This is a genomic window from Bradyrhizobium sp. USDA 3364, from assembly GCF_054056355.1.
In genome coordinates this window covers 5,371,879-5,602,564 of the sequence record NZ_JBSRYG010000002.1, presented here as the reverse complement: position 1 = coordinate 5,602,564, position 230,686 = coordinate 5,371,879, and the positions used below count along the sequence as shown (strand labels likewise).

The 230,686-nt window shown below is 65.2% G+C and carries 202 protein-coding genes and 4 pseudogenes (2 of these 206 running past the window's edge); 77 read left to right on the top strand and 129 right to left on the bottom strand.

The genetic code is table 11. From position 1 onward, the window contains the following. Positions 1-770 carry the 5' portion of an ethanolamine ammonia-lyase subunit EutB gene (locus ACVILL_RS26370; RefSeq protein WP_456731706.1) on the bottom strand. 613 nt of this gene lie to the left of the window's left edge, so 770 of the gene's 1,383 nt are visible here — the first part of the coding sequence; its start codon is at positions 768-770; the stop codon falls past the left edge of the window. 348 nt (positions 771-1,118) lie between these two features. Between ACVILL_RS26370 and ACVILL_RS26365 the strand changes: the two genes are divergently transcribed. Both ACVILL_RS26365 and ACVILL_RS26360 read left to right on the top strand, forming a co-directional pair. Further along, the gene (locus ACVILL_RS26365) at positions 1,119-2,825 is read left to right on the top strand and encodes a methyl-accepting chemotaxis protein (RefSeq protein WP_456731705.1); all 1,707 of its coding nucleotides are present in this window, start codon (positions 1,119-1,121) and stop codon (positions 2,823-2,825) included. Between the two features lie 166 nt (positions 2,826-2,991). Further along, entirely contained in the window at positions 2,992-4,494 is a 1,503-nt protein-coding gene (locus ACVILL_RS26360; protein ID WP_456731704.1) for a sensor domain-containing diguanylate cyclase, read from the top strand. Positions 4,495-4,533: 39 nt separating this feature from the next. Here the strand turns inward: ACVILL_RS26360 and ACVILL_RS26355 are convergent, their stop codons facing one another. The 12 genes from ACVILL_RS26355 to ACVILL_RS26300 all read right to left on the bottom strand — a co-directional run bounded on the left by ACVILL_RS26355 (position 4,534) and on the right by ACVILL_RS26300 (position 20,481). Beyond that, complete coding sequence (locus ACVILL_RS26355) at positions 4,534-5,412, bottom strand: transglutaminase family protein (protein WP_456731703.1); 879 nt, start codon at positions 5,410-5,412, stop codon at positions 4,534-4,536. Further along, a complete protein-coding gene (locus tag ACVILL_RS26350; RefSeq protein WP_456731702.1) occupies positions 5,409-7,943 on the bottom strand; it encodes a circularly permuted type 2 ATP-grasp protein in 2,535 nt (844 codons plus the stop codon). The genes ACVILL_RS26355 and ACVILL_RS26350 overlap by 4 nt, the downstream gene beginning before the upstream one ends. A 20-nt stretch (positions 7,944-7,963) precedes the next feature. Then, positions 7,964-9,052: a transglutaminase family protein gene (locus ACVILL_RS26345; protein ID WP_456731701.1), complete on the bottom strand. Its 1,089-nt coding sequence runs from the start codon at positions 9,050-9,052 to the stop codon at positions 7,964-7,966. Continuing rightward, complete coding sequence (locus ACVILL_RS26340; protein WP_456731700.1) at positions 8,940-11,222, bottom strand: transglutaminase family protein; 2,283 nt, start codon at positions 11,220-11,222, stop codon at positions 8,940-8,942. The genes ACVILL_RS26345 and ACVILL_RS26340 overlap by 113 nt, the downstream gene beginning before the upstream one ends. Before the next feature lie 142 nt (positions 11,223-11,364). Then, a complete protein-coding gene (locus ACVILL_RS26335; RefSeq protein WP_456731699.1) occupies positions 11,365-11,868 on the bottom strand; it encodes a GDSL-type esterase/lipase family protein in 504 nt (167 codons plus the stop codon). Positions 11,869-12,095: 227 nt separating this feature from the next. Continuing rightward, positions 12,096-13,619, bottom strand: coding sequence for a UxaA family hydrolase (locus ACVILL_RS26330; RefSeq protein WP_456731698.1), 1,524 nt, complete (start codon positions 13,617-13,619; stop codon positions 12,096-12,098). Between the two features lie 97 nt (positions 13,620-13,716). Continuing rightward, positions 13,717-14,493 carry an HpcH/HpaI aldolase family protein gene (locus tag ACVILL_RS26325; protein WP_018270573.1) on the bottom strand — a complete coding sequence of 259 codons (777 nt, stop codon included), beginning with the start codon at positions 14,491-14,493 and terminating at the stop codon, positions 13,717-13,719. 60 nt (positions 14,494-14,553) lie between these two features. Continuing rightward, on the bottom strand, positions 14,554-15,639 hold the full coding sequence (locus ACVILL_RS26320; protein WP_456731697.1) for a malate/lactate/ureidoglycolate dehydrogenase: 1,086 nt from the start codon (positions 15,637-15,639) through the stop codon (positions 14,554-14,556). A gap of 36 nt (positions 15,640-15,675) precedes the next feature. Continuing rightward, a complete protein-coding gene (locus ACVILL_RS26315) occupies positions 15,676-16,404 on the bottom strand; it encodes an ABC transporter ATP-binding protein (RefSeq protein ID WP_456731696.1) in 729 nt (242 codons plus the stop codon). Further along, the gene (locus ACVILL_RS26310) at positions 16,404-18,176 is read right to left on the bottom strand and encodes a branched-chain amino acid ABC transporter ATP-binding protein/permease (protein WP_456731695.1); all 1,773 of its coding nucleotides are present in this window, start codon (positions 18,174-18,176) and stop codon (positions 16,404-16,406) included. The genes ACVILL_RS26315 and ACVILL_RS26310 overlap by 1 nt, the downstream gene beginning before the upstream one ends. Beyond that, entirely contained in the window at positions 18,173-19,048 is an 876-nt protein-coding gene (locus tag ACVILL_RS26305) for a branched-chain amino acid ABC transporter permease (protein WP_456731694.1), read from the bottom strand. Before ACVILL_RS26305 ends, ACVILL_RS26310 begins: the two co-directional genes overlap by 4 nt. Before the next feature lie 287 nt (positions 19,049-19,335). Further along, complete coding sequence (locus ACVILL_RS26300; protein ID WP_456731693.1) at positions 19,336-20,481, bottom strand: ABC transporter substrate-binding protein; 1,146 nt, start codon at positions 20,479-20,481, stop codon at positions 19,336-19,338. 29 nt (positions 20,482-20,510) lie between these two features. On the opposite strand from ACVILL_RS26300, the gene ACVILL_RS26295 reads away from it, so the two are divergent. Then, entirely contained in the window at positions 20,511-21,764 is a 1,254-nt protein-coding gene (locus ACVILL_RS26295; RefSeq protein WP_456731692.1) for a GntR family transcriptional regulator, read from the top strand. Between the two features lie 26 nt (positions 21,765-21,790). Here ACVILL_RS26295 and hpaR read toward each other — a convergent pair whose 3' ends face one another. Next, the gene (gene hpaR, locus ACVILL_RS26290) at positions 21,791-22,324 is read right to left on the bottom strand and encodes a homoprotocatechuate degradation operon regulator HpaR (protein ID WP_456731691.1); all 534 of its coding nucleotides are present in this window, start codon (positions 22,322-22,324) and stop codon (positions 21,791-21,793) included. Positions 22,325-22,431: 107 nt separating this feature from the next. On the opposite strand from hpaR, the gene hpaH reads away from it, so the two are divergent. The 6 genes from hpaH (at position 22,432) to ACVILL_RS26260 (ending at position 28,843) form a co-directional block, all read left to right on the top strand. After that, positions 22,432-23,238 carry a 2-oxo-hept-4-ene-1,7-dioate hydratase gene (gene hpaH / locus ACVILL_RS26285; RefSeq protein ID WP_456731690.1) on the top strand — a complete coding sequence of 269 codons (807 nt, stop codon included), beginning with the start codon at positions 22,432-22,434 and terminating at the stop codon, positions 23,236-23,238. A 21-nt stretch (positions 23,239-23,259) separates the two neighbouring features. Further along, positions 23,260-23,658, top strand: coding sequence for a 5-carboxymethyl-2-hydroxymuconate isomerase (locus tag ACVILL_RS26280; RefSeq protein WP_456731689.1), 399 nt, complete (start codon positions 23,260-23,262; stop codon positions 23,656-23,658). Beyond that, positions 23,651-25,195, top strand: a complete 1,545-nt coding sequence (gene hpaE, locus ACVILL_RS26275) for a 5-carboxymethyl-2-hydroxymuconate semialdehyde dehydrogenase (RefSeq protein ID WP_456731688.1) — start codon at positions 23,651-23,653, stop codon at positions 25,193-25,195. The genes ACVILL_RS26280 and hpaE overlap by 8 nt, the downstream gene beginning before the upstream one ends. A 127-nt stretch (positions 25,196-25,322) precedes the next feature. Beyond that, complete coding sequence (gene hpaD, locus ACVILL_RS26270) at positions 25,323-26,306, top strand: 3,4-dihydroxyphenylacetate 2,3-dioxygenase (protein ID WP_456731687.1); 984 nt, start codon at positions 25,323-25,325, stop codon at positions 26,304-26,306. Positions 26,307-26,317: 11 nt separating this feature from the next. Then, on the top strand, positions 26,318-27,190 hold the full coding sequence (locus tag ACVILL_RS26265) for a fumarylacetoacetate hydrolase family protein (RefSeq protein ID WP_456731686.1): 873 nt from the start codon (positions 26,318-26,320) through the stop codon (positions 27,188-27,190). A 24-nt stretch (positions 27,191-27,214) separates the two neighbouring features. Then, the gene (locus ACVILL_RS26260; RefSeq protein ID WP_456731685.1) at positions 27,215-28,843 is read left to right on the top strand and encodes a thiamine pyrophosphate-dependent enzyme; all 1,629 of its coding nucleotides are present in this window, start codon (positions 27,215-27,217) and stop codon (positions 28,841-28,843) included. A gap of 1 nt (position 28,844) precedes the next feature. Here ACVILL_RS26260 and ACVILL_RS26255 read toward each other — a convergent pair whose 3' ends face one another. From ACVILL_RS26255 to ACVILL_RS26200, 12 genes are all read right to left on the bottom strand, one after another. Then, entirely contained in the window at positions 28,845-30,059 is a 1,215-nt protein-coding gene (locus ACVILL_RS26255; RefSeq protein WP_456731684.1) for an MFS transporter, read from the bottom strand. Between the two features lie 215 nt (positions 30,060-30,274). After that, on the bottom strand, positions 30,275-30,928 hold the full coding sequence (gene alkB, locus ACVILL_RS26250; RefSeq protein WP_456731683.1) for a DNA oxidative demethylase AlkB: 654 nt from the start codon (positions 30,926-30,928) through the stop codon (positions 30,275-30,277). Between the two features lie 13 nt (positions 30,929-30,941). Beyond that, on the bottom strand, positions 30,942-31,688 hold the full coding sequence (locus ACVILL_RS26245) for a 2OG-Fe(II) oxygenase (RefSeq protein WP_456731682.1): 747 nt from the start codon (positions 31,686-31,688) through the stop codon (positions 30,942-30,944). 158 nt (positions 31,689-31,846) lie between these two features. Next, positions 31,847-32,533, bottom strand: a complete 687-nt coding sequence (locus tag ACVILL_RS26240; protein ID WP_456731681.1) for a DUF2848 domain-containing protein — start codon at positions 32,531-32,533, stop codon at positions 31,847-31,849. Next, a complete protein-coding gene (locus tag ACVILL_RS26235) occupies positions 32,526-33,875 on the bottom strand; it encodes an amidase (RefSeq protein ID WP_456731680.1) in 1,350 nt (449 codons plus the stop codon). The genes ACVILL_RS26240 and ACVILL_RS26235 overlap by 8 nt, the downstream gene beginning before the upstream one ends. Before the next feature lie 5 nt (positions 33,876-33,880). Next, a complete protein-coding gene (locus ACVILL_RS26230) occupies positions 33,881-34,219 on the bottom strand; it encodes an AtuA-related protein (protein WP_456731679.1) in 339 nt (112 codons plus the stop codon). Position 34,220: 1 nt separating this feature from the next. Next, complete coding sequence (locus ACVILL_RS26225) at positions 34,221-35,561, bottom strand: acyclic terpene utilization AtuA family protein (protein WP_456731678.1); 1,341 nt, start codon at positions 35,559-35,561, stop codon at positions 34,221-34,223. After that, entirely contained in the window at positions 35,561-36,298 is a 738-nt protein-coding gene (locus ACVILL_RS26220; protein ID WP_456731677.1) for an ABC transporter ATP-binding protein, read from the bottom strand. Before ACVILL_RS26220 ends, ACVILL_RS26225 begins: the two co-directional genes overlap by 1 nt. Then, on the bottom strand, positions 36,288-37,016 hold the full coding sequence (locus ACVILL_RS26215; protein WP_456731676.1) for an ABC transporter ATP-binding protein: 729 nt from the start codon (positions 37,014-37,016) through the stop codon (positions 36,288-36,290). Before ACVILL_RS26215 ends, ACVILL_RS26220 begins: the two co-directional genes overlap by 11 nt. Next, positions 37,006-37,926, bottom strand: a complete 921-nt coding sequence (locus ACVILL_RS26210) for a branched-chain amino acid ABC transporter permease (RefSeq protein WP_456731675.1) — start codon at positions 37,924-37,926, stop codon at positions 37,006-37,008. Before ACVILL_RS26210 ends, ACVILL_RS26215 begins: the two co-directional genes overlap by 11 nt. Beyond that, entirely contained in the window at positions 37,919-38,842 is a 924-nt protein-coding gene (locus ACVILL_RS26205) for a branched-chain amino acid ABC transporter permease (protein WP_456731674.1), read from the bottom strand. Before ACVILL_RS26205 ends, ACVILL_RS26210 begins: the two co-directional genes overlap by 8 nt. A 45-nt stretch (positions 38,843-38,887) precedes the next feature. Continuing rightward, a complete protein-coding gene (locus ACVILL_RS26200; protein WP_456731673.1) occupies positions 38,888-40,153 on the bottom strand; it encodes an amino acid ABC transporter substrate-binding protein in 1,266 nt (421 codons plus the stop codon). 229 nt (positions 40,154-40,382) lie between these two features. Here ACVILL_RS26200 and ACVILL_RS26195 point away from each other — a divergent pair, with 229 nt between their 5' ends. From ACVILL_RS26195 to ACVILL_RS26180, 4 genes are all read left to right on the top strand, one after another. Continuing rightward, positions 40,383-40,796, top strand: a complete 414-nt coding sequence (locus ACVILL_RS26195) for a Zn-ribbon domain-containing OB-fold protein (RefSeq protein WP_050420086.1) — start codon at positions 40,383-40,385, stop codon at positions 40,794-40,796. A 4-nt stretch (positions 40,797-40,800) separates the two neighbouring features. Next, positions 40,801-41,940: a thiolase C-terminal domain-containing protein gene (locus ACVILL_RS26190; RefSeq protein ID WP_456731672.1), complete on the top strand. Its 1,140-nt coding sequence runs from the start codon at positions 40,801-40,803 to the stop codon at positions 41,938-41,940. 128 nt (positions 41,941-42,068) lie between these two features. Continuing rightward, positions 42,069-42,983 (top strand): SDR family oxidoreductase, encoded by a 915-nt coding sequence (locus ACVILL_RS26185; RefSeq protein ID WP_456731671.1) that lies wholly within the window; start codon positions 42,069-42,071, stop codon positions 42,981-42,983. Between the two features lie 249 nt (positions 42,984-43,232). Continuing rightward, positions 43,233-44,345 carry an SMP-30/gluconolactonase/LRE family protein gene (locus ACVILL_RS26180; RefSeq protein WP_456731670.1) on the top strand — a complete coding sequence of 371 codons (1,113 nt, stop codon included), beginning with the start codon at positions 43,233-43,235 and terminating at the stop codon, positions 44,343-44,345. Between the two features lie 135 nt (positions 44,346-44,480). On the opposite strand, the gene ppc is transcribed toward ACVILL_RS26180, so the two are convergent. From ppc to ACVILL_RS26165, 3 genes are all read right to left on the bottom strand, one after another. Further along, positions 44,481-47,273, bottom strand: a complete 2,793-nt coding sequence (ppc, locus tag ACVILL_RS26175) for a phosphoenolpyruvate carboxylase (protein WP_456734367.1) — start codon at positions 47,271-47,273, stop codon at positions 44,481-44,483. 249 nt (positions 47,274-47,522) lie between these two features. Next, a complete protein-coding gene (locus tag ACVILL_RS26170) occupies positions 47,523-49,067 on the bottom strand; it encodes an acyl-CoA synthetase (protein ID WP_456731669.1) in 1,545 nt (514 codons plus the stop codon). A gap of 151 nt (positions 49,068-49,218) precedes the next feature. Continuing rightward, on the bottom strand, positions 49,219-50,031 hold the full coding sequence (locus ACVILL_RS26165) for a crotonase/enoyl-CoA hydratase family protein (RefSeq protein WP_456731668.1): 813 nt from the start codon (positions 50,029-50,031) through the stop codon (positions 49,219-49,221). A 100-nt stretch (positions 50,032-50,131) separates the two neighbouring features. Between ACVILL_RS26165 and ACVILL_RS26160 the strand changes: the two genes are divergently transcribed. Then, a complete protein-coding gene (locus ACVILL_RS26160; RefSeq protein ID WP_456731667.1) occupies positions 50,132-51,007 on the top strand; it encodes an SDR family oxidoreductase in 876 nt (291 codons plus the stop codon). 311 nt (positions 51,008-51,318) lie between these two features. On the opposite strand, the gene ACVILL_RS26155 is transcribed toward ACVILL_RS26160, so the two are convergent. Further along, complete coding sequence (locus ACVILL_RS26155) at positions 51,319-52,359, bottom strand: IS110 family RNA-guided transposase (protein WP_456729119.1); 1,041 nt, start codon at positions 52,357-52,359, stop codon at positions 51,319-51,321. 262 nt (positions 52,360-52,621) lie between these two features. Here ACVILL_RS26155 and ACVILL_RS26150 point away from each other — a divergent pair, with 262 nt between their 5' ends. Further along, positions 52,622-54,202, top strand: coding sequence for a fatty acid--CoA ligase (locus ACVILL_RS26150; RefSeq protein WP_456731666.1), 1,581 nt, complete (start codon positions 52,622-52,624; stop codon positions 54,200-54,202). A gap of 147 nt (positions 54,203-54,349) precedes the next feature. Here ACVILL_RS26150 and ACVILL_RS26145 read toward each other — a convergent pair whose 3' ends face one another. Both ACVILL_RS26145 and ACVILL_RS26140 read right to left on the bottom strand, forming a co-directional pair. After that, on the bottom strand, positions 54,350-54,823 hold the full coding sequence (locus tag ACVILL_RS26145; RefSeq protein WP_456731665.1) for a GFA family protein: 474 nt from the start codon (positions 54,821-54,823) through the stop codon (positions 54,350-54,352). A gap of 82 nt (positions 54,824-54,905) precedes the next feature. After that, entirely contained in the window at positions 54,906-56,180 is a 1,275-nt protein-coding gene (locus ACVILL_RS26140; protein ID WP_456731664.1) for an acyl-CoA dehydrogenase family protein, read from the bottom strand. 220 nt (positions 56,181-56,400) lie between these two features. Between ACVILL_RS26140 and ACVILL_RS26135 the strand changes: the two genes are divergently transcribed. Beyond that, positions 56,401-57,180, top strand: coding sequence for an enoyl-CoA hydratase-related protein (locus ACVILL_RS26135; protein ID WP_456731663.1), 780 nt, complete (start codon positions 56,401-56,403; stop codon positions 57,178-57,180). Positions 57,181-57,270: 90 nt separating this feature from the next. Here the strand turns inward: ACVILL_RS26135 and ACVILL_RS26130 are convergent, their stop codons facing one another. Genes ACVILL_RS26130 through ACVILL_RS26120 form a run of 3 tightly spaced genes read right to left on the bottom strand, consistent with a single transcriptional unit; the run spans position 57,271 to position 59,477 of the window. Then, positions 57,271-57,642, bottom strand: coding sequence for a DUF6285 domain-containing protein (locus ACVILL_RS26130; protein WP_456731662.1), 372 nt, complete (start codon positions 57,640-57,642; stop codon positions 57,271-57,273). A 60-nt stretch (positions 57,643-57,702) separates the two neighbouring features. Further along, positions 57,703-58,686 carry a phosphotransferase family protein gene (locus ACVILL_RS26125; RefSeq protein WP_456731661.1) on the bottom strand — a complete coding sequence of 328 codons (984 nt, stop codon included), beginning with the start codon at positions 58,684-58,686 and terminating at the stop codon, positions 57,703-57,705. Continuing rightward, positions 58,683-59,477: an enoyl-CoA hydratase/isomerase gene (locus ACVILL_RS26120; RefSeq protein WP_456731660.1), complete on the bottom strand. Its 795-nt coding sequence runs from the start codon at positions 59,475-59,477 to the stop codon at positions 58,683-58,685. The genes ACVILL_RS26125 and ACVILL_RS26120 overlap by 4 nt, the downstream gene beginning before the upstream one ends. A 152-nt stretch (positions 59,478-59,629) precedes the next feature. On the opposite strand from ACVILL_RS26120, the gene ACVILL_RS26115 reads away from it, so the two are divergent. The 5 genes from ACVILL_RS26115 to ACVILL_RS26095 all read left to right on the top strand — a co-directional run bounded on the left by ACVILL_RS26115 (position 59,630) and on the right by ACVILL_RS26095 (position 63,612). Beyond that, complete coding sequence (locus ACVILL_RS26115; protein ID WP_456731659.1) at positions 59,630-60,412, top strand: SDR family NAD(P)-dependent oxidoreductase; 783 nt, start codon at positions 59,630-59,632, stop codon at positions 60,410-60,412. A gap of 286 nt (positions 60,413-60,698) precedes the next feature. After that, complete coding sequence (locus tag ACVILL_RS26110; protein ID WP_456731658.1) at positions 60,699-61,076, top strand: VOC family protein; 378 nt, start codon at positions 60,699-60,701, stop codon at positions 61,074-61,076. A gap of 164 nt (positions 61,077-61,240) precedes the next feature. Further along, complete coding sequence (locus tag ACVILL_RS26105) at positions 61,241-62,515, top strand: acyl-CoA dehydrogenase family protein (protein ID WP_018270539.1); 1,275 nt, start codon at positions 61,241-61,243, stop codon at positions 62,513-62,515. 189 nt (positions 62,516-62,704) lie between these two features. After that, entirely contained in the window at positions 62,705-63,322 is a 618-nt protein-coding gene (locus ACVILL_RS26100; protein ID WP_456731657.1) for a flavin reductase family protein, read from the top strand. A gap of 14 nt (positions 63,323-63,336) precedes the next feature. Continuing rightward, positions 63,337-63,612, top strand: a complete 276-nt coding sequence (locus ACVILL_RS26095) for a GNAT family N-acetyltransferase (protein ID WP_456731656.1) — start codon at positions 63,337-63,339, stop codon at positions 63,610-63,612. 141 nt (positions 63,613-63,753) lie between these two features. On the opposite strand, the gene yghU is transcribed toward ACVILL_RS26095, so the two are convergent. Then, positions 63,754-64,635 (bottom strand): glutathione-dependent disulfide-bond oxidoreductase, encoded by an 882-nt coding sequence (yghU, locus tag ACVILL_RS26090; protein ID WP_456731655.1) that lies wholly within the window; start codon positions 64,633-64,635, stop codon positions 63,754-63,756. A gap of 277 nt (positions 64,636-64,912) precedes the next feature. Here yghU and ACVILL_RS26085 point away from each other — a divergent pair, with 277 nt between their 5' ends. Together ACVILL_RS26085 and ACVILL_RS26080 are read left to right on the top strand one after the other, a co-directional pair. Continuing rightward, the gene (locus ACVILL_RS26085; protein ID WP_456731654.1) at positions 64,913-66,046 is read left to right on the top strand and encodes a nitronate monooxygenase; all 1,134 of its coding nucleotides are present in this window, start codon (positions 64,913-64,915) and stop codon (positions 66,044-66,046) included. 149 nt (positions 66,047-66,195) lie between these two features. After that, positions 66,196-67,711, top strand: a pseudogene (locus ACVILL_RS26080) (acetyl-CoA acetyltransferase). Between the two features lie 105 nt (positions 67,712-67,816). Here the strand turns inward: ACVILL_RS26080 and ACVILL_RS26075 are convergent. The 6 genes and pseudogenes from ACVILL_RS26075 to ltnD all read right to left on the bottom strand — a co-directional run bounded on the left by ACVILL_RS26075 (position 67,817) and on the right by ltnD (position 77,413). Further along, positions 67,817-69,019 (bottom strand): efflux RND transporter periplasmic adaptor subunit, encoded by a 1,203-nt coding sequence (locus ACVILL_RS26075; protein ID WP_456731653.1) that lies wholly within the window; start codon positions 69,017-69,019, stop codon positions 67,817-67,819. Beyond that, positions 69,006-72,187 (bottom strand): annotated as a pseudogene (locus tag ACVILL_RS26070) (efflux RND transporter permease subunit). Before ACVILL_RS26070 ends, ACVILL_RS26075 begins: the two are co-directional and overlap by 14 nt. Before the next feature lie 383 nt (positions 72,188-72,570). Continuing rightward, a complete protein-coding gene (locus ACVILL_RS26065) occupies positions 72,571-74,262 on the bottom strand; it encodes a methyl-accepting chemotaxis protein (RefSeq protein ID WP_456731652.1) in 1,692 nt (563 codons plus the stop codon). A 170-nt stretch (positions 74,263-74,432) separates the two neighbouring features. Continuing rightward, positions 74,433-75,710, bottom strand: a complete 1,278-nt coding sequence (otnK, locus tag ACVILL_RS26060) for a 3-oxo-tetronate kinase (protein WP_456731651.1) — start codon at positions 75,708-75,710, stop codon at positions 74,433-74,435. Continuing rightward, positions 75,707-76,489, bottom strand: coding sequence for a 2-oxo-tetronate isomerase (otnI, locus tag ACVILL_RS26055; protein WP_456731650.1), 783 nt, complete (start codon positions 76,487-76,489; stop codon positions 75,707-75,709). The genes otnK and otnI overlap by 4 nt, the downstream gene beginning before the upstream one ends. A 12-nt stretch (positions 76,490-76,501) precedes the next feature. Continuing rightward, on the bottom strand, positions 76,502-77,413 hold the full coding sequence (gene ltnD, locus ACVILL_RS26050; RefSeq protein ID WP_456731649.1) for an L-threonate dehydrogenase: 912 nt from the start codon (positions 77,411-77,413) through the stop codon (positions 76,502-76,504). Between the two features lie 183 nt (positions 77,414-77,596). Between ltnD and otnC the strand changes: the two genes are divergently transcribed. Both otnC and ACVILL_RS26040 read left to right on the top strand, forming a co-directional pair. Beyond that, a complete protein-coding gene (gene otnC, locus ACVILL_RS26045) occupies positions 77,597-78,253 on the top strand; it encodes a 3-oxo-tetronate 4-phosphate decarboxylase (protein WP_456731648.1) in 657 nt (218 codons plus the stop codon). A gap of 32 nt (positions 78,254-78,285) precedes the next feature. Next, entirely contained in the window at positions 78,286-78,573 is a 288-nt protein-coding gene (locus ACVILL_RS26040; RefSeq protein ID WP_456731647.1) for a hypothetical protein, read from the top strand. Between the two features lie 154 nt (positions 78,574-78,727). On the opposite strand, the gene ACVILL_RS26035 is transcribed toward ACVILL_RS26040, so the two are convergent. The 6 genes from ACVILL_RS26035 to ACVILL_RS26010 all read right to left on the bottom strand — a co-directional run bounded on the left by ACVILL_RS26035 (position 78,728) and on the right by ACVILL_RS26010 (position 84,360). Further along, positions 78,728-79,432: an ABC transporter ATP-binding protein gene (locus ACVILL_RS26035; protein WP_456731646.1), complete on the bottom strand. Its 705-nt coding sequence runs from the start codon at positions 79,430-79,432 to the stop codon at positions 78,728-78,730. Next, positions 79,416-80,162, bottom strand: coding sequence for an ABC transporter ATP-binding protein (locus ACVILL_RS26030; RefSeq protein ID WP_456731645.1), 747 nt, complete (start codon positions 80,160-80,162; stop codon positions 79,416-79,418). Before ACVILL_RS26030 ends, ACVILL_RS26035 begins: the two co-directional genes overlap by 17 nt. Next, positions 80,159-81,136: a branched-chain amino acid ABC transporter permease gene (locus ACVILL_RS26025; protein ID WP_456731644.1), complete on the bottom strand. Its 978-nt coding sequence runs from the start codon at positions 81,134-81,136 to the stop codon at positions 80,159-80,161. Before ACVILL_RS26025 ends, ACVILL_RS26030 begins: the two co-directional genes overlap by 4 nt. Further along, positions 81,136-82,014 (bottom strand): branched-chain amino acid ABC transporter permease, encoded by an 879-nt coding sequence (locus tag ACVILL_RS26020; RefSeq protein ID WP_456731643.1) that lies wholly within the window; start codon positions 82,012-82,014, stop codon positions 81,136-81,138. The genes ACVILL_RS26025 and ACVILL_RS26020 overlap by 1 nt, the downstream gene beginning before the upstream one ends. 192 nt (positions 82,015-82,206) lie before the next feature. Further along, entirely contained in the window at positions 82,207-83,454 is a 1,248-nt protein-coding gene (locus tag ACVILL_RS26015) for an ABC transporter substrate-binding protein (RefSeq protein ID WP_456731642.1), read from the bottom strand. 87 nt (positions 83,455-83,541) lie between these two features. Further along, entirely contained in the window at positions 83,542-84,360 is an 819-nt protein-coding gene (locus ACVILL_RS26010; RefSeq protein ID WP_456731641.1) for a putative hydro-lyase, read from the bottom strand. A gap of 120 nt (positions 84,361-84,480) precedes the next feature. Here ACVILL_RS26010 and ACVILL_RS26005 point away from each other — a divergent pair, with 120 nt between their 5' ends. The 3 genes from ACVILL_RS26005 (at position 84,481) to ACVILL_RS25995 (ending at position 87,717) form a co-directional block, all read left to right on the top strand. Continuing rightward, positions 84,481-85,398, top strand: a complete 918-nt coding sequence (locus tag ACVILL_RS26005) for a LysR family transcriptional regulator (RefSeq protein ID WP_456731640.1) — start codon at positions 84,481-84,483, stop codon at positions 85,396-85,398. Between the two features lie 125 nt (positions 85,399-85,523). Beyond that, positions 85,524-86,774 (top strand): allantoate amidohydrolase, encoded by a 1,251-nt coding sequence (locus ACVILL_RS26000; RefSeq protein WP_456731639.1) that lies wholly within the window; start codon positions 85,524-85,526, stop codon positions 86,772-86,774. A gap of 31 nt (positions 86,775-86,805) precedes the next feature. Continuing rightward, the gene (locus ACVILL_RS25995) at positions 86,806-87,717 is read left to right on the top strand and encodes an NAD(P)-dependent oxidoreductase (protein WP_456731638.1); all 912 of its coding nucleotides are present in this window, start codon (positions 86,806-86,808) and stop codon (positions 87,715-87,717) included. 167 nt (positions 87,718-87,884) lie between these two features. On the opposite strand, the gene ACVILL_RS25990 is transcribed toward ACVILL_RS25995, so the two are convergent. After that, positions 87,885-88,961, bottom strand: a complete 1,077-nt coding sequence (locus tag ACVILL_RS25990) for a tartrate dehydrogenase (protein WP_076862482.1) — start codon at positions 88,959-88,961, stop codon at positions 87,885-87,887. Between the two features lie 169 nt (positions 88,962-89,130). Here ACVILL_RS25990 and ACVILL_RS25985 point away from each other — a divergent pair, with 169 nt between their 5' ends. Continuing rightward, positions 89,131-89,907, top strand: a complete 777-nt coding sequence (locus ACVILL_RS25985; protein ID WP_456731637.1) for an SDR family oxidoreductase — start codon at positions 89,131-89,133, stop codon at positions 89,905-89,907. 91 nt (positions 89,908-89,998) lie between these two features. Here the strand turns inward: ACVILL_RS25985 and ACVILL_RS25980 are convergent, their stop codons facing one another. After that, on the bottom strand, positions 89,999-90,850 hold the full coding sequence (locus ACVILL_RS25980; protein WP_456731636.1) for an alpha/beta hydrolase: 852 nt from the start codon (positions 90,848-90,850) through the stop codon (positions 89,999-90,001). Positions 90,851-90,938: 88 nt separating this feature from the next. Between ACVILL_RS25980 and ACVILL_RS25975 the strand changes: the two genes are divergently transcribed. Then, on the top strand, positions 90,939-92,360 hold the full coding sequence (locus tag ACVILL_RS25975) for an amidase (RefSeq protein ID WP_456731635.1): 1,422 nt from the start codon (positions 90,939-90,941) through the stop codon (positions 92,358-92,360). A 139-nt stretch (positions 92,361-92,499) separates the two neighbouring features. Here ACVILL_RS25975 and ACVILL_RS25970 read toward each other — a convergent pair whose 3' ends face one another. Beyond that, entirely contained in the window at positions 92,500-93,132 is a 633-nt protein-coding gene (locus ACVILL_RS25970) for a TetR/AcrR family transcriptional regulator (protein WP_456731634.1), read from the bottom strand. Positions 93,133-93,308: 176 nt separating this feature from the next. On the opposite strand from ACVILL_RS25970, the gene ACVILL_RS25965 reads away from it, so the two are divergent. From ACVILL_RS25965 to ACVILL_RS25945, 5 genes are all read left to right on the top strand, one after another. Further along, complete coding sequence (locus ACVILL_RS25965; RefSeq protein ID WP_456731633.1) at positions 93,309-93,515, top strand: ferredoxin; 207 nt, start codon at positions 93,309-93,311, stop codon at positions 93,513-93,515. Between the two features lie 52 nt (positions 93,516-93,567). Next, positions 93,568-94,794 (top strand): cytochrome P450, encoded by a 1,227-nt coding sequence (locus ACVILL_RS25960; protein WP_456731632.1) that lies wholly within the window; start codon positions 93,568-93,570, stop codon positions 94,792-94,794. Between the two features lie 81 nt (positions 94,795-94,875). Beyond that, positions 94,876-96,198 carry an MFS transporter gene (locus ACVILL_RS25955; protein WP_456731631.1) on the top strand — a complete coding sequence of 441 codons (1,323 nt, stop codon included), beginning with the start codon at positions 94,876-94,878 and terminating at the stop codon, positions 96,196-96,198. A gap of 12 nt (positions 96,199-96,210) precedes the next feature. Beyond that, a complete protein-coding gene (locus tag ACVILL_RS25950; RefSeq protein WP_456731630.1) occupies positions 96,211-96,873 on the top strand; it encodes a sulfite oxidase-like oxidoreductase in 663 nt (220 codons plus the stop codon). Between the two features lie 170 nt (positions 96,874-97,043). Beyond that, positions 97,044-98,264, top strand: a complete 1,221-nt coding sequence (locus ACVILL_RS25945; RefSeq protein WP_456734366.1) for a bifunctional alpha/beta hydrolase/OsmC family protein — start codon at positions 97,044-97,046, stop codon at positions 98,262-98,264. A gap of 343 nt (positions 98,265-98,607) precedes the next feature. Here ACVILL_RS25945 and pdxR read toward each other — a convergent pair whose 3' ends face one another. Continuing rightward, positions 98,608-100,065 (bottom strand): MocR-like pyridoxine biosynthesis transcription factor PdxR, encoded by a 1,458-nt coding sequence (pdxR, locus tag ACVILL_RS25940; protein ID WP_456731629.1) that lies wholly within the window; start codon positions 100,063-100,065, stop codon positions 98,608-98,610. 89 nt (positions 100,066-100,154) lie between these two features. Here pdxR and ACVILL_RS25935 point away from each other — a divergent pair, with 89 nt between their 5' ends. Then, on the top strand, positions 100,155-101,054 hold the full coding sequence (locus ACVILL_RS25935; RefSeq protein ID WP_456731628.1) for a DMT family transporter: 900 nt from the start codon (positions 100,155-100,157) through the stop codon (positions 101,052-101,054). A gap of 231 nt (positions 101,055-101,285) precedes the next feature. Here the strand turns inward: ACVILL_RS25935 and ACVILL_RS25930 are convergent, their stop codons facing one another. The 16 genes from ACVILL_RS25930 to ACVILL_RS25855 form a co-directional block, all read right to left on the bottom strand. Beyond that, complete coding sequence (locus ACVILL_RS25930) at positions 101,286-102,341, bottom strand: YeeE/YedE family protein (protein WP_456731627.1); 1,056 nt, start codon at positions 102,339-102,341, stop codon at positions 101,286-101,288. A 107-nt stretch (positions 102,342-102,448) separates the two neighbouring features. Then, on the bottom strand, positions 102,449-103,465 hold the full coding sequence (locus ACVILL_RS25925) for a quinone oxidoreductase family protein (RefSeq protein WP_456731626.1): 1,017 nt from the start codon (positions 103,463-103,465) through the stop codon (positions 102,449-102,451). Positions 103,466-103,498: 33 nt separating this feature from the next. Further along, positions 103,499-104,830: a phenylacetate--CoA ligase PaaK gene (gene paaK / locus ACVILL_RS25920; protein WP_456731625.1), complete on the bottom strand. Its 1,332-nt coding sequence runs from the start codon at positions 104,828-104,830 to the stop codon at positions 103,499-103,501. Between the two features lie 19 nt (positions 104,831-104,849). Then, positions 104,850-105,305 carry a hydroxyphenylacetyl-CoA thioesterase PaaI gene (gene paaI / locus ACVILL_RS25915; RefSeq protein WP_456731624.1) on the bottom strand — a complete coding sequence of 152 codons (456 nt, stop codon included), beginning with the start codon at positions 105,303-105,305 and terminating at the stop codon, positions 104,850-104,852. A gap of 215 nt (positions 105,306-105,520) precedes the next feature. Beyond that, on the bottom strand, positions 105,521-106,597 hold the full coding sequence (paaE, locus tag ACVILL_RS25910) for a 1,2-phenylacetyl-CoA epoxidase subunit PaaE (RefSeq protein ID WP_456731623.1): 1,077 nt from the start codon (positions 106,595-106,597) through the stop codon (positions 105,521-105,523). Positions 106,598-106,599: 2 nt separating this feature from the next. Further along, the gene (gene paaD, locus ACVILL_RS25905; protein ID WP_456731622.1) at positions 106,600-107,103 is read right to left on the bottom strand and encodes a 1,2-phenylacetyl-CoA epoxidase subunit PaaD; all 504 of its coding nucleotides are present in this window, start codon (positions 107,101-107,103) and stop codon (positions 106,600-106,602) included. Further along, complete coding sequence (gene paaC, locus ACVILL_RS25900) at positions 107,097-107,873, bottom strand: 1,2-phenylacetyl-CoA epoxidase subunit PaaC (RefSeq protein ID WP_456731621.1); 777 nt, start codon at positions 107,871-107,873, stop codon at positions 107,097-107,099. The genes paaD and paaC overlap by 7 nt, the downstream gene beginning before the upstream one ends. Before the next feature lie 145 nt (positions 107,874-108,018). Further along, positions 108,019-108,306: a 1,2-phenylacetyl-CoA epoxidase subunit PaaB gene (gene paaB / locus ACVILL_RS25895; RefSeq protein ID WP_456731620.1), complete on the bottom strand. Its 288-nt coding sequence runs from the start codon at positions 108,304-108,306 to the stop codon at positions 108,019-108,021. 11 nt (positions 108,307-108,317) lie between these two features. Next, positions 108,318-109,310, bottom strand: a complete 993-nt coding sequence (gene paaA / locus ACVILL_RS25890) for a 1,2-phenylacetyl-CoA epoxidase subunit PaaA (protein WP_456731619.1) — start codon at positions 109,308-109,310, stop codon at positions 108,318-108,320. 75 nt (positions 109,311-109,385) lie between these two features. Continuing rightward, on the bottom strand, positions 109,386-110,255 hold the full coding sequence (gene paaX / locus ACVILL_RS25885) for a phenylacetic acid degradation operon negative regulatory protein PaaX (protein WP_456731618.1): 870 nt from the start codon (positions 110,253-110,255) through the stop codon (positions 109,386-109,388). A 216-nt stretch (positions 110,256-110,471) separates the two neighbouring features. After that, on the bottom strand, positions 110,472-111,242 hold the full coding sequence (locus ACVILL_RS25880; protein ID WP_456731617.1) for an esterase/lipase family protein: 771 nt from the start codon (positions 111,240-111,242) through the stop codon (positions 110,472-110,474). Positions 111,243-111,443: 201 nt separating this feature from the next. Then, positions 111,444-112,727: a DUF445 domain-containing protein gene (locus ACVILL_RS25875; protein ID WP_456731616.1), complete on the bottom strand. Its 1,284-nt coding sequence runs from the start codon at positions 112,725-112,727 to the stop codon at positions 111,444-111,446. Positions 112,728-112,930: 203 nt separating this feature from the next. Continuing rightward, positions 112,931-113,407 carry a phasin gene (locus tag ACVILL_RS25870; protein WP_456731615.1) on the bottom strand — a complete coding sequence of 159 codons (477 nt, stop codon included), beginning with the start codon at positions 113,405-113,407 and terminating at the stop codon, positions 112,931-112,933. A 181-nt stretch (positions 113,408-113,588) separates the two neighbouring features. Then, the gene (locus ACVILL_RS25865; protein WP_456731614.1) at positions 113,589-114,185 is read right to left on the bottom strand and encodes an N-acetyltransferase family protein; all 597 of its coding nucleotides are present in this window, start codon (positions 114,183-114,185) and stop codon (positions 113,589-113,591) included. 26 nt (positions 114,186-114,211) lie between these two features. Continuing rightward, positions 114,212-115,294 carry a PHA/PHB synthase family protein gene (locus ACVILL_RS25860; protein WP_456731613.1) on the bottom strand — a complete coding sequence of 361 codons (1,083 nt, stop codon included), beginning with the start codon at positions 115,292-115,294 and terminating at the stop codon, positions 114,212-114,214. Beyond that, entirely contained in the window at positions 115,291-115,674 is a 384-nt protein-coding gene (locus ACVILL_RS25855; protein WP_456731612.1) for a hypothetical protein, read from the bottom strand. The genes ACVILL_RS25860 and ACVILL_RS25855 overlap by 4 nt, the downstream gene beginning before the upstream one ends. Before the next feature lie 172 nt (positions 115,675-115,846). Here ACVILL_RS25855 and ACVILL_RS25850 point away from each other — a divergent pair, with 172 nt between their 5' ends. Together ACVILL_RS25850 and ACVILL_RS25845 are read left to right on the top strand one after the other, a co-directional pair. Next, positions 115,847-116,773 carry an alpha/beta fold hydrolase gene (locus ACVILL_RS25850; protein ID WP_456731611.1) on the top strand — a complete coding sequence of 309 codons (927 nt, stop codon included), beginning with the start codon at positions 115,847-115,849 and terminating at the stop codon, positions 116,771-116,773. A gap of 287 nt (positions 116,774-117,060) precedes the next feature. Further along, positions 117,061-117,456 carry a nuclear transport factor 2 family protein gene (locus tag ACVILL_RS25845; RefSeq protein WP_456734365.1) on the top strand — a complete coding sequence of 132 codons (396 nt, stop codon included), beginning with the start codon at positions 117,061-117,063 and terminating at the stop codon, positions 117,454-117,456. A gap of 39 nt (positions 117,457-117,495) precedes the next feature. Here the strand turns inward: ACVILL_RS25845 and ACVILL_RS25840 are convergent, their stop codons facing one another. The 7 genes and pseudogenes from ACVILL_RS25840 to ACVILL_RS25810 form a co-directional block, all read right to left on the bottom strand. After that, positions 117,496-118,170, bottom strand: coding sequence for a spermidine synthase (locus tag ACVILL_RS25840; protein ID WP_456731610.1), 675 nt, complete (start codon positions 118,168-118,170; stop codon positions 117,496-117,498). A 143-nt stretch (positions 118,171-118,313) separates the two neighbouring features. After that, positions 118,314-121,547, bottom strand: coding sequence for a bifunctional cytochrome P450/NADPH--P450 reductase (locus ACVILL_RS25835; protein WP_456731609.1), 3,234 nt, complete (start codon positions 121,545-121,547; stop codon positions 118,314-118,316). A 127-nt stretch (positions 121,548-121,674) separates the two neighbouring features. Next, on the bottom strand, positions 121,675-122,670 hold the full coding sequence (locus ACVILL_RS25830; RefSeq protein ID WP_456731608.1) for an alpha/beta fold hydrolase: 996 nt from the start codon (positions 122,668-122,670) through the stop codon (positions 121,675-121,677). Between the two features lie 11 nt (positions 122,671-122,681). After that, on the bottom strand, positions 122,682-123,665 hold the full coding sequence (locus tag ACVILL_RS25825) for a WS/DGAT domain-containing protein (RefSeq protein ID WP_456734364.1): 984 nt from the start codon (positions 123,663-123,665) through the stop codon (positions 122,682-122,684). 160 nt (positions 123,666-123,825) lie between these two features. Then, a pseudogene (locus tag ACVILL_RS25820) lies at positions 123,826-124,164 on the bottom strand (wax ester/triacylglycerol synthase domain-containing protein); the annotation flags it as partial. 127 nt (positions 124,165-124,291) lie between these two features. Beyond that, positions 124,292-125,083 carry an esterase/lipase family protein gene (locus ACVILL_RS25815; protein ID WP_456731607.1) on the bottom strand — a complete coding sequence of 264 codons (792 nt, stop codon included), beginning with the start codon at positions 125,081-125,083 and terminating at the stop codon, positions 124,292-124,294. An 8-nt stretch (positions 125,084-125,091) separates the two neighbouring features. Next, positions 125,092-125,340 (bottom strand): DUF6489 family protein, encoded by a 249-nt coding sequence (locus ACVILL_RS25810; RefSeq protein ID WP_146985076.1) that lies wholly within the window; start codon positions 125,338-125,340, stop codon positions 125,092-125,094. A 379-nt stretch (positions 125,341-125,719) separates the two neighbouring features. Here ACVILL_RS25810 and ACVILL_RS25805 point away from each other — a divergent pair, with 379 nt between their 5' ends. From ACVILL_RS25805 to ACVILL_RS25750, 12 genes are all read left to right on the top strand, one after another. Next, positions 125,720-127,318, top strand: a complete 1,599-nt coding sequence (locus ACVILL_RS25805) for an ABC transporter substrate-binding protein (protein WP_456731606.1) — start codon at positions 125,720-125,722, stop codon at positions 127,316-127,318. A gap of 103 nt (positions 127,319-127,421) precedes the next feature. Beyond that, on the top strand, positions 127,422-128,402 hold the full coding sequence (locus ACVILL_RS25800; RefSeq protein ID WP_456731605.1) for an ABC transporter permease: 981 nt from the start codon (positions 127,422-127,424) through the stop codon (positions 128,400-128,402). A gap of 11 nt (positions 128,403-128,413) precedes the next feature. Next, positions 128,414-129,373, top strand: coding sequence for an ABC transporter permease (locus ACVILL_RS25795; RefSeq protein ID WP_456731604.1), 960 nt, complete (start codon positions 128,414-128,416; stop codon positions 129,371-129,373). After that, positions 129,370-130,353 carry an ABC transporter ATP-binding protein gene (locus ACVILL_RS25790; RefSeq protein ID WP_456731603.1) on the top strand — a complete coding sequence of 328 codons (984 nt, stop codon included), beginning with the start codon at positions 129,370-129,372 and terminating at the stop codon, positions 130,351-130,353. Before ACVILL_RS25795 ends, ACVILL_RS25790 begins: the two co-directional genes overlap by 4 nt. Next, positions 130,350-131,345: an ABC transporter ATP-binding protein gene (locus ACVILL_RS25785; protein WP_456731602.1), complete on the top strand. Its 996-nt coding sequence runs from the start codon at positions 130,350-130,352 to the stop codon at positions 131,343-131,345. Before ACVILL_RS25790 ends, ACVILL_RS25785 begins: the two co-directional genes overlap by 4 nt. A gap of 109 nt (positions 131,346-131,454) precedes the next feature. Continuing rightward, complete coding sequence (locus ACVILL_RS25780) at positions 131,455-133,260, top strand: gamma-glutamyltransferase family protein (RefSeq protein ID WP_456731601.1); 1,806 nt, start codon at positions 131,455-131,457, stop codon at positions 133,258-133,260. 111 nt (positions 133,261-133,371) lie between these two features. Then, on the top strand, positions 133,372-134,082 hold the full coding sequence (locus tag ACVILL_RS25775; protein WP_456731600.1) for a DUF1028 domain-containing protein: 711 nt from the start codon (positions 133,372-133,374) through the stop codon (positions 134,080-134,082). After that, the gene (locus ACVILL_RS25770) at positions 134,079-135,071 is read left to right on the top strand and encodes an ABC transporter ATP-binding protein (RefSeq protein WP_456731599.1); all 993 of its coding nucleotides are present in this window, start codon (positions 134,079-134,081) and stop codon (positions 135,069-135,071) included. The genes ACVILL_RS25775 and ACVILL_RS25770 overlap by 4 nt, the downstream gene beginning before the upstream one ends. A 172-nt stretch (positions 135,072-135,243) precedes the next feature. Continuing rightward, complete coding sequence (locus ACVILL_RS25765) at positions 135,244-136,350, top strand: ABC transporter ATP-binding protein (RefSeq protein ID WP_456731598.1); 1,107 nt, start codon at positions 135,244-135,246, stop codon at positions 136,348-136,350. Positions 136,351-136,364: 14 nt separating this feature from the next. Then, complete coding sequence (locus tag ACVILL_RS25760; protein WP_456731597.1) at positions 136,365-137,876, top strand: ABC transporter substrate-binding protein; 1,512 nt, start codon at positions 136,365-136,367, stop codon at positions 137,874-137,876. Between the two features lie 148 nt (positions 137,877-138,024). Beyond that, positions 138,025-138,966 carry an ABC transporter permease gene (locus tag ACVILL_RS25755; RefSeq protein ID WP_456731596.1) on the top strand — a complete coding sequence of 314 codons (942 nt, stop codon included), beginning with the start codon at positions 138,025-138,027 and terminating at the stop codon, positions 138,964-138,966. 4 nt (positions 138,967-138,970) lie between these two features. Next, positions 138,971-139,861 carry an ABC transporter permease gene (locus tag ACVILL_RS25750; protein ID WP_456731595.1) on the top strand — a complete coding sequence of 297 codons (891 nt, stop codon included), beginning with the start codon at positions 138,971-138,973 and terminating at the stop codon, positions 139,859-139,861. Positions 139,862-140,161: 300 nt separating this feature from the next. Here ACVILL_RS25750 and cnbZ read toward each other — a convergent pair whose 3' ends face one another. From cnbZ to ACVILL_RS25720, 6 genes are all read right to left on the bottom strand, one after another. Further along, complete coding sequence (gene cnbZ / locus ACVILL_RS25745) at positions 140,162-140,905, bottom strand: 2-amino-5-chloromuconate deaminase CnbZ (protein WP_456731594.1); 744 nt, start codon at positions 140,903-140,905, stop codon at positions 140,162-140,164. Positions 140,906-141,033: 128 nt separating this feature from the next. Next, positions 141,034-144,135: a multidrug efflux RND transporter permease subunit gene (locus tag ACVILL_RS25740; RefSeq protein ID WP_456731593.1), complete on the bottom strand. Its 3,102-nt coding sequence runs from the start codon at positions 144,133-144,135 to the stop codon at positions 141,034-141,036. An 83-nt stretch (positions 144,136-144,218) separates the two neighbouring features. After that, positions 144,219-145,412 carry an efflux RND transporter periplasmic adaptor subunit gene (locus ACVILL_RS25735; protein WP_456731592.1) on the bottom strand — a complete coding sequence of 398 codons (1,194 nt, stop codon included), beginning with the start codon at positions 145,410-145,412 and terminating at the stop codon, positions 144,219-144,221. Position 145,413: 1 nt separating this feature from the next. Next, on the bottom strand, positions 145,414-146,115 hold the full coding sequence (locus tag ACVILL_RS25730; RefSeq protein WP_456731591.1) for a TetR/AcrR family transcriptional regulator: 702 nt from the start codon (positions 146,113-146,115) through the stop codon (positions 145,414-145,416). Between the two features lie 64 nt (positions 146,116-146,179). Continuing rightward, on the bottom strand, positions 146,180-146,770 hold the full coding sequence (locus ACVILL_RS25725; protein ID WP_456731590.1) for a thiamine pyrophosphate-dependent enzyme: 591 nt from the start codon (positions 146,768-146,770) through the stop codon (positions 146,180-146,182). Further along, positions 146,767-147,300: a phosphonopyruvate decarboxylase gene (locus tag ACVILL_RS25720; protein ID WP_456731589.1), complete on the bottom strand. Its 534-nt coding sequence runs from the start codon at positions 147,298-147,300 to the stop codon at positions 146,767-146,769. Before ACVILL_RS25720 ends, ACVILL_RS25725 begins: the two co-directional genes overlap by 4 nt. Positions 147,301-147,505: 205 nt before the next feature. On the opposite strand from ACVILL_RS25720, the gene ACVILL_RS25715 reads away from it, so the two are divergent. From ACVILL_RS25715 to ACVILL_RS25700, 4 genes are all read left to right on the top strand, one after another. Further along, positions 147,506-148,729 (top strand): cytochrome P450, encoded by a 1,224-nt coding sequence (locus ACVILL_RS25715; protein ID WP_456731588.1) that lies wholly within the window; start codon positions 147,506-147,508, stop codon positions 148,727-148,729. Positions 148,730-148,846: 117 nt separating this feature from the next. Then, positions 148,847-150,061: an ornithine--oxo-acid transaminase gene (gene rocD, locus ACVILL_RS25710; RefSeq protein WP_456734363.1), complete on the top strand. Its 1,215-nt coding sequence runs from the start codon at positions 148,847-148,849 to the stop codon at positions 150,059-150,061. 533 nt (positions 150,062-150,594) lie between these two features. Further along, entirely contained in the window at positions 150,595-151,992 is a 1,398-nt protein-coding gene (locus ACVILL_RS25705; protein ID WP_456731587.1) for a Spy/CpxP family protein refolding chaperone, read from the top strand. A 123-nt stretch (positions 151,993-152,115) separates the two neighbouring features. Beyond that, positions 152,116-152,808, top strand: coding sequence for an ion channel (locus ACVILL_RS25700; RefSeq protein WP_456731586.1), 693 nt, complete (start codon positions 152,116-152,118; stop codon positions 152,806-152,808). Positions 152,809-152,837: 29 nt separating this feature from the next. On the opposite strand, the gene ACVILL_RS25695 is transcribed toward ACVILL_RS25700, so the two are convergent. The 10 genes from ACVILL_RS25695 to ACVILL_RS25650 all read right to left on the bottom strand — a co-directional run bounded on the left by ACVILL_RS25695 (position 152,838) and on the right by ACVILL_RS25650 (position 163,804). Further along, complete coding sequence (locus ACVILL_RS25695; RefSeq protein WP_456731585.1) at positions 152,838-153,983, bottom strand: alpha-hydroxy acid oxidase; 1,146 nt, start codon at positions 153,981-153,983, stop codon at positions 152,838-152,840. Positions 153,984-154,074: 91 nt separating this feature from the next. Next, positions 154,075-154,938, bottom strand: coding sequence for a sugar phosphate isomerase/epimerase family protein (locus tag ACVILL_RS25690; protein ID WP_456731584.1), 864 nt, complete (start codon positions 154,936-154,938; stop codon positions 154,075-154,077). After that, a complete protein-coding gene (locus ACVILL_RS25685; protein WP_456731583.1) occupies positions 154,938-156,146 on the bottom strand; it encodes a dihydrodipicolinate synthase family protein in 1,209 nt (402 codons plus the stop codon). The genes ACVILL_RS25690 and ACVILL_RS25685 overlap by 1 nt, the downstream gene beginning before the upstream one ends. Positions 156,147-156,160: 14 nt before the next feature. Next, positions 156,161-157,312, bottom strand: coding sequence for a Gfo/Idh/MocA family protein (locus tag ACVILL_RS25680; RefSeq protein WP_456731582.1), 1,152 nt, complete (start codon positions 157,310-157,312; stop codon positions 156,161-156,163). Further along, positions 157,309-158,715, bottom strand: coding sequence for a hypothetical protein (locus ACVILL_RS25675; protein ID WP_456731581.1), 1,407 nt, complete (start codon positions 158,713-158,715; stop codon positions 157,309-157,311). Before ACVILL_RS25675 ends, ACVILL_RS25680 begins: the two co-directional genes overlap by 4 nt. Before the next feature lie 13 nt (positions 158,716-158,728). After that, positions 158,729-159,577 (bottom strand): ABC transporter ATP-binding protein, encoded by an 849-nt coding sequence (locus tag ACVILL_RS25670; protein WP_456731580.1) that lies wholly within the window; start codon positions 159,575-159,577, stop codon positions 158,729-158,731. Between the two features lie 169 nt (positions 159,578-159,746). Continuing rightward, the gene (locus ACVILL_RS25665) at positions 159,747-160,745 is read right to left on the bottom strand and encodes an ABC transporter substrate-binding protein (protein WP_456731579.1); all 999 of its coding nucleotides are present in this window, start codon (positions 160,743-160,745) and stop codon (positions 159,747-159,749) included. A gap of 51 nt (positions 160,746-160,796) precedes the next feature. Beyond that, on the bottom strand, positions 160,797-161,606 hold the full coding sequence (locus ACVILL_RS25660; RefSeq protein WP_456731578.1) for an ABC transporter permease: 810 nt from the start codon (positions 161,604-161,606) through the stop codon (positions 160,797-160,799). A gap of 275 nt (positions 161,607-161,881) precedes the next feature. Beyond that, positions 161,882-162,538 (bottom strand): TetR/AcrR family transcriptional regulator, encoded by a 657-nt coding sequence (locus tag ACVILL_RS25655; RefSeq protein WP_076862546.1) that lies wholly within the window; start codon positions 162,536-162,538, stop codon positions 161,882-161,884. A gap of 405 nt (positions 162,539-162,943) precedes the next feature. Beyond that, positions 162,944-163,804 carry a VOC family protein gene (locus ACVILL_RS25650; RefSeq protein WP_456731577.1) on the bottom strand — a complete coding sequence of 287 codons (861 nt, stop codon included), beginning with the start codon at positions 163,802-163,804 and terminating at the stop codon, positions 162,944-162,946. Positions 163,805-164,035: 231 nt separating this feature from the next. Between ACVILL_RS25650 and ACVILL_RS25645 the strand changes: the two genes are divergently transcribed. Further along, positions 164,036-164,929, top strand: a complete 894-nt coding sequence (locus tag ACVILL_RS25645; RefSeq protein ID WP_456731576.1) for a sugar kinase — start codon at positions 164,036-164,038, stop codon at positions 164,927-164,929. A 21-nt stretch (positions 164,930-164,950) separates the two neighbouring features. After that, entirely contained in the window at positions 164,951-165,892 is a 942-nt protein-coding gene (locus ACVILL_RS25640; protein ID WP_456731575.1) for a ribokinase, read from the top strand. 102 nt (positions 165,893-165,994) lie between these two features. Here ACVILL_RS25640 and ACVILL_RS25635 read toward each other — a convergent pair whose 3' ends face one another. After that, positions 165,995-167,212, bottom strand: coding sequence for an NAD(P)/FAD-dependent oxidoreductase (locus tag ACVILL_RS25635; protein ID WP_456731574.1), 1,218 nt, complete (start codon positions 167,210-167,212; stop codon positions 165,995-165,997). A 286-nt stretch (positions 167,213-167,498) separates the two neighbouring features. On the opposite strand from ACVILL_RS25635, the gene ACVILL_RS25630 reads away from it, so the two are divergent. The 3 genes from ACVILL_RS25630 to ACVILL_RS25620 all read left to right on the top strand — a co-directional run bounded on the left by ACVILL_RS25630 (position 167,499) and on the right by ACVILL_RS25620 (position 170,106). Then, a complete protein-coding gene (locus ACVILL_RS25630) occupies positions 167,499-168,290 on the top strand; it encodes an enoyl-CoA hydratase/isomerase family protein (protein ID WP_456731573.1) in 792 nt (263 codons plus the stop codon). 277 nt (positions 168,291-168,567) lie between these two features. Continuing rightward, positions 168,568-168,888, top strand: a complete 321-nt coding sequence (locus ACVILL_RS25625; protein ID WP_456731572.1) for a hypothetical protein — start codon at positions 168,568-168,570, stop codon at positions 168,886-168,888. Positions 168,889-168,924: 36 nt separating this feature from the next. Then, positions 168,925-170,106: a radical SAM protein gene (locus tag ACVILL_RS25620; RefSeq protein WP_456731571.1), complete on the top strand. Its 1,182-nt coding sequence runs from the start codon at positions 168,925-168,927 to the stop codon at positions 170,104-170,106. A 39-nt stretch (positions 170,107-170,145) separates the two neighbouring features. On the opposite strand, the gene ACVILL_RS25615 is transcribed toward ACVILL_RS25620, so the two are convergent. From ACVILL_RS25615 to ACVILL_RS25600, 4 genes are all read right to left on the bottom strand, one after another. Beyond that, the gene (locus ACVILL_RS25615) at positions 170,146-171,486 is read right to left on the bottom strand and encodes a TRAP transporter large permease (RefSeq protein WP_456731570.1); all 1,341 of its coding nucleotides are present in this window, start codon (positions 171,484-171,486) and stop codon (positions 170,146-170,148) included. Further along, the gene (locus tag ACVILL_RS25610) at positions 171,483-172,067 is read right to left on the bottom strand and encodes a TRAP transporter small permease (protein WP_456731569.1); all 585 of its coding nucleotides are present in this window, start codon (positions 172,065-172,067) and stop codon (positions 171,483-171,485) included. The genes ACVILL_RS25615 and ACVILL_RS25610 overlap by 4 nt, the downstream gene beginning before the upstream one ends. Before the next feature lie 25 nt (positions 172,068-172,092). Continuing rightward, a complete protein-coding gene (locus ACVILL_RS25605) occupies positions 172,093-173,094 on the bottom strand; it encodes a TRAP transporter substrate-binding protein (protein ID WP_456731568.1) in 1,002 nt (333 codons plus the stop codon). Positions 173,095-173,248: 154 nt separating this feature from the next. After that, positions 173,249-174,952: an IlvD/Edd family dehydratase gene (locus ACVILL_RS25600; protein ID WP_456731567.1), complete on the bottom strand. Its 1,704-nt coding sequence runs from the start codon at positions 174,950-174,952 to the stop codon at positions 173,249-173,251. 174 nt (positions 174,953-175,126) lie between these two features. Between ACVILL_RS25600 and ACVILL_RS25595 the strand changes: the two genes are divergently transcribed. Both ACVILL_RS25595 and ACVILL_RS25590 read left to right on the top strand, forming a co-directional pair. Continuing rightward, positions 175,127-175,819, top strand: coding sequence for a GntR family transcriptional regulator (locus tag ACVILL_RS25595; RefSeq protein ID WP_456731566.1), 693 nt, complete (start codon positions 175,127-175,129; stop codon positions 175,817-175,819). A 34-nt stretch (positions 175,820-175,853) separates the two neighbouring features. Beyond that, complete coding sequence (locus tag ACVILL_RS25590; protein ID WP_456731565.1) at positions 175,854-176,432, top strand: invasion associated locus B family protein; 579 nt, start codon at positions 175,854-175,856, stop codon at positions 176,430-176,432. Here the strand turns inward: ACVILL_RS25590 and ACVILL_RS25585 are convergent, their stop codons facing one another. Then, positions 176,433-177,254: an NAD-dependent epimerase/dehydratase family protein gene (locus tag ACVILL_RS25585; RefSeq protein ID WP_456731564.1), complete on the bottom strand. Its 822-nt coding sequence runs from the start codon at positions 177,252-177,254 to the stop codon at positions 176,433-176,435. A gap of 113 nt (positions 177,255-177,367) precedes the next feature. Here ACVILL_RS25585 and ACVILL_RS25580 point away from each other — a divergent pair, with 113 nt between their 5' ends. Continuing rightward, the gene (locus ACVILL_RS25580; protein ID WP_456731563.1) at positions 177,368-178,330 is read left to right on the top strand and encodes an SMP-30/gluconolactonase/LRE family protein; all 963 of its coding nucleotides are present in this window, start codon (positions 177,368-177,370) and stop codon (positions 178,328-178,330) included. Between the two features lie 241 nt (positions 178,331-178,571). Here the strand turns inward: ACVILL_RS25580 and ACVILL_RS25575 are convergent, their stop codons facing one another. Together ACVILL_RS25575 and ACVILL_RS25570 are read right to left on the bottom strand one after the other, a co-directional pair. Beyond that, positions 178,572-180,005, bottom strand: a complete 1,434-nt coding sequence (locus ACVILL_RS25575) for an aldehyde dehydrogenase family protein (RefSeq protein WP_456731562.1) — start codon at positions 180,003-180,005, stop codon at positions 178,572-178,574. Positions 180,006-180,338: 333 nt separating this feature from the next. After that, a complete protein-coding gene (locus ACVILL_RS25570; RefSeq protein ID WP_456731561.1) occupies positions 180,339-182,705 on the bottom strand; it encodes a transketolase in 2,367 nt (788 codons plus the stop codon). A gap of 130 nt (positions 182,706-182,835) precedes the next feature. On the opposite strand from ACVILL_RS25570, the gene ACVILL_RS25565 reads away from it, so the two are divergent. Continuing rightward, positions 182,836-183,297 carry an Lrp/AsnC family transcriptional regulator gene (locus tag ACVILL_RS25565; RefSeq protein WP_016841346.1) on the top strand — a complete coding sequence of 154 codons (462 nt, stop codon included), beginning with the start codon at positions 182,836-182,838 and terminating at the stop codon, positions 183,295-183,297. Between the two features lie 424 nt (positions 183,298-183,721). Here ACVILL_RS25565 and ACVILL_RS25560 read toward each other — a convergent pair whose 3' ends face one another. Continuing rightward, entirely contained in the window at positions 183,722-184,186 is a 465-nt protein-coding gene (locus ACVILL_RS25560) for a hypothetical protein (protein ID WP_456731560.1), read from the bottom strand. Between the two features lie 108 nt (positions 184,187-184,294). Here ACVILL_RS25560 and ACVILL_RS25555 point away from each other — a divergent pair, with 108 nt between their 5' ends. After that, positions 184,295-185,419 (top strand): Spy/CpxP family protein refolding chaperone, encoded by a 1,125-nt coding sequence (locus tag ACVILL_RS25555; RefSeq protein WP_456731559.1) that lies wholly within the window; start codon positions 184,295-184,297, stop codon positions 185,417-185,419. A gap of 20 nt (positions 185,420-185,439) precedes the next feature. Here the strand turns inward: ACVILL_RS25555 and ACVILL_RS25550 are convergent, their stop codons facing one another. Then, positions 185,440-185,754 carry a hypothetical protein gene (locus ACVILL_RS25550; RefSeq protein ID WP_456731558.1) on the bottom strand — a complete coding sequence of 105 codons (315 nt, stop codon included), beginning with the start codon at positions 185,752-185,754 and terminating at the stop codon, positions 185,440-185,442. Between the two features lie 136 nt (positions 185,755-185,890). Beyond that, positions 185,891-187,063, bottom strand: a complete 1,173-nt coding sequence (locus tag ACVILL_RS25545) for a fumarylacetoacetate hydrolase family protein (RefSeq protein ID WP_456731557.1) — start codon at positions 187,061-187,063, stop codon at positions 185,891-185,893. A 147-nt stretch (positions 187,064-187,210) separates the two neighbouring features. Here ACVILL_RS25545 and ppk2 point away from each other — a divergent pair, with 147 nt between their 5' ends. Then, a complete protein-coding gene (gene ppk2, locus ACVILL_RS25540; protein ID WP_456731556.1) occupies positions 187,211-188,155 on the top strand; it encodes a polyphosphate kinase 2 in 945 nt (314 codons plus the stop codon). Positions 188,156-188,426: 271 nt separating this feature from the next. After that, a complete protein-coding gene (locus ACVILL_RS25535) occupies positions 188,427-189,305 on the top strand; it encodes a transporter substrate-binding domain-containing protein (RefSeq protein ID WP_456731555.1) in 879 nt (292 codons plus the stop codon). 177 nt (positions 189,306-189,482) lie between these two features. On the opposite strand, the gene ACVILL_RS25530 is transcribed toward ACVILL_RS25535, so the two are convergent. From ACVILL_RS25530 to ACVILL_RS25515, 4 genes are all read right to left on the bottom strand, one after another. Beyond that, on the bottom strand, positions 189,483-190,151 hold the full coding sequence (locus tag ACVILL_RS25530; protein WP_016839817.1) for an amino acid ABC transporter permease: 669 nt from the start codon (positions 190,149-190,151) through the stop codon (positions 189,483-189,485). A gap of 28 nt (positions 190,152-190,179) precedes the next feature. Then, entirely contained in the window at positions 190,180-190,938 is a 759-nt protein-coding gene (locus ACVILL_RS25525; protein ID WP_456731554.1) for an SDR family NAD(P)-dependent oxidoreductase, read from the bottom strand. Positions 190,939-191,032: 94 nt separating this feature from the next. Continuing rightward, entirely contained in the window at positions 191,033-192,115 is a 1,083-nt protein-coding gene (locus tag ACVILL_RS25520; RefSeq protein ID WP_456731553.1) for a zinc-binding dehydrogenase, read from the bottom strand. A 117-nt stretch (positions 192,116-192,232) separates the two neighbouring features. Beyond that, the gene (locus tag ACVILL_RS25515; RefSeq protein ID WP_456734362.1) at positions 192,233-194,446 is read right to left on the bottom strand and encodes an autotransporter outer membrane beta-barrel domain-containing protein; all 2,214 of its coding nucleotides are present in this window, start codon (positions 194,444-194,446) and stop codon (positions 192,233-192,235) included. Between the two features lie 475 nt (positions 194,447-194,921). Here ACVILL_RS25515 and ACVILL_RS25510 point away from each other — a divergent pair, with 475 nt between their 5' ends. Both ACVILL_RS25510 and ACVILL_RS25505 read left to right on the top strand, forming a co-directional pair. Then, positions 194,922-195,311, top strand: coding sequence for a hypothetical protein (locus ACVILL_RS25510; protein WP_456731552.1), 390 nt, complete (start codon positions 194,922-194,924; stop codon positions 195,309-195,311). An 85-nt stretch (positions 195,312-195,396) separates the two neighbouring features. Beyond that, positions 195,397-195,672: a hypothetical protein gene (locus ACVILL_RS25505; protein ID WP_456731551.1), complete on the top strand. Its 276-nt coding sequence runs from the start codon at positions 195,397-195,399 to the stop codon at positions 195,670-195,672. On the opposite strand, the pseudogene ACVILL_RS25500 reads toward ACVILL_RS25505, so the two are convergent. Further along, a pseudogene (locus ACVILL_RS25500) lies at positions 195,663-195,722 on the bottom strand (hypothetical protein); the annotation flags it as partial. The gene ACVILL_RS25505 and the pseudogene ACVILL_RS25500 sit on opposite strands and share 10 nt — an antisense overlap. Before the next feature lie 139 nt (positions 195,723-195,861). On the opposite strand from ACVILL_RS25500, the gene ACVILL_RS25495 reads away from it, so the two are divergent. Beyond that, on the top strand, positions 195,862-196,011 hold the full coding sequence (locus tag ACVILL_RS25495) for a hypothetical protein (RefSeq protein WP_456731550.1): 150 nt from the start codon (positions 195,862-195,864) through the stop codon (positions 196,009-196,011). Between the two features lie 342 nt (positions 196,012-196,353). Here ACVILL_RS25495 and ACVILL_RS25490 read toward each other — a convergent pair whose 3' ends face one another. The 3 genes from ACVILL_RS25490 to ACVILL_RS25480 all read right to left on the bottom strand — a co-directional run bounded on the left by ACVILL_RS25490 (position 196,354) and on the right by ACVILL_RS25480 (position 200,131). After that, complete coding sequence (locus ACVILL_RS25490; protein WP_456734361.1) at positions 196,354-197,307, bottom strand: DMT family transporter; 954 nt, start codon at positions 197,305-197,307, stop codon at positions 196,354-196,356. 282 nt (positions 197,308-197,589) lie between these two features. Further along, positions 197,590-198,456: an aldo/keto reductase gene (locus ACVILL_RS25485; protein ID WP_456731549.1), complete on the bottom strand. Its 867-nt coding sequence runs from the start codon at positions 198,454-198,456 to the stop codon at positions 197,590-197,592. A gap of 190 nt (positions 198,457-198,646) precedes the next feature. Further along, on the bottom strand, positions 198,647-200,131 hold the full coding sequence (locus ACVILL_RS25480) for an aldehyde dehydrogenase family protein (protein WP_456734360.1): 1,485 nt from the start codon (positions 200,129-200,131) through the stop codon (positions 198,647-198,649). A 117-nt stretch (positions 200,132-200,248) separates the two neighbouring features. Here ACVILL_RS25480 and ACVILL_RS25475 point away from each other — a divergent pair, with 117 nt between their 5' ends. Continuing rightward, positions 200,249-201,334: a substrate-binding domain-containing protein gene (locus ACVILL_RS25475; protein ID WP_456731548.1), complete on the top strand. Its 1,086-nt coding sequence runs from the start codon at positions 200,249-200,251 to the stop codon at positions 201,332-201,334. Between the two features lie 33 nt (positions 201,335-201,367). Here the strand turns inward: ACVILL_RS25475 and ACVILL_RS25470 are convergent, their stop codons facing one another. The 6 genes from ACVILL_RS25470 to ACVILL_RS25445 all read right to left on the bottom strand — a co-directional run bounded on the left by ACVILL_RS25470 (position 201,368) and on the right by ACVILL_RS25445 (position 207,264). Further along, positions 201,368-202,267 carry an SMP-30/gluconolactonase/LRE family protein gene (locus ACVILL_RS25470; protein ID WP_456731547.1) on the bottom strand — a complete coding sequence of 300 codons (900 nt, stop codon included), beginning with the start codon at positions 202,265-202,267 and terminating at the stop codon, positions 201,368-201,370. A 123-nt stretch (positions 202,268-202,390) separates the two neighbouring features. Continuing rightward, positions 202,391-202,804, bottom strand: a complete 414-nt coding sequence (locus ACVILL_RS25465) for a globin family protein (RefSeq protein ID WP_456731546.1) — start codon at positions 202,802-202,804, stop codon at positions 202,391-202,393. A gap of 114 nt (positions 202,805-202,918) precedes the next feature. Continuing rightward, positions 202,919-203,713, bottom strand: coding sequence for an ABC transporter ATP-binding protein (locus ACVILL_RS25460; protein ID WP_456731545.1), 795 nt, complete (start codon positions 203,711-203,713; stop codon positions 202,919-202,921). 11 nt (positions 203,714-203,724) lie between these two features. Then, a complete protein-coding gene (gene ntrB / locus ACVILL_RS25455) occupies positions 203,725-204,627 on the bottom strand; it encodes a nitrate ABC transporter permease (RefSeq protein WP_456731544.1) in 903 nt (300 codons plus the stop codon). A gap of 60 nt (positions 204,628-204,687) precedes the next feature. Then, positions 204,688-206,004, bottom strand: coding sequence for a CmpA/NrtA family ABC transporter substrate-binding protein (locus ACVILL_RS25450; RefSeq protein ID WP_456731543.1), 1,317 nt, complete (start codon positions 206,002-206,004; stop codon positions 204,688-204,690). 345 nt (positions 206,005-206,349) lie between these two features. Continuing rightward, positions 206,350-207,264, bottom strand: a complete 915-nt coding sequence (locus ACVILL_RS25445; protein ID WP_456731542.1) for an intradiol ring-cleavage dioxygenase — start codon at positions 207,262-207,264, stop codon at positions 206,350-206,352. A gap of 156 nt (positions 207,265-207,420) precedes the next feature. On the opposite strand from ACVILL_RS25445, the gene ACVILL_RS25440 reads away from it, so the two are divergent. The 3 genes from ACVILL_RS25440 to ACVILL_RS25430 all read left to right on the top strand — a co-directional run bounded on the left by ACVILL_RS25440 (position 207,421) and on the right by ACVILL_RS25430 (position 211,749). Then, positions 207,421-208,695: a serine hydrolase domain-containing protein gene (locus tag ACVILL_RS25440; RefSeq protein WP_456731541.1), complete on the top strand. Its 1,275-nt coding sequence runs from the start codon at positions 207,421-207,423 to the stop codon at positions 208,693-208,695. 125 nt (positions 208,696-208,820) lie between these two features. Next, on the top strand, positions 208,821-210,329 hold the full coding sequence (locus ACVILL_RS25435; protein WP_456731540.1) for a sensor histidine kinase: 1,509 nt from the start codon (positions 208,821-208,823) through the stop codon (positions 210,327-210,329). A 100-nt stretch (positions 210,330-210,429) separates the two neighbouring features. Further along, complete coding sequence (locus ACVILL_RS25430; RefSeq protein WP_456731539.1) at positions 210,430-211,749, top strand: dicarboxylate/amino acid:cation symporter; 1,320 nt, start codon at positions 210,430-210,432, stop codon at positions 211,747-211,749. Positions 211,750-211,798: 49 nt separating this feature from the next. Here ACVILL_RS25430 and ACVILL_RS25425 read toward each other — a convergent pair whose 3' ends face one another. After that, entirely contained in the window at positions 211,799-212,026 is a 228-nt protein-coding gene (locus ACVILL_RS25425; protein WP_456731538.1) for a hypothetical protein, read from the bottom strand. Between the two features lie 652 nt (positions 212,027-212,678). Between ACVILL_RS25425 and ACVILL_RS25420 the strand changes: the two genes are divergently transcribed. After that, entirely contained in the window at positions 212,679-213,074 is a 396-nt protein-coding gene (locus ACVILL_RS25420) for a helix-turn-helix domain-containing protein (protein WP_016844123.1), read from the top strand. Between the two features lie 524 nt (positions 213,075-213,598). Then, complete coding sequence (locus tag ACVILL_RS25415) at positions 213,599-213,919, top strand: hypothetical protein (RefSeq protein ID WP_456731537.1); 321 nt, start codon at positions 213,599-213,601, stop codon at positions 213,917-213,919. A 44-nt stretch (positions 213,920-213,963) separates the two neighbouring features. On the opposite strand, the gene ACVILL_RS25410 is transcribed toward ACVILL_RS25415, so the two are convergent. The 8 genes from ACVILL_RS25410 to ACVILL_RS25375 form a co-directional block, all read right to left on the bottom strand. Continuing rightward, a complete protein-coding gene (locus ACVILL_RS25410) occupies positions 213,964-215,046 on the bottom strand; it encodes an isocitrate/isopropylmalate dehydrogenase family protein (RefSeq protein ID WP_456731536.1) in 1,083 nt (360 codons plus the stop codon). A gap of 134 nt (positions 215,047-215,180) precedes the next feature. After that, positions 215,181-216,251 carry an alcohol dehydrogenase gene (locus ACVILL_RS25405; RefSeq protein WP_456731535.1) on the bottom strand — a complete coding sequence of 357 codons (1,071 nt, stop codon included), beginning with the start codon at positions 216,249-216,251 and terminating at the stop codon, positions 215,181-215,183. Positions 216,252-216,370: 119 nt separating this feature from the next. Beyond that, a complete protein-coding gene (locus tag ACVILL_RS25400) occupies positions 216,371-217,339 on the bottom strand; it encodes an ABC transporter ATP-binding protein (RefSeq protein ID WP_456731534.1) in 969 nt (322 codons plus the stop codon). Further along, positions 217,336-218,322 (bottom strand): ABC transporter ATP-binding protein, encoded by a 987-nt coding sequence (locus ACVILL_RS25395; RefSeq protein ID WP_456731533.1) that lies wholly within the window; start codon positions 218,320-218,322, stop codon positions 217,336-217,338. Before ACVILL_RS25395 ends, ACVILL_RS25400 begins: the two co-directional genes overlap by 4 nt. Then, complete coding sequence (locus tag ACVILL_RS25390) at positions 218,319-219,188, bottom strand: ABC transporter permease (RefSeq protein WP_456731532.1); 870 nt, start codon at positions 219,186-219,188, stop codon at positions 218,319-218,321. Before ACVILL_RS25390 ends, ACVILL_RS25395 begins: the two co-directional genes overlap by 4 nt. Next, the gene (locus tag ACVILL_RS25385) at positions 219,175-220,125 is read right to left on the bottom strand and encodes an ABC transporter permease (RefSeq protein ID WP_456731531.1); all 951 of its coding nucleotides are present in this window, start codon (positions 220,123-220,125) and stop codon (positions 219,175-219,177) included. The genes ACVILL_RS25390 and ACVILL_RS25385 overlap by 14 nt, the downstream gene beginning before the upstream one ends. A gap of 6 nt (positions 220,126-220,131) precedes the next feature. Next, positions 220,132-221,673 (bottom strand): ABC transporter substrate-binding protein, encoded by a 1,542-nt coding sequence (locus ACVILL_RS25380; protein ID WP_456731530.1) that lies wholly within the window; start codon positions 221,671-221,673, stop codon positions 220,132-220,134. Between the two features lie 117 nt (positions 221,674-221,790). Next, positions 221,791-223,023 (bottom strand): CaiB/BaiF CoA transferase family protein, encoded by a 1,233-nt coding sequence (locus tag ACVILL_RS25375; protein ID WP_456731529.1) that lies wholly within the window; start codon positions 223,021-223,023, stop codon positions 221,791-221,793. Positions 223,024-223,172: 149 nt separating this feature from the next. Here ACVILL_RS25375 and glgA point away from each other — a divergent pair, with 149 nt between their 5' ends. Together glgA and ACVILL_RS25365 are read left to right on the top strand one after the other, a co-directional pair. After that, positions 223,173-224,600: a glycogen synthase GlgA gene (glgA, locus tag ACVILL_RS25370; RefSeq protein WP_456731528.1), complete on the top strand. Its 1,428-nt coding sequence runs from the start codon at positions 223,173-223,175 to the stop codon at positions 224,598-224,600. 181 nt (positions 224,601-224,781) lie between these two features. Continuing rightward, a complete protein-coding gene (locus ACVILL_RS25365) occupies positions 224,782-225,840 on the top strand; it encodes a class I SAM-dependent methyltransferase (protein WP_456731527.1) in 1,059 nt (352 codons plus the stop codon). Between the two features lie 93 nt (positions 225,841-225,933). Here the strand turns inward: ACVILL_RS25365 and ACVILL_RS25360 are convergent, their stop codons facing one another. The 4 genes from ACVILL_RS25360 to ACVILL_RS25345 all read right to left on the bottom strand — a co-directional run. After that, positions 225,934-227,553 carry a L,D-transpeptidase family protein gene (locus ACVILL_RS25360; protein ID WP_456731526.1) on the bottom strand — a complete coding sequence of 540 codons (1,620 nt, stop codon included), beginning with the start codon at positions 227,551-227,553 and terminating at the stop codon, positions 225,934-225,936. Positions 227,554-227,815: 262 nt separating this feature from the next. Next, a complete protein-coding gene (locus tag ACVILL_RS25355) occupies positions 227,816-229,054 on the bottom strand; it encodes an MFS transporter (protein WP_456734359.1) in 1,239 nt (412 codons plus the stop codon). Positions 229,055-229,142: 88 nt separating this feature from the next. Then, positions 229,143-229,712 carry a PRC-barrel domain-containing protein gene (locus tag ACVILL_RS25350; protein WP_456731525.1) on the bottom strand — a complete coding sequence of 190 codons (570 nt, stop codon included), beginning with the start codon at positions 229,710-229,712 and terminating at the stop codon, positions 229,143-229,145. Positions 229,713-229,761: 49 nt separating this feature from the next. Further along, positions 229,762-230,686: the final stretch of an amylo-alpha-1,6-glucosidase gene (locus ACVILL_RS25345; protein ID WP_456731524.1), read on the bottom strand. It continues 1,277 nt past the right edge of the window; the window shows 925 of its 2,202 coding nt (coding positions 1,278-2,202); its start codon lies beyond the right edge, outside the window — the gene reads right to left on this strand; its stop codon occupies positions 229,762-229,764.

Genomic DNA, 230,686 nt, shown 5'->3' with positions numbered 1-230,686 from the left:
CTGCGGTTGGCCGCCTCGGTGCCGGCGATCGACTGGAATACCAGATCGACCGGCACCCCCTGCCCGATCAGTCCGAGCGAGGTCGTCACATGCGTCAGCACGCAGCCCTGCGTCGGAATCTCGAGCCGCGTGATGATGTCGTCCAGGAGCCGCAGCAGGGTGGCGATGACCTTCGGATCGTCGCTCGCCGGATTGATGCCGATGCAGGCATCGCCCGAGCCGAGCAACAGACCGTCGAGGATCGAGGCGGTGATGCCCTTGGGATCGTCGAAGGGATGGTTGGGCTGTAGCCGCGTGCTCATGCGGCCGCGCAGGCCGACGGTGTTGCGGAAGCGGGTCGTCACCTCGCATTTCTTCGCGACCAAGATCAGGTCCTGGTTGCGCATCAGCTTCGACACCGCCGCCACCATCTCCGGTGTGATGCCGCGCGAGATCTTCCTGATCGTGTCACCGGTGGCGGCGTCCGACAGCAGCCAGTCGCGGAAACCGCCGACGGTGAGCGATGACACCGGCAGGAAGCCGGCAACGTCGTGGCTGTCGAGGATCAGGCGGGTGACTTCGTCGTCCTCATAGGGGATGACAGGCTCATCGAGGAATTGCTGGAGCGGAACGTTGGCCAGCGCCAGCCGCGCGGCGATCATCTCCTCGGCGCTATCGGCCGCGATGCCGGCCAGGCGATCGCCTGACCGCGGCGGCGAGGCCTTGGCGAGCAGGATGCGCAGATCGTCGAATGCGTAATTGGTGGCGTCGATGGTGTGACGATAGAGCATGGGAATTCGCGTCGAGGGCTCGGGCAGCGTAACCTAGCACCACTTTGCGAAAGTCGTGCCATCGGCTTCGCGCCGAGCGCCGGGGATGTTGATGACTAACAATGATGGCGGCTTGTCATTCGACACACTGCGGCGAGCCACCGGAACCCAACGGACCCGGAGCGCCTCATAAGGCATTGGGATTATTTAGAGATTTTAATGGTTGCGGCTGCGCAAAACGCCCGCGTTAAGAAATTGTCCATGAAGATTTTGCATAAGCTTTAATTGGCCGAAGGTACTCCCCGGCCTCTTGGAGTGCCCTCAATGCTCGCCCCTGTCACATCCCCCATCTCAATGTCCCGGCCTCCAATGGCATCCCGATTCTCGCTTGCTGCCAGGCTGTACTCGACGTTTGCGCTGATTGCGGCGCTGACCGCGGCCGTCACCGTCCTGTCCGACTACAATGCGCGGCGCAATGCCGAGCTGACCGAGGCCGTCGACCTCGCAAGCCGTGCCGCGCAGAATGTCGAGCGGGTCAATTCACTGGTCTATGCCGTGGTGATGGAATCGCGCGGCATCTACATGTCGACCGAACCGGCGGCGGTGAAGAAATACGGCGACGGGCTCTTGGCGTTCAACGAGCGCATCCTCGGCGTGGTCAAGAACTGGGAAAGCCTGGTGCAGGCCGATGACGCCGCGCAGTTCGCGGTGTTCAAGAAGCGCATCGAGCAGTTCGTCGAGTTCCGCAAGGAGCTGGTTCGCCGCGGCGTCGAGATCGGCGCCGCAGCCGGGCGCGAGTGGGGCGACAACGACGCCAACCGCGACGTGCGCTCCGCGCTGAACAAGGATCTCGAGGCGCTCTCCAAGATCTATGCCGAGCGCAGCAAGAAGCTCGCGCAGCAGACCGGCGCCAACCGTGTGATGGCGCTGTTGCTGACCGGACTCGGTGCGGCCGCCCTGATCGTGGTGGTGCTCGGCGTGCTGATCATTGCCCGCTCGGTAGCGCGGCCGCTGTCGCAGATTACCACGACCATCAAGCGCGTCGCCGAGGGTGCCGACCATGTCGAAGTGCCGCATGTCGAGCGCGGCGACGAGATCGGCGCACTGGCGCGCGCCATCAAGGTCTTCCAGGAGGCGATGGATCGCAATCGCAGCCTGAACGCGCAGGTCCTGCAGGATTCCGAGGCCCGGGACGCGCGCGGCCGGCATATCGAGAGCTTCGTTGAGGCATTCCGCGGCACCATCGGTGAGGTGCTCCGCGCGGTGCACGACAATGCTGCGACGATGCGGCAAACCGCGCAGACCATCGCGACCGTCGCGACGGACGCCAGCGGCCGCGCGGTTGCGGCGGCAGGCGCGACCGAACAGGCATCCAGCAACGTCTCGGCAGTGGCGGGCGCCGCCGAAGAACTCTCCGCCTCGGTCGAGGAGATCGGCCGCCAGGTCAAGCAGTCCTCCGGCGCGGTCGACCAGGCCGGTGCGCGCACCGACCGCTCGATCACCGAGATCGAGGGACTTGCCGCCACCACCCAGCGCATCGACGGCGTGCTCAGCCTGATCCAGGCGATCGCCGAGCAGACCAATCTGCTCGCGCTGAACGCCACCATCGAAGCCGCCCGCGCCGGCGATGCCGGCCGCGGCTTTGCCGTCGTCGCGCACGAGGTCAAGGCGCTGGCCGGGCAGACCGCCAAGGCAACCGCCGAGATCAGCGAGAATGTCGGCCTGATCCAGGCCTCGACCCGCAACTCGGTGGCCGCCGTGCGCGAGATCGGCCAAGCCGTGCGCGAGATCAGCAACGTCACCTCAAATATCGCCAGCGCGATCGGCCAGCAGGACGCCGCCACCCGCGAGATTTCGGCCAACGCGCAGATGGCGGCCCAGGGCAATGAAACCCTGGTGACGAACGTCGGCTCGCTGCGCGACGACATGGACCAGACCAGCAAGGCGGCAGAATCGGTGCTCGCGGCATCGAACGATCTGACCGCAACCGCAGAGACGCTGTCGCGCGAGGTCGAGCAGTTCTTCCGCAACCTGCGCACCGACGCCACCGACGGCCTGCGGCGCACCGGGACCTGAACCGGTCATGCGCTGCGCCGGGGCGCCACGCAAGTCCCGGCCAGCCATGGTTAAGACTCTCCCAACCCACCGACGCAAATTGCCTTCGCTTCAGGTCGCATTTCTCAATTTGATGCCGCCATAGAAGGCATCAGAGCGCGGCGGCGCAGGGAAGTGGAAGCGAGCGATGAACGGGCTTTTGCCAAAGCCGAGAGCGGTCCCGACCAAACGGCTGCTTGCGCTCGGGATCGGCCTCGTTCTGTGCTTTTCGGCAATCTGCGCCTCCATTCTCTGGGCAATGGCGGACAAGGACTATCGGCATGCGAAGGAAGCCGCGACCAACCTCGTCGCCTCCATCGCCAGCGAGATCGACCGCAACATCGAGCTCTATGACCTCTCGCTGCAGGCCGTCGCCGACGGCGTCAAGCTGCCGGAGCTCGCCAGGATCAGCCCGGAGCTTCGCCAGGTCCTGCTGTTCGACCGTGCCGCCACCGCCAAGGACCTCGGCTCGATCCTGGTGCTGAATGCGGCGGGAGACGTCACGCTCGATTCCCGGACGTTGACGCCGCAGAGCGCAAACTTCGCCGATCGAGACTTCTTCCGGGTGCATCGGACGCGCGCGGACAGCGGACTGTTCATCAGTACTCCCTGGGTCACGTCGGACGGCGAGTATCTGATCAGCCTGAGCCGCCGCATCAGCAATGACGACGGGTCCTTCGCCGGCGTGGTCGCCGGCAGCATGCGGCTCAGCTATTTCCACAATCTGTTTCGCAAGCTGAACTTCGGCTTCGGCGACAGCATGGCACTGTTCAACACCGATGGCGTCATGCTGATGCGCGCACCGTTCGACATCGGCAAGATCGGGCAAAGCATCAGGGACTCCCTGGTCTTCAAGCAGTATCCGGCACGGCAATCCGGCTCCTACATGACGAAATCGATTGTCGATCATGTCAGCCGGCTCTATGTTTTTCAGGCGGTCGGACACCATCCGCTGCTCATCACCGAAGGTCTCGCGCTCGACGGCATCTATGCCGACTGGTGGCAACAGCTCTGGCTGATCGGCAGTGTGGTGGCAGCGCTGTGCGGCGTCTCGATCGTCCTGATGTTCTACCTGCTGGCCGCGCTCAAACGGCGGGCCGCCGCGGAAGACCGGCTCGCGCACCTCGCGAGCACGGATGCGCTGACCGGCCTTGCGAACCGCCGCCGCCTCGACGATACCCTTGACGTCGAATGGCGTCGCGGCATGCGCGCAAAGTCGCCGGTCTCGCTTCTGATGATCGACGTCGATCATTTCAAGACCTTCAACGACAGCTACGGGCATCAGGCCGGCGACGCCGTGCTCGCCACCGTGGGACGGTGCATCGCAGAGAGCGCCAAGCGCACGACTGATCTCGGCGCGCGCTATGGCGGCGAGGAGTTCTCGGTGCTGCTGCCCGGCATCGGCAAGGCGGGGGCAATGGAAGTTGCCGAACGGATTCGCGCCAAGCTGACGGCCGCGCGCGAGTCCGAGCCTACGTTGCCGACCGTCAGCATCGGATTGTCTTGCCTCGTCCCCGACCACGAGCGCACGTCGCGCGAGCTGCTCAAGGCGGCGGACCTTGCGCTTTATCAAGCCAAGCGTGAAGGCCGCGACCGCGTCGTCGTCAGCCCGATCGGCTGGGACAAATCGGGTAAGCGGCACGTCGCCTGATCAAGATCGCGGTGCCGCGGATGCGTTCGCCCGCCTCGCTCACTCCACCGGCAGCACGTCGACGGCGACGGCAAGCTTCTGCTTGCGCGCGCCGACGATGACGCCGTCGACCGGCGAGACGTCGGCGAAGTCGCGGCCGATGCCGAGAATGATGTGGTCGTTGGCCACCATGAGATCGTTGGTCGGATCGAACCCGACCCAGCCGAGCTCCCTGCCGCACCAGACCGACACCCAGGCATGGGTTGCGTCCGCGCCCTGCAGCCGCGGCTGGCCCGGCGGCGGAATGGTACGCAGATAGCCGCTGACATAGGCCGCGGGCAGGCCGAGCCCGCGCAGGCCCGCGATCATCACATGGGCAAAGTCCTGGCAGACGCCGTGGCGCTTCTCGAACACGTCGCGCAGCGGCGTCGAGATCACGGTCGCCTTGGGATCGTATTTGAAATCACTGCGGATGCGGCGCATCAGGCCGGCCGCGCCGGCGAGGATGCCGCCGCCGGGCGCAAAGCTCGCGGAGGCATAGGCCGTCACCGGCCGCAGCACCGGCACCAGCGCGCTGGCAAAGACGTAGCCGACCGGCGAAGCCGCATCGAGGCTCAACGCCTCGAATGCATTGTCGCGCACGCTTTCCCAGGCCGGGCTCGCGGCGTCACGCGCCGGCGGCAGCCGCGCCACCGAGACCCGCGAGCGGGCGTCGATGCGAAGACTGCGATGCGCGGTCTCGATCAGGACGCTCTCGGTCAGCGTGCCGAAGAAGTCGCGCCGCGCCGTGCGTTCCGCAGGCTTCGGGCGGATCTCGACCGCATGCGAGATCAATTGTTGCCCGCCGCTGCTGACGGGCTCGAGCCGCAGCGCGCAGCGGGCGAAGCTGACCTGGGTCTCGTAGCTGTAGGTCGTGACGTGGCGGATGTCGTAGATCACGCCAGCCCCGTGAGCTTCTCCGGCCGGCTGGCATTTGGTCCGTGCGGGAAATAATGCAGCCCGACCGCGTCGGCGAGGTTGAGCAGGTCCTGCTCCAGCGCAAACAGCGTCTTGACGTCGAGACTGCCGGCTTCGGCCGTCGTCAGCATCGCCTCGACCGCGACCGCGAGCCGCTGCGGCCGCTCGATCAGGCCGTGCTCCTTCAGGCTCGGCAACGCGGCGATATGCTCGTTCAGCGCCGCGACCTGGAACGCGACCGAGCGCGGATTGTAGGGGTCGAGCACCGCGAGATCGCGCACCGGTGTCAGTAGCGGCTGCACCAGATAGCGCGAGCGATAGGTGATCTGGCAGTCGACCAGGGTGAGCAGGACGTCGAGGTCCTCGTCGCCGGCTTCGTCATAGGCGAACTGGCGGGCAAAGCGCGTGGTGTTGATGGCGCGCTCGGCGCGACGGCCCATCTCGAGGAAGCGCCAGCCGGCGGCGCGGTTCATGTTCTCCTGCGCGAGGCCGGCGAAACTCGCGAGTTCCTGCAAGGTCAGCTCGGCGGCGCTGATGACGCCGTCATCGTCATGGACTTCGATCGCGAGCCGATCGGCCATCTCGGTAATGACCTGCCAGGCGTCTGGCGACAGCCGTTCGCGCAGCGAGGTCGCGGTGCGCTGCGCCGAGCGCACCAGCGACAGCGCCGAGCCGAATTTCTCCTCGTTCTGCAGCGCTTCGAGCGCGACCTTGGCGGGATTGGCGCGCGCGGTCTGCGAGGCCGCGCCCCAGGCCACCAGCATGCGCTGGATGCGCTCGGCCGAATGCATCGCCGGGGAAGAGCCGTTCGAATTCGCGCGCGCCGGATCGCGCAGCGGCGTGCACAGCGCGCGGATCAAGCGAATGGTGGCCTCGGCGCGCTCGAGATAGCGGCCGAGCCAGAACAGATTGTCGGCGGCGCGGCTCGGCAGCACGCCGGCGATGCGGCGGATGCGGACCGTGTCGACCGCCGGCAGCAGGGTCGAGGTCGCGACCGCCTTGTCGGAGACCACCCAGACATCGGCGGACACCGCGCCATCACCCATCGACACCGCGCGCGCATCCGCCCGATCGGCAATCCGGCAGAAACCACCGGGCAACACCGTCCAGCCGTTCGGCGTCGCCGCCGCGAACACCCGCAGCACGAACGGTCGCGGCGCGATCCTGCCGTTTTCCCACACCGGCGTGGTCGACAGCCGCACCAGCTCCTGGCCGACATAGTCGATGCCGCGATGACTGATCGCATCCTTCAGGCGATCGCGGTCGGCCGCCGACAGTTCGCCCGGCAGCACCGGGCCATTGCCCGGAAAGTCCGGAACGCCGCGACCATACGCACCCTCGATCGCAAATTCGTCGAGCCGCGACAGCACCTCCTCGCGGGCGGATTTCTGGCCGCACCACCAGGTCGCGATATGCGGCATCATCAGATCTTCGGAGAGCAGGCGCCGGCAGAGATTGGGCAGGAAGCCGAGCAGCGCCCTCGCCTCCATCACGCCCGAGCCCGGCATGTTGGTGACCACGACGCCGCCCTTGCGCAGGACGTCGACGAGCCCGGGCACGCCGAGATAGGAGGATGCGTCGAGCTCGAGCGGATCGAGCATGTTGGAATCGACCCGGCGCAGCAGCACGTCGAGCCGCTTCAATCCGGCGACGGTGCGGATGTGGATGCGGTCGCCGGAGACCGCGAGATCGTCTCCTTCGACCAAGAGGAAGCCGAGATAGCGCGCGAGCGTGGCGTGCTCGAAATAGGTCTCGCTGAACGCGCCCGGCGTCAGCAGGCCGATCCTCGGCTCGTCGCGGTCGGCGCTGGCGCGCAGCGAATCGCGGAACGCTTCGAAGAACGGCGCGACGCGCTCGACATTCATCGACTTGTAGAGATTGGAAAAGGCGCGCGACAGCACCAGGCGGTTTTCCAGCGCATAACCCGCACCCGACGGCGCCTGCGTGCGATCGCCGAGCACCCACCAGCGGCCGTCAGGCCCGCGGCCGATATCGGCGGCATAGAGATGCAGATAGCGGCCGCCCGGCGGCTTGATGCCGCTGACCGCGCGTAGATACTCGCTGCTGCCGGCGATCGCCGCTGCGGGGATCGCACCATCGGTAACGAGGCGGCCCTCGCCGTAGAGATCCGCCAGCACCATTTCCAAGAGCTGCGCGCGCTGCGTGACACCGGCGGCGAGCTGCTGCCAGTCGGCGGCGTCGATGATCAGCGGCAGATGGCTGAGCGGCCAGATCCGGTCCGAAGTGTCGCCAGGCGCGCGATAGGTGACGCCGGCCTCGTGCAGATGACGGTCGGCGGAGCCGAAGCGGCGCTCGATGTCGGCCGGTGACAGCGCGGCAAAGGCGTCGAAGAAGCGGGCCCAGACCGGCCGCGGTGCGCCGTTCTCCGCAATATATTCGTCGGGAATGCCGGGCAGCCGGACATAATCGCGGGTCCACTGCGCCATCCGGCGCTGGCCGGGACGGGCCCTGCTCTCCTGACTGCTCCCGCCTTGGCCACCCGATCCGGTCATTCCACTTCCCCTGCAGCCAATTAGTGCAGGAGCGGCGTCCGCAAGTCGAGGGTCAACGGAAACTCAATTGTGCGTTCCTCCGGTGGCGTCTCGATCTTGCCGGGGGTGTGGCCGTGCTCCTGGAAGCGCGCCAACCGCCGCGCCTCGGCCTCGTAGGAATTGACCGGCTTGGTCTCGTAGTTGCGGCCGCCGGGATGGGCGACGTGATAGACGCAGCCGCCGAGCGAGCGGCCGTTCCAGGTGTCGATCAGGTCGAATGTCAGCGGCGCGTGCACCGGAATGGTCGGATGCAGGCCGGAAGCCGGCTGCCAGGCCTTGAAGCGGACGCCGGCGACCGCCTCACCGGCGCGGCCGGTTTCGGTCATCGGCATCCGCCTGCCATTGCAGGTGACGACATGGCGGCCCTCCACGAATCCGGTTGCCTTCACTTGCAGCCGCTCGACCGAGGAATCGACGTAGCGCACGGTGCCGCCCGACGTACCCTCCTCTCCCAGCACGTGCCAGGGCTCGAGCGCCTGGCGCAGTTCGAGGCTGACGCCGCCATGGTGGACTCGGCCGAAGGCGGGAAAGCGGAATTCGAGCTGGGCCTGATACCACTCCGGTTCGACGTCGTAGCCGGCCTGCTTGAGCTCGGCGAGCACGCCCAAAAAATCCTCCCAGAGGAAATGCGGCAGCATGAAACGGTCATGCAGCGCGGTGCCCCAGCGCACGAACCTGCCCTGCTGCGGCTCGCGCCACAGCTTTGCGATCAGCGCGCGGATCAGAAGCTGCTGCGCCAGCGACATGCGCGGATCGGGCGGCATTTCGAGCGCGCGGAATTCGACCAGGCCGAGCCGGCCGGTCGGACCATCGGGCGAATAGAGCTTGTCGATGCAGATTTCGGCGCGATGGGTGTTGCCGGTGATGTCGACCAGGATGTGCCGGAACAGCCGGTCGACCAGCCACAGCGGCGCGTCCATGCCCGCAGGCGGCACATGCGACAGCGCGATCTCCAGCTCATAGAGCCCGTCGTGCCGCGCCTCGTCGATGCGCGGTGCCTGGCTGGTCGGGCCGATGAACATGCCGGAGAACAGGTAGGATAGCGACGGATGCCGCTGCCAGTACAGCACGAGGCTCTTCAACAGATCGGGCCGGCGGCAGGAACGGCGAATCCTCCGGCTTGCTGCCGCCGACCACGATGTGGTTGCCGCCGCCGGTGCCGGTGTGGCGGCCGTCGATCAGGAAGCGGTTGGCGCCGAGCCGTGTCTTTGCTGAGTCCTCATAGAGGCCGAGGGTGATGTCGACGGCCTCGCGCCAGCTTTGCGCCGGCTGCACGTTGATCTCGATCACACCGGGATCCGGGGTCACCTTGATCACCTCGATCCGCGGATCGAACGGCGGCGCGTAGCCTTCGACGTGGACTTGCAGTTGCAGCTCTTCGGCGGCGGTCTCGATCGCGGCGATCAGGTCGAGATAATCCTCGGCCTTCTCGACCGGCGGCATGAAGGCGCAGAGCACACCGTCACGCACCTCGATCGACATCGCGGTGCGCACCGGCAGCGGCTCGGGAATTTCCTTCAGTCCTTGCCGCAGTTCGTCGGAGAGCGCATCGCGCGGCGCCATCGGATCGCGCTCGACGACGTAGGGATAGTCGTCAGGCGGGACATATTCGAGCGAGGAGATCGGAAGCCGCAGGCCCAGCGGGGAATCACCCGGCGACAGGAACAGATGGCTGCGCCGGATCTTCCAGCGCTCGCTGCGCCAACGCGCCGGCACGCGATCGCCAAGCGGCGACCAGCGCTGGATCGGCAGCACATAGCCTTTCGGCGTGGTCAGCCCCTCATCGAACACCCGCGCCATCCGCGCGCGCTCTTCCGGATCGGTCAGTCTGGAATTCGCAGGGGTCACATTGGCCGGCAGACCGGCTTCACGCTGCAGCCAGAAGGCGGGATCTTCATAGGCGGGCATGGCATAATCGGCACCGAGACCGAGCTTCGCGGCGGTGGTCTCAACAAAGCGCTTGGCTTCGGCGATCTCGGCCTTGCGCGTATTCTCGATGCCAGCGATCAGGTCGACATTCTTCCAGATCGGCTTGCCGTCCTTGCGCCAGTAGAGGCCGAACGCCCAGCGCGGCAAGCTCTCGCCGGGATACCATTTGCCCTGGCCGTAATGCAGCAGGCCGCCGGGCGCGAACCGCGTGCGCAGCTTGCGGATCAGTTCATCGGCGAGCGCGCGCTTGGTCGGGCCGACAGCCGCAACGTTCCACTCGGGCGATTCCAGATCATCGACCGAGACGAAGGTCGGCTCGCCGCCCATGGTGAGCCGCACGTCGTCCTTCGTCAGGTCGGCATCGACCTGCTCGCCGAGTTGGTCGAGCTGCGCCCAGGATTGATCCGAGAACGGCCTGGTGATGCGTGGCGCCTCGCGGATCCGCTTGACGCTCATCTCGAAGGCGAAATCGCTGTTGGCAGCGCCAAGCATGCCGGTCACCGGGGCGGCCGAACGATAATGCGGCGTGGCGCAGACCGGGATGTGGCCCTCGCCGGTCAGCATGCCGGAGGTGACGTCGAAACCGATCCAGCCCGCGCCCGGCAGATAGACTTCGGCCCAGGCGTGCAGATCTGTGAAATCGCTCTCGACCTCGCGCGGCCCCTCGAGCGGATCGATGTCGGGCCGCAACTGAATCAGATAGCCGGAGACGAAACGGGCAGCGAGCCCGAGGTGACGCAACGTCTGGACCAGCAGCCATGCCGAGTCGCGGCAGGAGCCGGAGTTTGCGGCCAGCGTCTCCTCCGGCGTCTGCACGCCGGTCTCCATGCGGACGATGTAGCTGATCTTCTTTTGCAGCTGCGCGTTCAGCTCGACCAGAAAGTTGACGGTGCTCTCGGCCTGGTGCGGAATCTCCTTCAGGTAAGCCGCGAGCAAGGGCCCGGGCTCGTCGGTCTCGAGATAGGGCGCGAGTTCGGTCCTGAGATCGCCTGGGTATTCGAACGGAAAGCTGTTGGCGTAGGGTTCGACAAAGAAGTCGAACGGATTGACCACGATCATCTCGGCGGTGAAGTCGACCTCGACTTTGAGTTCGGTCGCCTTCTCCGGAAACACGTAGCGCGCCAGCCAGTTGCCCTGCGGGTCCTGCTGCCAGTTCACGAAGTGGTTTGATGGCGTGACCTTGAGCGAATAGCTCAGGATCGGCGTGCGCGTATGCGGCGCGGGCCGGAGCCGAATGGTCTGGGGCCCGAGATCGATCGGCCGGTCGTATTTGTAGTGCGTGACGTGATGCAGTGCGACTGATATCGACACAGACCGAGGACTCCAGCGGCTTTTTTGAGCAGAACACTGGTTCCGGCCGACATCAAGCACTAACAACGGGCAGCGATTGCCCACGAATTATCCGTGCGTTGTCCCGGCCTCAGCAATTGGCGCGGCTGGTCGCCGTCACCGGCTAGCGGCCGATCGCGCCGGAGACCTGCGAAGCGAGCGACTGGGCGAGCATCTGATAGCCTTCGGGGGTCAAATGCACACCGTCGGGCTGATGGGGAAGTCCGTGCAGCATCCCGTTCGAGAGCATGATCACCTTGATACCACGGGCGCTGAGACGGTTTTGAATATCCGCCGTCCGGTCGGGGCTGCCCTTGCGCCGATCATTGCCGCCCGGCTGCAAGATAACCGCACTGGTGCCGTTCGGGACCGCCCGGTCCAGCCGCTGCAGCATCCCTTCCGTGGTGTCGCCATTGATGCCGGCGTTCACGACACGGACATTCAGTCCCTTCGCCCGCAAGATCGCTTCGAGCTGTGCGGGATAGGCCTGGTTGCGCGCCACGCCCTTGCCGTAGGTGTTGCTCGCGCCAAGCGCAACGATGGTTGCGGCATCAGCGGAGGCGACACCGAGGCTCAAAGCGGTGAGAAAAGCGAAGCACCCAATTATTCCGAACCGACGCGAGCGCATGGGTCCTCCGTCCAGTCCGTAGCTCGGATGGAGCGTAGCGTAATCCGGGAAGCTTCATTCGCCAACGTACTTCCTCGTCGTGCCGGCGAAGGCCGGGACCCACAACCACCGGCCGCGGTGACGCGGAAGATGTCTGCCTGCACCCCTAATCGATAGATCACGCCGTATGGGTCCCGGCTTTCGCCGGGACGACAGCGAAAGTGTGGCTTGGATTGCGCGCCTAAGCGCTACATCGTCGCGCCGAGCACCCACGGCGCGAACTCGGCGCCGCCGAAATCAAAACTCTCACTCTTGGTCGGTTGGCCCGAGGCGGTCTTGAGGATGAGGTCGAAGATGCGCTGGCCGCATTCCTGCACGCTCTCCTCGCCGTCGAGGATGGTGCCGCAATTGACGTCCATGTCGTCCTGCATCCGCTTGTACATCGGCGTGTTGGTGGCGAGCTTGATCGACGGCGCGGGCTTGCAGCCGAACACGCTGCCGCGGCCGGTGGTGAAGCAGACGAGGTTGGCGCCGCCGGCGACCTGCCCGGTCGCGGCGACCGGGTCGTAGCCGGGCGTGTCCATGAACACAAAACCCTTTTTGGTGACGGGCTCGGCGTAATGCAGGACGTCGACGAGATTGGTGCTGCCGGCCTTGGCCATCGCACCGAGCGACTTTTCCAGGATCGTCGTGAGACCGCCGGCCTTGTTGCCGGGGCTCGGATTGGCATTCATCTCGGCACCCTCACGCTGGGTGTATTCTTCCCACCAGCGCATCAGGCCGACCAGCTTCTCGCCGACCTCGCGGCTGACGGCGCGACGGGTCAACAGGTGCTCGGCGCCGTAGGTCTCCGGCGTCTCGGAGAGGATCACCGTGCCGCCGTGACGGACCAAGAGATCGCTCGCCGCGCCTAGCGCCGGATTGGCCGACACGCCCGAATAACCGTCCGAGCCGCCGCATTGCAGCGCCACGGTGAGCTCGCTCGCCGGCACCGCCTCGCGCTTGACCTTGTTGGCGTCGGCGAGCGCTTCCTTCACGAAGGCAACGCCGGCCTCCACGGTCTTGCGCGTGCCGCCGACCTCCTGGATGTCCATCGCGCGCAGGCGGCCGGCGAGCTTCTGTTCCTGCATCAGGCCGCCGATCTGGTTCACCTCGCAGCCGAGGCCGAGTACGATGACGTTGGAAAAATTGACGTGCCGCGCATAGCCGCCAAGCGTACGGCGAAGCAGCGCCAGCGGCTCGTCCTGGGTCATGCCGCAGCCGGTCTTGTGGGTCAGCGCGACGACGCCGTCGACATTCGGGAAATCGGCCAGCGGGTTGTCGCCTGTGAACGGGTTCTTCTTGAACATGTCGGCAACGATGCCGGCGACATGGGCGCTGCAATTTACCGAGGTGAGGATGCCGATATAGTTTCGCGTCGCGACGCGGCCGTCGGCGCGGCGGATGCCTTCAAACGTGGCAGGCAGATCGAAGTTCGGCACCGGCTTGACGTCGACGCCGTAGGCATAGTCCTTGGCGAAATCACCCATGCCGCAGTTCTGGGTGTGCACATGCTGGCCGGGCGCGATCGCCTGCGTCGCAAAGCCGATGATCTGGCCATAGCGCCGGATCGGCTCGCCTTGCGCGATCGGCCTGATCGCGACCTTGTGGCCGGCCGGAATGCGATCGACCGTGGTGACGCCCTCGGTCACCTCGAGCCCCGGTGGCAGGCTCGCGCGCGCGATCAGGACGCTGTCGTCGGCGTGCAGGCGGATCACTTGTGCCGAGGCCATGGGGGTTCTCCTTTGGGGCGAATAGCGAATGGCGAGCAGCGAATGGAATTGGGAGCAGCGCTATTCGCTACTCCCAATTCGCCATTCGCGAAGGCGATTACGCCTTGCCGCCGGACTTCTCGCGGGTCGCGTTGACCTGCATCTTGGCGTAGACCTGCATCAGGCCGACCTCGTTCGACAGGGTCACGAGCTTGAAGCCCATGTTGATCGCGCGCACCGCGCCTTCGGCGCCGGAGCAGTGGATGCCCGGGTTGAGGCCGCGCTTGCCGCACTCCTTGATGATCTTCTCGTAGATCTTGAGGATCTCCGGCTCGTCGCGATCGAGCTTCGGCACCAGGCCATAGGAGAAGCCGAGGTCGGACGGGCCGATATAGACGCCGTCGATGCCTTCGACATCGAGGATCGCTTCCATGTTCTCGACCGCGGTCTTGGTCTCCATCATCGGCAGCAGCACGATCTCGTCGTTGGCAGTCTGCTGATAGGTGCCGGCCGAGCCGTACATGCCGGCGCGGATCGGGCCGTTGGAGCGCACGCCCTTCGGCGGATATTTTGCGTAGGAGACGAGGTTCTTGGCTTCCTGCGGCGTATTGACCATCGGGCAGATCACGCCATAGGCGCCGCCGTCCAGCACCTTGCCGATGATGCCCGGCTCATTCCAGGGCACGCGGACCATCGGCGTCACCGGATGGGCGTGCATCGACTGGAAGCATTGCACCATCGACTGATAGTCCTGCACGCCATGCTGCATGTCGACGGTGACGCTGTCGAAGCCGCATTGCGCGATCACTTCGGCCGAAAACCCGGAGGGGATCGCGAGCCACGCGTTCACCACTGCTTTGCCCGATGCCCAGACCTGCTTGACCTTGTTTGCCATTGATCACGTTTCCTTTTGTGGTTCTTGCGTGTTTCTTGCGTGCTTCTTGGAGGGCAGACCTCAGCTGGTCGCCCGCTGGATCGAGACTTCGCTGACGCCGACTTCGCGCGCGGTATTCACTATCGCCGCCCAAGTGTCGTCAGGCAAGGGGATGCCGTTCTTGGTGCGGTCGGCACGGGTTTTCCGCTCCGGATCGCCTGGAACCAGCACGGAATCCGTGCCCGCGATCGGCTTGGTGGCGCGAATGAAGTCAGTGTAGCGGGTGATTTCGCCGTCGAAGAAATTGCTGGTGTCGATCACCTTGGGATCGATGTAGAACGCCATCATGCCATTGGCGAAGCGCCGGTCCGACGATGTCGCGCCGGTGCCGGTCAGTGCGCCGCCGAGCAACTCGCAGATGAAGGCGAGGCCCGAACCCTTGTGATCGCCGAAGGCGCGGATCGCACCGGTACCCTTGGTGTGGTCGCGCGGGCCGTCGGGCGTGTACGGGCCGTACAGCACATGCGGATCCTCGCTCAGCGTGCCGTCGGCGTCGACCAGCGCGCCGTGCGGCAGCTTCTTGCCGCCGCGGCTTGCGACCAGGCACTTGCCCTCGGCGACAACCGAGGTGGCGAAATCGAGCACGATCGGGTCCTGGCCCTGACGCGGAATTCCGACGCAATAGGGCGCGGTCGACAGCCGCTTCTCGACGCCGCCATAGGGCGCGACAAGCAGCGAACCCGCCGCGGTCACGAAATGAATTGAAACGAGGCCTTCGGCAGCGGCCATTTCGGCCCAGTCGCCAACGCGGCCGAGATGACCGGAGTTGCGCAACGCGACCGCGGCGAGCCCGGCCTTCTTGCACTTCTCGATGCCGAGCTTGACCGCGATCGGCGTGACGGTCTGGCCATAGCCGAACTTGCCGTCGACCACCGCGAGCGACGGCGTGTCGACCACGACCTCGGGAGTCTGGTTCGGCACGATCGAACCCATCTTCTTCCACCTGACATAGACGGGCACGCGGATCACGCCATGGCTGTCATGGCCGGTAAGGTTCGCAGTCGTCAGGTAGGTCGCGATGCGCTTCGCCTCGTCCGGAGAGGACTCCGAATGGGAAAACACCTCGGACACGAAGTTGATGAGATTATCGACCTTGATGGTGACCATGAAATACTAGCTCGCTCGATAAGGCACGGTGCGTTGTCAGACGTGGGTTTTGGCGTGGCCGCCGAGATAGGCCGCGGCGATGGCTTCATTGCCCCACAATTCGTCGGGCTTGCCGCCCAGCACGATCCGCCCGGTCTCCAGGACGAAGCCGTGATCGGCGACCGAGAGTCCCATGCGCGCATTTTGCTCGACGAGCAAGACCGTGGTGTCCTTCCTGATCTGCGAAATGATGCGGAACACCGCCTGCACGATGACAGGCGCGAGACCGAGCGACGGCTCGTCGAGCAGCAAGAGCCGCGGCTTGGCCATCAGGCCGCGCGCCACCGCGACCATCTGCAACTGGCCGCCGGACAGCGTCCAGCCGAGCGCGTTGGAGAAGGTCCGGATGTCAGGGAACAAATCGAACATCGCGTCGGCCTCGCGCGAGATCTGCGACGCCGACGCCTTCCGGTTCGACGCGCCGAGCATGATGTTCTCTTTCACGGTGAGGCCGGGAAACACGCGGCGGCCTTCCGGCACATGCGAAATGCCGAGCCGGACGATCGCTTCCGGGCCGAGGCCCGCGATCGAATGACCGTCGAACAGGATGTCGCCTGAGGCGGGCTTGGCGAGGCCGCTTATCGCGCGCAGCGTGGTCGACTTGCCGGCACCGTTGGCGCCGAGCAGCGTGACCACCTGCCCCTGCTCCACGGCGATGGTGACGCCGCGCAGCGCCTCGATCTCGCCGTAGCGGACCACGAGATTGCGGATTTCGAGCAGCGGCATCATTCGCTCCCGAGATAGGCGGAGACGACGTCGGGATGGCGCAGCACGGCCATGGACTCGCCGTCCGCGATGCGGCGTCCGAAGTTCAGCACGGTGATGTGCTGGGCGGCTTCCGAGACCAGCGTCATGTCGTGATCGATGATCAGGATGGTGAGGCCCTGGGCCGCAATGCGCTTCAGCAGCTCATGCAGTTCGAGCTTTTCGGTCGAATTGAGGCCGGCGGCCGGCTCGTCGAGCAGCAGGAGCGTCGGGTTCGACGCCAGCGCCCGCGCGATCTCGATCAGGCGCTGATGGCCGTAGGAGAAGCTCGAGATCAGCTCGTTGGCGCGGTTGCCGAGGCCGACGAAGGTCAGCGCCTCCATTGCGCGTTCGGTCAGCGCGTCCTCGCCCTTCCCGATCATGGTGTTGCCGGGCCGCTCGGCGCCGATCTCGACGTTTTCGAGCGCGGTCATCGAGCGGAACAGGCGGATGTTCTGGAAGGTGCGGCCGAGACCCGCAGCGGTGCGCTGATGCGGCGCCATGTTGGTGATGTCGGTGCCGTCGAGCACGATCCTGCCTGACGTGGCCTTGTAGAGGCCGGACAGCACGTTCAAGGTCGTGGTCTTGCCGGAGCCGTTGGGCCCGATCAGCGCATGCACGCTGCCGCGCTTCACGGCAATGTCGACGCCATCGACCGCCTTGAGGCCGCCGAAATGCTTCGAGAGCCCGGTGACTTCGAGCACGGTGTCGCCGCCTGACGTTGCCGGCTTGAGCTGCAAGGCCGCCGCTGTCGGCGGCGCCTTGGTGTGCGCACGCCAGCGCGCGAACGCATCCGACACGAAGCCCCAGATGCCATCAGGCATGAAGCGGATGATCAGGATCACCGACAGGCCGTAGATCGCGAGGTAAAGGCCCGGCACGCTCTTCAGGAAGCGCAGCCATTCCGGGATCAGGATCAAGAGCCCGGTGCCAATCGCCGAGCCGATCGGCGAGGCCACGCCGCCGAGCAGCGACATGGTCAGGAATTGAATGGATTCCGCGAACGAGAACTGGTCCGGACTGACATAGGCGAAACCGCCGGCGAACAGGCCGCCCGCGAGGCCGCCGAGGACCGCACACACCGCAAAGGCGTAGACCTTGGTGCGGAACACGTCGATGCCGTTGACGCCGGCCGCAAGCTCGTTGTCGCGCACCGCGCGCATGGCGCGGCCGAGCTTGGTGTCAGGCAGGTGCCAGACCAGATAGCCTGTGATCGCGAGCATCGCGACGCAGAACGCGAGATAGCTCTGCGAGTTCTGGAACAGCTCGGGCCGGCGAATGTTGGCGACGCCGTCAGGCCCGTGGGTGAGCCAGATGGCGTTGATCATCACCAACGTCACGATCTGCTGGAACGAGATCGTCACCATCGCAAGGTAATGTCCGCCGAGCCGCAGCGTCGACATGCCGAGGAACGCGCCGGCAACCAGCGTGATCGCGCAGCCGCCAGCGAGGCAGAGCCAGAAGTTCAGGTGCAGGTCGGCGGTGCCGATGCCGACCGCATACGCGCCGAAGCCAAAGAACGCAGCCTGCGCCAGGTTGATCTGGCCGCACAGGCCGAGCACGACCGAGAGCCCGAACACCGCAATCGAGAAGGTCGTGGCCTGCAGCAGGATGTTGAGGATGTAGCCGTCGAACTGCATGCCGGCGGCGAGCGCCACCAGCACCGCGGCGCCGATGAAATACGGCAGATGCCGGATGATCAGCGGCTTCGAGCGCACGGCCGGCGCCGGAATCATGTTGTCGCTGGCGCTCATGCTTTCTCCGCGACACGTTCGCCGAAGATGCCCTGCGGCCGGAACACCAGGAAGGCGATCAGCACCAGGAAGGCAAAGCCGTCCTTGTACGGCACCGAGATATAGGCGGCGCCGAATGTCTCGATCACGCCGAGCGCGAGGCCGCCGACGATGGCGCCGGCGACGTCGCCGAAGCCGCCGATGATGGTTGCGGCAAACGCCTTCAGCGCGATGGTCGAGCCCATCTGGATCGACACGAACAGCACGGGCGCCACCAGGATGCCGGCGAGACCGCCGAGCACGGCCGAATAGATGAAGGTGATCATGATCATGGTCGAGACGGAAATGCCGAGCAGCGAGGCCATTTCCTTGTCCTGCGAGGTCGCCTGCAGCTTCTTGCCGAGCAGCGTCTTCTCGAAGAACCAGAAATTGAACAGCACCAGCAGGATCGTGACGCCGATGATCAACAGGTACTGGCTGTCGAGATAGACCGGGCCGAGCTGGATGCCGGGCGTATCGAACCAGCCTTGCAGCACCTGCGGCTGCGGACCGTAGATCGCGAGCACCGAGTTCGAGAGCAGGATCGAGGCGCCGATGGTGGCGATGATGACGGGAAGATAGGTGCGGTTGCGCAGCGGATAGTAGACGCCGAGATTGAAGATGACGCCGAACAGCGCCATGCCGGCGAGCGCGATCAGGAACGACAGCCAGTAGGGCCAGCCGAGATCGACCGAGAACACCACCATCAGATAGGCGGCGACCATCGAGAATTCGCCCTGCGCGAAGTTCACCACGTTGGTGGCGCGGAAGATCAGCACGAAACCGAGCGCGACCAGCGCGTAGACCGCGCCGATGCCGATTCCGGTGAAGAGCAGTTGAAGGATGAGATCCATGACGAGCGTTCGATTGAGGATGAAGCGAAGATCCCAGTGGCGGGCCGGGTCCGAATGGCTGTCGTATTCACAGAATCGCGTCGAAGGCCATGCGGGAGGTGGCTGGGCTCTCTCCCCCCTTGCGGGGGAGAGTTGGAGAGAGGGGTAAGCCGCAAACACCGCCCGCGCGGCTTACCCCTCTCCCTAACCCTCCCCCGCAAGGGGGGAGGGAACCCACCCGTTCGTGCCTCCCTGACTCACGTTCAGCGCACGAGGCCGACACTCGGACCTGTGACCGCACTTCCTGATCAATCGTTGAAGTCGATGTGCTTGTCGTAGACGATCTTGCCCTTGTCGTTCTTCACGACATTGTAGCCGTGCAGACCGTCGCCGTTCTTGTCGAAATTATATTCGCCTTCGGCGCCGGCGAACTTCTGTGTCGCCAGGATGGCGTCGCGAACCTTGTTCGGATCGGTCGAGCCGGCCTTGTTGATCGCGGCCGACAGGATGGTGATCGCGTCGTACGGCCAGGCGCTCTGGTTGTCGGGCGCGGTCTTGTAGGCGTCGCGATAGGCCTTGCCGAATGCCTTCGCGGCATCGCTCGAGTCTTCGGCGAAGTCGGCGACACCGTAGGTGTTGAACAGCGCCGGGCCGGCGAGCTTGGTCGAGGACACCGCCACCACCGAGGGCGAACCGACCCAGGGGATGTTGACGCCGAGCTGGCGCAGCTGCCGGGCGAAGATGCCGAGGTCGTTCTCGAAGGTGAAGTAGGTGCCGAGCACATCGGCGCCGGACTGCTTCACGGCCAGCACCACCGGGGTGAAGTCCTGGCTCTGGTTGGCATAGCCCTGGTCGAGCACCGGCGGCGCGCCAAGCTTGGTCAGCGCTTCCGAGAGCGCCTTGCCGCCCGCGGTGCCGAACGCGTCGGTGGAATGGACGATCGCCCACTTCTTCTTGCCGAGCGTGTTGACGCCGAAGTCGGCGATCACGCGGCCGGAATAATTGTCGTTCGGGCGGAAGCGGAACAGCCAGGGATTGCCGGAATGGGTGAGATCGGGATTGGTGCCGCCGATCATGACAGGCTTGCCGACCTTGATCACGTCGGGCGCCATCGCCTGCACCTGGGTCGAGCGGATCGAGCCGAGGAAGGCGACGATGTCGGATTGCGCGGCGAGCTTGGAGAACGCCAGCACGATGCCAGGATTGGTGGTCTGGTCGTCCTCGATGACGAGCTCGACCTGCTTGCCGAGCACGCCGCCGGCCTTGTTGACCGCGGCGAGTGCCAGCTTGGCGCCGTTCTGGGCCCACAGCCCCTGCTCCGCGGCCGGTCCGGTTACCGGCACGCACATGCCGATCTTGATGGTCGCTCCTTGCGCCCAGGCGCTGCGCATCAGCGCGGGAGCAGCGAGACCTGCCGCCAAGCCGGCGGAAAACTCACGCCTCGTCAGTTTCATTCCATCCTCCCTGTGATGCGCCGAGCTTGATGCCGGCTGCGTTGAGACGAGCTGACGCGTCGATCTGTTGCCCTGTCCGCAGCCATCAATGGCGCGATGAACAAACATGGGTACCGCTGCAGCGCACAAGACGTGCAACGGCGGCCATCGATCTGGCGTTTGAAATAGCTAAACATGATTGCACATTGCACGCAATAGCCAAAAGTTCGCTGGTAACGGTGCGTAAATGCCTGCTACGAGCGACCAAGACGCGATCGCGTGATAATGTGGCCTGCGGGCAGCCATCCATGTCGATTCCAAGAGCGAAATCGCAGACCAGACGGAAACAGCCGGCCTACGCGCTGATCAAGAGCGCATTGGCGAAGCACATCCGGACCGGCGCCGTTCCGCCCGGAACGGTTCTCTCCGAGTCGGCGATTGCGACCTTGTTCGGCTCAAGCCGCTCCCCGGTGCGGCAGGCCTTCGAGCAATTGGAGCACATCGGCCTGGTACGCCGGTTCGACGGCCGCGGCGTCATCGCGGGCAAACGCAAGGTCGAGCCGCGGCGCGTCCCGATCACGCCGGCAATGTTCGGGCTGACCGACGGCCCCGTCGACGCCGTGCGAAGCGACGCCTGGGACACGCTCTACTACAGGCTCGAACGCGAGATCATCTACCGGTCGCTGTTCGGACGTTTCCGCGTCAGCGAGCTCGCGCTGGCGCGGCACTTCCGGGTCGGACGCACAGTGGCACGCAATCTACTGCTACGTGCGCAGGCAATCGGAATCCTGGAGAAAGGCGCCAAGGCACATTGGTACGTGGTGCCGCTGGATGAGGAGCGCCTCCGCGACATCTTCGAGGTGCGCGCGACCCTCGAACCGCTGCTGCTCAAATCCGCGACGGCGCGGATTCCTGCCGCACTGCTTGACCGGATGGCGGAGCGGCTGCGCGAGGGGATTCAATTCCGCAGCCGCGTCGGCGTCGGCGAGCTCGACGAGATCGAAGGCGACCTCCATATTCGCTGCCTGGGCTACGGCGCCAATCGCGAGATGCTCGAAGCCCTCAAGCGCACCCACTGTGCCTTCGTGATCGGCAAGCACATTCAGGTCGCCCTGACCGCGCCGCAGATCGACTCCTTCATGGACGAGCATCTGGTGATTATCGACGCCTTGCGCGCGCGCGACGGCGACGCGGCGGCCGCGACCCTGCGCCGCCATATCGAGTGGTCCCACTCGAAGGTCGCGGGCTGGATTGCCGAATTCCGCGCCATCAACGTGATCTCGCGCGTGCCCTACATGGCCTGAGCGGCATTGCCGCGCATGATTGCAGCTTACTCGTCGGCCTCGACTTCGGCATCCTCGGCCGAGCCCATTCCGGCAAGGCTCGCCTCCAGCGCGCCGAGCATCTCCTGCAGTTCCGCAAGCTTGCGCGCGCCATAGCGTTTGGTGATCGCGGCGTAGATCACCTCCGATGTCGGCGCCACCGCCTCGATCAGCTTCAATCCCTTGGCGGAAATCGAGACCACCGCGCGCCGCGCGTCGTTCTCCGCCGCCTTGCGCTCGATCAGCGCGCGGCCCTCGAGATCGCGCAGGATGCGTGACAGGCTCGGGCCGAGCAGAAACGCCATACGGGCAAGCTCGGTGACCTCGATCTCCTCGACCGCGGTGAGCGCACGCAGTATCCGCCACTGCTGCTCGGTCAGCCCGTGATTGCGCAGCGACGGACGGAACTGCCGCATCACCGCTTCGCGCGCACGGAGCAGCGACATCGGCAGCGAGCGCGAGAACTCGCGCATCGGGGTCCGTCGCGCCGCCGCGTCGTCGCCCTGCTCCGGCCGGACCTCGTCCAATTTCTTGCGCGCCATTGACTAATCCACTGCGAAATTTTGCGCTGCAACATGCCCCGATTCAGTTTGCAGGAAATAACTTAACATGTTAATCATCTCCCGACATCCACTTTTGTGTAGCACGCATGGCCCTCTCCAAGGACGATATCAGCGCTGCCGCCGAGCGGCTCGACAATGCGGAAAAGACCCGCAAGCAAATCCGCCAGCTGTCGCTGGAATACCCCCGCATTAGCCTCGAAGACGCCTACGCGATTCAGAAGGCCTGGGTCGAGATGAAGGTGGCGCAGGGCCGCGTCGTCAAGGGTCACAAGATCGGCCTGACCTCGAAGGCAATGCAGAGCGCGCTCAATATCGACGAGCCCGATTCCGGCATCCTGCTCGACGACATGTTCTTTGCCGATGGCGGCCTCGTGCCGAGCGACCGCTTCATCGCGACCCGCGTCGAGGCCGAACTCGCCTTCGTGATGAAGCATCGTCTCGCCGGACCGGACTGCACGCTGTTCGACGTGCTCAACGCCACCGACTTCGTGGTGCCGGCGCTGGAAATCCTGGATACACGGGTCGAGCGCGTCGATCCCGAGACGAAGGCGACGCGCAAGATCTTCGACACCATCGCCGACAACGCCGCCAATGCCGGCATCGTGCTCGGCGGCCGGCCGATCCGCCCGCTGGAGGCCGACCTGCGCTGGATCGGCGCGCTGTGCTTCCGCAACGGCCAGCTCGAGGAGACCGGTCTCGCCGCCGGCGTGTTGAACCATCCGGCGACGGCGGTGGCGTGGCTCGCCAACAAGATCGCGCCGAACGGGTTGGCGCTGGAGGCCGGCCAAATCGTGCTGGCGGGCTCGTTCATCCGTCCGATCGAGACCCGCAAGGGCGACACCATCCAGGCCGATTACGGACCGTACGGTTCCGTGAGCTGCTACTTCGCCTGACGCACCCCGCAGGAGCGCTGCATGCCGCATTTCACGCTTGAATATTCTGCCAATCTCGACGGCCTCGTCGACATGGGCGCAACCGTCGAACTGGTCCGCAAGGCCGCGGTCGAGACCGGCATCTTCCCGCTCGGCGGCATCCGCGTCCGCGCGGTCAGATGCGAACACTATGCGATCGCCGACGGCCGCAAGAATTACGGCTTCCTCGACATGGTGCTGCGGCTCGGCGAAGGCCGCGACCTCGCCACCCGCAAGAAGGCCGGCGAGCACATCTTCAAGGCGCTGTCGGCCCATCTCGATCCGGTCTTCGCCAACAGCAAGTTCGCCTTGTCGTTCGACGTGCAGATCAACGACAAGGAAACCAGCTGGAAACGCAACAACATTCACGACGCACTGAAGGTGGAGACGGTCAATGGATAAAGCGACGGCGAAATCGTCAGCCGACGTGTTCCAGGCCAATCGCGATCGCGCCGGCCCGCTGCTCGCGAAGCTGAAGGCAGAAGGCATCGGCAATGTGATCGACGGCAAGGTCGTGCCGGCCGCCTCCGGCCCGACCTTCGAGACCAAATCGCCGATAGACGGCGCTGTGCTGGCGACGGTCGCGCGCGGCAATGCCGAGGATATCGACCGTGCCGCGAGCGCTGCGTCGAAGGCGTTCAAGGCCTGGCGCGACATGCCGGCGGCCCAGCGCCGCAAGCTCTTGCATCGCGTCGCCGATGCGATCGAGGAGCGCGCCGACGACATCGCGGTGCTCGAATGCATCGACACCGGCCAGGCGCACCGCTTCATGGCCAAGGCTGCGATCCGCGCCGCGGAGAATTTCCGCTTCTTCGCCGACAAATGCGGCGAAGCGCGCGACGGCCTCAACACCCCCTCGGACGAGCATTGGAACATCTCGACCCGCGTGCCGATCGGGCCGGTCGGCGTGATCACGCCGTGGAATACGCCGTTCATGCTGTCGACCTGGAAGATCGCGCCCGCGCTCGCGGCCGGCTGCACGGTGGTGCACAAGCCGGCGGAATGGTCGCCGGTGACAGCCGATATGCTGGTCAAACTCGCAAAACAGGCCGGCCTCCCGGACGGCGTGCTCAACACCGTGCACGGTTTCGGCGAGGAAGCCGGCAAGGCGCTGACCGAGCACCCCGCCATCAAGGCGATCGGCTTCGTCGGCGAGAGCGCGACGGGCTCGGCGATCATGGCGCAGGGCGCGCCGACCCTGAAGCGCGTGCATTTCGAGCTCGGCGGCAAGAACCCGGTGATCGTGTTCGACGACGCCGATCTCGACCGTGCGCTCGACGCCGTCGTGTTCATGATCTATTCGCTCAATGGCGAGCGTTGCACGTCATCGAGCCGGCTGCTGGTTCAGGAGAGCATCGCCGGCAAGTTCATCGAGAAGCTGACCGCGCGCGTGAAGGCGCTGAAGGTCGGTCACCCTCTCGATCCCGCCACCGAGATCGGGCCGCTGATCCATGAGCGGCACCTCGCCAAGGTGTGCAGCTATTTCGACGTCGCAAAGAAGGACGGCGCCACCATCGCGGTCGGCGGCAAGCCGCATGACGGTCCCGGCGGCGGCCATTATGTGCAGCCGACGCTGGTCACCGGCGCCAACGCGAACATGCGCGTCGCCCAGGAAGAGGTGTTCGGTCCGTTCCTGACCGTGATCCCGTTCAAGGACGAGGCCGACGCGATCGAGATCGCCAACGGCGTGCAATACGGACTGACCGGCTATGTCTGGACCGGCGACATGGGCCGCGCGCTCCGCGTCGCCGATGCGCTGGAGGCCGGCATGATCTGGCTCAATTCGGAAAACGTCCGCCATCTGCCGACCCCGTTCGGCGGCATGAAGTCGTCAGGCATCGGCCGCGACGGCGGCGACTATTCGTTCGACTTCTACATGGAAACCAAGCACGTCTCGCTCGCGCGCGGGACGCACAAGATTCAGAAACTGGGAATTTAACCAGCCGTCGTTCCGGGGCGATGCGCAGCATCGAACCCCAATTCGCAATTGCGAATTGTGGAACCTCGAGATTCCGGGTTCTCGCTTCGCGAGCCCCGGAATGACGACAAAGATTGAGGAAACACCGATGCCCGTTCCGACCCACGTCTTCGATCCGCCGTTCAATATCATCCGCTGCAGCCACGCCGTGCTCGACGTCACGGACCTCGACAAGAGCGCTGCCTTCTACGAGAAGACGGTCGGCCTCCATATCGAGGACCGCGACGACAAGTCGGTCTATCTGCGCGCCAGCGAGGAGCACCAGCATCATTCGGTGGTGCTCCGCAAGGCGGCGAAGGCCGCCTGCAACCGGCTCGGCTTCAAGGTCGGCAATGACGGCGACCTCGACAAGGCCGCGTCCTTCTGCTCCGAGAACGGCATCACCTACGCCTTCGTCGACCAGCCGTTCCAGGGCCGCACGCTGCAATTCACCGATCCGTTCGGCTTCCAGATCGAGCTCTACGCCACGATGGAGAAGCGCCCGCATCTCTTGCGGCGCTACGACCTCTACAAGGGCTGCCATCCGCAGCGGCTCGACCATTTCAACGTGTTCGCCGCCGAGGTGCAGGACACCGTCGATTTCTACGCCCGGCTCGGCTTCCGCCTCACTGAATATGCCGAGGAGGACGGCGACAACGGCCGCATCGCAGCCGCCTGGATGCACCGCAAGGGCAATGTCCACGACTTCGCCATCACCAACGGCAAGGGTCCCCGGCTGCACCACATCGCCTATTGGGTGCCGACCGCGATGAACATCGTGCATCTCTGCGACGTGATGGCCTCCTCCGGTTTCCTCAAGAACATCGAGCGTGGTCCGGGCCGGCACGGCATCTCCAACGCCTTCTTCCTCTACATCCGCGATCCCGACGGCCATCGCATCGAGCTCTACACCAGCGACTATTTCACCGGCGATCACGATCACGAACCGCTGCGCTGGTCGCTGCGCGATCCGCGCCGCCAGACGCTGTGGGGCGCGCCGGCGCCGCGCTCCTGGTTCGAGGAAGGCTCGACCTTCGCGGGCCAGGCGGTGCGCGAGCCGCGCTTCGTCGCTGACGTGCTGGTTGCGGATTGACGGAGAATTTGATGTCAGCCCCTCGCCTCGCTACCTATTCCGTCAACGGCGCAACCAAATATGGCGCCGTCACCGACAGCGGCATCGTCGACCTCTCCGCGCGCTTCGCCAAGGACTACCCGACCCTGCGTGAAGCGATCGCCGCCGGCGCGCTGACGAGGCTCGTGGAGGACGTCGCCAAGCGCGCACCCGACCACGCGCTCGACGCGGTTGCCTGGCAGCCGCCGATCCCCTCTCCGGACAAGATCATCTGCATCGGCGTCAACTATCCGGACCGCAATGCCGAGTACAAGGACGGCTCGGATGCGCCGAAATACCCCAGCATGTTCCTGCGGGTGCCGCGTTCCTTCGTCGGCCACAACACACCGGTGGTGCGGCCGCGCATCTCGCCGCAGCTCGACTATGAGGGCGAGCTCGTGCTGGTGATCGGCAAGGCCGGCCGGCACATCGCCGAGAGCACAGCACTCGATCACATCGCCGCGATCACGCTCTGCAATGAAGGCACCATCCGCGACTGGGTGCGCCACGCCAAGTTCAACGTCACCCAGGGCAAGAACTTCGATTCCACCGGCAGTCTCGGCCCGTGGATCGTGCCCTACACCGGCGAAGCGCAGATCGCCGATATCCGCCTGACCACGCGGGTCAACGGCGAAGTCAGGCAGGACGACCGCACCTCACGCTTGATCTTCGGCTTCCGCTACCTCATCAACTACATCTCGACCTTCACGACGCTGGTTCCCGGCGACATCATCGTCACGGGAACGCCGACCGGCGCGGGGGCGCGGTTCGATCCGCCGCGCTATCTGAAGCCCGGCGATGTCGTCGAGGTCGAAGCCGAAGGCGTCGGCGTTCTGCGCAACGGCGTCGTCGACGAAGCCAACTAGACTCACAAGCAAGTGGACAGTGCCATGACCTCAACATCCGGCGGCGAAGCGATCGTCAACGGCCTCGTCGCCCACGGTGTCGACACCGTGTTCGGCCTGCCCGGCGCGCAGATCTACGGCCTGTTCGACGCCTTTCACCAGGCGCAGCTCAAGGTGATCGGTGCGCGGCACGAGCAGGCCTGCGGCTACATGGCGTTCGGCTACGCCCGCTCCAGCGGCAGACCCGGCGTGTTCAGCGTGGTACCCGGCCCCGGCGTGCTCAACGCCTCGGCGGCGCTGCTGACCGCGTTCGGCTGCAACGAGCCGGTGCTGTGCCTGACCGGCCAGGTGCCGACCCAATTCCTGGGCAAGGGCCGCGGCCATCTGCACGAGATGCCGGACCAGCTCGCGACGCTGCGCACTTTCGTGAAATGGGCGGAGCGGATCGAATACCCCGACAACGCGCCCGCGATCGTGTCACGCGCATTCCAGGAGATGCTGTCGGGCCGCCGCGGCCCCGCCTCGCTTGAGATGCCGTGGGACGTATTCACCCAGCGCAGCCAGGTCGCTTCCGTGAAGCCGTTCGACCCGTTGCCGGCGCCGCAACCCGATCCGGATCGGATCAAGGCGGCGGCCGATCTGATTGCCGGCAGCAAGGCGCCGATGATCTTCGTCGGCAGCGGCGCCATCGAGGCGCGCGAGGAGATCCTCGAGCTTGCCGAGATGAGCGACGCGCCGGTGGTTGCATTCCGCAGCGGCCGCGGCATCGTCTCCAACGCGCACGAGCTCGGGCTCACGATGGCCTCCGCCTACAAGCTCTGGCCGAAGACCGACCTGATGATCGGCATCGGCACGCGGCTGGAGCTGCCGACGATGTCGCGCTGGCCCTATCAGCCGGCCGGGCTGAAGTGCGTGCGCATCGACATCGATCCGGTCGAGCTGCGCCGCTGGCCGGCCGATGCCGGCGTGATCGCCGACGCCAAGGCCGGCACCGCCGACCTCGTCGCGGCCGTCCGCAAGGTGGGCTACAGCAAGACCTCGGGCCGCCGCGCCGCAATCCGCGAGGCGACCGCCGCCACCGAGCAGGAGATCCAGCGCATCCAGCCGCAGATGGCCTACCTGAAGATCCTGCGCGAGGTGCTGCCGGCCAACGCTATCGTCACCGACGAGCTGTCGCAGGTCGGCTTCGCCTCCTGGTATGGCTTTCCGATCTACGAGCCGCGGACGTTCGTCACCTCGGGCTATCAGGGCACGCTCGGCTCGGGCTTTCCGACTGCGCTCGGCGCCAAGGTCGCCAACCCGAACAAGCCGGTGGTCGCGATCACCGGCGACGGCGGCTTCATGTTCGGCGTGCAGGAGCTCGCCACCGCGGTGCAGTTCAGGATCGGCGTCGTGACGCTGGTGTTCAACAACAATGCCTACGGCAATGTCCGCCGCGACCAGCGCGAGCGCTTCGACGGCCGCGTCGTCGCCTCCGACCTGGTCAATCCTGACTTCGTCAAGCTCGCGGAATCCTTCGGCGCCGGCGCCGCGCGCGTCACCTCGCCCGATCACTTCCGCCCCGTGCTGGAGAAGGCGCTGGCCGATGGCGGGCCCTACGTGATCTCGGTGGAAGTGCCGACGGATTCGGAAGTCAGCCCTTGGGCCTTCATTCACCCGGCGCGGAATAACTAAGCTAAACGCGCTTTGCGCCGCGTTGCAGCCGCGACGCGGCGATCACGAGCAGGCCGGCGCCGGCGACCGACCAGCAAGCGACCGGCGCCCAGTGCACCAGCGGCGCATAGTCCGGCAGCTTCTGCAGGCCGCCCGCAACTGCCGCCATCCGCGCAAAGGTCGCGAGCGCCAGCGCGGAGAAGACGAGGCCGGTGACCTTGCCTTCGGCGCCGGTCTCGCCGATCGCAAGCGCCGCAGACACCGCGCTCATCAGCATGCAGCCCCAGGCGGCTCCCGCCATGAACTGCGCCACGATCAGGACATTGAGGCTGCCGGCGATCTCGGCGGCGACGATCGCGAAGGCGCCGAGCAGCCCCGCTGCGCCCATCACGATCAGGCCGCCGCGATGCTTGACGACGATGCTCGCCGGAAACATCGCGACGTTGAAGCCGATCCAGAACACCGGCATCAGCCATTGCAACTCATTTGATTTGGCAAAGCGCAAATAGAATGGTGCGCTGTTGATGTTGAAGTGCAGCTGATAGCCGAGCGAGAGCAGCACCATCGACCCGATCAGGAACATCGGCACCGCCCCGAGCCGCTTAGCCGGCGGTGCAAGCCGCTCGGGCTGTACCTCCTCGGCGATGCGGCGCTCGATCCCTGAAAACGCGAGCGCAGTCAGTAGCAGCACGGCGCCCGACAGCACGAACGGCAGCCGCGCATCATGATCGCGCAGCACGACCCCGAGATAGGGCGAGAGCGCGCCCGCGATGCCGTAACCCAGCATCGCCAGTGCCGCGAGGAACGGGACCGATGGTTGTGCGCGATACTTGCCGAGCAAGGTCAATGGCGGTGCGCGCAAAGCCGACGATGTGACAGCCCAGATCACGATCAACACGATCAGCCAGAATTTCGCGCCCGGCCCGGTGCCGGCGACGTAGGGCAACGCGATGAAGGCGGCGCAGGAGATCGCGGCAAGAACGCCGACGAACACGCCGAGACGGCCGACTAGGCTTGCAATTCTGTCGGCGGCCATGCCCGTCGCGGTGTCGGTGACGGTGAAGATGCCCTGGTCCAGCATCAGGATCAGGATGACGGTCGACGGCGCGATTCCGACATCGGCACACAGCTTCGGCAGAAAGATCAGGTAGGTGGTCCAGCCCAGCGTGAAGACGAGCTGCAGCACGGCGAGATAGACGCCGGTGCGATTGACGGCGCGGTCGGCCCTGGTGGTCATCAGCTCAGTTTAGACCAGCTCTCCCATTTGCGGGAGGCCCTTAGCCTGACTGAAGCGACGAAGCAAAGGTACGAGCTGCCAAAAATATCGAAAACAACCCCATGCAAAGGAGCAAGCGGCCGCCAGCACTCGGAAAAGCGCTTGACGCGTCGGGCAACTCAGTTGCATACTTCCATTATTCCGAAATAATACAGCCACCCTCCGCAACGCAATGGCTAGCGTACCTTGCGGAAGGTCAGATTGATGCGCTGGCGGCCGAGCACGCTGTGCTCGCCATCAGCGAGCGCCGCGACGCCGTGATAAAATAACCGTGACGGCCCGCCCCACACCGCAACATCGCCATGTTCAAGTCTGTAGCGGCGCGGCGTGTCGCTGCGCTTCAGGCCGCCGAACAGGAAGATTGCCGGCAACCCGAGCGAGATCGAGACAATCGGCGCGCCGTAATCGAGCTCGTCCTTGTCCTGATGCAGCGACAGCTTTGCGCCGGGGACGTAGCGATTGATCAGGCAGGCCTGTGGCGCAAAACCGTTGAAGCCGGCCTCGGCAGCGGCAACGGCGGCGAGCCTGCACAACACGTCCGGCATCGCCGGCCAGTTCTGTCCTGAGTCAGGATCGATCGGATCATAGCGATAACCGCTGGGATCGGAGACCCAGCCGACGCTGCCGCAATTGGTCATGGCGACCGACATGCGGTGGCCGCCCGGCGTGATCAGATGCCGGAACGGCGCCTGCTTGACGATCACGCGCAGAGCCGGGATCAGCTCGGCCTCGAACGGCCGGACAAAGCCGCGCAACAGCACCGCACCGTCAGCGATCGTCTCGCGCGGCGGCCGCGCATCGCCAACCATTTCGAACAGATCAGCAGCCACGCCTCTCTCGCACTCACTTCGCGTCGTGGAAGATCACACCGACGGTGTGGCGATGGCCGGTGCGAATCCGGCTGACGCCGTGGCGCAGATTGACACGATAGGGCCCGCGTGTCCCCTGCACCGGACGATGATGCACGGCAAACGCCACCGCATCGCCCTTCGTCAGCGGCACCACCTCGGGCCGCGACTGCATCCGCGGCCGCTGCTCGGTCAGCACGAACTCGCCGCCGGTGAAATCACGTCCCGGCTGCGACAGCAGGATCGCGACCTGGATCGGAAACACGTGCTCGCCGTAGAGATCCTGGTGCAGGCAATTGTAGTCGCCTTCGCCATATTGCAGCAGCAGCGGCGTCGGCCGCGCCTGCCCGGCGTCATGGCAGCGCTTCAGGAATGCCGTGTGGGATGGGGGATAGCTGATCTCGATCCCCATCGTCTGGTTCCAGCGATTGGCAGTCGCGGTCAGCCGCGCATACAGCGCCGGCCGCAGCTCCGCGATCAGGTCCGGCAGCGGATAGGAGAAGTATTTGTACTCGCCGCGGCCAAAGCCGTGGTGGCCCATCACGACCTTGCTGCGAAACCGGCTATCGTCGGGATAGAGCGCGGCGATGGCATCGCATTCCTCAGCCGTCAGCAGGCCGCCCAGAACGGCGCAGCCCTGCCCGTCGAGGTCGGCCGTGATCTGGTCCCAGGGGAGCCCGTCGACACGGGCTGGGACGCCAATGGCTGGGCTGCGGGTGATGGTTTTGGCTGTTGCTGTCATGGGCCGAAATCTGGCCCTTCATCCCGGCCCGCGCCACCCGATTTCCGAGTGGAATGTTTCAAGATCGCCGCCACATTCACGGCGTCGTCCCGGCCTTCGCCGGGACGACGCGCGGAGAGAGTATTCGTCCGCTCTATGACGGCACGCGCGGAAAGAATTTAGCCCCGCACCGGCAGCGTGATCACGTCGTAGCCGTGGCCGATCTTCCGCTTCAGCACCGGGTCTTCCAGCTCGAACTCGAAGCGGCTGGCGGGACGGATGCCGCCCTTGGCCGCGAAGGTGCCGCCGAACATGGCGCAGCCATCGGGCAGCACGCCGTTGTCGAAACCGCGCGCGATCAGGTCCTTCACCGGCAGCATGTGATCGAGCGTGCCTTCCTGATAGAGCACGCGCTCGCCGCCGATCGTGGCCCAGGAGCGCAGCACCAGCTGGTCCCAGTGGCCGATGACATCTTCGAGCTCCCAGAGTTCGGAAGCGACCGGCTTGTCGCACATCTGCTTCGACACCGTGACGCTGTAGCTCTCGACCTTGCGGTCGGTATGATCCGAGCCGCAGCCGACGAAGGTGCGGCCCTGCCAGCCGATCAGCACGAACTCGACCTCGCCGCTCGAATCCTCGCCGCAGACTTCGATGGTGTCGGCGAATGTGAGCCGGCGCGCCGAGCAGCGGTAGTAGATCGGCGTGGTCGCCGGCCGCGCGATGCCAAGCGCTTCGAGCTCGGCGATATGCTTGTCGCGCGCCACCGGATCGCGGCCGGTCCAGCCGGCGATCACGGCCTGCCTGATTTCGAGCGTGAGCGGCGTAGCGACGCCCTTGTCGTCGACATTGAAGGTGAGATCAAACACGGATGACGGTCTCCATTCCGGCCGCGAGCTCGAAGATGCGGCGATCCGAACCGCCCGCGGCGGCGAGCATCAGGCCGACCGGCGCCTCTCCCTCGCGATGCGCGGGCAACGAGATGGCGCAGCCATCGAGCGTGTTGATCAGCGAGGGGTTGCGCAGCGCGCGCAGGTTCTCGGTGGCGAACGCCTTGTCGTCGGCGAGGCTGGCGATGCTCGGCGGCAGGTTCGCGGTGGTCGGCAGCACCAGCGCATCATAGGGCGCGATCCGCTTCTCGGTGCGGGCGATGAAGGAACGGCGCGCATTGAGGAGGTCGATATAGTCGGCAGCGAGGAACCCTTCGCCGCGCTGGATGCGCACGGCGACGCGCGGATCGTAGATGTCGCCCTTGCTCGCCAGCAGGAAGCGGTGCCAGGCATAGCTCTCGGCTGCGGCAAAGCCGCCCTTGGCGTTCATGACGCCGACGTCGAGCAGCTCAGGCACCTCGATGTGCTCGACCAGCGCGCCGGCGCGCGACAACGCCGCGAGCGCGCGCTCGAAGGTTTTTGCGACCGCATCGTCAAGGTCGTCGAGCGCGACCGTGGACGGCACCGCGAGCCGCATGCCCTTCACCGGACGCGGAGTGACCGGCGTCACCGGCTCATCGGCCAGCACCGCATCGAGCGCGGCACAGCAGGCGACTGAATTGGCCAGCGGGCCGTAGCTGTCCAAGGTGAACGACAGCGGCACGCCGCCATCGAGCGGAATCCGGCGCTGCGTCGGCTTGTAGCCGACGATGCCGTTGAACGCGGCCGGGATCCGGCAGGAGCCGCCGGTGTCGGTGCCGAGCGCGCCGAACGCCATGCGGTCGGCGATCGAGACCGCAGCACCCGAGGACGACCCACCGGGCACATGGCCGACGCTCCGGTTCCAGGCGCTCTTCGGCGTGCCGTAATGCGGATTGATGCCGATGCCCGAATAGGCGAACTCGGTCATGTTGGTGCGGCCGATCACGATAAAGCCGGCGCGCTTGAGCCGCGCCACGACAGGCGCGTCGACATCAGCCGGCGCCGAATCCTCCAGCGCCCGGGAGCCCGCGCGCGTCACCTGCCCCTTGATGTCGAACAGGTCCTTGATCGAGACCGGAATGCCGGCAAAGGGCGACGGCGCGGCATTGGCCTTGCGCAGCCGGTCCATCGCATCGGCGGCGTCGAGCGCGGCTTCGCGGTCGACATGGATGAAGGTGCGCTGGCCCTCGCCGGCGGGATCGGCAATTTTGGCGATGCACTGCTCGACGAGCTTGCGGGCGGAGGTCGCGCCGCTGGCGAGATCGGCGGCAAGGGAGGCGAGTGTCGGATTCTGCGGCATGGCTTTCACTTCGTGACTGATGGCTGATTGTCACCCGGATTGCCGTCGATTTCCAGATCGAGCAGCGCCGAGCTCAGTGATTTACCATGCGCATCGAGCGCGAGCGATCGCGTCACCCCGCCGCCAAGCGTTCCGGTCATCACGAAGTTGAGCGCCGAGATGCCGGGAAGCTCGTAGCGGGTCACCCCGCCTTCGACCACGCCGGCAAAATGCGCCTTGACCCGCTCGCTCGTCACCTGCGCCAGCAGCAGCGGGTAATGCCTGGGATCATAGGCAATCACCGAAATGTTCGATGTGTTGCCCTTGTCGCCGGTGCGGGAATGGGCGATCTCGCGCAACTTCACATCAGGCTCCCACGAAGCGGATTTGCGGTTTTGCCAGTTCGCGCGGCAGCAGGACCGAGGCAACCGCGACGACGTCGCGCGCCGATTTCCAGGCGCCGCCACCCGCCGCCGGGCCGTTTGTGTAGAGCGTCTCGACCTCGTTGCCGATGCGAACCGCCTCACGGAGATTCTCGGTGCGGCCGGTCACGCGGACCCGGACCTCATAGGGCTCGTTTGCGACGGCGGAGACCTCGGGACCGTGCAGGGCATCGATTCCGATCAGGTCGAACCGCAACTCGCTTGTGGCCACACCGGTCAGCTTCAACCGCTCGCGGACGATCTCCAGCGCGAGCCGGCCACGCGCCAGGGCGCCGGGTCCGGCATAGGAGATCTGCCCTTCGCCGATATAGCTGTCGACATAGCCGACCGACACCTTCAGCGTCTCGGTGCGCCTGGTGCCACGGCCGCCGCTCACACGGACACGGTCGGGGCCGATCTCCTCGACGGTCACCTCGGAGAAATCCGCAACCACGTCCGGCTGCAGATATCTGGCCGGATCATGAACCTCATAGAGCAATTGCTCCTTGCAGGTCTGCGCGGTGACCGCGCCGCCGCTGCCGGCGACCTTGGTCACGACCAGCGAGCCGTCTTCACTGACCTCGCCGATCGGAAAACCGAGCCGCGCAAGGCCGGCGACATCCTTGTAGCCGGGATCGGCAAAATAGCCGCCGGTGATCTGACCGGCGCATTCCAGAAGATGGCCGGCGACCGTGCCCTGCCCCAGCAGATTCCAGTCATCCATCTTCCAGCCGAATGCGTGAATCATCGGCGCCAGGAACAGCGCCGGATCGGACACTCGCCCTGTGATCACAATATCGGCGCCGGCATTCAGCGCTTCCGCCATCGGCTCCGCACCAAGGTAGGCATTGGCCGACAACAGCCGGTTGCCGAGTTGCCCGATCGTGCCGTCGAACTCCATGATGGGAAGATCGCCGGCCTTGCAGGCATCAAGCACGTCGTCGCCGACGACAGCCGCGACTTTCAGCGACGCCAGCCCGAGCGACTTCGCGATCTCGGCGGTCTTGAGTGCCGCGGCCTCGGGATTGGCCGCGCCCATATTGGTGACAATCTTGATGCCCTTCCCGGCACAGAGCGGCAGCACGGCGCGCATCCGTTCCTCGAGCAGCGGATCATAACCGCTCTGCGGATCCTTCATGCGCGCCTGCTGCGCCAGCGCGACCGTGCGCTCGCCGAGGCATTCGAACACGAGGTAATCGATCCCACCCTTTTCGGCGAGCTCGACCGCAGGCTCGATCCGGTCACCCGAATAGCCTGCGCCAGATCCGATCCTGATCGTCCGCATCACTTCAATCCGAAGTACGCCCGGTGCAGCTCTTCATTGCCGCTCATCTCGGCAACCGAGCCGGAGAAGCGGATGCGTCCGCCTTCCAGCACAAATACGCGGGTGGCAATCTCAAGAAAACCGATATTTTGCTCGGCGATCAAGAGCGCCAATCCGCGGCCCTGCAGGCTGGACAGCGCACGGAGCACCTCCTTGACAAACAGCGGCGACAGCCCGGCCGAAGGCTCGTCCATCACCAGGAGCTTCGGCTCGGCCGACAACGCCTTGGCGATGCCGAGCATCTTGCGCTGGCCGCCCGACAGGCTGGAGGCGGGATCGCGGCGCTTGTCGCGCAGCACCGGGAACAGGCCGTACAGTTCGTCGACCCGCGCACCCGGATTGGCATGACCCAGCGCCTGCGCGCCGACGCGGATGTTCTCCTCGATCGACAGATCCGGAAACACCGCGAGCTCCGACATGTAGGTCATGCCGCGTTTCATGCGATCCGACGATCGCATTCGGGTGATGTCCTCGCCGCCGAGCTTGATGTGGCCGTTGCGGGCCTCGATCAGGCCGACCAGCGATTTCAGGAAGGTGGTCTTGCCCGCGCCGTTGGCGCCGAGCAGCAGCACGGTCTCGCCGGGGCGAACGTCGAGATCGACGCCCCACAAGACCTGCATGGTGCCGTAGCCGGCATCGACGCGCTTTGCGTCAAGAAGTGGCTTGGCGTCCAGAAGCGGCGCTGCATCAGTGGGCATGCTCGCCTCCCAGAAACACTTCGATCACCTGCGGCTCGCGCACCGCGGTGGCAAGCGTACCCTCGAAGATCTCCTTGCCCGCATTGAGCACGATGACGCGGTCGGTGATCTGTTCGATGAAGCCCATCAGATGCTCGACCACGATGATCGCCATGCCGGTCGCGGCCAGCGCCTTGATACGCCCGGCGATCCAGTCGAGCTCCGCCGGGTTGAGGCCGGCCGCGAGTTCGTCGAGCAGCAGCAGCCGCGGCCGTGTGGCGAGCGCGCGGGTCAGATCGAGCATCTTCTGCTGTGCGCTGTTGAGATCGGCGGCGGGACGGTCGGCGACCTCCTTGAGCCTGTATTCCTCGAGCAACTCGGCAATCGATGGCGCGCCGGTCGCGCCGCCATAGGCCAGCGCCACCTGGATGTTCTCGCGCACTGTGAGCGACAGGAACGGTTTCGGCACCTGGAAGGTGCGGTTGATACCGCGGTGCACGAGCCTGTGCGAGGCGACGCCGCCGGCGGACGCGCCGTCGAACACCACTTCGCCGCCGTCGGGCGCATAAAGGCCGGAGATCACGTTGATCGCCGTGGTCTTGCCCGAGCCGTTCGGACCGACGAGGCCGAGAATCTCGCCGGGTACGACATGGAAGCTGAGGCCGTCGAGCGCGTGGAAGCCGCCGAAGCGCTTGATCAGCTTCGAGACCTCGAGGATGGGGGCTTTCTCAAGGGACATGCCACCCCCTGCGCGTTGCCAGCGACACCAGTCCTGCGGGCAGGAACAGCACCAGGCCCATGATCAACAGGCCGTAGATCAACTGGAAATATTGCGGCGTGGTGAAGCCGATCAGATTGTAGATGCCGTAGAGGATCAGCACGCCGACAATCGGTCCGGTGATGGTGGCGACGCCGCCGAACAGCGCGAACACGATCGCGAAGATCGAGAACTCGCCGGAGAACACGTTGTCGGGATAGAACACCGAGACATACCAGGCGTAGATGCCGCCCGCGAGGCCCGCGACCAGTGCCGAGGCCAGCCAGGCGATCACGCGCATCTTCACGATATTGACGCCGGCCATCGAGGCCGACACCGCATCCTCGCGCACGGCCTGCAGCGCGAGCCCGAACGGCGAGTTCTTCAGATACACCACCGCACCGACGGTCAGCGCCATCACCACGACAGCCGCATAATATGCGTGCGTCGGATTGAACGTGCCGGTGAGCGACACGCCGTACGGCCCCTTGGTGATCCCCTCCAGCGCCGGGTTGGCGACGAAGTGCAGCACCGCGAGCGAGGCCGCGAGGTTGGCGATCGCAAAATACGCACCCGATAGCCGCAGCAGCGGCGTCAGAAGCAGGCCGAGCAGAACCGCGACGCCGCCGCCGACCAGCACGGCGAACGGCGCCGGCATGTGCAGATGCATCACCATGATGGCAAAGCCATAGGCGCCGGCCCCGAAGAAGCCGACATAGCCGAACGGCAGATAGCCGGTGAAACCATAGATGATGTTCACGCCTTGCGCGAGGATCAGGAAGATCACGAAGTTGAACAGCAGCAGATGGTTTTGATAGACGCCGGGCAGCAGTGCGAACACCACCACCAGCGGCGCCAGGATGAACAGCAGGTGTTTCGAGGCGTTATGCAACGCGCACCCGCCTTCCGAGCAGACCGCTCGGGCGCAACAACAGGATCACGATCAGCAACACATAGGGCAGCAAGTCGGCCCAGGAACTGAGATAGGTCTGCACCAGCATGTAGCAGAGACCGTAGACGACACCGCCGAGCGCGGTGCCGAGCGGATTGCCGAGCGAACCCAGCACGACGATCGCAAACGACGTCACCGTCGCATCGGCGCCGAAGGCCGGCGTCACCGAGCCGAACATGAAGGGAGCGAACACGCCGGCGACCGCAGCGATCCCGAGGCCGATGCCGAACGCCGCAGCCGAGACGCGATCGACGTCGATGCCGGTCGCCAAGGCCTCGTCGCGGCGCGACATCACCGCGCGCGTCAGGGTGCCGAGCCGCGTGTGATAGAGATAGAGATAAACCAGCGCGATCGCGATCAGGCTGGTGATGGCGGCGATCACCCAGGGCGCGGGAAAGCCCTGGCCGAAGATCTGGATCGGCCCAGCGCCACCGGCCTTGCCGCCGAACCACTTCACCTTGATGGTCGTGAACACGGTGCCGAGCAGCCGGCTCTGGATCGAGCGCTCGCTGGTGCCGGCGAAGATCGTGGTGATGGCTTCGATCACCTGCGAGAGGCCGAAGAACAGGATGATCGACAGCATTTCCGGATTGGCCGAGCCCTGCAGCCGCGGCACCAGCACCCAGTACAGCAGCACGCCCGCCAGCACGAAGACCACGAAGGCCAGCGGCACCGCGAACAGCGGGTCGATGCCGGCGATGCCGACCACGCCGAGCGCGATGAAGGCGCCCAGCATCAGGATGTCGCCATGCGCAAGATTGACGATGCGCATGACGCCGAACACGAGATTGAGACCGATGCCGACCAGGCTGAAATACAGCCCGAACAGCACGCCGGCAACGAGCGCATAGGTCATGCTACCGCTCGCCGCCGAACGTTACGCCTGCCACTTCAGACTGCATCACGGCGCCGGATAGATCGGCTTGCCGGTGGCGGTCTCGTGCGGGTAGATCGAGACGAACTTGATGTGATCGTGCTCGTCGACCGTGAGCTGGCCGAGCGGCGTCAGTTCGCCGATCTGGCCGCCGGTCTCGTCCAGCGCGAAGGTGCCGTCCAGCGTCTTGAGCTGGCCGCTCAGCGAGAACACCGCGCGGCGCAGCTCCATCTGGTCGAGGCTGGTCGCAACCGACAGCGTCTTCTCGATCACCAGCGCAGTGGTGTAGCCGGCCACCGCGTTGAAGCCGAACTCCATCTTGCCGTCGTTGTACTTCTTGGTCCAGGCGGCGCGGAAATCCTTCATGTTCATCCCGAAATTGACGGGATAGTCCAGCTCGGACGGCGGCACATAGGTCCAGATGTGCTCCAGCCCCTTGGCGCCGACGTTCTTCTCGAGCAGCTCGGTCTCGAGACCGGCGTAGATCGCGAACAGCATCTTGAACTTGGTGCCGACGTCCTGGACGTTGCGCAGGAAGGCGATGTCGTTCGGCGCATAGCCGAAATGGATCACCGCGTCGGGATTGGCGTTGCTGATGTTGTTGATGATGACGTTGTAGTTGGTGGTCTCGGTCGGAACGCCCTGGTCGTAGACGATCTCGATCGGCGCGCCGGACTCCTTGACGAACTTGCGGAACGCGTTGGCCTGGGTGCCGGTGAACTCGTTGGTCGAATAGAGAATCGCGACCTTCTTGATGCCGAGGCCCGGGCCGTCGTGGCTGATGAAGTCGGCGACCGGCTTCGGCCAGACCGTCGACACCGGGTCGGCCATCAGCGCGATGTAGGGATTGTCCTTGGAGAAGAAGCTCGCGCCGGTGCCGGTCTGGTCGAACAGGAACATCTTGTGATCGCGCGCGATCGCAACCGCGGGCGCCGTCAGCACCGATCCGGAATCGGCGACCAGGAGGTCGACCTTATCCTGGGTGACGAGCTGGTTATAAAGCGTCGCGGCGGTCGCCGTGTTGCTCTGGTCGTCATAGGAGACGAGCTTGATCGGGATCTTCTTGTCGAACGCCTTCACGAAGACGCCACCCTCGGCGTTCTTCTGCTCGACCCACAATTTCAGCGAGCTGTAGACCGGCATCGAGATCGAGGCGTAGCGCCCCGAGGATGCGTAGAGCGTGCCGATCTTGATCTCCGACGGTGCGTCGGCGGCCACTGCCTGCGTAACGCCGGCCTGCGTGGCAAATGCGAGGCTGGCAGCGAGTGCCGCGCCGATGATCCTCAGCATCATATTATTCCTCCCCGGGTATCTCTGACGTGTCTGGGCGTGTCTTGGACGCGGCCCTTCTACGCGCCGGATCGAAGCGACACAAGCATCGCGGCCTTAGCAATTGTGCGAGGGGCGGAATATGCGGCATGCGCAGGACACAGGCCGCTGCGCGGTGCATGGATGGACCGTTGACGGGCCTCGGTTCAATGGCGCATCAAGACTGGAACGATTTCGGGAGGAGACATCAGACATGGCCGAGCCCGCGCGCGCGAAACCAAAACCGACGCCCGAGACCCAGCATTTCTGGGACGGCACCAAGGCCGGCGAGCTGCGTCTGCAGCGCTGCGACGCCTGCGCCAATGTCTACTTTCCGCCGCGGCCGTTCTGCCCCTCCTGCGCCTCGCGCAAGGTCTCCGTCTTCAAGGCCAGCGGCAAGGGCAAGCTCTACAGCTATGTCATCAACCATCGCCCCGCCGCACCCGGCTTCACGCCGCCTTATGCGATCGCGGTCGTCGAGCTCGACGAGGGTCCGCGCATGATGAGCAACATCATCGATTGTCCGCAGACGCCGGAAGCGCTCGAGCTCGACATGCCGCTCGAGGTCGCCTTCGAGGCACTCGACGACAAGATCACGCTTCCCTTGTTCCGTCCGGCGAAGGGGTAACGCGATGCGCAGGAACCAGGTTGCCGTCGTCGGTGCGGCCGAAACCACCGAACTCGGCGTCATCCCCAACATGTCGCAGATCCAGCTGCACGCGGACGCGGCGCTGAATGCGATCGCGGATGCCGGCCTGAAGCTGTCGGACATCGACGGCTTCGCCACCGCCGTCGAGACCCCGCAGCAGATGGCGCACTATCTCGGCATCACGCCGACCTGGGTCGACGGCACCTCGGTCGGCGGCTGCTCCTTCATGCTGCATGTCCGCCACGCCGCGGCCGCGATCGAGGCCGGGCTCTGCAAGACCGTGCTGATCACGCACGCCGAGAGCGGCAAGTCGATGATCGGCAAGCAGCCGCGCTTCACCGCACCCGACAGCCTCAACGGGCAATTCGAGGCACCGTTCGGCGTCTACGGCCCGCCGAGCATGTTCCCGATTCCCGTGCTGCGCTTCATGAAGACGCACGGCATCACCCATGAGCAGCTTGCGATGGTCGCGGTCGTGCAGCGCGAATGGGCGGCGAAGAATCCGCGCGCGACCATGAAGGATCCGATCACGGTCGCCGACGTGCTGAATTCGCGGATGATCGCCTATCCGTTCCGGCTGCTGCAATGCTGCCTCGTCACCGACGGCGGCGGCGCGCTGATCCTCACCTCGGCCGACCGCGCCAAGGATTTCCCGCGGAAGCCGGTCTACATCCTCGGCACCGGCGAGAGCGTGGAAACACCGATGGTCAGCCAGATGAAGACGTTTGACAGTTCGCGCGCCTTCAAGGTGGCGGGCCCGCTCGCCTTCAAGGAAGCCGGCATCACCCACAAGGACGTCGATCATCTGATGATCTACGACGCCTTCGCGCATCTGCCGCTGTACGGCCTCGGCGACCTCGGCTTCATGCCCTATGAGGAAACCGGCAAGTTCATCGCCGACGGCAACACCCGCCCCGGCGGCAAGCTGCCGCTCAACACCAATGGCGGCGGCCTGAGCTACATGCACTCCGGCATGTACGGCATGTACGCGCTGCAGGAGAGCGTGCGGCAGATGCGCGGCATCGCGCCGGCGCAGGTGCCGAACGCCAAGATCTCGGTCTGTCACGGCGTCGGCGGCATGTTCGCCGCGTCAGGCACGATCATCTTTACGAACGAGAGGTAACAACCTCCGTCATTCCGGGATGGTCCGAAGGACCAGACCCGGAATCTCGAGATTCTCAGGTGCGCAATTGCGCAACATAGTTCGCACTTCGTGTACCCCGGAATGACGGAATAGATAGGAGAACCCACATGGCAAAATCACTGCAGGATAAGGTCATCATCGTCACCGGCGCGGGCCGCGGCATCGGCCGCGAGATTGCGCTGCTTTGCGCGGCGGAAGGCGCCAAGGTCGTGGTCAACGATCCCGGCGGCGCGTCCGATGGCGCCGGCACCAGCGCCGCGCCCGCCGAGGAGGTCGTCGAGGAGATCAAGAAGCGTGGCGGCACCGCGGTCGCCAATTTCGAGTCGGTGGCGGAAGCGATTCCCGCCAGCAAGATCGTGAAGACCGCGACCGATCACTTCGGCCGGCTCGACGGCGTCGTCAACAATGCCGGCATCCTGCGCGACATGATCTTCCACAAGATGAGCGTGGAAGCCTTCGAGGCCGTCATCAAGGTACATCTGATGGGCTCGTTTTACGTCAGCCACGCCGCGGCGCGCATCTACCGCGAGCAGGAGTCGGGCTCGTTCGTGCACTTCACCTCGACCTCCGGCCTGATCGGCAATTACGGCCAGGCCAACTACGCCGCCGCCAAGCTCGGCATCGTCGGCCTGTCGAAATCGATCGCGCTCGACATGGGCCGCTTCAACGTGCGTTCGAACTGCGTGTCGCCGTTCGCCTGGACCCGCATGATCGGCACCATCCCGACCGAGACCGACGCCGAGAAGGCGCGCGTCGAGAAGATCAAGCAGATGGGCCCGGAGAAGATTGCGCCGGTCTGCGCCTATCTGCTGTCGGATGCCGCCAAGGACGTCACCGGACAGATCTTCGGCGTGCGCATGAACGAGATCTTCCTGTTCGGCCAGCATCGTCCGGTGCGCTCGGTGCATCGCGGCGAAGGCTGGACGCCCGAGACCATTGCCGAACACGGCATGCCGGCGCTGAAGGGATCGTTCGCCAAGCTCGACCGCTCGGCCGACGTCTTCACCTGGGATCCGATCTGAGACCCTCATGGTGAGGAGGCGCAACGCGCCGTCTCGAACCCATGAGGCCCGTGGCCCATCCTTCGAGACGCCGCTTGCGCGGCTCCTCAGGATGAGGTCCGCGATCTAACAGTTTTATGAATTGGTCGCCTCCGCGAAACAGCGGAGGCGACACACTCTTTGGTTGTTTCTTCATAGCGCGCCCGCATTGTGCCTGAATTGCGGGGGTAAGATCGTCCTCCCGATAACAAGAAACCTGGGAGGACTTTCGTGATCAATCCTAGCAACACAGAGAAACACGAGGGCGACGGAACGAAGGCGTTCGACCGTCGAACGATTTTGCGCGGCGCAACCGCGCTTGCTGCAACCGCGCTGGCCGCATCCGATGCCGCAGCGCGCGACTTCGGCCCCAATGCGGAGCCGCAGCGCTATCCCGATCCTGATATCGTCGTGATCGACGACAAGCGCTTCAAGGCCAAGGTCGGCAACACCGCGATCAAGCGGCTGTACACCGGCTGCCTCTGGGCCGAAGGCCCGGCGTGGAACGCGCAGGGCCAGTATCTGGTGTGGAGCGACATTCCCGCCAACCGGCAGTTGCGCTATCTCGACGATGACGGCCACATCTCCGAGCAGTTCCACAAGCCGTCGAACGAGGCCAACGGCTCGACCTTCGATTTCGAGGGCCGCCAGATCACCGCCGAGCGCACGCGGCTGGTGCGCTACGAGCACGACGGAACCGTGACGTCATTGGCCGAGCAGGCCAACGGCAAGCAGCTCAACGGGCCGAACGACATGGTCGTGCATCCCAACGACAAGTCGATCTGGTTCACCGATCCCGGCTACGGCGCGATCTCGATCTATGAGGGCCAAGTGGCCGGCACCGGTTCGAAGCAGCCCTACCAGAAGGAAGCGGTCTACCGCATCGATGCTGCGACCGGGCAGATCACCAAGGTGGCCGACGAGCCGTTCAAGCCGAACGGCATCGCCTTCAGCCACGACTACAAGAAGGTCTATGTCTGCGACACCGGCATCACGCATTATCCGAACGCGAAGAACATCGTCTGGCAATACGATCTCAACGGCGACAAGCTCTCCAACCCGCGCACGCTGATCGACATGACGCTGGATGGCAAGTCGGGCTTCCCGGACGGCATGCGTGTCGACATCGACGGCAACATCTGGGTCGGCGCCGGCTGGGTCGGACCAGGCTATGACGGCGTGCAGGTGTTCGCGCCCGACGGTCAGCGGATCGGCCAGATCCTGCTGCCGGAAACCTGCGCCAACCTCACCTTCGGCGGCAAGAAGCGCAACCGTCTGTTCATGACCGCGAGCCAGTCGCTCTATGCGGTGTATGTGGAGACGCGGGGAGCGCACAACTGCTGATCTAACCGTCGTCCCGGCGAAGGCCGGGACCCATTACCACCGCTGTCGATTGCAAGAAAAAGCTGGGGCCCAAACCGTTCACGACACTTCCGGTCGTGGTTATGGGTCCCGGCGTTCGCCGGGACGACGATGTCGTTAACCGCTGTTCCTCAGCCCAGCCGAAATCCCGTTGATCGTGATCTGGATCCCGCGCAGCACCTGCTCGTCCGGGTTCTGCGCGCGATGCTCCTTCAACAGCTCGACCTGCACGTGGTTGAGCGGGTCCATGTAGGGGAAGCGGTTGCGGATGCCACGTTCCAGCAGCGGGTTGCCCTGCAGCAGCCGGTCGTGCCCCATGATGTCGAGCAGCGTCTCGATCGAAAGATGCCACTCGCGGCGGATCTGGCCGAAGATTTTTTCGCGCAACGCGACGTCGGGCACCAGCTCGGCATAGCGCGAGGCGATCGCGATCGAGCTCTTTGCCAGCACCATGTCCATGTTGGACAGCAGCGTGCGGAAGAACGGCCATTCCTTGTAGAGTTCCTGCAGGAACGGCATGCCCTGCTCCGGATGCTCCGCGATCCAGGTCTCGACCGCGCTGCCGAAGCCATACCAGCCCGGCAGCATCAGCCGGCATTGCGCCCAGGAGAACACCCACGGAATGGCGCGCAGGTCCTCGATCTCGCGGGTCTTCTTGCGCGAGGCCGGGCGGCTGCCGATGTTCAAGGTCGCGATCTCGTTGATGACCGTCGAGCCCCAGAAATAGTCGGCGAAGCCTTCGGTTTCATAGACGAGACCACGATAGGCCTTGAAGGCGAGCGCGGAAATTTCCTCCATCGCCTTGAGATATTCGGGGCGCGGCGCGCTCTGCCGCGGCTGCAGCAGGCTGGTCTCCAGCGTCGCCGCGGCGAGGATTGCCAGATTGCTGCGGCCGACCTCGGCGTTGGAATATTTCGACGAGATGATCTCGCCCTGCTCGGTGATGCGGATCTGGCCGTTCACCGCGCCGCCGGGCTGCGCGATGATCGCGTCATAGCTCGGGCCGCCGCCGCGGCCGACCGAACCGCCGCGGCCGTGGAACAGGCGCAGCCGCACGCCGTGGCGCTCGAACACGTCGACGAGGCCGATCTCCGCCTTGTAGAGCTCCCAGCCCGAGGTGACGAAGCCGCCATCCTTGTTGCTGTCGGAATAGCCGAGCATCACCTCCTGCACGCTGCCGAGGCTATCGACCAGCTTGCGGTAGTCGTGCAGCGCCAGCATGCGGTCCATGATGCCGCTCGAGGCCTGCAAATCCTCGATGGTCTCGAACAGCGGCACGATGTTGACGGCGCTGCGGCCGGACGGATTGACGAGGCCAACCTCCTTCAGCAGCACCGCGACCTCGAGTATGTCGGACATGCCCTGGCACATCGAGATGATGCATTGGGAAATCACCTCGGGGCCGAATTTCGCATGCGCCTCGGCTGCGGCGCGGAACACCGCGAGCTCGCTTTGGGTCTCCTCGGAATATTTGACGAAGGGCGAGGCCAGCGGCCGCGCGTTGCGCAATTCGCCGAGCAGCAGGTTGACGCGCGCCTCCTCGCCGAGCGCGAGATACGACATGCCGGGATTGGCGGTGTCGAGCAGCTCGGCGATGGTGCGCTCGTGCACCGCCGAGTTCTGGCGGATGTCGAGCCGCGCCAGATGGAAGCCGAAGCAATCCACCGCCCGCCGCAACTGCCGCAGCCGTCCGCGCGCGATCACGCCGGAATTGTTCGCGATCAGCGAGCGATTCAGCACGTCGAGATCGGCCTGAAACTCTTTCACGGTCGCGTACGGCTCGGCCTTGCCGACCGGCGGCCGCGTGGTCTCGACCTCGAGCCGCGTCGCGGTGGCTGCGAGCCGCGCATAGATGCCGGAGACCGCCAGGCGATACGGCTCGCCGCTGCGATGCGGCGAGGTGTCGGGCGAACGCTCGGCAAGGATCCGCAGCTCCTCCGAGACGTCGGCGAGATGCGTTGCCAGCGACAGCTCGGCGCCGAGCGCGTGCAGCTCCTCGAGATAGAAGCTGAGCACCCGGCTCGACTGCAGCCGCAGCGTGCCGCGCATCACCTCCGCGGTGACGAACGGATTGCCGTCGCGATCGCCGCCGATCCAGCTTCCCATCCTGAGGAACGAGGCGAGATCGCCGGCCTCGCCGCCCTCCTTGTTGAGCCGGTCCTCCAGCGCGCAATGCAGCCGCGGCACCTCCTGCAGGAAGGTGTAGTCGTAGAACGACAGGCCGTTGGCGACCTCATCGAGCACTGTCAGCTTGGTCCGGCGCAGCAGATTGGTCTGCCACAGCGTCACGACCGCGCGGCGCAACTGCTCGTCGCTGGCCTCGCTCTCATCGGGCGTCATCTGCAACCGCTCACGGCGGTCGAGCAGCTCGGCGATCTCCATCTCGCGGTCCATCGTGCTCTTGCGGCGGACCTCGGTCGGATGCGCGGTCAAGACCGGGCTGACCAGCGCGCTCTTGAAGAAGCTGCGCAGGTCGGCCGGGCTGATGCCGGCCTGCCGGGCATGCACCAGCGTCTGCTCCAGCGTGCTCGGCCGCGGCGCGCCACTGGGCCCGCGGCTGCGCATCTGGCGGATGTTGTTCTGGTCCTCGGCGATGTTGGCGAGGTGGGAGAAATAGCTGAAGGCGCGGACGATCCGCAGCGTCTCGGCGATCGACATGCCGTCGAGGATGCCTTCCAGCTCCCGGCGCGCCAGCTTGTCCTCGTCGCGATGGAACCGGACCGAGGTCTGGCGGATGCGCTCGACGAGGTCGAAGACGTCGGCCCCCTCCTGGTCGCGCACGGTGTCGCCCAGCACGCGTCCCAGCAGCCGGATGTCGTTCCGGAGCCGCGCGTCCTCCTCCTGTGCCTGCACGTCCGCGGCGCTCTTGGCACGAATGTCGGGCTCGGAAGGCATGGTCTGGGGAGGCAAAGTCTGGGGAGGCAAAGTCTGGGGAGACATGGCTTGGCTACTCCAGAGGCTGCCCGGCTCCTCCCGAGTGTGCGCTTTTTTTGCCGCAGCGCAAGATGAACTTGGGGGCGGTGCACCAGCCCGCGCAAATGCCGCCCCGTGCCCTCGACCTCATCCCGAGGAGCCGCGGGAGCGGCATCTCGAGGGATGGGCCACGGGCCCCATGGTTCGAGACGGCGCTTCGCGCCCCCTCACCATGATGATCGAGATTTAGATCCGCCTTCCCGCCCGTTCCCAATACGGGTCGCGCAGCCGGCGCTTGAAGATCTTTCCGGAATCCTCGCGCGGCAGGTTGCTCTGGATCTCGATGTGCTTGGGCACCTTGTAGTCGGCGAGCGCGGTCTTGAGCTGGGCGCGCACCGAGCCGATGTCGAGCGCAACGCCCGGCTGCGGCTCGACCACCGCCATCAGCGCCTCGCCGAACTCGGCGTCCGGAATGCCGAACACCGCGCAATCATGCACGCCGGGCACCGCATGCAGCACCGCCTCGATCTCGGCGGGGTAGATGTTGACGCCGCCCGAGATCACCATGTCGCGCTTGCGATCGCAGATGAAGACGTAGCCGTCGGCGTCGATATAGCCGACGTCGCCGGAGGTGATGAATCCCTGCCGGTCGATCTCGGCGCGCTTCTCGGACTTGTTGTGATAGGTGAAATCGGGATTGCCCGCGATCCGCGAATAGATCTCGCCGATCTGGCCCTGCGCCACCTCGCGGCCGTCGTCGCCGATGAAGCGAAGCTCGGCGCCGGGCGAGATCTTGCCGACCGTTCCCGGCTTCTTCAGCGCGTCCTCCGACGTCGCGAACGTCACCGCGCCGGACTCGGTCGAGCCGTAGAACTCGTAGATCACCGGCCCCCACCAATCGATCATGGCGCGCTTGACATCGGCCGGGCACGGCGCGGCGGCATGGATGATGTGGCGCAGCGACGACATGTCGTACTTCCTGCGCACGTCCTCGGGCAGTTTCATCAGGCGGATGAACATCGTCGGCACCATGAAGATGGTGTCGATCCTCTCGCGCTCGATCAGCGCCAGAAACTCCTCCGCATCGAAGCGCGGCATCAGCACCAGCGCACCACCGAGCTTGCCGGAGCGCAGCCCGAACGAGTTCGGCGCCGAATGGTAGAGCGGTCCCGGCAGGATCGCGCGGGCCCCGGGCCGGAGGCCGTAGATCATCCGGCGCATCGCTTCCGCATTCGCGGTCTGCTCCGGCGTCGGCGCGAAGCGGCGCACGCCCTTCGGATGGCCCGTGGTACCCGAGGTGTAGATCATGTTCTGCGGCTGCGGCACGACAGGACCGTCATAGCGCGGGAATTGCGTCAGCCAGGACTCGAAATCGATCGCGAAATCCGGCGTCGCGAGATGCTCGGGATTGATCTTGTAGTTGGCGAGGATTTCCGGCGGCGTCGGTACGCTGAGCACCGTGACGTCGGGCGGAATCGCGCCGCGCAGCCGGTGCAGCATGTCGGCATGGCCGATCAGGACGCGTGTGCCGGAATCGGTCAACACGTAGTTGATCTCCTCCGGCTTGAAGTGCCAGTTGATCGGCACGCCATAGGCGCCGAGCCGCATCGCGGCATAGGCCGCCTCGATGAAGGCGATGTCGTTGCGCATCAGCATGCAGACGCTGTCGCCCGGTGTGATGCCGAGCTTGTTCAGGCCGCTGGCGATGCGGTCGGCGCGGTCGTCGACCGCTGCGTGATCACGCCGGCGACCGCCGCTGACGATGCCGAGGAAGGGTTGGGACGTTTCCATTGTCGTTGTCCGATCTTTCGTCGGTTCGAAGTTAGGTTGTCATTCCGGGGCGATGCGAAGCATCAAACCCGGAATCTCGAGATTCCCCGATGCGCAGTGCACATCTGAGGTGTCTGGTCCTTCGGACCATCCCGGAATGACGGTGTGACTTCTACCCAGCATCCGCAAACTTCGGCGCACGCTTCTCCAGATTGGCGCGTACGGACTCGGTCTGGTTCGGGCTGCCGAGCAGCTTCTGCTGCTCGACCGATTCCGCCAGCAGCGCCGCCGCCGGATCGACCGACAGATTGTTCAGCATGCGCTTGGCGGCGCGGATCGCATCCGGGCTCTTGCCGGCGATCTCGCGCGCGACCTCGAGCGCCGCGGCACGCGGGTCGTCGCAGATGCGGGTGGCCAAGCCATAGCTTTGGGCTTCCTGCGCCGAGAAGATCCGGCCGGCATAGGTGAGCTCGCGCAGGATGTCGTCGCGCACCAGGCTCGCGAGGATCGGCGTGCCCGCCATGTCGGGCACGAGGCCCCACTTGATCTCCATGATCGACATCCGCGCGTCCGCCGAGAGGAAGCGCATGTCGGCGCCGAGCGCGAGCTGGAAGCCGCCGCCGAACGCGACGCCGTGGACCGCGGCGATGACAGGCACCGGGAGCTGGCGCCAGCCCCAGACCGCCTGCTGCGGGAAATTGGCCTTGCCGTGGGTCCGGATCGTGAGATCACGCTTCTCGCCGCCCGGCACCCCATTACCGCCATCCTTCATGGCCGCGAACCGGCCCATGTCGAGGCCGGCGCAGAACGCCCGGCCCTCGCCTGACAGCACGACCACCCGAACGGATTTTTCCTTGGAAAGACGGTCGGTTGCGGCGACCAATGCCTCGAACATCGCGGCATCGAGCGCGTTCATCTTGTCCGCCCGCACCAGGCGGACATCGGCGATACCGTCTGAAATCGATATCGAAACGCGATCTTCCATTGAAATCTCCTCCGCTGTTCCTCGTTGGCGCTTTACAGAAAGGCCGTTGTCCGGTTTTAGTCAATCGACCAATTAACTGACAACCCCCGTGGAGGAAACGATGTTCTCTGATCAGCTTCTTGCCGGGCGGCGCATCCTGGTAACCGGCGGCGGCACCGGCCTCGGCAAGGCCATGGCCACACGGTTCCTGCAACTCGGCGCCGAGGTACATATCTGCGGCCGCCGCAAAAGCGTCTGCGACGAGACCGCCACCGAGCTGATGGCCGAGCATGGCGGGCGCGTGGTTAGCCACGGCGTCGACATCCGCAATGCCATGGCGGTCGACGAGATGATCGAGGCGATCTGGACCACCAGCGGCCCCCTCACCGATCTCATCAACAACGCCGCCGGCAATTTCATCTCGCGCTCGGAAGAGCTCTCCGCGCGCGGCTTCGATGCCGTGGCCAACATCGTGATGCACGGCACCTTCTATGTGACCCACGCGGTGGGCCGGCGCTGGATCGCCGGCGGCCACCGCGGCAACGTGGTGTCGATCACGGTGACCTGGGTGCGCAACGGCTCGCCCTATGTGGTGCCATCGGCGATGAGCAAGTCGGCGATCCACGCCATGACCATGTCGCTCGCGATCGAATGGGGCCGCCACGGCATCCGCCTCAACACCATCGCGCCCGGCGAGATTCCGACCGAAGGCATGAGCAAGCGCATCAAGCCGGGCGACGAGGCCGGCGCGCGCACCAAGGCGATGAACCCGATGGGCCGCGTCGGCACCATGGAGGAGCTGCAGAACCTTGCGGTGTTCCTGATCTCCGGCGGCTGCGACTGGATCAACGGCGAGACCATCGCGATGGACGGCGCGCAGGCGCTGGCGATGGGCGGCAATTTCTACCAGCTCCGCGACTGGAGCGATGACGACTGGACCAAGGCGCGCGAGTCGATCAAGGCCCAGAACGAGAAGGATCGCGCCGCGCGGGGTTGAGGCCCGGGCTTGCGTCTTCGTCCGATGTCGTCCCGGCGCAGGCCGGGACCCATATGTGGACGGCCCCCGTGGCACAAGAGGTTTCTGGAACTGGTCGGATCGCTGTCATCCATATGTCCGGCCTGTTTGATGCGGTCGGATTGACCGCTGGGCCAAGATGGTTTCCGCGACGCGAGTGCCAAACAACCTGGCGACCTTCTGAAGGCCAATGGGTCCCGCGGCTTGTCTCGCGTGCTGGATCGATCGATCATTCCATCTGCTCTTGCAGCTCCGGTTCGGCCGGCGAGTGCAGCGTCCGGCCGGCCAAACTCTTAGGTGACGATTGCCGGCGCGGCATTGATCCGTGCGGCGTCGTAGTTCTCGCCCGTGACCATCAGCTTCCAGGCGATGCGGGCAACCTTGTTGGCGAGCGCCACCGCCGCCAGCTTCGGCGGCTTACGCTTGAGCAGCGCAACGAGCCAGCGCGAGGGCTGGCCGCGTCCGAGCCTTGCTTGCCGGATCACCGCAGTGGCTCCTGCCACGAGCAGCCGACGCAGGGTCTCGTCGCCGGCGCGGGTGATCTTGCCGAGCCTGGTCTTGCCGGCGGTGGAATGGTCTTTGGGTGTCAGGCCGAGCCAGGCCGCGAACCACCGGCCGGAGCGGAACGCGTGCGGGTCGGGGGTCTTCATCACCAACGCCGTCGCAATGATCGGACCGACCGAGGGGATCTGGGCCAGACGGCGGCTCGTGGCGTTGGCCCGGTGCCAGGCCAAAAGCTTGGCCTCGATCGTCTTCAGTTCGCCCTGCAGCTGCGTGTAGTCGCGGCCCTGCATGGCGAACAGCTCACGCGCCAGCGCCGGAAGGCTCTCGTCCTGCGCAATCCGTGCCAGCAGCGGCTCGATCTTGTCCAGTCCCTTGGCGGCGACCAGGCCAAACTCCGCCGCATAGCCGCGGATCGCATTGCTGAGCTGGGTGCGGCGGGCGATTAGCCCGTCGCGGACGCCCGTCAGCATCAGCGCGGCCTGCTGCTCGGCGCTCTTCACCGGCACAAACCGCATCCGCGGCCGGCTCATCGCTTCGCACAGCCCGTCCGCGTCTCGCCCGTCATTCTTGTTGCGTTCCACATACGGCTTCACCAGCTGCGGCGCCATCAGCTTCACCTCATGGCCGAGCTTGCCAAGCTCCCGAGCCCAGTAATGGGCCGCACCGCACGCCTCCATCCCGACCACGGTCGGCGGCAGTTTGGCAAAGAACTCCAGCACCTGCTTGCGCGACAGCTTCTTGCGCAACACCGCCTGCTCCGCCGCATCAACCCCATGCAGCACAAAAATATGCTTCGACGTATCCATTCCAATGCGGATAATCTCTCTCACGGACGGCTCCCTTGTCTGAGATTTGCAACAACCTCATTCTGGCACACTGATGCCGTAGGGGGCCGTCCACCCCATCAACCACCGCTTTGTGTTGTTCGCAAGCTGCGGCCACAGCGTCGTACCACACTGGCATTCGTGGTTATGGGTCCCGGCCTGCGCCGGGACGACGATGTTGGAACAGCGCGGCCAATTCCCCGTATTGTTTTTCCCGCGCGATGCCGCCACACTCCGCGCAACCAAAACAAGACGTCACGGGGGAAACATGTCCGACGCGCCGAAACTGAGCAATCTTGCCGACATGGTGCGCGACCGCGCCAGGAGCCGCGGCGATGCGCTGGCCTATGAGTTCGAAGGCCGGCAAACCTCTTTCGCCGAGTTCGACACCAAGACCAACCGCGTCGCCAACGCGCTGATCGCGATGGGCATCAAGAAGGGCGAGCGCATCGCCTATCTCGGCAAGAACAGCGACTTCTATTTCGAGCTCCTGATGGGCGCGATGAAGGCCGGCGTGGTGATGGCGCCGGTGAACTGGCGGCTCGCCGGCCCCGAGGTCGCCTTCATCGTCGACGACTGCAAGGCGCCGGTGCTGTTCGTCGGTCCCGAATTCATCACCCAGGCCCGCAACATCGCCGACAAGCTGCCCAGCGTCCGCACCATCATCACCACCGAGGGCGGTGCGCCGGAATGGCCCGATTTTCTCGCCTGGCGCGATGCGCAGAGCGGCGACGACCCGCGCGTTGCGATCGAGCCGAAGGACATCGCGATCCAGCTCTACACCTCGGGCACGACAGGCAAGCCGAAGGGCGCGATGCTGTCGCACGCCAACTTCCTCAACCTGGTGCAGAGCGGCAACGAGGCCGAGAAGCCGGAATGGAACCGGTGGACCACCGACGACGTCTCGCTGGTCGCGATGCCGATCTTCCACATCGGCGGCTCCGGCTGGGGCGTGATGGGGCTCTATCACGGCGCCCGCGGCGTGATCGCGCGCGAGTTCGATCCGACCAAGGTGCTCGACTTCTTCGAGCAGTCCGGCATCACCAAACTGTTCATGGTGCCGGCGGCGATGCAATTCGTGGTGCGGCAGCCGCGCGCGCGGCAGGTCGATTTCTCCCGCCTGAAATACATGCTCTATGGCGCCTCGCCGATCCCGGCGGCGCTGCTGAAGGAATGCATCGAGGTCTTCAAATGCGGCTTCGTGCAGATGTACGGCATGACCGAGACCACCGGCACCATCGTCGCGCTCCCGCCCGAGGATCACATCGAGGGGCTCGAGCGGATGCGCTCGGCCGGCAAGGCGCTGGCCGGCGTCGAGCTTGCGATCCTCGACGCCGACGGCAAGCCGCTGCCGCCGGGCGAAGTCGGCGAGATCGCCACCCGCTCCGGCTCCAACATGGCGGGCTACTGGAATCTGCCCGAGGCCACCGCGCACACGATTGATAGCAACGGCTGGCTGCGCACCGGCGATGCCGGCTACATGGACAGCGACGGCTATCTCTACATCCACGACCGCATCAAGGACATGATCATCTCCGGCGGCGAGAACATCTATCCGGCCGAGGTCGAGAGCGCGCTGTGCGACCACCCGGATGTCGCCGAAGCCGCCGTGATCGGCATCCCCGACGACAAATGGGGCGAGGCGGTGAAGGCTGTCGTGGTGATGAAGCCCGGCAAGAGTGCGACCGCGACCGACATCATCAACTTCACCCGCGAACGCATCGCCGGCTACAAGACGCCGAAATCGGTCGACTTCATCACCGCCCTGCCGCGCAACCCGTCGGGCAAGATTTTGCGACGAAGCCTGCGTGAACCGTATTGGGCGGGCAAGCACCGGCAGGTGAATTAGCTCCCGTCGTCCCGGCGAAGGCCGGGACCGATAGCCACCATTGCTCATGGTGGTAACCCGCTGGAGCCACATCTCGCTCCATCAACGACCCCTTGTGGTTGTGGGTCCCGGCCTTCGCCGGGACGACGGTGGAGAGAGAAGCGCTCATCAACCCTTCTTCGTCTTCTCCCGCAGGACGCGCCAGCGCTCCTGCGCCTCCTCCGGCCAGACCGTCCGTCGATCATAATACTCCGCGAACACTTTTGCGCCCGGCGGGAACGTCACCCAGGGCAGTTTCGACGACGTGAAGATGTGGACATCGGGCGGGCACTGGCTCGGATCATCCATCGTGCCGACGCGGACGAAGCGCACTGCGGGTCCCGAGCCCGGATAGTTGCTCCACACCGCGACCTTGCAACGCGGGCAGCGGGCGATCTTCTGGCCCTTGCCGCTCGCCGACGGCGTGTCGACGATCTCCGGCTCGGCCGCAATGTGCGCGACCCGCTCGGCCTCGTACATCGCATTGAGCGCGTGCACGGTGCCGGTCTCGCGCTGGCACCAGGTGCAGTGGCAGGCGTGCACGATCATCGGCCCGCCGGCGAGGCGGTAGCGGACGTTTCTGCAGGTGCATCCACCTTCCATGTCGTACCGCCTCTAGGTCCTTGTTTGACGCGTTTTCTTCACGCGAACCGGCATCCACTTCGCTCGAAAACGCTCTGGTAGCTCAGTGCTTCCCCGCTCCCATGTAGCCGAACAGGAAGCCCGCCACCTTGCGCTTCTGGATCTCCTCGCTACCCTCGGTGATGCGATAGCGGCGGTGGTGGCGGTAGATGTGCTCGAACGGCTTGTGGCGTGAATAGCCCATGCCGCCATGCACCTGCATCGCGCGGTCGGCGGCTTCGCAACACAGGCGATTTGCCCAGTAATTGCACATCGAGACCCGGTCCGACAGCGTGTGCTCGACCTGCGCCTGGGTCAGCTGATCCATCTCCCAGGCGGTCTTGCGGATCAACAGCCGCAGCATCTCGGCCTGGGTCGCAAGCTCGACCAGCGGCCACTGGATCGCCTGGTTCTCCGCCAGCGCCTTGCCGAACGGCTTGCGCTCGCGCGCATATTTCACGCTCTCGTTGATGCAGTAGACCGCAGCACCGAGCGAGCTCGCGGCCTGGCGGATGCGGTTCTCGTGCACGAAGCATTGCGCCAGCGACAGGCCGCGGCCGACCTCGCCGAACTGCGCATCCTCGGGCACGAACACATCGGTGAAGCTGACCCGCGGATGATCGGTCGGCATGTTGAAGGTCCACATATACTCCTCGACCTTCACGCCCGCCGATTTCGCCGGCACCAGGAAGCAGCTGATGCCGCGGGCATCGCCGTCATTGCCGGAGGTGCGGGCAAACAGCGCGCAGTGCGTCGCGACATGCATGCCCGTCGTCCACATCTTCTCGCCGTTGATGATCCAGCCCTTGACGTTGTCACGCGTGGCCTGGACGGCTTTGGTCTCCATATGTGTCGCGTCCGAGCCGTGGTCGGGCTCTGTGAGGCCAAACGTGATGCGGTACTTGCCGGTGATCGAGCCGTCGATCATCGCCTTCTGCTCGTCGGTTCCATAGCGGTCGAGCATAGTGACGATGGGGAGATTGCCGACGATCGAATGCTCGTTCTGCAGATCGTTGTGCAGGCCGAGCCCCTTCGAGGCGAAATGCTCGCGGATCACGGCCATCCAGAGGTTGGAGCCGTCCTTGCCGCCGTAACGCTTCGGGATCGCGAAGCGCAGATGGCCGGCGGCGTCGGCCAGGTTCTTGGCCTTGCGCAGCAAGAGCTCCCATTCATGGCGCGGCAGGCCGCCCTTGTCGAAATCGGTGCGCGCCCATTCGCGGCGATGATCGAAGAAGCGGATGTTGTCGTCAGCCTCTTCCAGCGGCTTGATCTCGCGTTCGATGAAGCGATCGAGCTCGGCGAGATAGGCTGTCAGGTCAGCCGGCAGATTGAAATCCAAGGCGGTCTCTCCCGAAGATATTGTTGATTCTGGTTTTGCGTTTAGGCGCTATCGCGGATGCGCGTCCAGATCGATTAAGGTGAGAAGCCCGTGGCCAAGTCAAGCAGCCGAGCGAGGCTTGCATGCGCGGTCGCGTTGCGTAATTGGATGGCACGGAGCGGCGTGCAGGCGCTAGGATATCGGTCATATTCTTCGCCGCAGAAAATCCACGGGAGCAAACATGGATCTGAAATTCTCCAAGGTGACGCGCAAGGGTCCCATCACCATCGTGACGCTGTCGCGGCCCGAAGTTTACAACGCGCTGCATATCGACGCGCATTTCGAGCTTAACAAGGTGTTCGACGACTTCTCGGCCGATCCGGAGCAGTGGGTGGCGATCGTCACCGGCGCCGGCGACAAGGCGTTCTGCGCCGGCAACGACCTGAAATGGCAAGCCGCCGGCGGCAAACGCGGCTGGGACAAGGGCGGCTTCGCCGGCCTCACCACCCGCTTCGACTGCGACAAGCCGATCATCGCCGCCGTCAACGGCGTTGCGATGGGCGGCGGCTTCGAGGTCGCGCTGGCCTGCGACCTGATCATCGCCGCGGAAAACGCGACTTTCGCCCTGCCCGAGCCGCGCGTCGGCCTCGCCGCGCTGGCCGGCGGCCTGCAGCGGCTGCCGCGGCAGATCGGGCTGAAGCGCGCCATGGGCATGATCCTGACCGCGCGCCATGTCAGCGCCAAGGAAGGCCTCGAACTCGGCTTCGTCAACGAAGTGGTGCCGCAGGGCGAAGCGCTGGCGGCTGCCGAGCGCTGGGCCGAGACCATCGCCAAGAACTCGCCGATGTCGATCCGCGCCTCCAAGCAGGCGATCCAGAAGGGCCTCGAAGTCTCGCTCGAGCAGGCGATGACCGAGCAGCGTGAATATCCCGCAGTGAAGGCGATGGCCGCCTCGCAGGATTACATCGAGGGCCCGAAGGCGTTCTCCGAGAAGCGCCCGCCGAATTGGCTGGGGCGGTAATCGCTCTTTCCACGTCATTGCGAGGAGCGCAGCGACGAAGCAATCCATGTCTCGGCTTGCGGTGAGATGGATTGCTTCGCTTCCCCCGTCCTACTTTTCGAGCTCCCTCTTGTAGGACGCGTAGTTCGGCTGATCGACGGCGAGCTTGTCCATCGTGGTCTGCCAGAGATGCTCCGGCAGGCCCGGGGTCTTCAGGTCCACCTCGCCGCTTGCGATCTTCTCCGACAGCGCGCGGTTGAGCTCCATCAGCGAGCCGTCCGCACCGAGCAGCGCCTTCAGCCGCGCGGCCTCGGTCGCGTCGCCCGCCTCGGCGAGCGCGAGCTGCCGCGTCACCAGATCGAGCGCGTTGATGCCGACGCGCAGCTTGAAGCCGTTGTGGCCCTTGATCGCGGGCGCGATCTCGGTGCGCAGGAACTCGGCGACGGCCTTGATCAGTTCGGTTGGCGTTGGTTCGTCTTGCATGTCATTTGCTCTCTTTCTTGCGCATGATCTATTCCGAAAACCGGCCTCCACTTCTCGGGATCATGCGCGCGGAGCTAGCAACCGCAACAGATCGATCTCGGTCTCGGACGCGCGGCGGCCGATCATCGCGCGCTCCATCGAGTGATCGGGGCCGAGGCGGAAGCGCTGCATCATGCCGCAGCACATCACGCCCCAGCGCAGCGTGCCCATCACTTCCCAGAACATCACGCGATCGGGATCGACCTTGCGCCCGGCCTCCGCGTAGCCCGCGAACAGATCCTCGCGGGAGCCGAAGCCGCCGACCGGCTTGTCGATCTCGCCGAAGCGCCACGAGTTGACGCAGATCCACCCCAAGTCCTCCATCGGATCGCCGGTATGCGCGAGCTCCCAGTCGAGCACCGCGCGCACCCCGTCGGGACCGATGATCAGGTTGCCGTGGCGGAAGTCGCCATGCACCAGCGTCACCTCGGACGACGGTCCGGGATCGTGATCGCGCAGCCAGCGCAGCGCCAGCTCGAACACCGGACGCGGCCAGTTGAAGCTGTGATACTCGCGGCCGAGATCTTCGATCTCCTTGGTCGCGGTCAGGCTGCGCAACTGCGGCAGCTTGGCCTGCGGCAGGCCGTGGATGCCGGCGATGACGCGCCCGAGCTGGCGAGCCAGCATCGGACGCGCGCCGGCATATTCCTCGTCGCGCAAAATTTTCCGCGCGATGGTCTCGCCTTCGACCCGCGCCATGATGAAGCCGCGACCGAGGCCGTCTTCCGGCCTCAGCACATGCATCACCTTCGGCGACGGCAGGCCCGCGTCATGCGCGAGCTGCATCAGCGTGGCCTCGGCATCGAGGCCGGCGGCGCGGCCCGGTGCAGCACCGTAGCCCGGCGGCGCGCGGCGCAGGATCGCGCCGACATTGCCGCTGGGGTGCACGATGTCGAATGTCCAGGTCTCCTGGCTGGCGCCGCCGGACAGCTTTGCGGCGCCGGTGACGCCGGTCGCGCCGGGATGAAACGCGGCGACGCAGCGCCTGAGCTCGGTCTCGATCATTTGCCCTTGAACTTCGCCGGCCGCTTCTCGAGGAATGCGGTGACACCTTCCTTGAAATCCTCGGCGCTGCCCGCGATCCGCTGCGACTCGAATTCCAGGTTGAGCTGATCCTCGAGGGTATTTTCCGGGCTGTCCCAATAGAGCTTGCGGATCAGCGACAGCGCCACCGTCGGGCCGTTGGCGAGATCGTGCGCCATCTTCATGGTCTCTTCCATCAGCGCGGCGTCGTCATAGACGCGGTTGACGAGGCCCCATTCCAGCGCCTTCTCGGCCGGCAGCCGCTCGCCGAGCAGCGACAGCTCGACCGAACGCGCCTTGCCGATCAGCCGCGGCAGCAGCCAGGTCGAGCCGCAATCCGGCACCAGGCCGATGCGGCGGAATGCCTGCAGGAAATAAGACGAGCGCGCGCACAGCACGAGGTCGCCCATTAGCGCGAAGCTCATCCCGGCGCCGGCGGCCGGACCGTTCACCGCGGTGACGATCGGACAGTGCAGCTTACGCAATCGGCGCAGGAACGGATGGAACGCGGTTTCCAGCGCCGCGCCGGCGTTGCTCTTGCCGGGCTTCTGCTGCTGGTTGCGGCCCTGCAGATTGGCGCCGGTGCAGAAGGCGCGGCCGGCGCCCGTGATAACCAGGCAGCGCACCACGTCACGCTTGTCGTCGATCGCATCGAGCGCCTCGGCGAGCCCGCCCAGCATGTCGAGCGAGACCGCGTTCATGACTTCCTGATGGTCGAGCTTGAGGATCGCGACCGATCCGTCGAAGTCGAGCGTGACGTGCTTGAACTGCATGGCTCCCTCTCTGTGTTGCTTCGGCGGTTGGTACCGCGGTAGGTCGATGGGTCGACCTATATTTGATTTTTGTGCCGGGCTTGTCCATGGTCGGCGGCCAAGCCCATCCGTGAACGCGTGATTAGCGCGCACCAAACCAAATGGAAACCCCAATGAGTGGCATCTTCGATCTCACCGGCCGCGTCGCTGTCATCACCGGCGGCAATGGCGGCATCGGCCTCGGCATCGCGCAGGCGCTCAACGCCGCCGGCTGCAACGTCGCGATCTGGGGCCGCAACGCGGAAAAAAACGCCAACGCCGCCGCCTCGATGAAGGCGGGCCCCGGCAAGGTCTCGACGCAATTCTGCGACGTCAGCGATCCCGGCTCGGTCAAGACCGCGATGAAGGCGACGCTCGACACCTTCGGCCGCGTCGACGGCTGCTTCGCCAATGCCGGCATCGGCGGCGGCGGACGCCGTGCCTTCATCGACCGCACCGAGGAGGAATGGCGCAAGATGTTCGCGACCAATCTCGACGGTGTGTTTCACGTATTCCAGGCTGCGGCACGGCACATGACCGAACGCGCCGAGGCCGGCGACAAGTTCGGCCGTCTGGTCGCAACCTCGAGCCTCGCCTCGCTGTTCGGCACCGCGCGCAATGAGCACTATGCCGGCACCAAGGCCGCGCTGAATGCGCTGTGCCGCGCGCTCGGCGTGGAGCTTGCCCGCTACGGCGTCACCGCCAACGCGATCCTGCCCGGCTGGATCAAGAGCGACATGACCGCCGGCATCATGGCCAACGACAAGTTCGTCGCCAACGTGATGCCGCGTATCCCGGTGCGCCGGTTCGGCGAGCCGAGCGATTTCGGCGGCATCGCCGTCTACCTCATGAGCAAGGCGTCGTCCTATCATACGGCTGATTGTTTCGTGATCGACGGCGGGTACACGGCATTCTGATTGTTGCGGCGCTTCCGCATCTCCAACCGTCGTCCCGGCGCAGGCTGGGACCCATAACCACCACATTCGATTGTGAACGGGATCGTGGCTCCAGCGTCGCGCAGCAATTGGCGATTGGGGTAATGGGTCCTGGCTTTCGCCAGGACGACACTGAATGTGTTGCACGCCTTGTGAGTCAGATGCGCGACGCAGCGTCGTTTCCGTCGCGGCAAAACTGCTGCTAAGCGTTCCAACTGCAAGGGCGCAACGACGCGGCTTTCGCAAACCAAGAGGGAGGATATTTCAGATGTTTTCACACGTGATGGTTGGCACCAACGATCTGGACAAGGCCAAGGCGTTTTATGATGCGCTGCTTGGCACGCTCGATGTCCGGCCGGCCCGGGTCGACGGTCACCGCATCATGTACCTGACCAAGGCCGGCATTTTCATGGTGTCCAAGCCGATCAACGGCGAGCCGGCGACGCACGCCAATGGCGGCACGATCGGCTTTGCCTGCTCTTCGCCGGAGCAGGTCGAGGCCTGGCACGCGGCCGGCGTCGCCAATGGCGGCAAGCCTATCGAGGATCCGCCGGGCGTGCGGGAGGGCAGCGGCATCAAGCTCTACCTCGCTTATCTGCGCGATCTCGACGGCAACAAGATCTGTGCGATGCATCGGATGACCTGACGGTCCGGCCAAGCGCTGGTCAGCGGCGGCGTTCAAACAACGTTTGAAACGTCGTCGCGATATTCCGCAATACGGTAGCGATCGTGCGAAATCGGTGCTCGCGCTTGGCGCCGCGCGCGTCTATTGTCCGCCGCGAAACGCGCCTTCGCGAGGGAGAAAAGACAATGAAACATGCCTATGTGCCGCGCACCACGAACTACACGCTCAATCCGGGCGACGAGCTCAACGATCTCCGCATGTCGGACAAGGTCCGTCCGCTCTACGACCATGTGAAGCAGTTCATCCGCGACACCGTCGACCCGATGTCGGTCGAGTTCTATCGCGCCGGCGAGAAGAAGACCAACCGCTGGAGCTTCACCGACGAGCAGCTCGCGATCCTGCAGAAGGCCAAGGACAAGGCCAAGGAAGTCGGTCTATGGAACTTCTTCCTGCCCGATGCCGAGACCGGCGAAGGCCTCAACAATCTCGACTACGCCTATATCGCCGCCGAGCTCGGCAAGAGCCCGCTGGCCTCCGAGACCATGAACTGCTCGGCGCCCGACACCGGCAACATGGAGGTGCTGGAGCGCGTCGGCACCAAGGCGCAGAAGGAGAAGTGGCTGAAGCCGCTGCTCAACGGCGAGATTCGCTCGGCCTATGCGATGACCGAGCCGAACGTCGCCTCCTCCGACGCTAAGAACATCTCGACCACCGCAAAGCTGGTCGGCGACGAGTGGGTGATCAACGGCGAGAAGTATTACATCTCCGGCGCCGGCGATCCGCGCTGCAAGATCATGATCGTGATGGTGAAGACCAATCCCGACGCGGCGCCGAGCAAGCAGCAGTCGCAGATCCTGGTGCCGATCGACACCCCCGGCGTCGAGATCCTGGGACCGATGCACGTGTTCGGCCATGACCATGCGCCGCGCGGCCACATGCATCTGCGCTTCAACAATTGCAAGGTGCCGAAGGAGAACATGCTGCTCGGCGAAGGCCGCGGCTTCGAGATCTCCCAGGTCCGCCTCGGCCCGGGCCGCATCCATCACTGCATGCGCACCATCGGCAAGGCTGAGAAGGCGCTCGACATGATGGTGCAGCGTGGGCTGACCCGCGAAGCCTTCGGCAAGAAGATCGCCCATCTCGGCGGCAACATGCAGATCATCGCCCAGGCCCGCTGCGAAATCGAAGCGATGCGGCTGATGGTGCTGAAGGCGGCCAAGGCGATGGACGTGCTCGGCAACAAGGAAGCCCGCGTCTGGGTCTCGATGGTCAAGGCCATGGTCCCCGAGCGCGCCTGCAAGGTGATCGACCAGGCGATCCAGATGCACGGCGCCACCGGCATCTCGCAATGGTCGCCGCTCGGCGAAATGTACCAGGACGTTCGCCATCTCCGCTTCGCCGACGGTCCGGACGAGGTGCACTGGATGGTGGTCGGCCGCCACGAGCTGAGCATGCCGTAACTTATCTTCCCCTTCTCCGCGCAAGCGGGGCGAGGTAAGAAAGCAAGAGCAAGTCTGCAAGGCGGGTTCGCGCAAGCGTAACCCGCCTTTTACTTTGCGGTCCGTCGGCGGCGGGTTACGCTTCCGCCTTCGCTCGACGAGCTACGGCGGACAAGCCGCCAACCCCGTGCTGCATTTTTGGATCATCTCATGGAATATTCCCCCCGCGACCTCACCCAGCGCGAACGCTACAAGGTGCTGACCTCCTTCGTGCTGCCGCGGCCGATCGCCTGGGTGACGAGCCTCGGCGCGGATGGCGTGGTTAACGCGGCGCCGTTCTCGTTCTTCAACGTGTTCTGCGAGGACCCGCCGCTCTGCATGTTCGCGGTCAATCGGAGACCCGACGGCCGCGAAAAGGACACGCTGGCCAACATCCAGCGCCTCGGTGAATTCGTGGTCAATCTCACCGACGAGCCGCTGGCGCGCGCGATGCACGAGAGCTCCGGCGACTTCCCGCCCGAGATCGGCGAGCCCGATTATCTCGGCCTGAGGCTCGCGCCCTCCAGCAGGATCGCCGTGCCCCGGCTTGCCGATGCGCCGTTCGCGATGGAGTGCAGGACCTGGAAGCTGATCGACGTCAACGGTGACCGGCAGCTGATCATGGGTGAAGGCATCCATTTCCACATCCGCGACGAATTGTGGGACCATGACGCGATGCGCGTCCACATGGAGCGCTACCACCCGATCGGCCGCATGTTCGCTGACCGCTACTGCCGCACCGACGACCGCGTGGTGTTTCCGGCGGCCGAGGGCGCAAAGAAGAAATAGCCGGAGACCAGACAATGACTGAAGCATTCCGCGACAACGAGGCGCAGAGCCGGTTCGAGCTCGACGTCGACGGCCACACCGCCTTCGTGGTCTACCGCAAGACGCCGGATACGATCACGCTGGTTCACACCGAGGTGCCGCCGGAGCTCGGCGGCCGCGGCATCGGCTCAAAACTTGCCCGCGCCACGCTGGACGCGGTGCGCGCGCAGAAGATCAAGCTTGTCGTGAAGTGCGAGTTCCTCCAGGGCTTCATGAAGAAGCATCCGGAGTACGATGATTTGCTGGGGTGATGTGGACTAGCGGTTATGCGACCTGCCAGACCCTCATGGTGAGGAGCGCGGAACGCGCGTCTCGAACCATGAGGCCCTGTCTGTGGCCCACATCCTTCGAGACGCCCGCTTTGCGGGCTCCTCAGGATGAGGGTCATACACCTACGACGCCGCCTGCTCGCCGATCTTGTCCTGCGTCTTCGTCTCGAAATCGCTGGCGTCATGGCGCTCGTGGAGCTGGCTCGACGGCTCGCCCCAGGTGCGGTTGACCATGCGGCCGCGCTTCACGGCGGGCCGCGCCGCGATCGCGTCGGTCCAGCGCTGCACGTTCTTGTAGTCCTGCACCGAGAGGAATTCGCCGCCGCCATAGAGCAGGCCCTTGGCAAGGCTGCCGTACCAGGGCCACACCGCCATGTCGGCGATGGTGTAGACATCGCCCGCGAGATATTCGTTGTCGGCGAGCCGGCGGTCGAGCACGTCGAGCTGGCGCTTCACCTCCATCGCAAAGCGATCGATGGCGTATTCGATCTTGGTCGGCGCGTAGGCATAGAAGTGTCCGAAGCCGCCGCCGAGATAGGGCGCGGCGCCCATCTGCCAGAACAGCCAGGAGAACGTCTCCGCGCGGGTCTTGGCATCGGTCGGCAGGAAGGCGCCGAATTTCTCCGCGAGGTAGACCAGGATCGAGCCCGACTCGAACACCCTGATTGGCTCCTTGCCGCTGCGATCCATCAGCGCCGGGATCTTCGAGTTCGGATTGACCGCAACGAAGCCGCTGCCGAACTGGTTGCCGTCGATCTTGATCAGCCAGGCGTCGTATTCCGCGCCGGTGTGGCCCGCGGCCAGCAGCTCTTCCAGCATCACGGTGACCTTGACGCCGTTCGGCGTCGCCAGCGAATAGAGCTGCAGCGGATGGCGGCCGATCAGCAGTTCCTTGTCATGGGTGGGGCCTGCGATCGGCCGGTTGATGCTGGCGAAGCGCCCGCCGCTCTCCTTGTTCCAGGTCCAGACTTTCGGCGGCTCGTAGGCAGAGGTGTCGTCAGTCACGTCGTTAGCTCCCGGCTTTTACATTTTTCCATGGCGCGGCGACCGCCGTGCCCATCCGCATATCCGCACTAGATGGTGGGCACACTTCGCTTTGCCCACCCCGCGCGATCGCATTTTCCACTTTGCGGAATGCACAGCGCGCGATGCTGCCAAGCAGCGTCTGCACGCAAGATCGCCGCGGCCGAAACCCGCTTGGCTTCGCTGACCGTGATGCGCTAGCGTTGCAGGGGCTGATGCCAACAAGCACAAGAAGCAGCCGCCGGGAGAAAACCAATCCATGAAATCACCGATCTGCGACATGCTGGGGATCGAATTCCCCCTGCTCGCTTTCAGCCATTGCCGCGACGTGGTGGCGGCGGTCAGCCGCGCCGGCGGCTTCGGCGTGCTCGGCGCGACCCGGTATCTGCCGGAGACGCTGGAGCAGGAACTGAAATGGATCGACGATCACGTCGACGGCAAGCCCTACGGCATCGACGTGCTGATCCCCGAGAACATCTCGACCGCCGGTGAGAAGAACGTCACCTGGAAGAGCCTCGAGAAGCGCGTCTCGCAGGAACATCGCGATTTCACCCGCAATCTCCTGAAGAAATACAACATCGAGCTCACGACCGAGAGTGTCGCCGACAACCAGCCGCAGCCGTTCGACGCAGAAACCGCGCTCGAATTGCTCGAGGTCTCGTTCCGCCATCCGATCAGGCTGATTGCCAACGCGCTCGGCGTGCCGCCGAGGCCGATGATCGAGATGGGCCGCAAGCACGGCGTGCCGGTCGCCGCATTGGTCGGCTCCAAGGAGCATGCGCTGCGCCAGGTCGCGGCCGGCGTCGACATCCTGGTCGCGCAGGGCACCGAGGCCGGCGGCCATTGCGGCGAGGTCTCGACCATGGTGCTGGTGCCCGAGGTGATCAAGGCGATCAGGAAGATCCGCGACGTGCCGGTGCTCGCCGCCGGCGGCATCATGACCGGAAGCCAGATGGCGGCCTGCATGGCGATGGGCGCGGCCGGCGCCTGGACCGGCTCGGTGTGGCTCGCCACGGTGGAGTCGGAGACCTCGGAGATCTTCCGCGAGAAGATGATCGCGGCCTCCTCGCGCGACGCCATCCGCTCCAAGGGCCGCACCGGCAAACCGGCGCGGCAGCTCCGCTCGGTGTGGACCGACGCCTGGGACCGCTCGCCGGAGTGCCCCGGCGCGCTGCCGATGCCGCTGCAAAGTATCATCAGCCGCGACGCCTTCCACGCCATCGACCGCGCGGCCGCTGCCGGCAACGAGAAGGCGCGCGATCTCGTCAGCTATTTCGTCGGCCAGGGCGTCGGCCTGGTCGACAGCGTGAAGTCCGCCGGCGCCGTGGTGCAGGAGTTCAAGGAAGAGTTCGTCGAGGCCGTCGAGCACATGAATACGCTGGTGGCGGAGTAGTACACGTGGCCCATCCTTCGAGACGCGGCCAAGTGGCCGCTCCTCAGGATGACGGTGTGCCCGTAGCCGTCACCCTGAGGTGCCGTAGCGCAGCGGAGGCCTCGAAGGGCGACGGCGTGGTGAAGACCTAGAAAGTGAAGCAAGAAAAAATGACCACATCTCAAATTCCCGAAGACCGCATTCCCGTCATCGTCGGCGTCGGCGAGATCGTCGATCGTCCAAAGGACATCGCAGCCGGCCTCGAGCCGCTCACGCTGCTGGTGGAGGCGCTGAAGCGCGCCGAGGCGGATAGTGGCGCAAAGCTGCTTTCCGACGTGCAGTCGCTCGACGTCGTCAACTTCCTGAGCTGGCGCTATCGCGATCCGGAGAAGCAGCTCGCCGCGCGGCTCGGCATTGCGCCTGCACATCTCTATTACGGCCCGGTCGGCGGCGAGAGCCCGATCCGCTATTTGCACGAGGCGGCGCAGCGCATCGCGCGCGGCGAATGCAGCGTCGCGGCGGTCTGCGGCGCGGAGGCGCAGTCGACCGCGACCAAGGCGCAGCGCGCCGGCGTCGAGTTGCCGTGGACGCCGTTCGCGCATGACGTCGAGGAGCCGAAGCGCGGCGCCGCGTTCCAGAAGCCGATGGCCGTGACGCTCGGCGTGTTCCGGCCGATCACGGTCTATCCGCTCTATGAGTCCGCAACCTCGGCGCATTGGGGCCAGACCCCGCGCGAGGCGCTGACGGAATCCGGCGACCTGTGGTCGACCTATGCGCGCGTCGCCGCCGACAATCCGAACTCCTGGCTGAAGAAGAAATTCACCGGCGACGAGATCACCACCGCGACGCCGGATAACCGGATGATCGCCTGGCCGTACACCAAACTGATGGTGGCGAACCCGACGGTGAACATGGGCGGCGCGCTGATCCTGACCAGCCTCGCCAAGGCGCGCGCGGCCGGCGTGCCGGAGGAGAAGCTGATCTATCCGCTCGGCGGCGCCTCGGCAGAAGAGCCGCGCGACTATCTGATCCGCGACCAGTTCGTCGAGAGCCACGCTCAGACCGCGGTGCTGAAGGCGGTGATGGATCTCGTCGGCGGCGACGGCAAGAAGTTCGACGCGATCGAGCTCTATAGCTGCTTCCCCTGCGTGCCGAAGATGGCGCGCCGGACGCTCGGCCTTGGGCCGGACGTGCAGCCAACCGTGACGGGGGGTCTGACGTTCTTCGGCGCGCCGCTCAACACCTACATGACGCATTCGGCCTGCGCGATGGTACGCAAGCTGCGCAGCGGCGGCACGCTCGGCCTGCTCTACGGCCAGGGCGGCTTCGTCACCAAGCACCATGGCCTCGTGCTGTCGCGCGCGGCGCCGCAAGCCGTGCTGAAGCAGGACACTTCCGTGCAGGCGGAGGCCGACCGCAACAGGCGCAACGTGCCCGACTTCACGGCCGAAGCAACGGGCAAAGGCAAGGTCGAGGCCTTCACCGTGATCTATCGCGCCAATGGCGAGGTCGAGCATGGCGTCACCATGCTGCGCACCGAAGACGGCCGCCCGTACGCTCGGCCGTATCCCGGCGAGCGATACGGCGACCTTGGCCTATCTGCAGAACCTCGACCGCACGCCGGTCGGCACCACGGGCGACATCGTCACCGCCGGCGACGGCATGCTGGAATGGCGGGTGGGGTAAGGGCGATCGCGTAGCCCGGATGGAGCGCAGCGCAATCCGGGGGCACTCCATCCACTGATAGGTCTGCCCCGGATTTCGCTTCGCTCCATCCGGGCTAGTAAAGACCTACCCCTTCACGTCCTGCTTTTCGGAGGCCGTCGTCGGCTTGCCCTTGGCGCCGACTCCGACCACGCGCACATGATCGCCATCGGCCAGTCCATCCGGCGGGGCGGTGATGATGCGGTCGTCGGGGGCGAGGCCCGAGGCGATCTCGATCTCCTTGCCGAGGTCGCGGCCGATCTTCACGGTCTTGAACAACACCTTGTCGTCAGGGCCGACGGTCGCGACCCGCAGGCCGTTGCCGTTGAAGATCAGCGCGCTGGCGGGAATGCTGAGCGGCGTGGAATCGCGCTGCAGATTGAGCTTCACGCTGGCATAGCTGCCCGGCATCAGTTCGCCAGAGGAATTGTCGAGCCCGAGTTGCATCCGCGTCGTGCCGGAGGCGACATCGACCGCCTGCGAGGAAGCCTCCACCGTCGCCTGGAAGGTGCGGTTCGGATAGTCCGGCAAGGTCAGCGCGGCCTTGGCGCCCATCTTGATCGCCGGCACGTAGTTCTGCGGCACGTTGACGTAGACGCGCAGCTTGGTGATGTCGGAGACCGTGAACATCGCGGGACCCGAGTTGCCGCCGGCGTTGATCAGCGCGCCGACGTCGGTGTCGCGCGAAGTCACCACGCCGTCGAACGGGGCCGTGATCTTCTTGTAGCCGGCGAGCGCTTCCAGCCGCTCGACATTGGCCTGGCCGGCCCTGACCGCACCGTTCTTGTTGGAGAGGTCGGCGGTGCGCTCGTCAATCTCCTGCGCCGAGACGAAGTTCGAGGCCACCAGCGTCTTGCGCCGGTTCAGCGTCGCCTCGGAGAGCTTGGCCGAGGCCTGGGCGCTGGCGAGGTCGGCGCGCGCCTGCAGCAATTGCTGGTCAAGGTCGGGCGCCTCGATCTCGGCGATGACCTGGCCGGCCTTGACGCGGGCGCCGATGTCGGCGTCCCAGTTCTTCAGATAGCCGGACACCCGGGCATAGATCGGGGCGCGGGAATAGGCCTCGAGCCGGCCCGGCAGGTCGATGGTCGGGCTCAGCGCCTTGGCGCTCGGCAGCGCCACCGCAACGGTCGGAATGGCCTGGTCGTCGGTCCATTCCTTCAGCTTGGTGTCCTGCTCCTCGCGGGCGCGGATGCCGGTGCCGACGATCAGACCGGCACCGACCAGTGCAACCACGCCGAATATGCCCAATCTCCGGCGGGACACCGGCGGGCGCTGTTCAGTGGGCTGCATGCGGAATCTCCGATGAGGCGGCGGCTTTGGCGCCTTGCTTCTTGTGTACCATACTGAATACCACGGGAACAAACATCAGCGTCGCAAAGGTGGCGAAGATCAGGCCACCGATCACGGCCCGGCCGAGCGGGGCGTTCTGCTCGCCGCCCTCGCCAAGCCCCAGCGCCATCGGCGCCATGCCGATGATCATGGCGAGCGCGGTCATCAGCACCGGGCGGAACCGGACGAAGCCGGCCTCCAGGGCGGCCGCGACGGGGTCGCCGAGCTCCTCATAGCGCTCGCGGGCGAAGCTGATCACCAGCACGCTGTTGGCGGTCGCGACGCCCATGCACATGATGGCGCCGGTGAGCGCCGGAACCGACAGCGTGGTCTCGGTCGTGAACAGCATCCAGATGATGCCGGCAAGCGCGGCGGGCAGTGCCGTGATGATCACGAACGGGTCCGACCAAGACTGGAAGTTCACCACGATCAGGAAGTAGATCAGGACGACCGCGCCGAGCAGACCGAACAGCAGGCCGGTGAAGGCCGAGTTCATGGTCTGCACCTGGCCGAGCAGCACCACGGACGAGCCCTTCGGCACCTCCTTGGCGGTGTCGGCGATCAATTGCCGCACGTCGGTTGCGACGCCACCGAGATCGCGGCCCTGCGTCGTCGCGTAGATCTGCACCAGCGACTGGATGTCGTATTGCGACACCACCGCGCTCGAGGTCGCGCGCTTGATGTCGGCGATGCCGCCGAGGATCGGCGCCTGGGTGTTGCCGGTCGCGGTGATCGGCAGGGTCTGCAACGCGCTCAGCGAGTCGATCTGGTATTGCGGCGTCTGCATCACGATCGAATACGACACGCCGTTGTCGGGATTGAGATAGTAGGTCGGCGCGACCTGCGACGAGCCGGCGAGATTGACCACAAGCGCGTTGGTGACGTCGCGCTCGGTCAGGCCGACATATTGTGCGCGGGTGCGGTCGACGTCGATGTTGAAGGTCGGGTTGTTCGGCGACTGCTGGATCCGCGCGTCGGCGATGCCGGGAATGCGCTTGATCTTCGCCAGCAGCTTGTTGGCATAGGCGTAGTTGGCCTCGAGATTTGCGCCGCGGATCTGCAGATCGATCGGCGCCGGCGCGCCGAAGTTCAGGATCTGGCTGACGATATCGGCCGGCAGGAAGGAGAAGCTGGTGCCCGGGAACAGCCGCGGCAACTGCTCACGCAGCGTGCGCACATGCTCCTCGGTCGGCTTGTGGCCTTCCTTCAGCTTGATCTGGATGTCGGCATCCTGCGGGCCGATCACGCCGGTGTTGTTGTAGGTCAGGTTGATGCTGGAGATCGGCATGCCGATGTTGTCGGTCATGGTGTCGATCTCGCCCGGGATCAGCTTGCGGATCGCCTTCTGGACATCCGCCATCTGGTTGGCGGTCTCCTCGACGCGGGTGCCGACCTGGGTGCGGACATGCATCAGGATGTTGCCGGCGTCGACCGCGGGGAAGAAGTTGCGGCCGAGGAACGGCACCAGCAGGAACGACGCGGCCACGACCGCGAGGAAGCCGCCGACGAACACCTTGCGATGGCCGAGCGCCATATCGAGCAGCCCGCGATAGCCGCTGCGGATGCGCTCGAACCGGGCCTCGAAGCCGCGCTGGAACCAGACGAAGGGATTGCGCGACTTCGGCGGCGCGCCTTCGTGATGGACATGCGGCTGCAACAGATAGTTCGCCATCGTCGGCACCAGGGTGCGCGACAGGATGAACGACCAGATCATCGCGAACATCACCGCTTCGGCCATCGGCACGAACAGGAAGCGCGCGACGCCCGAGAGGAAGAACATCGGCACGAACACGATGCAGATACAGAGCAGCGAGACGAAGGCCGGCGTCACGATCTGGTTGGCGCCGTCGAGGATCGACTGCTCGACCGGCTTGCCCTGCTCGAGATGGTAGTTGATGTTCTCGATCGTCACCGTGGCGTCGTCGACCAGGATGCCGACCGCGAGCGCGAGGCCGCCGAGCGTCATGATGTTGAGCGTCTCGCCGATCAAGGACAGCATGATGATGGCGCCGAGCACGACGACAGCGGGATCGAGACCGCGATGATGACGGTCGAGCGCCAGCTGCCGAGGAACAGCAGGATCATGACGCTGGTCAGAAGCGCCGCGATCACGCCCTCGAAGGCGACGCCGGTGATCGCGCCGCGGACGAACACCGACTGGTCGCCGACGAAGCCGATCTTGAGCGCGTCCGGCAGCTGGTCCTTGACGTCGATCACCTTCTGCTTGATGCCGGCGATGATATCGAGCGTCGAAACCGCGCCGGCCTTCAGCACCATCATCAGCACCGAGCGATTACCGTCGACATGGACGATGTTGGTCTGCGGCGGGTTGCCGTCGCGGACGGTGGCGACGTCGCGCACATAGACCATCGCGCCGTTGACGGTCTTGATCGGCAGGTCGCCGAGCTCCTCGATACGGAGCGGCGAGTTGTTCAGATTGATGGTGTATTCGAAATTGCCGATCTTCTGGGTACCGACCGGCGTGATCAGGTTCTGCGCGGCGAGCGCATTGGCGACGTCCTGCCCCGACAGGCCGCGCGCCTGCAGCGCGGTCGAATTGAGGTCGATCTGGACCTGGCGCTGCTTGCCGCCATACGGATAAGGGATCGCGGCGCCGGGCACCGTGACCAGCGGCGTGCGCAGCTGGTTGATGCCGATGTCGGCGAGGTTCTGCTCTGTGAGGCCTTCGCCCGACAGCGCGACCTGAATGATCGGAACCGTCGAGGCGCTGTAGTTGAGGATCAGCGGTGGAGTCGCGCCCGGCGGCAATTGCTTCAGCAGGGTCTGGGCAATCGCCGTGACCTGCGCGTTGGCGGTGCGGATGTCGACGTTCGGCTGGAAGAAAATCTTGACGATGCCGATGCCGTTATAGGAGTTTGCAACGATGTGCTCGATGTCGTTGACCGTCGTGGTCAGCGTCCGCTCGAACGGTGTCGTGATACGCCCGGACATCTGGTCGGGAGGCAGGCCAGTGTAGGACCAGGCCACACCGATCACAGGGATGCGAATTTCGGGAAAGATGTCGGTCGGCGTGCGCAGCGCCGCCAGCGGTCCGATAATCAGCAGCAGGATCGCGAGCACGACGAAAGTATATGGCCGGCTCAGCGCGATACGGACCAGTGCGATCATAAAACAAGCATTCCCGAAATGAAGCCCGCCCAGGCAGAGGAATCGACATTGCAAAAGCCGTTCCGCAGCGGCCGATTTACCCGATGGCGGGCAAAACGCCAACCCGCGGAGCCGCCGCGGCCTTCACTTCCTTGGCATAGTCCGTTGAAGCGACGCGCGCGCCGGTCGGCCGTGCCAGCTGCACCGCCGCGGGACGCGCTCGGATCATCGTCAAAAAGAGACAGCTCTGCTGCGAATGCGGGCAAGCCGAGGACGCCATTTCGACTGACGCGACGCTAACGCATCGCAGCTCTGCAAAAATGCAAAACGTGGTGAGCCGGCCGGCCCACCACGTTGCTGTTTCGTTGCCCGAGACAATGCGGGCCGTTCGAACGCCGCCAGCGTCAGGCCGCGCGCACGGCCTCGAGGAACTTGCCGACCTCGAGCTTGAGGCGGTTGCTGTCGCCCGAGAGCGACTGCGCCGCCGACAGCACCTGGGTCGACGCCGAGCCGGTCTCGCTGGCGCCGTGCTGCACGTCGGTGATGTTGGCCGAAACCTGCTGGGTGCCCTGCGCCGCCTGTTGCACGTTGCGGGAAATCTCCTGCGTCGCCGCGCCCTGCTCCTCGACCGCGGCGGCGATGGTGGACGAGATCTCCGACAGCCGCTCGATGGTCGACGAGATCTCCTTGATCGCCCCGACCGACTCCTGGGTCGCGGTCTGAATGCCGGCGATCTGCTGGCCGATCTCCCCGGTCGCCTTTGCGGTCTGCTCGGCCAGCGCCTTCACCTCGGACGCCACGACCGCGAAGCCGCGGCCGGCCTCGCCGGCGCGCGCCGCCTCGATGGTGGCGTTCAGCGCCAGCAGATTGGTCTGGCCTGCGATGGTGTTGATCAGCTCGACCACGTCGCCGATCCGGGCGGCGGCCTTCGACAGCTCGCTGACGCGATCGTTGGTGGTGCGCGCCTGGCCGACGGCGTCGCCGGCCATCCGTGCGGACTCCTGGACCTGGCGGCTGATCTCGGTCACCGACGACGACAGCTCCTCGGTCGCCGACGCCACCGACTGCACGTTGGTCGAGGCCTCCTCGGACGCCGCCGCAACCGAGGTGGTCAACTCCTGCGAACGCCTTGCGGTCGACGACAGCGTAGAGGCCGAGGCTTCGAGCTGGGTCGAGGCCGACGACACGGTCTGCACGATCTCGCCGATCATCTGCTCGAAATTGCGGGTGATGGTGTCGACCCGGCGGCCGCGCTCGATCTTGGCTTCGGCATCGGCAGCGGCGGCCTCATCGGCCGCCTTCTTGGCGACCAGGGCTTCCTTGAACACCTGCAGCGTATCAGCCATCGCGCCGATCTCGGTCTTCTCGCCCTGATGCGGGACGACTGCAGTGAGGTCGCCGCGGCCGAGCGCCTGCATCGGGTTGACGATCGAGGCAATGCCGGCAGAGACGTCGCGGATCATCAGGAAGCTGACGCCGACGCCGACGATGATGGCGGCGCCAAGGATCATCGCAAGCAGCATGACGGTCGATGCGTAGCTGTTTGCGGCGTCCTGCGCCGCCTTGTCGGCACCGGTATTGTTGAGGTCGATGTCCTTGCGCAGGATATCATCGGACTCGAGGCCGATCTTGTTCACCGTCTTCGCGTTCAGCTCATGCGCTTCGCGCGGAATCTTGCCGGCGTCCCTTCGCGAAAGCGCCATCACCTCCTCGGTGCCCTTCTTGTAGCGGGTCCAGGCGTCGACCCACTGATTGTAGAGCGCGCGCTCCTCTGGGGAGTTGATCAGCGGCTCATAGGCCGCACGGGCCTTGAGGTTGGCTTCGACCACAGTCGCGAGGGTCTTTTCCTGCGCCAGCTTGTCCTCCAGCGTCTCGGACAGCATGTGTTCGCGGATCACGTTGCGGTAGGTGATGACGCCGGCGCGCAGATCCCCGAGCGCACGCACGCTCGGCAGCCAGCTTGTCGTGATGTCGACGGTGTTGGCATTGATCGATCGCAAATTCATGACCGCCAGCAGACCCATGCCGGTCAGCGCGACAAGCAGGAACGCAACCACGGCAATGATCTTGGCGCGGATCGAGTATTTGGCGAACATCGTGGGGTCTCTTGGATATCGGGCTCGCGAGGTCCGATCGAATGGCTGGGGGCGCGGCGGGACGCCACAGACATCAAAGCCAGCCCCCCTCCTTAAGTAGGGTTAATTTAGTTCCCCGTTGAACTACGGAGATGCCCTTCACCACAGTGACATGACGCGCAACAGGCGCATCAGGGCATCAATGCGAGCGCATCCGAGAAGAACTCCGGACCGCCGAAATTGCCTGATTTGAGGGCAAGCACCATCTCGCCTCTCGCGGCGCCGACCGCGCGCAGGACCGGCACGCCCGCGGCGATTTCCGCTCCGACCAAAAATCCCGGGATGCGCAGGCGATCGACGACGGCGCCTGACGTTTCACCACCGGCGACCACCAGCCTGTGCACGCCCGACTGCACCAGACCATCCGCGATGTCTGCCATCGCTTGTTCGATGGCATGCCCGGCCGCATCACGACCATGACGGGATTGCAGAGCTGCGACCTCATCCGGAGTCGAGCTGCTCGCGATCAGGACCGGCCCCCTCCCGAGCCGATCCTTGGCCCAGGCGAGCGCACGCTGCGCTTCGTCCTTGCCGGCGATCACCCGTTCGGGATCGAGGTGCAGCACCGGCATCACCTTCTCGGCGCTGGCGATCTGCCGCAGGGTCGCCTGCGAACAACTGCCGGCGAGGCAGGCAGCCGGGCCGCCGACCGGCGTCCCGAGCACCGCATCCGTTGCACCCGGCTTGGCGTTGCCCGCGGCGGCCAGCGCCCGCGCCAATCCAAGCCCGATGCCGGAAGCGCCGACCGAAAGCCGGTGATCCAGCGCCACCTGCCCGATGGTCTCGAGGTCGCGGTCGAACACCGCGTCGATGATGGCGGCGCCGATGCCGCCCTGCGCGAGTTCGGCCAGCCTGGCGCGCACCGCCTCCGCACCGCGGGCGAGCGTTGCGAGATCGACCAGGCCGACCTTGGTCTTGCTCTGGCGCGCCAGCACCCGGACCAGGTTGGAATCATGCATCGGGTTGAGCGGATGGTCCTTCAACGGGCTCTCGTTCAGCGGCACCGAGCCGACGAACAGATTGCCCTGATAGACGGTGCGGCCGGTTTCCGGGAACGCCGGCGTCACCAGCACGATGGCGTCCTTGGAGTCGGCGCGCAACGCGTCCATCACCGGGCCGATATTGCCGGCGTCGGTGGAATCGAAGGTCGAGCAGATCTTGAACAGGATATGCTTGGCCCCGCGGCCGCGCAGCCAGGCCTCCGCGGCGCGCGAGCGCGTCACCGCAAGGCCGGCCTCGATCGAGCGGCTCTTCAGCGACACCACGACGGCGTCGACCTCGGGCAGCGCGAGATCGTCCGCGGGCACGCCGATGGTCTGCACCGTGCGCAGGCCGGCGCGGGTCAGCGTGTTGGCGAGGTCGGAGGCGCCGGTATAGTCGTCGGCGATGCAGCCAAGGGCCAGCGTCACGATTTTGCTCCGGCATAGGGCCTGAACCAGGCAAGACCATCGGTGGTCTTGCCGCGCGGATTGTATTCGCAGCCGACGAAGCCGCCATAGCCGAGCCGGTCGAGTTCGCCGAACAGGAACGGATAGTTCAGCTCCTCGCCGTCGGGCTCGTTGCGCGAAGGGATCGAGGCGATCTGGATGTGGCCGATGATCGGCATCATCTCGCGCAGCCGCATCGTGACATCGCCATGGATGATCTGGCAGTGATAGATGTCGAACTGCAGCTTGAGGTTCGGAATCTTCAGCTCGTTGATCAGGTCGCGCGCGAAGATGAAGTCGTTGAGGAAGTAGCCGGGCACGTTGCGCGGATTGATCGGCTCGATCACGACGTCGAGGCCGTGCGGCGCGAAAAACTCGGCGGCATGGGCGACCGACTTGCGGAACGCCGCGACCGCCTTGGGGTCACTGCGGTCGGCGATCCCCGCCATCAGGTGTACCCGCGTGACGCCGGTCGCTTGGGCGTAGGGCAGCGCGGTCTTCAGGCTCGCTTGCAAATCGGCGAAGCGATCCGGCAGCGCGGCAAAGCCCTTTTCGCCGGCGTTCCAGTCGCCGGGCGGCAGGTTGAACAGCGCCTGCGTCAGCCCGGCGCCCTTCAGCCGCCTGCCGACCTCCTCGGCCGGATGGTCGTAGGGAAACAGGAACTCGACCGCGGTGAAGCCCGCCTTCGCCGCCGCATCGAAGCGGTCGAGGAACGGGACCTCGTTGAACATCATGGTGAGGTTGGCGGCAAAGCGGGGCATTGCTGGATCCTCTTATTTCGCGCCGGGAAGCTTGGTGCCGGTGACCTGGGCATACATCCGCGCCACCGACGCATCGTCGTCGCGGCCCATGCCGGCGGCCGCGGTCATCAGGAACATCTGCAGCGCCGCGGCCGAGACCGGCACCGGGAAGCGCGCATTGCGCGCCATGTCCTGGATGATGCCGAGGTCTTTCACGAAAATCTCGACCGCGCTGCGCGGCGCATAGTCGCCGTCGAGCACGCGCGGCATGCGGTTCTCGAACATCCAGGAATTGCCGGCGGAGGCCGTGATCACTTCATAGACCTTCCTGATGTCGAGGCCCTGCTTGGCGGCAAAGGCGATCGCCTCCGAGGCGGCCGCGATATGCACGCCGGCCAGCAATTGATTGATCATCTTGAACGCGGCGCCCTGCCCTGCGGCATCGCCGAGCTCGTAGAGTTTGGCCGCCATCGCATCCAGCGCCGGCCGCGCCTTGGCAAAGGCCGGCGCACTGCCGGACGCGAGTATGGTCAATTCGCCCTGCGCGGCGCGCTGGGCACCGCCGGAGATCGGGGCGTCGAGATAATGCCGGCCGGTCGCCTCGAGCTGTTTTGCGAGACGCCGCGCGATCTCGGGATCCATCGTTGCCGAGGAAATGAAGACCGCGTCCTTCGCCAGCGTCTCGGCGGCGCCGTCCTTGCCGAACAGGATCGCCTCGGTCTGCGCCGCATTGACGACGACGCTGACGACAATGTCGGCATCCCGTGCCGCCTCGGCCGGCGTTTTCGCGCCCTTGCCGCCATCAGCCACGAAGCGCGCGACCGCATCGGCGGAAACGTCGCAGCCGGTCACCCCTAAGCCGGCGCGCTTGAGCGAGGTCGCCATGCCGTATCCCATCGAGCCCAGCCCGATGACGGCGACCTGTGGTGTTGCGGAACTGGACATGAGGCGATCCCTGAACATTTTTGGTTGTTTGAGCATTTTCGGAAAACCGGCTTTCACCCTTCCCGGTCATGCGCGTTGCTGCTTGCCTATCACGGCTTGGCCGCGCTGCCAAAGCATGAGACAAAGCTGAGAACGAATGGCGCCGGGAAGGCTGAAAACGGATGGCGCCAAGAGCGAAACCGGATGAGCGAAACAAAGCTTCGTGAAGACATCTGCCGCTTCGGCCGCTCGCTGTTCGAGCGCGGGCTAACCCCGGGCTCCTCGGGCAATATCAGCGTCCGGCTCCACGATGGCGGCTGGCTGGTGACGCCGACCAACGCCTCGCTCGGCTTCCTCGATCCGGCGAAAATGTCGCGGCTTGACGGCAACGGCCGGCTGGTCTCCGGCGATGCCCCGACCAAGGAAGTGCCGCTGCACACCGCACTCTACCAGTCGCGCGCGAGCGCCGGCGCCGTGGTACACCTCCACTCCACCCATTCGGTCGCGCTCTCGATGCTGCCCGAGATCGATCCGCGCGCCGTGCTGCCGGCGATGACGGCCTATTACGTCATGAAGTGCGGCCAGACCGCGCTGGTGCCCTATTATCGCCCCGGCGACCCCGCCGTCGCCGACGCGATCAGGGGGCTGGCCGGCAGATATTCATCGGTGCTGCTCGCCAACCACGGACCGGTCGTCTCCGGCGACACGCTGGAAGCGGCGGTGTTCGCGACCGAGGAGCTGGAGGAAACCGCCAAACTCTATCTGCTGCTGCGCGGCCTGAACCCGCGCTATCTCTCGCCCGAACAGGTGGCGGATTTGACCAGGACATTCGGGCTCGTGCTGCCGGACCACCCTCACTAGATCAAGCGGAGGATCGTATGCGGAGGACAGTCATGATGAAGTTCACGGGCTTGGCGTTAGCGGCACCGTTCGCCGTCGGCCTTGCGGCATCGGACGCACGGACCGAAGAGACCTTGCAAGGCATGCTGGCAACCCAGCTGCGCGCGCAGGGCTATCCCTGCGACAAGCCGCTCAAGGCCGAGCGGGACGACAAGCTCTCCAAGCCCGACAACGAGGCCTGGACGCTGACCTGCAGCAACGCGACCTATCGCGTCAGCCGCGTGCCCGACCTCGCCGCCAAGGTCGAAAAGATCGACGAGAGCAAGCAAGAGAACAAGTAGGCTGCGGGTTGCGGAGCACTATCCTCGCCGTCATTGCGAGGAGCGAAGCGACGAAGCAATCCATCTTTCCCCGAGTAGAGAGATGGATTGCTTTGCTGAGCCTGTCATCCGGCGGCGCTTCGCGCCGACCGGGTGGCTCGCAATGACGATAAGACTACAGCCCCAGATACGCCTTACGCACGTCGGGATTGCCGCTGATCTCGGCCGCCGTGCCCTGCATCAGCACGCGGCCGGTCTGCAGGATGTAGGCGCGGTCGGCGATCTCGAGGCATTCGGCCATGCGCTGCTCGACGATCAGGACCGTCATGCCGGCATCGCGGATGCGTTTCACGGCCTGGAAGATCTCGTCGACCAGTTTCGGCATGATGCCCTGCGACGGCTCGTCGAGCATCAGGAGCCGGGGCCGCGTCATCAGCGCGCGGCCGATCGCGAGCATCTGCTGCTCGCCGCCGGACAGCGTCTCGGCGCGCTGGTCGAGCCGCTCACCGAGCCGCGGAAACAGCTTGAACACCAGGTCGAGCGGCGCATCGCGGTCGGACTGGCTGCGATAGAGGTAGCTGCCGAGGCGCAGATTGTCGCGCACCGAGAGCCGCGGAAACAGCCGGCGGTTCTCCGGCACGAAGGCGATGCCGCCTGACGTGATGACATGCTGCGGCTGGCCGTCGATACGCTTGCCGTCGAAGGTGACCGTGCCCGCGCGCGGCCGTTCGGCGCCGGCGATCGATTTCAACAGCGTCGACTTGCCCGCGCCGTTGGCGCCGGCGACGCAGACGATCTCGCCCTTGGTGACGTCGAGCGACACCGAGGAGATCGCGACCAGGCCCTGATAGGCGGTGGTGACTTCACGCACCGACAGCATGACGATCCCCGAGATAGGCGGAAATGACTTCCGGATTGCGGACGACCTCGGCGGGCTTGCCTTCGACCAGCACCTTGCCGAGATTGAGCACGATGGCGCGGTCGACCAGCGGCATCACGATCTCCATCACATGCTCGACCATCAGCACGGTGACGCCGGTGGCGCGCACCTTGCGCACCAGCTCGACGCCGGTCTGCGCTTCGACCGGGGTCAGGCCGGTGAGGACTTCGTCGAGCAGCAAAAGCTTCGGCTCGGTCGCCAGCGCACGGGCGACTTCGAGCCGGCGCTTTTCGGACGGAACAAGATCGGCCGCGAGCTTGTCGGCGCGGGCCGCGAGGCCGCAGAACTCCAGCACCTCATAGGCCTTCTGCCGCGCGACGCGCATCTTGGTGTTGCGGATCAGCGCACCGACGATGACGTTGTCGATCACGGTCATGGTCTCGAAGCTCTTGACCACCTGGAAGGTGCGCCCGACGCCGCGCTCGCAGCGCTCCGCCGCCGGCAACCGGGTGACGTCCTCGCCGTCGAAAATGATCGAGCCCTGGGTGGGCGGCAGCACGCCCGCGATCAGGTTGAACAGCGTCGACTTGCCGGCGCCGTTCGGGCCGATCAGGCCGACGATCTCGCCGCGCCCGACCGAGATCGAGACGTCGCTGTTGGCGACGAGGCCGCCAAAGCGTTGCCAGACGCCGCGCGTCTCCAGGAGCGGGGTTTGCGGACGCGCCGTCATCGTGCCGCTCCCTTGCGCAACGAGAACACGCTGATCAAGCCGCGCGGCAGCGCCAGCGAGATCGCGACGATCAGCGCGCCGTAGACGATCAGATCGACGCCACGGCCGGAGCCGCCGACATAGGAGCGCGTCAGCTCGGTGAGCGGGATCAGGATGACGGCGCCGAGCACCGGCCCCCACAGCGTGCCGATGCCCCCTAACACCGCGGGCAGCGCCATCAGCAGCGAGAACTGGAAGCCCATCACGCTCTCCGGATCGATATAGGACACGAACTGGGCATAGAAGCTGCCGCCGACCGCGACCAGGAACGCCGAGACCGCCGCCGCGCCCATCTTGGAATTGAACACGACCACGCCGAGGCTTTCGGCGGCGTCCGGGTTGTCCTTCACCGCGCGCCACCAATAGCCCCATTTGGAGTCTTCCAGCCACCAGGTGACGAACCAGGCGATGCAGGCCAGCGCCAGCGCGAAATAGAAGTAAGGCAGCTTCGAGCGGGTGAACTGGAATTTCAGCCAGCTGTCGCCGCGCACCGGGATATCGATGCCGAGGGCTGCGCCCGCCCAATCCCAGTTCTGGATCAGCAGCAGCGCGATCTCGGCGATCACGATGGTCGCGATCACGAAGTAATGCCCGCGCAGGCGGAAGCAGGGATAGCCGAGCGCCATCGCGATCACGGCAGAAATCGCCCCGCCCGCCAGCATGCCGAACCACGGCAGCACGCCGAACTTGGTGAACAACAGCGCGGTGGTATAGGCGCCGAGCCCGAAATAGAGCGCATGGCCGAGCGAGATCTGCCCGCAATAGCCGGACAGGATGTTCCAGCTCTGCGACAGCGCCGCGTACATCAGCGTCAGCACCATGATGTTCTGGACGTAGACGTCCTTGACGAACAGCGGCACCAGCGCGGCAATCACCGCAAGGCAGGCCGCCACGATCAGGTCACGCCTGCGGCGTTGGGCGAAGTGGGTGTCCATCACATCGATCCGAACAGGCCGCGCGGGCGGATGAAGACGACCAGGAGATAGACGGCGTAGATGCCGACCGATTTCAGCGACGGCGGCAGGATCAGCGCGGTGGTCGCTTCGACCAGGCCGACGATGATGCCGCCGGCAAAGGCGCCGAACACGCTGCCGAAACCGCCGAGCGCCACGGTGACGTAAGCGATCAGGGCAAACGATGCTCCGACGTCGGGATAGATGTAGAAGAAGATCGCCATGATGGCGCCGGCGAGGCCGACCAGCGCCGCACCAAGGCCCCAGCCGAGCGCGAACACCCGGTTCTTGTCGATGCCGACCAGCGCCACCGCGCCGGCGTCCTCGCGCGTCGCCTCGAGCGCGCGGCCGAAATCGGTGCGATTGATGAAGAAGTAGAGCGCGACGAAGGCCGCGATCGACAGCAGCGCGCCGATCAGCTGCGGCTCCGGCAGATAGATGCCGGCGATCGACACCGTCTTGCCGCCGACCAAGGAGTTGGTGACGCTGCGGTAGTCGGGCGTGAAGAAGAACTGGGCGAGGCCGCGCATCACGATCGCGAGGCCAAAGGTCGAGAAAATCTGCACCATGCCGGCATTGGCCTTGGCCCGCATCGCGAAGCGGACGATCAGGAGATAGACCACCGCGCCGAACACGAACAAAGCCGCGGCGACCAGCGGCGCCGCGAGCAAGGGATCGATCGCGAAGAACGCGAACAAAAAGAAGGTCACGTACATCGCGATCATCAGGAACTCGCCGTGCGCGAAGTTCACGACGTCCATCAATCCGAAGATCAATGCGAGGCCCGCGGCGATCAGCCCGTAGAGCAGCCCCATCAGGAGGCCGCTCGCCAAACTCTGGACAATGGTCTCGGCTGTCACCGTTGACGCTCCATGTTCCGGGCGTTGTCGTCAGCCCCCGTCATTGCGAGGAGCGAAGCGACGAAGCAATCCATGCTTCCTTTTTGCGGAGAGATGGATTGCTTCGCTTCGCTCGCAATGACGGAACATGCGAGACTCCGTGTGATGTCTTCGACTGTCACCGCCCTCTGCCCCCCTCTAGCGTCCGACCGATCAGCTGTTCATCGGCCAGATCGCCTCGGAGACGGCGGCCTGTTCCGGGAAGATCGTCACGAAGTTCTTCGCGGTATATTGCAGCAGCACCGGATCGGCGAAATTGTTCTGCCCCATCTCGTCGAACTTGACGCGCCGCCACGGCATGATGGTCACGTCGCCCGGCATGTCGGTCGCGACCAGCGCCTCGCGGATCTTCTCGCCGTCGGTCGACTTGGCGCGGTTGATGGCATCAGCCATGATGATGAGGCCCATGAACTGGCGCGACGAATAGTCGTTGAAGTCCTTGCCGGACTTGGCGCGGAACATCTCGTTGATCAGGCCGACCATCGGCCGCTTCTGCGCCAAATCGAGCGAGAAGCTGCCGCGCGAGATCACGCCCTCGAGCTTGTCGCCGACCGCGTCATAGGTCGCCTTCTCCGAGAAGCCGGCGTCCTGCGCCATGATGTTCTTCGGCTTGTAGCCGAGCTCGGCCATGGTCTTGACCAGGAGGATCGAGTCGGTGGTGTAGCTCGACGGCATCAGCACGTCGGCGTTCGCCGCCTTGAGTTGCTGCACCTCGGCGGTGAGCGACGGCGAGTTGGCGCGGTACTTGATGTCGCTGACGATCTTGTAGCCGCGCTCGGCGGCGAGCTTGGTCTGGGCGTTCGCCGAATCGGTGCCGAAGATGGTGTCCTCGTGGAACAGCGCCAGCGTCTCGATCTTCTGGCCCTTCTTCTTCATCGCATCGAAGAAGTCGAACATCGCGGCCGAGAACATCTCGTCATGCGGCGAGGCGCGGAAATAGTATTTCAGGCCGCGGCGATGCAGGCTCGGCGAGGAATTGTCGGCCGAGATGAACGGCACGCCGTAACGCTCGCAGGTCTGGCTGACGGTGACGGCGACCGCGCTCTGATAGGTGCCGACGACGGCACAGACCTTCTCCTGGGTGATCAGGCGCTCGGTCTCGGCGCGGCCCTTCTGCGGATCGGCCTGGTGGTCGGCGAACACGAGCTTGACCTTGGCGCCGCCGAGGCCGGACAGGCCCTCGCCCTTGGCGAGCGGCAGCGCGAAATCGTAGTTCTTGTTGATGATGTCGGCCGCGGTGTTGAAGGCATGCTGCGCGTCGACGCCGATCGCTGCGCTGGAACCGGACAGCGGATAGATCACACCGATTGCCACTTCGCTGGTTTGCGCGCGCGCGGTCATCGGACCGAGCGCGGCGGCGGCAGTGGCACCCAGCAACACGTTACGGCGAGAGATCGTCATCGAAATTTCCCCTTGGTCAGCTTGTTATTATCGATGTGACGCTTGTAGCGCGCAGTAAAGCCTCAATGAATTGCACGAATTGCCTATTCAGAGCACAGCGAGCTGCTTGTTCCTGAGATCGGTCACCAGCATCAGCCCCGGCGAATGCGTGATCGCGAACGGCAGCTTCGCAGCTGCGATCACCGATTGCGGCGTGACGCCACAGGCCCAGAACACCGGAATCTCGTCATCGGCCACCGGTACCGCGTCGCCATAGTCGGGTTTGGCGATATCCTTTATGCCGATCGCATGCGGATGGCCGAGATGCACCGGTGCGCCATGCACAGAGGGGAAGCGCGAGGTGATCTGCACCGCGCGGATCGCATCCGCCGGCTTGAACGGGCGCATCGACACCACCATCGGGCCCGCGAACGGGCCCGACGGCTGGCAGGCGATGTTGGTCCGGTACATTGGCACACGCAGGTTGCGTTCAATGTGACGGATCGGCAGTCCGTCATCCAGCAGCGCCTCCTCGAACGAGTAGGAGCAGCCGAGCACGAAGGTGACGAGATCGTCGCGCCAGTACTTTGTGATGTCGGCCGGCTCGTCGGCGACCTCGCCGTCGCGCCAGACCCGGTAGCGCGGCACATCGGTGCGGATGTCGAGGTCGAGGCCGAGCGCCGGGATGCGGAAATCGCCGACGTCGGACATGCCGATAATCGGGCACGGCTTCGGGTTGAGCTGGCAGAATCGGTGGAAGGCGCCGGCGAGTTTCTCCGGCAGGATCGCGAGATTGCCCTGGACGAATCCATTGGCGAGACCGGCCGTCGTGGCCGACGCCACGCCGTCGCGGCAGGCACGCCGCGCTTCGACGCTCGCCAGCACCGGTTCCCCCTGAGATCGCTGCACTGCCGCAAAAACAGTCATGGGATTCTCCTGCCCATAATCTCGACAAGGACAAACCAACACCAAGCGTGATATAATGTCTAATCGTCCTTTCTAATCAAAATCGATAAAGTGAATTTATCGATCGGGAAATTGCTTCCAATGACGGACTTCCGCTCGATCGAAACATTCCTTTGGGTCGTCAAGCTCGGCAGCTTCCGCGGCGCCGCCCAGCGGCTCAACACCACCCAGCCGGCGATCTCCCAGCGCATTGCCCAGCTCGAGCGCGAGATGGGCGTCAAGCTGTTGAACCGCGATCACCGCGTGGCCTCGCCGACGCCGAGCGGACGGCTGATGATGATCTATGCCGAGAAGCTGATCGGCCTGCGCTCGGAGATGATGGCCGAGGTCGGCGACCGCTCGGCGATGCGCGGCGCGCTGCGGCTCGGTGTCGCGGAGACCATCGTGCACACCTGGCTGCCGCGGCTGGTCAAGAGCGTCAATGAGATCTACCCGAACCTGTCGCTGGAGATCGAGGTCGACATCACGCCCAATTTGACGCAACGGCTGCTGGCACAGGAGATCGAGCTCGCCTTCGTGCTCGGGCCGGTCTCGGCCTCCGGCGCGCACAACCATGTGCTGTGCGATTACCCGATCGGCTTCCTGGCGAGCCCGGCGCTCGGCCTCGGCGCTGGTCCGGTGGCGCGGCAGGACCTGGCGCGGTTTCCGATCATCACCTTTCCGCGTAAGACGCAGCCCTACGAGACCGTGCGTGCGCTGTTCAACGCACCCGACCTGCCGCCGATCCGGCTGCACGCCTCGACCTCGCTCGCGACCGTGATCCACATGGCCAATGAAGGGCTTGGCATTGCGGTGATCCCGGCGGCGATCGTCGAGAACGAACTTGCTGACGGCCGGCTGCAACTGCTCGACACCGACCTCAAGCTGCCGCCCCTCACCTTCACCGCGAGCTGGCTCGCCTCGCCCGATGCGGTCGCCATCGAGCGCGTCGCCAATCTCGCCCGGCAGATCGCACAGGCGAGCGTGGCGGTTGACGGCGCGGGAGTGGCGCGTCATTGAACGATTGCCGGATAATCGAACGTCATTCCGGGATGGTCCGAAGGACCAGACCCGGAATCTCGAGATTCCGGGTTCGATGCTGACGCATCGCCCCGGAATGACGAAAATAAAAATGGACTGACGACATGAGCCGAGCCGCCACCAACCTGCAGATCGATTCCGCCCGCCTCTGGGGCACCATCCACGAAACCGCGCAGTTCGGTGCAACGCCAAAGGGCGGCGTGCGGCGACTGACCCTGAGCGCCGAGGACAAGCAGGTGCGCGACTGGTTCCGCAAGGCCTGCGAGAGCGCCGGCCTCGAAGTGCAGGTCGATGCGCTCGGCTCGATGTTCGGCCTGCGCAAGGGGCGTGACATGTCGAAGCCGCCGATCGGCGTCGGCTCGCATCTCGACACCCAGCCGACCGGCGGGAAATATGACGGCATCCTCGGCACGCTCGCCGCGCTCGAAATGGTGCGGACGCTGAACGATGCCGGGATCGAGACCGAGCTGCCGATCTGCATCTGCAACTGGACCAATGAGGAAGGCTCGCGCTTTGCGCCGGCGATGATGGCCTCGGCCGCCTATGTCGGCGATTTCACCACCGACGACATTTTGTCGCGCAAGGACGCCGAAGGCGTCACGGTGGCGCAGGCGCTGGACTCGATTGGCTATCGCGGCGATGCCCCGGTCGGCCGCCAGAAGTTCACCAGCTTCGTCGAGCTGCATATCGAGCAGGGCCCGATCCTGGAGGCCGAGAACAAGACCATCGGCGTGGTCGATTCCGGCCAGGGCGTATTGTGGTACGACGGCAAGATCATCGGCTTCGAGAGCCATGCGGGCTCGACCCCGATGCCGCTGCGCCGCGATGCGCTGGCGACGCTGTCGGAGATCGTGCTGGCGATGGAAAGCATCGCGAAGAAGCACGGCCCGAAGGCGGTCGGCACCATCGGCGAAGCCGTGATCGCAAGTCCCTCGCGCAACGTCATCCCCGGCGAGATCGCCTTCACGGTGGATTGCCGCAGCGCCGATGCCGCGATCATGGATGCACTCGATCGCGACCTGCGTGCCGCGGTTACCGAGATCGCAGCAAAACGCAAGGTCGAGGTGCAGCTCGATCTCGTCTGGCGCAAGGCGCCGACGCATTTCGATCCCAAGCTGGTCGATGCCGTCGAGAACGCCGCCAAGCAGCTCGGCTATTCGCATCGCCGCATCACCTCCGGCGCCGGCCACGACGCCTGCAACCTCAACACGGTGATGCCGGCCGCGATGGTGTTCGTGCCCTGCAAGGATGGCATCAGCCACAACGAGCTGGAAGACGCCACGCAGACCGATTGCGCCGCCGGCGCCAACGTCCTGCTGCACACGGTGCTGGCGCTCGCCGGCGTCGCGTCCTGATCAACCCTTCTCCCCTTCGATGGAGGCTTTTGTGCGCGCAGTGTTCGTCGACGCCAATGAATCGCTCGCTGTCATCACCGAGCGCCTCGGAAAACCCGGCGATCCCGCGATGCGGATCAACCGCAACCCGGACATCAAGTCCGAGGACTATCCGGCGGTGCTCGACGGCGCCGAGATCGCGGTGGTCGATCACACCGCGCTGCCGACCGATGTTGCGAAGAGGTGCGCCGGCCTGAAGCACGTCGTGTTCCTCGGCACCGGCGCACGCAGCTACATGAACCCGGAGGAGCTCGCCGAGCTCGGCATCTCCGTGCACCTGATCAAGGGCTATGGCGACACTGCGGTTGCGGAGTCCGCGATCGCGCTGATGTGGTCGTCGGCGCGGGTGATCGCGCAGATGGACCGCGAGATGCGAGCCGGCAACTGGCTGCGCGAGGACGGCATGCAGCTCACCGGCAAGACGCTCGGCCTGGTCGGCTTCGGCGGCATCGCCGCCGAGGTCGCCCGCATTGCGCTCGGCAGCGGCATGAAGGTGATCGCCTGGAACCGGTCGCCCAAGAGCCATCCTGGCGTCGAATTCGTCGACCTCGACACCGTGCTGGCAAACAGCGACGTGGTCTCGATCCATCTGCTGCTGAACGACGAGACCCGCGGCCTGATCACACGCGAGAAGATCGCGAAGATGAAGAAGGGCGTGGTCTTGATCAACACCGCGCGCGGCGCCATCGTGGACGAGCACGCGATGATCGATGCGCTCAATTCGGGCCAGATCCGCCACGCCGGCCTCGATGTCTACAACATCGAGCCGCTGCCGAAGGATCATCCGCTGACCAGGATCCCGAACGTGACGCTGTCGGCGCACTCCGCATTCCGCACGCCCGAGGCGAGCGAGAATTTGATCCATGCGGCATGGGAGCATTGCCGAAGGATCGTGAAGCAATAATTTTCGACGTCGTCCTGGACAAGCGAGCGTGGCGAGCGCGATCCAGGACCCATAACCGCCGGCCTGTGCCATCGCGCAGGGCGGTGGCCAGACCTATCAAACCATCAAGCATTCGGGGTAATGGGTCCTGGCTTTCGCCAGGACGACCCCGTGATTGACAGCGCAACTTAATCCACCATCTCCGCCACGGCCTTGCCGCACGCGGTGGTGTCGGCATTGCCGCCGAGGTCGCGGGTGCGCAGGGTGCGTTCGCCGAGCGTGCGCTCGATCGCGCCGACGATCGCGTCAGCGGCCTGCTTCTCGCCGAGATGCTCCAGCATCATCGCGCCCGACCAGATCATGCCGATCGGGTTGGCAATGCCTTGGCCGGCAATATCAGGCGCCGAGCCGTGCACTGGCTCGAACACCGAGGGGAAATCGCCTTCCGGATTGATGTTGCCCGACGGCGCGATGCCAATCGTGCCGGTGCAGGCCGGGCCGAGGTCGGAGAGGATGTCCCCGAACAGATTCGAGCCGACCACGACGTCGAACCAGTCCGGATGCAGCACGAAATTCGCGGTCAGGATGTCGATGTGGTACTTGTCCCACTTCACGCCGGGATACTTCTTGGCCATCGCCTCCACGCGCTCGTCCCAATAAGGCATGGTGATGGAGATGCCGTTCGACTTGGTCGCCGAGGTCAGATGCTTCTTCGGCCGCGACTGCGCCAGGTCAAACGCGAATTTCAGGATGCGGTCGACGCCGGTGCGGGTCATCACGGTCTGCTGGGTGACGAATTCGCGGTCGGTGTCCGGGAACATGCGGCCGCCGACCGAGGAGTATTCACCCTCGGTATTCTCGCGCACCACCCAGAAATCGATGTCGCCGGGTTTGCGGTTCGCCAGCGGCGACGGCACGCCGGGCATCAGCCGCACCGGGCGCAAATTGACGTACTGGTCGAACTCGCGGCGGAACTTGATCAGCGAGCCCCACAGCGAGACGTGATCCGGGATCTTGGCCGGCCAGCCGACCGCGCCGAAATAGATCGCATCATGCTTGCCGATCTTGTCCTTCCAGTCGGCCGGCATCATCTCGCCGTGCTTCTCGTAATAGTCGTATGAGGCGAAGTCGAAATGGTCGAACTTCACGTCGACGCCGTGCTTCTTCGCCGCCGCCTCGATGACGCGCAGGCCCTCCGGCATCACTTCCTTGCCGATGCCGTCGCCGGGAATGACCGCAATCCGATACTGCTTTTTGCTGCTCATCGAGAACACCCTTGTGATTTGCCCGGCCGGCAATGCCGCCTATCCTGATCGCCCTGCAATGGACCAAACTTCGCGCCAGCGCAACGCTGCAGTGCAGTGTTGACCGCGACGCGACCCTGCCCCACCAAATTCGCCGACACCCTACTCCTCATAACCAGCGAGACATTCCATGGATCTGCATCTGCGCGGCAAACGTGTCCTGATCACCGGCGCCTCCAAGGGCATTGGCGCGGCCGCCGCCGAAGCCTTTGCCGAGGAAGGCGCCAATCTGCTGCTCGCCGCCCGTAGCGGCGATCAGCTCAAGGCGCTCGCCGAGCGGCTGCGCTCCGCGCACCAGATCGATGCCGCGATCAGCGTGGTCGACCTGCGCAAGTCCGAGGACCTCGCGCGGCTGGCCAAGGAGGCGGCCGACATCGACATCCTGGTCAACAATGCGGGCGACATCCCGGGCGGCTCGATCGACAAGATCGACGAGGCGACCTGGCGGCACGCCTGGGAGCTCAAAGTGTTCGGCTACGTTAATCTGACGCGCGCGATCTATGCCCAGATGAAGGCGCGCGGCGGCGGCGTGATCGTCAACGATATCGGCGCGGCCGGCGAGAAGTTCGACGCCAATTATATCTGCGGCAGCGCCGGCAATGCGGCACTGATGTCGTTCACCCGCGCGCTCGGCGGCAAGAGCCTCGCCGACAACATCCGCGTCGTCGGCATCAATCCCGGCCCGGTCGGCACCGACCGCCACGTCACGCTGCTCAAGACCCGCGCCAGGAACCAGTTCGGCGACGAGAACCGCTACAAGGAATTCCAGAAGGGCCTGCCGCTCGGCCGCCCCGCGCATGCGCGCGAGATCGGCGACCTGATGGCGTTTTTGGCATCCGACCGTGCGGGCTACACGTCGGGCGTGATCTACACGGTGGACGGCGGGCTGACGTCCGGGTGGGGTTAGGGCCTCTCCGCGTCATTGCGAGCGAAGCAATCCATCTGGCCGCTTGTGGGGAGATGGATTGCTTCGTCGCTTCGCTCCTCGCAATGACGGCTTAGTCGGCCGTTCGTTCAAACAACTGCCGTACCAGCGTCGTGATGCGGCCGTGCGGCGCCAGCATCTGGTTCATGATCGAGAAATGATCAGCGCCTGCGATCTCCTCATAGGTCACCGGCAAGCCGTAGCGGGCGCGGTGGCCGGCGAAATCGGCGGTCTGCTTGCGCAGCAGCGGCAGCTCGGCGCTGCCGACCACCAGCGACAGCGGCTTTGCCGTGCCACCCTCCTGCATCATCGGCGAGTTGCGCCGCGAGGCGGCTTCGTCGAGCCTGAGTTTCTCGTTGAGGTAGGAGTGCCTGATCGGCTCGAGGTCATAGATGCCCGAGATCGCCATGCCGGCCCGGACATGGGCATTCGACAGTGCCATCGATGTCAGGTGGCTGCCCGCCGACCAACCCGACACGACGATGCCATCGGCAGCGGCGCCGAGCGCGGGCAGCCGCTGGGCCAGATAATCGATGCCTGTGTGGATCTCGGCGACGATGTCATCGAGCGTCGCATCGGGCGTCAGCGTGTAGCCGATCAGTGCCACATTGATGCCGTGCGCCATCGGCCCTTCGGCGAAGATCGTGAACACCTCCTTGGCGCGGGTCTGCCAATAGCCGCCGTGGATGAACAACAGCGTCGGCGCGCCGTCGCGGGCTTTCAGGAAATCGATCCGGTTGCGCTCACGCGGGCCGTATCTGAGGTCGAGATGATCAGAGTGCTTCTGCCGCAATGCCGCGGAGCGCTGCTCCCAGCCGGCGGCGATCTCGGCGCTGCCCTTGACGGCAACGCCGTTGTTCAAGCCGAGGTCACGCTCCTGCTGGCTCATCGCGCGCCAGTCCAGCGCGGAAAACAACGCTGCCATCCCTGCCCCTTCCGTTCTCGTCGCATTGCCACGACCGCAGGAAATGTTCTACAGCACAAGCAAACAGAACATATAGGAGCAACGGTGCATGGCTGATCAGGGCTTGGTGAAGGAAACGGCATGCGCCGTCGTCGAGAAACTGAAAGCCGGTGACGTCACGCCGCTCGACCTGCTCGACGTGCTGGAACAGCGCATCGCCGAGGTGGACGGCAAGGTCAACGCGCTGCCGACGCTCTGCTTCGATCGCGCCCGCACCCACGCCAGGGCCCTGATGCAGAAGCCGGTCGGCGAGCGCGGCCTGCTTGCGGGCCTTCCCGTTCCGATCAAGGACCTCACGGCGGTTTCCGGCGTGCTGACCACGCTGGGCTCGCCGATCTTCAAGGACAACGTCCCGGCGAAGTCGGACATCCTGGTCGAGCGTCTCGAACAGAATGGCGGCGTGATCTACGCCAAGTCGAACACGCCGGAATTCGGCGCCGGCGCCAACACCTTCAACGAGGTTTTCGGCCCGACCCGCAATCCCTGGGACACATCGCGCTCGGCGGCCGGCTCCTCCGGTGGCGCCGCGGCGGCGCTGGCCAGCGGCACCGCGTGGCTCGCGCACGGCTCCGACATGGGCGGCAGCCTGCGCAACCCGGCGAGCTTCTGCGGCATCGTCGGCCTGCGGCCGTCGATCGGCCGCGTCGCGCAGACGCCGAAATTCGGCGTCGACCGCACGCTCGGCCAGCAGGGACCGATGGCGCGCAACGTCGAGGACCTCGCGCTCCTGCTCGACGCGATGAGCGGCGAGCACGCCGCCGATCCGCTGTCGCTGCCGGTGCTGCCGACGTCGTTCCTGTCCGCGGCACGCGCAGGCAACAAGCCGGAACGCATCGCCTATTCACCCGATCTCGGCATCACGGCTGTCGATCCCGAGGTCAAGGCGGTGACCCGCAAGGCGGCCGAGCGTTTCGCCGAAGCCGGTGCGATCGTCGAGGAGGCATCTCCCGATTTCAGCGAAGCCCATGAATGCTTCCACGTCCTGCGTGCGTTCGATTTCGCGATCAGCAAGGCCGAATTGCTGCGCACCAAGCGCAATCTGCTGAAGCCTGAGGTGATCTGGAACATCGAGGAAGGGCTGAAGCTCACGGTCGAGAAGCTCGAGCGCGCCGAGGCGCAGCGCGTCGCGATCACCGCGCGTGCGCTCGAATTCTTCGGCAGGTATGACCTGCTGCTGGCACCCGCGACCATCGTGGCGCCGTTCCCAGTCGAACATCGCTATGTCGCCGAATGCGACGGCAAGAAGTTCGACAATTACGTCGAATGGCTCGGCATCGTCTACGCGATCACATTGGCCTGCTGCCCGGCGCTGTCGCTGCCCTGCGGCTTCACCGCGTCGGGCCTGCCGGTCGGTTTGCAGATGATCGCAAAACCGCGTGCCGAGGCGCAGCTGCTGGCCGGTGCGAAAGTGCTGGAGGATATTCTCGGTGTGCGCGGCACCACCCCGATCGATCCGCGGCCGCCGAGATAAGGCGTTCCTCGCCCTCATGGTGAGGAGCGCGCAAGCGCGTCTCGAACCATGAGGCCGAGCCTGTGGCCTCATCCTTCGAGACGCTTGCTCCGCAAGCTCCTCAGGATGAGGGATCAGGGATATCCAACGCTGCGAGAGCCTAAGCCTTATCTTCCTTCGCCTGCAGCGCGACCGACAGGGCGAGCTTGGTCTGCTCGACGATCTCGTCCATCAGCTCCTCGCGGCTGATCTGGGCGGACTCGCCGGTGAGCAGGCCCTGCTCGGCGAGCATCACGATGCCGTGCAGCCCGGCCCAGATCTTCAGCGCCTGCCGCTCGCGCAACAGCCCGACGGCCGGCGCCTCGAACGATTCGATCAGCAGCGCCAGCGTTTCCATCGCCGCGGTGTGCAGCTCGCTGCCCTTCGGCGCGCAGGCCATGGTTCGCGACGCGAACATCAGCCGGTAGATGCCGTGGCGCTCGAGCCCGAAGGCGAGCGCGGCCTGGGCGAAGCGCGACAGCTTCGAGCCCTTGCCGGGCTGTTCGATCGCCGCGCGCATGATCACGTTGAACTGCCGGAACGCCTCCGCGGTGACCGCCTCCAGCAGCGCCTCGCGGTCGGCGAAATGGCGGTACGGCGCCGGCTGCGAGACGCCGAGCTGCTTGGCCAGCGCCTTGATGCTGATCGCCTCCGGCCCGCCAAGCTCGACCTCCTGCAGCGCGGCCTGGATCAGCGCTTCGCGGAGGTCGCCATGGTGGTAGGTTTTCAACGGCTTACGAACGATTTGTCCCATTGCGGCAATGATCGCTGAATTTTCGCTTGACCTGCAAGCCCGACGATAATGTAATATGCTATAACTTAGCGGCCCGGTTAAGAGCCGTCCGCTCAAGCAAGCTTAGAACTTGCATAAACCGGAATGAGGAACCCGGCGCAACCCGCACTGCGCCAGAGCCGAGGGAGAGCGCTTGCATGACCAAGCTCAGAATCCACGTCGACCAGGACAAATGCCAGGGTCACGCCCGCTGCAAATCACTCGCCCCCGAACTGTTCGAGCTCGACGAATACGGCAACGCCCACGAGGTCGGCGACGGCACGGTGCCGGCCGGGCTCGAGGACAAGGCCTGGCTCGCACAGACCAACTGCCCGGAAATCGCGATCGAAGTCACCGAGGAATAGCGCCGGCCGTTGAGCCGACCAGCGTCTGATCGAACGAGAAGGAAACGAGCTGATGTCCGATTCCCCGTCCGCAAGCTATCTGCCCGAACATCCCCCGGTCACCGACTGGGTCCATGATTTCGACCACACCGATCCGGTCTGGACCGATGACCCGTTCCCGATCTGGGAGACGTTGCGCGCGGCTTCGCCCGTCGTGCACACCGAGCGCTTCCTCGGCTGCTACATGCCGACCACCTATCAGGCGGTGAAGGAGATCGCCTACGACACCGAGCATTTCTCCTCGCGCCGCGTCATCGTGCGTGACGTCCGCCCCGAGATCACCGCCCGCGCGCCGCCGATCACCTCCGATCCGCCGGAGCACAAGCCCGCCAAGCAGGTGCTGCTGCCGCCGTTCACGCCGGATGCGATGAAGCGGCTGGAGCCGCGGGTGCGCGCGATCTGCAACGAGCTGATCGACGAATTCATCGCCGACGGCCGTTGCGACGCCGCGGCGCGCTACACCAAGCACATCCCGGTGCGCGCCATCGCGCATATGCTCGGGATCCCCGAGAAGGACGGCGACCTCTTCATCAAGTGGATCCACCAGATCCTCGAGCTCGGCATCAAGAAGGAAGAGGAGCTGATGAACGGCGTGCGCGAGATGACCGGCTACTTCATGGCCCATCTCGAGCAGCGCAAGCTTGAGCCGGGCGACGATCTGATCTCGCAGCTGCTGCGGGCCAAGGGCCCCGGCGGCCAGCAGCTCACCGACGAGCACGTGCTCGGCTCGCTGCGGCTCCTCCTGATCGCGGGCATCGACACCACCTGGAGCGCGATCGGCTCCTCGCTCTGGCACCTCGCCAGGACGCCGGCCGATCGCGAGCGCCTCGTCGCGGAGCCGGCGCTGATCCCGACCGCGATCGAGGAATTCCTGCGCGCCTATTCGCCGGTGACGATGGCGCGCGAGGTGATGAAGGAGACCACAATCTCCGGCTGCCCGGTCAAGGCAGGCAATATGGTGCTGCTGTCCTTTCCCGCGGCCAACCGCGACCCGGCCATGTTCCCCGACGCCGACAAGGTGGTGATCGACCGCAAGGAGAACCGCCATGCCGCGTTCGGCCTCGGCATCCACCGCTGCGTCGGTTCCAATTTGGCGCGGATGGAGATGCAGGTCGCGATCGAGGAATGGCTGAAGCGAATCCCGGATTTCCGCCTCGACGCGGCCGGCAAGGTCACCTGGTCCGAGGGCACGGTGCGCGGCCCACGTCAACTGCCCGTCTTGTTCGGCAAGAACGTCTGAGGAACCGGACAGCAGTTACATCGCACAACCCAATGAGGTAGCTTGCCCCGGAATCGAACCGACGAGTCCGGGAGCAAAGCTATGACCGATCAAACCGCTCAGCCCGCGAGCGATCATCTCGACATCCACGACGTCGAGCGGCGGGTGAAGGCGATCTTCATCGGCTCGGTCGGCAATCTCGTCGAGTGGTATGATTTCTATGCCTACACGGCGTTCGCGCTGTATTTCGCGCCGGCGTTCTTCCCGCACAGCGACCCGGTGGTGCAGCAGCTCAATGCCGCCGTGCTGTTCGCCGCGACCTTCCTGATGCGCCCGCTCGGCGGCTGGCTGTTCGGTTTCATCGCCGACCGCTACGGCCGGCGGCTGTCCTTGACATTGTCGGTGGTCTGCATGTGCTTCGGCTCGCTGATCATCGCGGTGACGCCGACCTATGCCACGATCGGCTTTGCGGCGCCGGCGATCCTGGCGGTGGCGCGGGTCATCGAGGGCCTTAGCCTCGGCGGCGAATACGGCGCAAGCGCCACCTATCTCAGCGAGGTCGCCGATCCCAAGCATCGCGGCTTCTATTCGAGCTTCCAGTATGTCACCTTGATCGGCGGCCAACTCACCGCGATCATCGTGCTGTTGCTGCTGCAGAAGGTGTTCCTGACGCCGGACGAGCTGAAGGCCTGGGGCTGGCGGATTCCGTTCGTGATCGGCGCCATGCTCGCGATCTTCGCGGCGGTGATGCGGCGCGGCCTGCACGAGACCGAGGCGTTCGAGGAGGCCAAGAAGGTCTCGAAGCCCACCGGCTCGATCGTCGGCCTCCTGAATTATCCCCGCGAACTGCTGCTGGTGGTCGGTCTCACCGCCGGCGGCACCGCGGCGTTCTACACCTTCACCACCTACATGCAGACCTTCGTGAAACTGTCGGTCGGCCTCACCGAGGACCAGACCACCTTCGTGATCTTCGGCTCGCTGATCTTCGCGACCTTCCTGCAGCCGATCTATGGCGGCCTCTCCGATAAAATCGGCCGCAAGCCGCTCCTGATCTTCTTCGGCATCGCCGGCACGCTGGCGACGGTCCCGATCCTGACCACGCTGAAGGAGACCAAGTCGCCGTTCACCGCCTTCCTGCTGATCTGCGGCGCCTGGATCTTCGTCGCCGGCTACACCTCGATCAACGCGATCGTGAAGGCCGAGCTGTTCCCGACCAATGTCCGCGCACTCGGCGTCGGCCTGCCCTACGCCATCACGGTGTCGATCTTCGGCGGCACCGCGCCCGCGGTCGCGCTCTATTTCAAGAGCATCGGGCACGAGGACTGGTTCTACTATTATCTCAGCGGCATGATCTTCCTGTCGCTCTTGATCTACTCGACCATGCGCGACACCAAGCACGACTCTGCGATGCATCGTCACGAATGATGGCCTGACGCGATGGCTGACGATCAGGAACCGCCCGAGAGCAAGCTGACGCGCAGCAAGCAGCGCTGGGCGCGTGAGGGCAAATTCCTCACCGGCAAGATCACCCGGCCGGAGGAGCAGCGCCTGCCGCCGGGCCAGCATCTGACGGCGGATTGGCCGGTGCTCGATCTCGGGCTGCTGCCGAACGTGACACAGCAGCGCTGGCGGCTCGACGTCCATGGTGCGGTCGAGCAGACGATCTACTGGGACTGGCCGCAATTCATGGCGCAACCGCAGACCAAGTTCGTCTCCGACATCCACTGCGTCACCACCTGGTCGCGCTACGACAATCAGTGGGAAGGACTTGCGACGCGCGACCTGCTCGCGGCCTGCCAGCCGCGCGAGGAGGCGCGCTTCGTCGCGCTGCATTCGTATGACGGTTATACGACGAACCTGCCGCTCGAGGACTTTGCCGCCGAGGACGCGCTGCTCGCCCATAGCTGGTCGGGCAAGCCGCTCGAGCAGGAGCATGGCGGCCCGGTGCGGCTGGTGGTGCCGCATCTCTATTTCTGGAAGAGCGCCAAATGGCTGCAGCGCATCGAATTTTTACCTGCGGATGCGCCGGGCTTCTGGGAGGTCCGCGGCTATCACAATCGCGGTGATCCCTGGGCCGAACAGCGCTATTCTGGCGACTAGAACATCGAGTAACGAGGTCGATATGTGGCTTCATCCTTCGAGACGCGGCCGTGCGGCGGCTCCTCGGGATGAGGTCATCCACCGAGCAAGACTCCAGACCCTCATGGTGCGGAGCGCGGCGGCGCCGCGCGTCTCGAACCACGAGGCCACCAATGGCAGGGAGAACCGTCGTGCCGCACGAACGCTTTCAATTCACCGGTGTCGGCGGGCATCAGCTTGCCGCCGCACTTGATACGCCGGACGGGCCGATCAAGGCGTATGCGCTGTTCGCGCATTGCTTCACCTGCGGCAAGGACGTGCTGGCGGCGAAGCGCATCGCGGTCGCGCTCGCGGCCAGGGGTATCGCCACGCTGCGGTTCGATTTCACCGGCCTCGGCTCCAGCGAAGGCGATTTCGCCAATTCGACCTTCTCGTCGAACGTCGCCGATCTCGTCCGCGCCGCCGACCATCTGCGCGAGACCCGCGAGGCGCCGGCGATCCTGATCGGCCACAGCCTGGGCGGCGCCGCGATCCTCGCGGCCGCCAGCCAGATTCCCGAGGCGAAGGCGGTCGCGACCATCGCCGCGCCGTCCGATCCCGTCCATGTCACGCATTTCTTCAAGGACCGCATCGAGGACATCCGCGCGCAAGGCGAAGGCGAGGTGTCGCTCGCCGGCCGCCCGTTCCGCATCAAGCGCGAATTCCTCGACGACGTCGCCGAGCAGAATTTGATGGCGCAGGTGAAGCAGTTGCACAAGGCGCTGCTGGTGATGCACTCGCCGACCGACGACACCGTCGGCATCGACAACGCCACGAACATCTTCATCGCAGCCAGGCATCCGAAGAGCTTCGTCTCGCTTGCCGGCGCGGACCATCTTCTGAGCGGCAAGCAGGATGCCGCCTATGTCGCCGACGTGATCGGGGCCTGGGCCGAACGCTACGTCGACCTCGCTGCACAGACCACGGCGGACGCCGGCAATGCGCCGCGCAACGTCGTGGTGCAGGAGACCCGCGCCAGCAAATTCCAGCAGACCGTCACGACCGGTCCGCACCGCCTGGTGGCCGATGAGCCGGCTGCCGTCGGCGGCCAGGACTCCGGCCCCGGTCCCTACGACTTCGTGCTGGCCGGACTTGGCGCCTGCACCTCGATGACCATGCGGATGTATGCCGACCGCAAGTCGCTGCCGCTCGATCGCGTCACCGTGACGCTCACGCACAGCAAGATCTATGCGAAGGATTGCGAGGAGTGCGAGACCCGCGAGGGCATGCTCGACCAGATCGACCGCGTCATCAGGATCGAGGGCGACCTCGACGCCGACCAGCGCAAGCGGCTGATGGAGATCGCCGACAAGTGCCCGGTGCACAAGACGCTGACGTCGGAGATACGGATCGTCACCAAGGCCGCGGAGTAGCTATTGGTGTACTGGGACCAGGTCGACTCGTAACGGCATCGGAACGACGTCCCTCTCCTGCTTGCGGGGCGCCGCAGGCGGGCGCCGCCAAAATATCGAAAACAACCCCATGCAAAGGAGCCGGCGGCGGCCGGTGTTCGACCAGACGGCTTGACACGTCGGGCAACTCAGGGATACATTTCCAATATTCCGAAATGAGGCAAACGCCTCACCCTGTCCCCGTCATTGCGAGCGAAGCGAAGCAATCCATCGCGCCGCAAGCGGAAAAATGGATTGCTTCGTCGCTTCAGCGCAAAATTGCTTTGCAATTTTGTCGCGAGCTTCCTCGCAATGACGGCGATGGTCAGGCGTAGCCTGCGCGCTTGCCGGTCAGGCAGTTCGCCATGGTGCGGACCGCGGCGCCTATCTCGTTCTCGCGCCAGGCGGCGAAGCCGAGCAGAAGGCCGAAATCACGTGGTCGCCCGGCGGCAAGGGTCGAGAGCGCGCGCACCTCGACACCGGCCCCGACCAGCCGCGCCACGGCGTCCTGGTCGGAGGCGCCGCTCTGAAAGCGCGCGATCAATTGCATGCCGCCCGCCGGGACCTCGGCTGTGAGGACTCCGCCGAGCTGCCGCGCCAGCGCTGTCGCGAGATGATCGCGGCGGGCGCGGTAGATCCGCCGCATCCGCCTGACATGCGCCAGGAAATGTCCGTCGGACATGAAGCCGGCCAGCGCCTCCTGGACGTGCACGGAGGCGATCAGCCCGAGATGGCGCTGCGCGATCTCCATCGTCCGCGCCAGTTGCGGCGGCACCACCAGATAGCCGAGGCGGATATCGGCGGTCATCGCTTTTGCAAACGTGCCGAGATAGAGCACGCGGCCCTCGCGATCGAGCCCCTGCAGGGCCGGCATCGGCCGGCTGTCATAGTGAAACTCGCCGTCGTAATCGTCCTCGACGACCCAGGTCTTGCCGGGCGTGGCGGAAGCCAGCAGCTCGGTGCGGCGCGCCACCGGCATCACGCGTCCGGTCGGGTGCTGATGCGACGGCGTCGCGAAGATGAGTTTCGGCACGCGTGCGACTCGCGTGCGCATCATACCCCATTGATCCAGCCTGATGCCGACGACGTCGGCGCCGGCCGCGCGAAACGCTGCCGCAGCGCCGGGATAGCCGGGATCCTCGGTCCACACCGCATCGCCGGCGACGATCGTGGTCGCGGCGATCAGCGTCAGCGCCGCCTGCGCCGTCGGCAGGATCAGTATCTGGTCGGCCTCGGCGTGCACGCCTCTGCTGACCTCGAGGTAATCGCGCAAGGCTTCGCGCAGACTGGGCCGGTTGACCAAGGTCTGGTCGTTGAAGCGGCGGCGCAGCGCGCTGCGGCGCAGGCAGCGCGCCCAGATCTCGTGCGGAAACTCGCGCGCGTCCGCAAGCCCGGAACGGAGCGGCCGGAAGTTCGCCTGGTAGGACAGCGGCCAATCGGTGTCGGAGAGCTGCAACGCCCAGGGCGACAGCAACGGCTTGCGCGCGGCCTCGCGTTTAGGCGCAGGCGCGGGTCTGGCAAAGCGCGCTTCGATATCGTCGGTCACAACAGGACGCCGCCGCGGGGAGAGACGCAGATAGCCCTCGGCCGCCAGTTGCTCATAGGCGTGGATCACCGTGTTGCGCGCCACGTCGAGCCCGGCCGCAAGACTGCGGCTCGACGGCAGCATGGCGCCGCTCCGGATCTGACCGCCGGACATCAACGCGCGAAGCTGCTGGGTTAGCTGCGCGGCGAGCCCGGCCTCGTCGGAGCGCTTCAGGTCGAGCAATTCGGCGAGGATCAAACTGGTTCCTCTGTTCTATCCAATCTGGCCCTTTCGATAGGACCAGTGCGATCCTATTCACAGGGGGTACCGCCTGCAAGGATTCTGTCGTGAACCAATCGCTTTCTCCCGCCAGGGCCGCCGCCCTGTTCATCGTCGTGGTGCTGGCCTGGGGCATCAACTGGTCGGTCACGAAATCACTGGTCGAGACGGTGCCGCCGCTGTGGACCGCATCGATCCGCAGCTGGGTCGCCCTGATCGCGCTGCTGGTGATCCTGCGCGCCAGCGGCAACCTGATCATTCCAGGGATCGCCGACGTCCCGGTCGTGCTCAGCGTCGCGCTGCTGCACATGACGTTCTTCTCGACGCTGGTCGCGGCCGGCCTGCGTTACCTGCCCGCGAGCAAGGGCGTCGTGCTCGGCTACACCACGCCGCTCTGGGTCGCGCTGGCCGCGGGCACGGTGCGAACCGAACGGCTCGGCGCGCTCAAGCTCGTCGGCGTCGCGTCGGGGCTCGCCGGCCTCTGCGTGATCCTCAACCCGGCGTCGCTCGACTGGAGCAATCTGCATGTCATCGCGGGCGCCGGCATGATCATCATCGCCGCGATCTGCTGGGCCGCGAACATCATCTATATCCGATCGCACCGCTGGATCGCGACGCCGCTGCAATTGCTGCTGTGGCAGGTCCTGGTCGCGACGCTGGTGCTGACGACGACGGCGCTGGTCACGGAGGGCGTGCCCTCCGTGACATGGTCGCCGCACCTCGTGCTGCTGTTCCTCTATTCCGGCTTCATCGGCACGGCGCTGGCCTATTGGGCGATGTCTGTTGTCAACAAGAGCCTGCCGGCGCTGACTACCTCGCTCGGCACCACCGCAACGCCGATCGTCGGCATTGTCACCGCAGCGCTGCTGCTCGGCGAGCCGATCGATCTGTCGCTGGCGATTGCCGCAGCCCTGATCGTCGGCGGCATCGCGCTGAGCTCGCTCGCGGATGCGCCGGCGCGTGCCTGAAGCAGGATGGGAATAAGTTGAGTTGGAGCAGCGGCGGGCCAAGTTCACCTCTCCCTTGGGAGAGGTCGGCGCGTAGCGCCGGGTGAGGGTTTAAGGTCCCTCGTGAGAACTGCGGTCCCTCACCCGATTTGCTACGCAAATCGACCTCTCCCCGTCGGGGAGAGGTGCTCGACCGAGTTCCGGGCGAAGCGCCTCGATCTAAACCCATCACGCTTTAGAGCATGATCCGCTTCAGGCCGTTGCGAGCGGCCTGACCCGCAGCGCGCCGCGCAGCCCGGCGCCGGTGCCGAGCATGATGCCGGCGATCGCGATGAACGACGACAGCGACAGCGTCGACAGACCGGTCAGCCCCTGCCCGACCGAGCAGCCGAACGCCATCACGCCGCCCGCGCCCATCAGCGCAGCGCCGCCGGCCGAGCGCAGCATGTGCTGCGGCGAGCGGTAGCCTTCGAGCTGGAAGCGCCCGGTGGCGAGCGCGGTGACCAGGCTGCCGGCGAACACGCCGAACACGGTGACGATGCCGAAATTGAGCGTCGAGCCGGTCGACAGCATGACATATTGCAGGGCATCGGCGATCGGCGCGATGAAGGTCAGCGACGTCACCGGCACCGGATTGAAATCGTCGGCGCCGAGGTAGCCGGTCGCGTACCAGCCGCCCGCCACCAGCAGGCCGACGATCAGCCCGGCGGCGATCTGGCCGGGCGATTTTCGGAACGGCGCATGGGCAAAGGCAAAGATGATCAGGACAGCCGCGAGCACCGAGGCTGCAACCATCCGCGCCGGCACGGCGGCGAGGCCGCCGCTTGCCAGCAGCGCCGGCACCGAATTGGCCGCGACCGTGGCCTGCGAAGCCTGCACCATCGCGATCCGCGCCGGCGCGATCAGGCCCTTCAGCGTCATCTCGGCGAAAATGCCGAGCACGATCACGACAACGAAGGAGCGCAGATTGCCGCGTCCGAGCAGCACCAGCGCGCGCGAGCCGCAGCCGTTCGACAGCACCATGCCGTAACCAAACAACAGCCCGCCGAGGAACATCACCGGCGCCGAGAACGACGGTTGCAGGTAGATCGACTTGCCGAGATCGACGAGACCCGCCGCCGCCAGCAATTGCGAGGCCGCGATCGCAACCCCCATCGCCAGCGCGTAGGTGCGCGCCAGCCGGCCGTCGCCCTCCGCCCACCAGCCACGCAGGCCGCTCATCATGCAGAAGCCGCTGACGAGCCCGACCGAGCCGTAGATCAGCCCGATGATGAAGGCGGCTAGGATGACGATCGTGGCCGGGTCCATGTGAGTCCCTCAGGGTTCGTCATTGCGAGCGAAGCGAAGCAATCCATATCACCGCAACAGGAAAGATTGGATTGCTTCGTCGCTTCGCTCCTCGCAATGACGGTGAATTAGGGCCGCAGGATCACGCGATCGCGCGACGAGCCTGCCACGGCAACAAACGCCGCCCTGGCCTGTTCCAGCGGATAGATCGCACTCGGCTTGATCGGGAACGGCTTCAGATGTCCGCTGGCAAAACCCGGCGCGAGCTCGCGCAACACCTCGCCGGTCGCAACCGACGAGAACGCGAGCGTGTCGATGCCGACATAGGTGTGCTGACCGCGGTAGAATTCGAGGATGTTGAACTGGACGATGCGGTCCACCGCCGCGATCAGGATCTGGCGGCCGCGCAGCGCCAGCGACTTGTGCGCAGCCTGGAAATAGGGATCGCCGACCGTGTTGTAGACGATGTCGGCGCCCTTGCCGCCGGTCAGCTCGCGCACGCGGGCCGCGACATCGGTGGCGGAGGCATCGATCACCTCGACCGGCGAATTGCTGTGGCCCTCATAGGGCTCGCGCTTGCGCACCACGCCGATCACGCGCGCGCCATGCCAGCTCGCGATCTGCACCGCGGCCTGACCGACCTTGCCGTTGACGCCCATGACGAGCACAGTCTCGCCTGCCTTCGGCAGGCCGGCGCGGCGCAGGCCTTCCATCGCGGTGACGAAGGGCACGCCGATTCCGGCAGCTTCGTCCCAGGAGACGGAGGCAGGCTTCTCCACCACGGAATCGGTCTCGACCACCAGATGCGTGGCGTGGGTGCCGTCGCGGCGGATGCCGAGGTCGCCGGACGAGCCGAACACCTCGCGCCCGATCATGTCCGACGGCCCGTCGATCACGACGCCGGCATAGTCGCGGCCGGAGGTGCGCGGGAACACGGCATAGGGCATCAGCCCGGTCGCGGCCTTGACGTCGGACGGATTGACCGCGGCCGCCTTCACCTCGATGAGCAGATCGTCGGCCCCACGCGACAGCGCATGGTTCTCGATCACCGGCGCCACCGCCGCTAAATTCTCGGCCTTTGCCAGAAGGCGGACGCAGCGCGCGTCGACGGAGGTTCGCGCAGCGGATTGAGACGAAACCGGCATCAAGGGGCACCCTGCTCTGCTGATGAGCAGGAGTTACCCTTTCGGCCGCTTGTCGTAAACACGCTTCGCCTTGCCGAGCGAACGTTCCAGCGTTTCGGGCGCGACGACGCGGACGCGGGTGGAGATGCCGATCGTGTTCTTGATGAAGGCTGCGACCTTCTCGGCATGCGCGGTCAGTCCCTCGCCGTCCCAGCTCTCGGGCCGGGCCTCGGCGAGCACCGTCATCTCGTCCATGCGGCCCTCGCGCGTGAGCTCGATGACGAAGTGGCCGCCGCACCAGTCGGTCGCCAGCAGCGCTTCCTCGATCTGGGTCGGGAACACGTTGACGCCGCGCAGGATGATCATGTCGTCGGAGCGGCCGGTCACCTTCTCCATCCGCCGCATGCCGGGCCGCGCCGTGCCGGGCAAGAGCCGCGTCAGGTCACGGGTGCGGTAGCGGATGATCGGGAAGGCTTCCTTGGTCAGCGAGGTGAATACCAGCTCGCCCTTCTCGCCGTCCGGCAGCACCTTGCCGGTCAGGGGATCGATCACCTCCGGGTAAAAATGATCCTCCCAGATGTGCAGCCCGTCCTTGGTCTCCACGCATTCCTGTGCGACGCCGGGGCCGATCACCTCGGACAGGCCATAGATGTCGGTGGCGTCCATGTCGAAGGCCTGCTCGATCTCCACGCGCATTGCGTTGGTCCAGGGCTCGGCGCCGAAGATGCCGAACTTCAGCGAGGATTTGCGCGGGTCGAGGCCCTGCCGCTTGAACTCGTCGAGGATCGCCAGCATATAGCTCGGCGTCACCGTGATGATGTCGGGCCGGAAATCGTTGATGATCTGCACCTGCCGCTCGGTCATGCCGCCCGAGATCGGGACCACCGTGCAGCCGAGCCGCTCGGCGCCGTAATGCGCACCGAGGCCGCCGGTGAACAGGCCATAGCCGTAGGCATTATGCATCAGCATGCCGCTGCGGCCGCCGGCGGCGCGGATCGAGCGCGCCATCACATCCGCCCAGATATCGATGTCTCCCTTGGTGTAGCCGACCACGATCGGCTTGCCGGTCGTGCCCGAGGAGGCATGGACCCGCACCAGCTGCTCGCGCGGCACCGCGAACATGTTGAAGGGGTAATTGTCGCGCAGGTCCGTCTTCACCGTGAAGGGAAACCTGGCGAGATCGGAAAGCTGCTTGAAGTCTGTGGGGTGCACGCCCGCGGCGTCGAAGCTTTTCTTGTAGTGCGCGACATTGTCATAGGCATGCTTGAGCGACCAGGCCAGCCGCTTGGTCTGCAACGCCATCATCTCGTCGCGTGAGGCGCGTTCAGTCGCATCGAGCTCGGCGTAATAGCCGCTATCCCTAACCCTGAGCTTTGCCGTTGCCATCGACGTTTCCCCCAAAACCTTATGCCTTGATGTCCGTGTCCGGCAGCCAGCTGCCGGGTATCACGCGCGAATGTCCGCGGAACTCGGCGATCACGCTGTCGCCGGCGGTGACGCGGACGTCGTAGATTCCCGAACGGCCGCTGCGCGAGATCTCGCGCGCGGTCGCCACCAGGCGGTCGCCGAGCTTGCCCGGCCGGATGAACGTGATGTTGCCCTGTGCCGCCACCGCGCGTTCGTTATGGCTGTTGCAGGCAAAGGCGAAGGCTGAATCCGCAAGCGTGAAGATGTAGCCGCCGTGGCAGATACGCTGGCCGTTGACCATGTGCGGTTGCACGGTCATCGCCATCACAGCCTGCCCCGGCTTGATCTCGACGAGCTCCATGCCGAGGCCCTTGCTGGCGTCGTCTTCCTTCCACATCGCATCCGCGCAGGCGCGGGCGACATCTTCTGATGATAGTGTGGCCTTCACGTTCACATCGAACTCCCTGTGCGCGGGCCCGTTGCGACGGGCCTCTTGGTGTCACATCAGTGTTGGGCGCGACGCGAGAGGCGTCAACGCTACTTCCGTCATTCCCCGGTGCGCAATTGCGCACCTGAGGGCATCGCGAAGCGATGAGCCCGGAATCCATAACCACCATCGTGAGTATGGATTCCGGGCCTGCGCCTTACGGCGCATCCCGGAATGACGAGTCAAACGTGGTCGTAGTCGACCACGACCTTCTCGGAGCACGGCTTGGCCTGGCAGGTCAGGACAAACCCCGCCTTCAGCTCCCACGGCTCCAGCGAATAATTCAGATCCATCGGCGCCTCGCCTTCGACCAGCTTGGCGCGGCAGGTCGAGCACATGCCGCCCTTGCAGGCGAAGGGCAGGTCCATGCCGGCGCGCAGCGCGGCGTCGAGGATCGACTCGCCGTCGGCCACCGGCACTTCGCGGCGTTTGCCGTCGATGATCAGCCCGGCGATCGCCTTCGGCGGCGCGCCGGCCGCAACGACGACTTTCGGACGCGGCTTGCCGCCGAATTCCGAGACGAAGCGTTCGACATGGATGCGCTCGTCGGCAATGCCGATCTCGCGGCAGGTCGCTTCGATGGTCTCGCTCATCGCGGCCGGGCCGCAGACGAAGACGTGATCGACGGTTGCGGCCGGCACCAGCGAGCGCAGCAGCACCCGCACCTTTTCGCCGTCGAGCCGGCCGTGCAGGATCGGGATATCCTGCTCCTCGCCGGAAATGACGTGGAACACCGAGAGCCGCTGCATGAAGCGGTCCTTCAGCTCCTCCAGCGCCTCGCGGAACATGACGCCTTCGGTCGAGCGGTTGCCGTAGAACAGGAAGAAGCGGCTGTCCGGCTCGCGCGCAAGCACGCCCTTGATGATCGAGAGGATCGGCGTGATGCCGCTGCCGGCGGCGAAGCCGACATAGGTGCGCGCCTCGCCGGGCGCATGCGCGACGCCGAATCGGCCGGTCGGTGTCATCACATCGAGCTCATCGCCGGTTTTCAGCTCGTCGGCGGCCCAGTTCGAGAATGCGCCGCCATCGACCTTCTTCACCGCGATGCGCAGCTCACCGTCGTCGGGACCGGAGCAGATCGAATAGGAACGGCGGACTTCCTCGCCGTCCATCGTGGTGCGCAGGGTCAGGTATTGGCCGGGCGTGAAGCGGTAGTCGCCTTGCAGATCGTCGGGGATCGCGAAGGTCATCGAGATCGCGTCCGACGCCTCGCGGCGCAGATCGCTGACGGACAGACGGTGGAAGCGCGGTGTCGACATGGTCAATGACACTTGAAGTAGTCGAAGGGTTCACGGCAGCTCTTGCAACGCCACAACGCCTTGCAGGAGGTCGAGCCGAATTCGGACAGGAGCTCGGTCTCGACCGAATTGCATTGCGGACACGTCACCTGCTGCTCACCGAACAGCGCGCGGCGCGAGGAGCCGGGCTGCGGCGGCGCGATGCCGTATTCCCTCAACTTGCGGCGGCCGTCCTCGCTCATCCAGTCGGTGGTCCAGGCCGGCGACAGCACGGTGCGGACCTTCGGCTTGTGAATGCCCTCGCGCTCCAGCGCGAGCTCGATCTCGAGCGCGATCATGTTCATCGCGGGACAGCCGGAATAGGTCGGCGTGATCGCGACCTCGACACGACCGTCGTGGACCGCGACGTCGCGCAGCACACCGAGATCGGCGATGGTCAGCACCGGGATTTCGGGATCGACCACCTGCGCAGCCGCGCTCCAGGCGCGCCGGCGCAGATCGGCATCGCTGAGCGCAAGGGTTACCATGTCGCCCCCGGAAAGGTCCGCTGCATCGATTGCAGCTCGCTGAGGAGATGGCCGAGATGCTCGCTATGGCTGCCGATGCGGCCGCCCTGCTGCATCCAGTCGCTCTTCGGCAACGCCAGCGTCGCCTCGTTGACGATGCCGGTGACGGTCTTCAGCCAGCGCGACTTCAGCGCCGCCGAATCGATTGCGATGCCGGCGTCGATCAGGCCGCGCTCGCCGTCGTCGACCGCGAACATCTCGCCGGTATAGGCCCAGAGGTCGTCGATCGCATTCTGCGCGCGGCGATGGCTCTCCTCGGTGCCGTCGCCGAGGCGGACGATCCATTCCGACGAATGCCTGACATGATAGGCACTCTCCTTCTCCGACTTCGCCGCGATCGCGGCAAACGTCGGATCGGAGGATGCCATCATCGCGCGCCAGTAGAGATCGGCGAACGCCGCATAGAAGAACTGCCGCACCATGGTGCGGGCAAAGTCGCCGTTCGGCTGCTCGACCAGCAGCAGATTGCGATACTGCCGGACGTCGCGCAGATAGGCGAACTTGTCTTCGTCGTTGCCGCGGCCTTCGACCTTGGCCGCGTAGGTATAGAGCTCGCGGGCCTGGCCGAGCAGGTCGAGCCCCATATTGGCGAGCGCCATGTCCTCTTCCATCGCGGGCGCATGGCCGCACCATTCGGACAGGCGATGGCCGAGGATCAGCGCATCGTCGGCGCGGCGCAGCGCGTAGAGCACCAGCGGCGTTTCGGAGACTTCGATATTGGCAACTGCCATGTTTCTATTCCCACCTGCATCCACTTGCTCAACCTCATCCTGAGGAGCGCGGAACGCGCGTCTCGAAGGATGGGCCGCGGTCACTGCACGGGCCTCATGGTTCGAGACGCGCTGCGCGCTCCTCACCATGAGGGGAGAGTGAAATTCACATATGCCCGACTTCGTCAGGAACGTCGTAGAAGGTCGGATGACGGTAGATCTTGGATTCTGCCGGCTCGAACATCATGCCCTTCTCGGACGGGTCGGACGCGGTGATCGCATTCGAGGGCACCACCCAGATCGACAGCCCCTCGCCGCGGCGGGTGTAGATGTCGCGCGCGGCCTGCAGCGCGAGCGTCGAGTCCGCTGCGTGCAGCGAGCCGACGTGCTTGTGCGCAAGCCCGTTGCGGCTGCGGATGAAGACTTCCCAGAGCGGAACGTTCGGCGTAGTCATCTCCGGCTCCCTTATTCTGCGGCTTGCGCGAGCTGGCGGCTCTTGCGCTTCTCGGCATAGGCCGCGGCCGCATCGCGCACCCAGGCGCCTTCCTCATGCGCCTTGCGGCGCGCGGCGAGACGATCGCGGTTGCAGGGGCCGTTGCCGGCCAGCACCTGCTTGAACTCGTCCCAGTCGATCGGGCTGTGCACCCAATTGCCGTTCTCGTTCTGCTTCATGCCGGGATCGGGGATCGTCAGCCCGAGGAACTCGGCCTGCGGCACGGTGGCGTCGATGAATTTCTGGCGCAGCTCGTCGTTGGAGAAGCGCTTGATCTTCCACTTGGTCGAGGTGTCGCTGTGCTGGCTGACCTGGTCCGGCGGGCCGAACATCATCAAGACCGGCCACCACCAGCGATCGAGCGCGTTCTGCGCCATCGCCTTCTGCGCCGCGGTGCCGCGACACAGCGTCACCATGATCTCGAAACCCTGGCGCTGGTGGAACGATTCCTCCTTGCAGACGCGGATCATCGCGCGGGCATAGGGGCCGTAGGAGCAGCGGCACAGCGGGATCTGGTTCATGATCGCCGCACCGTCGACCAGCCAGCCGATCGTGCCGATGTCGGCCCAGGTCAGGGTCGGATAATTGAAGATTGAGGAATACTTCGCCTTGCCCGAGAGCATCGCGTCGACCAGCTCCTCGCGCGAGGTGCCGAGCGTCTCGGCGGCGGCGTAGAGATAGAGCCCGTGGCCGCATTCGTCCTGCACCTTGGCGAGCAGCGCGGCCTTGCGGCGCAGCGACGGCGCGCGGGTAATCCAGTTGCCCTCGGGGAGCATGCCGACGATTTCGGAATGGGCGTGCTGGGAGATCTGCCGGGTCAGCGTCTTGCGATAGGCCGCAGGCATCCAGTCGTTCGGCTCGATGCGCTCATCGGCGTCGATGCGGGCCTGGAACTGACTGGCACGGGCAACATCCTCGACGCCGCGATCGTCGCCGTCGGATGAATTGAGCGCCTGCGTATACATGGCCGACCTCCCGGTATGTTGTTGGGCGGAATATATAACACAATTTTCATAACGCAAGATATTTCTGTAATATGTTCAGATGCCCTCGAAACGCCGCGCCACCGCCCCGTCGGGCTTCGGCAGCGGCCCGTCCTCGTTGGTTGCGTGATCGTCAAGCCATTGTTCCGACGGCGAAAGCAGCCCGCGATAGATCTCGCCGCAGAGCTTTCGCGCAGCCCTGCCCGGCCAATCGTTCGGCAGCAGGGGCGCCGGCAGCAGCGGATCGCGCAGCACGACCCGGCGGTAGTGGTGGATCAAGAGAATGCGCGCGGTGAAGGCGTCGGCATCGCTCAGCGTCTCGCCGCGGACGATTGAGCCGTGCAGCGGCTCGAAGGTCTTCATGAACTTCAGATAGGCATCCGCGGTGCGATCGAGCGGCCAGCTCTCGCTGAGCAGCCGGCGCCCGCTGTCGTCTTCCGCCGACACTTCGAGACGGATCGCGCGCGCCGCCTCGTCGGGGATCGGTGCCCCCGACGGCGCGACCCACACCCCGGGCAACGGGCTGCCGAAGCCTGCATTCTTCAGCGCCTCGCGCGCGGCGTCGCGGTCCTCGGCATTGCCGATCAACAGCAGCTCGAAGCGACCGGTCCAGTCCGACGGCGGCGGATCGTAGATGTGCCGCGTTGCAGTATCGAAGGTCTGCCGGCCCCTGGCGTTCAGTCGATAGAAGCTGTTGCGGCCGACCTTGCTGCGCTCGAGCCAGCCGTCGGCGGCGAGCCGCGACATCGCGGTGCGCACCACGTTGCCGTCGATGTCGAGCGACTTGAAGAATTCCAGCAGCGTGCCGAGCCACACCGAGCCGCCGCGCGGCACGATGGAATCGCCGAACACGGTGATGATGATCGAGCCGGTGCGTGACGGCTCGCGCTTCAGCTGGTCGACGATGCGGGCAAGCGGCTGTGGCATGCCTCAACGCATAGCGCGTTTTGTCGATTCACGACAATGCGGGGGCGCGGTGTCTCTGCTCCCTCGCCCCGCTCTTGCGGGGAGAGGGTTGGGGTGAGGGGCTGCCCCGCGTTCACGGTGAGAGACGACTCGCGGAGGGTCCCCCTCACCCGGATCGCATTGCGCTTCGCTTCATGCGATCCGGCCTCTCCCCGCAAGCGGGGCGAGGCAAGCAAGTTAGCGGTTCGGATCCGGATAGACGTAGCTGCGCCAGCCGCTGCGATCGAACGGCGCCCACTCGCCTTCCTTCTGCGCGAGGCGATCGGCGACGGCGTAGACCACGGCCGGATGATGACCCATGCCGCAATGGCTGCTCTCGACCTCGATGCTGTCGGTCATCGACGAGGCCTGCTCGCGGCAGCCCTGCCAGGCGCAGACGCCGTCGGTGCGGCTGAAGATCGCGGTGGTCGGCACCGGCGGCGCACTGGCGAGCGAGCCGCCGAAACGCGAATCCTCTTCGTCGGCGCGGCGACCGCTGGCCATCTCGTAGATGCGCCAGGCATTGGTCGATTTCGGGCCTGCGGCAAACGGGCTGCCGAGCGTGATCACCTGGCGCACGCGCTCCGGCATCATCTTGGCGAGCTGCCGCGCATAAAGGCCGCCGAGGCTCCAGCCGATCAGCGAGACCTTGCGGCCGCTGGTGTCATTCATCTCCTGCAGCAGGTCGACCATCCCGTCCTGCACGCCGGAGCGCAGCCCGAGGTTGCGGCCCTGGCGCCAGCCGCTGACGGCGTAGCCCTTGCTCTTGAGGAAGTCGCGCAGCGGCCGCGTCGACATGTCGGAGGCGATCAGTCCGGGCAGCACCAGCACCGGATGCCCGTCGCCGCGCGGCGCCAGGCTCAGCAGCGGCAATGCACCAAGGAAAGCACCGAGCTCGTGGATGGCGCGGCCTTCCAGAAACATCAGCGTCCTAGACGGCGGGCGTAGCGTCTGCGCAGCAACCGACATTTCAGCTCCTCTTCACGGCCCCTGACGTCGCGGCGGCCGGCAATGGGATCATCGGGAATGGGTCAACAGGATTGACGCAAACCCGGCGGAATCGTTCCGCAACGCAACAATCTGTCTTGAAAAGCTAGGGAACTGATCACTTTCGTGCAAGCGGGCCAGATCACACTTGCCACAACTATTGTGACCTCCGTGCCCAATCGGTCACAGCCACCGCAGCGCGTATTCCAGCGTGTAAAGCGCAAGCCCGGCAAGTCCGCCGATCAGCGAGCCGTTGAAGCGGATGTATTGCAGGTCCTTGCCGACATTGACCTCGATCAGCGAGATCAATTGCTCCATGTCCCAGCTCTTCATCTGGTCGGCGATGAAGCTCGAGACGCCGCTCTTCTGCTCGGCAACGACCGTGCGCAGGATCGCGACCAGGCCCTGGTTGATTTCGGCGCGCAGCTCGGCGTCGCCGTCGAGCGCGTCGCCGGCCTCGACGAACATTCGTGCCAGCTGATGCTGCAGCACCTGCGACTCGCCCGAGGCGCTGCGCTCGATGAAATCCTTGACGTTGGCCCAGATGGTGCGCCCGAGATTGGCGAGCTCCGGCCGCGCCATCAGATCGCGCTTGAGCCCGTCGATGCGATCGGCGAAGGCCTTGTCGCTGCCGAGCCGGTCGACAAAGGACAAGAGCATACGGTCGAACTCGCCGCGGAACGGATGCTGCGGATCGCTGCGCACCTCCTCGAAGAACTTCGTGGCCGACGCGATGATCCGGTTCACCACGAACTTGTCGGCGCGATAGAGCCTTAAGAGCGTCGGCATCTCCGCGCGGACCTTGTCGCGGATCACGGCCATGGTCTCCTGCTGCGTCAGCGTCTGGTGCAGCACGCGCAGGATGTCGTCGAGCAGGCCGCCATGCTTGCCCTCCTGCACGAAGCCGCGCAGCGCACCGGCGGCAAGCGGCGCGAGGTCGATCGAGAGCACCTGCGTGGTGATGCGGCGGCTGATGAACTGCATCAAGCCCGAGCTCTCGGTCGCAGCAAATGCTTCGGGCAGCATCCGCAGCACGAAGCGGGCGAGATCCTCGGAACGCTTGCGGTCGCGCAGCCAGTCGGCGATGAACGAGCCGAAATCGATCTCGCGCAGCTTGGCCTCGACCGGCCCGGATTCCAGAAAATTGTTCTCGATGAATTCGCCGAGCTTCTCGGCGATGCGCTCCTGATTGCTCTGGATGATCGCGGTGTGCGGAATCGGCAGCCCGAGCGGCCGCTTGAACAGCGCGACGACGGCATACCAGTCGGCGAGCCCGCCGATGGTCGCGGCCTCGGCGAAGGCTGCGATGAAGCCGAACACCGGATGCACCGGCAGCAGCGCCTTCGCTGCGATGAAGATGATCAGGGTTGCCGCCAGCACGCCGGTCGCCAGCCACTTCACACGGCGCAATTCGGCCGCGCGTTCGGTGTCGACAGGCGTTGCGATGAGGGCGGCGGGAAGGGTCATGGGGACCTTCGACTTAACGACGATCCTCATCCTGAGGAGCGCGAAGCGCGTCTCGAAGGACGAGGCCCGTATGGTGGCCTCATGGTTCGAGACGGCGCAAGAGCGCCTCCTCACCATGAGGAGATGTATAGGAACGCGCCCAAAAAAGAAGGCCCGCAAAATGGCGGGCCTTCGAAAAGGGCAGTCGGTCAATGCAAGCGCGATCAGGCGGTCTTGCCGTAGACCTTGGCGAAGTTGTCCTGCGCGGTCTTCGCACCGTCGGTGACGAGCTTGCCGAGATACTCGGTGGTGGCCTTCGCCCGCGAGACGAACAGTTCGCCACGCGCACGGACCAGGTCCGACTGGATCTGGGCAGCTTCGCTCAGCGACTTGGCGGACGCGAGCTTGTCGATGCCGGCGAAGAACGCCTCGGCGTCCTGGTAGAGCGCCTGCTGGATGTTGCGGCTGATCTTGGCGGCCTCGGTCACCGAACCGGCAACGGCGGTCTCGATCACGTTGGTCACCTTCTCGGAGCCGGCATAGGCGTCGGCAGCGCGGGTCTTGGCGGCCTCGGCCTGCTTCTTCACGAACTCACGGGCAGCTTCCGGAACTTCCAGGTTCTGGAGCTTGGTGAACGCCTCGGTGACGGGCGCGAAAGCTTCCTTGACGCTGTTCAGCACGGAATTGGTTTCGGTGGTCATTGGGGTCTCTCCATCCTCAGGTTTGAGCTATGGGCTCACCCCGTCCGGATTGGCCCGGGGCAACGGTGTTATGACACACCCTATGGTGCGTCGCAATATCCATGTTGCAGCGCGATATCACGAGCCTGTGAATGGCACGAATATCCGGCAGATTGCCTACGGAACCGGCGATGAACGGTTTCTAATTACCACCCACCGCGTCGGACACCCCGTACGCCTCCATTTGCGCCCGGACCTGCGCCACGTTGTGCCCGAGTACGACGATATCGTGGGTCTTGCCCTCGACGTCGCGGACATGGTCGCGCAACAGGGCCTCCGCCTTGAAGCCGAGGCTTTCGAACAGCGCGATCGCCGCCCGCTGATCGACAGTCATCTGCACCGAGAACTTCTCCAGCCCGGCACCAAGGGCAATCGCGAACGTCTCCTGCGACAGCGCCCGGCCGACGCCCTGCCCGCGTACGTCGAGCGACACCACCATCCGGATCTCGCCGACATGCGGCGACCAGGAGTGCGGATCGCGCACCAGCGTGCCGCAGCCGACCACCTGGCCGTCCTTGATCGCGAGCAGGCTCGTGATGTCGCCGCGCTCGATCTCGTTGATCCAGGCCGACAGCACCTTCGGCTGGCTGATGTTGCGCGGCAGGAACAAGAGATCATGCGTCGGCAGCTTTTGCGCGAAGGCCAGCACCGCGGCCTCGTCGGTTCGCTTCATCAGCCGAAACTCGATGTCGCCGGCCTCGGTCTTGACGTGGCGCGGATAGGAACGTTGCTCGGTCATGTCGATCTCTCTCAAGTCGACCCTTCTTAGGTCGATCTTTTGCCCAACCAGGAATCCAGTTTCGGCCACAGCCGCTTGATTGCATTGGCGCCGGCGACCAGCGAGACGTGACCGCCTTTCAGCATCACCTCCTCCTTGTCATCAGAGCCGATCTTGGTGATCAGATGTTTTGCCGCGTCATACGGCACGATGTGGTCGTGCTCGGCGACCGCGTGCAGGATCGGCACCTTGATGTCGGCAAGTTTTGCTGCGCGACCGCCGACGGTCATGGTGTCGTTGTAGAGCTTGTTGTCCCACATCAGGTCCTTGGTGATGGCGCGGAAATATTCGCCGGCGAGCGGCAGCGTGTCGGTCGCCCAGCGATCGAACATCCGGTATGACTTCACGAACTCGTCGTTCCAGATGTTGTCCCAGAGCTGGATCTGGCCGACGACGCGCGCGGCCGGCCGCAACATGTCGAACGATTGCAGGATCAGTTCGGGCGGCATGTTGCCGGTGCTGTCGATCAGGCGATCGACATCGAAATAGCGGCGGTCGGCGAAGTTCGAGAACAGCTTCATCTCGCGGAAATCGATCGGCGTGGTGAAGCAGATCAGGTTCTTCATCGGCCCGTCGTTGAAGATCGAGCCGTAGAGCAGCGACAACACGCCGCCGAAGCAATAGCCAATCACCGAGACGTCCTTTTCGCCGGAGTCCTGCTGCACGCGGCGGACCGACTCCGGAATGAAGTCGAGGACGTAATCCTCCATGCGGAGCGACTTCTCCTCGGGCTTCGGCGCGGTCCAGTCCAGCATGTAGACGTCGAAGCCGCGCTTGAGCAGGAATTCGATGAAGCTCTGGCCGGGCACCAGATCGAGGATGTAGCCGCGATTGGTGGTCGCCATCACGATCAGCACCGGCACGCGATAGACTTCATCCGCCTGCGGCCGGTAGTGATAGAGGTTCATGGTGCCGCGCGAATACAGCACGTCCTTCGGTGTCTCGCCGAGCGTGGGCCCGGAGCTGGAGAAGTACTCGACGCCCTTGATGCTGCGCTGGATCGCGCGCTGCACCTCGGACTGTACTCGCTCGGAAATCGAGGCGAAATCAAACGGGGTGGGAGCATTCATTTGCTGCCTCCCTCCGCCGGCGGCTGCTTGGTGCGCGGCGGCCGCGGCGTTGCGCCGTGGCCGCCATCCGGCGCCAGCGAATTGTGGTGCACCTGCTGCAGCAGCGTCTTGATCTCGTTGAGCTGGTTCTCCATCGACTGCAGGCGCTCGGCCATGCCGACGAGTTGGGCGCGGCTCGGCAGGTTCATCGCAAGAAGATATTTCTCCATCAACTCGCCGAGCTGCTTCTGCGCGCCGGCCGCGACGCCGCCCGCCTGGTTCATCACCTTGGAAAATTCCGGCGAGGTCATGAGCTGGTTGCCGAAGGAGTTGAACCCCTTCTCCATCTCGCCAATCATCGTCTGCCAGATCACGGCAGGATCGTTGCCCTTGTCGGCCATGCGGCGCTCCTCCTCACCGATTCCGAGCGCTTGCCGCGCTTCGACTTGTTCGTGCCATACGACACTGTTGTCGCTGATCGGTCAACAGCATGCCACGACCCGCGGCGTCGAAGCCCTTCTGCGCTGCGACAATCCGTGGCATAGAGGTTCCTGACCGCGCCACAAGCAGGGGATGCCAGTGACCACGCTCGCCCATCAGCCGCCGCAGACCGCCCGCGCCAATGGCATCGACATCTGCTACGAGGTTTTTGGCGATGCGAATGCCGAGCCGCTGCTGCTGATCATGGGCCTCGGCGCCCAGATGATCCATTGGGACGACGAGTTCTGCCGCCAACTCGCCGCGCGCGGTTTTCGCGTGATCCGATTCGACAACAGGGATATCGGCAAGTCCTCCCGGATGAGCGGCGGCAAGCGTCTCTCCGCGCTCGAACTGATCAAGCTGCGCTTCCTGAAGATCCCGGTCGCCGCGCCCTACAAGCTTGCCGACATGGCGCGGGACACGATCGGGCTGATGGACACGCTTGGCATCCGCACCGCGCATCTGGTCGGGGCCTCGATGGGCGGCATGATCGCGCAGGAGATCGCGATCACCTTCCCCGAGCGCGTCCGCTCGCTGACCTCGATCATGTCGACCACGGGCAATCCAAAGATCCCGGGGCCGACGCGCGAGGCGACCGCGGTGCTGATGGCGCCGCCGCCGAAGAGCAAGGAGGAGTATTTCATCCGCTTCGGGCAGACCTGGAAGGTGTTGCGCAACGGCTCATTCCCGGAGGATGAGGCGCTCGATCCCGAACGCGCGCGGCGCACCTATGAGCGCGGCCTCAATCCGGAGGGTGTCGGCCGCCAGCTGCGCGCCATCCTCGCCTCCGGCAGCCGCAAGGAGCGCCTGCGCAGCGTCAAGGCGCCGACGCTGGTGATCCACGGCACGATCGATCCGCTGGTGCATCCCGAAGGCGGCAAGGACACCGCGGCCTCGATCCCGGGCGCGAAGCTCCTGATGGTCGAAGGCATGGGCCACGCATTGCCGATCCCGATGTGGCCAGAGATCATCGACGCCATCGACAAGCACGCGCATGGCGCGGCGGCGAAGGCGGCGTGAGGCTAGAGCGTTTTCGAGCGAAGTGGATACCGGTTCGCGTCAAGAAAACGCGTCAAAGCCAGAATCGAGAGCCCCGTCCCGGTTCAATCGGAACGGGGTTCCGGTATCTCCCGGTGACCATGTGAGCCGGGGGTGCGTTCTTCCGGACGCTGCATCGAGGCTGTAGAGAGCGCGATGCACCGCGCGGGTCGCGCGCCATCAGCCCCGGGAGTCCCCAGATGAAGACCCTTCTCCGGCCACGGACAGCCGTCGTCGCCCTCCTCCTCGCGCTCGCATCCTCATCCGCGATGGCTGCCACGAGCGAAGCCCAGCAGGAGGCCAACCGCAAGGCGGTGCTGGCCTTCTACGACAAGGGGCTGAACCAGAAGGACGCCGACGCGGCGCTCGCCTATGTCGGCAACCGCTATGTGCAGCACAATCCCGGCGCGGCCGACGGCCCCGAAGGATTCCGCAAGTTCATCGGCTTCCTGCGCGAGAAGTTTCCGAACTCGCACAGCGAGATCAAGCGCTCCTTCGTCGACGGCGATTACGTGATCCTGCATGTCCACGCCGTGCGCGAGCCCGGCACCCGCGGTAACGCGATCGTCGACATCTTCAAGCTCGAGGACGGCAAGATCGTCGAGCATTGGGACGTGGTGCAGCCCATCCCGGAAAATCCGGCGAACAACAACACGATGTTCTGAGCGCGAAGGCCGGGGCCAAGGGGCGCCCCGGCTCACACTTTATTCCTTCACCGCAAGCCAGATCACGTGGCGCACGCCGCGGCCGCGGCCCGTGGCGCGAACGGCGATCTCGTTGACGGCGAAACCGGCCCGCGACAGTGATTTCGGGAATTTGGCATTCGGACCTGACGACCAGACCGCGAGCACGCCGCCGCGCCGCAACGCTGCGTGCGCGAGCTTGAGGCCGGAGACATCGTACAGCGCGTCGTTGGCCTTGCGGGTCAGGCCTTCGGGGCCGTTATCGACGTCGAGGAGAATGGCATCGAAGCTGCGCGGATGGCGCTCGATCACATCGGCAACATCCACCTCCTTGATGCTCACGCGCGGATCGTTCAGGCTGTTGCCGAAGATCTCGGCCATCGGTCCTCTCGCCCAGGCGACGACGGCCGGCACCAGTTCGGCCACCGTGATCTGCGCGTCGCCTCCGAGCACCGCGAGCGCGGCCCGCAGCGTAAAGCCCATGCCGAGGCCGCCGATCAGAAAATGCGGCCGTGCGACCGTCTCGATCCTCTTGGCGGCGAGCGTCGCCAGCGCCTCCTCCGAGCCCGACAGGCGGCTGTTCATCAGCTCGTTGGTGCCGAGCATGATCGAGAATTCGCGGCCGCGCCGCATCAGGCGCAATTCACCTTCAGTGCCGGGAATGCGTGCGGTATCGATCTTTTCCCATGGAATCATGCGGCGGCTTGTATCATGACCGGTGCTCCCAAATCACCCATGCGTGGCCCGGATGGAGCGAAGCGAAATCCGGGAACCGGTCGGTCCGCATCTGACGCTGTCCCGGATTACGCTTCGCTTCATCCGGGCTACGAAGGCACGGGCTAACCACCCGCCCAGACGTCGAGCACGTAGCGGTTCCTGGTGCCCATCTCCTCGATCCAGCGCGCGGCGGCATCGGCATCAGTGCCGGTGCGCTCGCGATAGATCGACATCAGGGTCGCCTTGACGTCAGGCTCCATCTTGCCGCCATCGCCGCAGACATAGACGATCGCGCCTTTCTGGATCAGCTCCCAGACCCGGTCCTTCTGCGCAGCGACGAGATGCTGCACATAGGTCTTGGGTCCGTCGGCGCGCGAGAACGCGGTGTGGAGTTCACTAACGCCGTCGGCGGCGAACGCCTTCAGCTCATCCGCATAGATGAAATCCTGCTCCGGATGGCGGCAGCCGAAGAACAACATCGCGGGGCCAAGTTGCGCGCCCTGCGCCTTGCGTGCAGCCCGCTCCTGCAGGAAGCCGCGGAACGGCGCGAGCCCGGTGCCCGGCCCGATCATGATGATCGGCACGGCGTTGTCGTCGGGCAGACGGAAGCCGGCCTTGGTCTCCTTGATCGTGGCGTGGACGGTGTCGCCGGCTCTGCGGCGCGCCAGGTAGTTCGAGCAGACGCCCTTGTAGATGCCGTGGCCCGAGCTTGCGGGCGCCTCGACGACACCAACGGTGACGCTGCAGCGCTGCGCCTCGCCGGCCGGTGACGACGAGATCGAGTAATAGCGCGGCGCCAGCAGCGACAGCATTTCAAGATAAAGGTGGAACGGCAGCTCGCAAGCCGGATGTTCCTCGAGCAGGTCGAACACCGATTTGCGTTTGGCCAGCACCTCGGTGCGATAGCGCGCGGCCGAGGCCTCGTCATCGCCGACATAGGCCATCAGCTTCGGCTTGGTCACCGGGCAGCGGGTGTGCTCGGCCATGGTCTGGATCTGCTTGCGGGTCGCGACCTGCTGCAGCTCGACGAACTCGGTGAGCAGCCGCCCGACCGACACCGCGTTGCCGACCGGCAATTGCGCGCGGCGGCCTTCCGAGACCTGCAGGCGGATCTGGTCGGCCGGCAGGAAGCCGAACCGGCGCGCGACGGAATCGACCAAGGTCGGGTCGTTGCGCGGCACCACGCTGAGATGATCGCCGACGCGGTATTTCAGGCTGGCCGGCAGCTCGACCTCAATGTGCCGGGTCGAGCGCTCCGATGGATGGGCGCCTTCCTTGTTCTGCAGCTCGCTGTTGGCGAGCACCTTCATCGGCACCGCGCCGCCTTGCGTCACGATGGTGTTGACGGCGCCCTGCGCCACCGGCTCGATCGCGTAGAGCGGCTCGTCCTCGGCGGTGCGGGTGAAATTCCAGTCGATGCCGAATTCCTTGGTCGCGACCTTGGCCGCCTCCGGAAACCATTTCTGGAACTGGCCGTCGAGATCGCTGCGCGCATCGCCCTCGCCGCGCGGATAGACGGCGCGCGCACCGTGCCTGGTCAGTTGCTCGTCGATGAAACGCGGCACCGACTGGTAGGTCGCCGCCCAGTCGCTGTTGCCGCAGCCGAACACCGCATAGCGCACCTTGGCGAAGGCGTCCTTCGGCAGGTCGCTGTCCAGCCATTTGACGAACTGCGTCGCATTGTCGGGCGCCGCGCCGTTATAGGAGGCGCAGATGATCAGCACGCCGCCCTCCTCCGGCAGCTTGCCGACATAATCATCCAGCGGACCAAGCCGGGTGGCAAAACCGTTGATCTCCGACAGATCGGCCATGCGGGTCGCCAGCTCCTCGGCCGAGCCGAGGTTGGAGCCGTAGAGCACCAGCATCGGCGTGTTGTGGCCGGGCCGCGTGGCCGGCGCGCGCGGCGCCTTCGGCGCGGCGGCTACTGCGCCTACACTGCCGGCGAATGCGCCGCGGTCCCTGTCGTCGCGCGGCCGCACCTTGATCCGGAAGCCGTCGGGCTTGACGGTCAGCGTCTCCTTCAGATGCATCTGGTAGCGATGCACGTCGAGCAGCTTGAAGCGTTGCAGGATCATGCCGATCGCGAGCGCGGCCTCGTGCATGGCGAAGCCGCGGCCGATGCAGGCGCGCTGGCCGTTGCCGAACGGCTTCCAGGCATTGATCGGGCGCTTGGCCTCCGCCTCGCGGCTGAAATTCTCGGGATCGAACACGTCGGGGTTCGGGCCCCAGACGCTGGGGTCGCGGTGCAGCGCCATCACCAGGATGGTGATGAAGGTGTTCTTCTTCAGCTTGTACTTGCCGCCGATCATCTCGTCGTTCAGCGGCGCGATACCGTAGGCCGGCGCCGGCGGCCACAACCGCAGCGCCTCCTTCAGGCATTGAGTGATGTAGGTGAGCTGCGTCACCTGCTGATAGGTCGGCCTCGCATTGATGTCCGGACCAAGGACGCGGTCGACCTCCTCATAGGCCTTCTTAAGCACGTCGGGATGCTTCAGCAGTGCGTAGATCGTGCATGACAAGAGGCCGCTGGTGGTCTCGTGGCCGGCGATCAGGAAGGTGTTGATCTGGTAGCGGATGTTGACGTCGTCGAGCTGCTCGCCGGTGGCGCGGTCGACGCCGGTCATCATCGCGGCCAGCATGTCCTTCTTGTCGTCGGTCACGTCGGTATTGCCGCGCCGCTCGGCGATGATCTCGTCGACCATCTTGTTCATGAAGGCGACGTCGTCGGCGAGCGTCTTGCGCCGCTTCTGCATCCACAGACCCTCGAGCGGCAGGCCGCGGGTCATCATGATGGTTTCCAGCGAGCGCACCAGCGATTCCACGAAGGGGTGGTAATCGCGGCGGTAGAACGAATTGAAGCGGTAGTCGAAGCCGCAAAGCCCGATCGTATCGAGCGTCAGCGCCGTCATGTCGTGGACGACCTCGATCTCCTCGTCGGCGTTGAGGCGCTCCCATTTCTTGACCAGCTGCTCGGCGATATCGACCATGCTCGGGTGGTACGACTGCATGGCGCGGTTGCCGAACGGCTGCATCAGGATGTTGTGCGCCTTGCTCCAGTTCGGCTCCCTGGTGTCGGCGGTGAACAGCCCGTCGCCGCCGCCCGCGCGCACGCGGCGCAGCGAGCCGCGCACCGCCTTGTCGAAGCGCTTCTCGTCGGAGAGTTCGTCGACCAGGTCGTGGCCGGACACGATCACGAGCGGCGCGCCCATCATGTCGAGCCAGAAGATCGGCCCGAGTTCCTTGGAGAGCTTCACCAGATGCTGCACCGGCGCGGTGGAGTCCAGCGACAGCATGTTGCCGACCACCGGCTTCGTCGGCGGATGCGGGATCGGACTCAGTCTGTTGCCGGACGCCATTCGGAATTGCCCCCTGTGCCTGCCCCGAACTACGCCGTCATTGCGAGCGAAGCGAAGCAATCCATCGCGCCGCGAGGGGAGAAAATGGATTGCTTCGTCGCTTCGCTCCTCGCAATGACGGCGAGAATTATCCAAACCGTTTCTTACGCCACTCGATCAGCTTGGCGCTGACCTCGTCAGGCTTTTCCTGCTGCGTCCAATGGCCGCTGTCCTTGACCAGGTACTTCTCAAGGTCCGGCACCAGCTTCTCCATGCCGTCGGCGGCCGAGGGCGGCAACACCGCGTCGTTCTCGGCCATGATCATCAGCGACGGCACCCGCACATGGTGGTCCAGCCCGGCCGAGCGTTCCCAGTTGCGGGTGAAATTGCGATACCAGTTGATGCCGCCGGTGAAGCCGGTCCTGGTGAAGGTGTCGACGAACACCTTCTTCTCGTCCGCCGACAGGATCGGCGTCCGCGGATCATGCTTGGCGTCATAGTTCGCGATCATTTGCGGAAACGCCAGATTGAGCCGGGCCGACGCGCCGACGCCGGCGATCGGCTGTTCGGGCGGCGCATCCGCCGGACGCGGCGCCGGCTTGCGCATGAAGGCATCGAAGGTCTGCTCGACCCGGCTGCCAAAAATCCGGTCGGGCTCGCGCGCCGGATCCTGGAACTGGACGATGTACATGTGATCGCCGAAGCGTTGGCGAAACAGCGCGATCGGGTCCATCGGCGCACGGTCCCAATGCGGCGTGTTGACGCCGACGATGCCGGCAACCCGCGCAGGATGCCTGAGCGGCATCTGCCAGACGACAAAGCCGCCCCAGTCGTGACCGACGAAGATCGCCTTGTCGATCTTGAGGTGGTCGAGCAGGCCGACCAGATCGCCGGTCAGGTGCTCCATGTCGTAGGCCTCGACCGGCTCGGGCCGGTCGGTCGCGCCATAGCCGCGCTGATCCGGTGCGATCACCCGGATGCCGGCTTCGCCCAGCGCCTTGATCTGGTGACGCCAGGAGAATGCCAGTTCGGGCCAGCCGTGGCACAGCACCACGGGCGGCGCGTCGGTCCTGGGGCCCGCTTCGTAGAACCCCATGCGGATTCCGTTCGTCTCGGCGAACTGCAGCGGTGGCATCTCAATCATTGAAGCAAATCCTATTCGGCCGCGCCCTTGATGTCCGCAGGCGGGGGAGCGAACGCCGCCTCGAGTGCATCGAACTCGAGCGGCAGCATGTCGCACATCACCTGCACGTGGGGAATGATGTTGGCGCCCACGATGAAGCCGAAATCGAGCTGATCGCGGTAGCTCTGCACGGTGATGTTGAGCGCAACACCGTGGGTCGAGATCGAAACCGGGAAGATGTGCAATAGCTCCGCGCCCGCCGCGTACAGCGTCTGCCGCGGTCCCGGCACGTTCGATACCGTGATGTTGGTCGCCGGCGGCAGCACGTTCGAGAGGTCGGAGCGGCTATAGAGCAGCGCCATGATCTGCACCAGGATCGGCGCCCCCAGCAGCGAGATGTTGGAAACCTGCGGCACCAAAGCGCGCAGCGGATGCGACATCTCCTTGGACTTGGTGGACTGCGCGATGATGGTCTCGAGCCGCTTCCTCGGATCCTCGATGTCGGTCGCGATCGAGCAGATCATGCCGAATACCTGGTTGTTGGATTCGGCGTTGCCTTCCTCGCGGAGCGAGATCGGCACGCCTGCCGTCAACGACTTGTTCGGCAGCGCGCCCTGGCTGATCAGATAGCGCCGCACCACGCCGGAGGCGAGCGCCAGCACGACGTCGTTGAGCTTGCCGCCCGACGCCTTCGCCACCGCCTTGGCGCGCGACAGCGAGATCGAGGTGCCGGCAAAGCTGCGCTCGGACGAGATCGCCTTGTTGAGGATGGTCGGCGGCGACGACATCGCCTGCAGGCTCTCCCGCGACCTGGGATCGGCGACCTTGGCGACGACGTCGGACAGGCTCTTCATGACGGTCGGCATCGAGCCCGCGAACTTCACCGCGCTCTCGATCTGGAACATGGCGTTGTCGAACAGGATCGACGCCGAGGTCGCTCTTGCCGGAGCGCGGCAGTTCGAGGCTCTTCTGCGCGGCGGCGGCCGCCTCGAACGGCTGGGTCCAGAGCTGCTGATAGGCGTCGATCAGATTGGCGGCGATGTCGCGCGGCTCCTGCGCGACCTTCTTCGCGCCCGGCGGCTCGATCTCGCGCGGCACCGGCGTCAGGTCGTAGATCATGCTGGTCAGCGCAGCACCTGCCCCGCCGTCGATGCAGGCATGGTGCATCTTGGAATAGAGCCCGATCTCGTTGTCCTTCATGCCCTCGAAGACGTAGAACTCCCAGAGCGGGCGAGCCCGGTTCAACAGCTTGGCGTGCATCCAGCCGACGATGCGTTCCAGCGTGGCGCGGTCGCGCGGCGCCGGCAGGCTGGCGCGGAAGATATGGCGATCGATGTCGAACTGGTCGTCCTCGACCCAGGACGGATGATCGATGTCGAGCGGCGCCTTCTGCAGGCGCGCCTTGAGGATCGGCGCGACGTGCAGCCGCGAGGCGATCATCGCCTTGAACTCCTCGAAGAAGTCGCCCTTGTAGCCGTCGGGCAGGCGGAAGATCGCCATGCTGCCGACATGCATCGGCATTTCCGGCGTTTCCAGATAGAGAAACGATGCGTCCAGCGAGGACAGCTTCTTGGCGTCGCTCATGATCTCCTCCCGAGAGCCAACTCACTCGGGCGCCTTGGCGGCGCTTCTCATCGTTCGGTCAGGATTGTGCCTGTTCTGCCGGTCCATAGGCAATGGCAAAGGGGCCCGACCGGTCAAAATGCCGGAATTCGCCTTCCGGCTGCGCCAGCCGGTCCGCGATCGCCCATAGCGCCGCGGGGTTGACGCCGAGTCCGATATGGCTGGCGAAATGCACCTCGATGTTCTCGGCGGTCGGCGACGGCCGCACCCGCGAGGTGCGCCAGTTCACGATGCCGTCGGTGCGGGAATAGATCGAGGTGGCCGGCACCGGCATGTCGCCTGCGACCGCCGCGCGAATTTCGGGAATGTCGTCCACCTCCTCGCCGGACAGCAGCTCATACAGCCGGGTCGCGTTGGTGGCGCGGATGTCGCCGGCGAACGGACAGCCCAGCGTGATGATCGAGCGCACCAGTTCGGGCATCTGCGACGCCAGGTCGCGCGCATAGACGCCGCCGAGGCTCCAGCCGATGATCGAGACCTTGCGTCCGGACGCCTCATGGACCCGCTTGAGCAGGTCGCGCAGCGCAGCCCGCCTGCTGGAGATCCCGCCGAAATTGCGGCCCATGTTCCAGGCGAAGGCGTCGTAGCCGAGCTCCTTCAGATAGCGCCGCATCGGCACCATCGACAGGTCGCTGGCGAGGAAGCCCGGCAGCGCCAGCACCGCATGGCCGTCGCCCTTCGGGGCCTGCATCAGCAGAGGCGAGAGCAGCAGGCTCGAGTTGAATTCGAGCAGGCCGCGCCCTTCGGCCAGCATCAGGAGCAGGCTGGGCGGGCGCAACCGGCGTTCGGTGCCATCAACGCTCCTGTCCATGTCGGCCACTATTTCTTCTTGCTCGTGCCGCCGAAGCCGGCCATCGCCACGAACATGTCCTGGAAACGCTCGGCAAGCTTGGGATCGAAGGTGAACCAGCTCTGCATCAGCGATTCCGGGGAAATCTTCTCGATGTTGGACAGCATCTGCTGTTGCAGCTTGTCCATGACAGCGGTCTGCATCGGCGCCACGTCGGGCAGGCCGAAGAACTGCCGCGCTTCGAGGGGCGTACAATCTATCTCGACGTTGACTTTCATATCCGCCTCCTCAATGCGCCTGACCCACCTCAGTATCGCCGCGACGGGGTGAGTTACGCAAGTGAGCCTGACCTGCCCCGAAGTGCAGTCGGCCTCAATCATCCGTTATGGTCAACCAAACCGTTTTTGGAGCAACCGGCATAAAGCGGCCTCGCCGGCGATCATTCCCATGACCGGCAAGCGGCCAGTCCGAAAGTCGAATGTCGCGCGTTCGCATCGACCGCCTACTCTCAAATCCCATCCATTGCGCTGCACCCGCGCAAAACCGGTTAACCCTCTGGGAAATCGCGCTTGCGCGGCCGGTAAACTCTGGCAACATGGATCAATAATACCAGCCGGACAAAGCAGCCGGCGGACAAAAACGGGGACACGGGATCACATGTCGGTACGTTGGAGTTTGTTTGCGGCGACTGCCGTCGCATGCGTCGCCCTTGCTTTTCCGGCATCGGCTCAGACCTTGAAATACGCCAACCAGGGCGAACTCAAGTCGCTGGATCCCTACACGCTGAAGGAAACCACGACGATCGCGCACCACGCCCACGTCTACGAAGGCCTCACCGCGCGCGACAAGGACCTCAAGATCATTCCCGCACTGGCGGAAAGCTGGGAGACGCTGAGCCCGACCAAATGGCGCTTCCATCTGCGCAAGGGCGTAAAATTCCACAATGGCGATCCCTTCACCGCCGACGACGTGCTGTTCTCCGCCGAGCGCGTCCGCGCCAAGGGCTCCAATTTCCTCAGCAACGTCCCGGCCGACGCCAAGTTCACCAAGGTCGACGACTACACGGTCGACGTGACGCTGGACTCGCCCAATCCCATCCTGACCTCGCAATGGGATAGCTGGTACATCATGGACAAGAAGTGGTGCGAGGAGAACAACTCGGTTGCGCCGACGCCGGCCTCCGCAACCACGCCGAGCTACGCCGCGCTGCACGAGAACGGCACCGGTCCCTTCACGATCGAGAGCCATCAGCCCGGCGTGAAGACCGTGTTCAAGGCGTTTCCGGGCTATTGGCGCAAGCCCGAGCACAATCTCAAGGAGATCATCTTCACCCCGATCGGCTCCGACGCCACCCGCGTCGCCGCGTTGCTCTCCGGCGAGGTCGATGTCATCGAACCGGTTCCGCTCCAGGACATCCAGCGTGTCAATTCCAGCGGCGTCGCCACCGTGATGACCGCGCCGGAGATCCGCACCATCTTCATCGGCATGGATACGGCGCGCGATGAGCTGCTGTATTCCAACATCAAGGGCAAGAACCCGTTCAAGGATATCCGCGTCCGCGAAGCGTTCTACAAGACGATCGACGTCGACCTGATCAAGACCCGCGTCATGCGCGGCATGTCGACGCCCTCGACGCTGATGATCGCCCCCGAACTCTATCCGCTGTCGAAGGAGTTCATCCGGCCGAAGCTCGATCCTGATGGTGCCAAGAAGCTGCTGGCCGACGCCGGCTACCCGAACGGCTTCGAGGTGACGATGGATTGCCCGAACGACCGTTACGTCAACGACGCCGCGATCTGCCAGGCAGTGGTCGGCATGCTGGCCCGCATCGGCGTCAAGGTGAACCTGCTGGCGCAGCCGAAGGCGCAGTATTTCGGCAAGGTGCTGAAGCCCGGCGGTTACCAGACCTCGTTCTTCATGCTGGGCTGGACGCCCGCGACCTCGGATTCCCACAACGTGCTGCACGACATCCTCGGCTGCCGCGACGATCCGAAGGATGCCACAAGGGGCGAGGCCAATCTCGGCGGCTATTGCAACAAGGAAGTCGACGCGCTCACCGACAAGGTCCTGGTCGAGAGCGACACTGCCAAGCGCGACCAGTTGATCAAGCAGGCCTACGAAATCGTCATCAAGGATTACGGCTACATTCCGCTGCATCAGCAACCGCTGGTGTGGGGCGTGTCGAAGAAGGTCAAGCTGACCCAGCGCGCGGACAACCAGGTGCTGCTGTATTGGGCGACCAAACAGGGTGAATAGCGGCTTCAGCGAATTGAGTCCCGGAAGCGCAGGCTTCCGGGACTTGTTGTTTTCGGTACGCGAGATGTCGCGTGCCTGTTGTCAAGGGCAGTGAAAGGTAGAGATGCTGGCTTTCACTCTTCGCCGCTTCCTGCAGGCGATCGGCGTGATGCTCGCCGTGGGCGTCATCGCGTTCGCGATGTTCCGCTTCGCCGGCGATCCGGTGAACCAGATCGTCTCGATCGACACCTCGGCCGCACAGCGCGCTGAAATCCGGCATTCGCTCGGCCTGGACGATCCCGTGCTGGTGCAGTTCGGCCGCTACTTCATCAATGCGCTGCAGTTCAAGTTCGGCGTGTCCTACCAGTTCCGCCTGCCGGTCTCATCGCTGCTGGCGGAGCGGCTGCCGGCGACGCTGGAGCTTGCGATCTGCGCGACGCTGTTTGCGATGGTCGCCGGCATCCTGATGGGGGTCTATTCGGCGCTGCGCCGCGACACCGTGCTCGCCAAATTATTCCAGGCGGTATCGCTGATCGGCATTTCGCTGCCGACTTTCCTGATCGGCATCCTCCTGATCTATCTGTTCGCGGTGACGCTGGGCTGGCTGCCCTCGTTCGGCCGCGGCGAGGTGGTGAAGCTCGGCTGGTGGACCACCGGACTGCTGACCGTCTCGGGCCTGAAGGCGCTGATCATGCCGGCGATCACGCTCGGGCTGTTCCAGATGACCCTGATCATGCGGCTGGTGCGCGCCGAAATGCTGGAAGTGTTGCGGACCGACTATATCCGCTTCGCCCGCGCCCGCGGGCTGACCACGCGCGCGATCCATTTCGGCCATGCCCTGAAGAACACCCTGGTTCCGGTGATCACGGTGGCCGGCCTACAGTTTGGCTCGGTTATTGCTTTCTCGATCATCACCGAAACCGTGTTCCAATGGCCGGGCATGGGGCTTCTGTTCGTGCAGGCCGTGCAAAACGTCGATATCCCGATCATGGCCGCGTATCTGCTGATGGTCTCGCTGATCTTCGTCACCATCAATCTCGTGGTCGACATCCTCTACACCGTGGTCGATCCGCGCTTGCGCTCGACCGTCGGCCGCGCGGCGTGAGGGATCAACCGATGTCCGACGCCGTCGTCCCCGATCGCTCCGAAGACCGCCGCGCAGCGTCCGGCTGGTTCAGGCGCGCGCTCGACAGCGACATCTTCTATTCGTTCCGCCGCTCCCGCCTGACGATGGTCGCCGCCGTTATCACGCTGCTGTTCTTCCTGCTGGCGATCTTTGCCTCATGGCTCGCCGTGCAGAACCCGTTCGATCCGGCGCAGCTGCAACTGATCAACTCGCGGATCGCGCCGCTCTGGACCGCCGACGGCCAGAGCCCGTTCCTGCTCGGCACCGACGAGCAGGGCCGCGACGTGCTCTCGGCGATCCTCTACGGCCTGCGCATCTCGCTTGCGGTCGGCCTCGCGGGCGTCATCTTCGCTGGCGCGCTCGGCATCGGTCTCGGGCTGGTCGCCGGCTATTTCGGCGGCGTGGTCGACAGTGTGATCATGCGGATCGCCGACGTGCAGCTCACCTTCCCCGCGATCCTGATCGCGCTTTTGGTCAACGGCGTCGCCAAATCGCTGCTCGGCAACCGGCTCGACGAAATGAGCACGCTCGGCGTGCTGATCATCGCGATCGGTCTCAGCTTCTGGGTGCAATATGCCCGCACCGTGCGCGGTTCGGTCATGGTCGAGAAGAACAAGGACTATGTGGCGGCGGCGCAGCTGATCGGGCTGCCGGCGCCGAAGATCATGCTGCGGCACGTGCTGCCGAACACGATGGGCCCGATCCTCGTCATCGCCACCATCAACCTCGCGCTCGCGATCATCACCGAGGCGACGCTGTCGTTCCTCGGCGCCGGCATGCCCGACACCATGCCCTCGCTCGGCACCCTGATCCGGATCGGCAACAACTATCTGTTCGCCGGCGAATGGTGGATCGTCGCCTTCCCGGGCATCGCGCTGGCCGGCCTGATCCTCTCTATCAACCTGCTCGGCGACTGGCTGCGCGACGCCCTCAATCCGAAGCTCCGATGACCCAGCCTGTTCTCTCCGTACGCAACCTCGAGGTGGAATTCGTCACCCGCCGGGCGACGCTGCGCGCCATCAACGGGGTGTCGTTCGATATCGCCAAGGGCGAGGTGCTTGGCGTGGTCGGCGAGTCCGGCGCCGGCAAGTCGGTCACCGGTCTTGCGGTAATCGGGCTGATCGATCCGCCCGGCCGCATCTCCGCCGGCGAGATCGAGCTGTCGGGCACCCGCATCGACCATCTTCCACCGGAGGAAATCCGCCGGATCAGGGGCAAGCGGATCGGCATGATCTTCCAGGATCCGCTGACCAGCCTCAATCCGCTCTACAAGATCGGCGACCAGATCGTCGAGACCATCCGCACCCACACCAATCTGAGCGAAAGCGCCGCGCGCAGGCGCGCCATCGACCTGCTAGCGGAGGTCGGCATCCCCGCGCCCGAGAAGCGCATCGACGGCTACCCGCACGAATTCTCCGGCGGCATGCGGCAGCGCGTTGTGATCGCGCTCGCGATCTGCGCCGAGCCCGAGCTGATCATCGCCGACGAGCCGACCACCGCGCTCGACGTCTCCGTGCAGGCGCAGATCATCGCGCTGATCAAGCGGCTCGGCCGCGACCACGGCACCGCGGTAATGCTGGTGACCCACGACATGGGCGTGATCGCCGAGACCTGCGACCGCGTCGCGGTGATGTATTCCGGCCGCATTGCCGAGATCGGCCCGGTGCAGGAGGTGGTGCGCAACCCGCTGCATCCCTACGCCAAGGGCCTGATGGGTGCGATCCCGACGCTGGCGGGCGAGGACAAGCGCCTGGTGCAGATCCCGGGCTCGATGCCGCGGCTGTCGGCGATCCCGCCGGGCTGCCCGTTCAATCCGCGCTGTGCGTTCGCGTTCGATCGCTGCCGGGTCGAACGCCCCGAACCGATCAGGCAGGGCACGCAATCCGTGGCCTGCCATCTGTTCGAGCCCGCGAAGGAGACCGCGGCATGAGCGGGACATTGATCGAGGTCAGGAATTTGCGCCGTGTCTTCGACGTCTCGAAGCCATGGCTCAACCGCGTGATCGAGGGCGGCCATCCCGAATTCCTGAAAGCGGTCGACGGCGTCTCCTTCGACATCAAGCGCGGCGAGACGTTTGCGCTGGTCGGGGAATCCGGCTCCGGCAAGACCACGGTTGCGCGCATGGTCGTCGGCCTGCTGCCGCCGAGTTCGGGCGAAGTCGTGATCGACGGCGTCTCGATGACCGACCCGCGGCAAGGCCAGGCGCGCCGCCGCTTGCGCCGGCGCATCCAGATGGTTTTCCAGGATCCCTATGCGAGCCTCAATCCGCGCTACCGGGTCGCCGCCATCGTCGCCGAGCCGATCCGCGCCTTCGACCTGATCCAGGGCGAGCGCGACATCAAGGACCGGGTCGGCGAGTTGCTCTCGCTGGTCGGCCTGCACCCCGACGACGGCCAGAAATTCCCGCATGAATTTTCCGGCGGACAGCGCCAGCGCATCGCGATCGCCCGCGCACTGGCGTCCGAGGCCGAATTCATCGTCTGCGACGAGCCGACCTCGGCGCTCGACGTCTCCGTGCAGGCGCAGATCCTCAACCTGATGCGCGACCTCCAGGACAAGTTCGGCCTGACCTATCTCTTCATCAGCCACAATCTCGCGGTCGTCCGCCACATGGCGAGCCGGATCGGCGTGATGTATCTCGGCCGCATCGTCGAGATCGCCGAGGGCCGAAAGCTGTTCGAGGACCCGCGGATGCCCTACACCAGGATGCTGCTCGGCGCGGTTCCGGATCTTGCGATGTCCGGCCGCCAGCGCATCCCGGTCAAGGGCGAGATTCCGAACCCGATCGATCCGCCGAAGGGCTGCTCGTTCAACCCGCGCTGTCCCCTCGCCTTCGATCTCTGCCGTGAGCGGGCGCCGGAACTGATTGACGGCGTCGCCTGCCACGCGATCAACAATCCCACCGCTGCCGTTCCGGCATGATCACGCGGATGGGAGCCGCCATGTCCACCAGGCGGTTGGCATACCAGCCCGGCTGTGATCAAGTGCGCGCACGCAAGCCCAAAAACAAACCGCCTAACGGTGAATCGTCATGAGCAACGTCAATCCCGATCCGTTCACCACGCGGCCCGAAATCGAAGGCACCTTCGGCGTCGTCACCTCGACGCACTGGATCGCGACCGCGGTCGGCATGGCGACGCTGGAGAAAGGCGGCAACGCCTTTGATGCGGGGGTCGCGACCGCCTTCACGCTGCAGGTCGTCGAGCCGCATCTGAACGGCCCCGGCGGCGACGTGCCGATCATCGTGCACGACGTCAAGCGCGGCAAGAGCGAGGTGATCTGCGGCCAGGGCCCGGCGCCGGCGAAGGCAACCATCGCGCATTACCGCAGCGAGGGCCTCGAGATGGTACCGGGCACCGGCCTGCTCGCCGCCTGCGTGCCCGGCACGTTCGAATCCTGGATGCTGCTGCTGCGCGACTACGGCACCATGAAGCTGCGCGACGTGCTGGAGCCCGCGATCGCCTACGCCCGTGACGGCTATCCGCTGGTCGAGCGTGCGGCGGCGACCATCCAAACCGTCGAGCAGCTGTTCCGGAAATATTGGACCACATCGGCCGACGTTTATCTGCCGAACGGTGAGGTGCCAAAGCCCGGCACCATCTTCACCAACAGGACGCTCGCGGAGACTTACACACGTATCCTCGATGAAGCAGAGAGTGCCGGCAGCGACCGCGTCGTGCAGATCGAGCGCGCGCGCCACGCCTGGTCGAAGGGCTTCGTCGCCGAGGCGATCGACAAGTTCTGCCGTACCCGGGAGGTGATGGACGTCTCCGGCTCGCCGCACCGCGGCGTGTTGTCGGCCGACGACATGGCGCGCTGGCAGCCGACCATCGAGGCACCGCTGACCTACGATTACGGCCGCTACACCGTGCAGAAAGCCGGCGTCTGGAGCCAGGGTCCGGTGATGCTGCAGCAGCTCGCGCTGCTGAAGGGCTTTGCGCTCGACGGGCTCGATCCCGCAGGCCCCGACTTCATCCATCTGCAGATCGAAGCCGCCAAGCTCGCTTATGCCGATCGTGAGACGTTCTATGGCGACCCAAAGTTCAGCGACATCCCGATCGAGACGCTGCTGTCCGATGCCTATAACAACGAACGGCGCAAGCTGATCTCAAGGAACAAAGCTTCGCTCGACTTCCGCCCCGGCTCGGTCGAAGGCTTCGGCGGCGTCGTGAAACTGCGACACGCCGAAGGGCATCGCGAAGCGGTCGGCGCCATGGGTGCAGGCGAGCCGACCGTCGGCCGGTTCGGCGAGGTGCGCGGCGACACCGTGCATTTCGACATTATCGACAAGGCCGGCAACATGATCTCGGCGACGCCGTCTGGCGGCTGGCTGCAGTCCTCGCCGGTGATTCCCGAGATCGGCTTCTGCCTCGGCAGCCGCGCCCAGATGTTCTGGCTCGAGGAGAATCACCCTGCCTCGCTTGCACCGGGCAAGCGGCCGCGCACCACGCTGTCGCCGACCATGGCGCTGCGCGACGGCGAGCCGTATCTTTCCTGGGGCTCGCCCGGCGGCGACCAGCAGGACCAGTGGATTACGCAGTTCTTCCTGCGCCATGTCCACGCCAAGCTCAATTTGCAGGAGGCGATCGACGCGCCGGCCTGGCACTCCGAGCATTTCCCGATCTCGTTCTGGCCACGCACGTCACGTCCCGGCGTGCTGGTGCTGGAAAATCGCGTGCCGAAATCGACCATCGACGAATTGAAGCGCCGCGGCCATGTGGTTGAGATTGGCCCCGATTGGTCGGAAGGCCGTCTCACCGCGGCCTCGAAGGTCGGCCCCCGCCGCCGCGCCGCCGCCAACCCGCGCGGCATGCAGGGCTACGCCGCCGGCCGTTAGAGCGTTTTCGAGCGAAGTGGACCCGGTTCGCGTGAAGAAAACGCGTCAAACAAGGATAGTAGACCATGATGCGATCCAATCGCATCATGGTCTAGGACACGAAGGCTTGAGATGACCTGGTCGATCATCGCCCGCGACAGCGCCACCGGCCAGCTCGGCATCGCCGTCGCGACGCGGTTCTTCGCGGTCGGCGCGCTGGTGCCGCACATTGCGCCCGGGATCGGCGCCGTTGCAACGCAGGCGCTGGTCAACCCCTATTACGGCATCGACGGCCTTACGCTCTTGCGCGAGGGCAAGAGCCCGCATCAGGTGATCGCGGCGCTCATCGCGTCCGACGGCGGCCGCGAGAGCCGGCAGGTGCATGTCATGGACGCCGAGGGCCGCATCGCGGCGCACTCCGGCAAGGACTGCATCGACTGGTTCGGCCATATCGCGGGCGACGGCTTCTCGATCGCCGGCAACATGCTGGCCGGGCCCGCGGTGCTCGACGAGACCGCGCGCGTCTATGCCGCGAACGAGAAGCTCCCGTTCGCAGAGCGGCTGATCAAGGCGATGTTCGCCGGCGAAGCGGCCGGCGGCGACAAGCGCGGCAAGCAATCGGCGGCGCTGCTGATCCACGGCACCGAGGAATGGCCGTTGCTCGACCTGCGGGTCGACGACCACACCGATCCCCTGCGCGAGCTCGAGCGGCTGGAGGCGGTCAGCCGCGAGCACTGGGCGCCGTTCCGCACTTTCATGCCGACCCGCGCCAATCCGGCCGGAACCAGCGACCGCGCGACGATCGACGCCGGCATCGCAGCGGCAACCGCGAGCCGCGAATGACCGCCGGCCCGCTGATCGAGATCGAGGGTTTGCGCGTCAGCTTCCACGGCGATGACGGCCGCGTCACGCATGCCGTCGACAGCGTTGATCTTTCGGTCGCGAACGGCGCCACGCTCGGCCTGGTCGGCGAGTCCGGTTGCGGCAAGAGCGTGACCTCGCTCGCGATCATGGGGCTGCTGCCGAAGCAGTCCGCCGCGGTCACCGGCGCAATCCGCTTCGACGGCTTCGACCTGCTCGACGTGCCCGATGCGACGCTGCGCGACCTGCGCGGCAATCGCCTCGCCATGATCTTCCAGGAGCCGATGACCTCGCTCAACCCGAGCTTCACCATCGGCGACCAGATCACCGAGACCATCCTGCGCCACCGCGGCGGCTCCCGCCGCGCGGCGCGCGCACGCACCATCGAGCTGCTGCGCCGTGTGCACATCCCCTCACCCGAGAAACGCATCGACGAGTTTCCGCACAAGCTGTCGGGCGGCATGCGTCAGCGCGTGATGATCGCGATGGCGCTCGCCTGCGATCCGCAGCTTCTGATCGCCGACGAGCCGACCACCGCGCTGGACGTCACGTTGCAGGCGCAGATCCTCGACCTGATGCGCGAGCTGAAGGCCGCGAGTGGCGCTGCGATCATCCTGATCACCCACGATCTCGGCGTCGTCGCCGAGGTCTGCGACGAGGTCGCGGTGATGTATGCCGGCGAGATCGTCGAGCGCGCCCCGGTCGATGAGCTATTTGCCAATCCGCAGCATCCCTACACGGTCGGCCTGCTCGGCTCGATCCCGCGGCTCGACCGCCGCGCCAGCCATCTCGCCACCATCGAAGGCATGGTGCCGAACATGGCAAACCCGCCTGTGGGCTGCCGCTTCGCCGCGCGCTGCCCGTTCGTCGAGGGTGCCTGCACCCAAGCGCCGCCACCGCCGCTCGCGATGCTGAGCGCGACTCATGCCTCGCGCTGCATCCGTGCGCCGCTGGAACGGCTGGTGTCATGAGTTTTGCGCTCTCCACTCTATTGCCCCGGGCGCAGTGCAGCACAAGCGCAGCGCAGTGGTGCACTGCAGAACCGGGGCCCACAGCGAGCGCGATGAGACATGGGTCCCGGTTCAGCAGCGCAACGCTTCGCGTTGCACTGCGCCCGGGACACGGCAGCCGGATGCCACGCCAATGACTGCGCTGCTCGAGGTCGAAGGGCTGGTGAAGCATTTCGTCGCCGAACGCTCGGTGTTCGGCCGGCCGACCGCTTATGTGAAGGCGGTCGACGGCGTCAGCTTCACGGTCGAGGCCGGCAAGACGCTGGCGCTGGTCGGCGAATCCGGCTGCGGCAAATCCACCGTCAGCCGGCTGGTGCTGCGGCTGATCGAGCCGGACGCCGGACGTATCCGCTTTGCCGGCCGCGACCTCGGCGCGCTCAATGCCGAGCAGCTGCGCGCGTTCCGCCGCGACGCGCAACTGATCTTCCAGGACCCCTATGCCTCGCTCAACCCGCGCATGACGGTGAGCCAGATCCTGACCGAGCCGCTGGCGCTGCACGATCTCGTGCCGGCGGCAGGCCGCCGCGAGCGGATCGATGAGCTGTTGCGGCTGGTCGGGCTCGAGCCGCGTTTCGCGCGCCGCTATCCGCACGAATTCTCCGGCGGCCAGCGCCAGCGCATCGCGATTGCCCGGGCGCTCGCGGTCGAGCCGAAGCTGATCATCTGCGACGAGCCGGTGTCGGCGCTCGACGTCTCGATCCGCTCGCAGATCCTCAACCTGCTGCGCGACCTGCAGGATCGCCTGAAGGTCGCCTACATCTTCGTCTCGCACGATCTGGCCGTGGTGAAGCACATCGCCGACCGTGTCGCCGTGATGAATCTCGGCACCATCGTCGAGACCGCGGACGCGCAAGTGCTGTTCGCCGCCCCGCGCCATCCCTATAGCCGCGCGCTGTTGTCGGCGATCCCGGTGCCGAAGCCGCGCGCGAAGCGCAGCCGCATCGTGCTGGAAGGCGAACTGCCGAGCGCGCTCAATCCGCCCTCCGGCTGCCGCTTCCATACCCGCTGCCCCTATGTGGTCGCACGCTGCCGCAGCGAGGTTCCGCAGTTGCTGGCGGACGGCACAGGCCACGCCACGGCCTGCCACCGTACCGCAGAGCTGCCGCCGGCGGAGAACATCGTTCCCGCCGATGGCGGATTCTCGCCGTCGCTGGAGAAATTGGTCGCGGCCTTCAGCGGAGCGGCGGAAGGGACCGGGCGCGGCGGGGTTGGTAACGTCGAAACGGTGCCGCAGGCATGAGATGGGGAGTTGCGATGAGGATGTTTCGTTTGGCGGCGACGGCCGCCGCCCTGCTGCTGTCGCTCGTGGCAAGCGCCCAGGCCCAGACCACCCTGCGGATCGGCCTTGCCGAGGACCCCGACGTGCTCGACCCGACCATGGCGCGCACCTATGTCGGCCGCATCGTGTTCGCCGCGATGTGCGACAAGCTGTTCGACATCGACGAGAAGCTCAACATCGTGCCGCAGCTCGCGCTATCGCACGAGACCTCCGCCGACGGCAAGGAGGTCACCATCAAGCTCCGGCCGGGCGTCAAGTTCCAGGACGGCGAGCCGCTCGATGCGGAGGCGGCGAAGTTTTCGCTGGAGCGGCATCTGACCTTCCCCGGCTCGTTCCGCAAGCCGGAGCTTGCCAGCATCGATCACATCGAAATCGTCGATCCGCTGACCATCAAGCTGGTACTCAAGGCGCCGTTCTCGCCCCTGATCGCCCAGCTCACCGACCGCGCCGGCATGATGGTGTCGCCCAAGGCCGCCAAGGCGGCCGGCGACAAGTTCGGCCTGCATCCGGTCTGCGCCGGTCCCTACAAATTCGTCGAGCGCGTCCAGCAGGACCGCATCGTGCTGGAGAAATTTGCCGACTACTGGAACAAGGACAACGTCTTCATCGACCGCATCGTCTATCTGCCGATCGTGGACGCCACGGTGCGGCTCGCCAATCTGAAATCCGGCGGGCTCGACCTGATCGAGCGCGTGCTTGCCACCGACCTGAAGGACGTGCGCGCCGACTCGCGGCTGAAAGTGTCGAGCGCGATCGAGCTCGGCTATCAGGGCATCACGCTCAACATCGGCAAGGACAAGGCCAAGGGCCCGCTGAGCCAATCGGCCAAGGTCCGGCAGGCGCTTGATCTGTCGATCGACCGCGAGGCGATCAACCAGGTCGTGTTCAACGGCGAGTTCAAGCCCGGAAACCAGTGGATCAGCCCGGACCATCCCTATTACCAGAAGGACTTTCCGATCCGCCCGCGCGATGTCGCAAAGGCCAAGGCGCTGTTGAAGGAGGCCGGCGTGACGCCGCCGGTCAGCGTCGATTTCATGGTGCCGAAGGGCCCCGAAACCGAGGCCACCGCGCAGGTCATCCAGTCGATGGCGGCCGAAGCCGGCTTCGACATGAAGATCCGGGTCACCGAGTTCGCGACCTCGCTGAAGCAGGCCGAGTCCGGCGAATATCAGGCCTATATGCTGGCGTGGAGCGGCCGCATCGATCCGGACGGCAACTCCTATGTCTTCCTGCACAAGGACGCGCCGCAAAACTACAGCGCCTGGGTCAATCCCGAGGCCGACAAGGCGCTCGACGACGCCCGCCTCACCACCGACATGACGCAGCGCAAGGCGATCTACGCCAAGCTGACCAAGCTGGAACAGGAGGACGAGCCGCTCCTCTACATCTACCATCGCCGCATCATCATCGCGCACACCACCAAACTCGACGGCTACAAGCAGATGCCCGATGGGCTGGTGCGCGTGGTCGGGCTGAAGCTGAAGTGACGACGCACGCGGACCGCTCGCGTCCCGGATGCGTTGCAGCGCGCAGCGGTGCAACGCTGGTCCGAGATCTATCGCGGGGCCGATATGGGTCCCGGTTCAGCAGCACAACATTGCATGTTGCGCTGCGCCCGGGACACGAGGCTGAGACATGCTGAACTTCCTCGCCAAGCGGCTGGCTCAGATCGTCCCGACGCTGTTCTTCGTCTCGGTGCTGATCTTCTCGCTGCAGCATTTGCTGCCCGGCGATCCGGCGCTGGTGATGGCCGGCGAGGAACGGGATCCCGCCGTGATCGCGCAGATCCGTGCGCAGTACCATCTCGATCAGCCGATCCCGGTGCAGTACGTCTACTGGATCAAGGGCGTGCTGTCGGGCGACTTCGGCGAGTCCCTGCGCAACAAGATGCCGGTGCTGGAACTGATCGCGCAGAAGCTGCCGGTGACGCTGCAGCTTGCGGCGATGGCGATCGTGATCGCCTTCCTGATCGGCATTCCCGCCGGCATCGTCTCGGCGGTGAAGAAAGGCACCGCCTGGGACTACGGCGCCAATCTGTTCGCGCTGTGGGGCATCTCGACGCCGAACTTCTGGCTCGGCATCATGCTGATCTTCCTGTTCTCGATCGAACTGGGCTGGCTGCCGGCCTCCGGCTTTGTGCCGCTGACCGAGAACTGGCGCGCCAGCATCGCCGCCACCATCATGCCGGCCTTCGTGCTCGGCAACGCGATCGCCGCGATCCTGATGCGGCACACAAGAAGCGCCATGCTGCAGGTGCTGGAGAGCGACTATGTCCGCACCGCGCGCGCCAAGGGCCTGTCCGAGCGCACGGTGATCCTCAAGCACGCGATGCGCAACGCGCTGACGCCGATCATCACGCTCGGCGCGCTCGAGCTCGGCACGCTGCTATCGGGCGCGGTCCTCACCGAGCAGATCTTCTCGATCCCCGGCTTCGGCAAGCTGATCGTCGACGCCGTGTTCAACCGGGACTATGCCGTCGTGCAGGGCGTGGTGCTGACCACGGCGACGATCTACATCACGCTCAACCTGATCGCCGACATCGCCTACATCCTCGTCAACCCGCGGCTGAGGGGCTGACCGGATGACCGACGTCACGCTCGCCACCCCTGCCGCGGTGCTCGCCGCCGAGACGCTGGAGAGTCCGGCGCGGCGCGCCTGGCGGCGGCTGGTCAAGCGCAAGGGCGCGATGCTCGGCCTCGCCGTGATCGCACTCTTCATCCTGCTCGCGGTGTTCGCGCCGCTGATCGTTCCCTATGATCCCGTTGCGACGAGCTGGTCGCTGGTGCGCAAGGCGCCGTCGATGCAGCACTGGTTCGGCACCGACGAGCTCGGCCGCGACGTGCTCGCCCGCGTCGTGTACGGCGCCCGCGCCTCACTCGTCGCCGGCGTCATCTCGGTCGGCATCGCGCTTGCGATCGGCGTGCCGCTCGGATTGCTCGCCGGCTATCGCGGCGGCTTCATCGACGCGCTGATCAGCCGCATCACCGATGCGATGCTGGCCTGCCCGTTCCTGATCCTGGCGATCGCGCTCGCCGCCTTCCTCGGCCCGAGCCTCGGCAATGCGATGATCGCGATCGGCGTCTCGGCGACCCCGATCTTCATCCGGCTGACCCGCGGCCAGGTGATGAGCGTCAAGGTCGAGGACTATGTCGAGGCTGCGCGCGCCATGGGCAATCCGCGCTGGCGCATCGCGCTGGTCCACATCCTGCCCAACATCCTGCCGGCGCTGCTGGTGCAGGCGACGCTGTCGATCGCGGCCGCGATCATCGCCGAAGCCGCGCTGTCCTTCCTCGGCCTCGGCCAGCAGCCGCCGGCGCCGTCCTGGGGCAGCATGCTCAACGCCGCGCAGCGCTTCCTGACCAGCGCGCCATGGATGGCGGTGTGGCCGGGCCTTGCGATCTTCCTGGTCGTGCTGTCGTTCAACCTGGTGGGCGACGGCCTGCGCGACGCGCTCGATCCGAAGGCGCGGTGACGCGTCGCCGTTCCTGCCGCAGCGAGCGCTCAATTTGCCCCGTCATCCTGAGGTGGCCGCTTCTTCAGCGGCCCTCGAAGGATCGACGGCCACCAGCCGGGCCGTGCATCCTTCGAGACGCGCTACGCGCTGCTCAGGATGACGGAAGGAAAAAGCTGCGCGACGCCCCCAACCGTCGTCATTGCGAGCGAAGCGAAGCAATCCATTGGTCCACGTATGCGGAGCGATGGATTGCTTCGTCGCGGAGCCTGTCATCGGGCGCGCGTTCGCGCGACCCGTTGGCTCCTCGCCATGACGACGCTAAATCACCACCTCCCGCAGCACGCGCCGGCAATCCATCTCGTATTCGAGATCGACCACCGGCGGGCGGCAGAAGTGCCAGGTCAGGCCGGAGCGCGTGGCGCCGCGGCGGACAAGCTCGTCGACGACCACGGGATGGATGTCGTGCACGGTGTAGGCCTGCACCGCCGTCGTCTCCTGCCAGCCGAAGCTGAACTCGGCCAGGCGCCGCTCCATCTCGCTTGCGGTGAAGCGGACCTTCTCGCGCCACGCGCCGGGGCTGAGATCGCGATAGCAGACGATGCGATCCGGATAGCTGCCGGTGCCGCCGCGTGCCTCGGCGCCGCCCGCGATCACGAAGGATGGCGACGTGCTCGTGCTCGGCCGCGTGAACGAGAAGGCTTGGAACGACGGCTCCGCCGGCGGATCGATCTCGGGACAGACGTTACTGCGCGCCACCGGATTGATGGTGCCGTCGAACAGGCCCCATTCGGCGAGCGTCTTGACGTAGTGCTGGTTGAATGCGCGAAAACCATCCTCGGTGAAGGCGGCCGGCGAACGCAATTCGCAGGCGCAGAACGAGGTCAGCGGTCGGCCCGCCTCCTTGACGTAGGCCGCGATCCGCGCAAAACCTTCCGCAAGCGGCAGCAGGCGATCGAAGCGTATCCGCTCGATCTCGTAGCCCGCGTTCGCCTGCGCGCCGCTTGAATATTGGAACACGGCCGGAATGAACCGGTAATTGCCCGCCGCAAACTCGCTCGCCATGCCTGTTTCCTCCGGATTTCTTGAGGCGAGTACTTTGCCCGCCTTCGACAAAGCTATCACGGGACAAAGAAAAGGCGGCAGTGGCTTTCGCCAGCGCCGCCTTCCCTGCGAGCATGAGCTTGGAGGGCTCAGGTCGGTTTCAGTGCACCGCCGTGCTTGTCGAGCTCGTAGTCGGCGATCTGCTTGGCGCGGTCGGAATGGGCCGCGGCCTGGTGGTCGGTCGCGATCACGGTGTAGACCATCGGCAGCACGAACAGGGTGAACAGCGTGCCGATCGTCATGCCGGCCACGACCACGAGCCCGATCGAGAAGCGGCTGGCGGCGCCGGCGCCCGAGGCCGTGAGCAACGGCAGCAGGCCGGTGACCATGGCCGCCGTCGTCATCAGGATCGGACGCAGGCGGATCCGCGCCGACATCTCGATCGCCGCGCGGCGATCCAGTCCCTCGTTGAGTTGCAGCTCGTTGGCGAACTCCACCATCAGGATGCCGTGCTTGGTGATCAGTCCGACCAGCGTCAGCAGGCCCACCTGGGTGTAGATGTTCATGGTGGCGACGCCGAAGAACAGCGGGATCAAGGCGCCGACGATCGCCATCGGCACCGAGATCATGATCACGAACGGATCGCGCAGGCTCTCGAACTGCGCCGCCAGCACCAGGAAGATGATGATGATGGCGAACGCGAAGGTGACCAAGAGCTGATTGCCTTCGTGGACGTACTGCCGGGAGTCGGCCAGAAAGTCGTAGGTGAAGCCGGACGGCAGCTTCTTGGCTTGACCCTGCAGGAACTCGACCGCCTGACCCATCGAGACGCCGGGCATCGGCACGGCCTGGAAGGTCGACGAGTTGAGCTGGTTGTAGTGGGTCAGCGCGTTCGGATCGACGCCGGTCTCGACCGAAACCACCGTCGACAGCCGCACCAGCTGCCCGGTCGCGGTCGGGACGTAGTAATCGTTGAACGCTTCAGGCGCGAGCCGGCTGGCGCGCGGCACCTGCGGGATCACCTGATAGGAGCGACCTTCCAGGTTGAAGCGGTTGACGTAGTTGCCGCCGAGCAGCGTCGCCAGCGCGCCGCCGATCGACTGCATGGTAATGCCGAGGTCGCTTGCCTTTGAGCGATCGACCTTCACCCGGACCACCGGCTGGTTGAAGTCGAGGTCGCTGTCGGTGACGATGAACAGGCCGCTCTTGCGCGCGGCGTCCTTCAGCTTGGTCATCTGGTCGAACACCTGCTGGAAGCCCGCGGTCGACGAGATCACCATCTGCACCGGCAGGCCGCCGGGCCCGCCGGGCAGCGGCGGCAGGCTGAACGCGAAGGCGCTGATGCCTTCGATCTTCGACAGCTCGTTCTGCACCAGCGGCTGCAGCGTCTGGGCGCTGCGCTTGCGCTCATCCCAAGGCTTGAGCAACATGCCGGCGAAGCCGCCCTGCGGACCGGTGATGCCGTTCAGGATGAACCGCAGATCGGTCTCGGGAAACTTCTGGAACTCCTTGTCCATCTTGTCGCCGTAGAAATCGATGTAGTCGATGTTGGCGTATTTGGGCGCCTTGGTCACCGCGAACACGATGCCCTGGTCTTCCTGCGGCGCCAGCTCCTTCTGGATATGCATGTAGAGGAAGCCGACCAGGCCCAGGATGGTCACGGCGAACAGCGCCGTGATCGGGCGGTAGTCGAGCGAACGGTCGAGCATGCGGCCGTAGCCGCGCGTCATCGCGCCGAACACGCGATTGACCAGCCTGGAGAAACGCCCCTCTTCCGCGCTCTTGAGGAATACCGAGCACATCATCGGCGACAGCGTCAGCGCGATCACGCCCGACACGATCACCGAGCCGGCCAGCGTGAAGGCGAATTCGCGGAACAGCGTGCCGGTCACGCCGCCGAGGAAGCCGATCGGCGCGTACACCGCGGCGAGCGTGATCGTCATGGAGACGACGGGGCCGACGATCTCGCGCGCACCTTTCAGCGATGCCTGCACGGGTGGCAGGCCCTCCTCGAGATGTCGATGGATGTTCTCCACCACCACGATGGCGTCGTCGACCACGAGGCCGATCGCCAGCACCATCGCCAGCAGTGTCAGCAGGTTGAAGCTGAAGCCGGCAGCCAGCATCAGGATGCAGACGCCGATCAGCGACAGCGGAATGGTGACGACCGGGATGATCACCGAGCGGAGCGAGGCCAGGAACAGGAAGATCACGACCACGACGATCAGCACCGCTTCGGTCAGCGTCTTCTCGACCTCGTCGATCGAGGATTGGATGAACTTGGTGGAGTCGTAGGCCACCTTCATCTTCATCGACGGCGGCAAATTGCGCTCGAGGTCGGGGAACAGCGCGCGCACGCCCTTCACCAGGCTCAGCGGGTTGCCCTGCGGCGTCGCCTTGATGCCGATGAAGATCGCATGCTCGCCGTTGAAGGCGACGCTGGCGTCGGTCGACTGCGCCGCGAGCTCCACCGTCGCGATGTCCTCGATGCGCACGAAACCGCCGTCCTTCGCCTTCACGATCATCCGCTTGAACTGATCGATGTTCTGAAGGTCGGTATTGGCCGAGACGTTGGAGACGATGAAGTAGCCCTTGGTCTGGCCGGCGGCCGCCTGGAAGTTGTTGGCGGCGATCGCAGCCGCAACGTCGTTGGGCGACACGCCGCGTCCGGCCATCCGGGTCGGATCGAGCCAGACGCGCATCGCGAAGGTCTGGCCGCCGAGAATGTCGGCCGATGCGACGCCATCGACCGTCGAGAGCACCGGCTGCACGACGCGGGTCAGATAGTCCGAGATCGCCGATCCCGTGAGCTCTTCGCTGGAGAAGCCGAGATACATCACGGCGATGGTGTCACCGGTCGCCTTGGTCACGACCGGGTCGAAGGCTTCCTTCGGGATCAGATATTTGACCGAGTTGACCTTGGCGAGCACCTCGGTCAGCGCCTGGTTCGGATCGTGATTGAGCTTGACGTAGACCTGGATCGTCGAGGTGCCGAGCACCGAGTTCGACGTCATGTAGTCGACGCCTTCGGCCGAAGCGACGGCCTGCTCGATCGGCGTGGTGATGAAGCCGTTGATCAGCTCCGGCGACGCACCGGGATACGACGTCGTGATCGTCACGACGGTGTTCGAGAGGTTCGGATATTGCCGGATCGGCAGCACCATCGCCGCGCGCAAGCCGATCAAGAGGATCAGCAGGCTGACGACGACCGAGAGCACCGGGCGCTTGATGAAAATATCAGTGAAGGCCATCGCCAACTCGATTCGTGTTGTCTGCCGGTTCGCGGCGCAAGTGGCGGAGGGCCGATCGGCCCTCCTGGTTCAAGTAATGGAGATCAGTAACGCGGCGGCTCGGCAGGAACCGGCGGCGGCGGATCGGTCGAGATCGCGACCGCCATGCCCGATTGCAGCTTGATCTGGCCGACAGCCACGACCTTGTCGCCCGGCTTCAGACCCTTGAGGATCTCGACGCGGCCTTCGACGCGGTTGCCCGTCTTCACGAAGGTGCGGTCCGCGGTCAGGGTGGTCTTGCCGTCCTCGCCCTTCTTCTCGGTGATCAGGAACACGGAGTCGCCGTACAGCGTGTAGTCGACCGCGGTCTCCGGAATGGTCACGACCGGCGGCTTCTCGGGCAGCACGATCGTGGTGGTCGCGAACATGCCGGGCTTGAGGATGCTGTCCGGATTCTGGATCGTCGCCTGCACCCGGATGTTGCGGGTGTCGGTCGAGATCTGCGGCTCGATGGTGGTGAGCTTGCCCTCGAAGGTGCGGCCCGGATAGGCGTCGACCGAGACGCGCACGACCTGGCCGACCTTGATCTGCGAGCTCTGCTTCTCAGTCACGGTCAGGTTGGCGTACAGCACCGACAGATCGGTCAGCGACACGATCTGCGTGCCGGCCGTCAGATACTGGCCGACTTCGACCTGGCGAACGCCGAGATCGCCTTCGAACGGCGCGCGCACCAGCTTCTGCGAGATCAGCGCCTCGGTCTTGGCGATGCCCGCCTTGGCCTGGTCGTAGGTCGCCTGCGCCGTGTCGACGGTCGACTGCGGCCCGAACTGGCGCGACGCGAGCTGCTTGGCGCGGTCGAGCTGCTGCTCGCCCACGATCGCCTGCGCCCTGAAGCTGGCAAGGTCGCCCTGCTCCGGCGCGTCGAACAGCTGCACCAGCGGCGTGCCCGCCTTCACATGGCTGCCGGCGGTGAACATGATGTCGGTGATGCGGCCCGGCACGTCGGTCGTGACGTTGACCTGGTGCACCGCGACGAGGTCGCCGACGGCGGTCAGGAGGTTCGGAATCACCTCGGTCTTCGCCTCGACGGCCGAGACGTTCGACGGCGGCGGCTTATTGTTGGCGAAGAACTGCGCGATCATGTGGCTGCGGAAGGCGTTGAAGCCGACCAGCGCGCCGACCAGCAGGGCCAGCAACAGGCCTACGATGATGAACCAACGCACCATGCGCACGGGACGCTTGGCTTGCTTCTCCTTGATCGGTTGTCCCGAGATGTGACTTTCGGTCTGAATATTCATGTCATGCACTTTCTGCAGTTACCGACGGTCCTGCGCTCGGCGACGGCTGGCGGCCCAAATGAGTTGAAATTGCGGCTTCGGTAAGTCCGATTCCGCGAAGAATGAACTGGCAAAGTTGCCGCTCGGCCGCGGCGGCATCGCCATAGGGGAGACACGGTGTCGCAGGCAGTTGGGTCAGCGCGCCCATAAGCACGGTGTGGTGCGCAAACCAGAACAGGTTGAGCGGCTCGTCGCCGATCCGGGTCGCCTCGCCGGCCGCGATGGCCCGCTCGAGCGAGGCGGCGAAGGTCGGGCCGATCAGCTTGCCGACCTTGTCGTAGAGCAGGCGCGCGAATTCGCCGTCGTCGAGATGGCTCGTCACCATCAGCCGCATCCGCTGCGCCTCTTCCTGGTCCGGCGCATCCCGCAGTTGCATGAAATGGCCGACCATGCCCTGCACCAGCTCGACCAGCGTCGCGGTCGACGGTTCCTGGCCGAGCAGATGCGCGAGATCGGGATCCGCCTCGCACTCCTCGGCAAGGATCTCGGCGTACAGCGCCGCCTTCGACGGGAAGTGCTTGAACAGCAGCCCTTCCGAAATGGCAGCGGCGGCCGCCACGCTCTTGGTCGTGGTGCCGGCAAAGCCGTTTCGGGCGAAGCATCGCTTTGCGGCGCTCAGGATCAACTGACGCCGTAAGTCACTCGTCATGCGTAAGGTAGACATTTGGGTCGTGAGTAATCACTCACTTTACCAAAAGTCAAGGTTCTATTGCACCGCGAAAGCCACTTTATATCGGAGTGTGGCCGATCGACCCTCTGATGCGGTTGACGATGTAGGTGCCGTCGCGGCTCGACAGCACACGTTCCAGATTGGCGCCGTCGATCTTCGCGCTGGCGAACTGCGGCCCCGCCGTAACGTCTTGCAAAGACGCAGCAAAAGCCTCGACCTCAGCCATCGTGCTGATCGAGCGGCTATCTGCGATTCCGCAGGCCTTGGCAATACCGACGAGGTCGGCGGTTCCCCCGGTGTGGCTGGCCTGGCCGCCGGTCTCGCCATAGGCCTCGTTGTCCAGCACGATGATCGAGAGGTTTTTGGGCTGCTGCAGGCCGACGGTCGCAAGGCTCCCCATCCCCATCAGCATCTCGCCGTCGCCGGTGATCACGACGACCGGCAGCATCGGCTGGGCCAGCGCGAGACCGAGCCCGATCATGACGGCGCCGCCCATGCCGCCCCAGAGATAGAAGTTGCGGTCGTGGTCGCCGGCCGCGGCGATGTCGTAGGTCGAGGCGCCCAGGCCGCCGACGGCGAAGGCGCCCTTGCGATCCCTGAGCAGTTCGGAAACGACGGCGCGGCGATCGAGGAGATTGGCTTTACTCATTTGGTGAAGACCTTTGCCCCGATCAGGCGCTGCGACAGCAGGACGGCGGTTGGCGTGCAGGCGTTGTAGGCTTGCGCCGCGCCGGCTTCGACGACCTCGCAGACTTCGTCAGGATGCGAGGCGCGCAGCACCTTGATCCCCGACAATTCGAGAATGCCCTGCGTGTTCGAGCCCATCGGCACTTGCCAGGGATTGAACTCGCCCCATTCGCCGCGCATCGTCACCAGTGTGAGGAACGGCAAGCGGAAGATCTGCACCAGCGACAGCATGTTGATGCAGTTGCCGACCCCGCTCGACTGCATCAGCAGCACGCCGCGCTGGCCGCCGGCCCAGGCGCCCGCGAGCAGCGCCACGCCCTCCTCCTCGGTCGTCAGCGCAATACCGCGCATCGAGGACGAGCCCAGCACCCGCTCGATCAGCTCCGAATGCCCGGCGTCCGGCACGTAGGGCACCTGGCGCACCTCGAAGCGCTGCAATATCGAAAAGATCTCCTCGGGCCAGGAGGCCGCGGTGTCGGCACGGGCATGCATTGGCGTTTCCGGCTCTCTGTTGTTTGGCCGCGACTGTAGAGGGGCGCGCGAGCTTCATCAAAGCGCAAAACCGCATATGGCTCTGCGATTTACTCGCACCACGCAGCGCACATCGCGCCATTCCTGCACCCTGCAAATTGAGTTGCGCGGCCGGCGCCCGCGGCTTACGATAGTTGCAAATGAAACTAATTAGGTTGGATGCGCCATGAACGGACACGCGCGAGAGCTGGCTGACGGCTTCGACCTCGAAAAGCTGACGCCGGAGTTCTACGCCGACCCCTACCCGACCTATCGCGCGTTGCGCGAGAACGCGCCGGTCAAGCTAATGCCGAACGGCTGCTATTTTCTCACCCGCTACGACGACCTGATCGCGGCCTACAAGAACACCAAGGCGTTCTCCTCCGACAAGAAGAAGGAGTTCCTGCCGAAATACGGCGACTCGCTGCTCTACGAGCACCACACGACCAGCCTCGTCTTCAACGATCCGCCGGCGCATACCCGCGTGCGGCGGCTGATCATGGGCGCGTTGTCGCCGCGGGCGATCGCCGGCATGGAGCCGGACCTGATCGCGCTGGTCGACAGCCTGCTCGACCGGATCGCCACCCGCGACCGCTTCGAGCTGATCGGCGACTTCGCCTCGGCAATCCCGGTCGAGGTGATCGGCAATCTGCTCGACGTGCCGCATGACGAGCGCGAGCCGCTGCGCGACTGGTCGCTGGCCATTCTCGGCGCGCTGGAGCCAGTGATCGGCAAAGAGGTGTTCGACCGCGGCAACAACGCGGTGAAGGATTTCCTCGCCTATCTCGAAACCCTGGTCGAACGCCGCCGCGCCAAGCCGGGCAATCCCGAACGCGACGTGCTGACGCGATTGATCCAGGGTGAGGACAATGGCGAGCGTCTGACCGCGAAGGAATTGCTGCACAACTGCATCTTCCTGCTCAATGCCGGCCACGAGACCACGACCAATCTGATCGGCAACGGGCTGGTGACGCTGACCCAAAATCCGGATCAGAAGCGGCGGCTGATCGCGCAGCCCGAGCTGATCAAGACGGCGGTCGAGGAGATGCTGCGCTACGAAAGCTCGAACCAGCTCGGCAACCGCATGATCGTGGAAGAAACCGAGCTCGGCGGCATCAAGCTGCCGGCCGGCACGCTGGTCACGCTGTGCATCGGCGCCGCCAACCGCGATCCCGCGCAATTCCCCGACCCTGAAGGTTTCGACGTCGCGCGCACGCCGAACCGCCACCTCGCCTTCGGCACCGGCGCGCACCAATGCGCGGGCATGGCGCTGGCGCGCCTCGAAGGCGCGATCGCGATCTCGCGCTTCCTGGCACGCTTCCCGAACTACATGCTCGACGGCGAGCCGGTGCGTGGCGGCCGGGTTCGCTTCCGCGGCTTCCTCAGCGTGCCCTGCAGCATCGGCGGATAATTGTCCCCAGCGAATTTGGTCTGCGACAACACTTCCCTGTGGAGGAACTGATCCCCAAATCAAATGAGGGCACCGATTGATGTAATCTCTCGTACGCTGCAGCGGGAGTGACGCATGATGAATGCATTGGTCACTGATTTCCTTGCAACCGAAGCGCAGTTCGGCACCTACAATTACGAGCCGATCGGCGTCGTGCTGTCCCGCGGCGAAGGCGTCTGGGTCTGGGACACCGATGGCAACCGCTATCTCGACTGCCTCTCCGCCTATTCAGCGGTGAGCCAGGGCCACTGTCATCCGAAGATCCTGGCAGCAATGATCGAGCAGGCGCATCGGCTGACGCTGACCTCGCGCGCCTTCCACAACGACCAGCTCGCTCCCTTCTACCGCGAGCTCGCCGAGCTGACCGGCTCGCACAAGGTCCTGCCGATGAACAGCGGTGCCGAGGCGGTGGAAAGCGCGATCAAGTCGGTGCGCAAATGGGCCTATGAGGTCAAGGGCGTGCCGGACGGTCAGGCCGAGATCATCGTCTGCGCCAACAATTTCCACGGACGCACGCTCGGCATCGTCGGGTTCTCGACCGACGCCGGGTCGCGCGACCATTTCGGCCCGTTCGCGCCGGGCTTCAAGATCATCCCGTTCGGCGATGTCGCAGCGCTCGAGCAGGCGATCACGCCGAACACCGCGGCCTTCCTGGTCGAGCCGGTCCAGGGCGAGGCCGGCGTCATCATTCCCCCGCCCGGCTATTTCGCGCGCGTGCGCGAGCTGTGCACGGCGCACAATGTGATGCTCGTGCTCGACGAGATCCAGACCGGGCTCGGCCGCACCGGCAAGCTGCTCGCCGAACAGCACGAAGGGATCGAGGCCGACGTGACGCTGCTCGGCAAGGCGCTGTCGGGCGGCTTCTATCCGGTGTCGGCGGTGCTCTCCAACAACGCCGTGCTCGGCACGCTGCGGCCGGGCCAGCATGGCTCGACCTTCGGCGGCAACCCGCTTGCCTGTGCGGTGGCGCGCGCGGCGCTGCGCGTGCTGGTCGAGGAAGGGATGATCGAGAACGCCGCGCAACAGGGCGCGCGCTTTCTCGCCGCATTGCAGGACATCGGCGCCAACGTGATCCGCGAGGTGCGCGGGCGCGGGCTGATGCTGGCGATCGAACTGCACCCGGAAGCCGGCGGCGCCCGCCGCTACTGCCTCGCGCTGCAGGCGCGCGGCATCCTCGCCAAGGACACCCACGAGCACACTATCCGCATCGCGCCGCCGCTGGTGATTACGGCCGATCAGGTCGACTGGGCGTCGGAGCGGATCGCGGCTGCGCTGACGCAGGATCTCTCCTGACGGTTCCCTGCGTCGGAAGACCGCAGAACTGGTTGCGATCTTCAAGAACGATTTCAACGTCCATGCGTTGAAGCTCTGCGGGCAGGAATGGACGGAGAGCCACGCTCATGCCTTCCCGTCGCGCTGGACTTATTGTCTTTTTGATTGGTGGCTCAATGCTCGCAGCGAGCGGCGGCGCGTTCGCCCAGCCACACGTAAAGGGTGGACCGGCGGCACGTCCAGCCGCACCACCGGCGATGGCGCGTCCTTCCGCGCCGATGGTACACGCCGCCCCGCCCGCAATGGCGCGACCGCCAGCAATGGCCCGGCCACCCGCGATGGCTCGGCCGGCCGCACCTGCCTTCCATGCCCCACAGCGGCCCGCGATGGCGCCGCGCCCGGCACCGCACTTCGCCGCGCCGTCCGTGCGCCAGGCTCCCCGTATCGCCGCCCCGCGCGTCGCAACGCATCGACCCGAATTCCATCGTGGCGCACCACCGCAGCGCCCTGCTCCGCATGTGGCCGCGCCGTCGCGCTCGAGCCCACCGTCGCGCTTGAGCGAGCGGCCGTCGCCGACCGAGCGAGTTCAGCAGCGCCAGCAACTCGTCCAGCAACGCCAGCAGGCCGCGCAGCAGCGGCAGCATGACGCCCTTTCGCGCCAGACCGCGGAGCGGCAAACCCGGATCGATCGCCTGCAGCAACGCGTGCAGCAATTGCAATCGCAAAAGGTCCAGGGCGCACGCGCGCAACGCGTCCACGACGGTGCCCTGCAGGCGCAGAACCGCCTGTTGCAGCGCGAGCAGCGCTCGCAGCAAGCCGACCTTACCCGCCAGCAGCGATTGGCGCCGGCAGCGACGGTTGGCGCCGCCGCCGCAACCACGGCCGCAATGCAGGCCGCCCAGCGCGAGCGATTTGCCGCACGCTTCCGCGACCAGGCAGGCGCGCAAGGCCAGGCGGCACTCGCGATGCGCCAAGGCGGCTGGGCACCCCGCAATGCCTGGCGACGCGGCCACCGCGCGGCGTTCGTGGCGTGGCTTGGCCCGGTGTTCCTGCCTTACGCCTATTCCGACATCTTCGACTACACGTTCTGGTCCTACGCTTACGATCCCGGCTATTGGGCGTACGCCTATGACGACTTCGTCGACACCGTGTTCTGGGACACCAACAGTCCCTACTCCGCCTATGCCAGCATCGAGCCCGGCGACTATCCGGCGGCCACGGGGCGCACCCGGTCCCGTCAACGCGCCGACACGAGCCCGCAGGCCATCAAGCAGCTGTGCGGTGAACCGGACAAGGGCGTCGCGGCCTGGCCGCTTGCCGACATCGCGCGGGCGGTGCGACCGAGCCAGCAGCAGCGCGCCCTGCTCGACGACCTGAAGACATCAGCGGCGGAGGCCGCCAATGTCTTCAAGGACACCTGCGCCGACAGCTATGCCATGACGCCAACCGGCCGCCTGCGGTCGATGCTGAGCCGCATCAGCGCGACGCTCGAGGCGATCAAGATCGTGCGGCCTGCGCTCGAGAATTTCTACAGCTCGCTCAGCGACGAGCAACAGGCCCGCTTCAATGCGCTCGGTCCACATGTCGGCGAGCGTTCGCCGCGACAGCAGGAAACGGCCGCGCAATCCGGCAATTGCGGCGATTCGAAATCCGACCTGGCCCAACTGCCGATCAACCGGATCGAAGCCTCGCTTCATCCGGCGGGCAAGCAGAAGGAAGCGCTCGACCGGCTGAGCGACGCGACCACAAGGGCCATCGCGGACCTGCAGGCGGCCTGCCCGAACGACGTGCCGCTGACGCCGGTCGGCCGGCTGGAGGCGATGCAGCACCGGCTCGAGGCCATGCAGAAGGCCGCCAAGCTGATCGAGCCCGCTCTGGACAAGTTCTATGCCACGCTCAGCAGCGAGCAGAAGGCACGCTTCAACACGCTGCAACAGGTCGCGAGCCCCTGAGGGGCCGGCCTGCGATCCTAACCGCCCGGCGCGCGATGCCGGTCCCCCGTCTTGCCTTTGCGGCCGCCGCGCAGCAATGTTTTGCGCCAGCATCCTGATGCGATGCCAAATGGCGGGGCAGGAATGAAACGGGATAGGATGAGCATCGGCGAGTTGCGCGAGCGCTGGGGCGATTCCATATTGACAGTGCTCACTGTCTTGCTCGTGGTCATGATTTTCGTGGTGGCGCCGTTGCAGGCGTTGGGCCTGTTCGAATTTCAGATTTTCGAGCTCCTGCTCGCGCTGGTCCTGGTCGGCGGCGTCTTCCTGATGTCGGGAAGCGCGGTGGCGGTGGTCACAATGCTGGTCGCGCTCGTCATGATCGTCACGGGCGGAATCCTGAGATTGCGCTCACCTTCGATCATCGATCTGAACCTGTTCGCCGGCTCCTGGCTGCTCGTCGGCCTCACCATGGCTGTGACGGTGGCGCGTGCGACGTTCGCGCCGGGCCGCGTCACCTACCACCGTGTAATCGGTGCGGTCCTGCTCTATCTCACCGTCGCCGTGATCTTCGCTGCGCTCTTCACCTTTGTCGGCACGCTGCGGCCCGACGCATTTCCCGGCATGAAGGTGGAGGACAGCCCGACGCTGGCGAACCGCGTCCTCTATTTCAGCTTCGCCACGCTCACGACGACAGGTTATGGCGACGTGGCTCCGCTGCATCCGATCGCGCGAAGCCTGTGCAATCTCGAGGCCATTTTCGGCCAGCTCTATCCGGCAACGCTGCTGGCGCGGCTCGTCACGCTGGAGATCGAGCACCGCAACGAGGAGTCGTGAAGAAGCGCTGACCAGGCCCAATCGACCAGCTACCTGAACCGCAGGTTTGCGCGCGAAAGCTGGCCGATCGAGGAATACCCCATCAACCGCATGTCCCGCACCAGTTCCGCCTGCAGCAAACCAAGCGCCCGTTCGACTCCAGTCTGGCCGGCCGCCGCCAGCGGATAGAGGTAGAAACGCCCGAGACCGACGGCCTTGGCGCCCAGCGACAGCGCCTTCAGGACGTGGCTGCCTCGCTTGATGCCGCCGTCCATCATCACGTCGATTCGGTCGCCCACGGCATCGACGATCTCGGCCAGCTGATCGAACGCCGCCCGCGAGCCATCGAGCTGCCGACCGCCGTGATTGGACAGAATGATGCCAGTGCAGCCGATCTCGACCGCGCGCTTGGCATCATCAACCGACATGACGCCCTTGAGGCAGAACTGGCCGTTCCACTGCCGGACCATTTGCGCGACGTCGTCCCATGTCATGGCCGGATCGAGCATTTCGGTGAAATACCGCCCGATCGACATCGCGCCGCCGCTCATGTCGACATGCTCGTCGAGTTGCGGCAGCTTGAAGCTCTCATGGGTGACATAGTTGACGGCCCACGTCGGCTTGATCGCGAATTGCAGCATGCCGCCGAGTGTGAGCCTGAACGGAATCGAAAACCCGGTCCTCAGGTCGCGCTCGCGGTTGCCGCCGGTAATGCTGTCAACGGTCAACATCATCACGTCGACACCGGCTTGCTTGGCGCGCTGCATCATCGCCGCGTTCAGGCCGCGGTCGCGGTGAAAATAGAACTGATAGACCTGCGGCGTAGCGTAGGCCCTGCGCAGTTCCTCGAGGCTCACGGTGCCGAGCGAGGACACGCCAAACATCGTACCGTATTTCGCCGCGGCGGCAGCGACGGCCCGCTCGCCCTGATGATGAAACAGGCGCTGCAGCGCGGTCGGCGAACAATAGATCGGCGTTGCCAGCTTCTGGCCCATCACGGTGACCGAAAGGTCGACGTTCTCGACCCCCCGCAAGATATTCGGCACCAGATCGCAACGCTCGAAGCTCGCGGTGTTCTGCCGAAGCGTCGTCTCGTCGTCTGCCCCACCGTCGATATAGTCGAAGATCGGCCCCGGAAGCCGCCGCCGCGCCAGTTCGCGAAAGTCATGGAAATTGTGGCAATCGCTCAAGCGCATGTCGTGCTCCGAAGGTCCAGACCGCGGAGTTCAACGGCCCCCTCCGGAATAACGGGCACGCTTCGCCTTGTCCACCGAACCGGTCGTCGGGTCACACGACCGTGCGGTGGCGCGCGATGCAGGTCCGCAGCACCTCGTCCAGCGGACGGCTCCACCAGTCATTCGAGAAGATCTCGATCTCCGAATAGCCGGCAAAGCCCTGCGCCTCGACCGCTGATCGCACCGATTTGATGTCGATGACGCCGTCACCCATCATGCCGCGGTCGTTGAGGATGTCCTTGGTCGGCACCAGCCAGTCGCAGACGTGGAACGCGAGCAGCCGGTCCTTGCCGGCGCGCGCGATCTGGCTCATCAGCTCCGGATCCCACCAGATATGATAGACGTCGAGCGCGACGCCGATCGCGCCGCTGCGGCCGGGGTCGAGCGCGTCGCAGATGTCGAGTGCGTGCCTCGTCGTGTTCACGCAGGCGCGGTCGGCGGCATAGGCCGGATGCAGCGGCTCGATCGCGAGCGGCAGTTTTGCTTGCCTTGCATGCTCCAGCATCTCGGCGATGCCGTCATGCACCTGATTGCGCGCGGCCGCGATGTCCTTCGAGGCCGCGCTGCCCGGCCGCGAATATTGCGGCAGCCCGCCGACCACGAGCACGATGCAGGAGGCGCCGAGCGCAACCGCCTCGTCGACCGCGCGGCGGTTGTCGTCCCGCGCCTCGCTGCGATGCGCACCGTCGGCCGTGAACATGCCGCCGCGGCAATAGCCTGAGAGATCGAGCCCGGCGTCCCTGACCGCGCGCACGGCACGGTCGAGGCCGACGGCCGCGACCTGGTCGCGCCAGGGATCGATGGCGCGAATGCCGTGCCGCGCGCAGGCCTCGATGATGGCTGTGAGATCGCCCTGCTTGCGGACCGTCGCCGTGTTCAACGACAGCCAGCGGTGATCGTTGGAAAAGTCGCGCATCAGGGCTCAACGCCGCGGGTGGCGAGGAACGTCGTCATCCGGCGCGTCGCGAGCTCCGGATCGGCGAGCAGTCCCGCTTTGTCGGCGAGCCGGAACAGCTCGGCGAGATGCAAGGTCGAGCGCGCGCTCTCCTGGCCGCCGACCATCGTGAAGTGATCCTGGTGGCCGTTGAGGTAGGCCATGAACACGATGCCGGTCTTGTAGAATCGGGTCGGCGCCTTGAAGATGTGGCGCGACAACGGCACCGTCGGTCCGAGCACGTCGTGGAAGCCGGCCTCGTCGCCCGCGGCGAGCCGCGACAGCGCGTAGGATGCCGCCGGCGCGATCGCGTCGAAGATGCCGAGCAGCGCGTGGGAGAAGCCCTTGTCGTCGCCGGCGATCAGTTCCGCATAGTTGAAGTCGTCGCCGGTATACATCTTGACGCGCGGATCGAGCCGCCGCCGCATATCGATCTCGCGCTGCTTGTCGAGCAGCGAGACCTTGACGCCGTCGACCTTGGCCGCATTGGCGTTGATGATCGCAACCGCCGTGTCCATCGCCCTGTCGAGATCGGCCGTGCCCCAATATCCGGCCAGTGCCGGATCGAACACATCGCCGAGCCAGTGGATGATCACCGGCTCGCGAACCTGCGACAGCACGCGGTCGTAAACCTTCGCGTAGTCATCCGCATTCCTGCCGAGCTTTGCGAGCGCGCGCGAGGCCATCAGGATGATGCGGCCGCCGGCCTTCTCCACCGCCGCGATCTGCTCCTCATAAGCGCGGATGACGTCGTCGATCGACATCGCATCCTCGACCGCGAGGTGGTCGGTGCCGGCGCCCGAGAACACCAGCGCATTGCCCCTGGCCTTCGCCGCCTTCACCGAGCGCTGGATCAGTTCGACCGAGGTCGCCCAATCGAGGCCCATGCCACGCTGCGCGGTGTCCATCGCCTCGGCGACGCCGAGGCCGAGGTCCCAGACGTGTTCGCGGAACGCGATCGTCCGGTCCCAATCGATCGCGGCCGTCAGCCAGGGATCGACGTCGGCGCGCGGATCGGCAACCACGTGCGCGGCTGAGAACGCGACGCGATTGAGCGTGCCCTCGAGCTTCGCCGGAAAGGTCCGCGACGCCGCCAGGCGATAGGTCTCGATGCCGCCATCGGCGGTCGGCAGGTTCAAGGACAGCGACGACTCTGTCAGGATAGGCTTGGGCAGGACTGGCTTGTTCATGGCAAGGTCCTTTCTCAGACTGATATCGGGGCGACGTCGATCCAGCGCCGCTCCTTCCAGCTCTTCAGCGCGCATTCGGCGAGCTGCACGCCCTTGGCGCCTTCGAGCAGGGTGTACTTGTAGGGCGCATCCTCGCAGACATGGCGGATGAACATCTCCCACTGCTCCTTGAAGCCGTTGTCGTAGACGACGTTCTCGGGCAGCTTCTGCCAGTCGGCATAGAAATCGTGCATGCGCTTCTCGTCCGGATTCCACACCGGCCGCGGCGTCGCCTGGCGCGCCTGGATCACGCAGTCGGTCAGGCCCGCCACCGCCGAGCCATGGGTGCCGTCGACCTGGAAGGTGACGAGATCGTCGCGGTAGACGCGCGTGACCCAGCTCATGTTGATATGCGCGATCACGCCGCCCTTCAGACGGAAGGTGGCGTAGGCGGAATCGTCGGCGGTCGCCTGGTACTTCTTGCCCTTCTCGTCATAGCGCTCGGGAATGTCTGTGGTGCCGATGCAGACCACGCTCTCGACCTCGCCGAACAGATTGTCGAGCACGTAGCGCCAGTGGCAGATCATGTCCAGGATGATGCCGCCGCCGTCCTCGGTGCGGTAGTTCCACGACGGTCGCTGCGCCTCCTGCCAGCCGCCCTCGAACACCCAATAGCCGAACTCGCCGCGCACCGAGAGCATGCGGCCGAAGAAACCGGAGTCGCGCAGGAAGGCGAGCTTCTTCAGGCCCGGCAGGAACAGCTTGTCCTGCACCGTGCCGTGCTTGAGTCTCTTGGCATTGGCGAGCTTCACGACCGCAACCGCCTCCTCGAGATTGGTCGCGATCGGCTTCTCGCAATAGACATGCTTGCCGGCGTTGATCGCTTTGGTCAGCAGCGAGGGGCGCGCCTGCGTGGTGGCGGCGTCGAAGAACACGGTGTCATCCTTGTCGGCCAGCGCGCCATCAAGATCGGTGGTGTGACGCTCGATGTTGTAGCGCTTTGCCAATGCGCCGACCTTCTCGGCGTCGCGGCCGACCAGGATCGGATCGGGCATGACGCGGTCGCCGTTCGACAGCAGCACACCGCCCTGCTCGCGGATCGCGACGATCGAGCGGATCAGATGCTGGTTGAGCCCCATCCGGCCGGTGACGCCGTTCATGATCAGGCCGAGGCGTTTGGTCGTCATACTGTCTGCTCCTGCGAAACGTGTGGTGTTGGCCGCTTGAGCGGCTGCATGGTGGACCAGTCCGGATGGATCGAACTGGCAAATCCTGCCGAGCCAGCGATCGATCCGGTCAGGAGATCGCCGTCATGGATCGCGAGGCGGACCTTGCCGCCGTCGCGCACATAGAGATCGGGATGCGCGGTGAGGAAGGCGTCGGCCTCGTCGGCCGGGGTGTCCGCAAAGCCGTCGACATAGTGGTGTCCGTTGCGCTCGGCATGGGTGACGCCGATCAGCGCACCGAGCGCGAGGTCCTGCTGCACGCCAAGCCCGGCCTGGCAGGTCAGGTCCTCGCCGCTGATGAAGTATCGGTCGCCATCCGCGCTCCACGCCTCCGCGCGCGTCGCATTGATGATCGACTTGTAGATCCCCTTGCACGATTTCGAGGAGATGCCGCGATAGCCGAGCGCCCGCGCCTGCGGAAAGGCATCGTAGGAATCGTCGGCCTCATCGATGATGAAATCGCGCGCGGCAAGCCTCCAGAGCGGCGACGCCATTGTGACATCGCGCGACATCGGCTGCTCGATATAGAGCAGATTTGCCGCGATCGGCCGAAGTGCTCCGTCACCGTCGAGCCGGTCGACCAGCGCGTTCAGCGCGGCGACATCGGCATATTGCTCATTGGCATCGAGCGTGACCTTGGCGGTGTAAGGCAGCTTCGCAAGCTCGCTGCCGATCCGCGCCAGCCGCGCCGCGTCATGCGCGGGATCGCCGTTCAGCTTGAGCTTGAAATAGCGCGCACCGGCATTCTCGTTGGGGTCCGCGACGCCGCCCTCGCCTTCAACCTTGTCGTCCATCCCGACCGTATGCCTGACGGCGACACGTTCGAGCCGCGTGCGCGTCGAAAGGAACCGCGCGATCGCGGCATCGTCGAGATCCGGCGTCAGCCGCGCATCGATGCCGGCGATATTGCCGGCCATGCCGTCGAAGAAATTGACGCCGGCCGCGCGCAGCAGCGCATCGAGGATCGCTTTGTCGATTTCGGCCGGGCCAAAGCCGGCGGCGAGCGCCGGGACGTCTTCCGCGGCGCAGGCCGCGACCTGCGGGCCGATGCACGAGGCGTGCAGGCCGAACGCGGTCTCAAAGCCCCGATTCGCCAGATAGAGCTCGCGTGCGATCGCAAGCGAGCGGCGCAGCCCGTCGAGCGACTGCGCTTCGGTCAGATGGTGCCGCTTGTCGAACCATTTCGGCGCCAGCATCTCGGCACTCGCACCGGTCGCGCGGCCCTTGCCCTCCACTTCGATCTCGACCCGCGCGAAAAGCTGCGTCGACGCGGTGATCGTCACCGCGCCGAAGCGGAACGGCCGGGCAAAGACCAGCGGCCGTTCGAAGAAGGCGATATCCTTGACTGCGAGGCGAAGCGGCATCGGAGGCTCGGTGTTAGTCCAGCGATCCTTGCGTGAAGAAATGCTTGCGGATCCGCTGCACCAGTTCGTTGAAGACAGGATCGGACATCGTCTCGAGCGAACGCGGCCGCGGCATCGGCACGTCGTAGATTGCTGCGATCGCGCCGGGCCGCTCGGTCATGACAAGCACGCGGTCGGCGAGGAACACCGCCTCGGGGATCGAATGCGTGATCAACAGCACAGTCTTGCCGGTCTCGCGTTGGATCCGCATCAGCTCGACATTCATGCGCTCCCGCGTCATGGCGTCGAGCGCGCCGAACGGCTCGTCCATCAGCATGATCTTGGGATCGTGCACCAGCGCCCGGCAGATCGAGGCACGCTGCTGCATGCCGCCGGACAGCTGCCAGGGCAGCTTCTTCTCGAAACCTTCGAGCCCGACCAGCTTCAGCAGGTCCCTGGCGCGGGTGAGATATTTGTCGCGCGGGAGCTGCGTCATGTCGATCGGCAGCATCACGTTGGAGAGGATGTTGCGCCATGGCAGCAGCAGTGCGTTCTGGAACACGATGCCGACATTGCCGTGCGGCCTGGTCACCGGCTCGCCGTCGACCAGCACCTCGCCCGTGGTCGGCGGCAACAGGCCCGAGATCATCTTGAGCAGCGTGGACTTGCCGCAGCCGGACGGCCCGACCACGACGAAGAACTCGCCGTCATTGATGGTGAAGTCGAGCGGCCGCAGCGACGGCACGTCGCCGTCGCGCGACCGGTAGGTCTTCGACACGCCCGATAGCTTGATGCCGGGTGCAGCCCCGGCCGCGCGGTCCGACACCAGACGCAGATGCGCGGCGGGCTGGCTGACGGGGGTTGGCTTGGTCGCAGGGTTCATCGCAGCTCCCTCCCCCCGTCGTCCCGGCGAAGGCCGGGACCCATACGCCGCGGCCTTTCATTCGGGCACATGGGGAGAGACCTCTCGCAACAACTGGAGCCGGTGGTGGTGGGTCCCGGCCCCCCGTGCGCAAATTGCGCACTAGGCCGGGACGACAGTTGAGTGTGGGTCACGAATTGCCCTTCGGCAGATAGTCGTTGGTGTAGAACACCTTCGGATTGGCCTTCGCCTTGGCGTCGAGGCCGCCATATTCGACCATCAGGTCGACCGACTCGGTCATGTTCTGGTCGGTAACCTGGAACGGCCGCTTGGTCTTGGTCTCCGCCGTGCGATAGAGCGGGATCGTCAGCTCAAAACCCTGCGTCAGCGTGTCGATCTTGCCGCCCTTCGGATTGGCGTCGAGGATCGACTGCGCCGCGGCCTTCGGGTCCTTCTCGGCGGCTTCAACCGCCCTGGTCGTCGCCGACATGAAGCGGCGGACCAAATCGGCATTGGCCTTTACGTAGTCGGAGTTCGCGATGATGCCCGACGACACCATGTTGATGCCGTAGTCGGCGAACTTGATCGGATAGACGTCCTTGCCGGTGGCGTCCTTGATCTTCATCGACTGGTCCATGACGTAGCCGAGCAAGAGATCGGCCTGGCCGTTGATGACGGCGTTGAGCTTGGTCTGGCCGTCGCCGGCGACAGTGTTGAAGTCGCTTTCCTTCAAGCCGGTCTTCTTCAGGAACAGCGGCCAGATCTGGGTCATCGAATCCGCCGGCGTGATCGCGACCGTCTTGCCCTTGATATCCTCGGGCTTCCTGATGTTCTTGTCGGCGAGGCTCATCGCCGACATCGGGCTGGTCTGCAGCAGCACGCCGGTCGCGATCACAGGCGCGCCCTTCACCGCCGCACGCATCATCGTCGGCACGTCGACATAGCCGAAATCCGCGGTCTTGGCGGCCACCGCCTGGGTGGTCGCGGCCGAGCCGCGGCCTTCCTGGATCTCGAGGTCGATGCCCTCGGCAGCATAGATGCCCTTGGCCTTGCCGTAATAGAACGGCGCGTGCTCGCCATAGACGTACCAGTTCAGCATCAGCACGACCTTGTCGGCGGCGGATGCCGGGGCCACCGCGAGCGCGGTCCAGGCCAATGCGGCGCCTGCGATCGCAATCAAACGCTTCATGGTTGTTCTCCCTTTATTTTTTTTGTGTGGGCCGCTTGTCCGGTTGCTGCGCTAGGACGCAAAGCCGATGTCGTCGCGCTGGCTGACGTGCCAGGGAATCACCAGCCGCTCGATGCGATCGACGATCCCGAACAGGATAACGCCGAGCAGCGCCAGGATCACCAGCGCCGCGAACATCGTCGGCAGGTCGAAGGTGCCGATCGAGCGCTGCATCACATAACCGATGCCGGAATTGGAGCCGACGAACTCGCCGACCACGGCCCCGACCACGGCGAGTGTCACCGAGACTTTCAGCCCGGAGAAGATCGCGGGCATCGCGTGCGGCAGGTTGACCGCGCGGAACACCTGGAAGCGGCTGCCCTGCATGGCGCGCGCCAGATCGACCATGTCGGGATCGACCGACTTGAAGCCCTGCACCGCCGAGACCACGACGGGGAAGAAGCCGAGCAGGAAGGCGGAAATTACCTTGGGAATGATGCCGAAGCCGAACCACACCACGAACAGCGGCGCGATCGCGATCTTCGGCACCGATTGGGAGAACACCAGCAGCGGATAGACGTAGCTCTCGACCGTCTTCGAGCCTGCGATCAGCATCGCGACGGGAATGCCGAACAGCGCCGAGAGCAGGAAGCCGCACAGCGTCGCGTAGGTGGTCGGCCAGGACTGCCGCAGCAGTTCCGGCCAGTCCGTCCAGAGCACCGCGACGACATCGCCGGGCGACGGGATCTGATAGGCCGGGATATGGAACAGCCGGATCGAGAGATCCCAGGCCGCCACGATCACGACCAGGAACAGGAACGGGCGCAGCCACGCCGCATTCAGCACCTTCGACAGGCCCGAAGGGCTCTTTGCCTCCGCCACGTCACGCTCCCTTGCAGTCTCTGTTGTTCGGCCAGAAATTAACCCGTTGGATAAATACTGTCCAGCCCCTCGCACGCGGCAAAATCGCGCCGAAATATGCAACTTTCGTCAGGCAAGAATTTTTGGTTCGAATGCTTTGTGGTGCTGTAGCCCGGATGAGCGCAGCGATATTCGGGGAAAGCCTGTCCGCGGATGGTCTGGTCCCGGATGTCGCTACGCTCATCCAGGCTACGAGCTATCGTGCTTGGCAATGACTGCAGACGAACCGCGAAGCGTCACACCACCCGATGTTCGCTGGTGCGCAGTAACGGCATCGCGCTACCGACTTCAGCCGTGGACTTGCCGGTCAGTGCCGCCAGCACCAGCGCGGTCATGTGCTCGAGGCGCTCGTCGCGGGCGTCCTTCTTCAGGAGGTCGCGGCCGAAGATCACGCTCAAGGTGGCGCTGTTTGAGAGATAGAAGAACGCGAGCCCGGCGATCGAGATATAGAGCTGCACCGGATCGACCGCGACGCGGAAGTCGCCGCTTTCGACCCCGCGCGTCACCACGGTGCGGATCATCTCGACAAAGGGCGAGTGCATCGACTTGACCTTGGTCGAGCGCTTCAGGTGCTTTGCCTTGGCGAGGTTTTCCGTATTCAGCAGCGCGAGGAACTCGGGATTGCGCAGGAAATAGTTCCACGTGAAGTCGATCAGGCGCCCGATCGCCTCCGGCGGATCGAGATGCTCGAGATCGAGCGTGCGCTCCTCGGCGCGGATCTTCTCATAGGCGCCTTCCAGCACCTCGAGATAGAGATCCTCCTTGTTGCCGACGTGGTAGTACAGCATGCGCTTGTTGGCGCCGGCATTGGCCGCGATGCGGTCGACCCGCGCGCCGGCGAGGCCATGGGCGGCGAATTCCTGCTTGGCGGCCTCAAGAATCCGCAGCCGCATCCCCTGGGGGTCGCGCTGCCATCTCTGTATTCGCTTTGCCTTCGCCAATTCGATCGCCCGGTGATGCGGAATAGATCAGTGTAACACGACGCACGACGTTTGAGAACGAATGTTGTCGTGATGGTGCTGCGGGAATATTTTCGCGGTGCGCCTTCGTCATTCCGTGGCCCTGTTGGCGCGAGCCCAGAAGGCATCATGCGGATGTACAGGCCAAGCCAAGGCAACATATTCGGCGTCGTCCTGGCGAAAGCCAGGACCCATTACCCCAACGCTTGTCGTTGCGCGGCGCTGGGGCCCACGATCCCTTTCATCATCAAATGCGGTGGTTATGGGTCCTGGCTTTCGCCAGGACGACGGCGGGGATACACGTCGACAAACTCACCCCGCATCACGCGCTCGTCCCTCTCACTCGCCCTTCCCTTGCGAAGGCTGCACCAGAAGCGTCGGCACACTGCAGGTGCCGTTGCGCACCGTCATCACGCGCGTGCCGGGCTTGCGGCCGGTCCGAACCTCCGAGACGTCGACGCCGGCGGCAAGCAGCCGCGCGCGGGTAGCATCGATGTCGGCGACGCGCCAGCAGATGCCGCGCAGCCGGTCCGGCGCGGCGGCCTCCGCCTTGTTGTTCTCCTTACCAGGCCGGTGCGTGACCTCGACCACGAGATCGCCGCAGCGGAAGAACATCAGCCGGCCCCACTCGGGATGCGAGCGGTCGAGCGCCATGTCGAGCCCGAGCCGCGCGCCATAAAGCGCGGCGGCGCGTTCCGGGTCGGCAGTCGCGACCACGACATGGTCCATCGCGGTGATCGAGGCCGGCGTGGTGCGCACCGACAACGGCCGCTCCTGCTCCCGCTCCAGGAAGAACATGCGCACACCGCGCGTCGCATCGGTCGCGGCGCGCGTACGTTTCCACGACAGCGTGGCCCCGCTCGCCTCATCGCGGCTTTCGACCTCGGCGACCGGCTCGGGTTTCAGCGTCAGCCGGTCGAGCCGGCGGTGCGTCCTGGCGATATCGCTCGTGCGGAAGCAGAGGCTCGCGAGCCCCTCGCCCTGGGTAGCGAGCGCCGTCCGGACACGCTCGGCTGCGGCATCATCGCCGCGCGGTGCCATCAATTCCAGCGTGGTGTTGTCGAGCGTGAACAGCACGCGGTCGGCGCCGTCGCCGCTGTTGCGCCAGGAAGGTGCCCGCGCGAACAGCGTCTCGTAGGCGGTGCTGGCAGCCGTGATGTCGCCGGTCAGGACGACGACATGATCGAGGCCGGTAATCATGGTTGCGGCCTCCCCGAATCTGCCGTCATTGTGCTTCTCCCTTGCGCATCCCGGAACCACGGGCCGCGGGCGGCCGTTATGCCGAATGCCAGAACGATCCTCGATCCGCGCGCCCGCTTCATCTGTACCCGCAAACCAGGCAGGGTTGCGAATATTTTCAGCGATATCGGCCGACCAGCAGTGCTAGTCTGATCATCGGCCGGGACCACAGCAAGCCACGACGGAAAGCGAATGCAGGCTCTCTTCATTGGACAGACCTATATCGACGTCACCTTCATCACAGATCACATGCCGGTTGGCGACGAGAAGCACGTCGCCGACGCCTATGCGGTGTCGTTCGGCGGCAACGCGGTCACCGCGGCGTTCTGCTGCGCCAAGCTCGGCATCCACCCGGACCTGATTGCCACCATGGCCAATGACTGGCTGGGCCGGATGTTCTGGGACATGGCCGACCGCTACGGCATCTCGTTCCATCCCCGCAAGGTCAACTCCTCCTCGCTGTCCTTCATCATGCCCCATGACGGCAAGCGCGCCATCGTGCGCTGCCGCGACGACCAGCACATCCACCCCTTTCCGCTGCTGAACATCAAGGGTTGCCGCGCGCTGCATATCGACGGCCACCAGCCGGACGCCGCGATCCACTACGCAAAACTCTGCCGCGAGGATGGCATCCTGACCTCGCTCGACGGCGGCGGCCTGCGCACCAACACCCACGAGCTGCTCGCATTCATCGATGTTGCGATCGTCGCCGAACGGCTGTGCGAGCAGATGGACAAGACGCCGGAGCAGATGCTCGATTATCTCAAGGACCGCGGCTGCAAGGTCGGCGGCGTCACCATGGGCGAGCGCGGCCTGCTCTGGTACGACGAGGCCGGCACGGTGCGCACCCTGCCCGCGTTTCCGATCCCGCGCGAGCGCGTCATCGATACCAACGGCGCCGGCGACGTCTTCCACGGCGCCTACATCTACTCTTACCTGTCAAATCCGAGCAAAGGCTGGCATGAGCATTTCAAGTTCGCGCGCGCGGCTTCGACCTACAAGATCCAGAAGCTCGGCAACGAGGCCGGCCTGCCGACGCTCGCCGACATCGCGGCGGTCAAGCAGGAGTTTCGCGCGGAGGCTTGAGATGCCGAAGCGGAGCTAGCCATGGGGCGCGTCTTCGTCGCCGGCAGCATCAATATGGACGTGGTGGCGACCGCCGAGCGCCATCCGCGGATCGGCGAAACCGTCGCCGGCGAGGCTGTGCTGTATTTTCCCGGCGGCAAGGGCGCCAACCAGGCGGTGGCGTCGGCCAAGCTCGGCGTACCGACCACGCTGGTCGGCCGGCTCGGCACCGACGCATTTGGCAAGGAGCTGAGAACGTTCCTTGCCGCGCAAGGCGTCGATCTCAGCTTCGTCAAGGACACCGACGGCGCGCATTCGGGCACGGCGATCATCACGCTCGCCAATGCCGACAATACGATCGTGGTCGTGCCGGGCGCCAACGGGCTGGTTGATGCGGACGATGTCGCGGCACCCGTCCTTACCAAAGGCGATGTCGCGGTCAGCCAGTTCGAGATCCCGCTGCCGACGATCGCGGCATTCTTCAGCCGTGCCCGCGCCGCCGGCGCCAGCACGATCCTCAATCCGGCGCCGGCAAAGCCGATTGATGCGGCGTTGCTCGATCTCGTCGATGTCCTGATCCTCAACGAGACCGAACTCGGCCTTCTCACCGGGCGCGAGCTCAAGGACGGCGACACATACGCGACATTGATGGACGCCGCGCGGTCGCTGCAGGCCCGCGCGGATCAGATCATCTGCGTCACATTGGGCAAGCGCGGCACCGTGGCGCTCGTTGGTGGCAACATGCACGTCGACCAGGGGCGGACCGTCAAAGCCGTCGACAGCACCGGCGGCGGGGACTGCTTTGTCGGAGCCGTCGCCGCCTTGCTCGCGGACGGACAGCCAATCCAGGCCGCGATGTCATACGCCAACATCGCCGCATCGATCTGCGTCCAGAGGATGGGCGCTGCGCCGTCCATGCCGACGGTTGAAGAAGTGAAGGCAGTTCTTTCCACGGGTCGTCCCGGCGAAGGCCGGGACCCATAACCACCGGCCGCGGAAAAAGGCACGCGCGCAGTAACTGCGTTCATCGCCGCCAACGACCGCCGCGGCGTATGGGTCCCGGCCTGCGCCGGGACGACAATGGTGCTAGGAAAGCGCGCTCTTCAAATCAAAACTCGCATCCGCCGCCTGCTCCGGCGTGATCGAGCCGCCGGCGCCGAGCAGCCTGCGGCCGAACATGTGATCACCGGCGCGATTGACCGATTCGATGCCGAGCAACTTGTCACCACGATAGCAGAATGCCGAGAATGCCCCCTGCGCGCGGTCGCCGCGCACCACGACGCGGTCGTAACCGGTGGTGAGACCTGCCATCTGCAGCTTGTCGGGGCCCTGGTCGCTCCAGAACCACGGCAGGCCGTCATAGACCTCGGTCTTGCCGGTCAGCCGCGACGCCACGCAGCGCGCATGATCGGTGGCGTTCTGCACCGACTCCAGCCGCAGCGATCCGCCGAAGCGCTTGCTGGTATAGAGCGCGCAATCGCCGATCGCTGATACATTCGGATCGGCGGTCAGGAGATGCTCGTCGACGATGATGCCGGATGCGACCGGCAGGCCGGCCTCCGCGGCAAGCTCGACATTCGGCAGTACACCGACGCCGACCACGACGAGGTCGGCCGGGATATGCGTGCCGTTGCTCAGGCTGACGCCGGTGACCTTGGCGCCATCGGCCTCGATCGCCGTGACCTGCACCCCGAGATGAATCCGGATGCCGGCGGCGGCGTGGCGGGACTGCGAGAACTCGGAGATCTCCGCGGTCACCGCCCGCGCCATCACGCGGGAGGCGAGTTCGACCACGTCGACCTCGAGGCCCTTGGCCCGCGCGGTCGCAGCGAATTCGAGCCCGATGAAGCCCGCGCCAATGACGACGACCCGCATGCCGGGTGCGATCAAATCGCGCAGCGCCTGGCTTTCGTCGAGAATGCGCAGGTAGCGGACTGCGTCGAGCTTGGCGTTCGGAATATCCAGCAGCCGGTTCCGCGCACCGGTCGCGAACACCAGATGGTCGTAGTCGAGCGAGGTGCCGGAGGCCAGCGCCACTTTCCGCGCATTGCGGTCGATCGCGTGCGCCCGATCGGTGATCAGCTCGATTCTGTTGTCCTGGTAGAACTTGTCGGGCCGGAACATCAAGGTCTCGGGCCCGCCCGTCCCCTTCAGATAGGCCTTCGACAGCGGCGGCCGCTGATACGGCAGATGGCCTTCGTCATTGAGCAGGGTGATGCGCTCAGAAAAGCCCGCTTGGCGCAGCGACGCCGCGAGCTGGAAACCGGCATGTCCGGCACCGACGATGATGACCGAGCCTGTCATCGGAACAACCCACATACGCGCGAGCAGGAGTGACCCATGCCGTTTCCTCTTGTCGATGTTAGCTTGCTTGCCCCGTTCCCACAGCGCTCGTGTCTGCGTACCGAAGGCGCGGGCCATTTGGCCTCATGGCTCGCGCGGGCGCAAGGGGGTTTCTGGCGATTCCGGGGACGCCAATCCGGGGACGCCAATTCGGGGACGCCAAGCCCGCCTCCGGCACCGGGCCGGATTGCCATGGCTCCCGCCAGGGCCTTAAATGCCCGGAACCAACAAGCCCAAGGTCTTCAAAATGCCAGCCCCCGCCTCCGCCAACGACCCCGCTTTGCTCCGCATCGACGGCGCCATCGCGACCATCACGCTGAACCGCCCGGCCGCGTTCAACGCAATCGACCTGACGATCGCCAAAAAGCTCGAACAGCTGAGCGCCGAGGTCGAAGCCAACAAAGATGTCCGCGTGCTGGTCATCGAGGGCGATGGCCGCGCCTTCTGCGCCGGCGGCGATCTGCAGACCATCGGCGCCGCCGCCGAAGCCAACATTGTCACCCCCGTGGTCAGCGAGATGCTGCATCACTACCATGCCTTCATCGAGACGGTCCGGCGGATGCCGAAGATGGTGCTGTCGAGCGTGCACGGCTCGGCGGCGGGAGCCGGGATGGGCCTCGCCTTCGTGACCGATCTTTGCATCGCTGCGGACGATGCCCGCTTCACGCCGGCCTATGCCAAGATCGGCGTGTCGCCGGACGGCGGCAGCACTGTCGGCATTGTCGGCACGGTCGGCACCCGCCGCGCGCTGCAGATCTTCCTGGCCGAGGACGGCTTCACCGCGCAGCAGGCCTATGAATGGGGACTGGTCGTCAAGACCGTCCCCGCGGCAGAGCTGAAGGCCGCCACAAGGCAACTCGCCGAACGCCTGGCAAAGAATCCGCCGGCCGCGATCGCAGCAACCAAATCACTGGTCTATCAGGCCGCGACCACGCCGACCAAGCAGCAGCTCGACGCCGAGGAGCACAAGATCATCACGACCATGCACACCGACGACTTCCGCGTCGCCGTGAAGAAGTTCACCAGCAAGTCGAAGTAGGAACGCTACGGCTTCTCTAAGGCATGTCCTCAAGAATCCGGACTTGTCCGGATACGGACCATGAGCGGGTCAAGATCGGCCCCGACCGAATGGCCCAATTGTGAACCGCTGCGTCCTCTCAGCGCCTGAACGGCGCAAAGGTGAGATGCGGCGGCCACCGGTACAGTCGTGTCAGCAGTACTTCCCTATCGAATACGCACCGTCACATTGCCGGTCTGATCATAAAGCTATAGTGTTTCTTCTGACGCATCCTCCGCGAGAAGAGGGATTTTAGCTGATGTCTATTTTGACGCTGAAGATCTTTGCGGGCCTTCTGCAATTGCATGGGCCGGGCGCGACAATTCAGAGTGATCATCCGGGAATTGACGCGTTGCTGCCCGACATGCGCGATCAGAACGCGAAGCAAGATACCCGATCCGATCAAGACGGCTCGGGCATGACCGCTTCCGAAGAGTTCCTGTCAGACCAGCCGCTGGTGACAGAGGCCTATTTCAGGCGCGGTTTTGTGCGCGGCGCGCCCTATCACGGCGGCGCTTTCCGGCGGGGTACGTCTGTGCCGTATGGCGGATTCCGCCGTGGATTTGCCCGCGGTTACTAGCTTCTTCGGAGTCTTTCCGCTTGGTTCGGTGTCCGCATGTTGCCTGACGCGGCAGATACGGTCGACTTCCCAAGTCAGCCGATCGCGCAACTGTTGGTCAAGGTTGCCACGCGCTGCAACATCGATTGCTCATATTGCTACTGGTTTCGCGACGCCGCCGTCTACGACAAGCCAAAGCTGATGAGCGCTGCAGTGCTGCGTCAGCTACTGTTGCGCATCGAAGAGCACGTTCGCGAACATGATCTGCGCGATTTGCCCATTGTCCTGCATGGCGGCGAGCCGCTGTTATGGGGCGTAGACAATTTCAATACTTTTGCCGAAGCCTGCGCCGCCATTACGACACGAACGGGTAGCGACATCCCGATCTCGGTCACGACCAATGGCGTCCTGATCGACGATAGATGGCTGGACTGTTTCGAGCGGCATCAAATTTCGGTGGCGATCAGCCTCGACGGGCCCGCGCATATCCACGACCTGCACCGCAAGACGTTTCAGGGCGGCGGCACCCATGAAGCGGTGACGCGCGCTGCGCGCTTGCTAGTTTCGCGCGACATCCGCACCAGTGCGCTGGCGGTCTGCAACCCGGCTTACGCCCCGCGCGACTACGTCGAATTCTTCGCCGATTGCGGCATCACCCATTACGACATCATGATTCCGGATGCGACGGTCGACGAGAAGCCGCCCGCGATCGCAGGCTTCTACAACGGCCTGTTCGATCTCTGGTTCGAGGCCAACCGCAGCCGGCCGGCCGTGAATATCCGCATCGTCACCGACATGGTCACTGCGTTGCTCGGCAACAACTCGCCGACCGAAGGTGTAGGTCACCATCCCGTGGAGCTGTGTACCGTCATGACCGACGGCTCGGTCGAGGCGCATGACGTGCTCAGGATCGCGGGCGACGGCTTCACGCAGACGACATTCAACATTTTCGACCACGCACTCGATGAGGTCCGCAACGAACCGCGCTGGCGAGCCGCGCGCGACGCCTCGATCAACCTCGCTGCTAAATGTCAAAAATGCAAATTCCTGAACGTCTGCGGGGGCGGCTATCTTCCGCATCGCTTCTCGAAGGCCAACGGCTACGACAATCCGTCGGTTTATTGCGATGATCTCTATGCGATGTTCGAGAACATGCAGAATGTGCTGGAGCAGCACCTTTATGTCCAAAAGCCCGGCGGCGGTCGGGTCGCGATGCGCAACGCGCTGAAGGGTGGGTAGTCGAGCGCCACACACGCAGTGGATTCAAGAGCACATCCCCTAGTTCGGGCAGATGTATCCCGTGCCGCCGGGTGCCTTGAAGCAGCCGACCGATTCCGGGATCACCTGCTTGGGCAGCCACAGCACGACCTTCGGAAAATAGATCGTGAAGCAGATCGTGACCAGGAACACGACATAGATCGGCAGCGCTGCCCGCAGCGCTTTTGCGAAGCTGATGCCGACGAATTTCGAGGCCATCAGCAGCACGAGCCCGTAGGGCGGCGTGATCAGGCCGAACGCCAGCGTCGCGATCAGCACCACGCCCATGTGCACGCCGTTGATGTCGCCGGCCTGGGTCAGCGCGTTGACCAGCGGCATGAAGATGATGATGGTCGGCACCGGCTCGATGAAATCGCCGACCACGGTGAACAGCAGCACCATCAACAGCATGATGAGATGCGGATCGTTGCCGGCGATCGAGGTGATCCAGTCGGCGATGTAGATCGCGCCGCGCAGATAGGCCAGCATCCAGCCGAACGCGTTCGCCGCGCCGATCGTGATCAACGGCAGGGAGAAGATCAGGCCGGCGAGGCAGAAATCGTAGGGGATTTTCTTGAGGTGCCCGCGGTTCAGCGCCGGGATCACCACAACGATGATGTAGGCCACCGCGACCACGCCGGCCTCGGTCGGCGTGAACCAGCCGGTCAGGATGCCGCCGAGCAGGATCACCGGGATCATCAGCGGCAGCGCGGCGTCGCCGGCGGCGAACGCGATCTGCCGCAGCGGCGCCCGCGGCTTGCGCAGGCCCGACGGGCCGAAGAAGTAGCAGTAGATCATCAGCCCGAAGCCGATCATCAGGCCGGGGACCACGCCCGCCATGAACAGGCCGGCGATCGAGACGTTGCCGACCGCACCATAGACCACCGCCGTGATGCTCGGCGGCACCAGCGCCGCGATCGTCGAGGCTGAGGCGATGATCGCGGCGATGAAGGCCGGCTCATAGCCCTCCCGCCGCATCGGCCCGCCGAGCGCCCGGCTCATGACGGCGACGTCGGCGGTGGTCGAGCCCGACATTTCCGAGAAGAACATGCTGAACACGACCACGACCTGCGACAGCCCGCCCCTGATATGCCCGACCAGCGAGACCGACAGATTGGCGATGCGGACCACGACATTCGCCGAGCTCATGAGCTCGCCGACCAGCAGGAAGAACGGGATCGCCAGCAGCGCCTCGGAATCGACGCCGTCGAAGATCTTCTGGATGATCGCCGCCAGCGAGACATCGGACAGCACCGCGCCGACGAACACGCCGGCCATCAGCGAGAACGGCACCGGCACGCCGAGATAGCCGAAGAACAGGAAGCAGAACGACATCAGCACAAGCACGACCGGTGCGCTCACGGCTGCACTCCTGTCGTCGCGCCGGTGTTGATCGAAGGGATCGCAAGGTCGTCATCGGGCGGCTCCGGATGATCGAAGCCGTTGCGGATGCCGTTGACGAGCTGCTCGATCGTAAACAGGCCGATCAGGATGCCGGACAGCGGGATCACGGCATAGAGCGAGGCGATCGGCGTGCCTGACGGCAGCCGGAAACTGCCGAAGCCGCGGAGGTAGTTCTGATAGCCGTACCAGACCAGGCAGAAGGCGACGCCGAGCACCACCAGCCTGATGACGATCTCGACGACCAGCCGCGACCTGCCATGCATCGCCTCCGAGATCGCGGTGAGATAAAGGTGATCATTGCGCCTTGTCGCGACCGCGGCACCGATGAAGATCGCGTAGATGAATAGCGTCGAGGTCACCTCCTGCAGCCACAGCCAGGGATGACCGATGGTGCGGGTGACGATGTCGGCCGTGACCGACAACGAGAAACCGAAGCACAGCAGGCCGCACAGCATCATCAGGATCAGCTCGAACCGGTCGAGCGCCCGCCATTTCAGATGCCGCTGTCGTTGCAGCACCAACGTGTCGGCGATGGCCATGGAGCGCTTCCCGTCGAGCCGGGTTCTAGTTGATCGCGCGGATCAGGTTCTTGATCTTCTCCGCATGCGGGCCGAGCTCCCTGGCGAGCTTGTCGAGATAGGGATCGGCGATCGCGGTGAAGCTCTTCTTGTCGACGTCTTCGACCACCTTGACGCCGAACGATTTCAGCTTGGTCAGCGCGTTCCGCTCCAGCTCGAACGCCTTCTGCGGCTCCTTGGCGCTGACCTCGTTGGCGGCGGCCTGCACCCACTGCTTCTGCTCGGCGGAGAGGCTCTGCCACAGCCTGTCGGAGACGAACAGCAGCGCGTTGTTGGCCTCGTGCTCGGTGATCGAGAGCACCGGCGCGACCTCGTAGTGCTTGTTGACGAGATAGACGTTGATGCTGTTCTCGGCGGCGTCGACCACGCCGGTCTGCAGCGAGGTGTAGACGCTGCCGAACGGCATGTGCACCGTCTGCGCGCCATAGGCCGGGAACATGGTGTCCTCAGTCGCGGTCGCCTGCACCCGAACCTTCACGCCCTTGAGGTCACCGACATTATGGATTTCCCTTTTGCTGTAGATATGCCGGACGCCCTGCGAGCCGGTGCCGATCACATGCAGGCCCTGCGCGGTGTCGTCGATCATCGCCTTGATGGCCTCGAACACCTTCGGGTCCGCCAACGCCTTGATCACATGGGCGTCGTTGCGGAACAGGAAGTGCAGCGACATCACGCCGGCCTGCGGCGAGATCGTTGCGGTGTTGGCGGAGGAGATGATCGCGAACTCGATATCGCCCGACTTGACGAGCTGCAGCAGCTGCGGCTCCTGGCCGAGCTGCGCGCCGGGGTATTGATCGACGATCATCGTGCCCTTGCTCAATTCCTTGAGCTTCTCGGCGAACAGATCACCGGCGACCGAATAGCCGGTGTTGCGCGGCTGGTCATAGGCGAAGCGGAAGTGCTTGACCTCCTGCGCGCCGGCGTGCACCGGCAGCAGCAGCGCTGCCGCGGCCATGGCGATCCCGACGATCCTGGCTGAAGTGCCCATCGCGACGTTCCCCCTGGTTTTTAATTGACGCGATCATCCCACCAGTCCCGCGGGATTGTCAATAAAACAGAGGTAATTAGCTCGTCGTATGGCCGATGAGCCTCGCGCGCCGAGAGATTATCGACAATTCGACCCGCGGTGCAGGTCGAGCCCGCTACTTCCCCTTGGCGCGCATGAAGTCGAAATCGCAGCCCTCGTCGGCCTGAAGGATCGTCTCGTTGAAGAGATGCGCATAGCCGCGTTTGGCCCAGTCCGGGGTACCGGCCAGCGCGAGCGCGGCGCGACGCTTCTCGAGTTCGGCCTCGTCGACCAGCAGATCGATGCTGCGCTTGGCGACGTCGAGCCGGATCATGTCGCCGTTCCGCACCAGGCCGAGCGGTCCGCCGACGGCGGACTCCGGCGTGATGTGCAACACGATGGTGCCGAACGCGGTGCCGCTCATCCGCGCGTCCGAGATACGGACCATGTCCTTCACGCCGGCGCGCGCGAGCTTCTTCGGGATCGGCAGGTAACCCGCCTCCGGCATACCCGGCGCGCCCTTCGGGCCGGCATTGCGCAGCACCAGCACGTCATCGGCGGTCACATCGAGCGCGGGGTCGTCGACCCGCAGCGTCATGTCCTCGACCGATTCGAACACCACGGCGCGGCCGGTGTGCTGCAATAGTTTGGGGCTCGCTGCCGACTGCTTGATCACCGCACCGCGCGGCGCGAGATTGCCGTGCAGGATCGCCATCGCGCCTTCGGACTTGATCGGGTTCGCCTTGGAGCGGATCGCATCCTGCCCGGGCACGTCCTCCGCGCCGGCGACAACCTCGCGCAGGGTCTGTCCGGTGATGGTCTTCGCGTCCAGGTCGATGAGGTCGCCGAGTTGCGCCATCAGCTTCGGCACGCCGCCGGCATGATGGAAGTGCTCCATGTAGTGCTCGCCCGACGGCTTGAGGTCGACCAGCACGGGCACCTCGCGGCCGAGCCTGTCGAACGCCTCGAGGTCGATCTTGTGCGGCGAGCGGTTGGCGATCGCGGTGAGATGGATCAGCCCGTTGGTCGAGCCGCCGATCGCCTGCATGACCACCTGCGCGTTGCGGAACGAGGACGGCGTCAGGATCTCGCTCGGCTTCGGTCCCTTGGTCTTCGCCATCTCGGCGGCGACGCGGCCGCTGGCCTCGGCGGAACGGAAGCGTTCGGCGTGCGGCGCCGGGATCGTCGCGCTCATCGGCAGCGACAGGCCGAGCGCCTCGGTGATGCAGGCCATGGTGGAGGCCGTGCCCATCACCATGCAAGTGCCCACGGAAGGCGCAAGGCGCCCGTTCACCGCCTCGATCTCGGTGTCGTCGATCTCGCCGGCGCGATACTTGCCCCACAGCCTGCGGCAGTCGGTGCAGGCGCCGAGCACCTCGCCCTTGTGATGGCCGACCACCATCGGCCCGACCGGAATCACCACCGTCGGCAGATCGGCGCTGATCGCGGCCATGATCTGCGCCGGCAGGGTCTTGTCGCAGCCGCCGATCACGATCACCGCATCCATCGGCTGGGCGCGGATCATCTCCTCGGTGTCCATCGCCATCAGGTTGCGCAGATACATCGAGGTCGGATGCGCAAAGCTCTCCGCGATCGAGATGGTCGGGAACACGAACGGCATCGCGCCCGACAGCATCACGCCGCGCTTCACGGCTTCGATGATCTGCGGGACGTTGCCGTGGCAGGGATTGTAATCGCTGTAGGTATTGGTGATGCCGACGATCGGGCGATTGAGTGCATCATCCGAATAGCCCATCGCCTTGATGAAGGCCTTGCGCAGGAACAGCGAGAAGCCGGCGTCACCATAGCTGGTCAGTCCCTTGCGAAGTCCGTCGGCCATTTTCTTCTCGTCCTTTTGGTGGTTCGGCCGCACTTAAGGAGCGGCGGGAATTATTGTCAATATGAGATAATCTGGCGGTGGCGGGTGGCTGCTCTGCGGCAAAATCGCCCCCATTATTGACAATAGCTGCGCTGCCGTGCTGACCTCCTGATATCGATCCGAAACCCAGAGCACATGAAAGCCGAGCCCACCCTCCCCGATATCCAGGCCCCCTCCCGCGAGGAGGAGCAGGCGGAAGTGATCCGCAGACTGGAGGAGGACATCATCTTCGGCCGCTTCGCGCCCGGCCTGCGGCTGGTCGAGGATACGCTGATGCAGCGCTACGGCGCGAGCCGGCATTTCGTCCGCCAGGCGCTGTTCCAGCTGGAGCGCCAGGGCATCGTGCTGCGCGAGAAGAATGTCGGCGCCACGGTGCGATTCTATTCGGCCGAGGAAGTGCGGCAGATCTATGAGGTGCGCGAGATGCTGACGCGCCAGGCCGCGCTGATGATCGCCCTGCCCGCGCCCGACGGCCTGATCGACCAGTTGAGCGAGCTGCAACGGCATTACTGCATCAAGGCCGACGCGCAGGACATGCGCGGCATTCACGAGACCAACGATGCGTTCCACCTCGCGCTGTTCTCCGCCTGCGGCAATCCCTATCTGGTGCGCTCGCTGCAGGACTACATGAACCTGACGCTGCCGATGCGCGCCAAGAATCTCGCCGACAGCGAGGGGCTGGCGCTGTCGCGGCGCCAGCACGAATTGATGATCGAGCTGTTGAAGGGCCGCGACAGCTGGGCGCTGGCACAGCTGTGCGTCGATCACATGCAGTACAGCAAGGCGGATTATCTCGTCCGCATCTCCAACGACAAAAAGCCGCAATAGCGCGATATGCGGCCACCTCGTGAAGGAGACGGCGATGCGTTACGTGGCTTTGTTGATGGGATCGTTCGCCATGCAGCTTGCGCTTGCCGGCGCCAGTAACGCAGCCGATCCGCGCGCGACGCAACTCACCTACGAACTCTGGACCAAGACCTGCCTGACGCAGGCAAGCTGCTTCGTCGGCGCCGCCGCGCGCGGCCAATGTGTCCCTTCGGGCGGAGGCATCAGCATTTCGCCACAGAGCAGCAAGCGCGCGCTTCTCACCGCAAACGTCGGAACGCGGACCATGCTGGAGGGCACGATCAGCCTGCGAATCGATCAGGATGAGCCAATCCAGATCCCCAAGCCGCACTGCTACACGCTGGGCTGCGGCGGCACGCTTGAGGCCGACAGTGAGCTGATCGAACGGCTGAAGCATGCGCAAGCGATCACTATGGAAGCCAAGGACCTGACGGGGCAGACGATCAGCCTCTCCTTTCCGCTCACCCACTTTGCCCAGGCCTTTGACGGGCCCGGCAGCGAACCCAAGGCATTTGAAGTGACGCACAAGGACCTGAAGGACTTGCATCAGCAGCGACCGGACTCCTTCAAGCAACTGCCGCAGTGCGAGGACTGATCACTTCTTCCAGTCGATCACCCTGCTCTTGTCGCCGTCGAACTCCATGCTGCAGAACGTGCCGCCCTGGTAATAGTCGCCGACGGCATCCGGCGGCAGCTTGGCCTGCTCGGCCATCGCGTGCTCGCGGAAGTCTTCGCCTCGCCCCGCCGGACGATAGCCGAGATCGTAGGCGCGGTGATTGTCCCACCACGAGCGCTCGTTGTAGGACGCTCCGTACAGCACCTCGAAATGGATGTCGGGGTGCTCGAGCCCGATCCGGCAGAGCTGGACCAGATCTTCCGGCTTGAGCCAGATCGAGAGCCTGCGGTGATCGAGCGGCGCCTCGCCGAAATTGCCGATCCGGATGCAGGTCACCTTGAGCCCATGCTTGTCGGCGTAAAGTGCGCCAACCGCTTCGCCGAACACCTTGCTGACACCGTAGCGGCTGTCGGGCCGCGGCGTCACGTCGGTGCCGATGCGGTGATGCCGCGGGTAGAAGCCGACCGCATGGTTGGAGGACGCGAAGATCACGCGCTTGACGCCCTGCTTGCGCGCCGCCTCGAAGAGATTGTAGCAGCCGATGATGTTGGCCTGATGGATCTGGTCCCACGATCCTTCGACCGAATAGCCGCCGAAATGCAGGATGCCCTCGACGCCCTCGCAGATCGCCTCGACCTCGGCGAGGTCGGCGAGATCGGCCGCCTTGAACTTTTCGTTGCTGCCGAGATCGGAGGGCTGCTTGATGTCGCTGAGCAGGAGATCCGGATAGATCGGCGGCAGCAGCTTGCGCAGGCTCGTTCCGATTCCACCCGATGCACCGGTCATCAATATGCGTGGCATGCCGTCCCTCGTCTTTCCTGGTTGCTGCAGCCGAATTGCGGTCGCAGGCCGACAATGATAGCAAACCATGCGCTCAAGGAAACACCATCGAAACACAACAACGAGAACAGCAAATGTCCGATGTTCATTCCGCCGGCTGGCGTCCTGCGACCTGCTATCCCGATCCAGCGATCCACGCGCTCGATCCGCGCTTCGAGAAATACTGGCTGAAACTCTCCGCCGTCGAGCGCATCGCCAGCGGCCTGCGCTGGGCCGAAGGGCCGGTGTGGTTCGGCGATGGCCGCTATCTCCTGTGCAGCGACATTCCGAACCAGCGCATCCTCAAATGGGAGGAAGAGACCGGCGCGGTCAGCATCTTCCGCAAGCCGTCGAATTTCGCCAACGGCAACACCCGCGACCGCCACGGCCGGCTGATCACCTGCGAGCACGGCGGCCGCCGCGTGGTCCGCACCGAATATGACGGATCGATTACGGTGCTGATCGATTCCTTCGGCGGCAAGCGGCTGAACTCGCCGAACGATGTCGTGGTGAAGTCCGACAACTCGATCTGGTTCTCCGATCCGACCTTCGGCCTGCTCGGCAATTACGAGGGCCACAAGGCCGAGCCCGAGATCGACGCGAATGTCTACCGGCTCGATCCCGCGACCGGAAAGGCCGCAATCGTCGCCGAGGGCGTGCTGGGACCGAACGGGCTGTGCTTCTCGCCCGACGAGAAGATCCTCTATGTCGTGGAGTCCCGCGGCGCGCCGAACCGCAAGATCCTGGCCTATGACGTCTCCGCCGACGGCAAGACGATCTCCAACAAGCGCGTGTTCATCGATGCCGGCCCCGGCACGCCGGACGGCATGCGCTGCGACATCGACGGCAATCTGTGGTGCGGCTGGGGCATGGGCGATCCCGAGCTCGACGGCGTCGTCGTGTTCGCGCCCGACGGCGTCATGATAGGCCGCATCGCACTGCCGGAGCGCTGCGCCAACCTCTGCTTCGGCGGACTGAAACGCAACCGCCTGTTCATGGCGGCGAGCCAGTCGATCTATGCGCTCTACGTCAACACCCAAGGCGCGCTCGGCGGTTAGACTTCTCCGTCGTGCCGGCGCAGGCCGGGACCCATACCGCGTGATCTATCGAGCAAGGAAGTCGCAGTACCGCGGCACGGCCGGTCTTCGCCAAACTCCTCCCTGTGGTGATGGGTCCCGGCCCCCGTGCGCAATTGCGCACTAGGCCGGGACGACGATAACAACTTCTACCTTCCAGAACGTCTGACGCCGGAGCGGTGATCCGCCCCGGCGTCAGAATGTCGTCTCTCGTGGCTTGCGCTTACGCGGCGTTGTAGCCGGCGACCGCCTTGGCCTCGAGATATTCCTCCAGACCGTAACGACCCCACTCGCGGCCGTTGCCGGACTGCTTGTAGCCACCGAACGGCGCGGTGCGCTCGTTCGGCACGCCCTGCAGGTTGACGTTGCCGGCGCGGATCTGGCGGCCGACGCGGCGCGCGGTTTCCACGGTGTCGGCCGAGACGTAACCGGCAAGACCATACGGCGTGTCGTTGGCGATCTTCACCGCGTCGGCTTCGTCCTTGGCGCCGAGGATGGTCAGCACCGGTCCGAAGATCTCTTCGCGGGCGATCGTCATGTCGTTGGTGACGTCGGCGAAGATGGTCGGACGGACATAGAAGCCCTTGTTGACGCCCTCGGGCAGGCCCGGACCACCGGCGACGAGCGTTGCACCTTCGTCGATGCCCTTCTGGATCAGCGCCTGGATCTTGTCCCACTGGCCGCGGTTGACCACCGGACCGATCGTGGTGCCGTCGGCACGCGGATCGCCGGCCTTGGTCTTGTCGGCGACGCCCTTCGCGATCGCGGCCACTTCCTTCATCTTGGAGAGCGGCACGATCATGCGCGACGGCGCATTGCAGGACTGGCCCGAGTTGTTGAACATGTGCATCACGCCGCCGGCCACCGCCTTGGCGAGGTCGGCGCCTTCGAGGATCACGTTCGGCGACTTGCCACCGAGTTCCTGGCTGACGCGCTTGACGGTCGGCGCCGCACGCTTGGCGACGTCGACGCCGGCGCGGGTCGAGCCGGTGAACGAGATCATGTCGATGTCCGGGTGCTCGCTCATCGCGGCGCCAACCTCCGGGCCGAGGCCGTTGAGCAGGTTGAACACGCCCTTCGGCACGCCCGCTTCATGAAGGATTTCCGCGAAGATCAGCGCCGAGGTCGGCGTGAACTCCGACGGTTTCAGGATCATGGTGCAGCCGGCGGCGAGCGCGGGCGCGACCTTGCAGGCGATCTGGTTGAGCGGCCAGTTCCAGGGGGTGATCATGCCGACGACGCCGACCGGCTCGCGGACGATCACGGCGGTGCCCATGGTCTCCTCGAACTCGTACTTCTTCAGCACCTCGAGTGTGTTCATGAGGTGGCCGAGGCCGGCGCCGGCCTGCAGCTTCTCGGCCATCGGCAGCGGCGCACCCATCTCGTCGGAAACGGCGGCGCCGATTTCCTTCATGCGGCCCTTGTAGACCTCGACGACCTTGGTGAGCAGCGCGATGCGCTCCTCGCGGCTGGTTTTGGAATAAGTCTCGAACGCGCGCTTGGCGGCGGCGACTGCCTTGTCGACATCGGCCTTGGAGCCGAGCGCAACTTCATACATCGCCTCTTCGGTCGCCGGATTGACGACGGGGGTGGACTTGCCTTTGACGACGGGATCGACCCAGGCGCCGTCGATGTAGAATTGCATGCGATTGACCATCGGAAACCTCTTGTACGGGGCGTATGGAATTGGGAACGGAAAGCGTTCGGCAGGCATCCTTGCACGAAAGCAGGCCGAATTGAACCCGCCATATGCGGGGCGCGGCTCGTGCACGCCCAACGCATATAATGTCGCTGCTACTCGCGTGGCAAGCCGTGCCACCCTCCCTGGAGAGGGAGGGTCGTTGCGCATGAAGCGCAGCGGAATGTGCAACGGGGTGGGGTGACAGTCTCTCCGCTCGAACAGTACCCGCGTGGAAAGATCACCCCACCCCGTCTCACATGTCGCTACGCGCCATGCGAGCCGACCCTCCCCCTCCAGGGGAGGGTGAATTCACACCGCCATCTTGCGATGCCGCACCGGGGCGCCGGCGGAGACGCTTTCCGCCGCGTCGATGATGGCGTTGGCGTCGATACCGTAGTGGCGGTAGAGGTCGCTGATCGTGCCGGTCTGGCCGAAATGCTCGACGCCGAGCGCCTCGAGGCGGTGGCCGCGCACGCTGCCGAGCCAGCCCAGCGTCGCCGGATGGCCGTCGATCACGGTCACAATGCCGCAGTCGCGGCCGAGCGGCGCCAGCATGCGCTCGATGTGACTCAAATGCTGCACGCCGCGGCGGTCGCGGCGCATATTCCGCGCCGCGGACCAACCGGCATAGAGCCGGTCGGCGGACGTTACCGCCAGCAAACCGACATCGCGGTGGCTCTCGCCGATCAGGCCGACCGCCTCGATCGCCTCCGGCGCGACGGTGCCGGTATATGCAATCACGATGTCGCAGTTCGGGCCCGGCTTGCGCATCCAGTACGCGCCATCGGTGATGTCGCGCTGCAGGTCCGGGGTCATGATCCGTTGCGGTTGCTCCAGCGTCCGCGTCGAGAGTCGCAAGTAAACCGAACCGCCCTCGGCGCCCTCGCGCTGCATGTGGCCAAAGCCCCACCCCATGATCACGGCAAGTTCATCGACGAAGGCCGGGTCGAACGAGGCCAGTCCGTCCTGCCCGATCCCGATCAGCGGCGTCTTGATCGACTGATGCGCGCCGCCTTCCGGCGCGAGCGAGATGCCCGACGGCGTCGCCGCCACCATGAAGCGGGCGTCCTGGTAGCAGGCATAGTTCAAGGCATCGAGGCCGCGCTCGATGAAGGGATCGTACAGCGTGCCGACCGGCAGCAGCCGCGCGCCATTGATCTGGTGCGACAGGCCTAGCGCCGAGAGCATGATGAACAGGTTCATCTCGGCGATGCCGAGCTCGAGATGCTGGCCCTTCGGCGAGTACTCCCAAGTGTAGGCGGACGGGATCTTCTCCTGCCGGAACAGGTCGTGGTTCTCCAGTTTCGCAAACAGGCCGCGGCGGTTGACCCAGCCGCCGAGATTGGTCGACACGGTGACGTCGGGCGACGCCGTGACGATGCGCGATGCGAGCTCGCTGTCGCCGCGCGCCAACTCGTGCAGCACGAGACCGAAGCCCTGTTGCGTCGACATCTGCGCGGAGGCCTTGAACGCCAGCCGCTCCGGCACATCGATTTCAGGCGCCGACAGCCGGCGGCGCCCCTCGCGGTTGAACGGCGCCCCTGCAAGAAATGCTTCGAGCTTCGCAGGCTCCTGCGACAGGCCCTCGAACTTGTCCCACTCGTGGCCGGCGCGGATGTTCTGCGCGGCGCGCCACTTCTCCATCTGCGCCACCGTCATCAGCCCGGCATGGTTGTCCTTGTGGCCCTGCATCGGCAGGCCGACACCCTTGATGGTGTAGGCGATGAAGCAGACCGGACGGTCGTGATCGACAGCTTCGAAGGCCTCGACCATGCTCGCCATGTCGTGACCGCCGAGGTTCGACATCAGCGCCAGCAACTCGTCGTCGCTGCGGCGATCGATCAGGGCCGACACCTCGCCCTGGTCACCGATGTCGTCGCGCAGATGCTTGCGGAACGCCGTACCGCCCTGGAAGCAGAGCGCCGCGTACATCTGGTTCGGGCAATTGTCGATCCAGCGCCGCAGCGCCTCGCCGCCGGGCTCGGCGAACGCTTCGAGCATCAGCTTGCCGTACTTCACGATCACCACGTCCCAGCCGAAATTGCGGAACATGGTCTCGAACTTGGCCCACAGCCCCTCGCGCACCACGGCGTCGAGCGACTGCCTGTTGTAGTCGACCACCCACCAGGTGTTGCGCAGGCCGTGCTTCCAGCCCTCGAGCAGCGCCTCGAAGATGTTGCCCTCGTCCATCTCGGCATCGCCGACCAGCGCGATCATGCGGCCCTCGGGCCGGTCCTTCATCCAGCCGTGCGCCTTGACGTAGTCCTGCACCAGCGAGGCGAACAGCGTCTGCGCCACGCCGAGGCCGACCGAGCCGGTGGAGAAATCGACGTCGTCGCTGTCCTTGGTGCGCGACGGATAGGACTGCGCACCCTTGTAGCCGCGGAAATTCTCCAGCTTGTCGCGGGTCTGGTGGCCGAACAGATACTGGATGGCGTGGAACACCGGGCTCGCATGCGGCTTCACGGCGATGCGGTCCTGCGGACGCAGCACCGAGAAATAGAGCGCCGACATGATGTTGGCGAGCGAAGCCGACGAGGCCTGATGGCCGCCGACCTTCAACCCGTCGGTCGAGGGCCGCACGTGGTTGGCGTGATGGATGGTCCACGACGACAGCCACAGCACCTTGCGGGCCAAAGCGGACAGCATGTCGAGGCGTTCAGGCGTGATACCCATGGCAGTGCTCCGAGCGATATCTTCAATGTTACTGCCGCGGGGACCGGCGAAAATCTCAATTCCACGCGACAGCACAGGAAAAATTGGGATAAATTCCCACGATCCGGCCCCAGCTAACGAGTTCATCCCAATGCCTGCCCTCGACGCCATCGACCGCAAGATCCTGAGTCTGCTCCAGACCGACAGCCGCATGACGATGCAGGAGCTCGCGGACAAGGTCGGCCTGTCGGTGTCGCCGTGCCATCGCCGGGTCAAGCTGCTCGAGGAGCGCGGCGTGATCTCGCGCTACATCGCGACCGTCGACCAGAAATCGATCGGACTACACGTCTCGGTCTTCATTTCGATCAAGCTGGCGCGGCAGAAGGAGGAAGACCTCAACCGCTTCGCGCGCGCGATCTCGAAATGGGACGAGGTGCTCGAATGCTACCTGATGACCGGCAACCGCGACTATCTCCTGCGCGTCGTCGCTGCCGACCTCTCCTCCTATGAAGCGTTCCTGAAGAACAAGCTGACCCGCCTCGACGGCATCGCCTCGATCGAGTCGAGTTTCGCCTTGAGCCAGGTGAAATATTCGACGGCGTTGCCGGTGTGAGGGCTGTTGTCTGTGGGCTCCGCGGGCGCCACAACCTCGCTGTTCGTCTCTGCGAAAGCATGCGAAAGCAGGGACCCATACTCCGCGGCGGGCGATCCAGCATTCCAGGGACGGCAGTGCTTGAGCCGAGAAGCCGGGGCGTACTGGATCGCCCGGTCGAGGCCGGGCGATGACAGCTGAAGATGGGGCGCAACTTCGCACTCTCGCGACATGAATCGTCCGAGTTTTGGATTTCGTTCCGCCCTCTCCTCAAACAGACGACGCAGGGAAGCCTGGCGCGAACCCGGAATGACAGGGAGAGAGCTGCACACCGGAGGGCGGAATCGGATCCTGCGTGGCGGCCTCTGCGGAACACCCGGCTCGCAACGAGTTGCTTGCGGTTCGTTTCCCGGCGGGAACCGAGAGGCGACGTGGCGTGTTGATGTCACGCAATATTGAGTGTTTGACACAAGTGAGAACGAACATGGCTCGCCGCAAACTTCCATGGTTGGCGCTCGTCGCAATTTTCGCGACTGCAGCATCCGTGACGCTGCTCGCGGATCCGACGCTGGCGGCCCGCGGCGGAGGTCATGGCGGCGGTGGAGGCGGTCATGGCGGGGGCGGTCATGGCGGCGGAGGTTTCCACGGCGGCGGCGGTGGATTTCACGGTGGTGGCGGCGGCTTCCACGGCGGCGGGCTTCGCGCGGGCGGCTTTCATGGAGGAGGCTTTCATGGCGGAGCCGCGCGTGGCGGCGGTTTCCATACTATTCATGCCGCGCCCCATGCCGCGGCAAGGGGGCACGGCGGCGGCGCGCGGCAATTCCATGCCAACCGCAATCCAGCCACCACCCATAACCCGGCCATCAGCCGCAATGCGGCCGGCTCGCATGGCGTAGCTGCGGGCCGCCATGCGCCCGCGGCCGCCGCGATGGGGCGCAACGCCCGCGCGGTTGGCCGAACCTTGTCCTCTCGTCCGATCGCGGCCGCCATGCACAGGCCGGGCGGTTTGCGGAACCCGATGGCGCGTGCTGCGATCATGACGGCCGCCGCTGGGGCGGCCTGGGGATCTCGCAACCATAATGGCGGCTGGTGGTGGCGCCATCCGCATGGCGGCTTCGGCTGGGTCGGTCCGGTGTTCTGGCCCTATGCCTATTACGATCTCTACGACTATGCCTGGTGGGGCAATGACTACGATCCGTACTTCTGGGACTATGGCTACAACGATATCTATGCCGGCCTGTTCGGCCCCTACGACTACGATGCCCTGAGCGGCTATGCCTACTATCTGCCCGGCTACGCCGGTCCGCGGCCGCCGGTCACAGGTCGATCCGGCGTGCCCGATCAAACCACGACCCTGACCGACATGTGCGGCAGCGACAGAAGCGATATCGCGGGCTTCCCGATCGAGCAATTCCGCGGCGCGATCCAACCCAATACCGAGCAAAGCGACGCGCTCGACGAACTCGCCAAGGCGTCGCAGAAAGCGTCCCTGACCATTCTCACCTCGTGTCCGAAGGACGTGCCGTTGACCGCGCCGAGCCGCCTCGCCTCGATGCAGCAGCGCGTCCAGGCCATGCGCGACGCGGTGGGCATCCTGCAGCCGGCGCTGGAGAAATTCTACGCGCTGCTCAGCGACGATCAGAAAGCGAAGGTGACCGCGCTGGCGGCAGATCGGCAACGCAGCGGGCGCGAAGCGACGTCAGGCAACGGCAGTTGCAACGCGGCGCAACCCGCCGCCATCGCGTGGCCCGGCGACGTCATCGACAGCAATGTCAAGCCAACCGACGCCCAGCGGGCGAGCCTCGACGCCTTGCGGGATGCGGCAACGAAGGCCGAGGACACCCTGAAATCGTCCTGTCCGCCCACCGATGCGCGCACGCCACCGGCACGGCTTGCGGCAGTCGCAGCGAGGCTCGATGCCATGCTGCAGGCGATCGGGACGGTACGTCCGGCGCTCGACACCTTCTACAACGCACTCAGCGACGAGCAGAAGGCCGCGTTCGACGCGGTCGGCCCCGAGCGCGACGGCGGCAGGACGGCGATGGCTGCGAGCGGCGACGAACCGCCGCGAAGCCATCATCGCCGCCACCACCGTCACGGTCCGAATATCGGCGGCATGATCTTCCGGATGATGGGCCTTTAGGCTCCGCGGGAGCAACCAGGCTACGGCGCAATCCAAATGCCGATCACGATGATTGCCAGTGAGACGGCAATCACCAGCATATCCGTTGTGAGCCAATCGGGCATTCCGTTTGATGGCTGCTCGCTCATGTCCGCGACTCCTTCTGCTCGCGTCGAGCCAATATGCTGAAACGGATCAGCGTGAACGAGGATGAACTGGTTCACATGAAAGCGCGACAAGCGGTCGCTCTGAATTTCGCACATCTGCGCGCGCCGAAGTTGCGGCGCGCCATTGATCTTCCGCCCAGGTTTCTGAACATGTTCGATAACGCCGGCGGCTTCAGCAAACGCTAGCACGTCTTAGCCCGGCGTCGCTGCCGATCGCCCGACGATCCAGTCGCGGATCGGTGCAGCGATCATGTGAGGTGCCCACCGGCGGAAGGGTTCCCTCCCTCCCCCTTGCTGGGGAGGGAGCCTGACCATCGCCCTCACCTCACAGCAGCTTGCGCTGCGCCAGGTTCTTCATCAGCGCGCCGACGCCGAAGGTCCAGGGCTCGCACTCGTCGCTGTTGCGCATCCGGTTGACGAGCTTGCCGAGCTGCGGCGCGGCGATGGTGACGATGTCGTCGCGCCTGTGGGTAAAGCCCTCACCCTTGGCGTCGCGGTCCTTCACCGGCGCGAACATCGTGCCGAGGAACAGCGCAAAACCATCGGGGTATTGATGCACGGGGCCGATGGTCTGCGCGACCAGGTCGGTCGGGTCGCGGCTGATCTTTGAGATCGAGGAATGGCCCTCGAGCACGAAGCCGTCCACGCCTTTCACGGTGAGACCGACATCCATCTGTCTCACGTCGTCGAGCGAGAAGGTCTGATCGAACAGCCGGAGCAGCGGACCGATCGCGCAGGAGGCGTTGTTGTCCTTGGCTTTCGACAGCAGCAGCGCCGAGCGGCCCTCGAAGTCGCGCAGATTGACGTCGTTGCCGAGCGCGGCGCCGACGATCTTGCCACGGCCCGAGACGACCAGCACGACCTCCGGCTCCGGATTGTTCCAGGTCGACTTCGGATGCAGCCCGGCATCCATGCCTGACCCGACCGAGGACAGCGTCGGCGCCTTGGTGAACACTTCAGCGTCCGGGCCGATGCCGACCTCGAGATACTGGCTCCAGGCGTTCTGATCGATCAGCACCTGCTTCAGCCGCATCGCCTGTTCGGAGCCGGGCTTCAGCTTCGAGAGATCGTCGCCGACCAGTCGCACCACCTCCTTGCGGATCGCATCCGCCGAGGACGGATTGCCGCGCGCCCGCTCCTCGATCACGCGCTCCAGCATCGAGATCGCGAAGGTGACGCCGGCGGCTTTCAGGACCTGGAGGTCGACCGGCGCGAGCAGATGCGGCTTTGTCGCGTCGCGGCCATCGGGCGGCGTGTTGGCGAGGATCGCCTCCAACTCGCCGATCCGCTCGCCGCGCGTGGCGCGCAATGCGCCTGCGGGATCGCTCTCCTCGCACAGCGCGCTGACGGTTGGGAACCGCGCCGTGACGTCGAACACGCCGTCCGGCCGCACCGCGACCACGGCGGGCCCGCCGGCCTGCGGCAGCCAGACCCGTCCGACCAGCGTGCCGGCGGTGCCGTCCTCCGGCAGGACGTCTTTTGGCGTGAGCGAAATCATCGGTGTCTCCCTTTTTTGTCTTGTTGGCGGTTGTTAGCACAGTCCCGGTGGCGGCGTGAAACAGCGGTCATGGCATTGTCATAGAGGGGTAACATCGCCCGTCAATGCTCCCGTCGATCCAACTAACACACTGAAAGACGGACCTTCATGACCGCCTCCGACCTCACCGACGAAGCCTCCCGAGATGAAGCCTTGCGCGAAGAAGCTCTGCGCGCCCGCATCCACCAGGAGATGGCCGACAGCCTCGACGAGGAACTCGAGCTCGAGCTCGACGACATGAGGCTCGACGAGCTCGACCACGATGGGGCCGGAAAGCCGTCGATCGACCGGAAGTTCTACTTCCGCGAATTGCTGCGGCTGCAGGGCGAGTTGGTCAAGCTGCAGGACTGGGTGCAGCACGAGAAGAAGAAGGTCGTCGTGCTGTTCGAGGGCCGCGATTCCGCCGGCAAGGGCGGCGTCATCAAGCGCATCACCCAGCGGCTCAACCCGCGCGTCTGCCGCATCGCGGCACTGCCGGCGCCGAACGAGCGCGAGCGCACGCAATGGTACTTCCAGCGCTACGTCTCGCATCTGCCGGCCGGCGGCGAGATCGTGCTGTTCGACCGCAGCTGGTACAACCGCGCCGGCGTCGAGAAGGTGATGGGGTTCTGCTCCGACGAACAGTATGAGGAATTCTTCAACTCGGTGCCGGACTTCGAGCGCATGCTGATCCGCTCCGGCACCATCCTGCTGAAATACTGGTTCTCGATCACCGACGAGGAACAGGCGTTCCGGTTCTCGATGCGGATCCAGGATCCGCTGAAGCAGTGGAAGCTGAGCCCGATGGACGTCGAGGCGCGGACCCGCTGGGAGCTCTACACCAAGGCCAAGGAGACGATGCTGGAGCGCACCCACCTGGCTGATTCACCGTGGTGGATCGTCGATGCCGTCGACAAGAAGCGCGCCCGGCTCAACTGCATCTCGCATCTGTTGAGCCAGATTCCGTATCAGGCGGTCACGCACCAGCCGGTGGTGCTGCCGCCGCGCGTGCGCAACCCCGACTATCACCGCGGCCCGATCCCGCCGGAGATGTATGTGCCGGGACGGTATTGAGGCCGGGTGCGTCACAACCGGTCTGTCTCCTCATCCTGAGGAGCTTGCGCAGCAAGCGTCTCGAAGGACGAGGCCACCAGCGGGACCTCATGGTTCGAGACGCGCTTTCGCGCTCCCCACCATGAGGATTTTCCGGACACGCAAACCGGGGGACGCGCGGGGTGTGGTGAACAGATAGGCACCCCATCGCCTACCAATGGTGCAGGCGCGTGCCCTTGCTGGCGCCGGAACCCGACGCTAGGCTTCGGCGATCTGGTGCAGGGAGGCCCGCTTGACTCAATCCGATGACGTGAAGATTTCCGAAGATCGCCGCGACGCGCTGCGCTATGCGCTCGGGATCGGCAGCGGCGCGGCGCTCGCGGCCGCGATGGCAACGCCGGCCTCGGCGCAGACCCAAGCCGACAACACGCTGGATCGCATTCGCGCCAACAAGGTGCTGCGGATCGCGGTGCTGCCGGGCGAGTTGCCCTATTTCAACAAGGACCTCGCCACCGGCACGTGGTCCGGCTTCTCGATCGAGATGGCCAACGATCTGGCGAAACTGCTCGACGTCAAGCTGGAATATGTCGAGTCGACCTACGGCAATTCCATTCTCGATCTGCAGGCCAACAAGATCGACCTCGGCTTCGCGCTCAACCCGACGCCGCAGCGCGCGCTGGTGGTGGATTTCACCAATCTGGTGTTCCCGCACCCGTTCGGCGCGATGCTGAAGAAGGGGCTGGAGGCCAAAATCTGGGCCGACATCAACAAGCCCGAGGTCAAGATCGCGGTCGACGTCGGCTCGGCCAACGAGGCGGTGGCGCGGCGGTTTGCGCCGAACGCCACCATCAAGTCGCTGAAGTCGCGCGACGAGGTGATGCTGGAGATGTCGTCGGGCCGCGTCGATTGCGTGGTCAACGCGCTGGTGCTCGGGCTGACCGCGATCGCCAAGAACCCGAACCTCGGCACCTACAAGATCCTGGCGTCGCCCTCGGTGACGATCGCGAGCGGCACGGCGGTGCGCCGCGAACAGGACAAGCGCTGGCGCGATTTCCTCTCGGTGTGGATCGACTACAATCGTGGCATCGGCCAGATGCGCGAGTGGTTCGTCAAGGGCCTCGGCCTCGCCGGCGTCAAGCCCGAGGACGTGCCGGTGGAGTTGAATATCTGACGATTAGCTCTTGCTCGGTCTGAGCTCCGCCTGTCACCTCTCCCTCCGGGAGAGGTCGGCGCAACGCGCCGGGTGAGGGTCTCAGGTCCCACGAGGAAGCATTACCCCTCACCCGGATCGCATTCCGCTTCGCTGCATGCGATCCGACCTCTCCCACAAAGGGAGAGGCAAGAAAGATCACACCTTGTCGTAGGTCAGCCCGCGCTCCAGCCGGCGCGCCACCAGCGTCGACGGAAACAGGATCGCAAAATAGATCAGCGCCACGATGGTGTAGACCTCGAGCGGCCGGTAGGTGTCGGCATTGATCAGCGTCGCGTTGTAGACGAGATCGGGCACCGCGATGATCGAGACCAGCGAGGTGTTCTTCAACTGCGTCACCGACTGGTTGACATAGGGCGCCATCATCGGCTTCAGCGCCTGGGGCAGGATCACGAGCCGCATCAGCCGCCAGCCGCGGAAGCCGAGCGCCTTGGCCGCATCCCACTGCCCGACCGGCACGCTTTCGATCGAGCCGCGCACGATCTCGGCATAGAACGCGCCGCCATAGAGCGACAGCACGCTGACGGCCGCGACATGCGCCGGGATGTTGACGCCGATCACGACCGGAAACGCGTAGTAGAACCAGATGATCTGCACCAGCAACGGCGTGCAGCGGAACAGCTCGATATAGGCGATCAGCAGCCAGTCGATCACCGGAATGCGCCGCAGCCGCAGCATGCCGACGATCAGGCCGATCAAGGTCCCCAGGATGATGGTGCCGATCGTGTAGGCGATGGTCCAGCCGAGCCCGAGCCAGAACAAATGGCTGTACTTGGCGAGGATCCCGAAATCCCAGACGTAGTTCATCCTGCCCCTCGGTTGCCGCGCGCGCCTTTCACATCAAGGTCAGGCCGCCATCGACCGGCAGCGTCGCGCCGGTGACGTGGCCCGCCTCCGGCGACAGCAGGAAGGCGACCACGGCAGCGATCTCGTCCGGCTCGGCCAGCCGCTGCATCGGATTGGCCTTTGCCACGCGCTCCCAGGTCGCGGTATCGAGTGCGCCGAGCAGGCCGGGATCCTTTCGGGTGTAGCCGGGCATCACGGCGTTGGCGGTGGCGCCTGATGCGGCGAGGTCGATCGCGAGCGACTTCACCAGCACTTCGAGAGCGGCTTTCGCAGCCGCCGATCCCGGATAGGTCGCGCCGGGCACGAAGCGGTGCGGCCCAAAGCTCGACACCGCGACGACGCGGCCCTGCGCGCCGCGTGCGAGGTCGGACAGCGCGGCCGCCGCGATCTCGTGGAATGCCGCCGCCATCACCGCGAAGGCGCGCTCCAGAGCCGCGCGCGGCAGATTCGCGAAGTCGCGCCGGTCGGCAAAGCCCGCAGCGTGCACGATCGCATCGATCGGCCCGAAGGCGGCGCGCGCGGCCTCGACCAGCGCCGTGCCCGCGCCGGCGTGCGCGAGATCGCCGGTGGAGATTTCGACCTTCGCACCCTTGGCCCGGCATTGCTCCGCCACCGAATTCAGCCGCGCGAGGCCGGAAGCCTCGGCACCCTGCCCATGCAGCATCAGGCCCTGATCGGGGCCGGCGAGCCGGCGTGCAACCGCGGCGCCGATGCCGGAGCCGCCTCCCGTGATGATTGAAACGCGCATGAGGTGCGTGCGATCAGTGCGATAAGAGACAACGAACTATAGGATCGGTGTCACGAAATGCAAATCGGGCCCCGCTCTCGACTCACCGCCGAGTTCACCGCCACGGCTCAACCAGGATCTTGGTGTGCGCCTCGGGATTGGCGAGATCGGCAAACGCCTGCGCGACGCCGTCGATCCCGACATGGCCGGTGACGAGCGAGGCGGCATCGACCTGGCCTTCCGCGATCAGGCGCAGCGAATAGGCGAACTCCTCGGGCGTGTAGCCGAGCACGTACTGGACGTTCAGCTCCTTGATGATGCCGAGCATCGGCTCGGACTTGTCGGTCTCCATGCAGACGCCGACCACGACGACGCGGGCGCTGCGTGGCGCGCCCTCGAACACCTGCTGCAGCACGCCGGGCACGCCGACGCATTCGAAGATCAGCGCGGGCTTCAGCGGCGGCAGCAGCGCCTGCATCGGCGGACGCGCCGCCTTCTCCGTTTCGGTCATCTGGGCGTGCTCGGCCCAGCTCGCATAGGGCTGCGTCCTGGCGGGATCGACCACGACATCGGCGCCCATCTTCTCGGCGAGCAGGCGCCGCGCCGGCGAGTAGTCGGCGGCAACGATCGGACCCAGCCCCCGGATCTTCAGCGCCGCGATCACCGCGAGCCCGACCGGCCCGCAGCCGATCACCAACGGCACCTCGCCGCCCTGAATGTTGGCCATCGCCACCGCATGGACGCCGACCGCAAGCGGCTCGGTGAGCGCGGCGTGCTCGGCGGCAAGCCCGTTCGGCACCTCGAGCAGCAGCGGCTCGCTGAGCAACATCTGCTCGGCATAGCCGCCGAGATAATCGTTGGAATAGCCGATGCCCTTCGGTCCCTCCGGCGTCAGCAGCGCCGGCAGCGAGCACACGCGGGTGCCTGGCTTCAGCTTGCGCATGGTGCCCGGACCGTAGTCGAGGATCTCGCAGCTGAACTCGTGGCCGAACACGACATCGCGCGACAGGTCCATCGGCGTGCGGCCGGGCAGGAACTTGCTCAGCTCCACCATGCGGTGGGCGTGCTTGCGTGCGTGCAGATCGGATCCGCAGATGCCGCAGGCGAGCGATTTGACCAGCACTTGGCCGGCGCCCGGCTTCGGCTCCGGCATCTGGTCGACGACAATCTCGCCGTTCCTGAAGATCGCTGCGCGCATGTTCCCTCCCGCGTGGGTTTTGCCCCACTCATTTTGGTGCGTATTTCGTCCCGCGAAATGCTGTCGCGGATCAAGTCCGCGACAGGCTTTCGCCGCCGGAGGCTATAGCACGGAGGGTCACCACGTATAGCGCATAACGCCCTTGCCGGCGTAGGACCGGGTGACGTCAGAGAATTCGCCTTCGAAGGTCGCGGCCGCCGACCAGCCGTTGCGCCACGTCATCTCCAGCGCGGCCGTGGTCAGCGCGGAGTCGCTGGCCTGTGCCGCGCCATTGACCACGAAGGCCGCACCCGGCAACGACTGGAACACGGCAGCGGCGCTGCGATCGGGGTTGAAATCATGCGCCCAGGCGACGCGGCCGCGCAAGGTCGCGATGCCGCCGTCGACCGCAAACGATTTGTCGGAGCGCAGACCGATCTCGCTCCTGACATCGGTGACGCTCTTTGCCGCATAGTTCAGCGCGAAGGCGCTGCCGCCGGTGGCCACGCTCTCCGCATAGTTCGGCAGCTCGAAGCTCGTGAACTGCGCCGCCGCGTAAGGCGTCAGCCCGATCCACGGCGTCGCAGTACGATAGCCGCCCTCGAGCCGGCCCGACCAGGCGTTGGCATTGAAGTTGGCGCGCAGATGATCGGCGCCTGCGGCGGTGACGATGCGGTCGGTGGTGATGTCCTGCCAGCCATAGGCGAGCGCGGCACTCAGATAGGCCGCACCGACGGTGTGGCGAACGAACGCGCCGGCCTGGAACAGGTCGGAGCGCCCCCAGCCGAGCCCGTTGACGCTGAAGCTGGTGGCGCCGCCGGCAAGCGCAAAGCCGGCGATGGTGTTCGGCGAGAAGCGGTAGTCAGCACCGACCGCCGTGCCGTAGATGCTGCTGCTGCTATTGTTCGAGCCGAGCACCGCATTGCCGCTGGTGGTCTGCGAGCCGCCATAGCCGGCCGCCCACACGCTCCAGCGCTGCTCGAAGTTCGGCTGCAATGGCGGCGCCTTGGTGTAGATCGCGGCCAACGCATCGCGCGGCCCGGTCTTGCGCGCGGCATAGGCGAGCGGCGCGCTCTCCTCGGCGAACGGCGTCGCCCCCGCGCCGCCACCGAAGCCGCCGTCGCGTCCGGCCACGAACGGATCGGTCAACAGACCGAGGAACAGGCCCATCGCGTTGAATGTCGCCTGCTGCGAGCCGGTCGCCCCCTCGCCCGACGCCTGCGTCAGCCCGTTCGGCGAGAGCCCCGCATACACCGCGTTGATGCCGCCATTGGCATTGAAGAAATTCTGCAGCGTGGTGGCGACGTTGCTCTGGTTGATGTTGAGCTTCGATTTCGCGGCGTAATCGAGCGCGAAATTGAGATAGGCATTGTTGGCGTCGTAGCCGAGCGTCGCAACGAGGTTCGACGGCAGCCCGGTCGTATCGACGCCGGAGAACGTTCCACTGCGGCCGCCGGCCGCCGACAGGATGGTGTATTGCTTCACCACCGTCGTGCCGGCAGCGGCGCTGACGCCGACCGATCCGGCCAGCGTCGCCGTGCCGGTCACCCTGGCCGACGTCGACGCGGTCGAATTGAGCGCGACGAGATACAGCGCGCCGGACTGGAGCGCGAGATTGCCTGCCACGTTCAGGAACGTGCCTGGCGTCCCGTTGCCGGGCAGCAGGATGGCGCCGCTTGCAATCGTCGTATTGCCGACGCTGCCGACGCCGGACAGCGCACCGCCCGCATTCACCGTCACCGAGCTCGACGACACGATCGAGCCGTCGACCTGCAGGATGCCGCCATTGACCGTGGTGGCGCCGGTATAGGTATTGACGCCCGACAGGGTCAGCGTGCCGCTGCCGGTCTTCTCGAAATTGGCGGGACCGGTGCGGCCGCCGCCGAAGCAGCCGCAGATATGGAACGGGTCCAACGGGTTGAAGTCGGCGAGCACGCCGCTGAGCGTCGTCGAGAGATTGTTGCTGCCGACGGCGAGGGTGTTGCCTGGGCCGATATAGTAGAATCCGGAGCCTGCGATCGAGCCCGCGGTGATGCGCCCGTCGCCGTTCAACCCGGTGCTGAGCGAGAAATCGGCCCAGCCGGTGCCGTTGGTGACGAACTGTGCGTTGCCGCCGGTCGAATTGTTGAAGAAGCGAACGGTGCCGCCGGCTTCGGTGGTAATGGTGGCATCGCCCGCGGTAGCGAACGCCGTGAAGATGTGCTGGCCGCCGGCCTGGTTGTCGATGGTCGCATTGCCCGCCGTGGCGTAGGCATCGAACTGGAGGACGCCGCCACCCCGGTTGACGATCGACGCGTTGGCGGCGGTCGGTCCCTCGAGGGGGCCGAAACCGGCCGATCCGAAATAGAGCACGCCGCTGTTGTCGAAGCTGGCGTTGGCCGCCGTGCTGTTCTGGAAGAAGGCGACCTGCCCACCCGCTTTCGTGACAATGGTTGCCGAGGCCGCCGACGAGAACTCGAAGAACTGCGTGGTGCCGCCATTGGCGTAATTGGTGATCGTGGCCTGACCCGCGTTGGTATGGCCCAGGAATACCGTGCCGCCGCCGCTGTAATTGTCGATCACGGCCTTTCCGGCGGTGCTGGTGTCGGTGCCGCCGGGAGGCCCAAACGCGTCGCCGAACACGACGCCGCCGCCATTGACGTTCTTGAAGGTGGCATTGCCGGCCGAGCTGGTGTCTCGGAAGATCGTGAAAGCACCATTCGAATTGAACACGGCCGCGGTACCCGCGGTGCTGCTGTCGCGAAACTCCGTGATGCCGAAATTCCGGTTGATGATCGTCGCGGTCGACGCCGTCGTCGAATTGTAGAACGTCGTTGTGGCGATCCCGTTGAAGCCGTCGTTGACGATCTTGGTGATTCCAGCCGTATTGGCATTGACGATGTCGAATTTGCCGTCGACGGCGACCTCGCCGATGATCGACGCGGTGCGGCTGGCGTCGCCAAGTTGCAGCGTCGCGCAATCGCAGATCGAGGTGCCGCCGCGTATAGGTGTTGGTACCCGTCAACACCACGCGGCCGAGGCCGCCCGAATTGTCCAGCACCGTCAGCCTGCCGGAGCCGTTGCCATCGGCGATGTTGCCGGCGATCGTGAGCGTCACGCCGTTGGCGTCGATCGCGCTGCCGATCGCCGACGCGTTGATCTTGAAATTGTTGCCGAAGGTCAGGTTGCCCAGGCCATCGGCCTGGAACGAGGCGTTGTCCAGCGTGACCGTACCTGACCCGACCGACTTGTTGTTGGTGACGACAACGGTCGTATCGACCACCTGCGTGCCGCCGGTGTAGGTGTTCGCGCCCGAGAGCTGAATGTTGGAAAACCCGGACGCGGACGAGTCGATCAGGCGCAGGATCCCAGCGCCGGCGCCGTCGGCGATCACGCCCTGGAGATTGACCTGGGCGCCGTTCGCATCGACGGTGCCGCCGGCCGCGTTGACCGCGATGGCGTTGGAGAAGGCCACGCTCGAGACTGTCGGCGACTGCATCTGGAACGTGCCGCCGTTGAGCGTGATGCTCCCGGTGCCGACCGAATCCGCGTTCGTCACCTGCACCGTGCCCGCCGAGATCACGGTGCCGCCTGAGTAGGCGTTGGTGCCCGCGAGCACCAGCGTGCTGTTGCCGAGTTGCTGTACCATCGCCGGCCCGCCAATGCCGTTGGTGAGGTTGGCGTTGATGGTGATGGTCTGGCCGTTGTTGGCCTGGTTGATCAGGCCGCCGGTCGGACCTGACACGCTGAAGCCGACCGGATTGCCGTTGATCGTGTAGGACTGCGAGTTGGCGATGAAGGTCCAGGAGCCTGGCAGCATCAAGCCGGGCCCAATGGTGACCGTCGCCGATCCCGATGAATCGAAAATGGCTGATTGGTTCGGGAGGATCGGCGGCGCGCCGGACGACGTGGTCGACCAGTTGGTCGGCAGTTCGTAGACGTCGGTACTCGTCGAGCTGCCGGCGCCACCCCAAGTGTAGCTCTGGGCCCGGGCGGAACCGAGCGGTAAAACGATCAGGATGTAAAGCGAGAGCGCAATTGCGCATCCCCGCAGCCGATATCCCACTGAAAAAAACGACAAACCAAAATGCACGTGCACTGCCCCCAAACGCTCTACGGCGCTCTTGGGGTCAAGTTAGCATGCAGCGAACCGCGAGGTTGCTGATTGTTGCCGAATCCTCCGAGCCAGCGTCAGGGAATCAAAGTTTCGGGCGATCTGTTGTACCCGCGCAACGTTCAGAGCACCGATCTTCGCAACCAGCGCACGATTTGTCGCACCTTCAGGCGTTCGGCGACGGCTCGCTGGCCACTTCCAGCAATTGCGAGCGGCGGATGCGCTCGCGATGCGCGGTGTAGAGGCCCGAGGCAACGATGAAGCCGGCGCCGAGGATGGTCCAGCTGTCCGGCACTTCGCCGAAGATCAGGAAGCCGAGGATGCTGACCCACAGCAGCTGCGTATAGGAGAACGGCGCGAGCACCGAGGCATCGCCGTAGCGGAACGCCAGCACCACGATCCACTGTCCAACCGTCGACGCAACGCCGATCAGGATGCCGAACATGATGTCGTGCCAGCTCGGCGTGACCCAGACGAACGGCACCAGCGCGCTGACGATGGCGACGCCGACGATGGACGAATAGGTCATCACCGTGACCGGACGTTCGCTGCCGCTCATCATGCGCGTCAGGATCAGCGTGCCGGCCCAGGCCAGCGCCGAGACGATCGGGAAGATCGCGGCGGGATGGAAGGCGCTGGTGCCCGGCCGCAGGATGATGAACACGCCGGCGAGGCCGACCGCGGTCGCGATCCAGCGTCGCATGCCGACCTTCTCGCCAAGGAAAGCGATCGACAGCGCGGTGACGAACAGCGGCGAGACGAAGCTGGTGGCCGAGGCCTCGGCGATCGGCAGGAAGCCCAGACCCGTGATGAAGACCAGGGACGAGCCGAGCAGCGCGGCGCCACGCAGCACGTGGAGGCCGGGTCGGCTGCTGCGCAGCGCGAACAGCGGCGTGCCCGGCAGCATTGCAGGCGTCATGATCAGCGCGAACACCAGGAAGCGGATCCAGGCGATCTCGATCGAAGGCAGCGAAGACGAGAGATATTTTGCGGTGACGTCGGATGTGCCCAGAAACACCGTCGACAACAGGATCAACGCAATGCCCTTGAACGGCCGGTCGGTGCGGGCCGGCGCTTTACTCGCCAGGCTTGTCGTTGCGGGCGCAGTCTTTGCGGGCAATGAAAGAGGAACGCTGTCCAGCCTGGCGGCTACGGCGGCGGGGGGCGGTGTCACGGCAATCTCGAAGGCAAAATAAGGGGAATCTGCTGTTCGCACAAAACGCCAATTCCGCCGCGAGAACAATGCCCGAAAACGGGACTCCGATATGCGTCAGTGCGCGCGACGGCCCGCCGCAGCCGCAATGCGGCCGCAACTGCAACAGTTTGTTAACCCCTGTATGGAGCGGAGCGGTGAGAACCTCGCGAATTTGCGGGACTCTGGATTGTTGCATGACGCGTCCCTTTAAAGCATCGGCAGCGAGCGCGGCTTCGGCCCGCGCGGGAACGCTTCGTCGAGTGCGGCGATCTCGGCACCGCTGAGCTTCAACGTGCCCGCTGCGGCATTCTCCGCCGCATGCTCCGCACTCGACGCCTTCGGAATCGCGAGCACCGACGGCAGCCGCGTGAGGAAGCTGAGCGCGACCTGGCGCGGCGTTGCCTTGTGCGCCCGCGCGATCGATTGCAGCACCGTGCCGGCCCTGGTCGACGGCGAGGGAAAATCATTGTGGCCGAACGGCGAGTAGGCGACGACGGCGACGCCATGCTGCTCGCACCACGGGATCACGGCGTGCTCGATGGCCCGCTCCTGCAGATGGTAGAGCACCTGGTTGCAGGCGATCTTGCCCTCGCCTGCCACATCGAGCAGTTCGTCGAGATCCTCTACATCGAAATTGCTGACGCCCCAGGAGCGGATCTTGCCTGCCGCGATCAATTCGTCGAACGCAGCCACCGTCTCGGCGAGCGGAGTGGTTCCGCGCCAATGCAACAGATAGCAATCGAGGCGATCGATCTTCAGCCGCTTCAGCGAGCGCTCGCAGGCGGTGATAGTGCCCCGCCGCGAGGCGTTGCTCGGCAGCACCTTCGAGACCAGGAACAGCTCGTCACGCCGGCCGGCGATCGCATCCGCGATCACGAGCTCGGCGTCGCCATACATCTCGGCAGTGTCGATATGCGTCATGCCGGCGTCGATGCCGCGCTTCAGCGCAGCGACGGCCGCCTTGCGGTCGCCGCGATCGAGATACCAGGTGCCCTGCCCGATCACCGAGACCTGCGGGTCGTTGTTGCCGAATTTTTTTGTCTGCACGATCGCCTCGTTCTGCGTGGTTGGCATCTCGCCCCGCGCAGAACGATAACGGAAACGGGCAACGATGTCTCCACACCGTCGAGATCACCACTCCATTCGATGTCACAACATCGTCGTCCCGGCGTTCGCCGGGACGACAGCCCTTTGGCGCGCCCTCGCGCTTATGCTAGCAGCGCGGATCCTCCGATCCGCGCCTTCTTGCTGGCATTACGTGCCATCAAACGTTGAGGTTCATCCACACCGCCTTCGGCTCGGTGAAATTGTCGAGCGCGGCGGTCCCGTGCTCGCGGCCGAGGCCGGAATCGCGTTCGCCGCCCCACGGCAACCGCACATCGGTGTAGCCATAGGTGTTGATCCACACGGTGCCGGCGCGGGCCTTCTTGGCGAAGCGCTGCACGCGGCCCATGTCGGCGCTCCAGACGCCGGCGGCGAGGCTGTAGGCGGTGCCGTTGGCGATGCGCAGCGCATCGGCCTCGTCCTTGAACTTGATCACGCTGACGACGGGACCAAAGATCTCCTCCTGCGAGATCCGCATCTCGTGCGCGACATTGGCGAACACCGCGGGGCTGATGAAATAACCGCGATCGCCGACGCGCGCACCGCCGGTGGCGAGCTGCGCGCCCTCGTTCCTGCCGATCTCGACATAGTCGAGGATCGAGCGCATCTGCTTCGCGGAGATCACAGGCCCGAGCGCGGTGGCGCGATCGGCGGGATCGCCGATGCGCAAGCTTTCGGCGCGGGCGACCAGGCGCTCCACGACCTCGTCATAGGCCTTCTCCTGCACCAGCACGCGGGAGCCGGCCGAGCAGACCTGCCCGGCATTGAAGAAGATGCCGGCGGCCGCGGCCTTGGCGGCAGCGTCGAGATTGGCGTCGTCGAAGATCACATTGGCGGACTTGCCGCCGAGCTCGAGCGAGACGCGTTTGAAGTTGCCGGCGGCACCCTTCATGATGCCGCGGCCGACGCCGGGCGAGCCGGTGAACGTCACCTTGTCGACGTCAGGATGATTGACCAGCGCGTCGCCGACGACGCGGCCGGGTCCGGTCACGATGTTGAGCACGCCCTTCGGCAAGCCGGCCTCGAGCGCGAGTTCGCCGATTCTGAGCGCCGACAGCGAGGTCAGCTCGGCCGGCTTCATCACGACCGTGCAGCCGCCGGCCAGCGCCGGCGCGAGCTTCCACATGCCGATCATCAGCGGGAAATTCCACGGCACGATCGCGGCGACCACGCCGACCGGCTCGCGCACCGTGTAGGTCAGCGCATCGTCGCGCGTCGAGACCACGTCGCCGCTGATCTTGTCGGCCCAGCCGGCGTAATAGGTCAGCGTGTCGATGGCGGCCGGGAAATCCTGCCGCAGCACGCCCGCGATCGGCTTGCCGGCATCGAGGCTCTCGAGTGCCACGATCTCGTCGGCGTGCTGCTTCAACAGCTCGGCCCATTTCAGCAGGATGTGACCGCGCTCGGCGGCGCGCATGCTGCGCCAGCGGCCTTCGAAGGCGCGGCGGGCGGCCGCGACCGCACGATCTACATCCGCCTCGTTGCCTTCGGCGACCGTCGCGATCACCTGCTCGGTGGCGGGATTGAGCGACTTGAAGGTGTTTCCGGACAGCGAGCGGACGCGGACGCCGTCGATCAGCAGCAGTTCATCCCGAACGGTCGGGGCGCGGCGGGCGTCGCGTTCAAAGTCATATGCAATCGACATCATATTTCCTCCTGGTATTGTCCTTCAACGTAGGAGGCTTTGATCAGCAGTAAATATGATATCTTGTACCTATTGGTATGCCAGGATATGAAGTAAGCTTCATAAGTGGTGGCCACGATGCTGCAGATCGAGATCGAGACCGTCTGGCGCTTTCGGAAAGAGAACTCACCGCAGACCGCGGTCGTGATGCTCGGCATCCTCAACGAGATCAGGAAGACCGGGAAGATCACCAGCGCCGCCAGCGACGCGCATCTGTCCTATCGCCATGTCTGGAACCTGATCGAGCAATGGTCAGAATTCTTCGGCGTACCTCTGGTGGAGACCCAGCGCGGCAAGGGCTCGAAGCTGACGCCGTTCGGTGAGAAGCTGGTGTGGGCCGGCGAGCGCATGCAGGCGCGGCTCGGCTTGCAGCTCGAGAACCTCGCGCAGGAACTGGTCACCGAGATCAAGCCGTTCCTCGAGCAGCGGCCGCAGGTGATCCGGGTCCATGCCAGCCACGGCTTTGCGGTGTCCAAGCTGCGTGAGTTCCTCGATCGCGCGAGCGGCGTCGGCGTCGATTTGCGCTATGTCAGCAACCAGAACTCGCTGGTCTCGCTGGCGCAGGGCGCCTGCGACCTCTCCGGCGTGCATCTGCCGCGCGGCGAGCTGCGCGCGCAGGGCATCAAGGCCTGCCGCGAATGGCTCGATCCGCGCGAGGACCGCGTGATCAATTTCGTGACGCGCGAGATGGGCCTGATGGTCAAGCGCGGCAATCCGCTGAAGATCACCACGCTGAAGGACCTGGTCGACCGCAAGGCCCGCTTTGTCAACCGCGATCATGATTCCGGCACAAGGCTACTGTTCGATCAACTGCTGGCGCTGCACAAGATCCCGGCAAGCCGGATCAGCGGCGCGCAGCAGATGGAGTTCACCCACGCCGCGGTCGCAGCCTACGTCGCGAGCGGCATGGCGGATGCGAGCTTCGGCGTCGAGGCGGCCGCGCGGCAGTTCGGGCTCGATTTCATCCGCCTGCTCACGGAGGATTACTTCTTCGTCTGCAAGCGTGCGTTCCTCGAGACCGAGCCGATGCAGCGCGTGCTCGACATCATGAAGAGCAGCGAGTTTCACAAGGCCGTGGGCGCGCTTCCCGGCTACGTCGCCTCGCTGACCGGTGCCGTCAGCGGCGTGAAGGAGTTTCTCGAGAAGATGCATTCCGACCGCTGATCAGCGGCGCTGGGCGACGCCGGCGCGCGACGATCAGCCGAGCCCGCTGATGTCGGCGACCAGCACCGATCCGGTCACCGATTCCGTGATGTAGAGGCGGTCGCGGTTGGCGCCGCCGATCGCGACATTGGTGCAGCTCTGTCCGGCACAGGACTTGATCCGCGCGATGCACTCGCCGTTCGGCGCAAACACGAAGACATGGCCGAGCGAGGCGTGCGCGACGAACAGCCGCCCGGCCCTGTCCATGGTCATGCCGTCGGGCCCGCTAGGGCCGAACAGCGAACAGAAGCGCCCGACCTTCGAGACGTTGCCGTCCTTCATGAACGGTGCGCGCCACACCGCATTGTCGCGTGTCATCGCGACGAACAGCACCGCCTCGTGCGGATCGAGCACCAGGCCGTTCGGGCTGATCCCGGTATCGATCAGGCAATCGAGCGCACCGCTCTCCCGCAAGCGATAGACGCGGCCGGTCGGATCATGCAGTCCGGTCTGGCCCTGGTCGGTGAAATAGATGTCGCCGTTCGAGGCGATGTGCAGATCGTTGCAGCCGCGGAACGATTCCGAATTGCGCGAACGTAAGAGCGCCGTGACCTTGCCCGACCGGGCATCGAGTTCCATCAGCCCGTGCCGATAGTCGGCGATCAGGATGCGGCCCTTGGCGTCGATCTTCAGTCCGTTCGGCCAGCCGTCATATTCGGCGACCAGCGACCATGATTTGTCAGGCGCGATCCGAAAGACGCGGCCGAACGGGATGTCGACGATGTAGAGATTGCCTGATGCATCGAACGACGGTCCCTCGATGAAGCAGTCGGTCACCGCACCCGGCCGGTTGGCATCGGCCCATTCGCTCGCCACCTTGCGGCGGAATTCGGCGGGAACAGCGGAGAATATCTCGGTCGGGATCAGTTTCGGCGGCGTTTCCAGATACATCATTGTTGGTTCACTCGTTGGCGGAACAGGCGAACCTTAGTTGCTTGCCTCTGTCATTGCGAGCGCAGCGAAGCAATCCACCTATCCGCTTGCGCGATGCCGGATTGGCCCCGCCCGCAACGCCGCTTACGCCGCGCCGTAGGCTTCCGAAATCATGTAGCCGGACAGCGTGCCGTAGGCCGCGGTCCATGCGGCTGCAACATCAGGCGTCCAGGCTTCGCCGAGGCCCTTCTCCAAGGTCCACAGCAGCGCGCCGCCGACCACCGGATAATGCTCGGGCTTGGCGCCATAGCTGACGTGACGTTTGGCGAGAGCACTCGCAACCGGCAGGATCGTGTCGAGATTTCTCAGCCCGTTGACGACGACGGCGAGCGTCGCCATCAGCTTCTTGCGCTGCTCCTTCATGTCGGCCGGAAACATCGCCTTCACGGTGGGCGCGACTTCGAACAGGCGATCGTAGAAGATGACGGCAGCTTGCTCCGAGATCGGCGCAACCTTGCCAAAGCTTTCCTGAACCAGCTTGTTTTGGGCTGGATTCATCTCAACTCTCCTCGGTTCTGAAATGAATTCTGAAATGACTTTGCAAATGCGAGCATTGGTAGCCGCATCCGGCGTTTCGGTTCAAAGCAAGCGCGCCTGATACTGACGTCATCATCAAGCCGCCTCGACGAAGCTGTGGCGCTCATAGAGGAATTCGAGCACGCGCTGCCGGCACTTCAGGTAGCCGGGGTTGGTCGCGAGCTCGAGCCGCTTGCGCGGGCGCGCCAGCGGCACATCGAGCACCTCGCCGATCCGCGCGCTCGGGCCGTTGGTCATCATCACGATGCGGTCGGACAGCAGCACGGCCTCATCGACGTCGTGGGTGATCATCAGGATGGTGTTGCCGAGCTTCTGGTGCAGCGCCATCACCGAATCCTGCAGATGCGCCCGGGTCAGCGCGTCGAGCGCGCCGAACGGCTCGTCGAGCAGCAGCACCTTCGGCTCCATCGCGAGCGCCCGCGCGATGCCGACGCGCTGCTTCATGCCGCCCGAGATCTCGCTCGGCCGTTTGTCCCTGGCATGCGCCATCTGCACCAGGCTGAGATTGTGCATCACCCAGGCATCGCGCTCGGCCCTGCTCTTCGTTTTGGCAAACACCTTGTCGACGCCGAGCTTGACGTTCTCGTAGACGGTGAGCCACGGCAGCAGGCTGTGGTTCTGGAACACGACGGCGCGATCCGGCCCCGGCGCATTGACCTCGCGGTTCTCCAGCAGCACGCCGCCATTGGTGGCGCCGGTGAGGCCGGCGACGATGTTGAGCAGGGTCGACTTGCCGCAGCCGGAATGGCCGATGATCGAGACGTATCCGCCCTTCTCGATCGTCAGGTTGATGTCCTTCAACACCTCGGTGGTGGCGTTGCCGCGGGTGAAGGTCTTGTCGATGTGGTCGAGCTTCAGATAGGCCTGCATGACTTGTCCCCTCAGTTCGCCGCCGTGCCGCGGGTGACGATCTTGCCCATGCCCGCGATGAGGCGGTCGAGCACGAAGCCGATGATGCCGACATAGAACAGCGCCAGGATGATCTCGCTGATGTGCGAGGAATTCCACGCATCCCAGATGAAGAAGCCGATGCCGACGCCGCCGATCAGCATTTCGGCTGCGACGATCGCAAGCCACGACAGGCCGATGCCGATGCGCAGGCCGGTGAACATGTAGGGTGCGGCCGCCGGGATCATGATCTTGGTGAAGAACTCCAGCGGATTGAGCTGCACCACGGCGGCGACGTTGCGGTAGTCCTGCGGGATGTTGCGGATGCCGACGGCGGTGTTGATGATGATCGGCCACACCGAGGTGATGAAGATGACGAAGATCGCCGAGGGCTGGCCGTCGCGGAACGCGGCGAGCGACAGCGGCAGCCAGGCGAGCGGCGGGATCGTGCGCAACACCTGGAACAGCGGATCGAGCCCGCGCATCGCCCAGACCGACTGTCCGACCAGCGTGCCGAGCGCGATGCCGGCGATCGCCGCGAGCGAGTAGCCGTAGGCGACGCGCTGCAGGCTGGCGGAGAGATGCCAGAACAGGCCCTTGTCGATGCCGCCATTGTCGAAGAACGGATCGAGGATCAGCTCCTTGGTGTCCTTGAACACCTTTGACGGTGGCGGCAGGCTCGAGCCGGCGCGCCGGCAGATCAGCTCCCACACCACGAGCAGCAGCGCGACCACGATCAGCGGCGGCACGACGCGCGCGGCGGTCTCCTTCGCCATCCTGGCGTAGGCCTCGGCGCGCGGCGCGCGCTTCGGCGTCATGGTCACGACCGGCGCCGCAGCGGTGGCCTGCGGGATCGCCACCGCTGACACTTCGGTCTTCATGGCAGGCATCGACATTGACAGATGATCTCCGTGGTCAGGCGACGGGCCGCGCAAGAGAGCGCGGCCCTGTCGGGCTCAGACATCGATACGCTTGATGGACAGCGACTTCAGATACGCGGCGGGATCGGCAGGATCGAACACCTTGCCGTCGAAGAAGGTCTCCTTGCCGCGCGAGGTCGAGGTCGGGATCTCCGATGCCGGCACGCCAAGCTCCTTGGCGGCCTCCTTCCAGAGATCCTCGCGGTTGACCTTGGCAATCAGCGCCTTGGTGTCGAAGCCCGCCTCATACTTGCCCCAGCGGATATCCTCGGTCAGGAACCAGAGGTCGTGGCTCTGATAGGGATAGGAGGCGTTGTCCTTCCAGAATCGCATCTGCTGCGGCGAGTTCTCGACCACGCGGCCGGTACCGTAGTCGAACTTGCCCTTCATGCGGTCGGTGATGTCCTCGACCGGGCAGTTGATCCACTGCCGCTTGGCGCAGATTGCTGCGGTCTCCTCGCGGTTCTCCATCTTCTCGCACCACTGCTGGGCTTCCATCACGGCCATCAAGAGCGCCTTCGCGGCCTTCGGGTTCTTGTCGACCCAGGCGGCGCGCAGGCCGAACGATTTCTCCGGATGCTTGTCCCACAGCTCGCCCGTGGTGATCGCGGTGTAGCCGATCTCCTGGTGGATCAGCTGCAGATTCCACGGCTCGCAGACGCAGAAGCAGTCCATGGTGCCGACCTTCATGTTGGCCACCATCTGCGGCGGCGGCACCACGATGGTCTCGATGTCCTTGTCGGGATCGATGCCGCCGGCGGCGAGCCAATAGCGGATCCAGAGATCATGCGTGCCGCCCGGGAAGGTCATCGCGGCTTTCACCGCCTTGCCGGAGGTCTTCTTCTTCTCCAGCGCCGCCTTGAACGGCGCGGTGTCGATGCCGACCTTGAGGTCGGCATATTCCTTGGCGACCGAGATGCACTGGCCGTTCAGATTGAGCCGCGCCATGATGTACATCGGCGTCGGCTGATTGTTCTGCGTCACCTTGCCGGCCGAGATCAGATACGGCATCGGGGTCAGAATATGCGCGCCGTCAATGCCGTTGCCCTCGGAGCCGAGCACGAGATTGTCGCGCGTGGTGCCCCACGAAGCCTGCTTCTGCACCTCGACGTCGGGCATGCCGTATTTGGCGAAGATGCCCTTCTCCCTGGCGACGAACAGCGGCGAGGCATCGGTCAGCGCGATGAATCCGAGCTTGGCGCCCTTCACCTCGGGACCCGAGCCCTGTGCGAATACACCGGCGGGAAAGTTGAGCCTGGCTGCTGCGAGCAGCGCGGCGCCGCCGCTGGTTGCCTTCAGGAGCCGGCGACGGCTGATCGCACGGCTCGGGGGCGTGTTGGTGGGCTTGGTCATCGATCGTCCTTTGCGTCGTTGCGTTGCGGTGTTGCGTCTGTGCGTCGAGCACCGTCCGTCGGGTAGCGACGCGCGCAGGGCGCAAAAGGGCGTGCACCGGGGAGGCCCCGGTCTGGTGGCGTCAGCAATCCGATGGGGTGGCCTCGAGGGACGGCTTCAATGGCGTCGGAACTTGGCTATTCAAGCCTTGTGCCAAGCTACCGCACTGCAAAAATTGGTTTTATTGCAAAGTCTTGCGCAACCTGTCGCAGCGCGCGCGGGCTTTCCGCGCGCTCCTAAAATTTGCTGCTCGCTCAATTGTTGTGCGACGCACAAGGATTGAGCAGATGAACGCGACGATAGCAATCAGGCGTCTTCGCTGACCTTGGTGCCGAGCGGTGCGGGCGCCATTCCGCCACCGGGCTTCACGCGGAATTCGTAGGTCATCAGGCTCCACGGACCATCCGAGCGCTGGCCATCGGGCATCACGGGATCGGTGCGCCGCTCGACCTTGGCGATCAGTTCGTCCTTCACGCCGAACACGACGTCGGAGTCGATGTACTTGTCGCCCTCGACGAACACATGCGTGATCAGCGGCTCATAGCCCTTGGCGTTGACCAGGAAATGCACATGCGCCGGCCGCATCGGGTGGCGGTTGGTCTGCGTGATCATCTGCCCGACCGGGCCGTCGGTCGGGATCGGATAGCTGCACGGCACGATGGTGCGGAAGTAGAAGCGGCCATCGGCATCGGTGATGAAGCGCGCCCGCGACGACGGACCTTCGGTGGCGTAGCTCGGTTTCTGCGAGTCATAGAAACCATCGTCGTCCGCATGCCAGATGTCGACCGGCACATTGGCGAGCGGCTTGCCGTCGAGATCGGTGACGCGGCTTTGCACGAACATGCGCTCGCCGGGCAGGCTTGCCGAGACGTCGGTGCCGTGCGGCGTCACCTTGTGCTCGCCGACATAGAACGGGCCGAGCACGGTGGTTTCGGTGGCGCCGTCGCGATCCCTGTGGTTGACCGCATCGACCAGCATCGACACGCCGAGCACGTCGGACAGCAGGATGAACTCCTGGCGGATGTCGGTGCACTTCTGCCCGGTGCGGGTCAGGAAGCCGATCGCGTGGTCCCACTCCTCGAAGGTCAGATCTGTCCTGCGCACATAATCGTGCAGCGACTTCACCAGTTCCTGCAGCAGGAACTTGGCCCTAGGATCGGGGGTCTGGTCGAAGCTGCGGATGACGGCGGCGGTGAGCTCGGTTTCGTTGAACTGGGTCATCTCGGCGTTTCCCTTGGCGTATTCCCTGGGCCCGTTCAGGGCGCGATTGCAAGGGCGAGCGTACACCACCGGCGCTGCACCCGTAAGCGGTGCCGGATTGGTGAAACGGACACTTTTCGGCTATCAAGGCTGCCTTGCAAGCCGGAGAAACGCCTGATGCTAGCCCCCACGCCTGCCTCGCCCGAATCCGCGGGAATGTCGACCACAGCGCTGAACCGCCTCGAAGCACACCTGAAGAGCCGCTACATCGAGTCCGGCCGCTTTCCCGGCACCCAGCTCCTGATCTACCGCCGCGGCAAGATCGTGCATTCCACCGTGCAGGGCTTTGCCGATCTCGAGCGCAAGGTGCCGGTCAAGGACGACACCATCTTCCGCATCTATTCGATGACCAAGCCGATTACCTCGGTCGCCTTCATGATGCTGGTCGAGGAAGGCAAGGTCGCGATCGACGAGCCGGTCGCCAAATACATTCCGGAATGGAAGAACCTCGGCGTGTTCGTCGCCGGCACCGCGCCTGCCTTCCTGACCCGCCCGCCGAGCCGGCCGATGCAGATCGTCGACCTGCTGCGCCACACTTCGGGCCTCACCTACGGCTTCCAGCAGCGCTCCAATGTCGATGCCGCCTATCGCGAGAAGAAGATCGGCGAGGTCATCAAGGCCGGCACGCTCGACAGCATGATCGAGGATCTGGCGAAGATCCCGCTGGAATTCTCACCGGGCGAGGCCTGGAATTACTCGGTCTCCACCGACGTGCTCGGCTATCTCGTCGGCAAGATCTCAGGGATGCCGTTCGAGCAGTTCCTGAAGGAGCGCATCTTCAAGCCGCTCGGCATGAACGACACCGACTTCTTCGTGCCGGCCGACAAGGCGCACCGCTTTGCCGCCTGCTATTCCGCCGATCCGCAGGGCGGCTTCAACCCGCTCGCCGCCGAGCGCAAGGGCACGCTGACGCTGCAGGACGACCCGGCGACCAGCTCGTTCCTGTCTCCGCCCTCGCTGATCTCGGGCGGCGGCGGGCTGTGCTCGACCGCGGCCGACTATCTGACCTTCTGCCGTGCGCTGCTCAATGGCGGCGAGCTCGGCGGCGTCCGCCTGCTCGGCCCCAAGACGCTGAAGCTGATGACCTCGAACCATCTGCCCGGCGGCGTCGACCTGCCGGCGATGTCGCGCTCGATGTTCGCCGAAGCCGCCTATAACGGCATCGGTTTCGGCCTCGGCTTCGCCGTCACCATGCACCCGGCGCAGACGCTGATCGCGGGCAGCCCGGGCGAATTCAACTGGGGCGGCGCGGCGACGACGTCGTTCTTCATCGATCCGGCCGAAGAGCTGATCACCATCTTCATGACCCAGGTGCTGCCGTCGAGCGCCTATCCGCTGCGGCGCGAGCTGCGCACCATGGTCTACGCCGCGATCACCGAGAGCAATCTCTGACCAAGGGCTCTTCCGCGGCGTAAGGCGGGCGCCGCGGAATTTTTCCGATAACCAGCTAATTTCTTTGGCGAACTTTTCCCGCTTCCCCTAGGCTCACGGCAGATGGGCGGCGACCCGGGGACTTCGTGCCGAAACTGACATTGCCAGTGCGTCTCGTGCTGCTGGTTGCGGGAACGATGTTGCCGCTGATCATTTTCGCCGTCGGCATCGTCTTCCACAACTATCAGCGCGACCGCCAGGCCGCCACGCAGCGCGTGCTGGAGGCGGCGCGCAGCATCCGCCTGCTGCTCGATGCGGAAATGCAGCGGATGACCGGCGGGCTGCAGGTGCTGGCGCTGACCAACTCGCTGCGCAACAGCGAGTTCGACAATTTCCGCCGCGTCGCCGCCGGCTTCATCGACCAGTACGGCAAGGACGGCGTGGTGCTGGTGGCCGACCGCCGAGGACGGCAGGCGTTCTCCTCGCTGACACCGGACACCGCGAGCCTGCCGCCGCGCAACAATCTCGATATCGTCGAGAAGGTGTTTGCGACCCGGCAGCCGCAATACTCCAACCTGTTCTTCGGCAAGGTGAAGCAGCGTCTGATCATCACCGTCGAGGTACCGGTGATCCGCGACGGCGAGGTGCTCTACGACATCTCCTTCAGCCCGCCGATCGAGGTCTTCCAGTCGATCATCGAGAAGCAGCGCTTGAACCAGGACTGGACCATTTCGATCTTCGACAGCGACGGCGTCAACCTGGCGCGGGTGCCGAATCCGCAGGAGACCATCGGGCAGCGTGCCGCGCCGTCGCTGACCGCCGAAATGTTCAGCCGCAACGAAGGGACGCTGCCGAGCGTATCGCTCGAAGGCGTGGCGCTGATCACCGGCTTCACCCGGTCGCGCGTCACCGGCTGGACCGTCGCCGCCGGCATCGCCGAGAACTCGCTGGTGGCGCCGCTGTGGCGCTCGCTTGCGATCACCGCCGTGATCGGCGGCGTCCTGCTCATGGTCGGCCTTGGCTTTGCGGTTAGGATGGCGACCACGATCGCGCGCGGCGAGAAGCTGCACGACCTCCTGATCGAGGAGCTCAACCATCGCGTCAAGAACACGCTGGCGATCCTGCAATCGATCGCCACGCAGACCTTCCGCAGCGCGAGCCGCGCCGAGCGCGAGAAATTCGAGGGACGGCTCGGCGCGCTCGCCGAGGCGCACAATTTGCTCTCGACCGACAAATGGCAGGGCTCCGACCTCCAGGACGTGGTCAGCCGCGTGGTGCAGCCGTATCTCCTGAACACCTCCGAGCGGGTCAGGATGTCTGGGCCGCGCGTGCCGCTGTCGCCCCGGCTTGCTCTGATGCTGTCGATGCTCCTGCATGAGATGGCGACCAATGCGGCCAAATATGGCGCGCTGTCCAACGACACCGGCACGGTGATGCTGAGCTGGGAGATCCTGGAGGAAAGCGCCCAACCGAGGCTGCGGATGACCTGGGCGGAGGCCGGCGGCCCGCCGGTCACGGCGCCGGTCCAGCGCGGCTTCGGCTCCCGCCTGATCGAGCGCAGCGCCCGCGACCAGCTCGGTGGCGAAGCCACCGTGGACTTCCTGCCCCAGGGCGTCGTCTACACCGTGACCAGCACCCTCGAAACCGGCGATTGACGGGGCAGTAGTGGCCACTCCTGCGACATCTTGGCATGCAAGTTGCTAAGATGGGGCGGGTTCGGCCGGCAAGAACACCGGCAAGAGACAGGGGGAAGTCATGTCGACCATCGCAGCGGAAGCCACAGTGGCGCGCAAGCCGCTCTACACATCACTGTTCGTGCAGGTGCTGGTCGCGCTGCTGCTCGGCATCATCATCGGCATGACCGCGCCGGATTTCGCGATCGGGCTGAAGATCTTCAGCGATGCCTTCCTGAAGCTGATCTCGATGATCGTGGCGCCGATCGTGTTCTGCGTCGTCGTCCACGGCATCGCGGGCGCTGGCGACCTCAGGAAGGTCGGACGCGTCGGCGTCAAGGCGCTGGTGTATTTCGAGGCAATGACGACGGTCGCGCTGGTGGTCGGCCTGCTGCTCGCCTATCTGTTCGGGCCGGGTCACGGCATGAACATCGATACCTCGACGCTGGACGCCAAGGCGCTCGGCAACTATGCCAGCAACGCGCAGAAGCTGAAGGGCGAAGGCATCGGCAGCTTCCTGCTCAACATCATCCCGACCACCTCGTTCGACGCGTTGTCGCGCAACGACGTGCTCCAGGTCCTGTTCTTCGCCATCATCTTCGGCGTCAGCCTGGCGCTGGTCGGCGGCGAGAAGGGTGAGCGGATCTCCTCGTTCATCGACGCGGTCTCGACCGTGCTGTTCCGCGCCATGGGCCTGATCGTGCGTTTCGCGCCGATCGGCGTGCTCGGCGCGGTCGCCTACACGGTCGGCAAATACGGCGTCGGCTCGCTGAAGCAGCTGCTGTCGCTGGTGGCGCTGTTCTACGTGTCGGTCGCGATCTTCGTGCTCGGCGTACTGGGCGGGGTGATGGCGCTCGCCGGCATCAACATCCTCAAGTTCCTCGGCTACCTGCGCGAGGAACTGATGATCGTGGTCGCGACCGCATCCTCCGACGCAGTGCTGCCGCAGGTGATGCGCAAGCTGGAACATTTCGGCGTCAAGGATTCGGTGGTCGGCCTCGTGATTCCGACCGGCTATTCCTTCAACCTCGATGCGTTCTCGATCTACCTGACGCTTGCAGTCGTCTTCATCGCGCAGGCGACCAACACGCCGCTGTCGTTCGGCGACCTGCTGCTGGTGCTCGGCGTATCGCTGATCACCTCGAAGGGCGCGCATGGCGTGCCGGGCTCGGCGATCGTGATCCTGGCAGCGACGCTCAATGCGGTGCCGAGCATCCCGGCAATCGGCCTCGTGCTGGTGCTCTCGGTCGACTGGTTCATCGGCATGGCGCGCGCCGTCGGCAATTTGATCGGCAATTGCGTCGCCACCGTCGTGGTCGCGGCATGGGAAGGCGACCTGGACCGTGACAAGGCGCGTCGCGTGCTCGAAGGCGCCGAGGCGGTGGACGTGACCGCCGGCTGAGCCGCGGCACGGGATCGGCAGCGTCCCGCGCCTGGCGCGGGGCGCAGGCTTACTTGATCAGCCTCAGATATGGCGGCAGCTGCCGGGTCGCCGGTTCCTGCAGCGGCTCGTCCGACACGATCATGTCGCACAGCGCCTTCAGCTCGGAATCGGTCACCTTGTGCAGTTCCATCCGAAGCTCGAGGATGGCAAGCGACAGCAGCCGCGCCGTCTCGGTGTTCGCCCGGTCGGTCAGAAATGTCTGACATTCCTCGAGGGTTGCGAGCAGCGCCAGCAACCGTTCCTGCGTATTTTGCGACCGGCATATCTTCCACTCCCGAAGCCGCGAGGTAGAGTCGAGGCCTTTCCCTCTTCCGCTTCATAGGCCCCTCCCGCCAGAGTTCGCCAGCTTCACGTAGGCACACATTTGTTCCGGATGATTCAGAACTTTTAGGCAATTGTCCAGCAACATTCCGAAAGCCTGACTTGGACTTACGTCAAACATTTCGCATTACCGGCCGTTCAGTCAAGCAACCGGAGAGCGTCCCCGCGACCTCAGGCTGCACTAGCTGGGGTTGCATCCGCGCAAATACGCCCGTACAATATAGTTGCCCGTAGAACTACGGGCGCCGTGCATTGCCGCCTGGTAAGCATGCGTGCAAAATCTGCGTCGATCAAACTCGCGCTAGTTGTGGTTTGGTCAATATTTTGCCAAATGTAGAGGGCGGGGTGTCGAGTGACACCTTGGCGCGGTCGACTTCAGGTAGTCGACCGAGTCGGTACTAGGGTGCTTCCGATGCGCTTTTGCGTTTGGATACCATCCCGCGATCTTCTTGGATTTCGTAGTTCAGACGAACTGACGATCCACTCGAGCTTAACGCGGTACATCATCAACGTGTCCCTGACCCGGCCGGGCCAGGGATTCTCGATTTGAAGGACGGGTCACAAGAATGAACAGATCAGCAGCAAAGAAGATGAAGCAGCGCAGTGCCGGCAAGCCGGACATTGAGTTGGGCAAGCGGATTCGCCTGCGCCGTGTCGAGCAGAAGATCTCGCAGGCTGAACTCGGCGACAAGCTCGGCGTCAGCTTCCAGCAGGTTCAGAAGTACGAGAAGGGCGTCAACCGTGTCGGCGCCGCCCGCCTGCAGCAGATCGCGACGGCGCTCGACGTGCCGGTCACCTTCTTCTACGACGGCGACAACAAGGCTCGCGAAGTCGAGAGCCTGCTGTTCCTCGACAGCGCGTTCAGCCTCCGGTTGCTCCGCGCCTACAGCAAGATCAAGGATCAGACCGTGCAGCGCCAGCTGGTGTCGCTGATGGAATCGATCGCCGCCAACGAAGACTAAGCCGCGGATCGGGTCGCGAGACCGCGAACGCGATCCACCACGCCGCAAGGATCGGCCGGTTGCCGCGACCGCGACACGCCGGTCGGCCGGGACGATGCGAAGCGCTGCCATCCGCGATGGCAGCGCTTTTTCTTTGACTGCCCTCGCGACGACGCCGGTCGCTCAAAAATTTGTGATCCCGGCTTCCTCCACCTGCCGCCGAACGCGCGGTCGTGACGCTATGGCAAGCGTCGCGTCATGATCCCATGGCTCCACCTGAACATGATCTTCGCGCACGCGGCTCCGCATCCGCGCAGGCGTTTTCAGCTCGCGCTCTGACTGCACATCTCATGCGGCGCATCTGCGCGATGCGTCGCCACTCTGTCGCGCGGCCAATTGTCGCCCGCACACGCGGCGTCCCCACAACTCCCGCATTTGCTGCGTTGAACCGGCGTCGCCAAAACGAAGTGCACGGGTTCGTCTTTTTTGTCGCAGCAACGAAGTGGCCGCATGGACGTTTTCAGGCTTCAACCAAGGAGATCTTAATGAACATCAAGTTTGCCGTTATTGGACTCGCCGCGCTCGGAAGCGTAGCGTTGATGTCCGGAGCGGCATCGGCGATGCCGAACGGGCTGCCGCAGGCCGGCCACATCGCTGGCGAGACGTCCAATGTCGACAAGGTGCGCCAGGTCTGCGATCGCTGGGGCCGCTGCACCTGGCGCCCCGGCGCGTATGGCTACTATGGACCGCGCCATCACGGATGGCATCATCGTCCGCACTACCACCACCGCTATCATCATCACGGATACCGCCATCATGGCGGCGGTCATCACGGCGGCGGACATCACGGCGGACACCACCGCTAATCAACGAGGGGGCTTCGGCCCCCTCACCCTTTTTGCGCTTCAAATCAGAGCGCCGCCAGCACCGCCTTCGCGACATCGGCGGTGCCATTGCTGCCGCCGAACTCGAACGGCGTGAGACCGCCGGCATAGACCTTGTCGACCGCACGCTCGATCCGCTCCCCGGCTTCGGCAGCGCTCTCGAGACCGTGCTTGTCGGCGAGCCAGTCCAGCATCATCGCGGCCGACAGGATCATCGCGGTCGGGTTGGCCTTGCCCTGCCCCATGATGTCGGGCGCCGTGCCGTGACACGGCTGGAACACCGCGTAGCGATCGCCGATGTCGGCCGACGGCGCCATGCCCATGCCGCCGATCAGACCGGCGGTGAGATCGGACAGGATGTCGCCGAACATGTTCTCGGTCACCATGACGTCGAAGTCCCAGGGGCGCTTCACCAGCGCAGCCGCGGTCGCGTCGATATAGAGGTGATCGGCTTTCACGTCGGGATGACGCTTGGCGGTCTCGTCGAAGATGTTGCGGAAGAATGCGAACGCCTTGAACACGTTCGCCTTGTCGACGCAGGTCAGCCCGCCACCAGCGCGGCCGCGCGCCTTGCGGCGTTCGGCCAGCCGGAACGAGAACTCGAACAGCCGCTCGGAGGTGCGGCGCGTGATCACCATGGTCTCGCGCGCTTCGCTGTCGGTAACAACGCCCTTGCCCATCGAGGCGAACAGGCCCTCGGTCGATTCCCTGATCACGACGAGGTCGATGCCCTTCTGATCGGCGCCGACGATCGTGCTCGGCACGCCCGGGATCAACCGCGCGGGCCGCACGCCGGCATAGAGATCGAAGATCATGCGCAACTCGATCTGCGGCGCGATCTCGGTGTTGTCAGGATAGCGCACCGACGGCAGGCCGCAGGCGCCGAGCAGGATCGCATCGGCCTCCTCGCACAGCCGGATCGTGCTCTCCGGCATCGACTTGCCGGTCTCCTTGTAGTGGCCGGCGCCGGCCGGCGCCTCGGTGAAGCGGAATTTGAGGCCGGCAGCCGCCTCGACCTTGCACAGCACTTCGAGCGCCGGCGCCATCACCTCGGGGCCGATGCCGTCGCCGCCGAGAACGGCGATGTGGAGTGCGTTGTTGGCGGACATGGGAATTTCCTCAGGAAATCGGAGCGAGATGGCAAGTCTGGTCGTCATTGCGAGCGAAGCGAAGCAATCCATGCCGCCACTCGCGGAGATATGGATTGCTTCGTCGCTTCGCTCCTCGCAATGACGGCTAGAAATTACGGCGTCAGCACCGCGCGTCCGACAAGCTGGCCCTTCTGCAGATTGGTCAGAGCCTCGTTCGCCTTGGCGAGCGGCATCGGGGTGACCGGGATCGCTGGAATCTTCTTGGTCCGCACCAGGTCGAGCAGCTCCTGCGTCTCGCGCAGATTGCCGACATAGCTGCCCTGGATGGTGACCGCCTTGATCGGGATCAGCGGCAGTGCCCAGGTCGCGCCGCCGCCGAACAGGCCGACGATCACGAGCTTGCCGCCCTTGGTCAGGCAGTCGAAGCCGAGCTGCGAGGTCTGGGCGTTGCCGACCAGGTCGATCGCGGCGCGGATCGGCTGGCCGGCCTTCTTGACGAGTTGCTCCAGCGCATCGGGTGCCTTGCCGTCGACGGTCGCGAGCGCGCCGGCCGCTTCGGCCGCCTCGCGCTTCCTGGCGTCGATATCGACCACGATCGCGCCCTTGCCGCCCATCGCCTTCAGCAGCGACAGAGCCATCAGGCCGAGCCCGCCGGCGCCGAAGATCACGATCGGCGTGTCGAGATCCTTCTCGACCTTCTTCAGCGCGCTGTAGGTCGTGACACCCGAGCAGGCGTAGGGTGCGGCGGTGACCGGATCGAGCCCCTTGAGGTTGAGCAGATATTTCGGATGCGGCACCGTCATGTGATCGGCGTAGCCGCCGTCGCAATAGACGCCGAGCGCGTTCGGCTTGATCGCGCACATGTTCTCGTCGCCGCCGAGGCAGGTCGGGCATTTGCCGCAGCCGAGCCATGGATAGGCCAGCGCGACGTCGCCGGCCTTGAGGCCGCCCTTGTCGGCGTCCTTGACGTCGGGCCCGAAGGCCACGATTTCGCCGACCGTCTCATGGCCCATCGTGCGCGGCAACGAGACGCCGCGATCCTTCAACGACAGCGGCTTGCGGCCATGGCCGAGATCGTAACCGCCCTCCCAGATGTGCAGGTCGCTGTGGCAGACGCCGGCGGCCTTGACCTTGATCAAGACCTGCGTGCCCGACGGCTGCGGCGTCGGCTGATCGACCTCCTTCAAGGGGGCGTTGAAATCGACGACCTGGAAACTCTTCATCGCTGTTCTCCCGAAGCTTGTTTGTTGCGGCGGACCTTGCCACGCCTGCCCGCGGGGGACAAACGGATCGCGACCCCATTTTCGAGCAAGCCGCCATGCAGCTCGCTCGATGCGTCTATTCAGACCAGCGGATGATGGCAAGCCGCGTACTGGCCCGGCGCGACCACGCGCAGTTCCGGCACCTCGCTGGCACAGCGCGCATCGGCCCGCGGGCAGCGGGTGCGGAAGCGGCAGCCCGACGGCGGCGCGATCGGCGACGGCGGCTCGCCGACCGGCACGCTCTGCGTCGGACGGACGTCCGGATCGGGCACCGGGATGGCTTCGATGAGCAGCGCGGTATAGGGATGTGCCGGCCGTGCGAACAGCTGCTCCGACGGACCGACCTCGCAGAGCCGGCCGAGATACATCACCGCGACGCGATCTGAGACCGCCTTCACGACGGCGAGGTCGTGGGCGATGAACAGCAGGGTCAAGCCGTAGCGCGCCTTCATCTCCTCGAGCAGATTGAGGATCTGGGCGCGGATCGAAACGTCGAGCGCGGACACCGGCTCGTCGCAGATCACGAATTCCGGATTGAGCACCAGCGAGCGGGCGATGCAGATGCGCTGGCACTGCCCGCCGGAGAATTCATGCGGCAGCCGTCCGCTCACCAGCGCGGGATCGAGGCCGACCGCCGACAGCACGTCGGCGACGCGCCGCCGGCGTTCCTCGGGATCCCTGACGCCCGCGATCACCAGCGGCTCGGCGACGATATCACCGATCCGCCGCCGCGGGTTGAGCGATGCGATCGGGTCCTGGAAGATCAGCTGCACGCGCCGGCGCATCTGGCGCAGCGCCTCGCCCCTCAGCGCGGTGAGATCGTGCCCGTCGAACAGCACCTTGCCGGAAACCGCCTGGCGCAATTGCAGCACCGCGCGGCCGAGCGTCGACTTGCCGCAGCCGGATTCGCCGACCAGCCCCAGCGTCTCGCCTCGCGCGATTTCGAGGCTGACGTCGGACACGGCATGGATGGTCTTGCCCCCAACCGAATATTCGACGACGAGGTTTTCCACTTTCATCAGCGGACTGGGCGCGGCCTGCAGCATCATGCGCTGACCCTCGCGGCGATCGGATGGAAGCAGGCATAGAGATGCTCAGGCGTCTCCGCCGGGCTGAGCTGCGGCTTCTCCGCGCCGCAACGCTCGGCCGAATAGCGGCAGCGCGGCGAAAACGAGCAGCCCTTGAGCGGCCGGGTCGGATCGGGCGGCCGCCCTGATATCGCCGGCAGCGGCGTGTGCGGCGCGACGTCGAGCTTCGGCAGCGCGGCGAGCAGCGCCTCGGTGTAGGGCATCCGCATCTGCTTGAACAAGGCCGGTGTCGGCGCGCGCTCGACGACGCGCCCGGCATACATCACCGCGACCTCGTCGGTGCGGCCGGCGACCACGCCGAGGTCATGGGTGATGATGATCATCGCCATGTGACGGCGCTGCTGCTCGCGCGCCAGGAGATCGAGGATCTGCGCCTGGATCGTGACGTCCAGCGCGGTGGTCGGTTCGTCCGCGATCAGGAGCTGCGGCTCGCAGGACAGCGCCACCGCAATCGCGACGCGCTGGCGCATGCCGCCGGAGAGCTGGTGCGGGTATTGCGCCAGGCGCTGCTCGGGCGCGGGAATGCCGACCGCCGCCAGCAGCTCGATGCTGCGCTGCCTGGCCTGGGCAAGATCGAGCTCGAGATGTTCCTGGATGGTCTCGATCAGCTGGGTGCCGATGGTCAGCACCGGATTGAGCGAGGTCATCGGGTCCTGGAACACGACCGCAAGCGAGCGGCCGCGCAGCTTGCGCAATTTCTCCGCCGGCAGTCTTGTCAGATCCTGGCCATCGAACACCACGCGGCCGGACAATTTCGCCTTCTTGGGCAGCAGTTGCAGGACCGCCCGCGACAGCATGGTCTTGCCGCAACCGGACTCGCCGACGATGCCGAGCGTCCTGCCGGCGCCGACGGCGAGATCGACATGATCGACCGCCCGCAGATTGCCGCGCGGCGTCGGCAAATCGACCACCGCGTTCTCGACCGAAAGCAACGGATCGCTCATAGCGCACCCTGCCTGGGGTCGGTCAGCGCACGCATGGTATCGCCGATCAGGTTGAAGGAGAGCACGGTCAGAAACATCGCAATCGCCGGAATGAAGGCGAGCATTGGCGCCACATCGAGGCTTTCGCGCCCCTCGCCGATCATGCTGCCCCAGCTCGAGATCGGCGGCGGCACGCCGAGGCCGAGGAAGGACAGCGAACCCTCGACCACGATGGTGACGGCGACGCCGAGCAGGAAGAAGGCGAGCAGCGGCAGCATCACGTTCGGTAGCAGTTCGCGCAGCAGGATGCGCGCATGCGTGGCGCCGAGCGCCTGCGCCGCGATGACGAACTCGCGCCGCGCCAGCGACAGGGTCGCGGCCCGCGACACCCGCATGAAGGCGGGAATGCCGAGCACGCCGAGGATGCAGGTCAGATTGAAGATCGACTGGCCGAGATAGGCGGTCACCGCGAGCGCGAGGATCAGCGGCGGGAACGCCAGCAGCACATCCATGCTGCCGACCACGAAAGATTCAAAACGGCCGCGGAAATAGCCGGCGAGCATGCCAAGCGCGCCGCCGATGGTGACCCCGATCATCGGCGCGCAGAGGCCGACGATCAGCGAGATCCGCGCGCCGTAGATCAGCCGCGACAGCTCGTCTCGGCCGAGGCCGTCGGTGCCAAGCCAGTGCTCGGCGGAGATCGGCCCCCGCCGTTCCAGCATGTCCATGTCGGTCGGGCTCGGCAGCGGCAGCAGGTCGGCAAAGACCGCGACCGCGAACACCAGCACCATCCAGCCGATCGCGAACCAGAACAGCGTACCGAGCCGCCGTCGGCGCCGCACCGGCTCCGCACCGCTCTCGTCGAGGCTGAGCTCAAGCGTGGCCATGGCGGATCCTAGGATCGAGTAAGGCGTAGAGCAGATCGACGATGAAGTTCATGATGACGAAGCCCGCGCCGACCAGCAGCACCACACCCTGCAGGATGATGAGGTCGCGGGTCAGGATCGCGCCGACCAGGAGACGGCCGATGCCGGGCAGCGCGAAGATCGTCTCCACGATGACGGCGCCGCCGATCAGGCGGCCGATATTGATGCCGGTGATGGTGACGAGCGTCAGCGACGACGGTTTCAGCGCGTGCACGAACAGGATGCGCGACGGCTTCAGGCCCTTCGCCTTGGCAAGCGCGATATAATCCTCCTGCAGCGCCGCGATCATGTCGGAGCGCAGCACCCGCATGATGCCCGGCCATTCCGCGAGCCCGAGCGTCAGCGCCGGCAGCACCATGAAGCGCAGATTGGCGACCGGATCCTCGGTGAACGGCACGTAGCCGGTCGCCGGCAACAGCCGCAGCTCGACCGCAAACAGATAGATCAAGAGGATCGCAGACAGGAAGGTCGGTACCGACAGCATGCCGAACGCCGTGCCGGTCATGAAGCGGTCGAACGCGCCGCCGGCCTTGGCCGCGCAGGCGATTGCGAGCGGCACGCCGATCGCAAGCCCGATCAGCTCGGCCAGGATCATCAGCTCGAACGAGACCGGGACGCGTTCGCTGACCGCCTGCAGCACGGTCTGCCCGGTGCGGAAGGATCGTCCGAAGTCACCCTGCAGGATGTGCCAGAGCCAGCCGAGATAGCGCAGCCAGATCGGCTGATCGAGCCCCAGGTCGTGACGCAGCGCCGCGACATTCTCCGGCGTCGCCTGGTCGCCGAGGATCACGTAGGCGAGATCGCCGGGCAGCAGCGAGGCGATCACGAAGGTCAGGACCGAGACCGCGATCAGCACCGGTACCAGGTACAGGAGCCGGCGCGCGACGAAGAACAGCATGAAAGGCTATTCCTTCCAGGCGTAGGAGACGTCGAGCACCCCGTTGAACATCTTTGGCACGCCCTTCACCTTCGTGCTCGACATCGCGTAGTAGGTGTTCTGGAAGGTCCAGAACCAGATCGCCTCCTTGTTGATCAGGCGGCTGATCGCGCAGTAATCGTCGGTACGCTGGGCGACGTCGGCGGTGGTCCGTGCATGCTCCAGCAGCCGGTCGAGCTCGGGATTGGAATAGTTCGCCAGCGCAACCGGACTGCCGGTGTGGAAATTGGCGTACATCTGCGGATCCGGATCGGCGAGATCGACGATGCGCCACGGCGTGATCTGGAACTGGCGCATGAAGGCGCGCGGCGGAATGGTCGCCTGATCGACCTGCTCGATCTCCATATTGGCGCCGATGCGCTTCCAGAATTGTTGCAGCACCTGGCCACCGGTGCGACCGCGTGGCGTCGCCGTGACCAGCATCTTGAACTCGACCGGCTTGCCGTAGTCCTTGATCAACGCCTTGGCCTTCTCGACATCGTAGGGCAACGCGCCGTCATCCTTGCACTTCACCCAGGAGCCGTCGCCATAGGGATTGCTGGCCGGCCGCGCCAGACCATTGGTGATCGCTTGCGACATCTTCTGGCGGTCGAGCGCCATCACCAGCGCCTGGCGCACGCGCACGTCGTCGAAAGGTGGGACCTTGGTGTTGAAGGCGGCGACTGAGGCACCCGAGCCTTGATAGGTATGCACGATCAGACTCGCGTCCTTGCGCGCCTTGATAATATTGTCGGCGTCGGCCTCGTCGTCCCAGATGACGTCGGCCTCGCCCGATTGCAGCGAGGCGAAGCGCGACTGCGCATCCGGCAGCGGCTTCAGGATGATGCGGTCGAGATAGGGTTTGCCCTTGTCCCAGTAATCCGGGTTCTTCTCGAGCACCATGCGGTCGCCGGCGGTCCAGGATTTCAGGATGTAGGGACCGGTGCCGACCGGGTTGCGGTTGTAGTCGTCGCCCTTGGTCTTCCACGCCGTCGGCGACTGCATCACATTGTTGGAGCTCTGGATCGACTGCGTCGCCGGAAAATTCACCGCCGGGTCGCTGAAATTGTAGCGCACGGTGAGGTCATCGATGACGTCCACGCCCTTGATGCTGGTGATGTAGAACGCGCAACGGCACTTGTTGGCGGGATCCTTCTGGCGGTCGAAGTTCTCCTTCACCGCCTGCGCATTGAACGGCGTGCCGTCCTGGAATTTGACGCCGGGCCGCAGCTTGATGGTCCAGGTCTTGAAGTCTTCGGAATGCTCCCACGACAGCGCGAGCTTCGGCTTCGGCTCGCCCTTCTCGTCGAGCGTCGTCAGCGTGTCGAAGATCGCTGCCGCCGCGGTGTTGGCCGAGGTGTCGTAGACGCCGACTTTGAGCGGATCGAAGCCCGGAATGTCGAGCTCCTGGCCGACGGTGAGCGTACCGCCCTGCTTCTGCGCATGGGCCGGTGCAGCGAATGCCGCCGCACCAAATCCCGCCACAAGAAATATGCGCGCAACCATATGCGCGCGCCCGACCAGCGTCATCAATGCTCCCTCCCAGGTGGGCGACGTCCGGTGTTCCGGATCGTCGTATGTCGGGCGGCAGCTTGTCCGGAATCGCCGCGCGCGACAAGACCGTAAAACGGATGAAAAGCCGCAGGCTTAACTGCGCGCCGCTTTCGCCGGTTGCGCTGCGAAGCCTGCGATCTGATCGTCGGACAGGCCGATCTCCTTCAGATAGGTCAGGGTGTGCTCGCCGAGCGTCGACATCCGCTTGCGGGCTCCGACCGTCGCACCGGACATGCGGAACGGCAGATTGAGCACCTTGAAACTGCCGCCGCCGTCCTCGACCTCGGCCAGCGCACCGCGATGAGCGATCTGCGGATCGGCGAGCGCCTCGCGCACGGTGCGATAGGCCGACGACGGCACGCCATATTCGTTGAGCGCGGCAAGACAGGCCTGCGTGCTGACCGCGCGCGACCACGCCTCGACGCCCTCCATCAGGTCCGCCCAGTTCTCCCGCCGATCGGAATATTTCGCAAAGCGCGGATCGGACACCCATTCGGGACGGCCGATCACCTGCATCAGGTTCTGGAACGTCTTCTCGCTGGCGATCGCCACCATCACGTAGCCGTCGGTGGTTTCGATCGGGCCGAACATCGGACGCTGCGTCTGCTTCACCTCGAATTGCGACCATTGCAGCTCGTTCAGGGTCAGGCCCAGCATCGATTCCAGCATCGAGACGTCGATATGCTGGCCTTTGCCGCTGGCGCTGCGCTGATAGAGCGCCGCCGAGATGGCGCCGAAGGCGTAGACGCCGGTCAGCACGTCGGCATGATAGATGCCGCAATAATCCGGCCGGCTGCGGCCCGGCTGATAGGCGAGATGCGCCATCTCGTAGCCCGAGGCGGCATGGATCACCGGCGCATAGGCCGGCAATTCCGCCGACGGGCCGGTCTGGCCGTAGCCGGAGATCGAGCAGAAGATCAACTTCGGATTGATGTCACGGACCGAAGCGTAGTCGAGCTTCAGTCGCCGCATCACGCCGGGGCGGAAATTCTCCACCAGCACGTCGGCGGTCGCGATCAGCCGGCGCACGGCCTCGACGCCGGCCGGCGACTTCAGGTCGAGCACCAGACTGTTCTTGCCGATATTGAGCTGGCCGAACGCCGTCGAGCAATTGTTGCGCACCGGCGGCCGCGTCCGCATCGTCTCGCCTTCGGCGGGTTCGATCTTGATCACCTCCGCACCCATGTCGGCGAGCATCCGCGTGCAATGAGGTCCGGCGATCGTGGTCGAAAAATCGAGCACGCGAAGGCCGTCAAAGCTCCGTGTCAAATTCCCCTCATCGTCAGCAGCTATTGTCGTTGCCAAGGCTTCCTCCACCTTCGTCATTGTTTGGCGTCGCGTGACCCTAAAGTGAGCCGCCCCGACAGGAAAGCGTCTCGTCCAGACCGAGGCCGCGGGCGGTCTTGCATTTTACTCAAAGGCAGATTGGACCCGATCTTGCATAGCCTTGTCACGGGCTGGAACGAGGGCGCTTGTTGAAGGTCTTATTCGTCACGACGGAGATGGACGATTTCGTCCGCGTGGGCGGGCTCGGCGCCGTTTCCGCTGCACTCCCCCGGGCGCTCCGCCCCTGGAGCGACGTCAGGATCATGCTTCCCGGTTACCGGGACGTGGTCGAGCAGTTCGCGCATATTGAGATCGTTGGACAATGCGCAGCGCTTGCCGAGATGCCGGCCTGCACGCTGGGACGCGCATCGACCAGGGACGGGCTGCCGGTCTACGTGCTGCTGTGTCCGCAACTCTACGACCGGCCGGGCAATCCCTATGGCGATGAGTCCGGCCGCGACTGGCCCGACAACGACATCCGCTTCGGGCGTTTTGCCTCCGCCGCTGCCGAACTTGCAGCCGGAACGCTGGACAAGAATTGGGCAGCGGACCTCGTTCACGCCAATGACTGGCAGGCCGCGCTCACACCCGCCTACCTCGCATGGCGTCAGCTACGGATTCCGTCGATCCTGACCATCCACAATCTCGCCTATCAGGGCCTGTTTCCGCGGGACTCGCTGCGGCGGATCGGCGCACCGGAAAGCTCATTCCACATCGACGGGCTGGAGTTCTACGACAAGCTGTCCTTCCTCAAAGGCGGCCTGGTCTACGCCTCGCATCTGACCACGGTCAGCGCGACCTATGCGAAGGAGATCACGACCGCGGAGCTCGGCTGCGGGCTGGAGGGCCTGCTCCGTGCGCGCTCCGACGCCGACCAGCTGACCGGCATCCTCAACGGCATCGACGAGAGCTGGGACCCGCGCCATTGCGCGCAGCTCGCGCAGCCGTTCGGCGCCGGCGACTGGAAGGGCAAGCAGGCCAATGCCGACTATGTCCGCCGCCAATTCGGGCTTGCGGTCTCGCGGGGACCGATCTTCGGCCTGGTCGCGCGGCTGGTGCATCAGAAGGGCGTCGACCTCGTGCTGTCGGCCGCCGACGAGATCATCAGGGACGGCGGACAGATCGTCGTCACCGGCAGCGGCGAGCCCGCGATCGAGGATGCGCTGGTGGCCGCGCACCGGCGCCGGCCCGACGCGATCGGCGTCATCATCGGGTTCAATGACGCGCAGGCGCGCCGAATCTTCGCCGGCAGCGATTTCACCCTGATGCCGTCGCGCTTCGAGCCTTGCGGCCTCAGCCAGATGTATGCGCAGCGCTTCGGCTCGCTGCCGATCGGCCACCAGACCGGCGGCCTTGCGGAGACCATCGCCGACGGCGAGACCGGCTTCCTGTTCGCGCAGCCGTCGGCGGAATCCTTCCTCGGCGGCGTCAGGCGCGCGTTCGCTGCCTACCGCGCCAAGGATCGCCTCAACGCCATGCGCGCCAGCGCCATGGCCAAGTCCTACAGCTGGGACCTGTCGGCCGCCTGCTACAGCGCACTCTACAAGCGGCTCGTCATGCGGCGGGCGGCGGCTTAGGCCGCCTGCCTCGCCGGCTTGTGAAGCCCGACCGCCCTGGGATCCCAGCGGACCGGTAACAATCGGGTCATTGCGCCGAACCTTTCATGCGATCACGTCGCCCCACGAGGGGACGACGACGCATGCGTGAAATTGCGAATGATGGACTTTTGGCCAAACGCGATTGCGATGGAGAAACATCATGGACGTCAACGAGGAACGCCTCAATTCATTCATGGGAAAGATGATCGGCGATGTCGGCGCGGCGATGAACGCCTCGCTGATGCTGCTGGGAGACAAGCTTGGGCTCTACAGAGCTCTCGCGCAGCAAGGACCGATGGACGCGGCGGCCCTTGCCAAGGCAACGGGAACAGCCGGCCGTTACGTTCAGGAATGGCTCTCGGCCCAAGCCGCCTCCGGCTACGTCGAATATGACAGCAAGTCCGGCAAGTTCTCGATGCTGCCCGAGCAGGCGCTGGCGCTCGCCGACGAAGAAAGCCCGGTCTTCCTCGGCGCGGTCGGAAGCCTGGTCGGTGCGACCTTCCTCGACGAGCCGAAAATCACCGACGCGTTCAAGACCGGCAAGGGCGTCGGCTGGAACAAGCGCAGCGAGTGTCTGTTCTGCGGCACCGCTCGCTTCTTCCGCACCAGCTACAAGCATTATCTGGTCCAGGAATGGCTGCCGGCGCTCGAGGGTGTCGTCGACAAGCTGAAGAAGGGTGCCGTCGTCGCCGATGTCGGCTGCGGGCATGGCGTCTCGACGCGGTTGATGGCGGAGGCATTTCCGAAATCGACCTTCTACGGCTTCGACTATCACGACGGCTCGATCCAGACGGCGCGGATGTCCGCGCGGGAGGCGGGATTGTCAGACCGCGTCCATTTCCAGACGCACTCCGCCAAGGACTTCCCTGCCAACAAGTATGACCTGGTGTGCTTCTTCGATTGCCTGCACGACATGGGCGACCCGGTCGGCGCCCTCAAGCACACCCGCTCCACCCTCGCCGACGACGGCACCTGCCTGCTGATCGAGCCGTTCGCCAACGACCTGCTGGAGGACAACCTCAATCCGGTCGGCCGCGTCTACTACGCCGCCTCGACGATGATCTGTACGCCCGCCTCGCTGGACCAGGAGGTCGGGCTCGCGCTCGGCGCACAGGCTGGCGAGACCAGGCTTCGCGAAGTGGCGCGCCAGGGCGGCTTCTCGCGGTTCCGCCGTGCCGCGGAAACACCGTTCAACCTGATCCTGGAAGCTCGCCCGTAACAGGGTTACGCGATTGGACGGCGGCCTCGCGCCGCCGTCCAATGGTCTGTGGTGCTGGTCGGTGATTCCACCGGCGGCTAAGCCGCCGGCGCCCTACCAATCCTGCGATTGCCAATAGTACTGGCCGCCGCGCCGGCGCGGATTGGCGGCTTGCGGATTGCCGTAATACGGAGTGCCGTACTGGGTCGGCCCCTGGGGGTTGCCGTATTGGGGATAGCCGTATTGGGTGCCCGACTGGGGATTCCAGCTGCGCTGCGAGAAGAAGCCGAAACCGTCGTCCCCGCTCGCAACCATGTCGTCGTTCATCATGGGCCGGGTCGGCTTGCGCGTGATGAAACCACCCTGGGGCTGGTTGCTCAGCACGGCGACGAACTCGGTACGATAGTTGGTCTCGGCACTCAGCGGCTCGTCCGAGATGATGATCGACGAGCGCGGCGCGACGGTCGGCGCGATGCGATCCAGCACATCCTGCGGGATGGTGACACGGTCGAGCGCGTCCTTGGCGTTATCGCCGTCGTCGATCGTCACCTCGGTCCAGCGCAGGCCGGTGTCCTTGCGCGCCATCGCCGTGTAGATATGCGTGCCAATCGGCTTGTCCGGATCGCGGATGGTGACGGGAACCTCGATGCTCGAATCGAACACCTCGCCGCCATCAGCCCATGGCTTGTGGGTGTTGCGCCGAACGTAAAGCTTCTGCGTCGCGCGGCTGATGTAGACCGAGACCGGCTCGAGCGCGAGCTTCGCCTCGGTCGCCGCCTTCTGGGTATCGGCCTTGTTGGTCTCGGCCGCCTTGGCGGCATCCTTTGCCGCCGCTGCGGCATCGAGCTTCGGCTTGGCGTCGCCCTGGGCAGCCTCGTATTGCGTGGTCGCTTGCGCGGCCTTGGCCGCAGCCTTCTGCTTGAGATCCTCGGCGCGCGCCTTGGCCTGGTCGGTCTTGGCATTGGCGAGCGTCTTGTCGGCGAACGCCACCTCGGCGTCGGCACGGATCTTGATCTGCTGCAGCTTGCGCAGCGACGCCGGCGTGAACTGTGCCGCTTCCTTGGTCGCGGCTGCGGAAGCCTTCTTCGCCTCGTCGGCGACCTTGGCGGCATCCGCGGCCTCGCGCGTGAGCTTTTCGGCGCGCGCCGGTGCATCCGCGATGGCCTTGGCGTTCGGCACGAACAGCGCCGGATGGGTGAAATCGACCGGAGCCGCGTCGTTCGGCGCGATGATCACCCGCATCCCGATTCGCGTCTTGTCGAACAGCTTCTCGGCAAAGTCATAAGGCATCCGCACGCAGCCGTGCGACGCTGCATATCCCGGCAGCGGGCCACCATGCAGCGCGACGCCGTTCCAGGTGATCCGCTGCATGTTCGGCATCCAGGCATCGTCGTACATGGTCGAGTGATGGTCCTTGTCCTTCTCGACCAGCGCAAAGACGCCGGCCGGCGTCTCACGTCCCTTGATGCCGCTCGACACCGGCGCGCGGTAGATCCAGCCGTCGGCGTCGTAGAAGGTCACCTTCTGGGCGCTGATCGACACGATCGCCATGATCGGCTCGCCCGCCGCACGCGGCGCGGTCGCCTCGACGGTTGCCGCGGGACGCTGCTGTTTCGCCGCGACACCGCCGGTCAGCGGCGCGAATGTGACCATCGCTGCGAAAGTCACAAAGGCGGGATGCCCCCAACGCCGCATCGCTCCGGTGGATTGCGCCGTCGTTGTTCGATTTCTCATGCCATTCCTCGGTCGAAATGCCAGCCCGCGCTACGCCGATAACTACCAGATCGCGATTTTGGATTGATTAATCGCCGCCACCGCTCCACGCCGTACATCCCTTCCCGGGGAACATCCGCTCGTTCCAGCAGCAAATCACTCATATATTCACTCATATATGACGGCGCATGCAGGAGAAAGGGTGCAGCGCAGCGAAAACCGGCCCAAAGCCGCCGAAACCCTGGCCCGGCAGGCGGTCGCCAACGGTGCTGCAGCCTCGCCGTCATGCCGTCCGCCGCGTCTCAGGCATCACCAGCCAGATCACGAACAGCCCGAATGCGGCAACGCCGGCGAGGCCCATGAAGGCGGTGCTGCTGCCGAGCTTGTCGCTGACATAGCCGGCCAGCACCGTGCTGAGCGACGCGCCGATGCCGACGGCGGTGCCGACGATGCCCTGCGCCAGATTGAAATGGCCGCTGCCGAACGCGACGTCGGCCACGATCAGCGGCACCATCACGCTGAAGATCGCCGCGGTGACGCCGTCGAAGACCTGCACCGCGACCAGCAGATAGGGATCCCGCACCGTTGCGAACAACAGGCCGCGGATCATCAGCGCGGCGAAGGCGATCAGCAGCAGCGGCCGGCGGCCCCAGGTCTGGGCCTTGCGGCCGACCGACGGCGAGGACAACGCGACGATCGCCTGCGGCACGATGATGCAGGCCGCGATCAAGACGGGCGCCCATTGGCTCGACCGTACCGTGACCACGCCCGCCATCAGCGGCAGCATCGCGGCATTGGCGAGTTGGAACAGCATCATCGCGCCGGCAAAGATCAGAAGCGTGCGCTTCCGCACCAGGCCGAGGACGCTGGTCGCCTTCTTGTCGGGCACCTCGCGCTTCACTGCGCCATGGGCCTGCGCGATGTCGATCTCGCGCTCGCGGATCCGCGCCAGCGCCAACAGCGTCGGGATCGCCAGGATGAAGGTGACGAGGAACACCGCGCGGCTCGACAACAGGTAGCCGCAGGCGCCCATCAGCGCCGCGGCCGAGCCGCTACCGAGCGAGGCGAAGCGCGCATTGCGGCCGAGCCGCTCGCCGATCGCGAGCGGCCCGACCAGGCCGAGGCTGATCGCGGCGATCGCAGGTCCCAGCACGCAGCTTGCGAGCGCGTGCAGTATCGCGGCGAGCGTGACCACGGGCAAGATCGGCCAGAGCGCGTAGGCCAGCGCGCTGGCGCCGATGGCCGCGACTGCGCAGCCGGCGACGACCCGCTCCGAGCGCGCCGCATCGACGATCGCACCGCCCGGCATCTGGCCCAGCAGGCCGATGATGCCGCCGATCGAGAGCACGAAACCGATCTCCACCTGGGTCCATTTCTGCGTCGTCAGATAGACCGCGATGAACGGGCCGAAGCCGGTCTGCACGTCGGCCAGGAAGAAGATGAACCAGTCGAGCCCGCGCTGACTTTCGCGCGACGGCCCGCGCGGCGGCTCGGGACTGGGTTGATCGGGCACGAGCGGCACAACATTGGTGCTGCCGGCTGATCGCTCGCCACGATCGTCGCCAACCGTCTCCAAAGAAGAGTTCGGACGCGCGACCAGCTTTAGCCCCCTAATGTTCATAATCCCATGGATGGAGATTGCCGGCCGCGCCCAGCACGATCAGCGGTGTATCTTCCTTGTATTCCGGCGCAGCGCTCACCTGCTGCTTGTTCAGATCCAGCGTGATGCTGTCGCTCTTGCTGGAAACGCCGGCGAAACGCAGCGCGTTCCAGTCGACCACGATCTTGCGGCTGCCGACGCCGAGAAACCCGCCGAAATCGATCACGGCGGCGCGGACCTTGCCGTCGCGATCGACGATGACGTCGACGATGCGGCCCATGTCCTCGTTGGCCGAGCTGCGCACATCGCGCCCGAGGATGCCGTGCGCGTCGCGCGCGCCGATCACGGTCACCGATGGCGGTGGCGACGGCTCCTTGGACGATTCCTTGGCCTGCTCCTTCGGCGCTGCAGCGGCTGCTGGCGGCGCTTGAGCTGCTGGCGGCGCCTGAGCTGCTGGCGGTGCCTGCGCTGCCGGTGAAGGCGATGGTGCCGGCGTCGGTGATGCGTCGTCGGCAGCACGGACACCAGCGCATGTCAGCAGCGCCGCTGCGACCAGTATGACCATGACCCTCGGACGCATGTTACTCTCCCCACGATTTCCTTGACGCGCGCACGCCGCGCGACGAGGCTCAATGCGTCAGCACGATCGACACCTGGATCTGGCCGCGCGTGCGCAACACTTCGAGCGACACCTCGTCGCCGTGACGGCGCAGCCGCAGATCGACGCTGGACGCGCCGAGCCTGAGATCACGCAGCACCACGTCGCTGAGGAATTCCGGCAGGCACGGATCGCGCAGCCGGATCTCGCCGCGCCCGGTGTCGAATTCAAGGCCGAGCGCCGCCTCCAGCAGCGTGAACGGCGTCGCGCTGGCCCAGGCCTGCGGCGCGCAGGCCACGGGATAAAGCACCGGGCCGCGCCGGCGTTCGCGACGGAAGCCACAGAACAGCTCGGGCAGCCGCCGCAACTCCATATAGCTTGCGGCGTCGAACAGCCCCTTGAACAGATGCGCGACCGAATGTTTGAAGCCGTAACGGGCAAATCCGAGTGCGATCAGCGCATTGTCATGCGGCCAGACCGAGCCGTCGTGATAGGACATCGGATTGTAGCGCACCTCGCCCACGGCGACGGTGCGGATGCCCCAGCCCGAGAAGAATTTCTGGCTCATCAGATCGACGGCAACCCGTTGCGCGCGGTCCTGCCGCACCATGCCGGAAAACAAGGTCTGTCCGGCATTCGACGTGCGCACCCTGCACGGCTGCTTGGCGCCGTCGAGCGCGACCGCATAGGTGCCGAGCTCCTCGCACCAGAACGCCTCCTCGAACCGCGCGCGCAGCCGCTCGGCCTCGGCCTCGAGCTTCGCAGCCTTGTCCGCAAAGCCAAGCTGGCGCGCCGCCAGCGCGGCGAGCCGCTTGCCGGCGAATACATAGCCCTGCACTTCGGCCAGCGCAATGTTGCCCTCGGCGAGCCTGCCGTCGGCATGGAAGATGGCATCGAAGGAGTCCTTCCAGCCCTGGTTCCGGAGGCCTTCGTCGGTCGCGCGCTGATATTCGATG

Excerpts from the sequence above, each read along its gene's own strand:
- ACVILL_RS26365 (WP_456731705.1), top strand. The coding sequence starts at position 1,119 with ATGGCATCCCGATTCTCGCTTGCTGCCAGGCTGTACTCGACGTTTGCG.
- ACVILL_RS26360 (WP_456731704.1), top strand. The coding sequence starts at position 2,992 with ATGAACGGGCTTTTGCCAAAGCCGAGAGCGGTCCCGACCAAACGGCTG.
- ACVILL_RS26350 (WP_456731702.1), bottom strand. The coding sequence starts at position 7,943 with ATGACCGGATCGGGTGGCCAAGGCGGGAGCAGTCAGGAGAGCAGGGCC.
- ACVILL_RS26335 (WP_456731699.1), bottom strand. The coding sequence starts at position 11,868 with ATGCGCTCGCGTCGGTTCGGAATAATTGGGTGCTTCGCTTTTCTCACC.
- ACVILL_RS26330 (WP_456731698.1), bottom strand. The coding sequence starts at position 13,619 with ATGGCCTCGGCACAAGTGATCCGCCTGCACGCCGACGACAGCGTCCTG.
- ACVILL_RS26325 (WP_018270573.1), bottom strand. The coding sequence starts at position 14,493 with ATGGCAAACAAGGTCAAGCAGGTCTGGGCATCGGGCAAAGCAGTGGTG.
- ACVILL_RS26320 (WP_456731697.1), bottom strand. The coding sequence starts at position 15,639 with ATGGTCACCATCAAGGTCGATAATCTCATCAACTTCGTGTCCGAGGTG.
- ACVILL_RS26315 (WP_456731696.1), bottom strand. The coding sequence starts at position 16,404 with ATGCCGCTGCTCGAAATCCGCAATCTCGTGGTCCGCTACGGCGAGATC.
- ACVILL_RS26310 (WP_456731695.1), bottom strand. The coding sequence starts at position 18,176 with ATGAGCGCCAGCGACAACATGATTCCGGCGCCGGCCGTGCGCTCGAAG.
- ACVILL_RS26305 (WP_456731694.1), bottom strand. The coding sequence starts at position 19,048 with ATGGATCTCATCCTTCAACTGCTCTTCACCGGAATCGGCATCGGCGCG.
- ACVILL_RS26300 (WP_456731693.1), bottom strand. The coding sequence starts at position 20,481 with ATGAAACTGACGAGGCGTGAGTTTTCCGCCGGCTTGGCGGCAGGTCTC.
- ACVILL_RS26295 (WP_456731692.1), top strand. The coding sequence starts at position 20,511 with ATGCCGGCTGCGTTGAGACGAGCTGACGCGTCGATCTGTTGCCCTGTC.
- hpaR (WP_456731691.1), bottom strand. The coding sequence starts at position 22,324 with ATGGCGCGCAAGAAATTGGACGAGGTCCGGCCGGAGCAGGGCGACGAC.
- hpaH (WP_456731690.1), top strand. The coding sequence starts at position 22,432 with ATGGCCCTCTCCAAGGACGATATCAGCGCTGCCGCCGAGCGGCTCGAC.
- ACVILL_RS26280 (WP_456731689.1), top strand. The coding sequence starts at position 23,260 with ATGCCGCATTTCACGCTTGAATATTCTGCCAATCTCGACGGCCTCGTC.
- hpaE (WP_456731688.1), top strand. The coding sequence starts at position 23,651 with ATGGATAAAGCGACGGCGAAATCGTCAGCCGACGTGTTCCAGGCCAAT.
- hpaD (WP_456731687.1), top strand. The coding sequence starts at position 25,323 with ATGCCCGTTCCGACCCACGTCTTCGATCCGCCGTTCAATATCATCCGC.
- ACVILL_RS26265 (WP_456731686.1), top strand. The coding sequence starts at position 26,318 with ATGTCAGCCCCTCGCCTCGCTACCTATTCCGTCAACGGCGCAACCAAA.
- ACVILL_RS26260 (WP_456731685.1), top strand. The coding sequence starts at position 27,215 with ATGACCTCAACATCCGGCGGCGAAGCGATCGTCAACGGCCTCGTCGCC.
- ACVILL_RS26255 (WP_456731684.1), bottom strand. The coding sequence starts at position 30,059 with ATGACCACCAGGGCCGACCGCGCCGTCAATCGCACCGGCGTCTATCTC.
- ACVILL_RS26245 (WP_456731682.1), bottom strand. The coding sequence starts at position 31,688 with ATGACAGCAACAGCCAAAACCATCACCCGCAGCCCAGCCATTGGCGTC.
- ACVILL_RS26235 (WP_456731680.1), bottom strand. The coding sequence starts at position 33,875 with ATGCCGCAGAATCCGACACTCGCCTCCCTTGCCGCCGATCTCGCCAGC.
- ACVILL_RS26225 (WP_456731678.1), bottom strand. The coding sequence starts at position 35,561 with ATGCGGACGATCAGGATCGGATCTGGCGCAGGCTATTCGGGTGACCGG.
- ACVILL_RS26220 (WP_456731677.1), bottom strand. The coding sequence starts at position 36,298 with ATGCCCACTGATGCAGCGCCGCTTCTGGACGCCAAGCCACTTCTTGAC.
- ACVILL_RS26215 (WP_456731676.1), bottom strand. The coding sequence starts at position 37,016 with ATGTCCCTTGAGAAAGCCCCCATCCTCGAGGTCTCGAAGCTGATCAAG.
- ACVILL_RS26205 (WP_456731674.1), bottom strand. The coding sequence starts at position 38,842 with ATGACCTATGCGCTCGTTGCCGGCGTGCTGTTCGGGCTGTATTTCAGC.
- ACVILL_RS26200 (WP_456731673.1), bottom strand. The coding sequence starts at position 40,153 with ATGATGCTGAGGATCATCGGCGCGGCACTCGCTGCCAGCCTCGCATTT.
- ACVILL_RS26195 (WP_050420086.1), top strand. The coding sequence starts at position 40,383 with ATGGCCGAGCCCGCGCGCGCGAAACCAAAACCGACGCCCGAGACCCAG.
- ACVILL_RS26190 (WP_456731672.1), top strand. The coding sequence starts at position 40,801 with ATGCGCAGGAACCAGGTTGCCGTCGTCGGTGCGGCCGAAACCACCGAA.
- ACVILL_RS26185 (WP_456731671.1), top strand. The coding sequence starts at position 42,069 with ATGGCAAAATCACTGCAGGATAAGGTCATCATCGTCACCGGCGCGGGC.
- ACVILL_RS26170 (WP_456731669.1), bottom strand. The coding sequence starts at position 49,067 with ATGGAAACGTCCCAACCCTTCCTCGGCATCGTCAGCGGCGGTCGCCGG.
- ACVILL_RS26165 (WP_456731668.1), bottom strand. The coding sequence starts at position 50,031 with ATGGAAGATCGCGTTTCGATATCGATTTCAGACGGTATCGCCGATGTC.
- ACVILL_RS26160 (WP_456731667.1), top strand. The coding sequence starts at position 50,132 with ATGTTCTCTGATCAGCTTCTTGCCGGGCGGCGCATCCTGGTAACCGGC.
- ACVILL_RS26150 (WP_456731666.1), top strand. The coding sequence starts at position 52,622 with ATGTCCGACGCGCCGAAACTGAGCAATCTTGCCGACATGGTGCGCGAC.
- ACVILL_RS26145 (WP_456731665.1), bottom strand. The coding sequence starts at position 54,823 with ATGGAAGGTGGATGCACCTGCAGAAACGTCCGCTACCGCCTCGCCGGC.
- ACVILL_RS26135 (WP_456731663.1), top strand. The coding sequence starts at position 56,401 with ATGGATCTGAAATTCTCCAAGGTGACGCGCAAGGGTCCCATCACCATC.
- ACVILL_RS26130 (WP_456731662.1), bottom strand. The coding sequence starts at position 57,642 with ATGCAAGACGAACCAACGCCAACCGAACTGATCAAGGCCGTCGCCGAG.
- ACVILL_RS26125 (WP_456731661.1), bottom strand. The coding sequence starts at position 58,686 with ATGATCGAGACCGAGCTCAGGCGCTGCGTCGCCGCGTTTCATCCCGGC.
- ACVILL_RS26120 (WP_456731660.1), bottom strand. The coding sequence starts at position 59,477 with ATGCAGTTCAAGCACGTCACGCTCGACTTCGACGGATCGGTCGCGATC.
- ACVILL_RS26115 (WP_456731659.1), top strand. The coding sequence starts at position 59,630 with ATGAGTGGCATCTTCGATCTCACCGGCCGCGTCGCTGTCATCACCGGC.
- ACVILL_RS26110 (WP_456731658.1), top strand. The coding sequence starts at position 60,699 with ATGTTTTCACACGTGATGGTTGGCACCAACGATCTGGACAAGGCCAAG.
- ACVILL_RS26105 (WP_018270539.1), top strand. The coding sequence starts at position 61,241 with ATGAAACATGCCTATGTGCCGCGCACCACGAACTACACGCTCAATCCG.
- ACVILL_RS26100 (WP_456731657.1), top strand. The coding sequence starts at position 62,705 with ATGGAATATTCCCCCCGCGACCTCACCCAGCGCGAACGCTACAAGGTG.
- ACVILL_RS26095 (WP_456731656.1), top strand. The coding sequence starts at position 63,337 with ATGACTGAAGCATTCCGCGACAACGAGGCGCAGAGCCGGTTCGAGCTC.
- ACVILL_RS26085 (WP_456731654.1), top strand. The coding sequence starts at position 64,913 with ATGAAATCACCGATCTGCGACATGCTGGGGATCGAATTCCCCCTGCTC.
- ACVILL_RS26075 (WP_456731653.1), bottom strand. The coding sequence starts at position 69,019 with ATGCAGCCCACTGAACAGCGCCCGCCGGTGTCCCGCCGGAGATTGGGC.
- ACVILL_RS26065 (WP_456731652.1), bottom strand. The coding sequence starts at position 74,262 with ATGTTCGCCAAATACTCGATCCGCGCCAAGATCATTGCCGTGGTTGCG.
- otnI (WP_456731650.1), bottom strand. The coding sequence starts at position 76,489 with ATGCCCCGCTTTGCCGCCAACCTCACCATGATGTTCAACGAGGTCCCG.
- ltnD (WP_456731649.1), bottom strand. The coding sequence starts at position 77,413 with ATGTCCAGTTCCGCAACACCACAGGTCGCCGTCATCGGGCTGGGCTCG.
- otnC (WP_456731648.1), top strand. The coding sequence starts at position 77,597 with ATGAGCGAAACAAAGCTTCGTGAAGACATCTGCCGCTTCGGCCGCTCG.
- ACVILL_RS26040 (WP_456731647.1), top strand. The coding sequence starts at position 78,286 with ATGATGAAGTTCACGGGCTTGGCGTTAGCGGCACCGTTCGCCGTCGGC.
- ACVILL_RS26035 (WP_456731646.1), bottom strand. The coding sequence starts at position 79,432 with ATGCTGTCGGTGCGTGAAGTCACCACCGCCTATCAGGGCCTGGTCGCG.
- ACVILL_RS26030 (WP_456731645.1), bottom strand. The coding sequence starts at position 80,162 with ATGACGGCGCGTCCGCAAACCCCGCTCCTGGAGACGCGCGGCGTCTGG.
- ACVILL_RS26025 (WP_456731644.1), bottom strand. The coding sequence starts at position 81,136 with ATGGACACCCACTTCGCCCAACGCCGCAGGCGTGACCTGATCGTGGCG.
- ACVILL_RS26015 (WP_456731642.1), bottom strand. The coding sequence starts at position 83,454 with ATGACGATCTCTCGCCGTAACGTGTTGCTGGGTGCCACTGCCGCCGCC.
- ACVILL_RS26010 (WP_456731641.1), bottom strand. The coding sequence starts at position 84,360 with ATGACTGTTTTTGCGGCAGTGCAGCGATCTCAGGGGGAACCGGTGCTG.
- ACVILL_RS26005 (WP_456731640.1), top strand. The coding sequence starts at position 84,481 with ATGACGGACTTCCGCTCGATCGAAACATTCCTTTGGGTCGTCAAGCTC.
- ACVILL_RS26000 (WP_456731639.1), top strand. The coding sequence starts at position 85,524 with ATGAGCCGAGCCGCCACCAACCTGCAGATCGATTCCGCCCGCCTCTGG.
- ACVILL_RS25990 (WP_076862482.1), bottom strand. The coding sequence starts at position 88,961 with ATGAGCAGCAAAAAGCAGTATCGGATTGCGGTCATTCCCGGCGACGGC.
- ACVILL_RS25985 (WP_456731637.1), top strand. The coding sequence starts at position 89,131 with ATGGATCTGCATCTGCGCGGCAAACGTGTCCTGATCACCGGCGCCTCC.
- ACVILL_RS25980 (WP_456731636.1), bottom strand. The coding sequence starts at position 90,850 with ATGGCAGCGTTGTTTTCCGCGCTGGACTGGCGCGCGATGAGCCAGCAG.
- ACVILL_RS25975 (WP_456731635.1), top strand. The coding sequence starts at position 90,939 with ATGGCTGATCAGGGCTTGGTGAAGGAAACGGCATGCGCCGTCGTCGAG.
- ACVILL_RS25970 (WP_456731634.1), bottom strand. The coding sequence starts at position 93,132 with ATGGGACAAATCGTTCGTAAGCCGTTGAAAACCTACCACCATGGCGAC.
- ACVILL_RS25965 (WP_456731633.1), top strand. The coding sequence starts at position 93,309 with ATGACCAAGCTCAGAATCCACGTCGACCAGGACAAATGCCAGGGTCAC.
- ACVILL_RS25960 (WP_456731632.1), top strand. The coding sequence starts at position 93,568 with ATGTCCGATTCCCCGTCCGCAAGCTATCTGCCCGAACATCCCCCGGTC.
- ACVILL_RS25955 (WP_456731631.1), top strand. The coding sequence starts at position 94,876 with ATGACCGATCAAACCGCTCAGCCCGCGAGCGATCATCTCGACATCCAC.
- ACVILL_RS25950 (WP_456731630.1), top strand. The coding sequence starts at position 96,211 with ATGGCTGACGATCAGGAACCGCCCGAGAGCAAGCTGACGCGCAGCAAG.
- ACVILL_RS25930 (WP_456731627.1), bottom strand. The coding sequence starts at position 102,341 with ATGGACCCGGCCACGATCGTCATCCTAGCCGCCTTCATCATCGGGCTG.
- ACVILL_RS25925 (WP_456731626.1), bottom strand. The coding sequence starts at position 103,465 with ATGCCGGTTTCGTCTCAATCCGCTGCGCGAACCTCCGTCGACGCGCGC.
- paaK (WP_456731625.1), bottom strand. The coding sequence starts at position 104,830 with ATGGCAACGGCAAAGCTCAGGGTTAGGGATAGCGGCTATTACGCCGAG.
- paaE (WP_456731623.1), bottom strand. The coding sequence starts at position 106,597 with ATGTCGACACCGCGCTTCCACCGTCTGTCCGTCAGCGATCTGCGCCGC.
- paaD (WP_456731622.1), bottom strand. The coding sequence starts at position 107,103 with ATGGTAACCCTTGCGCTCAGCGATGCCGATCTGCGCCGGCGCGCCTGG.
- paaC (WP_456731621.1), bottom strand. The coding sequence starts at position 107,873 with ATGGCAGTTGCCAATATCGAAGTCTCCGAAACGCCGCTGGTGCTCTAC.
- paaB (WP_456731620.1), bottom strand. The coding sequence starts at position 108,306 with ATGACTACGCCGAACGTTCCGCTCTGGGAAGTCTTCATCCGCAGCCGC.
- paaA (WP_456731619.1), bottom strand. The coding sequence starts at position 109,310 with ATGTATACGCAGGCGCTCAATTCATCCGACGGCGACGATCGCGGCGTC.
- paaX (WP_456731618.1), bottom strand. The coding sequence starts at position 110,255 with ATGCCACAGCCGCTTGCCCGCATCGTCGACCAGCTGAAGCGCGAGCCG.
- ACVILL_RS25880 (WP_456731617.1), bottom strand. The coding sequence starts at position 111,242 with ATGTCGGTTGCTGCGCAGACGCTACGCCCGCCGTCTAGGACGCTGATG.
- ACVILL_RS25875 (WP_456731616.1), bottom strand. The coding sequence starts at position 112,727 with ATGACCCTTCCCGCCGCCCTCATCGCAACGCCTGTCGACACCGAACGC.
- ACVILL_RS25870 (WP_456731615.1), bottom strand. The coding sequence starts at position 113,407 with ATGACCACCGAAACCAATTCCGTGCTGAACAGCGTCAAGGAAGCTTTC.
- ACVILL_RS25865 (WP_456731614.1), bottom strand. The coding sequence starts at position 114,185 with ATGACCGAGCAACGTTCCTATCCGCGCCACGTCAAGACCGAGGCCGGC.
- ACVILL_RS25860 (WP_456731613.1), bottom strand. The coding sequence starts at position 115,294 with ATGAATGCTCCCACCCCGTTTGATTTCGCCTCGATTTCCGAGCGAGTA.
- ACVILL_RS25855 (WP_456731612.1), bottom strand. The coding sequence starts at position 115,674 with ATGGCCGACAAGGGCAACGATCCTGCCGTGATCTGGCAGACGATGATT.
- ACVILL_RS25850 (WP_456731611.1), top strand. The coding sequence starts at position 115,847 with ATGCCAGTGACCACGCTCGCCCATCAGCCGCCGCAGACCGCCCGCGCC.
- ACVILL_RS25845 (WP_456734365.1), top strand. The coding sequence starts at position 117,061 with ATGGCTGCCACGAGCGAAGCCCAGCAGGAGGCCAACCGCAAGGCGGTG.
- ACVILL_RS25840 (WP_456731610.1), bottom strand. The coding sequence starts at position 118,170 with ATGATTCCATGGGAAAAGATCGATACCGCACGCATTCCCGGCACTGAA.
- ACVILL_RS25835 (WP_456731609.1), bottom strand. The coding sequence starts at position 121,547 with ATGGCGTCCGGCAACAGACTGAGTCCGATCCCGCATCCGCCGACGAAG.
- ACVILL_RS25830 (WP_456731608.1), bottom strand. The coding sequence starts at position 122,670 with ATGATTGAGATGCCACCGCTGCAGTTCGCCGAGACGAACGGAATCCGC.
- ACVILL_RS25815 (WP_456731607.1), bottom strand. The coding sequence starts at position 125,083 with ATGGACAGGAGCGTTGATGGCACCGAACGCCGGTTGCGCCCGCCCAGC.
- ACVILL_RS25810 (WP_146985076.1), bottom strand. The coding sequence starts at position 125,340 with ATGAAAGTCAACGTCGAGATAGATTGTACGCCCCTCGAAGCGCGGCAG.
- ACVILL_RS25805 (WP_456731606.1), top strand. The coding sequence starts at position 125,720 with ATGTCGGTACGTTGGAGTTTGTTTGCGGCGACTGCCGTCGCATGCGTC.
- ACVILL_RS25800 (WP_456731605.1), top strand. The coding sequence starts at position 127,422 with ATGCTGGCTTTCACTCTTCGCCGCTTCCTGCAGGCGATCGGCGTGATG.
- ACVILL_RS25795 (WP_456731604.1), top strand. The coding sequence starts at position 128,414 with ATGTCCGACGCCGTCGTCCCCGATCGCTCCGAAGACCGCCGCGCAGCG.
- ACVILL_RS25790 (WP_456731603.1), top strand. The coding sequence starts at position 129,370 with ATGACCCAGCCTGTTCTCTCCGTACGCAACCTCGAGGTGGAATTCGTC.
- ACVILL_RS25785 (WP_456731602.1), top strand. The coding sequence starts at position 130,350 with ATGAGCGGGACATTGATCGAGGTCAGGAATTTGCGCCGTGTCTTCGAC.
- ACVILL_RS25780 (WP_456731601.1), top strand. The coding sequence starts at position 131,455 with ATGAGCAACGTCAATCCCGATCCGTTCACCACGCGGCCCGAAATCGAA.
- ACVILL_RS25775 (WP_456731600.1), top strand. The coding sequence starts at position 133,372 with ATGACCTGGTCGATCATCGCCCGCGACAGCGCCACCGGCCAGCTCGGC.
- ACVILL_RS25770 (WP_456731599.1), top strand. The coding sequence starts at position 134,079 with ATGACCGCCGGCCCGCTGATCGAGATCGAGGGTTTGCGCGTCAGCTTC.
- ACVILL_RS25765 (WP_456731598.1), top strand. The coding sequence starts at position 135,244 with ATGACTGCGCTGCTCGAGGTCGAAGGGCTGGTGAAGCATTTCGTCGCC.
- ACVILL_RS25760 (WP_456731597.1), top strand. The coding sequence starts at position 136,365 with ATGAGGATGTTTCGTTTGGCGGCGACGGCCGCCGCCCTGCTGCTGTCG.
- ACVILL_RS25755 (WP_456731596.1), top strand. The coding sequence starts at position 138,025 with ATGCTGAACTTCCTCGCCAAGCGGCTGGCTCAGATCGTCCCGACGCTG.
- ACVILL_RS25750 (WP_456731595.1), top strand. The coding sequence starts at position 138,971 with ATGACCGACGTCACGCTCGCCACCCCTGCCGCGGTGCTCGCCGCCGAG.
- cnbZ (WP_456731594.1), bottom strand. The coding sequence starts at position 140,905 with ATGGCGAGCGAGTTTGCGGCGGGCAATTACCGGTTCATTCCGGCCGTG.
- ACVILL_RS25740 (WP_456731593.1), bottom strand. The coding sequence starts at position 144,135 with ATGGCCTTCACTGATATTTTCATCAAGCGCCCGGTGCTCTCGGTCGTC.
- ACVILL_RS25735 (WP_456731592.1), bottom strand. The coding sequence starts at position 145,412 with ATGAATATTCAGACCGAAAGTCACATCTCGGGACAACCGATCAAGGAG.
- ACVILL_RS25730 (WP_456731591.1), bottom strand. The coding sequence starts at position 146,115 with ATGTCTACCTTACGCATGACGAGTGACTTACGGCGTCAGTTGATCCTG.
- ACVILL_RS25725 (WP_456731590.1), bottom strand. The coding sequence starts at position 146,770 with ATGAGTAAAGCCAATCTCCTCGATCGCCGCGCCGTCGTTTCCGAACTG.
- ACVILL_RS25720 (WP_456731589.1), bottom strand. The coding sequence starts at position 147,300 with ATGCATGCCCGTGCCGACACCGCGGCCTCCTGGCCCGAGGAGATCTTT.
- ACVILL_RS25715 (WP_456731588.1), top strand. The coding sequence starts at position 147,506 with ATGAACGGACACGCGCGAGAGCTGGCTGACGGCTTCGACCTCGAAAAG.
- rocD (WP_456734363.1), top strand. The coding sequence starts at position 148,847 with ATGAATGCATTGGTCACTGATTTCCTTGCAACCGAAGCGCAGTTCGGC.
- ACVILL_RS25700 (WP_456731586.1), top strand. The coding sequence starts at position 152,116 with ATGAAACGGGATAGGATGAGCATCGGCGAGTTGCGCGAGCGCTGGGGC.
- ACVILL_RS25695 (WP_456731585.1), bottom strand. The coding sequence starts at position 153,983 with ATGCGCTTGAGCGATTGCCACAATTTCCATGACTTTCGCGAACTGGCG.
- ACVILL_RS25690 (WP_456731584.1), bottom strand. The coding sequence starts at position 154,938 with ATGCGCGACTTTTCCAACGATCACCGCTGGCTGTCGTTGAACACGGCG.
- ACVILL_RS25685 (WP_456731583.1), bottom strand. The coding sequence starts at position 156,146 with ATGAACAAGCCAGTCCTGCCCAAGCCTATCCTGACAGAGTCGTCGCTG.
- ACVILL_RS25680 (WP_456731582.1), bottom strand. The coding sequence starts at position 157,312 with ATGACGACCAAACGCCTCGGCCTGATCATGAACGGCGTCACCGGCCGG.
- ACVILL_RS25675 (WP_456731581.1), bottom strand. The coding sequence starts at position 158,715 with ATGCCGCTTCGCCTCGCAGTCAAGGATATCGCCTTCTTCGAACGGCCG.
- ACVILL_RS25670 (WP_456731580.1), bottom strand. The coding sequence starts at position 159,577 with ATGAACCCTGCGACCAAGCCAACCCCCGTCAGCCAGCCCGCCGCGCAT.
- ACVILL_RS25665 (WP_456731579.1), bottom strand. The coding sequence starts at position 160,745 with ATGAAGCGTTTGATTGCGATCGCAGGCGCCGCATTGGCCTGGACCGCG.
- ACVILL_RS25655 (WP_076862546.1), bottom strand. The coding sequence starts at position 162,538 with ATGCGGCTGCGGATTCTTGAGGCCGCCAAGCAGGAATTCGCCGCCCAT.
- ACVILL_RS25650 (WP_456731577.1), bottom strand. The coding sequence starts at position 163,804 with ATGATTACCGGCCTCGATCATGTCGTCGTCCTGACCGGCGACATCACG.
- ACVILL_RS25645 (WP_456731576.1), top strand. The coding sequence starts at position 164,036 with ATGCAGGCTCTCTTCATTGGACAGACCTATATCGACGTCACCTTCATC.
- ACVILL_RS25640 (WP_456731575.1), top strand. The coding sequence starts at position 164,951 with ATGGGGCGCGTCTTCGTCGCCGGCAGCATCAATATGGACGTGGTGGCG.
- ACVILL_RS25635 (WP_456731574.1), bottom strand. The coding sequence starts at position 167,212 with ATGACAGGCTCGGTCATCATCGTCGGTGCCGGACATGCCGGTTTCCAG.
- ACVILL_RS25630 (WP_456731573.1), top strand. The coding sequence starts at position 167,499 with ATGCCAGCCCCCGCCTCCGCCAACGACCCCGCTTTGCTCCGCATCGAC.
- ACVILL_RS25625 (WP_456731572.1), top strand. The coding sequence starts at position 168,568 with ATGTCTATTTTGACGCTGAAGATCTTTGCGGGCCTTCTGCAATTGCAT.
- ACVILL_RS25620 (WP_456731571.1), top strand. The coding sequence starts at position 168,925 with ATGTTGCCTGACGCGGCAGATACGGTCGACTTCCCAAGTCAGCCGATC.
- ACVILL_RS25610 (WP_456731569.1), bottom strand. The coding sequence starts at position 172,067 with ATGGCCATCGCCGACACGTTGGTGCTGCAACGACAGCGGCATCTGAAA.
- ACVILL_RS25605 (WP_456731568.1), bottom strand. The coding sequence starts at position 173,094 with ATGGGCACTTCAGCCAGGATCGTCGGGATCGCCATGGCCGCGGCAGCG.
- ACVILL_RS25600 (WP_456731567.1), bottom strand. The coding sequence starts at position 174,952 with ATGGCCGACGGACTTCGCAAGGGACTGACCAGCTATGGTGACGCCGGC.
- ACVILL_RS25595 (WP_456731566.1), top strand. The coding sequence starts at position 175,127 with ATGAAAGCCGAGCCCACCCTCCCCGATATCCAGGCCCCCTCCCGCGAG.
- ACVILL_RS25590 (WP_456731565.1), top strand. The coding sequence starts at position 175,854 with ATGCGTTACGTGGCTTTGTTGATGGGATCGTTCGCCATGCAGCTTGCG.
- ACVILL_RS25585 (WP_456731564.1), bottom strand. The coding sequence starts at position 177,254 with ATGCCACGCATATTGATGACCGGTGCATCGGGTGGAATCGGAACGAGC.
- ACVILL_RS25580 (WP_456731563.1), top strand. The coding sequence starts at position 177,368 with ATGTCCGATGTTCATTCCGCCGGCTGGCGTCCTGCGACCTGCTATCCC.
- ACVILL_RS25575 (WP_456731562.1), bottom strand. The coding sequence starts at position 180,005 with ATGGTCAATCGCATGCAATTCTACATCGACGGCGCCTGGGTCGATCCC.
- ACVILL_RS25570 (WP_456731561.1), bottom strand. The coding sequence starts at position 182,705 with ATGGGTATCACGCCTGAACGCCTCGACATGCTGTCCGCTTTGGCCCGC.
- ACVILL_RS25565 (WP_016841346.1), top strand. The coding sequence starts at position 182,836 with ATGCCTGCCCTCGACGCCATCGACCGCAAGATCCTGAGTCTGCTCCAG.
- ACVILL_RS25560 (WP_456731560.1), bottom strand. The coding sequence starts at position 184,186 with ATGGCGGCCCGCAGCTACGCCATGCGAGCCGGCCGCATTGCGGCTGAT.
- ACVILL_RS25555 (WP_456731559.1), top strand. The coding sequence starts at position 184,295 with ATGGCGCGTGCTGCGATCATGACGGCCGCCGCTGGGGCGGCCTGGGGA.
- ACVILL_RS25545 (WP_456731557.1), bottom strand. The coding sequence starts at position 187,063 with ATGATTTCGCTCACGCCAAAAGACGTCCTGCCGGAGGACGGCACCGCC.
- ppk2 (WP_456731556.1), top strand. The coding sequence starts at position 187,211 with ATGACCGCCTCCGACCTCACCGACGAAGCCTCCCGAGATGAAGCCTTG.
- ACVILL_RS25530 (WP_016839817.1), bottom strand. The coding sequence starts at position 190,151 with ATGAACTACGTCTGGGATTTCGGGATCCTCGCCAAGTACAGCCATTTG.
- ACVILL_RS25525 (WP_456731554.1), bottom strand. The coding sequence starts at position 190,938 with ATGCGCGTTTCAATCATCACGGGAGGCGGCTCCGGCATCGGCGCCGCG.
- ACVILL_RS25520 (WP_456731553.1), bottom strand. The coding sequence starts at position 192,115 with ATGCGCGCAGCGATCTTCAGGAACGGCGAGATTGTCGTCGACCAGATG.
- ACVILL_RS25505 (WP_456731551.1), top strand. The coding sequence starts at position 195,397 with ATGTTGGAAAACCCGGACGCGGACGAGTCGATCAGGCGCAGGATCCCA.
- ACVILL_RS25485 (WP_456731549.1), bottom strand. The coding sequence starts at position 198,456 with ATGCCAACCACGCAGAACGAGGCGATCGTGCAGACAAAAAAATTCGGC.
- ACVILL_RS25480 (WP_456734360.1), bottom strand. The coding sequence starts at position 200,131 with ATGTCGATTGCATATGACTTTGAACGCGACGCCCGCCGCGCCCCGACC.
- ACVILL_RS25475 (WP_456731548.1), top strand. The coding sequence starts at position 200,249 with ATGCTGCAGATCGAGATCGAGACCGTCTGGCGCTTTCGGAAAGAGAAC.
- ACVILL_RS25470 (WP_456731547.1), bottom strand. The coding sequence starts at position 202,267 with ATGATGTATCTGGAAACGCCGCCGAAACTGATCCCGACCGAGATATTC.
- ACVILL_RS25465 (WP_456731546.1), bottom strand. The coding sequence starts at position 202,804 with ATGAATCCAGCCCAAAACAAGCTGGTTCAGGAAAGCTTTGGCAAGGTT.
- ACVILL_RS25460 (WP_456731545.1), bottom strand. The coding sequence starts at position 203,713 with ATGCAGGCCTATCTGAAGCTCGACCACATCGACAAGACCTTCACCCGC.
- ntrB (WP_456731544.1), bottom strand. The coding sequence starts at position 204,627 with ATGTCGATGCCTGCCATGAAGACCGAAGTGTCAGCGGTGGCGATCCCG.
- ACVILL_RS25450 (WP_456731543.1), bottom strand. The coding sequence starts at position 206,004 with ATGACCAAGCCCACCAACACGCCCCCGAGCCGTGCGATCAGCCGTCGC.
- ACVILL_RS25445 (WP_456731542.1), bottom strand. The coding sequence starts at position 207,264 with ATGACCCAGTTCAACGAAACCGAGCTCACCGCCGCCGTCATCCGCAGC.
- ACVILL_RS25440 (WP_456731541.1), top strand. The coding sequence starts at position 207,421 with ATGCTAGCCCCCACGCCTGCCTCGCCCGAATCCGCGGGAATGTCGACC.
- ACVILL_RS25430 (WP_456731539.1), top strand. The coding sequence starts at position 210,430 with ATGTCGACCATCGCAGCGGAAGCCACAGTGGCGCGCAAGCCGCTCTAC.
- ACVILL_RS25420 (WP_016844123.1), top strand. The coding sequence starts at position 212,679 with ATGAACAGATCAGCAGCAAAGAAGATGAAGCAGCGCAGTGCCGGCAAG.
- ACVILL_RS25415 (WP_456731537.1), top strand. The coding sequence starts at position 213,599 with ATGAACATCAAGTTTGCCGTTATTGGACTCGCCGCGCTCGGAAGCGTA.
- ACVILL_RS25410 (WP_456731536.1), bottom strand. The coding sequence starts at position 215,046 with ATGTCCGCCAACAACGCACTCCACATCGCCGTTCTCGGCGGCGACGGC.
- ACVILL_RS25405 (WP_456731535.1), bottom strand. The coding sequence starts at position 216,251 with ATGAAGAGTTTCCAGGTCGTCGATTTCAACGCCCCCTTGAAGGAGGTC.
- ACVILL_RS25400 (WP_456731534.1), bottom strand. The coding sequence starts at position 217,339 with ATGATGCTGCAGGCCGCGCCCAGTCCGCTGATGAAAGTGGAAAACCTC.
- ACVILL_RS25395 (WP_456731533.1), bottom strand. The coding sequence starts at position 218,322 with ATGAGCGATCCGTTGCTTTCGGTCGAGAACGCGGTGGTCGATTTGCCG.
- ACVILL_RS25390 (WP_456731532.1), bottom strand. The coding sequence starts at position 219,188 with ATGGCCACGCTTGAGCTCAGCCTCGACGAGAGCGGTGCGGAGCCGGTG.
- ACVILL_RS25385 (WP_456731531.1), bottom strand. The coding sequence starts at position 220,125 with ATGCTGTTCTTCGTCGCGCGCCGGCTCCTGTACCTGGTACCGGTGCTG.
- ACVILL_RS25380 (WP_456731530.1), bottom strand. The coding sequence starts at position 221,673 with ATGACGCTGGTCGGGCGCGCGCATATGGTTGCGCGCATATTTCTTGTG.
- ACVILL_RS25375 (WP_456731529.1), bottom strand. The coding sequence starts at position 223,023 with ATGACGAAGGTGGAGGAAGCCTTGGCAACGACAATAGCTGCTGACGAT.
- ACVILL_RS25365 (WP_456731527.1), top strand. The coding sequence starts at position 224,782 with ATGGACGTCAACGAGGAACGCCTCAATTCATTCATGGGAAAGATGATC.
- ACVILL_RS25360 (WP_456731526.1), bottom strand. The coding sequence starts at position 227,553 with ATGAGAAATCGAACAACGACGGCGCAATCCACCGGAGCGATGCGGCGT.
- ACVILL_RS25350 (WP_456731525.1), bottom strand. The coding sequence starts at position 229,712 with ATGCGTCCGAGGGTCATGGTCATACTGGTCGCAGCGGCGCTGCTGACA.